Annotated in this window: 193 protein-coding genes, 3 tRNA genes, 1 rRNA gene, 1 pseudogene, 2 riboswitches and 1 other annotated feature; of the genes and pseudogenes, 143 read left to right on the top strand and 55 right to left on the bottom strand. The window is 34.7% G+C overall.

The window, feature by feature from the left end; genetic code table 11:
- From BUB90_RS09545 to dnaA, 10 genes are all read right to left on the bottom strand, one after another.
- Positions 1 to 291: ribosomal RNA gene (locus tag BUB90_RS09545) — 16S ribosomal RNA — on the bottom strand; the annotation flags it as partial.
- A 325-nt stretch (positions 292 to 616) separates the two neighbouring features.
- Positions 617 to 704, bottom strand: a tRNA-Ser gene (locus BUB90_RS09550).
- Between the two features lie 294 nt (positions 705 to 998).
- Complete coding sequence (locus BUB90_RS09555) at positions 999 to 1,547, bottom strand: Fe-S-containing hydro-lyase (protein ID WP_073287443.1); 549 nt, start codon at positions 1,545 to 1,547, stop codon at positions 999 to 1,001.
- Between the two features lie 258 nt (positions 1,548 to 1,805).
- The gene (locus BUB90_RS09560; protein ID WP_073287446.1) at positions 1,806 to 2,648 is read right to left on the bottom strand and encodes a fumarate hydratase; all 843 of its coding nucleotides are present in this window, start codon (positions 2,646 to 2,648) and stop codon (positions 1,806 to 1,808) included.
- A 451-nt stretch (positions 2,649 to 3,099) separates the two neighbouring features.
- Entirely contained in the window at positions 3,100 to 5,718 is a 2,619-nt protein-coding gene (gene gyrA, locus BUB90_RS09565) for a DNA gyrase subunit A (protein WP_073286751.1), read from the bottom strand.
- A gap of 60 nt (positions 5,719 to 5,778) precedes the next feature.
- Positions 5,779 to 7,689, bottom strand: coding sequence for a DNA topoisomerase (ATP-hydrolyzing) subunit B (gene gyrB, locus BUB90_RS09570; RefSeq protein WP_073287449.1), 1,911 nt, complete (start codon positions 7,687 to 7,689; stop codon positions 5,779 to 5,781).
- Positions 7,690 to 7,760: 71 nt separating this feature from the next.
- Positions 7,761 to 8,849, bottom strand: coding sequence for a DNA replication/repair protein RecF (recF, locus tag BUB90_RS09575; RefSeq protein ID WP_073286756.1), 1,089 nt, complete (start codon positions 8,847 to 8,849; stop codon positions 7,761 to 7,763).
- Between the two features lie 11 nt (positions 8,850 to 8,860).
- Complete coding sequence (locus BUB90_RS09580) at positions 8,861 to 9,070, bottom strand: RNA-binding S4 domain-containing protein (RefSeq protein ID WP_073286760.1); 210 nt, start codon at positions 9,068 to 9,070, stop codon at positions 8,861 to 8,863.
- 93 nt (positions 9,071 to 9,163) lie between these two features.
- A complete protein-coding gene (dnaN, locus tag BUB90_RS09585; protein ID WP_073286763.1) occupies positions 9,164 to 10,273 on the bottom strand; it encodes a DNA polymerase III subunit beta in 1,110 nt (369 codons plus the stop codon).
- Between the two features lie 259 nt (positions 10,274 to 10,532).
- Positions 10,533 to 11,897 (bottom strand): chromosomal replication initiator protein DnaA, encoded by a 1,365-nt coding sequence (dnaA, locus tag BUB90_RS09590; protein ID WP_073286766.1) that lies wholly within the window; start codon positions 11,895 to 11,897, stop codon positions 10,533 to 10,535.
- Positions 11,898 to 12,517: 620 nt separating this feature from the next.
- On the opposite strand from dnaA, the gene rpmH reads away from it, so the two are divergent.
- From rpmH to BUB90_RS09635, 9 genes are all read left to right on the top strand, one after another.
- Positions 12,518 to 12,652 (top strand): 50S ribosomal protein L34, encoded by a 135-nt coding sequence (gene rpmH, locus BUB90_RS09595; protein WP_073286769.1) that lies wholly within the window; start codon positions 12,518 to 12,520, stop codon positions 12,650 to 12,652.
- Between the two features lie 98 nt (positions 12,653 to 12,750).
- The gene (gene rnpA / locus BUB90_RS09600) at positions 12,751 to 13,098 is read left to right on the top strand and encodes a ribonuclease P protein component (RefSeq protein WP_073286772.1); all 348 of its coding nucleotides are present in this window, start codon (positions 12,751 to 12,753) and stop codon (positions 13,096 to 13,098) included.
- Positions 13,098 to 13,310 carry a membrane protein insertion efficiency factor YidD gene (gene yidD, locus BUB90_RS09605; protein WP_073286775.1) on the top strand — a complete coding sequence of 71 codons (213 nt, stop codon included), beginning with the start codon at positions 13,098 to 13,100 and terminating at the stop codon, positions 13,308 to 13,310. The genes rnpA and yidD overlap by 1 nt, the downstream gene beginning before the upstream one ends.
- 19 nt (positions 13,311 to 13,329) lie before the next feature.
- Entirely contained in the window at positions 13,330 to 14,589 is a 1,260-nt protein-coding gene (locus BUB90_RS09610; RefSeq protein ID WP_073286779.1) for a YidC/Oxa1 family membrane protein insertase, read from the top strand.
- A 2-nt stretch (positions 14,590 to 14,591) separates the two neighbouring features.
- Positions 14,592 to 15,350 (top strand): RNA-binding cell elongation regulator Jag/EloR, encoded by a 759-nt coding sequence (gene jag / locus BUB90_RS09615; RefSeq protein ID WP_073286783.1) that lies wholly within the window; start codon positions 14,592 to 14,594, stop codon positions 15,348 to 15,350.
- A gap of 147 nt (positions 15,351 to 15,497) precedes the next feature.
- Positions 15,498 to 16,874, top strand: coding sequence for a tRNA uridine-5-carboxymethylaminomethyl(34) synthesis GTPase MnmE (gene mnmE, locus BUB90_RS09620; protein ID WP_073286786.1), 1,377 nt, complete (start codon positions 15,498 to 15,500; stop codon positions 16,872 to 16,874).
- 93 nt (positions 16,875 to 16,967) lie between these two features.
- Positions 16,968 to 18,851 (top strand): tRNA uridine-5-carboxymethylaminomethyl(34) synthesis enzyme MnmG, encoded by a 1,884-nt coding sequence (gene mnmG, locus BUB90_RS09625; protein WP_073286789.1) that lies wholly within the window; start codon positions 16,968 to 16,970, stop codon positions 18,849 to 18,851.
- Positions 18,852 to 18,862: 11 nt separating this feature from the next.
- Positions 18,863 to 19,582 carry a 16S rRNA (guanine(527)-N(7))-methyltransferase RsmG gene (gene rsmG, locus BUB90_RS09630; RefSeq protein ID WP_073286792.1) on the top strand — a complete coding sequence of 240 codons (720 nt, stop codon included), beginning with the start codon at positions 18,863 to 18,865 and terminating at the stop codon, positions 19,580 to 19,582.
- A gap of 53 nt (positions 19,583 to 19,635) precedes the next feature.
- The gene (locus BUB90_RS09635; RefSeq protein WP_073286795.1) at positions 19,636 to 20,070 is read left to right on the top strand and encodes a GNAT family N-acetyltransferase; all 435 of its coding nucleotides are present in this window, start codon (positions 19,636 to 19,638) and stop codon (positions 20,068 to 20,070) included.
- A gap of 127 nt (positions 20,071 to 20,197) precedes the next feature.
- Here BUB90_RS09635 and BUB90_RS09640 read toward each other — a convergent pair whose 3' ends face one another.
- The gene (locus BUB90_RS09640; RefSeq protein ID WP_073286798.1) at positions 20,198 to 21,145 is read right to left on the bottom strand and encodes an alpha/beta fold hydrolase; all 948 of its coding nucleotides are present in this window, start codon (positions 21,143 to 21,145) and stop codon (positions 20,198 to 20,200) included.
- Between the two features lie 410 nt (positions 21,146 to 21,555).
- Between BUB90_RS09640 and BUB90_RS09645 the strand changes: the two genes are divergently transcribed.
- The 10 genes from BUB90_RS09645 to BUB90_RS09690 all read left to right on the top strand — a co-directional run bounded on the left by BUB90_RS09645 (position 21,556) and on the right by BUB90_RS09690 (position 29,803).
- Positions 21,556 to 22,617: a sensor histidine kinase gene (locus BUB90_RS09645; protein ID WP_084139180.1), complete on the top strand. Its 1,062-nt coding sequence runs from the start codon at positions 21,556 to 21,558 to the stop codon at positions 22,615 to 22,617.
- 33 nt (positions 22,618 to 22,650) lie between these two features.
- The gene (locus tag BUB90_RS09650; protein ID WP_073286801.1) at positions 22,651 to 23,295 is read left to right on the top strand and encodes a response regulator; all 645 of its coding nucleotides are present in this window, start codon (positions 22,651 to 22,653) and stop codon (positions 23,293 to 23,295) included.
- A gap of 319 nt (positions 23,296 to 23,614) precedes the next feature.
- Positions 23,615 to 24,382 carry a ParA family protein gene (locus tag BUB90_RS09655; protein ID WP_073286804.1) on the top strand — a complete coding sequence of 256 codons (768 nt, stop codon included), beginning with the start codon at positions 23,615 to 23,617 and terminating at the stop codon, positions 24,380 to 24,382.
- Between the two features lie 42 nt (positions 24,383 to 24,424).
- Positions 24,425 to 25,297, top strand: coding sequence for a ParB/RepB/Spo0J family partition protein (locus BUB90_RS09660; RefSeq protein ID WP_073287454.1), 873 nt, complete (start codon positions 24,425 to 24,427; stop codon positions 25,295 to 25,297).
- Positions 25,298 to 25,314: 17 nt separating this feature from the next.
- The gene (locus BUB90_RS09665) at positions 25,315 to 25,827 is read left to right on the top strand and encodes a DUF4446 family protein (protein WP_073286807.1); all 513 of its coding nucleotides are present in this window, start codon (positions 25,315 to 25,317) and stop codon (positions 25,825 to 25,827) included.
- Between the two features lie 67 nt (positions 25,828 to 25,894).
- The gene (locus BUB90_RS09670; RefSeq protein ID WP_084139181.1) at positions 25,895 to 26,995 is read left to right on the top strand and encodes an HD-GYP domain-containing protein; all 1,101 of its coding nucleotides are present in this window, start codon (positions 25,895 to 25,897) and stop codon (positions 26,993 to 26,995) included.
- Positions 26,996 to 27,277: 282 nt separating this feature from the next.
- Entirely contained in the window at positions 27,278 to 28,162 is an 885-nt protein-coding gene (locus BUB90_RS09675) for a DUF3881 family protein (RefSeq protein ID WP_073286810.1), read from the top strand.
- Positions 28,163 to 28,277: 115 nt separating this feature from the next.
- Positions 28,278 to 28,351, top strand: a tRNA-Arg gene (locus BUB90_RS09680).
- A gap of 104 nt (positions 28,352 to 28,455) precedes the next feature.
- Positions 28,456 to 28,818: a hypothetical protein gene (locus BUB90_RS09685; protein WP_073286814.1), complete on the top strand. Its 363-nt coding sequence runs from the start codon at positions 28,456 to 28,458 to the stop codon at positions 28,816 to 28,818.
- Between the two features lie 34 nt (positions 28,819 to 28,852).
- Complete coding sequence (locus BUB90_RS09690; protein WP_073286817.1) at positions 28,853 to 29,803, top strand: 3'-5' exonuclease; 951 nt, start codon at positions 28,853 to 28,855, stop codon at positions 29,801 to 29,803.
- A gap of 60 nt (positions 29,804 to 29,863) precedes the next feature.
- Here the strand turns inward: BUB90_RS09690 and BUB90_RS09695 are convergent, their stop codons facing one another.
- The 10 genes from BUB90_RS09695 to BUB90_RS09740 form a co-directional block, all read right to left on the bottom strand.
- A complete protein-coding gene (locus tag BUB90_RS09695; protein ID WP_073286821.1) occupies positions 29,864 to 31,336 on the bottom strand; it encodes a D-alanyl-D-alanine carboxypeptidase family protein in 1,473 nt (490 codons plus the stop codon).
- Between the two features lie 457 nt (positions 31,337 to 31,793).
- Positions 31,794 to 32,429 carry a V-type ATP synthase subunit D gene (locus BUB90_RS09700; protein ID WP_073286824.1) on the bottom strand — a complete coding sequence of 212 codons (636 nt, stop codon included), beginning with the start codon at positions 32,427 to 32,429 and terminating at the stop codon, positions 31,794 to 31,796.
- A 14-nt stretch (positions 32,430 to 32,443) separates the two neighbouring features.
- Complete coding sequence (locus BUB90_RS09705; RefSeq protein ID WP_073286827.1) at positions 32,444 to 33,850, bottom strand: V-type ATP synthase subunit B; 1,407 nt, start codon at positions 33,848 to 33,850, stop codon at positions 32,444 to 32,446.
- Between the two features lie 14 nt (positions 33,851 to 33,864).
- Complete coding sequence (locus tag BUB90_RS09710) at positions 33,865 to 35,631, bottom strand: V-type ATP synthase subunit A (RefSeq protein ID WP_073286830.1); 1,767 nt, start codon at positions 35,629 to 35,631, stop codon at positions 33,865 to 33,867.
- Between the two features lie 102 nt (positions 35,632 to 35,733).
- Positions 35,734 to 36,303, bottom strand: coding sequence for a V-type ATP synthase subunit E (locus tag BUB90_RS09715; RefSeq protein ID WP_073286833.1), 570 nt, complete (start codon positions 36,301 to 36,303; stop codon positions 35,734 to 35,736).
- 58 nt (positions 36,304 to 36,361) lie between these two features.
- Positions 36,362 to 36,670: a V-type ATP synthase subunit F gene (locus BUB90_RS09720; protein ID WP_073286836.1), complete on the bottom strand. Its 309-nt coding sequence runs from the start codon at positions 36,668 to 36,670 to the stop codon at positions 36,362 to 36,364.
- Between the two features lie 131 nt (positions 36,671 to 36,801).
- Positions 36,802 to 37,224 (bottom strand): ATP synthase subunit C, encoded by a 423-nt coding sequence (locus tag BUB90_RS09725; RefSeq protein WP_073286839.1) that lies wholly within the window; start codon positions 37,222 to 37,224, stop codon positions 36,802 to 36,804.
- A gap of 27 nt (positions 37,225 to 37,251) precedes the next feature.
- Complete coding sequence (locus tag BUB90_RS09730; RefSeq protein ID WP_073286843.1) at positions 37,252 to 39,168, bottom strand: V-type ATP synthase subunit I; 1,917 nt, start codon at positions 39,166 to 39,168, stop codon at positions 37,252 to 37,254.
- Positions 39,169 to 39,187: 19 nt separating this feature from the next.
- Positions 39,188 to 40,222: a V0D/AC39 family V-type ATPase subunit gene (locus BUB90_RS09735; RefSeq protein WP_073286848.1), complete on the bottom strand. Its 1,035-nt coding sequence runs from the start codon at positions 40,220 to 40,222 to the stop codon at positions 39,188 to 39,190.
- A gap of 4 nt (positions 40,223 to 40,226) precedes the next feature.
- Entirely contained in the window at positions 40,227 to 40,538 is a 312-nt protein-coding gene (locus BUB90_RS09740; protein WP_073286852.1) for a hypothetical protein, read from the bottom strand.
- Between the two features lie 503 nt (positions 40,539 to 41,041).
- Between BUB90_RS09740 and trmB the strand changes: the two genes are divergently transcribed.
- Positions 41,042 to 41,677: a tRNA (guanosine(46)-N7)-methyltransferase TrmB gene (gene trmB / locus BUB90_RS09745; protein WP_073286855.1), complete on the top strand. Its 636-nt coding sequence runs from the start codon at positions 41,042 to 41,044 to the stop codon at positions 41,675 to 41,677.
- Positions 41,678 to 41,885: 208 nt separating this feature from the next.
- Positions 41,886 to 42,275 carry a thioredoxin gene (gene trxA, locus BUB90_RS09750; protein WP_330393774.1) on the top strand — a complete coding sequence of 130 codons (390 nt, stop codon included), beginning with the start codon at positions 41,886 to 41,888 and terminating at the stop codon, positions 42,273 to 42,275.
- 82 nt (positions 42,276 to 42,357) lie between these two features.
- Here trxA and BUB90_RS09755 read toward each other — a convergent pair whose 3' ends face one another.
- A complete protein-coding gene (locus BUB90_RS09755; RefSeq protein WP_084139185.1) occupies positions 42,358 to 43,596 on the bottom strand; it encodes an AI-2E family transporter in 1,239 nt (412 codons plus the stop codon).
- 284 nt (positions 43,597 to 43,880) lie between these two features.
- Here BUB90_RS09755 and BUB90_RS09760 point away from each other — a divergent pair.
- The 5 genes from BUB90_RS09760 to yfcE all read left to right on the top strand — a co-directional run bounded on the left by BUB90_RS09760 (position 43,881) and on the right by yfcE (position 49,556).
- Positions 43,881 to 43,953 (top strand) — tRNA-Lys (locus BUB90_RS09760).
- 113 nt (positions 43,954 to 44,066) lie between these two features.
- Positions 44,067 to 45,023, top strand: coding sequence for an L-lactate dehydrogenase (locus tag BUB90_RS09765; RefSeq protein WP_073286860.1), 957 nt, complete (start codon positions 44,067 to 44,069; stop codon positions 45,021 to 45,023).
- Between the two features lie 152 nt (positions 45,024 to 45,175).
- Positions 45,176 to 47,152 (top strand): Dam family site-specific DNA-(adenine-N6)-methyltransferase, encoded by a 1,977-nt coding sequence (locus BUB90_RS09770; protein ID WP_073286863.1) that lies wholly within the window; start codon positions 45,176 to 45,178, stop codon positions 47,150 to 47,152.
- Between the two features lie 71 nt (positions 47,153 to 47,223).
- Entirely contained in the window at positions 47,224 to 48,990 is a 1,767-nt protein-coding gene (locus tag BUB90_RS09775) for a restriction endonuclease FokI C-terminal domain-containing protein (RefSeq protein ID WP_073286867.1), read from the top strand.
- A gap of 23 nt (positions 48,991 to 49,013) precedes the next feature.
- On the top strand, positions 49,014 to 49,556 hold the full coding sequence (yfcE, locus tag BUB90_RS09780; RefSeq protein WP_073286870.1) for a phosphodiesterase: 543 nt from the start codon (positions 49,014 to 49,016) through the stop codon (positions 49,554 to 49,556).
- On the opposite strand, the gene BUB90_RS09785 is transcribed toward yfcE, so the two are convergent.
- A complete protein-coding gene (locus tag BUB90_RS09785) occupies positions 49,553 to 50,077 on the bottom strand; it encodes a cob(I)yrinic acid a,c-diamide adenosyltransferase (protein WP_073286875.1) in 525 nt (174 codons plus the stop codon). The two genes, yfcE and BUB90_RS09785, sit on opposite strands and share 4 nt — an antisense overlap.
- A 232-nt stretch (positions 50,078 to 50,309) precedes the next feature.
- Here BUB90_RS09785 and BUB90_RS09790 point away from each other — a divergent pair, with 232 nt between their 5' ends.
- Positions 50,310 to 51,374 (top strand): rhomboid family intramembrane serine protease, encoded by a 1,065-nt coding sequence (locus tag BUB90_RS09790; RefSeq protein ID WP_073286879.1) that lies wholly within the window; start codon positions 50,310 to 50,312, stop codon positions 51,372 to 51,374.
- A complete protein-coding gene (locus BUB90_RS09795; RefSeq protein ID WP_073286882.1) occupies positions 51,364 to 52,347 on the top strand; it encodes an SCP2 sterol-binding domain-containing protein in 984 nt (327 codons plus the stop codon). The genes BUB90_RS09790 and BUB90_RS09795 overlap by 11 nt, the downstream gene beginning before the upstream one ends.
- Before the next feature lie 211 nt (positions 52,348 to 52,558).
- Here the strand turns inward: BUB90_RS09795 and BUB90_RS09800 are convergent, their stop codons facing one another.
- On the bottom strand, positions 52,559 to 53,326 hold the full coding sequence (locus BUB90_RS09800) for an ATP-binding protein (protein ID WP_073286884.1): 768 nt from the start codon (positions 53,324 to 53,326) through the stop codon (positions 52,559 to 52,561).
- Between the two features lie 716 nt (positions 53,327 to 54,042).
- Between BUB90_RS09800 and BUB90_RS09805 the strand changes: the two genes are divergently transcribed.
- The gene (locus BUB90_RS09805) at positions 54,043 to 54,456 is read left to right on the top strand and encodes an HIT family protein (RefSeq protein ID WP_073286887.1); all 414 of its coding nucleotides are present in this window, start codon (positions 54,043 to 54,045) and stop codon (positions 54,454 to 54,456) included.
- Between the two features lie 89 nt (positions 54,457 to 54,545).
- Here the strand turns inward: BUB90_RS09805 and BUB90_RS09810 are convergent, their stop codons facing one another.
- The 3 genes from BUB90_RS09810 to BUB90_RS09820 form a co-directional block, all read right to left on the bottom strand.
- The gene (locus tag BUB90_RS09810; RefSeq protein WP_073286891.1) at positions 54,546 to 55,619 is read right to left on the bottom strand and encodes an undecaprenyldiphospho-muramoylpentapeptide beta-N-acetylglucosaminyltransferase; all 1,074 of its coding nucleotides are present in this window, start codon (positions 55,617 to 55,619) and stop codon (positions 54,546 to 54,548) included.
- 131 nt (positions 55,620 to 55,750) lie between these two features.
- Positions 55,751 to 56,650, bottom strand: a complete 900-nt coding sequence (locus tag BUB90_RS09815; protein ID WP_073286894.1) for a radical SAM/SPASM domain-containing protein — start codon at positions 56,648 to 56,650, stop codon at positions 55,751 to 55,753.
- Complete coding sequence (locus tag BUB90_RS09820) at positions 56,651 to 56,893, bottom strand: TIGR03905 family TSCPD domain-containing protein (RefSeq protein WP_073286897.1); 243 nt, start codon at positions 56,891 to 56,893, stop codon at positions 56,651 to 56,653.
- 149 nt (positions 56,894 to 57,042) lie between these two features.
- On the opposite strand from BUB90_RS09820, the gene BUB90_RS09825 reads away from it, so the two are divergent.
- The 8 genes from BUB90_RS09825 to BUB90_RS09860 all read left to right on the top strand — a co-directional run bounded on the left by BUB90_RS09825 (position 57,043) and on the right by BUB90_RS09860 (position 65,424).
- Complete coding sequence (locus BUB90_RS09825; RefSeq protein WP_073286900.1) at positions 57,043 to 57,741, top strand: 5'-methylthioadenosine/adenosylhomocysteine nucleosidase; 699 nt, start codon at positions 57,043 to 57,045, stop codon at positions 57,739 to 57,741.
- Between the two features lie 192 nt (positions 57,742 to 57,933).
- Positions 57,934 to 59,097, top strand: coding sequence for a hypothetical protein (locus tag BUB90_RS09830; protein WP_073286903.1), 1,164 nt, complete (start codon positions 57,934 to 57,936; stop codon positions 59,095 to 59,097).
- 170 nt (positions 59,098 to 59,267) lie between these two features.
- Positions 59,268 to 60,617 carry a glucose-6-phosphate isomerase gene (locus tag BUB90_RS09835; RefSeq protein WP_073286906.1) on the top strand — a complete coding sequence of 450 codons (1,350 nt, stop codon included), beginning with the start codon at positions 59,268 to 59,270 and terminating at the stop codon, positions 60,615 to 60,617.
- Positions 60,618 to 60,864: 247 nt separating this feature from the next.
- Complete coding sequence (locus tag BUB90_RS09840) at positions 60,865 to 62,190, top strand: MATE family efflux transporter (RefSeq protein ID WP_073286908.1); 1,326 nt, start codon at positions 60,865 to 60,867, stop codon at positions 62,188 to 62,190.
- Positions 62,191 to 62,424: 234 nt separating this feature from the next.
- Positions 62,425 to 62,847, top strand: a complete 423-nt coding sequence (locus BUB90_RS09845) for a Fur family transcriptional regulator (RefSeq protein ID WP_073286912.1) — start codon at positions 62,425 to 62,427, stop codon at positions 62,845 to 62,847.
- A gap of 123 nt (positions 62,848 to 62,970) precedes the next feature.
- On the top strand, positions 62,971 to 63,909 hold the full coding sequence (locus BUB90_RS09850) for a metal ABC transporter substrate-binding protein (RefSeq protein WP_207650240.1): 939 nt from the start codon (positions 62,971 to 62,973) through the stop codon (positions 63,907 to 63,909).
- Position 63,910: 1 nt separating this feature from the next.
- Positions 63,911 to 64,615, top strand: coding sequence for a metal ABC transporter ATP-binding protein (locus BUB90_RS09855; protein WP_073286918.1), 705 nt, complete (start codon positions 63,911 to 63,913; stop codon positions 64,613 to 64,615).
- Positions 64,615 to 65,424 carry a metal ABC transporter permease gene (locus BUB90_RS09860; protein WP_073286921.1) on the top strand — a complete coding sequence of 270 codons (810 nt, stop codon included), beginning with the start codon at positions 64,615 to 64,617 and terminating at the stop codon, positions 65,422 to 65,424. The genes BUB90_RS09855 and BUB90_RS09860 overlap by 1 nt, the downstream gene beginning before the upstream one ends.
- A gap of 66 nt (positions 65,425 to 65,490) precedes the next feature.
- Here BUB90_RS09860 and BUB90_RS09865 read toward each other — a convergent pair whose 3' ends face one another.
- The gene (locus BUB90_RS09865; protein ID WP_073286924.1) at positions 65,491 to 65,760 is read right to left on the bottom strand and encodes a hypothetical protein; all 270 of its coding nucleotides are present in this window, start codon (positions 65,758 to 65,760) and stop codon (positions 65,491 to 65,493) included.
- A gap of 85 nt (positions 65,761 to 65,845) precedes the next feature.
- On the opposite strand from BUB90_RS09865, the pseudogene BUB90_RS24400 reads away from it, so the two are divergent.
- Positions 65,846 to 66,084 (top strand): annotated as a pseudogene (locus tag BUB90_RS24400) (ISNCY family transposase); the annotation flags it as partial.
- A 1,189-nt stretch (positions 66,085 to 67,273) separates the two neighbouring features.
- Here BUB90_RS24400 and BUB90_RS09870 read toward each other — a convergent pair.
- Complete coding sequence (locus BUB90_RS09870; RefSeq protein WP_073286927.1) at positions 67,274 to 68,599, bottom strand: IS1380 family transposase; 1,326 nt, start codon at positions 68,597 to 68,599, stop codon at positions 67,274 to 67,276.
- 506 nt (positions 68,600 to 69,105) lie between these two features.
- Between BUB90_RS09870 and BUB90_RS09875 the strand changes: the two genes are divergently transcribed.
- The gene (locus BUB90_RS09875; RefSeq protein ID WP_073286930.1) at positions 69,106 to 69,840 is read left to right on the top strand and encodes a hypothetical protein; all 735 of its coding nucleotides are present in this window, start codon (positions 69,106 to 69,108) and stop codon (positions 69,838 to 69,840) included.
- A 154-nt stretch (positions 69,841 to 69,994) separates the two neighbouring features.
- Here BUB90_RS09875 and BUB90_RS09880 read toward each other — a convergent pair whose 3' ends face one another.
- Positions 69,995 to 71,296 (bottom strand): sensor histidine kinase, encoded by a 1,302-nt coding sequence (locus tag BUB90_RS09880; protein WP_073286933.1) that lies wholly within the window; start codon positions 71,294 to 71,296, stop codon positions 69,995 to 69,997.
- Positions 71,290 to 71,970, bottom strand: a complete 681-nt coding sequence (locus tag BUB90_RS09885; protein ID WP_073286936.1) for a response regulator transcription factor — start codon at positions 71,968 to 71,970, stop codon at positions 71,290 to 71,292. The genes BUB90_RS09880 and BUB90_RS09885 overlap by 7 nt, the downstream gene beginning before the upstream one ends.
- A 209-nt stretch (positions 71,971 to 72,179) precedes the next feature.
- On the opposite strand from BUB90_RS09885, the gene BUB90_RS09890 reads away from it, so the two are divergent.
- From BUB90_RS09890 to BUB90_RS09930, 9 genes are all read left to right on the top strand, one after another.
- Positions 72,180 to 74,414, top strand: coding sequence for an ABC transporter substrate-binding protein (locus BUB90_RS09890; RefSeq protein WP_073286939.1), 2,235 nt, complete (start codon positions 72,180 to 72,182; stop codon positions 74,412 to 74,414).
- A 93-nt stretch (positions 74,415 to 74,507) separates the two neighbouring features.
- On the top strand, positions 74,508 to 75,020 hold the full coding sequence (locus BUB90_RS09895) for a transcription repressor NadR (protein WP_073286942.1): 513 nt from the start codon (positions 74,508 to 74,510) through the stop codon (positions 75,018 to 75,020).
- Positions 75,021 to 75,181: 161 nt separating this feature from the next.
- Positions 75,182 to 76,246 carry a PTS transporter subunit IIC gene (locus BUB90_RS09900; protein ID WP_073286945.1) on the top strand — a complete coding sequence of 355 codons (1,065 nt, stop codon included), beginning with the start codon at positions 75,182 to 75,184 and terminating at the stop codon, positions 76,244 to 76,246.
- Between the two features lie 164 nt (positions 76,247 to 76,410).
- Complete coding sequence (locus BUB90_RS09905; RefSeq protein ID WP_073286948.1) at positions 76,411 to 77,490, top strand: 6-phosphofructokinase; 1,080 nt, start codon at positions 76,411 to 76,413, stop codon at positions 77,488 to 77,490.
- A gap of 78 nt (positions 77,491 to 77,568) precedes the next feature.
- Positions 77,569 to 79,152, top strand: coding sequence for a DNA polymerase III subunit gamma/tau (gene dnaX, locus BUB90_RS09910; protein WP_073286952.1), 1,584 nt, complete (start codon positions 77,569 to 77,571; stop codon positions 79,150 to 79,152).
- Between the two features lie 79 nt (positions 79,153 to 79,231).
- On the top strand, positions 79,232 to 79,585 hold the full coding sequence (locus tag BUB90_RS09915; protein WP_073286955.1) for a YbaB/EbfC family nucleoid-associated protein: 354 nt from the start codon (positions 79,232 to 79,234) through the stop codon (positions 79,583 to 79,585).
- Positions 79,586 to 79,681: 96 nt separating this feature from the next.
- Entirely contained in the window at positions 79,682 to 80,278 is a 597-nt protein-coding gene (gene recR / locus BUB90_RS09920) for a recombination mediator RecR (RefSeq protein ID WP_073286958.1), read from the top strand.
- A 313-nt stretch (positions 80,279 to 80,591) separates the two neighbouring features.
- Positions 80,592 to 81,539 (top strand): SpoIID/LytB domain-containing protein, encoded by a 948-nt coding sequence (locus BUB90_RS09925; protein WP_073286961.1) that lies wholly within the window; start codon positions 80,592 to 80,594, stop codon positions 81,537 to 81,539.
- A gap of 62 nt (positions 81,540 to 81,601) precedes the next feature.
- A complete protein-coding gene (locus BUB90_RS09930) occupies positions 81,602 to 82,420 on the top strand; it encodes a M23 family metallopeptidase (protein WP_073286964.1) in 819 nt (272 codons plus the stop codon).
- Between the two features lie 78 nt (positions 82,421 to 82,498).
- Here BUB90_RS09930 and BUB90_RS09935 read toward each other — a convergent pair whose 3' ends face one another.
- On the bottom strand, positions 82,499 to 83,389 hold the full coding sequence (locus tag BUB90_RS09935) for a phosphatase PAP2 family protein (protein ID WP_073286968.1): 891 nt from the start codon (positions 83,387 to 83,389) through the stop codon (positions 82,499 to 82,501).
- A gap of 438 nt (positions 83,390 to 83,827) precedes the next feature.
- Here BUB90_RS09935 and BUB90_RS09940 point away from each other — a divergent pair, with 438 nt between their 5' ends.
- Both BUB90_RS09940 and BUB90_RS09945 read left to right on the top strand, forming a co-directional pair.
- Entirely contained in the window at positions 83,828 to 85,006 is a 1,179-nt protein-coding gene (locus tag BUB90_RS09940) for a hypothetical protein (protein WP_139241740.1), read from the top strand.
- Positions 85,007 to 85,159: 153 nt separating this feature from the next.
- Positions 85,160 to 86,338: a PPC domain-containing protein gene (locus tag BUB90_RS09945; protein WP_073286973.1), complete on the top strand. Its 1,179-nt coding sequence runs from the start codon at positions 85,160 to 85,162 to the stop codon at positions 86,336 to 86,338.
- An 81-nt stretch (positions 86,339 to 86,419) separates the two neighbouring features.
- Here BUB90_RS09945 and BUB90_RS09950 read toward each other — a convergent pair whose 3' ends face one another.
- Together BUB90_RS09950 and trhA are read right to left on the bottom strand one after the other, a co-directional pair.
- A complete protein-coding gene (locus BUB90_RS09950) occupies positions 86,420 to 87,424 on the bottom strand; it encodes an Ig-like domain-containing protein (protein WP_073286976.1) in 1,005 nt (334 codons plus the stop codon).
- 178 nt (positions 87,425 to 87,602) lie between these two features.
- Positions 87,603 to 88,268, bottom strand: coding sequence for a PAQR family membrane homeostasis protein TrhA (trhA, locus tag BUB90_RS09955; RefSeq protein WP_073286979.1), 666 nt, complete (start codon positions 88,266 to 88,268; stop codon positions 87,603 to 87,605).
- Positions 88,269 to 88,483: 215 nt separating this feature from the next.
- Here trhA and BUB90_RS09960 point away from each other — a divergent pair, with 215 nt between their 5' ends.
- The 11 genes from BUB90_RS09960 to pulA all read left to right on the top strand — a co-directional run bounded on the left by BUB90_RS09960 (position 88,484) and on the right by pulA (position 102,313).
- Complete coding sequence (locus BUB90_RS09960) at positions 88,484 to 88,672, top strand: DUF951 domain-containing protein (protein WP_073286982.1); 189 nt, start codon at positions 88,484 to 88,486, stop codon at positions 88,670 to 88,672.
- 176 nt (positions 88,673 to 88,848) lie between these two features.
- Complete coding sequence (gene rpsF, locus BUB90_RS09965) at positions 88,849 to 89,136, top strand: 30S ribosomal protein S6 (RefSeq protein ID WP_073286985.1); 288 nt, start codon at positions 88,849 to 88,851, stop codon at positions 89,134 to 89,136.
- An 18-nt stretch (positions 89,137 to 89,154) separates the two neighbouring features.
- Positions 89,155 to 89,598 (top strand): single-stranded DNA-binding protein, encoded by a 444-nt coding sequence (locus tag BUB90_RS09970; protein WP_073286988.1) that lies wholly within the window; start codon positions 89,155 to 89,157, stop codon positions 89,596 to 89,598.
- Between the two features lie 68 nt (positions 89,599 to 89,666).
- Positions 89,667 to 89,942, top strand: coding sequence for a 30S ribosomal protein S18 (gene rpsR / locus BUB90_RS09975; protein ID WP_073286991.1), 276 nt, complete (start codon positions 89,667 to 89,669; stop codon positions 89,940 to 89,942).
- 284 nt (positions 89,943 to 90,226) lie between these two features.
- Positions 90,227 to 91,342: a hypothetical protein gene (locus tag BUB90_RS09980; protein ID WP_073286994.1), complete on the top strand. Its 1,116-nt coding sequence runs from the start codon at positions 90,227 to 90,229 to the stop codon at positions 91,340 to 91,342.
- Positions 91,343 to 91,508: 166 nt separating this feature from the next.
- Positions 91,509 to 92,060 (top strand): DNA adenine methylase, encoded by a 552-nt coding sequence (locus BUB90_RS09985; RefSeq protein WP_073286999.1) that lies wholly within the window; start codon positions 91,509 to 91,511, stop codon positions 92,058 to 92,060.
- A 428-nt stretch (positions 92,061 to 92,488) separates the two neighbouring features.
- Positions 92,489 to 92,914: a hypothetical protein gene (locus tag BUB90_RS09990; protein ID WP_073287002.1), complete on the top strand. Its 426-nt coding sequence runs from the start codon at positions 92,489 to 92,491 to the stop codon at positions 92,912 to 92,914.
- Complete coding sequence (locus BUB90_RS09995; protein ID WP_242952522.1) at positions 92,901 to 93,110, top strand: hypothetical protein; 210 nt, start codon at positions 92,901 to 92,903, stop codon at positions 93,108 to 93,110. The genes BUB90_RS09990 and BUB90_RS09995 overlap by 14 nt, the downstream gene beginning before the upstream one ends.
- Positions 93,111 to 93,270: 160 nt before the next feature.
- Positions 93,271 to 94,509 (top strand): tyrosine-type recombinase/integrase, encoded by a 1,239-nt coding sequence (locus tag BUB90_RS10000; RefSeq protein WP_073287007.1) that lies wholly within the window; start codon positions 93,271 to 93,273, stop codon positions 94,507 to 94,509.
- A gap of 587 nt (positions 94,510 to 95,096) precedes the next feature.
- Positions 95,097 to 100,106, top strand: coding sequence for an alpha-amylase family glycosyl hydrolase (locus BUB90_RS24540; protein ID WP_073287010.1), 5,010 nt, complete (start codon positions 95,097 to 95,099; stop codon positions 100,104 to 100,106).
- Positions 100,107 to 100,357: 251 nt separating this feature from the next.
- Positions 100,358 to 102,313: a type I pullulanase gene (gene pulA / locus BUB90_RS10010; protein WP_073287013.1), complete on the top strand. Its 1,956-nt coding sequence runs from the start codon at positions 100,358 to 100,360 to the stop codon at positions 102,311 to 102,313.
- Between the two features lie 83 nt (positions 102,314 to 102,396).
- Here pulA and BUB90_RS10015 read toward each other — a convergent pair whose 3' ends face one another.
- Positions 102,397 to 102,594 (bottom strand): cold-shock protein, encoded by a 198-nt coding sequence (locus BUB90_RS10015; protein ID WP_073287017.1) that lies wholly within the window; start codon positions 102,592 to 102,594, stop codon positions 102,397 to 102,399.
- Positions 102,595 to 102,998: 404 nt separating this feature from the next.
- Between BUB90_RS10015 and BUB90_RS10020 the strand changes: the two genes are divergently transcribed.
- The 5 genes from BUB90_RS10020 to BUB90_RS10040 all read left to right on the top strand — a co-directional run bounded on the left by BUB90_RS10020 (position 102,999) and on the right by BUB90_RS10040 (position 111,413).
- On the top strand, positions 102,999 to 105,056 hold the full coding sequence (locus tag BUB90_RS10020; protein ID WP_073287020.1) for a DHH family phosphoesterase: 2,058 nt from the start codon (positions 102,999 to 103,001) through the stop codon (positions 105,054 to 105,056).
- Positions 105,057 to 105,503 (top strand): 50S ribosomal protein L9, encoded by a 447-nt coding sequence (gene rplI, locus BUB90_RS10025; protein WP_073287023.1) that lies wholly within the window; start codon positions 105,057 to 105,059, stop codon positions 105,501 to 105,503.
- 231 nt (positions 105,504 to 105,734) lie between these two features.
- On the top strand, positions 105,735 to 107,066 hold the full coding sequence (dnaB, locus tag BUB90_RS10030) for a replicative DNA helicase (RefSeq protein WP_073287026.1): 1,332 nt from the start codon (positions 105,735 to 105,737) through the stop codon (positions 107,064 to 107,066).
- 664 nt (positions 107,067 to 107,730) lie between these two features.
- On the top strand, positions 107,731 to 110,166 hold the full coding sequence (locus BUB90_RS10035; protein WP_073287029.1) for a hypothetical protein: 2,436 nt from the start codon (positions 107,731 to 107,733) through the stop codon (positions 110,164 to 110,166).
- 404 nt (positions 110,167 to 110,570) lie between these two features.
- The gene (locus BUB90_RS10040; RefSeq protein WP_073287032.1) at positions 110,571 to 111,413 is read left to right on the top strand and encodes a MerR family transcriptional regulator; all 843 of its coding nucleotides are present in this window, start codon (positions 110,571 to 110,573) and stop codon (positions 111,411 to 111,413) included.
- 84 nt (positions 111,414 to 111,497) lie between these two features.
- Here BUB90_RS10040 and BUB90_RS10045 read toward each other — a convergent pair whose 3' ends face one another.
- The 3 genes from BUB90_RS10045 to pflB all read right to left on the bottom strand — a co-directional run bounded on the left by BUB90_RS10045 (position 111,498) and on the right by pflB (position 115,066).
- Entirely contained in the window at positions 111,498 to 111,668 is a 171-nt protein-coding gene (locus BUB90_RS10045) for a DUF362 domain-containing protein (protein WP_073287035.1), read from the bottom strand.
- A gap of 214 nt (positions 111,669 to 111,882) precedes the next feature.
- Positions 111,883 to 112,620 carry a pyruvate formate-lyase-activating protein gene (gene pflA / locus BUB90_RS10050; protein WP_073287038.1) on the bottom strand — a complete coding sequence of 246 codons (738 nt, stop codon included), beginning with the start codon at positions 112,618 to 112,620 and terminating at the stop codon, positions 111,883 to 111,885.
- A gap of 214 nt (positions 112,621 to 112,834) precedes the next feature.
- On the bottom strand, positions 112,835 to 115,066 hold the full coding sequence (pflB, locus tag BUB90_RS10055; protein ID WP_073287041.1) for a formate C-acetyltransferase: 2,232 nt from the start codon (positions 115,064 to 115,066) through the stop codon (positions 112,835 to 112,837).
- Between the two features lie 647 nt (positions 115,067 to 115,713).
- Here pflB and BUB90_RS10060 point away from each other — a divergent pair.
- Positions 115,714 to 115,917 carry a DUF1858 domain-containing protein gene (locus BUB90_RS10060; protein WP_073287044.1) on the top strand — a complete coding sequence of 68 codons (204 nt, stop codon included), beginning with the start codon at positions 115,714 to 115,716 and terminating at the stop codon, positions 115,915 to 115,917.
- A 92-nt stretch (positions 115,918 to 116,009) separates the two neighbouring features.
- Here BUB90_RS10060 and BUB90_RS10065 read toward each other — a convergent pair whose 3' ends face one another.
- Both BUB90_RS10065 and BUB90_RS10070 read right to left on the bottom strand, forming a co-directional pair.
- Positions 116,010 to 116,816, bottom strand: a complete 807-nt coding sequence (locus BUB90_RS10065; RefSeq protein ID WP_073287047.1) for an adaptor protein MecA — start codon at positions 116,814 to 116,816, stop codon at positions 116,010 to 116,012.
- 169 nt (positions 116,817 to 116,985) lie between these two features.
- A complete protein-coding gene (locus BUB90_RS10070) occupies positions 116,986 to 118,713 on the bottom strand; it encodes a methyl-accepting chemotaxis protein (RefSeq protein ID WP_073287050.1) in 1,728 nt (575 codons plus the stop codon).
- A gap of 254 nt (positions 118,714 to 118,967) precedes the next feature.
- Here BUB90_RS10070 and BUB90_RS10075 point away from each other — a divergent pair, with 254 nt between their 5' ends.
- From BUB90_RS10075 to BUB90_RS10100, 6 genes are all read left to right on the top strand, one after another.
- The gene (locus BUB90_RS10075; RefSeq protein ID WP_073287053.1) at positions 118,968 to 120,401 is read left to right on the top strand and encodes a serine/threonine protein kinase; all 1,434 of its coding nucleotides are present in this window, start codon (positions 118,968 to 118,970) and stop codon (positions 120,399 to 120,401) included.
- Positions 120,349 to 120,957, top strand: coding sequence for a hypothetical protein (locus BUB90_RS10080; protein ID WP_073287056.1), 609 nt, complete (start codon positions 120,349 to 120,351; stop codon positions 120,955 to 120,957). The genes BUB90_RS10075 and BUB90_RS10080 overlap by 53 nt, the downstream gene beginning before the upstream one ends.
- Positions 120,958 to 121,038: 81 nt before the next feature.
- Positions 121,039 to 121,944: a hypothetical protein gene (locus BUB90_RS10085; RefSeq protein WP_073287059.1), complete on the top strand. Its 906-nt coding sequence runs from the start codon at positions 121,039 to 121,041 to the stop codon at positions 121,942 to 121,944.
- Positions 121,945 to 122,393: 449 nt separating this feature from the next.
- Positions 122,394 to 123,341 carry a hypothetical protein gene (locus BUB90_RS10090; protein WP_073287062.1) on the top strand — a complete coding sequence of 316 codons (948 nt, stop codon included), beginning with the start codon at positions 122,394 to 122,396 and terminating at the stop codon, positions 123,339 to 123,341.
- 126 nt (positions 123,342 to 123,467) lie between these two features.
- On the top strand, positions 123,468 to 125,162 hold the full coding sequence (locus BUB90_RS10095; protein WP_073287065.1) for a glycosyl hydrolase family 18 protein: 1,695 nt from the start codon (positions 123,468 to 123,470) through the stop codon (positions 125,160 to 125,162).
- 206 nt (positions 125,163 to 125,368) lie between these two features.
- Positions 125,369 to 127,438, top strand: a complete 2,070-nt coding sequence (locus BUB90_RS10100) for a glycoside hydrolase family 31 protein (RefSeq protein WP_073287068.1) — start codon at positions 125,369 to 125,371, stop codon at positions 127,436 to 127,438.
- Between the two features lie 120 nt (positions 127,439 to 127,558).
- On the opposite strand, the gene BUB90_RS10105 is transcribed toward BUB90_RS10100, so the two are convergent.
- A complete protein-coding gene (locus BUB90_RS10105; RefSeq protein WP_073287071.1) occupies positions 127,559 to 128,779 on the bottom strand; it encodes an IS110 family RNA-guided transposase in 1,221 nt (406 codons plus the stop codon).
- Between the two features lie 425 nt (positions 128,780 to 129,204).
- On the opposite strand from BUB90_RS10105, the gene BUB90_RS10110 reads away from it, so the two are divergent.
- From BUB90_RS10110 to BUB90_RS10235, 26 genes are all read left to right on the top strand, one after another.
- Positions 129,205 to 129,921 carry an N-acetylmuramoyl-L-alanine amidase gene (locus BUB90_RS10110; protein WP_073287074.1) on the top strand — a complete coding sequence of 239 codons (717 nt, stop codon included), beginning with the start codon at positions 129,205 to 129,207 and terminating at the stop codon, positions 129,919 to 129,921.
- Positions 129,922 to 130,109: 188 nt separating this feature from the next.
- A complete protein-coding gene (locus BUB90_RS10115; protein WP_073287466.1) occupies positions 130,110 to 131,165 on the top strand; it encodes an L-threonylcarbamoyladenylate synthase in 1,056 nt (351 codons plus the stop codon).
- Positions 131,166 to 131,183: 18 nt separating this feature from the next.
- Complete coding sequence (locus BUB90_RS10120; RefSeq protein WP_073287077.1) at positions 131,184 to 131,636, top strand: low molecular weight protein arginine phosphatase; 453 nt, start codon at positions 131,184 to 131,186, stop codon at positions 131,634 to 131,636.
- Positions 131,637 to 131,639: 3 nt separating this feature from the next.
- The gene (gene rpiB / locus BUB90_RS10125; protein WP_073287080.1) at positions 131,640 to 132,068 is read left to right on the top strand and encodes a ribose 5-phosphate isomerase B; all 429 of its coding nucleotides are present in this window, start codon (positions 131,640 to 131,642) and stop codon (positions 132,066 to 132,068) included.
- 464 nt (positions 132,069 to 132,532) lie between these two features.
- On the top strand, positions 132,533 to 132,817 hold the full coding sequence (locus BUB90_RS10130; RefSeq protein ID WP_073287083.1) for an AtpZ/AtpI family protein: 285 nt from the start codon (positions 132,533 to 132,535) through the stop codon (positions 132,815 to 132,817).
- Between the two features lie 91 nt (positions 132,818 to 132,908).
- Positions 132,909 to 133,298: an ATP synthase subunit I gene (locus tag BUB90_RS10135; RefSeq protein WP_073287087.1), complete on the top strand. Its 390-nt coding sequence runs from the start codon at positions 132,909 to 132,911 to the stop codon at positions 133,296 to 133,298.
- Positions 133,299 to 133,357: 59 nt separating this feature from the next.
- The gene (gene atpB, locus BUB90_RS10140; RefSeq protein ID WP_073287469.1) at positions 133,358 to 134,074 is read left to right on the top strand and encodes a F0F1 ATP synthase subunit A; all 717 of its coding nucleotides are present in this window, start codon (positions 133,358 to 133,360) and stop codon (positions 134,072 to 134,074) included.
- Positions 134,075 to 134,095: 21 nt separating this feature from the next.
- Entirely contained in the window at positions 134,096 to 134,350 is a 255-nt protein-coding gene (atpE, locus tag BUB90_RS10145; protein ID WP_073287090.1) for an ATP synthase F0 subunit C, read from the top strand.
- A 37-nt stretch (positions 134,351 to 134,387) separates the two neighbouring features.
- A complete protein-coding gene (atpF, locus tag BUB90_RS10150) occupies positions 134,388 to 134,957 on the top strand; it encodes a F0F1 ATP synthase subunit B (protein ID WP_330393777.1) in 570 nt (189 codons plus the stop codon).
- Entirely contained in the window at positions 134,945 to 135,490 is a 546-nt protein-coding gene (atpH, locus tag BUB90_RS10155) for an ATP synthase F1 subunit delta (RefSeq protein ID WP_073287093.1), read from the top strand. The genes atpF and atpH overlap by 13 nt, the downstream gene beginning before the upstream one ends.
- A gap of 110 nt (positions 135,491 to 135,600) precedes the next feature.
- Positions 135,601 to 137,112, top strand: a complete 1,512-nt coding sequence (gene atpA / locus BUB90_RS10160; protein ID WP_073287096.1) for a F0F1 ATP synthase subunit alpha — start codon at positions 135,601 to 135,603, stop codon at positions 137,110 to 137,112.
- A 14-nt stretch (positions 137,113 to 137,126) separates the two neighbouring features.
- Positions 137,127 to 138,005 carry an ATP synthase F1 subunit gamma gene (gene atpG / locus BUB90_RS10165; RefSeq protein ID WP_073287099.1) on the top strand — a complete coding sequence of 293 codons (879 nt, stop codon included), beginning with the start codon at positions 137,127 to 137,129 and terminating at the stop codon, positions 138,003 to 138,005.
- A gap of 20 nt (positions 138,006 to 138,025) precedes the next feature.
- Positions 138,026 to 139,417 (top strand): F0F1 ATP synthase subunit beta, encoded by a 1,392-nt coding sequence (gene atpD, locus BUB90_RS10170; protein WP_073287102.1) that lies wholly within the window; start codon positions 138,026 to 138,028, stop codon positions 139,415 to 139,417.
- A gap of 55 nt (positions 139,418 to 139,472) precedes the next feature.
- Complete coding sequence (gene atpC / locus BUB90_RS10175) at positions 139,473 to 139,892, top strand: ATP synthase F1 subunit epsilon (protein WP_073287105.1); 420 nt, start codon at positions 139,473 to 139,475, stop codon at positions 139,890 to 139,892.
- Positions 139,893 to 140,039: 147 nt separating this feature from the next.
- Positions 140,040 to 140,882: a YwmB family TATA-box binding protein gene (locus BUB90_RS10180; RefSeq protein WP_073287107.1), complete on the top strand. Its 843-nt coding sequence runs from the start codon at positions 140,040 to 140,042 to the stop codon at positions 140,880 to 140,882.
- 128 nt (positions 140,883 to 141,010) lie between these two features.
- Entirely contained in the window at positions 141,011 to 141,820 is an 810-nt protein-coding gene (locus BUB90_RS10185; RefSeq protein WP_073287110.1) for a hypothetical protein, read from the top strand.
- A gap of 530 nt (positions 141,821 to 142,350) precedes the next feature.
- The gene (locus tag BUB90_RS10190) at positions 142,351 to 143,532 is read left to right on the top strand and encodes a class I SAM-dependent methyltransferase (RefSeq protein WP_073287113.1); all 1,182 of its coding nucleotides are present in this window, start codon (positions 142,351 to 142,353) and stop codon (positions 143,530 to 143,532) included.
- A 39-nt stretch (positions 143,533 to 143,571) separates the two neighbouring features.
- Positions 143,572 to 146,112: a hypothetical protein gene (locus BUB90_RS10195; RefSeq protein ID WP_073287116.1), complete on the top strand. Its 2,541-nt coding sequence runs from the start codon at positions 143,572 to 143,574 to the stop codon at positions 146,110 to 146,112.
- A gap of 42 nt (positions 146,113 to 146,154) precedes the next feature.
- Complete coding sequence (locus BUB90_RS10200) at positions 146,155 to 147,273, top strand: aminopeptidase (protein WP_073287119.1); 1,119 nt, start codon at positions 146,155 to 146,157, stop codon at positions 147,271 to 147,273.
- Between the two features lie 108 nt (positions 147,274 to 147,381).
- Positions 147,382 to 148,566 carry a phosphopentomutase gene (locus BUB90_RS10205; protein ID WP_073287123.1) on the top strand — a complete coding sequence of 395 codons (1,185 nt, stop codon included), beginning with the start codon at positions 147,382 to 147,384 and terminating at the stop codon, positions 148,564 to 148,566.
- 225 nt (positions 148,567 to 148,791) lie between these two features.
- Positions 148,792 to 149,496 carry a purine-nucleoside phosphorylase gene (gene deoD / locus BUB90_RS10210; protein WP_073287126.1) on the top strand — a complete coding sequence of 235 codons (705 nt, stop codon included), beginning with the start codon at positions 148,792 to 148,794 and terminating at the stop codon, positions 149,494 to 149,496.
- A gap of 26 nt (positions 149,497 to 149,522) precedes the next feature.
- Positions 149,523 to 150,188, top strand: a complete 666-nt coding sequence (gene deoC / locus BUB90_RS10215) for a deoxyribose-phosphate aldolase (RefSeq protein WP_073287129.1) — start codon at positions 149,523 to 149,525, stop codon at positions 150,186 to 150,188.
- A gap of 156 nt (positions 150,189 to 150,344) precedes the next feature.
- Positions 150,345 to 150,761 (top strand): cytidine deaminase, encoded by a 417-nt coding sequence (locus BUB90_RS10220; protein ID WP_073287132.1) that lies wholly within the window; start codon positions 150,345 to 150,347, stop codon positions 150,759 to 150,761.
- A gap of 38 nt (positions 150,762 to 150,799) precedes the next feature.
- Positions 150,800 to 152,125 carry a pyrimidine-nucleoside phosphorylase gene (locus tag BUB90_RS10225; RefSeq protein ID WP_073287135.1) on the top strand — a complete coding sequence of 442 codons (1,326 nt, stop codon included), beginning with the start codon at positions 150,800 to 150,802 and terminating at the stop codon, positions 152,123 to 152,125.
- Positions 152,126 to 152,220: 95 nt separating this feature from the next.
- Complete coding sequence (locus BUB90_RS23795) at positions 152,221 to 153,231, top strand: Yip1 family protein (RefSeq protein ID WP_073287137.1); 1,011 nt, start codon at positions 152,221 to 152,223, stop codon at positions 153,229 to 153,231.
- Positions 153,232 to 153,484: 253 nt separating this feature from the next.
- Positions 153,485 to 154,501 (top strand): glycosyltransferase family 2 protein, encoded by a 1,017-nt coding sequence (locus tag BUB90_RS10235; protein ID WP_073287140.1) that lies wholly within the window; start codon positions 153,485 to 153,487, stop codon positions 154,499 to 154,501.
- Positions 154,502 to 154,611: 110 nt separating this feature from the next.
- On the opposite strand, the gene BUB90_RS10240 is transcribed toward BUB90_RS10235, so the two are convergent.
- Both BUB90_RS10240 and BUB90_RS10245 read right to left on the bottom strand, forming a co-directional pair.
- Positions 154,612 to 155,181, bottom strand: coding sequence for a folate family ECF transporter S component (locus BUB90_RS10240; RefSeq protein ID WP_084139189.1), 570 nt, complete (start codon positions 155,179 to 155,181; stop codon positions 154,612 to 154,614).
- Between the two features lie 126 nt (positions 155,182 to 155,307).
- Positions 155,308 to 155,406, bottom strand: a riboswitch (THF riboswitch).
- A gap of 142 nt (positions 155,407 to 155,548) precedes the next feature.
- Positions 155,549 to 156,169, bottom strand: coding sequence for a phosphatase PAP2 family protein (locus BUB90_RS10245; protein WP_170865476.1), 621 nt, complete (start codon positions 156,167 to 156,169; stop codon positions 155,549 to 155,551).
- A gap of 495 nt (positions 156,170 to 156,664) precedes the next feature.
- On the opposite strand from BUB90_RS10245, the gene BUB90_RS10250 reads away from it, so the two are divergent.
- On the top strand, positions 156,665 to 157,522 hold the full coding sequence (locus BUB90_RS10250) for a metallophosphoesterase family protein (protein WP_073287143.1): 858 nt from the start codon (positions 156,665 to 156,667) through the stop codon (positions 157,520 to 157,522).
- A 21-nt stretch (positions 157,523 to 157,543) separates the two neighbouring features.
- Here the strand turns inward: BUB90_RS10250 and BUB90_RS10255 are convergent, their stop codons facing one another.
- Entirely contained in the window at positions 157,544 to 158,221 is a 678-nt protein-coding gene (locus BUB90_RS10255; RefSeq protein ID WP_073287148.1) for an LrgB family protein, read from the bottom strand.
- Complete coding sequence (locus BUB90_RS10260) at positions 158,214 to 158,582, bottom strand: CidA/LrgA family protein (protein ID WP_073287152.1); 369 nt, start codon at positions 158,580 to 158,582, stop codon at positions 158,214 to 158,216. Before BUB90_RS10260 ends, BUB90_RS10255 begins: the two co-directional genes overlap by 8 nt.
- Before the next feature lie 269 nt (positions 158,583 to 158,851).
- Here BUB90_RS10260 and aguA point away from each other — a divergent pair, with 269 nt between their 5' ends.
- The 5 genes from aguA to BUB90_RS10285 all read left to right on the top strand — a co-directional run bounded on the left by aguA (position 158,852) and on the right by BUB90_RS10285 (position 163,550).
- Entirely contained in the window at positions 158,852 to 159,949 is a 1,098-nt protein-coding gene (gene aguA, locus BUB90_RS10265; RefSeq protein ID WP_073287155.1) for an agmatine deiminase, read from the top strand.
- 107 nt (positions 159,950 to 160,056) lie between these two features.
- Complete coding sequence (aguB, locus tag BUB90_RS10270; RefSeq protein ID WP_073287159.1) at positions 160,057 to 160,923, top strand: N-carbamoylputrescine amidase; 867 nt, start codon at positions 160,057 to 160,059, stop codon at positions 160,921 to 160,923.
- Positions 160,924 to 161,163: 240 nt separating this feature from the next.
- Positions 161,164 to 161,673, top strand: a complete 510-nt coding sequence (locus tag BUB90_RS10275; RefSeq protein WP_073287162.1) for a DedA family protein — start codon at positions 161,164 to 161,166, stop codon at positions 161,671 to 161,673.
- Between the two features lie 22 nt (positions 161,674 to 161,695).
- Positions 161,696 to 163,033, top strand: coding sequence for a glycosyltransferase (locus BUB90_RS10280; protein WP_073287167.1), 1,338 nt, complete (start codon positions 161,696 to 161,698; stop codon positions 163,031 to 163,033).
- On the top strand, positions 162,942 to 163,550 hold the full coding sequence (locus BUB90_RS10285; protein ID WP_139241742.1) for a hypothetical protein: 609 nt from the start codon (positions 162,942 to 162,944) through the stop codon (positions 163,548 to 163,550). Before BUB90_RS10280 ends, BUB90_RS10285 begins: the two co-directional genes overlap by 92 nt.
- Before the next feature lie 177 nt (positions 163,551 to 163,727).
- Here the strand turns inward: BUB90_RS10285 and BUB90_RS10290 are convergent, their stop codons facing one another.
- The gene (locus tag BUB90_RS10290) at positions 163,728 to 165,716 is read right to left on the bottom strand and encodes a S9 family peptidase (RefSeq protein ID WP_073287170.1); all 1,989 of its coding nucleotides are present in this window, start codon (positions 165,714 to 165,716) and stop codon (positions 163,728 to 163,730) included.
- 487 nt (positions 165,717 to 166,203) lie between these two features.
- Between BUB90_RS10290 and speD the strand changes: the two genes are divergently transcribed.
- From speD to nspC, 6 genes are all read left to right on the top strand, one after another.
- Positions 166,204 to 167,007, top strand: a complete 804-nt coding sequence (speD, locus tag BUB90_RS10295) for an adenosylmethionine decarboxylase (RefSeq protein ID WP_334292892.1) — start codon at positions 166,204 to 166,206, stop codon at positions 167,005 to 167,007.
- A gap of 9 nt (positions 167,008 to 167,016) precedes the next feature.
- On the top strand, positions 167,017 to 168,471 hold the full coding sequence (locus tag BUB90_RS10300; RefSeq protein ID WP_073287176.1) for an aminotransferase class I/II-fold pyridoxal phosphate-dependent enzyme: 1,455 nt from the start codon (positions 167,017 to 167,019) through the stop codon (positions 168,469 to 168,471).
- Between the two features lie 120 nt (positions 168,472 to 168,591).
- Entirely contained in the window at positions 168,592 to 169,446 is an 855-nt protein-coding gene (gene speE, locus BUB90_RS10305) for a polyamine aminopropyltransferase (RefSeq protein WP_073287484.1), read from the top strand.
- Positions 169,443 to 169,691, top strand: coding sequence for a TIGR04076 family protein (locus tag BUB90_RS10310; protein WP_073287179.1), 249 nt, complete (start codon positions 169,443 to 169,445; stop codon positions 169,689 to 169,691). The genes speE and BUB90_RS10310 overlap by 4 nt, the downstream gene beginning before the upstream one ends.
- 191 nt (positions 169,692 to 169,882) lie before the next feature.
- Positions 169,883 to 171,082 (top strand): saccharopine dehydrogenase family protein, encoded by a 1,200-nt coding sequence (locus tag BUB90_RS10315; RefSeq protein ID WP_073287182.1) that lies wholly within the window; start codon positions 169,883 to 169,885, stop codon positions 171,080 to 171,082.
- A gap of 301 nt (positions 171,083 to 171,383) precedes the next feature.
- A complete protein-coding gene (nspC, locus tag BUB90_RS10320) occupies positions 171,384 to 172,592 on the top strand; it encodes a carboxynorspermidine decarboxylase (protein WP_084139191.1) in 1,209 nt (402 codons plus the stop codon).
- A gap of 173 nt (positions 172,593 to 172,765) precedes the next feature.
- On the opposite strand, the gene BUB90_RS10325 is transcribed toward nspC, so the two are convergent.
- Positions 172,766 to 173,062, bottom strand: a complete 297-nt coding sequence (locus BUB90_RS10325; protein ID WP_073287185.1) for a hypothetical protein — start codon at positions 173,060 to 173,062, stop codon at positions 172,766 to 172,768.
- Positions 173,063 to 173,198: 136 nt separating this feature from the next.
- Positions 173,199 to 174,083 (bottom strand): DMT family transporter, encoded by an 885-nt coding sequence (locus tag BUB90_RS10330; protein WP_073287188.1) that lies wholly within the window; start codon positions 174,081 to 174,083, stop codon positions 173,199 to 173,201.
- A 284-nt stretch (positions 174,084 to 174,367) separates the two neighbouring features.
- Between BUB90_RS10330 and BUB90_RS10335 the strand changes: the two genes are divergently transcribed.
- The 11 genes from BUB90_RS10335 to BUB90_RS10385 all read left to right on the top strand — a co-directional run bounded on the left by BUB90_RS10335 (position 174,368) and on the right by BUB90_RS10385 (position 186,176).
- A complete protein-coding gene (locus BUB90_RS10335; protein WP_073287191.1) occupies positions 174,368 to 176,536 on the top strand; it encodes a methyl-accepting chemotaxis protein in 2,169 nt (722 codons plus the stop codon).
- Positions 176,537 to 176,611: 75 nt separating this feature from the next.
- Entirely contained in the window at positions 176,612 to 176,872 is a 261-nt protein-coding gene (gene spoIIID / locus BUB90_RS10340; RefSeq protein WP_073287194.1) for a sporulation transcriptional regulator SpoIIID, read from the top strand.
- Positions 176,873 to 177,081: 209 nt separating this feature from the next.
- The gene (locus tag BUB90_RS10345; RefSeq protein WP_073287199.1) at positions 177,082 to 177,705 is read left to right on the top strand and encodes a TetR/AcrR family transcriptional regulator; all 624 of its coding nucleotides are present in this window, start codon (positions 177,082 to 177,084) and stop codon (positions 177,703 to 177,705) included.
- Between the two features lie 488 nt (positions 177,706 to 178,193).
- Positions 178,194 to 179,513 carry an electron transport complex subunit RsxC gene (rsxC, locus tag BUB90_RS10350; RefSeq protein ID WP_073287202.1) on the top strand — a complete coding sequence of 440 codons (1,320 nt, stop codon included), beginning with the start codon at positions 178,194 to 178,196 and terminating at the stop codon, positions 179,511 to 179,513.
- A 99-nt stretch (positions 179,514 to 179,612) separates the two neighbouring features.
- On the top strand, positions 179,613 to 180,551 hold the full coding sequence (locus tag BUB90_RS10355) for an RnfABCDGE type electron transport complex subunit D (protein WP_073287206.1): 939 nt from the start codon (positions 179,613 to 179,615) through the stop codon (positions 180,549 to 180,551).
- Complete coding sequence (locus BUB90_RS10360) at positions 180,544 to 181,188, top strand: RnfABCDGE type electron transport complex subunit G (RefSeq protein ID WP_073287209.1); 645 nt, start codon at positions 180,544 to 180,546, stop codon at positions 181,186 to 181,188. Before BUB90_RS10355 ends, BUB90_RS10360 begins: the two co-directional genes overlap by 8 nt.
- A gap of 11 nt (positions 181,189 to 181,199) precedes the next feature.
- Complete coding sequence (rsxE, locus tag BUB90_RS10365) at positions 181,200 to 181,916, top strand: electron transport complex subunit RsxE (RefSeq protein WP_073287212.1); 717 nt, start codon at positions 181,200 to 181,202, stop codon at positions 181,914 to 181,916.
- Positions 181,917 to 182,492: an electron transport complex subunit RsxA gene (rsxA, locus tag BUB90_RS10370; RefSeq protein ID WP_073287215.1), complete on the top strand. Its 576-nt coding sequence runs from the start codon at positions 181,917 to 181,919 to the stop codon at positions 182,490 to 182,492.
- A gap of 12 nt (positions 182,493 to 182,504) precedes the next feature.
- Positions 182,505 to 183,296 (top strand): RnfABCDGE type electron transport complex subunit B, encoded by a 792-nt coding sequence (locus BUB90_RS10375; RefSeq protein WP_073287220.1) that lies wholly within the window; start codon positions 182,505 to 182,507, stop codon positions 183,294 to 183,296.
- A 160-nt stretch (positions 183,297 to 183,456) separates the two neighbouring features.
- Positions 183,457 to 184,548, top strand: a complete 1,092-nt coding sequence (locus BUB90_RS10380; protein WP_073287223.1) for an HD-GYP domain-containing protein — start codon at positions 183,457 to 183,459, stop codon at positions 184,546 to 184,548.
- 50 nt (positions 184,549 to 184,598) lie between these two features.
- A complete protein-coding gene (locus tag BUB90_RS10385; RefSeq protein ID WP_084139192.1) occupies positions 184,599 to 186,176 on the top strand; it encodes a response regulator transcription factor in 1,578 nt (525 codons plus the stop codon).
- 148 nt (positions 186,177 to 186,324) lie between these two features.
- On the opposite strand, the gene BUB90_RS10390 is transcribed toward BUB90_RS10385, so the two are convergent.
- A complete protein-coding gene (locus BUB90_RS10390) occupies positions 186,325 to 187,602 on the bottom strand; it encodes a hypothetical protein (RefSeq protein ID WP_073287229.1) in 1,278 nt (425 codons plus the stop codon).
- A 364-nt stretch (positions 187,603 to 187,966) separates the two neighbouring features.
- Between BUB90_RS10390 and rpmG the strand changes: the two genes are divergently transcribed.
- The 8 genes from rpmG (at position 187,967) to BUB90_RS10430 (ending at position 192,852) form a co-directional block, all read left to right on the top strand.
- Positions 187,967 to 188,116: a 50S ribosomal protein L33 gene (gene rpmG, locus BUB90_RS10395; protein ID WP_040893796.1), complete on the top strand. Its 150-nt coding sequence runs from the start codon at positions 187,967 to 187,969 to the stop codon at positions 188,114 to 188,116.
- A 65-nt stretch (positions 188,117 to 188,181) separates the two neighbouring features.
- Positions 188,182 to 188,397: a preprotein translocase subunit SecE gene (secE, locus tag BUB90_RS10400; RefSeq protein WP_073287232.1), complete on the top strand. Its 216-nt coding sequence runs from the start codon at positions 188,182 to 188,184 to the stop codon at positions 188,395 to 188,397.
- Positions 188,398 to 188,408: 11 nt separating this feature from the next.
- Entirely contained in the window at positions 188,409 to 188,927 is a 519-nt protein-coding gene (gene nusG, locus BUB90_RS10405) for a transcription termination/antitermination protein NusG (protein ID WP_073287235.1), read from the top strand.
- 86 nt (positions 188,928 to 189,013) lie between these two features.
- On the top strand, positions 189,014 to 189,439 hold the full coding sequence (rplK, locus tag BUB90_RS10410; protein ID WP_073287239.1) for a 50S ribosomal protein L11: 426 nt from the start codon (positions 189,014 to 189,016) through the stop codon (positions 189,437 to 189,439).
- A 190-nt stretch (positions 189,440 to 189,629) separates the two neighbouring features.
- Positions 189,630 to 190,322, top strand: coding sequence for a 50S ribosomal protein L1 (gene rplA, locus BUB90_RS10415; RefSeq protein WP_073287243.1), 693 nt, complete (start codon positions 189,630 to 189,632; stop codon positions 190,320 to 190,322).
- 319 nt (positions 190,323 to 190,641) lie between these two features.
- Positions 190,642 to 190,780 (top strand) — a sequence feature (ribosomal protein L10 leader region).
- A 110-nt stretch (positions 190,781 to 190,890) separates the two neighbouring features.
- Positions 190,891 to 191,385, top strand: a complete 495-nt coding sequence (rplJ, locus tag BUB90_RS10420; RefSeq protein ID WP_073287246.1) for a 50S ribosomal protein L10 — start codon at positions 190,891 to 190,893, stop codon at positions 191,383 to 191,385.
- 96 nt (positions 191,386 to 191,481) lie between these two features.
- Positions 191,482 to 191,847: a 50S ribosomal protein L7/L12 gene (rplL, locus tag BUB90_RS10425; protein ID WP_073287249.1), complete on the top strand. Its 366-nt coding sequence runs from the start codon at positions 191,482 to 191,484 to the stop codon at positions 191,845 to 191,847.
- 231 nt (positions 191,848 to 192,078) lie between these two features.
- Complete coding sequence (locus tag BUB90_RS10430; RefSeq protein WP_073287252.1) at positions 192,079 to 192,852, top strand: endonuclease/exonuclease/phosphatase family protein; 774 nt, start codon at positions 192,079 to 192,081, stop codon at positions 192,850 to 192,852.
- 111 nt (positions 192,853 to 192,963) lie between these two features.
- Here the strand turns inward: BUB90_RS10430 and BUB90_RS10435 are convergent, their stop codons facing one another.
- Positions 192,964 to 196,290, bottom strand: coding sequence for a GH36-type glycosyl hydrolase domain-containing protein (locus tag BUB90_RS10435; RefSeq protein WP_073287255.1), 3,327 nt, complete (start codon positions 196,288 to 196,290; stop codon positions 192,964 to 192,966).
- Positions 196,291 to 196,605: 315 nt separating this feature from the next.
- On the opposite strand from BUB90_RS10435, the gene BUB90_RS10440 reads away from it, so the two are divergent.
- The 6 genes from BUB90_RS10440 (at position 196,606) to BUB90_RS10465 (ending at position 204,567) form a co-directional block, all read left to right on the top strand.
- Complete coding sequence (locus tag BUB90_RS10440; RefSeq protein WP_242952523.1) at positions 196,606 to 197,538, top strand: ABC transporter permease; 933 nt, start codon at positions 196,606 to 196,608, stop codon at positions 197,536 to 197,538.
- A 15-nt stretch (positions 197,539 to 197,553) separates the two neighbouring features.
- Positions 197,554 to 198,471, top strand: a complete 918-nt coding sequence (locus tag BUB90_RS10445) for a carbohydrate ABC transporter permease (RefSeq protein WP_084139193.1) — start codon at positions 197,554 to 197,556, stop codon at positions 198,469 to 198,471.
- A gap of 73 nt (positions 198,472 to 198,544) precedes the next feature.
- The gene (locus BUB90_RS10450) at positions 198,545 to 200,119 is read left to right on the top strand and encodes an ABC transporter substrate-binding protein (RefSeq protein ID WP_073287260.1); all 1,575 of its coding nucleotides are present in this window, start codon (positions 198,545 to 198,547) and stop codon (positions 200,117 to 200,119) included.
- Between the two features lie 121 nt (positions 200,120 to 200,240).
- Positions 200,241 to 201,278, top strand: a complete 1,038-nt coding sequence (locus BUB90_RS10455) for a LacI family DNA-binding transcriptional regulator (protein ID WP_073287264.1) — start codon at positions 200,241 to 200,243, stop codon at positions 201,276 to 201,278.
- A 44-nt stretch (positions 201,279 to 201,322) separates the two neighbouring features.
- Positions 201,323 to 203,527 carry a beta-glucosidase BglX gene (gene bglX, locus BUB90_RS10460; protein ID WP_073287267.1) on the top strand — a complete coding sequence of 735 codons (2,205 nt, stop codon included), beginning with the start codon at positions 201,323 to 201,325 and terminating at the stop codon, positions 203,525 to 203,527.
- 293 nt (positions 203,528 to 203,820) lie between these two features.
- Positions 203,821 to 204,567: a DUF4886 domain-containing protein gene (locus BUB90_RS10465; RefSeq protein ID WP_073287270.1), complete on the top strand. Its 747-nt coding sequence runs from the start codon at positions 203,821 to 203,823 to the stop codon at positions 204,565 to 204,567.
- Positions 204,568 to 204,574: 7 nt separating this feature from the next.
- On the opposite strand, the gene BUB90_RS10470 is transcribed toward BUB90_RS10465, so the two are convergent.
- On the bottom strand, positions 204,575 to 205,306 hold the full coding sequence (locus BUB90_RS10470) for a DUF2089 domain-containing protein (RefSeq protein ID WP_073287273.1): 732 nt from the start codon (positions 205,304 to 205,306) through the stop codon (positions 204,575 to 204,577).
- Positions 205,307 to 205,720: 414 nt separating this feature from the next.
- Here BUB90_RS10470 and rpoB point away from each other — a divergent pair, with 414 nt between their 5' ends.
- Positions 205,721 to 209,563 (top strand): DNA-directed RNA polymerase subunit beta, encoded by a 3,843-nt coding sequence (rpoB, locus tag BUB90_RS10475; RefSeq protein ID WP_073287277.1) that lies wholly within the window; start codon positions 205,721 to 205,723, stop codon positions 209,561 to 209,563.
- Between the two features lie 224 nt (positions 209,564 to 209,787).
- A complete protein-coding gene (rpoC, locus tag BUB90_RS10480) occupies positions 209,788 to 213,483 on the top strand; it encodes a DNA-directed RNA polymerase subunit beta' (protein WP_073287280.1) in 3,696 nt (1,231 codons plus the stop codon).
- Between the two features lie 147 nt (positions 213,484 to 213,630).
- Here the strand turns inward: rpoC and BUB90_RS10485 are convergent, their stop codons facing one another.
- Complete coding sequence (locus BUB90_RS10485; RefSeq protein ID WP_170865473.1) at positions 213,631 to 215,031, bottom strand: MATE family efflux transporter; 1,401 nt, start codon at positions 215,029 to 215,031, stop codon at positions 213,631 to 213,633.
- Between the two features lie 343 nt (positions 215,032 to 215,374).
- On the opposite strand from BUB90_RS10485, the gene glpK reads away from it, so the two are divergent.
- Positions 215,375 to 216,859: a glycerol kinase GlpK gene (gene glpK, locus BUB90_RS10490; protein WP_073287287.1), complete on the top strand. Its 1,485-nt coding sequence runs from the start codon at positions 215,375 to 215,377 to the stop codon at positions 216,857 to 216,859.
- A gap of 163 nt (positions 216,860 to 217,022) precedes the next feature.
- Here the strand turns inward: glpK and BUB90_RS10495 are convergent, their stop codons facing one another.
- The 3 genes from BUB90_RS10495 to BUB90_RS10505 all read right to left on the bottom strand — a co-directional run bounded on the left by BUB90_RS10495 (position 217,023) and on the right by BUB90_RS10505 (position 219,590).
- A complete protein-coding gene (locus BUB90_RS10495; protein WP_073287290.1) occupies positions 217,023 to 217,877 on the bottom strand; it encodes a GNAT family N-acetyltransferase in 855 nt (284 codons plus the stop codon).
- A gap of 181 nt (positions 217,878 to 218,058) precedes the next feature.
- Positions 218,059 to 218,844, bottom strand: a complete 786-nt coding sequence (locus tag BUB90_RS10500) for a Cof-type HAD-IIB family hydrolase (protein WP_073287294.1) — start codon at positions 218,842 to 218,844, stop codon at positions 218,059 to 218,061.
- Positions 218,845 to 219,032: 188 nt separating this feature from the next.
- A complete protein-coding gene (locus tag BUB90_RS10505; RefSeq protein WP_073287297.1) occupies positions 219,033 to 219,590 on the bottom strand; it encodes an acetylglutamate kinase in 558 nt (185 codons plus the stop codon).
- Positions 219,591 to 219,873: 283 nt separating this feature from the next.
- On the opposite strand from BUB90_RS10505, the gene BUB90_RS10510 reads away from it, so the two are divergent.
- The 4 genes from BUB90_RS10510 (at position 219,874) to metK (ending at position 225,107) form a co-directional block, all read left to right on the top strand.
- The gene (locus BUB90_RS10510) at positions 219,874 to 221,877 is read left to right on the top strand and encodes a KUP/HAK/KT family potassium transporter (RefSeq protein WP_073287300.1); all 2,004 of its coding nucleotides are present in this window, start codon (positions 219,874 to 219,876) and stop codon (positions 221,875 to 221,877) included.
- 232 nt (positions 221,878 to 222,109) lie between these two features.
- Positions 222,110 to 222,427: a PadR family transcriptional regulator gene (locus BUB90_RS10515; protein ID WP_073287303.1), complete on the top strand. Its 318-nt coding sequence runs from the start codon at positions 222,110 to 222,112 to the stop codon at positions 222,425 to 222,427.
- A gap of 1 nt (position 222,428) precedes the next feature.
- On the top strand, positions 222,429 to 223,598 hold the full coding sequence (locus tag BUB90_RS10520; RefSeq protein WP_073287307.1) for a DUF4097 family beta strand repeat-containing protein: 1,170 nt from the start codon (positions 222,429 to 222,431) through the stop codon (positions 223,596 to 223,598).
- Between the two features lie 90 nt (positions 223,599 to 223,688).
- Positions 223,689 to 223,787: riboswitch (SAM riboswitch) on the top strand.
- Between the two features lie 132 nt (positions 223,788 to 223,919).
- On the top strand, positions 223,920 to 225,107 hold the full coding sequence (metK, locus tag BUB90_RS10525; RefSeq protein ID WP_073287311.1) for a methionine adenosyltransferase: 1,188 nt from the start codon (positions 223,920 to 223,922) through the stop codon (positions 225,105 to 225,107).
- Positions 225,108 to 225,370 lie beyond the last annotated feature (263 nt).

Below are 225,370 nucleotides of genomic sequence, written 5' to 3' on the forward strand. Positions count from 1 at the left end.
ACTGATCGTCGCCTTGGTAAGCCGTTACCTTACCAACTAGCTAATCAGACGCGGGCCCATCTCATACCTATAAATATTTTCCGTCCGTGTCATGCGACACTAGCGGGTTATGCGGTCTTAGCAGTCGTTTCCAACTGTTATCCCCCTGTATGAGGCAGGTTACCCACGCGTTACTCACCCGTCCGCCACTAAGCCAACTCTCTTGCAAGCAAGATAGTTGCTTCGTTCGACTTGCATGTGTTAAGCACGCCGCCAGCGTTCATCCTGAGCCAGGATCAAACTCTCAAATTAAAATTTTGATCTCTTCGTTCAGAATCAACTAACCAAACTGGCTATTTGTTTCCGTTTTGTCTTTCGACATTACTGTGTACTAAAAGTACATATACTTATTGAAAATCTTTTTTCGTATTCTATCAAGTTAAACTTGTGAACACGTTTAGAATTTTCAGGGTTGTTTTATTATTCAATTATCAAAGTTCTTTTTTTCTACTGCTGTCTGCCGTTTGGCGTGTCAGCGAATAATAGTTTATCACATTCATTTTGACTTGTCAACACTTTTTTTTAAAAGTTTTAAGTTTTTTTTGAATGTTTTTGCTGACGCTTAGTAAATTAAAAACGGAGAAAGAGGGATTTGAACCCTCGCGCCGCGCAAACGACCTACACCCTTAGCAGGGGCGCCTCTTCAGCCACTTGAGTATTTCTCCTTGTCTGAACTATCAGTTCATTATTTAATTTAATGCGTCGAACGCAAGAATTAGTATATCAGAGTACAAATCATTTGTCAATGTCTTTTTTAAAGTTTTTTTAATTTTTTGAATTATTTACTTAATAAGCGCATATATGCGTAATTAAGTATTAATTTTCATGTTTTTTCTTGCACTAATTTTATATTCTCTATCATGTTAAAGCTTTACCAAATACTTAATATATTATTCTTACTATCCTATTTTTCTCTTTACTTTAAAAACTAAAATAAGACTTATTACTCAATATACTATCTATATACAATATTCTCTTACTGCCTCTTCGTATAAGTTATTACCTTTACAATCGACAACAACTATTGCAGGAAAGTCTTTAACTTCTAGTTTTCTAATTGCCTCTGTTCCAAGATCATCATAAGCTATAACTTCTGATTTCTTTATACATTTGGATAAGATAGCTCCTGCACCACCAACTGCAGCAAAATAAACACATGTATTATCTTTTATAGCTGATAGCACGTCTTCGTTTCTCTTTCCCTTACCTATCATGCCTTTTAAACCTTGTTCCATTAGTAAAGGCGCATACTTATCCATTCTGCTGCTGGTAGTTGGTCCTGCTGAACCAATTACCTTACCCTCTCTTGCAGGAGTAGGTCCTAGATAATATACAATATTGTTTGTTAAGTCAAACGGAATCTCTTCTCCTTTAAGTATACTATCATATAGCCTTTTATGTGCTGCATCTCTTGCTGTATATATAATTCCAGTAATATATACATAATCTCCAGCCTCTAATGACCGCACCACTTCTTCGGATAAAGGGGCTTTTATATTTTTATTCATGTTTATACCCATGCATATCACAAGTAAGCTTGTCATACCTCTTAAATAAATAAAGTGAATGAACGCAATGCATGGCTCCTTTCATAATATTTAATTTCTTATAAGCATCATACCAATAGAGTAACTCTAATCGTCTATGCCAAATACATATTATACTTACTTAACAATTCATTAAAAGGACAAAGTGAATACGCTACTATAGCTTACACTACTGTATTACGTTACTATCTTTTACATTGCTATATTTCGCTTTGCTGTTTACAATATGCAATGGGAATGTCTATTTACATGGCAACATATATTAATAGCAACAGGTAGACCAGCTATGTGTGTTGGATATGTTTCAACATTAACTCCTAACGCTGTTATTCTTCCACCAAGACCTGCCGGTCCAATACCTAATTTATTAATGGTCTCTAGCAATTCTTCTTCTAATTCTTTTACATATGGTATAGAAGATCTCTGTTGTAAGTTGCGTGTTAAAGCTTTTTTTGCAAGTAGTGTGCATTTTTCAAAACTACCTCCTATTCCAACTCCAACAACCATTGGAGGACATGCATTAGGACCTGCTAATTTTACCGTTTCTAAAACTGCTGCCTTAACACCTTCAATACCATCTGCTGGTTTCAACATATATACACGGCTCATATTCTCACTTCCAAAACCTTTTGGAGCAACTGTAATTTCTATGTTTTCACCAGATACTATTTCATAATGTATTATTCCGGGGGTATTATCTTTTGTGTTCTCACGAATTATTGGATCTTTCACTACGGACTTTCTTAAATAGCCCTCCTCATATCCCTGTCTAATACCTTCATTAATGGCATCTTCAAGATTCATACCTTCAATATGTACATCTTGACCTATCTTCATGAATACAATAGCCATTCCAGTATCTTGACAAATCGGTATTAATTCATCTCTAGCTATATTAATATTTGCTTGTAATTGTTCTAGAATTTGCTTCCCTATTGGTGATTTTTCTTTTTCTGGGGCATTAACAATAGCATTTTCCATATCCTTAGATAAGTTATAATTTGCTTCAATACACATTTCTTTTATATTACTTATAATTGTATCTGTATGAATAACTCTCATCTTTTTACCCATGCATATCACAATTTTTCAATGATACTGCTAATAAATAAGTTGAAAGAAAGCAGTGCATGGTTCCTTTCATAATATTTAAAACTCTTTCAACTCTTTTTTTATATATACTAAGCAAGCTCTCTATCCTGATAAATAAGCGTTAACAGTTCTTGTCCACGCTCTTTTCTTTCTTGCTAAATAACTCTTTATTGCTCAAATGTTCTTTTATGTTTCCTTAATATTCTTTTTTTTCTTCCATGTTCTTATGTATTCTTAAATAGTATTCTAATTCCTACAATGTAATATATCATACTTTTTATTTAGGCTCAAGTAAACGATATAAATCATACATTCTGGAACTTCTTTCACGAATTAGAAAAGGAGTAAACTGTATAACCATTAATTGGTCCATACAATTTACTCCTTAATTATTCTAATAAAATATTAAAGCATAGTTATTTTATTCCTCTGAGTTAACCTCATCTGAATTATTTTTTTCAAAATTTTCTTCTTCGGAATCTTCTTCTAGTTCTTCGTAATCTTGATTTGAATCTATAATAATTTCATCATTCGTAGATTCTTCTTCTAATTGTTCTTCTAATTGTTTTAACAGATCTTCTTCCGTTGTGTTGTCACTCTCTCTTACCTTAGCAAAACTTGCGACTTTAATATCTTTATCTACATCAATATCAATTAATTTAACACCTGAAGTTATCCTTCCAAGAACAGAAATACCACTTACCATTAGACGAATTATAATTCCTTCTGTGGTAATAATCATAATCTCATTGTCATCATTAACAGCTTTAACACCAACTACTTCACCTGTTTTTTCTGTTACTTTATAACATTTAACACCTTTACCACCACGACGTTGTACTGTAAATTCATCCATGTCCGTACGTTTACCCATACCATATTCTGATACGAATAATAGATACTTACCTTGGGTATTCAATTGCATACCAACGATTTCGTCATCATCAGATAAGTTCATACCAATAACACCCATGGATGTTCTACCAGTAGGTCTAACATCTTCTTCATTAAATCTTATACAGATACCATTCTTAGTTACTAAGATAATATCTTTCTGTCTATTGGTTGATTTAACTTCAATTAATTCATCATCTTCACGTAAATTAATTGCTTGTAAACCAGACTTTCTAATATTTTCATATTCCTTAATAGGAGTTTTCTTAACAATACCTTTCTTAGTTGCCATGAACAAGTATGTGTTATTCTTATACTCGCGTAATGGAATAATTGCTGTAATTCTTTCTTCTGGTAGTAACTGCAATAAGTTAACAATAGCGGTACCTCTAGCAGTTCTACTTGATTCTGGAATTTCATATGCTTTCAAACGATATACACGACCCTTATTAGTAAAGAACATAATATAGTGGTGTGTAGTCGTCATTAATAAATCTTCTATGAAATCCTCTTCTATTGTCTGCATACCCTTTATACCCTTGCCACCTCGATGTTGACTCTTGAAATTATCTACAGTCATTCTCTTTATGTAGCCAAGGCGGGTTATTGCAATTACAGTATTCTCTTTTGGGATAAGGTCTTCCATGGATATGTCGTATTCATCAAATCCAATTGATGTTCTACGATCATCACCATACTTATCACGGATAACAATTAACTCCTCTTTGATCACAGTAAGAAGTTTCTTAATATCAGCTAATATTGCTTTGTATTCCGCAATTTTTGTTTCTAACTCCTTATATTCGTTCTCAAGTTTTTCTCTTTCTAAACCAGTAAGAGCACGAAGTCTCATATCAACAATTGCTTGCGCTTGAACTTCAGATAGTCCAAAACGTTCGGTTAAACGTTCTTTTGCAATTCCTACGTTGTTTGAAGAACGTATAATATGAATTACTTCATCAATATTATCAAGAGCTACCATTAAACCTTCTAAGATATGAGCTCTTTCCTGTGCTTTGTTTAAATCGTATTGTGTACGACGAGTTACTACTTCCTCTTGATGATGTAAATAATGTTTTAACATTTCATGTAAATTGAGAACTTTTGGCTCATTATTTACAAGTGCTAACATGATGACACCAAATGTTTCCTGTAATTGCGTATGCTTATATAATTGATTTAATAATACATTAGCATTTACATCTCTTCGTAGTTCAATACAGATTCTCATACCTGTACGGTCAGATTCATCTCGTAGTTCTGTAATTCCGTCAATTTTCTTATCGCGTACAAGTTCTGCTATTTTCTCAACTAATCTTGCCTTATTAACCATATATGGTAATTCTGTAACTACAATACGATTTTTACCATTCTGCATTGGTTCAATATCCGTTACAGCGCGTACACGTATCTTACCTCTACCGGTACGATATGCTTCGTCAATTGCTCTTGTGCCTAGGATGGTTGCACCGGTAGGAAAGTCTGGACCTTTTACGATTTGAAGTAACTCTTCAATTGAAGTCTCTCGATCTTCCTCTACACGATTATCAATTAACTTAATAACAGCATTAATAATCTCATTTAAGTTATGAGGTGGAATATTCGTTGCCATACCTACTGCTATACCTGATGCTCCATTTACCAAAAGACTAGGAAATCTTGCTGGCAATACAACTGGTTCTTTTTCTGTCTCATCAAAGTTTGGTATGAAATCTACTGTATTCTTGTTAATATCAGAAAGCATCTCCATTGATATCTTGCTTAATCGTGCTTCTGTATAACGCATAGCTGCTGCCCCATCACCATCGACAGAACCGAAGTTACCATGTCCATCTACTAATGGATATCTTGTAGACCACTCCTGTGCTAAATTAACCAAAGCACCATATATTGAACTATCGCCATGTGGATGATATTTACCCATTGTATCGCCGACGATACGGGCACATTTACGATGTGGTTTGTCCGGACCGTTGTTAAGTTCGATCATGGCATAGAGAATTCTTCTTTGTACAGGCTTTAAACCGTCCCTAACGTCAGGTAAAGCTCTGGCCGCGATTACAGACATGGCATAGTCAATATATGACGTTTCCATGGTCTTTTTCAGATCAACCTCATGAACTTTATCAAAGATATGTTCGTCCATTTTATTTCCTCCATAGTTATATTTTTAACGAAGTTATTATAAATATTGTTACTTTTTTAACTAAACATCTAGATTCTTAACATATTTAGCATTCGCTTCAATAAATTCTCTTCTTGGTTCAACTTTATCACCCATAAGCGTAGTAAATGTTAAATCTATCTCAGAAGAAGTTTCTTCATCTATTGTTACGCGTAATAATACACGTCTTTGTGGATCCATGGTTGTTTCCCATAATTGTTCGGCATCCATTTCACCAAGACCTTTATAACGTTGAATCTTATTGTTTGTATCACGACCAATTTCAACTAATATGTTATTTAATTCTTCATCGCTATACGCATAACGTACTTGTTTGTTTTTCTCAACTTTATATAAAGGTGGTTGCGCTAAATATACGTATCCTTGTTTTATTAATTCAGGCATAAAACGGTATAAGAATGTTAACAATAAAGTACTAATGTGAGCACCATCAACATCGGCATCTGTCATAATAATAATTTTATGATAACGTAATTTACTAATATCAAAATCATCTGATATGCCTGTACCAAATGCTGTAATCATTGCTTTAATTTCATTGTTAACCAAAATCTTATCAAGACGTGACTTCTCAACATTAAGAATCTTACCTCTTAGTGGTAGAATAGCCTGTGTAGCACGTGATCTTGCTGTCTTGGCAGAGCCACCAGCGGAATCACCTTCTACAATGTATATTTCACAGTTCTTAGGATCTTTGTCTGAACAATCTGCTAATTTACCAGGAAGACTCATTCCTTCTAGGGCTGTTTTTCTACGAGTTAAGTCTCTTGCCTTTCTCGCTGCATCTCTAGCACGTTGTGCAAGAATTGCCTTTTCACAGATAATCTTTGCTACTGCTGGATTTTGTTCTAAGAAGTAGGTAAGCTGTTCACTAACTACAGTGTCAACCGCTCCTCTTGCTTCACTATTACCAAGTTTTTGCTTAGTCTGTCCTTCAAATTGAGGATCTCCAATTTTAATACTAATAATAGCTGTCAAACCTTCACGTATATCTTCACCAGATAAATTAACTTCGTTATCCTTTAAGAATTTTTGTTTCCTAGCATAATCATTAAAGGTTTTTGTCAGAGCATTCTTAAACCCAGCAAGATGAGTACCACCTTCTGGAGTTGTGATATTATTTACGAAACTATAACAGTTTTCTGTATAAGAATTATTATGTTGCATTGCAACTTCAACATAAACATCATCTTTTTTTCCTTCACAATATAAAATGTTTTCATATAAACAATCTTTATGGCTATTTAAATACTGTACGTATTCTTTTATACCGCCTTCGTAATGAAACTCTCTTACTATTTGTTCTTCTTCACGGTCATCTCTTAGTATAATTTTAAGATTTTTCGTTAAGAAAGCCATTTCTCTAAGTCTTTGTTTTAGTACTTCATAATCATAAACAGTCTCTTCAAAGATATCTTTGTCAGGAAGGAAAGTTACAGTAGTACCAGTTTGGTCTGTTTCTCCTACTACTTTTAAAGGATGCATAACTTTACCACGTTCATAACGTTGATTGTATATCTTTCCTTCTGTGTAGATATTTACTTCAAGCCACTCAGATAACGCATTTACTACAGAAGCACCAACTCCGTGTAAACCTCCTGATACCTTGTATCCTCCACCACCGAATTTACCGCCAGCATGAAGAATGGTAAATACAACTTCAACTGCAGGAATTCCCTTTTTAGGATGGATGCCAATTGGAATACCTCTACCATTATCCTTAACGGTAATTGAATTATCTTGGTTAATTGTTACATCAATTGTATCACAAAAACCGCCAAGTGCTTCATCAACTGCATTATCTACAATTTCATACACAAGATGGTGTAAGCCTTTTGATGATGTACTACCAATATACATACCTGGTCTTTTTCTTACAGCTTCTAAGCCTTCGAGAATCTGTATCTGATTAGCGCCGTATTCTGTACCCATTTCTGTACTCATAACTTTCCTCCTAATTTTATCCTATTATTAATTAAGTATTACTGATAAACTTGATTTTACTATTCATTTTCCAAAGTTACACTTCCTTCTACTACTCGGTACAATTTATCTATATGAAATCGGTTGGTTACAAACTCTTCCAAACCTGTACAAGTAATCATCGTTTGGATACCTTCAATGCTGTTCAACAAGTAATTTTGTCGATTACGGTCAAGTTCCGATAACACATCATCTAACAGTAATATCGGTTCATCTTTTATAGTTTGCCTAACCAGCTCAATTTCAGCAAGTTTTAATGAAAGTGCTGATGTTCTCTGCTGCCCTTGGGAACCAAATTTACGAATATCTATATCCTTTATGGTAAAACAAATGTCATCCCTATGAGGTCCGATGCTTGTCTGCTTATAAAATACATCCTTTTCTCTTTGTTTTTCTACTTTTGCTTCCATATCTTCAGAAAGAACATTAGGTTCATATTTTATTACTAATTCTTCCTTACCACCTGATAATCTCTTATGTATACCGTATACAATCTCATTTAGCTCCAGTATAAATTGCGTTCTACGTTTAATTATACGTCTACCGAACTCACAAAGTTGTATATCCCATACACTTAGTGTTTCCATTAATTCAGGTTTGAAACCTATTTGCTTTAATAAATTATTACGTTGGTTAATAATTTTGTTGTAATTTGTCAAATCCGAAAGGTATAGTTTATCTAACTGACATAATTCAAAATCAATAAATCTTCTACGATCACTTGGTCCGTTTTTAATTATACTTAAATCTTCTGGAGAGAAAAATACAAGGTTAATAAGTCCAAAGAGTTCACTAGACTTCCTAATTGGAATCCCATCGATTGCTACGCCTTTGGGTTTATTCTTTTTCAAATGCATATCAATTCGATGTACAATCAGATTTTTCTCAATAAACATACGAATATGAGATTCTTCCTGATTTAACTGAATCATATCTTTATCCTTACTTCCCTTGTGTGATTTTGTCGTACCAGCTAAATAGACAGCTTCAAGTATATTGGTTTTTCCCTGTGCATTATCTCCATACAATATGTTTGTACCATTCTTAAAATTCATTGATAACGTATTATAATTTCTAAAATTACTTAACTCAAGCGACTTAACAAACATAATTACACCAACTATTTCTCAATCTTAATTTTTTCTCCATTGTATTCGACAATGTCACCATGAACTAATTTTTTACCACGTTGGTACTCTACTTCCTGATTCACTTTTACAAGACCATCTTGAATAACGAATTTGGCATCTACGCCAGAATCAACTAATCCACCTGCTTTTAATGCTTGTCCTAATTTAATATAATCTTCTCTTAATTTAATTGCTTGCATTATAAAAATGCTCCTTTCTAAAGAAGGGAAAATTTGTGCCAATCACAAATCTCCTATTGAGAAAACATTGTTTTTTCAATCTTTTCTCCTAGCTTATACAGCTCCACTAAAGTTAACTGGTAATATTAAATATACGTAATTTTCTTCTTTATCACGAATAAAACATGGTGCTTTAGGATTAAATAGATAAATGTCAACTTCTTCATCATCAATAACACGTAATGCATCAATTAAAAATTTAGGATTAAATCCTATAAGAATATCTTTACCTTCTTTACGAATATCGATTTCTTCATTCATGGAACCAATTGAAGAGTTAATCTTTAATTCTAAGTCAGAATCTGTAATGTTAACAATGATTGGTTTCTTCTCAGATTCTTTCACTAATAAAGTTGCACGATCAATACAATTTAAAAATTCTTTTTTGTTAATAGTAACTTTGGTTTCATAATCATTTGATAGCATTTGGTCAATTTTGAAAAATTCACCTTCTATAAGTCGTGATAATACAGTTGTCTTATCAAATTCAAATAATATATGTTTATCTGATGTATATATTTGTAATTCATCAGAAACTTCACCTGATAATATTTTACTAATTTCAATAAGAGTTTTTCCCGGTACTATTACCTTAGTATCCTCATATTCTTGATTTAACTGAATCTTTCTAATCGATATTCTATGACCATCCAAAGATACGACCCTTAATTCATTTTTTTCAATTTCAAATAGTTCACCTGTCATTATTTTATTGCTTTCATTATCAGCTATAGAGAATACCGTTTGTCGTATTACTTCTTTTAATGAAAATTGAGATAATATAATTGGTTTGTTTTTGGTAATGGTAGGTAAACTAGGAAACTCTTCTGATGTTTTACCTAAAATCTCAAACTTAGACTTTTCACAAGTAATAGTTGCTTTGAAGTTATCATCTGTTTGGATGGTTACATCATTCTCTGGTAGTTTACGTACAATCTCAGAGAAAATCTTAGCATTAATTGCAATAACCCCTTCTTCAACTATTTCACCATTAATAATTGTTTCAATACCTAATTCCATATCGTTAGAAATTAATTTTATTTGATTGCTTGTAACTTCAATAACAATACACTCAAGAATTGGCATTGTAGATTTAGCCGATACTGCTTTTAAGGCAATTTGTACTCCATTTAGTAAATCACTTTTTGAACAAACAATTTTCATTTTGTGTATAACTCCCTTCAGGATAAAATGCAGATATATATATAATATATTTAGTAGTATTAGTAATAGGGGCTGTTAATTTGTTGATAAGTGCTATTTAGGTGATATACGAGCCACTTTGCGAACATAACAACCGTGTTAATAACCCATTTTAATATTGAGTATAAAAGTGAAGTTATTAACATGGATTAATCCGTGCAAAAATAATACACACAAAAATAACAGGTTATTAACAATAAATTGTGAATAACTTAAAAGGTTATTGAGGATTAATCTTTTTACTTAAAACTTCTATAGTATTTTGAAGTGTAGAATCATTTTCAAGTTCTTTTGTAATCTTATCAATTCCATGTAAAACGGTTGTATGATCACGATTACCAAGTTTCTTACCAATATCAGAAAGTGATAATTCGGTAAGTTTTCTAGATAGGTACATACAAATCTGTCTAGGGTATGATATATTCTTACTCTTCTTAGTTGAGTAGAGATCTGATTGAGCTATATTAAAGTGTTCAGATGTCATCTCAACGATTAAATCCACTGTTATTTCTTTCTTATTGTTAGGAGAAATTAAGTCTTTTAATACTTTTTCTGCTAACTCTACCGTTACATCTTTTTTCTCTAGTCGAGAAAAGGCTACAATCTTAGTAAGTGCGCCTTCTAATTCACGAATATTTGATTTAATGTTGGTTGCAATATATTTCATTACCTCATTATCAATTTGTAGACCATCTAACTCTTCCTTCTTTTTTAAAATAGCCATTCGAGTCTCATAATCAGGTGATTGAATATCAACTGTAAGACCCCATTCAAAACGAGAACGAAGACGTTCTTCTAGAGTTTCAATATCTTTTGGTGGCTTATCGGAAGATATGATAATTTGTTTCTTTGACTCATGCAGCGTATTAAATGTATGGAAAAACTCTTCCTGAGTACTTTCTTTACCTATAATAAACTGAATATCGTCAATGAGTAATACATCTATATTACGGTATTTTTCACGAAACTCAGCAGTTGATGAGTTCTCACTTCTATTACGGATTGCATCAATAAGTTCATTCGTAAAAGTCTCACTAGTAACATATAAAACCTTACTTGAAGGATTATGTTCTAATATAAAGTGAGCAATTGAGTGCATTAAATGGGTCTTTCCTAGTCCAACGCCTCCATATATAAATAGAGGATTGTATACTTCAGCAGGGGATTCTGCTACTGCTAATGATGCAGCATGAGCAAGATTGTTATTAGTACCTACAACAAAAGTATCAAAAGTATAACGTGGATTTAGAAAGGGATATTTGTTTTTTTGTGCGGAGTTTCCTTGGTTACTATTTTCTTTTTTAGATATTTCCTTGGCTTCATCAGGAAGAACAATTGAGATTTCGTAGTTTTTACCTGTAATTTCTTCAATAGCAACTTTAATTGGTATACCATATTTCTTACTGATAAAACTAACTCCGTCTTTCCCTAAATCAGGATTACTTAATATAGTAATTAAATTATCTTCTACGTCATATACTTTTAAAGGTGCTAACCAAGTACGAAATGAAACATCTGTTATATCGTGTGTGATCTTAACAGACATTAAAATCTCGTCCCATTTTCCTTGAATTATGTTTTTCATCATAATCCCCCTAATTATAAATTTTCATATAACTATATATTATAACAAGATTGTTAAATTTTCAATGGCTAACTATACAAAATGTGTTGATGTTGTGGACAAACTTTGGTAATATAGTCTTCTAGCATCCAAATTTCACGAATTATCCACGGACCATCCAAAAGAATTAACATCCATGTGTATAATAAATTAAAATTATAAACATCCACGTGAAATATTGTAATTTAAGTGTTTTTATTCATATTATTTAAATAATTAACTAAAAATCAAAAAGTTATCCACAAGTTATCCACAAATTGTTGATAACTTTTTGGATGGTTAGTGTGGATATAGTATTCTAACCGATTTTTCCACAAATCAATCACAAACCATCCAAATAGATGTTTATTAATAAACCAACCATAAAAATATAGAAATGTTCTCTATTATAATAAAATAAATGAACGAACTAATATCTGGGAACAGCGATATATAGGAAGTAGTTGATTAATAAATTTGTAAATAATACTTGACGGAATGAATCATTGCTAATATAATAAACGTGATATTGTAATTTAACTTATAATAGAATAAATACGCTTACTATAAACAGTTGGGTATAACTAAGGAGGTGTTTTGTAATGAAAATGACATTCCAACCAAAAAAGAGATCAAGAGCCAAAGTTCATGGTTTCAGAAAAAGAATGAGTACTTCTAACGGAAGAAAAGTTATTGCTAGCAGAAGAGCAAAAGGAAGACATAAATTATCAGCATAGGTCGCAGTATTGTGACCTTTTTTCTCTATGAACGGCTCTTTAGGGGCTGCTCTTAGGGTATTTAGAGTGCAATATCATATTATTGTTAATAGGGGATTTTGAAATTGTCAGAATCATTGAGAAGTAATAGAGATTTTCAGAATGTGTATAAGAATGGAAGATCGTTTGCTAATAAATATTTAGTTATGTATATAGTAAAAAACGATTTAGATACATTACGATTAGGAATATCGGTTAGTAAAAAAGTAGGTAATAGTGTTGTTAGACATCGTGTAACAAGACTGATCAGAGAAAGTTTTCGATTAAATGATTATATGTTTAATAGTGGTTTAGACATAGTGGTAATTGGTAGAGCGGGAGCAAAGGGAAGAAATTATCAGGAAATAAGTAGCGCAGTTTTGCATTTGTGCAAACTTCATAAAATCGTAAAAGAGATGAGTGAGTAGTGAAACTAATTTTAATATTTCTTATAAAAGTATATAGAAAGTATATTTCACCCTTAAAAGGAAGGCCTACTTGTATTTATACGCCTACCTGCTCTTTGTATGCAATGGAAGCACTACAAAAGTATGGAGCAATTAAAGGAACATATCTTGCAGTTAGAAGAGTATTAAGGTGCCACCCGTTTGCAAAGGGTGGTTATGATCCGGTTCCTTAATAATGAGGAGGAATAATAATTGACAAACTTATTTTTAACGCAAAGTGGCGGTCCATTAGGGCCTATAGCAAGTTTACTTGGATGGATTTTAAATGTAATTTATGAATTCTTAAGTATGTTTGGTATTGAAAATGCAGCACTTTGTATTATTTTATTTACGTTTTTAGTAAAATCTTCAATGTTTCCTTTAACAATCAAACAACAGAAGTTTACTAAGATTTCATCAAAGATGAACCCAGAATTAATGAAAATACAAGAAAAGTATAAAGGAAAACGTGATGAAGTTTCCATGAGAAAGCAACAACTTGAGACACAAGCTGTATATCAAAAATACGGTGCGAATCCAACAAGTGGTTGTCTTCCTATGTTAATTACTTTACCAATTTTATTTGCTTTATACCAAGTTATTTATAGAATTCCAGCGTATATTGGTGATATTAGATCATTGTATGAGCAAATCGCGCTTGGTTTACAAAGTATTCCAAACTTTGGGGCAGTTTTTGCTGATAGTTTTAATGCAACGGGTCTTTCAGCAGACAGTAGTGTTAATACAATTATCGACGTATTAGCAAAATTCAATACTGGTAATTGGGCTGATTTAGCAAACCAATTCCCTACGCTAAGTGATCTTATAACTACCAATTCAGATAAAATAATTCATATTAACTCACTGATTGGTGGATTAAACATTGCAGATACACCTGTTTCTAAAATGTGGCCAGGTCTTATCGTTCCAATTCTTGCAGTCGTAACACAATGGTATTCAACAAAACAAATGACAGCAGCAAATGGTATGGATAAAAATGCTCCTGGAGCTGCTAGTATGAAGGCAATGAATAACTTCATGCCACTATTTTCAGGATTTATATGTTTAACATTGCCAATTGGTATCGGTATATACTGGGTAGCTGGCGCTGTGTTCCAAATACTTCAACAATTTGCTATAAATAAACATTTTGAAAAGGTTAACATTGATGAGTTAGTTGAAAAAAGTGTTGAAAAAGCTAAGAAGAAGAAAAAACATGTTGATTATGAAAAGTCATTAGAAGAATTGGCTAAAAAACAGACAAAATCTATTGGTGACAAAGCAGGGGCTTATACTACTACTACTAAAAATAGTATTAAAAACAAGGCTAATTCTAATGTGAGTAATAACAATAATAATACAAAAGAAGATACAGTTAGTACAAAGAGTAATACAAACTACAAAGCAGGTAGTATTGCTGAGAAGGCAAATTTGTTGAAAGGTATGAATAGCTCAGGTAAGGGGGACAAGTAATCATGAATGAATGGATTGAGGTTAAAGCAAAAAATGTTAATGAAGCATTGACTGAAGCGTTAATTAAACTTGGAACTTCAAGTGATAATGTTGAATATGAAGTACTTGAAAAAGAATCTAACGGAATCTTAGGTCTATTTAGTAAACCTGCTAAAATTAGAGTTCGTAGCAAGAAAACTATTGAAGGTGTTGCTATAGACTTTTTGAAAAAAGTGTTTGGATCAATGAATTTGATTGTTGAGATAAAAGTTGATTATAACAAAGAAGAAGGTTATGTTAATATTGATTTAAGTGGAGATGATATGGGTGTTCTTATAGGAAAAAGAGGACAAACATTAGATTCTTTGCAATATCTAGTAAGTCTTGTCGTTAACAAAGAGAGCACTAGCTATCTTAAAGTTAAAGTTGATACAGAGAATTATCGTGAAAGAAGAAAAGAAACACTCGAAAATCTTGCTAAAAACATTGCATATAAAGTCAAGAGAACGAAACATTCTGTATCCCTTGAACCTATGAATCCATTTGAAAGAAGAATTATTCACTCCGCCCTTCAAAATGATAAGTATGTAGAGACTCATAGTGAAGGGGAAGAGCCATACAGAAGAGTAGTTATTACTCTTAAGAAGTATACTAAAGAGTATAAAGGTAGCTATAATAAAGAGTATAGTTACAAAAAGGATTACAAGAAAGATTATAAAAAAGATTACAGCAAAAACTACGGGGCTAGAACTGCTTCTACAGTTACTGTAACAGAAGAATAGAAATATGGGGCTGTAGCAAAAGTCATTTAAGTTTACAATTTAAATTTTGCGACAGCCCCTATTATGTAACTATTTTGTATAACAGGTTTTAATTGAGTTTCTTAGTAGGTAACCCTATTATTGAATTAGAAAGGAATGTGTAAAACATTGAAAACAGATACAATCGCTGCAATTGCTACAGGAATGACGAATGCTGGTATTAGCATAGTTAGAATGAGCGGTGATGAAGCATTAGAAATAATAGATAAAATTTATTATTCTCCAAAAAAAAACAAAAAATTATCAGAAGTAGCAAGTCATACAGTTCACTATGGTTATATTTTGGATGGTGAACAGACAATAGATGAAGTTATGGTCTTGGTAATGAAAGGACCAAATACGTATACAAGAGAAGATGTAGTAGAGATAGATTGCCATGGTGGAGTGGTAGTAACAAAGAAGATATTAGAAACTGTAATTAAGTATGGTGCGAGAGTAGCGGAGCCTGGTGAATTTACAAAAAGAGCCTTTGTTAATGGAAGAATAGATCTATCACAAGCAGAAGCGGTAATAGATGTTATTAATGCGAAAAATGAATATGCTCTTAGCAGCTCAATGAGTCAACTGAAAGGGAATATTTTAAATAGAATAAAAGATATAAGAGATAATGTGATTCACGATGTAGCCTTTATAGAGGCCGCGCTTGATGATCCAGAACACATTGAGATTGGTAATTTCTCAGAAACATTGTTAATGAATGTAGATTGTAATCTAGCAATATTAGATAAATTGTTAGAATCAGCGGATAATGGACGTTTACTTCGTGAAGGTATTAAAACAGTAATAGTAGGAAAACCAAATGCAGGAAAATCCTCCCTTATGAATATATTATTAGGCGAAGATAGAGCAATTGTAACTGATATTGCTGGAACAACAAGAGATACGTTAGAAGAAACTATTAATATACATGGTATTACACTTAATATTGTGGATACTGCAGGAATTCGTGATACAGATGACATAATAGAAGAGATTGGTGTTAAGAAAGCAAAAGAGAATGCAGAAAAAGCAGACTTGGTTATCTATGTTGTGGATGGTTCAAGAGATTTGGATCAAAATGATTATGACATTATTGAGATGATAAAAGATATAAAATGTGTTGTGTTGTTGAATAAGTCAGATCTAAAACCAAAGATTACTGCGGAACAAATAGAGTCTCTAACAGGAAAAAAAGTGGTTAAGATATCTGCTCTAGAGGGTACTGGTATTGAGGAATTTGAAACTTTAATTAAAGATTTGTTTTATGAAGGAAAACTAAACTTCAATGATGAAGTATATCTAACTAATATAAGACATAAATCGGCAATAGTCGAAGCAAAAGAAAGTTTAGAGCAAGTAAAGCAAAGTATTATGGATGGTATGCCAGAAGATTTCTACTCAATAGATTTAATGAGTGCGTATAATTCATTAGGTTACATTATCGGGGAAATGGTTGATGATGATCTAGTTAATACGATATTTAAAGAGTTTTGTATGGGGAAATAGATTTATATTCGAATAACAAGTAAATGTAGTAGATAGATTGTCTAGTGGCTGTTGTCATTGGATGGTCAACAAAGAAAGAAGTGAGGAAGGATTATGTCATATACGTATGAAAATTACGACGTTGTTGTCGTTGGTGCTGGACATGCAGGTTGCGAGGCAGCTTTAGCTAGTGCAAGACTATCACTAAATACAATTATGTTTACGGTAAGCGTAGATAGTATTGCTCTGATGCCTTGTAATCCTAATATAGGGGGTAGTTCGAAGGGACACTTAGTAAAAGAGATTGATGCGCTCGGTGGTGAGATGGGTAAGAATATTGATAAAACATTCATACAATCTAAGATGTTAAACAAATCAAAGGGACCAGCAGTACATTCACTTCGTGCACAAGCAGATAAGCTAGATTATAGTAGTGAGATGAGGCAGGTTATTGAGAATACTAAAAATCTTACTGTAAGACAAGCTGAAGTATGTGAAATATTGGTTGAGGATGGTCAGGTAGTTGGCGTTAAAACATATTCTGGCGCAATATATTCTTGTAAAGCTGTGGTACTTGCAACAGGTACGTATCTAAGATCAAGATGTATATATGGGGACGTTAGCAATTATACTGGTCCCAATGGTCTCTCATCTGCAAATCATTTGACCGATTCATTAAAGAGTTTGGGTATTGAAATGCAAAGATTCAAGACAGGTACGCCAGCTAGAATCGATAAGAGATCAATTGATTTTACTAAGATGGAAGAGCAAAAGGGTGATGAGGTAATTGTTCCTTTTTCATTCACTAATAAGCCAGAAGATATTGAGAAAGAACAGGTATCGTGTTGGTTAACCTATACCAATGAAGAGACCCATAAGATTATTAGAGAAAATCTAGATCGTTCACCATTGTATTCAGGTGATATTGAAGGTACAGGACCTAGATACTGTCCATCCATAGAAGACAAAGTAGTTCGTTTTGCAGACAAGGACAGACATCAAGTGTTTATTGAACCAGAAGGTAATTATACCAATGAGATGTATATAGGAGGAATGTCTAGTTCATTACCTGAGGATGTTCAGTACAAAATGTATCGTAGTGTTCCAGGACTTGAGAATGCTAAGATAGTAAGAAATGCTTATGCCATTGAATATGATTGTATTAATCCAAACCAATTAAAATCTACACTTGAGTTTAAGAAAATAAATGGTTTATTCAGTGGTGGACAGTTTAATGGTAGTTCTGGATATGAAGAAGCTGCGGCACAAGGTTTAGTTGCTGGTATGAATGCTGCTTTAAAAATTTTAGGAAAAGAACCTATCATATTAGATCGTTCAGAATCTTATATAGGTGTGTTAATAGATGATTTAGTAACTAAGGAAAATAAAGAACCTTATCGTATGATGACTTCCAGATCTGAGTACCGTTTATTATTAAGACAAGACAATGCAGATTTACGATTAAGTAAAATAGGTCATAAAGTTGGATTAATCAGTGATGAACGCTATGAGGGTGTTCTAAAAAAAGAAAAGTTGATTAAAGAAGAAATGGAACGTCTGGATAACACTAATATTGGAGCATCCAAAGAGGTACAACAGCTACTAGAGGAAAATGGTAGTACACCACTCAAAACTGGAACGACTTTGGGTGAGTTAATTCGTAGACCTGAACTGTGTTATGAAGTAATTGGACCGATTGATAAGGGGCGTAAGGAATTGCCGAGTGATGTAATTGAACAAGTTAATATTAATATTAAGTATGAAGGTTATATCAAGAGACAATTAAAGCAAGTAGAACAGTTTAAAAAGTTAGAAGGAAAAGTAATTCCTGAGGATATTAATTATGATGATGTTCATAGTTTACGTCTTGAAGCAAAGCAGAAGTTGTCTTTAGTAAGACCTCATTCTGTAGGACAAGCATCTAGAATAGCAGGCGTATCACCAGCAGATATTTCTGTTTTATTAGTTTATCTATCTTCCTTCCATGGAAAGAAATAATAGGAGATTGTATGAGTAGAGAAGATATTTTAGTACAAGCAGCAAGAGAACTTGATATTAGTCTATCAGAGATACAAGTTAAGCAGTTTATTAAATACTATGAAATACTAGTTGAATGGAACTCATTTATGAATCTTACGGGTATTACGGAGTATGAAGAAGTTGTAGTAAAACACTTCGTTGATAGTTTGTTGATTGTAAAATCCTTTGATATATCAAGTGTAGAATCGTTAATTGATGTTGGTACCGGTGCAGGTTTTCCTGGTATTCCGTTAAAGATTATTTATCCAGATATTAATGTAGTTCTATTAGATTCGTTAAATAAGAGAATTAAATTCTTGAATGAAGTTATTAATCAATTAGGATTAAAAAAGATAGAGACCATCCACGGAAGAGCTGAGGATTTTGGTGGGGATAAGAATTATAGAGAGAAATTTGATTTATGTGTATCAAGAGCAGTTGCTAATCTTGCAACGTTATCAGAGTATTGCATTCCATTTGTTAAAAAGAATGGCTATTTCATTCCATTTAAGTCAGGAAAGATTGCTGATGAAGTAGAAGAGGCTAAAAAGGCAGTGAAAATATTAGGTGGTAGTTTAGAAGAAGTAAGGCCATTAATGCTACCAAATACAGATATAGAGCGTTCTTTTGTTATTATACACAAAATAGAGAACACGAAAAAGATATATCCGAGAAGTGCAGGAAAACCATCCAAAGAGCCATTAAAGTAGTGGTTAAAATATAAGTATAAGTCTATGACCATCCATAAGAAAGAAGGGTATCCGTGTTAGAGGGTAAGTATTTGTTATTTGGAGATTGTTATGATGATGTTAATAAGATAAGAAAGCAATGTACTAGTACCAGTATAGCAGATGTAATGGATAATGAAGCCCTGCATGTTATTGTGTATGAAGATAAGCAGCCGATAGCATGTGGACGCATGTTAATTAGTGAAGATCGATATATCTTTGATCATATCTATGTAATCAATGAAAAGAGAAATAATAAAATCGGTGATTTTACAGTGAGACTTTTAATTGAAAAAGCTAATTTAATGTGTGCAAAAGAGATTATAGTATTATGCGAAGACGATAATAAGATGTTTTTTGAGTCATTAGGTTTTCTAGAGAGTAAGGAACCATCCAATGATAATCAGGAAGGTATTAAGATGTGTTTAGATCTGAATAATTTTTTTAACGGGAAAAAGTGCTGCAAATAAAATTATAGAACTGATAAAATATTGGAGTAAAAAAGAAATGTTGGGACTTCTGTATGTTAGTCCCAACATTTTCATGTTTACAAATATAAACATATTAGTTATTATATATAACGCTTGAATTATAGTGTTATATAAATATAGATATATAATTACATAATTGATTAGGATTTTCGATCCAAGGTAATCCCTTAGAATTTGTTATTATAGCTGTTTCTATAGAAGGATTTAATTCCATATATTCGTTAAAAATCTCTTTATAATTAGAATATCCTTCTCCAGTAACAAAGTAAATACTATTATTAATTGATTTTAGTGCATGTGTAATATTTAGATTCGTATAGTAATATCGAATGCTAACATCAACATACTTGGATGCTTCACCACTAAGGTGAGCAGCTTCAATCCTAGATAGAATATAGTTCCTTTTTATAGTAGTAGGCTCAACAACTTGACTTATCAACTTCTTTGAGAGCCATGTATTACTATAAAGGAGATTAAAGATACTTGTACCTATAATAGAAGATTCCAATAACGTTTTGTTTATCTTATTATTTTTATTTGGTACACGGTTTAATGTTCTGATACTTGGAGTATTAACAAACATTAATTTATCAATTATATCTGGATTGTAATTGCATACAGTAAGACCTATAGTAGTTGACTTACCTATACATACTAAGTTGGTTTTCTGTTTTATAACAGAAGTAATAAAATCGGTTATTAATTGAACAAATAAGAAATTGGTATAAGTCATTTTAGGTTTATCGGATTTACCAAAACCAATTAAATCTATTGTATAAACAGTATAATTTTTTTCTAGCTTACTAATAAGTGATTTAAATTCATAACTAGATTGACTTGCATCTAGGTCATGAATCAATAAAATAGGAGTACCTTGTCCATTCTTTGTATAATAGACTTGTCCAAATCGCCACTCAAAATAATTACTATTTGGTAAATATAATTTTTCATGTTTTGAAGAAAAATAAAAAATTAATTTATTAATACATATGTTAATTGTGGTGATAGCTAATATAGCTAACAAAGCTATGGAAAACTTTTTATTTTTTTTCAATGTATTATCCCTCTTTCTAAAGTAAATTAAATAAAAATATTAAACTAGAACTATTATAGATCTTAAACTTAGTTGTTTCTCTTAAGTTATATTATATGCTAAATTGTTGGGACTTACAATTGATTTTTAAAGTTTAGAAGATTATATATGAATTATTATTATTAAGAGTTGTATAAAAATAAAAAATATATAAAATTAGAATCAATAAGGTCGAAATTTATCTAATTTGAAAAAATAATAAATAAATATAAATTATGTGCAAAAAATTCCTTTAATAATTTGTATTTCTGTTATATTATAGTATATATACTGTTATATAGTGGAATTTGTTCATCGAAAATTATAAGTTTACTACTATATATGAATAAATTTACAAGAAAAAATAACAGTTAATAAAGTGAGGTAATCTAGTGGAAAACATTAACAAAAATGAAAATACATTAGTACAGAGTACCCTAAGCGAAATAGCTGAAAGTTTATTAATAAGTGTAAAGAAGGAAAAGAACTCCTTGTTAATATCTATTCATGAGATGCAAACCAATATAGATATATTACAGAAGAAAATAGTAACTTATTATAGAGATCAAAGTGAAAAGAACAGTGGTTTATTTAAAGCAAATTATGGACAAACCAACTATGAATGCAAAATTATGGAAAACAGTTTACATGATGAACAAAAGAGAATGGAAGAAATGCAAAAAGAATATAATAAAGCTTTATTAAAAGAACAGGATTTATCTAGATTAAATGATCATTTAAAGACGGATAAAGTATGTAATTCACACAGGCTGGATGGTGGATTATATGATGATGTCAACGGACTGAAATTGTTAGAGACGCAAGAAATAGAGAGAAAACGTATTGCCAGAGAATTACATGATTCAACGGTACAGAATTTAACTAATTTAGTTCATAAAACAGAACTCTGTACCAAATTAGTTGATATAGATCCAATACGTGCAAAGCTAGAATTGCAAACAATGATAAACACAATAAAGACAACCATAAATGATATGAGGAATATTATATATGATTTACGTCCTATGTCACTAGAAGATTTAGGGCTAGTTATAACAGTAAAAAGATATATAAAACAATTTATTGATAGTACAAAAATAAAAGTAGTTTTAAATGTTGAAAATGAAAAACAAATTAATTCTGATATCATAGATTTAACTTTATTTAGGATTATTCAGGAGGCTTGTAATAATGCAATGAAGCATGCCGGGGCAACTGTAATATATATAGATTTAAAATATAGAGAGAACTGTATCGAGTTGACCATCGAAGACAATGGTTGTGGGTTTGAGCAATATATGCGTAAGGAAGATCAATATGTATCAAATAATTCTCTGTCTGGTTTTGGATTATCTATGATGAAAGAAAGAGTAGGACTTCTGTCTGGAAAACTAGAAATAGCATCGACTATCAACGAGGGAACAAAAATAAGTGTGTGTGTACCAATCAATTAACTATAGAATTATTCTTTTAAAGGAGAGCATAGGATGGAACCTGTAAATATTATTATTATCGACGATCATTCGTTGGTTAGAGAAGGAATTAAACAATTACTTGAGTTAGATGGAGATATTAAAGTTAAAGGGGAAGCTGGTAACGGAGAAGAAGGAATTGAGTTAATTAAAACGACAAATCCAGATGTAGTATTACTTGATATTAATATGCCGATTATGAATGGTCTTCAAATGTTACAAAAACTGAAAGAGTATAATATAAAAGTAAAGGTATTAATATTAACGATTCATAATGAAATAGAGTATTTGGCAAAAGCAGTCGAAATTGGAATTAATGGTTATGTATTAAAAGACTCTGATTCTGAAGTATTAAAGAAAGCAATATTTACAATTAATGATGGTGAAACATATATACAACCTAATTTAGCTCCTTTATTAAATGAGAAACTTAGTTATCAAGAAGAGAATGCAGCTATTAATGATCTTACAAAAAGAGAAGTAGAAGTACTAAAACTTTTAGCAGAAGGATTGTTTAATAAAGAAATAGCATATAAGTTATCTATTAGTGAAAAGACAGTAAAAAATCATGTGTCAAATATATTTAGAAAAATTGAAGTATTTGATCGTACACAGGCAGCAGTATTTGCAATTAAAAATAACTTAGTTGATATATTTTAGTAAAATAAATCTAATAAATATATTTAAATTAATATATTGTTAATTGTAGATAATAGTTAAATAAAAATATTCACGTAGCTACCCTCAAGTATACCTTGAGGGTAGTAGTCTTTTTCTTTTATTATTTTTATGTTCTTGTATTTTAGTAAAAATTATTCTAAAAATGTATATAACTTTTTTGTAATTAGCATGTTTCACGTGAAACATTTTATGTATGTTAGTTGAATACTATTTATAAAAATGCTATAATTAGTATTGTTAATTTAATATACCTAAGTAAAGTAAAAGACAATTACATTACAAATTTGGAGGTGGAAGAATGGGAAGAATAATAGCAGTTGCTAATCAAAAAGGTGGAGTTGGTAAAACCACGACCGCTATTAATTTATCGGCATGTTTAGCAGAACAGGGAATGAAAGTTTTAACTATTGATATTGATCCACAAGGAAATACTTCAAGTGGTTTAGGTATTGATAAAAATAGTTTGGAAAATACTGTTTATGAATTGATGATTGGCAGTTGTGAATTAGAAGATTGCATTATACCAAGTGTATGTGAAGACTTATATGTTCTACCATCCAATGTAAATTTAGCAGGAGCAGAAATTGAATTAATAGGTATTAATGACAAAGAATATATACTAAAAACCTATATTGACAAAATTAGAGATAAATATGATTTTATTATAATTGACTGCCCTCCTTCACTAAATACGTTGACGGTAAACGCTATGACAACTGCAGATACAGTTCTTGTACCAATTCAGTGTGAATACTATGCATTAGAAGGGCTAACTCAGCTAATACATACTATTAACTTAGTAAGGGAAAGATTAAACCCTGATTTGGAAATTGAAGGTGTGGTTTTTACAATGTACGATGCTAGAACAAATTTATCGTTACAAGTTGTAGAAAATGTTAAAGAAAACTTAAAACAAAACATTTATAAATCAATAATTCCTAGAAATGTACGTCTTGCAGAGGCACCAAGTCATGGAAAGCCTATTAATATATATGATCCAAAATCAGCGGGAGCTGATGGATATAGAGATTTAGCACGAGAAGTAATAGAGAGAGGTGAAGGTTAAGTGGTAGCAGGAAGTAGAGGGCTAGGAAAAGGTCTTGATTCAATGATTCCTCAAAAGGTTATGCAAACTAAAGATAATAAAACAGATGTAAGAGCGAAAAAGAATGAGGACAATGTTTCACGTGAAACATTAATTAATATTAATCAAATCGAACCAAACAAATCACAACCTAGGAGAAATTTTAATGAAGATACTCTCCATGAATTAGCAGACTCTATCAAGCTATATGGTATAATACAACCTTTAATATTACAAAAAAGGGACAAGTATTATGAAATTATAGCAGGAGAAAGAAGATGGAGAGCAGCTAAGGTTGCAGGTCTTAAAGAAGTACCTGCTATAGTCAAGGATTATAGTTCACAAGAAATTGTGGAAATAGCACTTATAGAGAATATACAAAGGGAAGATTTAAATCCAATAGAAGAAGCTATAGCGTTTCAAAAACTAATTAATGAATATAAACTAAAACAAGATGAAGTTGCAGAGCGTGTATCTAAGAGCAGAACGGCTATAGCAAACTCAATGCGATTATTAAAGCTTGATCAACGTGTTCAACAGATGCTGATTGATGATATGATATCAAGTGGACATGCCAGAGCATTAATAACTCTTGAAGATGGAGAGATTCAATATCAAATAGCAACTAAAATCTTTGATGAAAAGTTAAGTGTTCGTGAGACAGAAAAACTTGTTAAAAAGCTATTGGAACCAGTTAAAGAAGAGCAAGATAAAGGCAAGGACTTAAGTTTTATCTATCATGATATAGAAGAAAAAATTAAAGAGATTATAGGAAGTAAGGTCCAAGTTAAACAGAAGACAGAAGATAAAGGTAAAATTGAAATTGAATACTATTCAAAAGATGAGTTTGAACGTATAATTGAGTTATTTCAAACAATTAAGAAAAATCAAAGGTAATAGGCTAGGAGATAATTATGGAAGTATTTGATAGTATAGGGTTAGATATAGGTTATGTGCTGTTGGGATCAATTGGTATAACATTGTTCATAGGTATTTTGTGTATTGTATTGATGTGTAAAGTTCACTCGTTAAAGAAAAAGTATAGAAGCTTTATGTCTGGAAGTACAATGGAAAGTATGGAGGACGAAATTAGCAAGAGATTTCAAGAAATAAACAACTTACAAAAAGAAACAAAAGAAGTGGAGAATCGCGTTGTTCGTATTGAGGATACTTTAAAAGTGGTATATCAAAAAGTAGGTATTGTCAAATATGATGCATTTAGTGAAATGGGTGGAAAGCTAAGTTTTGTATTAGCTTTATTAACGGAAGAGAATGATGGTTTCTTATTAAATTCTATGCATAGTAGTAGAGAAGGATGTTACACATATATCAAAGAGATTATTAAAGGAGAGTCGTTTGTTATATTATCCGAGGAAGAAAAGCTAGCTCTAAAACAAGCAATTGAAAGCAAGAACTTACATGCTTAATTAGGATAGTACTATAGTATTGTCGATAATCGTTTTTAACAATACAATATAGTATTAGGGTGATTAAATGGTTGAATTAAAAAATTCTAATATGGTAATGAGAAGCGTTAGTGTTAATGTTTTAAAAGGTAATGAGATTATAGCAAAAGATATTATTTCTGAATCTGGTATTATATTAATGTCAGAAGGTACAGTTGTTAAAAAAGAATATATCAGTAAGTTAATCGAATTAGGTATAACCAATATATTCATAAAGGATGAAATAGCTGAAGGTATTAAAGTTGATGAGTTAATTGAAATAAAAATTAAAGAGCAGTGCCAGGAAACAGTAAAAGAAACAATTGAAAAATATTTTTTCAGTGATAGTTCAGAGTTAGAAAAATTAAAAATAGTAGCTGATGAGATTATTTTAGATATTTTAAGTGAACCCGAGATTATGTTTAATATATCGGGTGTCCGTAAAAGAAATGGGAATGTATATTCACACTCTGTTAACGTTTGTGCACTATCAGTATTATTAGCATTGAAATTGAAATTATCAAAAGATAAAATCAGAGATATTGCAGTAGGGAGCTTACTACATGATATTGGAATTAATTACGTTAATTTTAATTTAATAAATGAGAGTTATGAATCAATCTATAGTGATGAGAATAAAATAAAAGAGTTCAAGAAACATGTAATTTACGGTTATACGTCTGTAGAAAAAGAGACATGGTTGTCAGCAGTAGCTAAGGATATTATTCTTTCTCATCATGAAAGAATAGATGGTAGTGGTTACCCATTTCGTTTGAAAGGCAATAAGATTAAAATTGGAAGTAAAATAGTAGGGTTATGTGATGAATTTGACCATCTTGTATACGGCCTATATAGTAAGAAGATGAAAGTATATAAAGCAATTGATTATATACTTAGCCAAAGTGGTGAAAAATTCGATTATGAGATAGTTAAGTTTTTCAATGAATCAGTTGCTGCATACCCCACTGGTAGTACAGTGATAACTAGTGATAAGGATGTAGCTGTAGTATTAAGACAGAATGCAAAATGCCCTACTAGGCCTGTTATACGGCTTATTATGGATAGTATGGGTAATTACTACAATGATTGGATAGAGGTTGACTTGACCAAGGAATTAACATTATTTATTGAAGATACGAAAGATATATAGGTATAAAATTAAATAAAAAGTAATAATTTTTATAAGTACTCTATGTAAGAAGAGATAAGATAACTGTTATAAGTATCAGTGTTTATATTAATAGCATATGTATTATTATAGGAAAGACAATACATAATTCACATTCAAGATGTTTTTGCTTTAAATATAAACGTAAAGATTCTTATAACAGTTTTTATCTTTAATTTAACATTATTAAACTAGACAAAAGGACTGTTTAGTGATATAACAATATAAAGTAAGACGAAATTTATGTAAAGGTGGTGTTTGATCATGCATAGTTATTTAAGATCAGTGGGATTTAGTAATATTAAGAAAAGGGAGGATCTAGAGCAGATTTTAGGTATGGTCATGGCACAACCTACAGAAAAGTATGTAACTAGTGAGAGGAAGAATTACGTAGAAGCTGAATTAGTAAAAGATTTTTCTGATCGACTGGGGGTTGCAGTACGTGGGGAATATGATGAAAAAGGATTTTTTCATCTAGAGCATTATTATCCATACTTTAAAGGTAAGATAACAAGTATTAGAGAAGAGGTTGCAATAAATAAGAGAGTTGATACAGATGCCTATACGGGAATGTGCGATGACTTAAGAATAGGCGTATCATTAATCTTTTATTTACAGAATGTAATTGATTATATAGACTGTATTGAAAAGAATCGTTGGAATGGAAGAGCAGTACCTATTATGTTAACAGGATTAGCATCTGAAGGAAAGATATTGTTAGGAACTTCGAAGGATAGTAATACTGAAAGAAATATTATATCCGATAACAAGCAAAGAACCCAGTTATTAGCGGAAGCTAAAAAGGGAAATCAAGAAGCTATTGACAGTTTGACAATTGATGATATTGATTTATATGCTATGGTATCGAGACGAATACGGTATGAAGATATATACTCTATTGTTGAGTCAACCTTTATTCCGTATGGATCAGAATCTGACAATTATACGGTCATTGCTAATATAGTAGAAGTTAAAAAATTGCAGAATGAATTCACCAATGAATATATATATGACTTGGTTGTTGAGTGTAATGATATTATGTTAGAAGTATGTATTAATGAGAAAGATTTAGTAGGTACACCTGAACCTGGAAGACGTTTCAAGGGGAATATATGGCTTCAAGGAACGATTACCTTTGTTGAACAATAGAAGATAAGTAAAGATAAATAATAGGTTACCATAACAGATATAAATTGAGTAAATAGTTGTATTAATCTTGACTTTAGTGTGAATTATAGTTATAATTTTTATGGTGTAGAGATATGCATCTATAGCTCAGTAGGATAGAGCGACCGCCTCCTAAGCGGTAGGCCGCTGGTTCGAATCCAGTTAGGTGCAGAGATAAAAAGGGTTTCGATCGAATAGATCGAAACCCTTTATAAGTAATAAAATATGTATAAGTTATAGGTAAATGTTAATAATAACGAAAGATAGGTGATACTATGAAGAAAAAGAGTTTTGGACTATCCTTTTACATTATGTTTTTTACATTTGCATTATTAGTAGAAATCTATAGTTACCTAGAATGGAGAAAAGATACAATATCTATAATAGGAACCAGTATTGTGTTCCTTATTGCTTTATACCTTTTTATTGATAGTGTAAAGTATGAGATTGAAAAGAAGAAAAAAGAGTATTATGAAATGATTGATGATCAGTATAGAAAATTAAATGTCTTGGTCGATGAGAGAGTTAAAGAGGCAAAAGAGGAAGTAATGCACCGCCAAAAATCAAGTGTAGAGGTATTACTAAAAGCACAAAGAAATTTTACAGAGGCAATTATTCAAAATAATAAGAAGAAATAATAATGTTTACACTCTGGTTATAGGAGGTGAAAGAATGAATTATATTGTTATTGATTTGGAATGGAATCAGAGCCCTTATGGAAAAGGAACTGAGGTAAAGGAAATCCCGTTTGAAATTATAGAAATTGGTGCGGTTAAACTTAATGAGAATAGGGAAGTTTTAAGTAGCTTTAGTAGATTAATTAAGCCACAAATTTATACTGATATTCATTCTATTACCAAAGAGATAATACATATAGAAATAAAAGATTTGGTAAAAGAAGAATTATTCCAAAATGTTATAAAAGAATTTTTTTTATGGTGTGGAAATGATTTTCGATTTGCAACATGGGGAAACATGGACTTAATAGAATTGCAAAGAAATTTGGATTACTATGGTATAAAAGGTTATATTGATAAGCCTATTGCATTCTATGATGTTCAGAAACTATTTGCAATTTGTTATTATCAGGATAGAATACCTAGAACACTGGAGTATGCAGTGGATATAGTAAAGTTGAATAAGAATGAAGAGTTTCATCGCGCATATGTAGATGCAAAGTATACAGCAGAGATCTTTAAAATGTTGGATAAGGATACAGTAGAAAGGAATTATTCCATAGATTATTTCCATAATCCTAAGACTAAGGAAGAGGAAATACACCTACATTATGAAACGTATTATAAGTTTATATCTAGAGAATTTGAATCAAAAGAAGCAAGTATGAGTGACAAAGATATTAGTAGCGTCATATGTCATAAGTGTAATCAAAGGATTGTTAAGAAGGTTAAGTGGTTTACAACGAATTCTAAAAATTATTATAGCTTAGGTTACTGTAAGAAACATGGTTATATTAAAGGTAAGATAAGAATAAAAAAGGCAGTTAATAACAACGTATATGCTGTTAAGGTAGTCAAAGCTATTTCAGAAGAAGATGCATTGCTTCTGATGGAACGATATGTAGAAGCAAAACGAAGAAAAAAGAAAAGAAAGTTAAGTGAATAGTAAACAAAAAAGACCATAACAGATTGTTTGGTCTTTTTTTGTGAGAATTATTATTGTAAATTACAAGTTAAAATCATCGTATTTACGTGAATTTTTTCTTTGATAATAAGCTTGTCTACGTTTCTTACGGGGACGCTCCACCGCTATATAATATACGAAGTATAATAGAATGAATACTACAAAAATACCTATTATTATAAGAGGTTTAATATTCTGATGTGTTTTAGAAGATACGGCAGAACTTAAGGTACTTGTTACAGACCTATCTGAGTTGTCCTCAAGTAAGGCAACAGATTCTAGTGTTGGCTTTTCCGAGGCTGTATAATAGATATCAAGTTTTCCTACAGTTTTATTATCAAATGTATAAGTAATATCACCTATGATTTCTTTTCCGTTTTGGTTCTTAGGTGTATCATATAGATTCATACTTTGTGTAACATCTTTTTGACTTGCACCTACAGGAAGAATATAGCTACTAGAATTATCGGTATAAATCATTGGAGTAGAGGTATCAAAAATCGAGTTAAATCTAGTAAACAGTATTGAATTATCTATTGATGAAACAGTACTTGCTTCATCCACAGAGAAAGCCTCATAGTTGCCGAATCCATAATCAAATAAACTAACTGTGTCTTTATACTGATCGGTAGGGGTTGATTTCATTATTACACAAATCAATTCTATACCATCTTTATTAGCAAACGAGACAAGAGTGTTGCGGGCTGCATTGGTGTAACCTGTCTTTCCACCAATACAAGAGTCATATTTCTTCGTTAGCTTATAACCAAGCAATAATTGTTGGTGATTGGCCATAGGAAACTCTTCCTTAGATTTGTTCGTCTTAGGTATTACGTAGCTTTTAGTAGCTGTAATTTTTCTGAAAGTTTCATTCTTCATTGCTTCCTGGGCAATGAGAGCCATATCATAAGCGGAAGTATAATGTTTATCATTGTGCAAACCATTGGCATTAACAAAGTTAGTATTCTTGCATCCTAATTCTTTTGCTTTGGCATTCATCATATCAGCAAATTTATCAATACTACCGGCAACATGTTCCGCAACGGCATTTGATACTTCATTTGCGGAAGCTAGCATTATAGCATATAGACATTGCTCCATAGTTAACTGTTCGCCCTCTTGACGGGCTATATGAGTACTTCCACTTTCAATACTAAAGACTGCATTATGAGAGAAGGTGACTATTTCATTAAGAGAAGAATTTTCTAAAGCAATCAATGTAGTCATGATCTTAGTTATACTAGCTGGATATAATTCTTCGTTTGCATTCTTTTCATATAAAACTAAACCGGATGAGGCATCTATTAATATTGCTGATTCTGAAGTAATACCAGTAGGACTTTTAGGCCACTTAAAAGTATTTTTCGCTTCAGTAGAAGTATCTGTATCCGTAGTCGAATCAATGTGCGAGACTTGGGTTTGCTCCATTTGTGTAGTGGCAGCATGTGCCGTTATATTTCCTATATTGGAAAGCAGTAGGACTGCTGTTAGAACTGTTGTTAGGATTCGTTTCATAATATTGTAGTTACCTCTCTTTGTATAATCATTCATTTTTCATGTTATATAATCTTTGTTATATAATATAGCAAATAAAACGAATTTTCTTATTATCATATAAGATCTAGAATTGTGTTATAGCTAATTTATCGTCTCAAAACAAATACTCAAATAAAAGTTCAAATAAATACGCAGATATAGACTCAAGAAATTACGATGTAATTTCCCTCATTAATTTATGGCTCCTGCGGAGTTACGATCTTATACTGCGTATAATCTCTAGAAGAAGCTACGCTTCTTCTCATAAATTACATTATAAGTTATTTTTGAAAGACAGGCAATAGATAAATACCAAGTGATTACAAAAAGAATCACTTGGTATTTATCTATCTAACTATTTAGTTTGAACTAATTGAGAATTCTTTATATACATACATATTCTAGTATATACCAAGAATTAAATATTCATACAATATTATGCGTTTGCTTGTTTCTTTGCGGTGTTCATACGTTTTATAACCTTAAGTCTTGTGAACTCTTCACGTTCCTTTTCCTCAAGAGCATTCTGTATATCTGTAACTAATGTTGTATAATGAGGAATGGTTATATTCTTAAGGGCATTAGCGCGCTTTTGAGTTTTCTTGATATTTGTAGCAAGACGGTAAGCAGAAGTTTCAACCATGGATAAACGGATGGTTAATTCTTTTACCTTATTAAAATGTTTACAAGCCTCATCAAGCGCTAATTTAGTTCCGTAGAAGGAATACGTAGGGGTAAGAGGTGACTTATCATAATCAATAAGAGGGATTTCTGTACCCATAATACTACGTGTCTTAATAGTAATGGAGTTCTCTTCTGGAACGGTCTTACTTAACATCTGAACATTATTAATACCCATCTGTATATTAGCTTTTTGTAAAGCAATATAAGCAGAGGTAAATGTATCATCTATTTCTGATTGAATATCCTTTGCTTTATCTATTAATTCCATAAGCTCACGAATAAGAATATTTCTCTTCTTATCCATAAGGTCAAAACCTTGTTTCGATAGAGCTAAGGAGTTCTTAGCAAGGATAAGATTTCCCTTGGTGGGAAATGTATTTGGATCCATATACTCACCATCCTTTATTCTTCATCGGAAGCGATATTGTTAGTAGTAGGAACCTGATAGTATTTATCAAGAATCTTCGTATCGACACGGTCAAGTTCTTCTCTAGGAAGAATTGATAAGAGACTCCAACCAAGATTTAAAGTTTCATCAATACTTCTATCTTCCAAATGTCCTTGAGAGATGAAGTCATTTTCAAATGCAGTACCGAATTGTAAGTATTTCTTATCAATAGGTGACAATTCATCTTCACCGATAACACTTGCCAATGCTCTTGCTTCGCCTACACGAGCATAAGAAGAGAAGAGCTGGTTAGCAAGATCTTGATGATCTTCTCTGGTATAGCCTTCACCAATACCGTCCTTCATAAGACGAGAAAGTGATGGTAATACGTTAATAGGTGGATAGATTGCTTTTTGGTGAAGTGCACGTTCTAGAACGATTTGCCCTTCAGTAATGTACCCTGTTAAGTCAGGGATTGGATGAGTAATGTCATCATTCGGCATTGTTAGGATCGGAATCTGTGTAACAGAGCCTTTACTTCCTTTTACGATACCAGCACGTTCATAGATAGTTGAAAGTTCACTATATAAGTACCCTGGATAACCTTTTCTACTTGGAATTTCTCCTTTGGAAGAAGAAACTTCACGCATTGCTTCGGCAAATGAGGTCATATCAGTTAATACAACTAATATATGCATACCTTTTTCGAAGGCTAGGTATTCCGCAGCAGTAAGAGCTACTTTAGGTGTAATTAATCTCTCAACAACTGGGTCATTGGCAAGATTTAAGAACATAACAACGTGAGAACTTGCGCCACTCTCTTCAAAGGTACGGCGGAAGAATTCTGCAACATCATGTTTTAAACCCATGGCTCCAAAAACGATAGCGAATTCTTCATTAGAATCTTCGCCAAGAGAAGCTTGTTTAACAATTTGTGCAGCTAACTGATCGTGAGGAAGACCATTACCTGAGAAGATAGGTAATTTCTGTCCTCTGATTAATGTAGTTAGACAGTCGATTGTTGAGATACCAGTTTTAATAAAGTTACGAGGATACTCTCTTGAACATGGGTTAAGAGGTTCGCCATTAACGTTCTTTTTTTCATCAGAGATAATTGGTTCAAGTCCATCGATTGGCTCTCCAATACCGTTAAAAACACGACCTAAAATGTCCTCTGATAAAGCTATCTCCATTGGATGGCCTGTTAACTTTGTATGCGTATTCTTAAGGGACATTTCTTCTGTTCCTTCGAATACTTGAATAACCGCTTTATCTTCATCGATTTCAACGATTCTTCCTAGTTTATGATGAGTACCTTCTACTGTTAGTTCAACGATTTCATCATAAGCCGCACCCTGTACACCTTCTAAGACAATAAGGGGGCCATTAATTTCACTAAGTCCTAAGTATTCAATTGACATCTTTATAACCCTCCTTACGCATTGGTTTCTAATAAATGATTGTAGAAATCGTCAATTGCATCTTTATATTCTTTGAATTTGTTTAGTTCATCATTGGCAACATCATATTTAATAGAGATAACTCGTTCAAAGATATTACTTTCTTTTAATAATGACATTGGCATATTCATTGCAATTAATTTCTTACATTGGTCGAATAGATACATAATTGTTTCCATCATCTTCAACTGTTTTTCAAGTGGTACATAAGTATCAGAAGGATGATAAGCATTCTGCTGTACAAATCCAAGACGGATAACTCTTGCAATTTCAAGTACTAGTTTTTGATCATCTGGCAATACATCACTACCAATCAATTTAACGATTTCATTTAACTGACTTTCTTGTGTTAATAGAGAAATTAACTGATTACGTAAATTAATAAAGTCTGGACCGACATTCTTTGAATACCATGGAGTTAAGTCAGATACATATTCACTGTAACTAGTTAACCATTGAATAGCTGGGAAATGTCTTGCATAAGCAAGAGATTTATCAAGTGCCCAGAAACACCGAACGAAACGTTTTGTATTCTGTGTAACAGGTTCAGAGAAGTCACCACCTTGAGGGGAAACAGCACCGATTATTGATACACTGCCTTCTGTACCATTTAAGTTACTCATGAATCCAGCACGTTCATAGAATGCAGAAAGTCTAGATGCTAAGTAAGCAGGGAAACCTTCTTCAGCTGGCATTTCTTCCAAACGTCCAGATAACTCACGAAGAGCTTCCGCCCAACGAGAAGTAGAGTCAGCCATGATAGCAACATGGTAACCCATATCACGATAATACTCAGCAAGAGTAATACCTGTATAGATACTTGCTTCACGGGCAGCAACTGGCATGTTAGAAGTATTAGCGATTAATGTAGTACGATCAAGTAATGGATTACCTGATTTAGGGTCAACTAATTTTGAGAAGTCTTCCAAAACTTCTGTCATTTCGTTTCCACGTTCACCACAACCAATATAGACGATAATATCTGCATCAGACCATTTTGCTAATTGATGTTGTGTCATTGTCTTACCAGTTCCAAATCCACCAGGAATGGCAGCAGTACCGCCTTTAGCAATTGGGAATAAGGTATCAATAATTCTTTGGCCTGTTATTAATGGGCGATCTGCAGGATAACGTTTTGCAGTTGGTCTAGGAATTCGAATTGGCCATTTTTGAGTTAGTGTAAGCTCTTGCTCTTCACCATTATCATTAATGATAGTAACGATTGGATCATTAATTGTATATTGTCCATCAGGTGCAACTTTAATAACTGTACCATGTACGGAAGGTGGAACCATAGATTTATGAATAATTGCACGTGTTTCACGTGTTTCTGCAATAATAGTTCCGCCAAAAATCTTATCGCCTTCTGAGACAGTAACGTGTACATCCCATAATTTCTTTGTATCTAGAGAATCAACATTTACACCTCTTGATATAAATGCGCCTGATTCTTTCGCAATTTCTTTAAGTGGTCTTTCAATACCGTCAAAGATATTTCCAATAATACCAGGTGCTAAGGTTACGGATATTGCGCTTCCCGTAGCGGTAACTTCTTCCCCTGGTCTAAGTCCTGTTGTTTCTTCGAATACCTGGATGGTAGTGGTGTCTTTGGTTAAAGAAATAACTTCACCTACCAGTTTTTCTTTTCCAACGAGAACCATTTCAGACATTTTAAATCCTAGATTACCTTTTAAGTAAACAATAGGACCATTAATTCCGTATATCTTTCCTGTCGAGTTCATATTGGAGCAACCTCCTATTTCCAAAATTAAAATAACTATTTAAGTCATGTGCATGATCGGTATTTAGAAACCCTGATAGCAGGGTTTCTAAAGGTTAACCATTTATGACAATTTAAAATTCGATTTTTCTTCTCTTAGCTTAGACATAAATGAATTATCAATTAAAATATGTCTTTCTGGAATCACACAACGAATACCACCGAAAAAATCAACGTTGCTTATCATTAATTCTAAATGAGTAGCAGCTTCTAATGCTGATTTTAGGTGAGAGTCTGTCTGATTAATGTAGACTGTAAGTTCATCACCTTTAGCAAAATCAACAGCTTCATTAATTTTATTAACTAAGAATGTTTGATATTCTGGTGTTTGCATATAAGCAGATAATCTTTTTTCTACATCATTGAAAAGGATTTCGACTTTTTCCTTTGATTTCTCGCTTAATGCACGTTTAATATTGAGTGATTCGTTGGATAAATTTCTGTTTTTTTCACGTATTAAATTCTCAGATTCTATACGAAGTTTTTGTTCTGCTTGTTTTATTAGAGATTTTCTTTTCTCTTCATACATTTCTTTTAAAGTCTGTTCATAAGATTCTAAGATTTTAATACTTTGTGCAGTTGCATCATCAATTGCACAATGATAAAAGTTATCAAGTTTTTCGTCTAATGTCATAATAACAAACATGCTCCTTTCCAAAGTTTGAAGACTGTGTAGTACAAAACACTGGTTATTAGAGTTTTAAACCAATTGCTTCATTCACATAGTCAGTAATAAAGTTTGGTTTTCTTCCTGTACCATGACGGTCTGGAATTTCTACAATTAAAGGTAATCGACGATTTAATTTAACATCATCTATAAGTTCAGGAAATTCGCGACTGAATTTTTCTGTTATTAAAATAACGCCTATTGTTTTATCAGCTATTGATTTATCAAGTTGTTCCTTTAGATGTTTTTTTGAATGGATTACAACACCATCAACACCTGCAAGTCTCATGCCAGTGTAGGTATCTACGTTGTCGCTAATTAAGTACATACGCATATTAACAATCGTGCTCCTTTCCAAAGTCTGGAGACTATGTGTGTAGCACAAATCTCCGTATTAAAAAACAAAGTCTTTTAATACTAATGTTCAGTCAACCTAGTCATAGGCCAATTATAGTTTACTATTCATTATGGTAACATTGTGAAAGAAAGAACTAGTCCATATAAAGCAATACCTTCTGCTAAGGCTACGAAGATTAATGCTTTACCCATGATACTTGAATCTTCACTCATAGCTCCAAGAGCTGCACTAGCAGCAGATGCTACTGCAATACCACCACCGATACATGAAAGACCGGTTGAAAGAGCAGCAGCAATATATCTCCAGCCATCGCCAGATGAAGCAGCTACAGCTTCTGTTGCAGCTGATGCATTACCAGAGAACATAAGGATGTTAGCGAAAACTAAAGTACCAAAGAAGAAGAATGCGTTAAAACCAAGTGCAGCTTTAAATCCACCTTTCTTCTTTTTGCTTAATAAGAATGCTCCAAAAGGGATAAAAATACTTAAAATTAATGCAGCTACAAATATATATCTTGTTAATAAATTCATAATGATTCCTCCTAAATATAAATAGTATTAATTATTTTTAAATGGTTTAAATTCTTTACCTGTTCCACGATAGAAACGACTAAACATTTCGTAATATTCAAGACGAAGTACCTGAATACCAACGATTAGTCCCTCCATGCCTGCAACAATAATGTTTCCTATAATCATAACTGGTATATTACCAATACCCTGTTCAGCACCTGCAAACATAAGTACAACACCCATCATAGCTGCATGACTTAGAGCAAATGCGCCGACACGTAGAAATGATATTGTATTACTTGCGTAACTTAAAAGTACCTCAAAAATCTCGAAGACAGAAGTTAGTACAAACATTCCCTTTCCATCAGGGAATAACTCGGCTTTTTTCTCCAATTTTCTCTCAAGAGGTTCTTTAAAGAACATTAATAGTAGTGGTACACCAAACATGATAGTTAAAACAATAGATCCCGGCAATGCATGACCTGTAAATATGAGAGCAACGCAAGCAATGATTCCTCCATAAAAAACAAGTCCAGCTACACCATTGGTATCAAAAAACAATCTTGCATAATCATGAGCCTTAATTGCATTAATAATATTCAGTAACATTGCAAAGATAATTAAGAATGCACCAAATACAATAGCAGTAATTAAAACGGACATTATATTATCCATTGGTTTCATCCACATATGTGGAATTAAATCTTCATAACCAAATACACTTCCATACATGAAACCAAATATGGTAGAGAAGATACCTGCAAGTGAAACAATAGCACCAAGATTCATCTTCTTAAACTTATAGAACAATGCGCCGCCAACTACTAAACAAAGACCTTGGCCTACATCACCAAACATAATACCGAATATAAGTGAGTAGGTAATGGCTACAAACAAGGTAGGGTCAATTTCATTATAGGCGGGAACCCCATACATATGAATAAACATTTCAAATGGTTTAAAAATCTTTGGATTCTTAAGCTTAGTAGGTGGTTTCGTGCCAATGTCTTGTTGCACATCTTCCGATATACAATACACGTCAGGATCACTTTCAATTTCTTTTAGAAAAGCATCCGCTTGCGATAGAGTCATCCAACCACAAACAATATAAAATACTAAGTCATCGTTATTCTTACCAATGCTTCGATCTTTCGTACAAGCAGAAACTTTTCTAATGTCATGATTCTTAGTAAGTGTTAGCAATGTAGTATGTGCCAACAAAAGTTCAGGTCCTACGGAGTCGATTTTCTTCTTGATTTTAATGGAGATTTCTTTTATTTGCTTGGTGATCTCTTCTATTTTTTGTAAAATAGCATCGTGCGCTTCTTCTGGTGTTCCATCGTATTCATTCGGAATAAATATTCTTTCAAAATGTAAAGAAGAGTAGATGGCATCTATCTTTACACTGGATGTTGCAGGTACAAAGTAGATTCCCCATACATAATCTTCGTCACTATCACATTCATAAAAAACGGTATTCAAATTCTCATAAACATATTTTGAAAATTTATTATAAAATTCATGAGAAATACGTCCGAAACGAAATTTAATAAATTTAAACTCCATAATTTTATTAATTTCATAATTAAGCATTTTAAAAGGCTCAATTGTATGAAGAAGTTCTTTATAATGTGTCTTTGTATCTTTTAACTGTTTCTTTTGTAAATTAAGATCTTCTAACATTAAATAAGCATCAGTGATTACATCTGCAGCCTCGGATGGCGTCATAGGTTTATGCGAAGCAGTGCAATCTTTATCTATTTTTTTTACAAGTTCTTCAGATTTTGACATTAAGTCGCGATACGGGTTCATCTCAACAAAAGGTTTTAAATCACGAACAGTACTTAGTTCGGATAATGCATTCTCCAGATGCATTTCATATCTCGATAAATACGTATTTGCTACACGATCGATATCACTCTTAGGACCTGTAATACTTAAAAATTTCATCTTTTCAATCACCGTCTACACCTCCAATCCTTTATTGTATATAACTAAGTGTTTCATTCGGTTGTAACTTATAACGAATACACTCTAAAACAGTAGTAAGTTTATCTATTTCTAATTCTTTAAAATAAAGATATTGCTGCACAGGCGCCATAGAATGTGGATACTTCTGTTTATTTGATTTGTAAATCTTGGATAGTAAGGTTCGATACAGGTTTTCAAAGGATGTTATTTCTGTAATTCCATATGCTTTTACATAATAACTTGTATTTACTAACGTAACTAACTCTTCTATAGAATTAGTTTCAATTAGGGCGGTGATTTCTTTTTTCTTAAGTTTATATGATATTGGTATTATATAAGAATAAATCTTGGCTGAGTCAATATCATAATATTTTTTGGAACGATAGATCCATAAGATATTAAGTAAATCTGCTTGTTTCCCTAGTATTTCTGTATAAGCTTTGTTACTATCACCTTTTAGATACTTATCTTTTAATTTCCAAACTTTTTTAAAGTAATAAATATCTAATTGCATCTCATAATCGAATAATGTTGGATTATTCGTATTCTGAATGGCCTTCAAAATAGGGTAGTACTCCGTGTCTTTTAAAAGATTAATAAATTCGTCTACCGACCTAGCAGAGGTTAACTGTTCTAGATTGATTTTTAGACGTTTATTAAAGAGTACATCGAAATTTGAACCTTTGTATTCGTATTCGTCATTAAAGACATGTTGCAGACAATATTTAATAATAGTTGTTTCAAAGCGAAAGGATAAGAATATAAGAGCTTTTCTTTGCTCACTATTACAAAAACGATAGATTCTTGAATAACTGTCAAACAAGGAATTCACTATTAATTCTTCAACTTGACCTCTATGTAGAGATCCTTCTTCAAATCCAGAGAATAAAGGCTCATAGGCTGGATTTGACTTTAAGAAATTAATAAACTCCGATACAGTCTCTAAATTAGAGATTTTTACATAATCATCATTTTTGAATAAATTACTTTCCATTGCCTTTACTTTGGCAGTGATTCCACTGTAAGATAGTAAGTTATTTGCCATTTGATCACGCCCCAATTATGTTCTGAAAAACATGTTCTAATAAAGCATCATGATTCATGGTAAAAGTGGTTTCGAGTTGTTCTATTTGCTTTGCACAATCATCAATGAGGGCTTTTCTTTCTAATTCAAGTTCTTTGTCTGCTTGATTTTGCAAGAATTGAATTTTTTTGTTGGTTTCGTCCGTTAAAGAACTCTCAAATAAAGATAGTTCATGGTCAATTTCTCTACGCTTTGCGTTTTTTTGTTCGTCCGTTCGAGAAATAATACGATTTGCCTTTTCTTCTATATCATACAAAAGGTTAATTACTTTCTCCATATGATTCCTCCTGTTCCATATTATTTGTAGCTTTAGGTTATTAACTAATAAAAATTATTAAATAACTAATGAGCTAAAGAGTAATAGAATACAAATACACCTTAACATAATACTCCTTTTAAAAAAAAATTCTATAGTAAAAAGAGAGAAAAATCATTAAAAAAGCAGTATAAATTGTTTATTATTATGCAAAAAGCAACAGATTATGCTTTATAAAAATCGACTTTTACAGGAAATTAAATATGTTAACAGATATAGGTGTTTGCGTTAGTTTTCCGCTAAGAAATAAAGCAGTTTCTTTACAAAAAAAACAAAAATTAATATTTTATTCCATGAGTTTATAAATAAACAAAAAAATGTATAAATATTATATTTTAAAATGTTTGACTAATGATTGATTAAAATTTATAATTTAAATAGCTATTAGGGGTAATAGATTAATAAATAATTGTAATATTATATAGTAGAAAGATTACAGTTATTATCAATACGGAGGAATATACATGAGATTAAGAAATGTGAAAGGTGCAAGAGAGAATATTGCTGCCAGTCAATTTGTTATTCATAATCCAGAAGAATATAAAGGTAAGTGGAGAGAGTTATTTCAAAACAATAATCCAATTCATATAGAAATCGGAATGGGTAAGGGAAAATTCATTCAGACTTTAGCAAGTAACAATCCTAATATTAATTATATTGGCATTGAGAAGTTTTCAAGTGTTCTTATACGAGCAATTGAAAAACGTAATGAATTAGATATTGAGAACTTATATTTTATAAGAATGGATGCAGAAGAAATTGTTAATATCTTTGAAGAAGGTGAAGTAAATCAGATCTATCTTAATTTCTCAGATCCATGGCCGAAAGATCGCCATGCAAAGAGAAGATTAACTTCAAAAGAATTCTTTGGAAGGTATAATAAAATTCTCAAAGAAGATGGAGTAGTAATTTTTAAAACTGATAATCGTGAGTTATTTGATTTTTCAGTAGAAGAGATACCACAAGCCAACTGGAAACTAAAAGAAGTAACATATGATCTTCATAATAGTGAGTTTGTACAGGGTAATGTTATGACTGAGTATGAAGAAAGATTTGTTACGGAAGGAAAAGCAATTAATCGGTTGGTTGCATATCGTTAGTAAGTATAGCGATGTTTGAGTTATTAAAAACTAAGAACTTTCATAATATACATGTGTGAAACTTGATTTACTGCATATAATAGAAATGTATTATATTGTTTTGAAAGGGTATGGTTTTATATATGGGGAAATCAATTAAGTCAAGTATTGCACGCTCATTAAGTGGAAATATGTCACTTAATAGGAAGTCTTTAAACATGAAACGTTCTTGGGAAGATGTAGAAAAGATATTGCAATCAGTAGGAACAAAAAAGAAAAAATAACATTGGAGGAAAATAAAATGGCATTTATATTTACAGATGAAAATTTTGAACAAGAGGCATTAAAAAGTGAGCAATTAGTAGTGGTTGATTTTTATGCAGACTGGTGTGGACCATGTAAGATGATGGCGCCAGTTGTTGAAGAACTAGCTGAGGGTTATAATGGCCAAGTAAAGATTGGTAAATTAAACGTTGATAACTCTCCAGCAACAGCAGCAAATTATAAAGTTATGACAATTCCTACAATTGTATTTATTAAGAATGGCAATGTAGTAGAGAGTATTGTTGGTGTAGTTTCAAAGGCACAATTAGAAGAGAAAATTAAAACTAATATGTAACAGAATTAAAAGAGTGTGTCATGGGCATAGTAACTAAGCTTATGGCACACTCTTTTTAGCGTTTGATATTATTTAGTAATGTCTAGTCTTCCGAAACGGTGATGTTTTTTTGCTCTAGACGATTAGTAATAGCTTTATCTAATAGATAAGCTATTACGGCTGTGATTGGGACCCCTAAGAACATACCAATAACCCCGAAACAGGCACCGCCAACAGTTATGCCAAAGATAACCCAAAGTGGTTTCAAACCTGTGGATTCTCCAAGGATTTTAGGTCCAAGATACAAACCATCAAATTGCTGCAAAACAAGAATCATGAAAGCAAATATAATTGCTTTGATTGGGTCGATTACTAAGAAGAGAATAACTCCTGGTACGGCACCAATGAATGGTCCAAAGTAAGGAATCATATTAGTAATACCGACAATTACGCTTAATAATATAGCATAGTTAAGATGTAGGATTCTCATTAAGACATAACAAATAATACCGATAATCAATGAATCTATTGTTTTTCCTACGATAAATCTATTAAAGATAGAGTTACACTCTTTTGCATTGGAGAATAGTCTGTTTGCTTTTGATACTGGTACAAAAGAGTAGATAATACGTTTTACGTTCTTCTTCAAGGTCTTCTTATCCGATAACATATAACAAGAAATTACGATAGATAAAATAATATTGATAATTACACGTATAATAGATACGGAAATATTAATTAATGTAGGGAATATATTAGATAATAGGTTTGTTCCATAACTTATTATTTCAGGAATAGCACCATTAATCTTGTCCTCTACAATACCAAAATCAATATAAGGAAAGGTTTCTTCTAAATTCTGAATATAAAAAACAGCTTTTCCTGAAACATTTGCAATTGTACCATTTAGCTCAGATAAAGTAGTAATTAATTCTGGAATAATATAGAATAATGAAATAGCAATTATACCTATAACAATTAGATAGGATAATAATATAGCTAGTATTTTTCTAAGTTTCTCACGTTTAATCTTAAGTATCTTTAATAAAAACCGAGTATCAATAGCAATAACGATAGGATTTAAAATATATGCGATAAAGAATGCAACGATAAATGGTGAGAGTACATTTATTACTTGTTTTATAGCAGAAACAGTATAAGAGAAGTTAAGTATTAGACTTATGATAATAGTACCAATAGCTATGACTGTTAGTGCATATATACTAATAATAAAATAGTTCCGATTGGTTTGAAACTTATGCGAATGTATGTCGTCGGACATTATTGTGGATTTATCAGAACTTGAAGCGGTATCCTCTTTCTTTGGTGTTGGATTAACCAATTTAAAACCCCCTATTCTAGTAACTAAATTATTTTTTGTAAATTACTTGTATCATTTATGACCATTTAGGTAATAGTTTATAAATAGTTACAGTTACTAATTAGTATACAAAGAAAAAAGGATATTATCAATAATAGGAGGAAAAGATTATATAACAGTTTTTAGCAATAAATCGTTTATATTGTTTGAATAAACACAATTTTAAAAAAATTTTAAAAAAAATATAAAAAGTACTTGCAATTTGTTTTTTGGTACGATATAATAATTCTTGCGTTAAGACGTATGCGCTAATAGCTCAGTTGGTAGAGCACCTGACTCTTAATCAGGGTGTCCAGGGTTCGAACCCCTGTTGGCGTATTATAAAGTACCGATTTTGAAGACGAAGGAGCTTCGGGGTTGGTGCTTTTTTGTTGCGTTTGGGTTCTAATGTAAGTTGTTCTCGGATTGAAAGAAAGCAAAGGTAAAAGATTATGACATTAAACAGAAGCAAAATTGCTATTGTAGGTTGTGGATTTGTAGGCTCTTCTACAGCTTTCAGCCTATTAACTCAAGGTGTTTGCGATGAAATCGTTCTTATTGATATTAATAAGGAAAAGGCTTATGGAGAAGTTCTTGATTTAAAAAACTCCATTGAATATCTAAACCGTAATACAAAAGTTGTAGTTGGCTCTTATGAAGATTGTAAAGATGTTGATATTGTTGTTATTACAGCAAGTGCACCTATGGTAGAGAATCAAGAGCAGAATCGGTTAACTATGTTAGAATCATCTAAAAAGATTGTTAAGAGCATTGTGGAACCAATTATGAAAAGTGGGTTTGATGGACATTTCATAATTATCTCTAATCCAGTAGATATTATGGCTTACTATGTCTATAAATTATCGGGCTTACCTAAAAACCAAGTTATTGGTACAGGTACCTCCCTTGATTCTGCAAGGCTTAAGAACTTCATTGCTGATTTGGTTCATGTTGATCCAAGAAGTGTCTATGCTTATACAATGGGTGAACATGGGGATTCACAGATGGTTCCGTGGTCTTGTGTAACCATTGGTGGTAAGGCTTTCTATGATGTAATTGAAGATAATAAAGATCTTGTAGGAGATATTAATCTTGATGGGCTCGTTCATGAAACAACAAGAGCAGGCTGGGAGATTCTTAATAGAAAAGGTACCACGTATTATGGAATCGCAACTTCAACAGTAGGTATTATCAAAGCTATATTGAATGATGAGAATAAAATTATACCAGTATCGACATTGTTAGAAGGGGAATACGGAGAGGAAGGTATCTTTTGTGGAGTGCCTGTAGTACTTAATCGAACAGGTGCTTCTGATGTACTTGAAATCCACATGCGCGAAGATGAGATGGAGAAATTCAAGCGGTCTGCAAACATTATTAGAGAAAGCATTAGCAAGTTAGGTATGTAGTTAATAAATAGTAAGATGGAATCTATATTAAAAGCATAGATTCCATCTTTTTTATTTTTTATTATAATCAAAACCAAAAATATGTTCTTGTTTTTTCTCCTCTTATACTTTATAATAACAACTAGGATGTTTTGGGATGTGGAGGAAGAGACGTGAGATACATTGGAAGTAAAGCTGCATTATTAGATGAAATAGATAAAATGATTGCGAAGAATACAACTAGCAGGGAAGAAACATTTTGCGATATTTTTGCTGGAACAGGTATTGTGGCTAGATATTTTAAACAAAGATATGCAGTTACTTCAAACGATATCTTACATTTTTCTTATGTTATGCAAAAGGCAACCATCGAGAACAATCTACCGCCTGATTTTACTAAGTTAAAAGAGCTTGGAATTGAAGATCCAATTGCTTACCTAGAAGAGGCGAAGATAGAACATGTGACTTATGAGGATGATTCCTTTTTTGTTGCAAAACATTATTCTCCACATGAGGCGTGTGAAAGGATGTATCTTACCAATGAGAATGCATTACGAATTGATTTTATACGTAATACTATTAGTGATTGGTTTGATAAGGAATATATTGATGAGAATACGTATTATTACCTTCTCGCAGGGCTATTAGAAGGGGTTCCTTACGTATCTAATATTACGGGAACCTATGGTGCATATCTGAAGGAGTGGGATAAACGTGCCTATAAGAAGTTTGAGATGATACGCCTAGAGGTAGTAAATAACGAGAAACAAAATCATAGCTATAATGAGGATGCACTTTCGTTAATAAAGAAGTTAGAAGGAGATATTCTATATATAGATCCTCCTTATAATTCAAGACAATACGCGCCAAATTACCACCTATTAGAGACAATATCAAAGTATGACTGCCCCGAGATTAAGGGCGTTACAGGAATTCGTTCTTATCAAGATTTGAAGTCACCATTTTGCATTAAATCAAAAGTGGAAGAAGCGTTTGACACCTTAATTCGAGAAGCAAAGTTTACACATATTATAATAAGTTATAGTAGTGATGGACTTATGAATGAATATCAAATTGAGACCATTCTAAAACGATATGGTGATCCTAAGACTTATCAACTAAAGAAGATTCCTTATCGTAAGTACAAAGGGAAACTGAATTCAGAAGGAAAGACCTTATATGAATATCTATTTTACATTAAGAAGGCACAAGCAGAAGATAATGGAGAGAGTGATTATTCTGCAGAGGCGATTAAGGAAGGGAAACTTAGCGTAATTAACAAGAAGCAAGGTATTCATAATAGTGGTAAATATATTAAGAGCCCTCTAAACTATATAGGGGGAAAATATAAATTACTATCACAGATTATTCCGTTATTTCCTAACGATATCCGTACGTTTGTAGACTTATTCTGTGGAGGCTGCAATGTAAGTATGAATATCCAAGCGGATCGTATTATTTGCAATGATATTAATACTAAGATTGTAGAGTTATATAAAGAATTCAAGAAGATGCCAATTCATAAGATTATTGATCGTATTGAAAAGAATATAGAAGACTATGGGTTGTCCAAAGAGAATGAAGAAGGATTCAAAAAATTTCGTGATTACTATAATGAAACAGGGAATCCAATTGATTTATATACATTAACATGTTATTCCTTTAACTACCAGTTCCGTTTTAATAATAATTTGGAATACAACAATCCGTTTGGAAGAAATAGAAGTCAGTTTTCGGATAATATGAGAAAGAATCTATATTTATTTGTAGACCGACTACAATCCATGAATATCTCGTTCTCTAGTAAGGATTTTAGTAAAGTTTCACTTCGTAACTTATCAGAAGGGGATTTTATATACTGTGATCCTCCATATTATATAACAACAGGTACCTATAATGATGGAAATCGTGGCTTCAAAGACTGGAGAGAGGAACAAGAGAGAGGATTATATAAGTATTTAGATAAAGCAGACAAGAAAGGTATTCGATTTGCATTATCGAATGTTATGGAACATAAGGGAAGACACAATGACATATTGGAATTGTGGAGCGAGAAATACAATGTAATTGATTTGAAATTTGATTATTCTAATGCTAGTTATAATACATCAAGGGGCGGTAGCAGAGAAGTTCTAATTACCAATTATTAAATCAAAGAGAGTAGCAGAATGCTAAACACCCCAATCCTATCTAAAAAACGAACCATGAAAGGAGATAAGGTATGATTACAGTATGGCCAGTAGAGACTACGAATTTCCGCGCATTTGGCTGGGTACAAGACCCTAGTAACTTACGAAGTTTATGTAATGTTACCGCAATATTTGATGAAAGTTCGCCAATGCATCAATTATTAGTCCACTCTATTATACCTGAGCTAGTGGAGAAGAGGGACGGAAAGGACGAGCTCATAGAGGTTTTGAATAAGAGACCACTCCGTATCTCATATAATAAGCTAGTTGGAACTGCATTCAAGCCAAGAAGTGCATCAAGATGTAATGGTATTGTACAGGCTACTGTGAAAGGCCAGGTAAGACCTTTCATAGGGGAGTGGCAAGCAGATAACTTTGTACGTTGGGCGTATGCATTTCATTTCATTCGATATAATTATGAAGATGACACATTTGAAATTACAGAAGAAGGCAGAGAATTAGTTAGAGCAAGAGGCGAGGATGAGGAGTTAACGAAGGAAGAGACGGAGTTGTTAACAAGGGCTGCCCTATCTTATCCACCAGCTGTGAGAATCTTACGCCTATTGGCAGATGAGGATGCACATCTTACAAAATTCGAACTAGGAAAACAGTTAGGGTTTATTGGTGAGGGTGGTTTTACCAGTTTACCACAAAGTGTATTACTTCGTACATTAGCCATCACGAAGGATCCGTCAGACATTAATAAGATGAAAGCGGACTGGGAAGGTTCTAGCGATAAGTACGCAAGAATGATTGCTAAGTGGTTGGCTAAGTTAGGTCTTGTCGAGGCGGTTCCTAAAACGTTCCAAGTACCGATTCAGAGTGAGGTGTATCCAGTAACCATTGGACAGGCTTATCAAATAACTGCTAAGGGATATATGGCTCTCAATCATACGAATGGAAAGAGTTCTTATAAGAGACTATCAAAGAATGTATGTTTTGAGATGTTGGCAACAAAAGCTGGGGACCGGGAATACCTTAGAACGAGAAGAGCGTATCTTTTGAAATTCATATCGGAATCAAAACAAGGCATTTCAGTGAGTCAATTAGTAGAAAGATTAGCAAAGTGTGGCTTAAGCTGTGAAGAAGGTAGTATAGCGGATGATATAAAGGGATTAATTAATATAGGTCTGAATATAACTAGTAAAAACAACCTATATTATCTAGAAGATGTTCTAAATGATTTCTTAATACCTACAGCTAGATTAGAAGGTAAATCAGAAGTTGAGACAATAAAAGAACAGATGAGAGGAGAGCTAACACATCTTTCTCATGAGTATCTAGGCTTATTAGACCTTGCTTATGATAGTAAGCAAAATCGACTGTTTGAACTTAAAACAATGCAGCTACTAACGGAAGAGTGTGGCTTTGAAGGCTTACACCTAGGAGGTAGCCGTAAACCAGATGGTATTGTATATACGAAAGATGAAAATGAGCAAGTTGGTAAAGAAAATTACGGAATAATCATTGATACAAAAGCTTACTCTGGCGGTTATTCGCTACCTATATCACAAGCGGATGAGATGGAACGTTATATTGGTGAAAATCAAACTCGCGATATCCGTATTAATCCCAATGAGTGGTGGAAGAATTTCGGAGATGGAGTAACAGAATATTATTATTTGTTTGTAGCAGGACATTTTAAAGGAAAATACCAAGAACAAATTGATAGGATTAATTGTAATAAGAATATAAAAGGGGCAGCAGTATCGATACAGCAGCTACTACGTATTGTTAATGACTATAAAGCGGGGAAACTTACGCACGAAGATATGAAATTAAAAATATTTCATTACTAATTTATTGAAAGAAGGGTTTCTATATGAAATTAATGATAGCATCTGATATTCATGGTTCAGAATATTATTGCGAAAAATTATTAGATAGATATAGAGAAGAGAAAGCAGATAAATTAATATTGCTAGGGGATATTCTATACCATGGTCCTAGAAATGATCTACCTAAAGGCTACAATCCCAAAGGTGTGATTCAATTATTAAACCAGTGTAAAGATGAAATCTTATGCGTTAGAGGGAACTGTGAAGCAGAAGTAGACCAAATGGTGTTAGAATTTTCAGTTTTATCAGATTCTTTGATTCTGTACTTAGATAATCGTATGGTTTTTGCTACACATGGGCATGTATTTAATAAAGAGAATCTACCTAAACTAAAAAAAGGGGATATTCTACTTCATGGTCACACCCATGTACAAGCGTTGGAAGAATGTAATGGTTATCTCTATCTGAACCCAGGTTCTGTTTCAATCCCTAAGAATGGGAATGAACACAGCTACATGGTTTATGAGAACGCAACATATACAATTAAGAACCTAGAAGGTAAAGAGATTAATTCTATGAAGGTTTAAAGCTCGATACCTTCTCTAGGTAATACGCCGTTATCATAAGGATGACGAACTTTCTTAATATCGGATATATAATCAGCCATATCAAGTAATTCTGGAGCAGGATGTTTTCCGGTTAGAACGACTTCTAATTGTTCTGGTCTGGTATGCAGGAAACTAATTAAGTAGTCGCAATCTATAAAATGATAAGAATATACGTAGGTAACTTCATCAAGAATTAGTAGGTCATAGTTTTCATCTATGGCCTTTTTGCATGCCTCTTTTAATAAGGAACTATAATAATCATAGGCATGCTCTTTTTCTTCATCGCTAAGACTATAGTAATAGCCGAATACCTTAGATGTTGGTATTACTGTAATATTAGGTTGAAGGGATAGAGAGGATAACTCACTTGATGAGTTAGTTTTCATAAATCTTGTAAGTAAAACCTTTTTATTAGCTCCTGAAGCACGTAAAGCTAAACCAAGTGCAGCAGTTGTTTTGCCTTTGCCATCGCCACAATATATGTGAATATATCCTTTCATATCTGGTTCCTCTCTTGTCTTATTGATATGTTTACCACTATTACATAGAATGGGCAATTAAACAAAATTTATACATATAAGCTAGTTATAGAAAAATAAGAATCTAGTAATAAAATACAGCTTGTTTTCTTGTCGTAGGTGAATTATTATGTTAGATAAATGATGTTAGAGAAGAGGAAAGAGGTGATTGGACCTCATTTCTTTCAATATCTTATAAAAAGGATGTGAAAGCATGATTAGTGCTCTGATTAGAGAGTTTAGGAAGAATAATTATGAGGAAATAGAGGTTAATAATCATAATTCAGCAATCTTTTATCAAGTTAAAGATGAAGGGATTTATATTGTGTCATTGTTTGAGTGTGTTAACAATAATGATCAATCTGAGAAAACGTTAGAGTACTATAATAATAGAATGTCTCAGATGAAATGGAGTTTTATTAATCAAGGATATCGAAATATTAAAGTACTACATGTTATAATATCTGAAGATATCAGTGAGGCAAGGGAGTTTATTAAAGATTCCGATACCTATTGGATTGTCAATGCAAGTACGAATCAGCTAGTAATCTTTGAGAACCAAAAACCAGTATTCTTAGATGCGAGAGAGAGCATTGAACGGGTTCTAGGTTTAGAAGATGATACGTATGACTTAAAGTCTAAAGGAAATCGAGTACCAAAACTAATTGCATATATATCACCTATAGCAATTACATGTAGTATCTTACTCATTAATATTATTATATTCTTAATTATGGATTTGTCTTTCGATTGGTCTATCTATAATGCTTTTGTAGAGCAGGGGGGCATTAGTTATGATACCATTGTCAAAGACCATCAGTTTTATAGATTTTTGACCCATATGTTCATCCATGCAGATATGGACCATTTATTCGGAAATATGATTGTATTATTCTTTATCGGTTCACAAGTGGAAAAAAGACTTGGTAAATATCGATATCTAATTTTGTATTTTATTGGGGGATTTGTTGCGGCGATAACTTCCCTAGGATATAATAGAATACAGGATAGCAGTACATTATCGATTGGAGCTTCTGGCGCAATATTTGCAGTAGTTGGAGCGATGGTAGCAATTGTTATATTTAACAAAAGAGAGTTTGAAGAGATTGGTATAAGGCAATTACTATTCTTTGTTGTAATTTCAATTATTAATGGAATGAATGCACAGGGGATTGATAATGCAGCCCATGTAGGTGGTCTGCTTGCTGGTTTAATACTTGGACAAGTTTTATATTTTGGTGCTACAAATAAGAAAAAGGGGGGCAAATATGAAAGTTAATATTTACTATGGTGGAAGAGGATTAATTGATGATCCAACAATATATGTTATGAATAAAATGATTGAGGTCTTAGAAGAACTACGAGTTGAGGTCAGCAAATATAATCTCTATGAAGATAAGAATTCTATTACCGTGTTACCAAAGACATTAAAGGAAGCAAATGGAATTATTCTAGCAACTAATCTAGAATGGTGGGGAATTGGAGGCTATATGCAACAATTTCTTGACTCATGTTGGTTATATGGTGACAAAGAACATATTAGTAAGCTCTATATGATGCCGATTGTAATGTCTAAAACATATGGAGAAAGAGAAGCACAATTATCGCTTGTGAAGGCTTGGGAAGTACTTGGAGGTATTTCTGGTGAAGGTTTATGTGCTTATGTTGCAGATCATGTTGAGTTTGAAACCAATCCAGCTTATAAGGCAATTATTGAAAAGAAAGCAGAGGCACTATATCGTAGTATTAGTCAGAAGCAAAAGGGATTACCATCAAGCTATAGCGCAATCAATCGTACTGTTTTAAGGAATACAAGTATTGAATTGACTCCGCAAGAGAGTGAACAATTATCAGTGTATGTATCAGATGATACTTATGTTAAAAAACAAAAGGAAGACATTGAAGAATTAGCCAGCTTATTTAAAGAAATGTTGGGATCAGATAATAAGGAAGAAAATTTTATAAAAGAAATTAAGGATAGTTTTAATCCCTTGCAAGGATTTTCGGGTACTTTTGAGATTACGTTATCTGATGAAAATAAGGTTCTAGTAATTGATATTAAAGATGAGAATATTAACTGTTACTATGGCAGTATGGAGAATGCAGATGTGTTAATTAAGACTACCCATGAGATTATGGAGAGCATTGTTAAGGGAAGAACTACATTACAAAAGTCATTTATGACAGGAGAATTATCAGCAAAAGGAAACTTTAAGTTGTTAAGAAATTTTGATTCTGTTTTTCAGTTTTAATATAGTGTATAAATGAAGTGGGTTTATAACGATAGAAAACCTCAAAGTACCAATTGGGAGTAGGAGTACTTTGAGGTTTCTTTTTTTCTAATTAATTGGGAGTTAATTAGATAGACTCTTATGGTCTCTTAACGGATGGCCAACTGAATTGGGAGTTTACAATTGGTAAATGTGTTTTTTGTGGTATTTGTTTTGAATATGTTTATTAACATTAACGTATAGGGAGAAAAATTTTAAATTCTGTCCAAGTATCATCAAACAGGCACTTTATAAATCCGTCATGGGCATTTATAATTTGATCTGTTATTGCAAGCCCCATACCCGTACCATTTGGCTTATATGTAATGAAAGGCTTGAATATATTTGGCTGTTCACGTAGATCAATAGGTTCTCCGTTGTTTTTAAAAGAGATGGTTATATAATCTGTAGTGTTATCTGATGCATCTAAGTTATTTACTTCTTCTTGAATAGTAATATATATTACTCCAGATTCACCAATTGCTTCTACGGCATTCTTAATGATATTAGTAAAAGCCTGTTTCAACTTAACGGAGTCACATACAAATGATTCTATTTTTGATAAAGAATCCTCTGTAGCATTAAGTTGAATCTTAATATCCTTGTTTGCAGTATATATTATGAAACTTTGTGTGAGTTTCTGTAGCATCTCATATATATTAGTTGATTCTAGATTAAGTTCATTACTATGGTTATAAGTAGTTACGTCTTCTAATAAGAGAATTAAGTCGCTAATGTCCTCTGTGAGTTGTTCCCAGAGATTACTTTCAGCAACCTCAGGATAGTGAGATTCAATTAGCTGTACAGTGCTACTTATTAAGGTTAACGGGTTTCTTATCTCATGGGTTATTTGAGAAATTACAAATTGGTGTTCAGATTCCATTTGTTTTACCACTTCATCTAATTCTTTATTTGCATTGCAAAGTTGATGAAGTCTCGCTGCTGTCTTATCATTATACATAAACATCACCTCTTTTACATATATTACCAACAAAAAATGAGAATTTCAACTAATTTTTATTTACATCAATCGACAATCATAAGCTCAATTTATATAAATACTATATTTTTAGAGCTTTTTGTGTCTAAAAAAATCATAATAAGAGGAAGAAAAGAATAAAAACATTGTATTTAATTTGATACAATAGTAAAAAATAATTGAATTATATGCAAAAAACATGGGCATACACCAGTAATTACCAAAATATGTAAATGAACAATACGGTTCGACAACATATTCAGTGAAGAAAGGTCAATGTATATTTAACAAATTAATGTTTAAAATTAATAAAGTGTGAGTTATAATGTAACTTATCGGAAGGAAATCAAGCGACGCGAAGCGTCATTTGATTTCACCCGATAAGTTAGCGATAGAACGAAGTTCTAGAGCTAGGAATTACACGGAGTGTAAGACCGTAACAAAGTCAAGAGTCTTGACTTGAAGGAGTCATATGTTAACAAGTATATTAGTTTTAATTTCACCCGATAAGTTAGCGATAGAACGAAGTTCTAGAGCTAGGAATTACACGGAGTGTAAGACCGTAACAAAGTCAAGTATCTTGACTTGAAGGAGTCATATGTAACAAGTATATTAGTTTGATTTCACCCGATAAGTTAGCGATAGAACGAATAATACAAATTAAAATATAATATTTATAAGAAAACGGAGGAACAGTAATGAAGGATAATTGTATTTTCTGTAAAATAGCAGCAGGAGAAATTCCATCTTATACGATTTATGAAGACGATGATTTTAAGGCATTTATGGATATATCACCAGCGTCAAAGGGGCATACAATTTTAATTCCAAAAGTGCATGCAGATAATCTTTTTGAGTTAGATGAAACGGTAGCATCAAAATTACTTCCAGTAGCAGCGAGAATTGCTAAGGCATTAAAAGCAGAACTTCACTGTGAAGGATTGAATCTATTACAAAACAATGGTGAAATAGCCGGTCAAACGGTATTTCACTTCCATATGCATATCATCCCTAGATATGAAGTAGACAAGGTGGTTGTTAAATGGGTGGAAGATAAATACGAAGGAGAACCACTTGATCAACTAAGTGAAAAAATTAAAAAACACTTATAAGAAGCGTTTAAAAATAATATCGATTATATGTAAAAAGAGACTACTGCAAAATTATTTCTACTCGCATATTTTGCAATAGTCTCTTTTCTCTAGCGTTTTCCTTTGGCTAGACTTTCTATAAGTGTAACGATAGAAGCTACCGCATCATTCAAGTTACTTTCACTCATTTTCGAGGTATAAGAAGTACGGTTTTCGTATACTTCATTAACAGCCTTTAATAAAGTATCTTCTGTTAATTCTTCTTCTGGTAATACATAACTAAAACCTTGCTTCTTAAAGGAAGCTGCGTTAAGTATTTGATCACCACGACTTTGTGCCGCTGATAATGGTATCAATATATTCGGCTTTTTCAGTGCAAGTAATTCACAGATTGCGTTTGCACCAGCACGAGAGATTACAATGTCGGCACAAGCTAGTAAGTCACTAAGTTCTTGTTTAATATATTCGTATTGGACATATCCCTTTTTACCTACGAGGGATTCATCCACTTTGCCTTTGCCGCACAAATGAATGACTTGGAATTGTTTTAATAGTGTATCTAGAATCTTACGAACAGCTTCATTCACTACGGCAGATCCAAGACTTCCACCTACAATTAAGATAGTAGGTTTGTTCTGTGAGAATCCACAGAAATCAAGACCCTTTAATTTGTTTCCAGAAAAAAGTTCTTTACGGATAGGAGAACCTGTTAAGACTGCTTTTCCTTCTGGAAGATTATTTAATGTTTCAGGGAAGTTTGCACATACTTTAGTTGCAGAAGGAATACAGATACGGTTTGCAAGGCCAGGAGTCATATCTGATTCATGAATAATGGTTGGAACTTTTCTCTTCTTAGCGGCTAAAACAACAGGAACCGTTACAAACCCACCTTTAGAAAAGATAACATCCGGTTTTAATTCTTTAATTAAATTTTTTGCTTCAAAGTAACCTTTAACTACTTTGAAGGGATCACTAAAATTCTTAACATCAAAGTAACGTCTTAGTTTACCAGAAGATATACCGTGGTAAGGAATATTCAGATCCTCGATTAATTTACGTTCCATTCCATCATAAGAACCAATGTATTGTATATCATATCCGGCAGATTTCAGTGCAGGAATTAACGCAATGTTTGGTGTGACATGCCCAGCGGTACCACCACCAGTAAGTATAATTCGTTTCATAATGAACCTCCATTCCTTTTTGTATTGGACCAACTGCGTATTAATCCCTGCAATTGGTCCGTTGTATATAAATGTTTTCACAGTATATAAATACTTTCATTGTTAGGCTGAAGCAGATCAGCGCAATCATCCTAAGTGAAGCGATGTCGGTATCCGCAGCGTTTGCAAAGGTCTTCAACTACGACTGAATTCTTAAATCCTTGTAGTATATCTTGTGCTCTTTTTCCATTAATAATGGATGAAAAAGATTCTGAGAAGATATTACCTAGTGAGATATCGCCTTCATTATCTAGACAACACGGTACTACTGTTCCATCTACTAAAATAGCTGCTTGTGTACCTAGGCCATAACAAAATCCACTGGTGCTTAACACAGGGACATCAAGACTTGGCCATTCAAAACGTTTATCTTGGTTTAAGAAGACTCGTTCCATTAATTTTATGCCTCGTGTAATGTGCTCGGGTTCAATAGAAAGGCCAAAAGAGTTTTCCAAAAGCGAGAGAACATAACGATTTTTCTCGTGTGTAAGAGAGCTTGAACATTCACCTTCTAAATTCCAGAGGCGTAAGGCAGTAATTGCCTTGGTGTGTGTACTCATGTATTTTGCATAGTCTATTACCTGATCAATATAGTTGGAAAGTTCTTTAAAGACAGACTGTGATACCTTGTTATTTAATGATAATTCTTCTTCATGCTCGAAACTATGAAGAGATATATTCACTTGTCGTAAGGCAGTTGCATGATATAAGATTTCTTGCTTCTTTTTAAGCAATGTTCCGTTTGTAGTTATATTGGCATGCATATGGTATTTTTCGCATAACGATAAAATATCCTGTAGCTTATCATGTAACAGAGGTTCCCCTTTCACATGAAGATAGACATAATCGGTATAAGGGGATATTTCTGTTAAGATATGTTCAAAGTTTTCTGTCGACATGTAAGTATGTGCTCTAGTGGACTTTGGGCAGAAGCTACAGGATAGATTACATATATTCGTTATTTCTATATAGATACGTTTGAACTGCTTCAATTATTTCTGTGAGTAAGCTTTTAGCGCTTGTGCTAATTGATCTGGACAAGAAGTTGGACGAAAACCACATTTAACGCCTTCAAGTCTTTTAATAACCTCATCAACGGACATGCCTTCCACTAACTTGGATATACCTTGTGTGTTACCTGAACAACCACCAACAAAGTCTACACTTTTGATGATATCGTCTTCGATTTCAAACTGGATTTCTCTGCTACAAACACCAGATGTCTTGTAATTCATACTATATCTCCTAACTTAAAATATTCTAATCTAGTGTATTATTTTATATTAGTTTACCTTTATTTGCAATGGAAATTCATATATTCTTGCATTTAATTATTAGAAATGGTAAAGTCTAATAAAAACGTAAATGATCTAGGAGGACAAGCATGAAGATAGGTATTATCGGGGCAATGGAACAAGAAGTTGCTAATTTGAAAGAAATAATGGAAGTAGATAGAACGATTCGTAAAGCAAGTATGGTGTTTATGAGCGGTAAGCTAAGTGGCAGGAATGTTGTTATCGTTCGTAGTGGAATTGGTAAAGTAAATGCAGCTGTATGTACACAGATTCTCGTAGATGAATTTGGTGTGGACGTAGTCATTAATACAGGGGTAGCAGGGTCCCTTCGCAATGAGATTAACATTGGAGATATTGTTTTATCAACGGATGCGATTACACACGATATGGATGCAACAGGATTTGGGTATGAAGTTGGTGTAATACCACAGATGGACAATTCCGTTTTCGTTGCTGACGAAAGGTTAATAGGTATTGCGAAGGAAGTATGTGAAGAAGTAAACCCAGATATCAATGTGTTTGAAGGAAGAGTTCTTAGTGGAGATCAATTCATCTCAGATCGTGACAAGAAAGAATGGCTTGTAAAACAATTTTCAGGGTATTGTACAGAGATGGAAGGGGCAGCAATTGCGCAAACCGCATATCTTAACAAGATTCCTTTCTTAGTAATAAGAGCGATTTCCGATAAAGCAGATAATAGTGCAGAGACGGATTATAGTGAATTCGAGGCGAAGGCAATTGAACATACAATTAAGTTAGTATGTGGTTTAGTAGAAAGAATAGTTTAGAATATCACAGCAATGGTTGAAATATAGTCGACCGTTGCTGTTTTTTGTTGCTATCAAGAGGTTAATCAAGTTAGGTGTAAAGTAAGCAAGTAATTTGTCAATGACTTTTATGGACAAGGACCTTTTCAATTAAATGAGAATACGGTATAATAAATGTAAATTTATGGTAATGACGAAAGGGGAAGTTGGTATATGATACAGCAACTTTATGACGATTATATCTTTATTTATGGAATGGCGGGTTTGTGCGTATTAGGAACATTGTTAAAAATTATGGTGAGTCGTACATATAAAAGATTGATTAAGGCATCGGATAATATGGGATCTACGAAGCACAAATTAATGAAATTGATGAAAATGAAGTTTGAAGCTTGCTACAAATTAAAAATAGGTGTTAATAATGTGGATAGTTTTGTGGATAAGTATGTATATAAACATAAAATATGTGGAATTCACTTATACACATGGGAGAATATCGGTGGACAACTTTTGATTCTATGCCTTTTAGCCGGCACAGTAGGTTCGGTTTTGGGACTCGTATACAATTGTGGAAAAAACGATATTTTAATAACATTCTTTTCGGGGGTGTTTACTAGCAGTTTGTTGATAGTTGTGGAGAGTTTTATTAATCTGGGTGCCAAGAAGAGTATTTTGAAAGCTAACATTACTGATTATCTAGAGAATTTCCTAAAAGTTCGACTGGAACAAGAAAATTTCACTCCTGAAGTATTAGAAGAATATAGACAAGAATATTTTAGCAGTGTAAAAAAAAGTGATGGCAAGAAAGATAAAAAGAAAGAAACTAAAAGTGTAGAAAGCTCATCTATCGTTGAGGATAAGTATACTAGGAATCGAAGAATTGTTGAAGAGTTAAAGGCTGAGGAACAAGCCTTGAAACTAGATAAAGAGAAAGAAAGAGAAAAAAAGCGCCAATTTGAAAAAGAGCAAAGGTCAAGTTCAGATCTGAAAAATCAATCCGTAGCAGGTGAGAGAGAGATAAGTAAAAAAGAACGTAATAAAGAGATGCTATTAAGAGAAAAAGAACTTAATGCAAAGCAAATAAAGGCACAACAAGTTAGGGAAATTCCTGCTGAAGAGAAACCTAACAAGGCTGTAGATGAAGTACAAAAAAATCTACAACCTATCCATACTGTAAAAGAGGATGAGGTTGAGAGTATGCGCTTCTTGATCAAGAACCTTGCAGATACTGCGGCTAGTCAAGAGGGAGCGCATGAGGCAGAAGAACAAATAATGCCAAAGGAAAAAGTAGATTCCAAAAAGGATAATCAACGCGTGTCTAGAACAGAAAGTGAAGAGAAGATTATTGAAGATATTCTAAAAGAGTTCTTAGCCTGAAACGTTTTCTATAGCTAAAATGCTAAACTTTGCGAAAAACTGTTTAAATTGTATATTGAATATATAAGATCCATTTGTTAAAATAGGTTTAACTATTGAGTACACTTGAGAAGTATTGTGGTTTCAATTTACAATCTAGTGCGCTAATTTTAACAAAGGAGTGTTATTACATGAAAACAAGAGTTTCATTTGATTACTCAGCAGCCAAGAAGTTTATCTCTAACGATGAGATAAATATGATGGAAACAATCGCTGAGGGTGCAAAAAAACAGTTACTTAGTAAATCTGGTGCAGGTAATGACTTTTTAGGTTGGATTGATCTTCCTGTTGATTATGACAAAGATGAGTTTGCTAGAATTCAAGCTGCAGCTAAAAAAATTCAAAGTGATTCTGAAGTTTTATTAGTTATCGGAATTGGTGGATCTTATCTTGGAGCTAGAGCAGCTATTGAATTCTTACGCCACAGTTTTTATAATTCAGTATCAAAAGAGATTAGAAAAACTCCAGAAATCTATTATGTAGGAAATAATATTAGTAGTACTTATATTAGCCACTTAATTGAAACAATCGGTGATAGAGATTTCTCTGTTAACATTATCAGTAAATCAGGAACAACTACAGAACCAGCAATTGCTTTCCGTGTATTCAAAAAACTATTAACTGAGAAGTACGGAAAAGAAGAGGCGGCAAAACGTATCTATGCTACTACAGATAAGGAAAAAGGAGCGTTAAAGAACCTTGCAACAGAAGAAGGTTATGAGAGCTTCGTAGTACCTGATGATGTTGGTGGTAGATTCTCTGTATTAACAGCTGTAGGCTTATTGCCAATCGCAGTTAGTGGTGCTGACATTACTAAGTTAATGGAAGGTGCTGCAAGCATGAGAGAACGTTGTCTTAACAACTCATATGAAGATAATGATGCCGTTTTATATGCAGCAGTTCGTAATATCTTACTAAGAAAAGGTAAGAGTATTGAAATCCTAGCTAACTATGAACCAGCGCTTCACTATGTAAATGAATGGTGGAAGCAATTATATGGTGAAAGTGAAGGTAAGGATCAAAAAGGTATCTTCCCTGCAGCAGTTGATTTAACAACAGATCTTCACTCTATGGGACAGTTTATCCAAGACGGACAAAGAACAATGTTTGAAACAGTAGTAAATCTTGAAAAATCAACTTGTGAAATCATCTTAGAGGAAGAAGCAGTTGACTTAGACGGATTAAATTACTTAGCTGGTAAATCAGTTGATTTTGTTAATAAGAGTGCAATGAAAGGTACTCTATTAGCTCATACTGATGGAGACGTTCCAAACCTTATCGTTAATTTACCAGAACAAACAGAATTCTATTTAGGTGAGTTATTCTATTTCTTCGAATTTGCTTGCGGTGTAAGTGGTTATATCTTAGGTGTTAATCCATTTGATCAACCGGGTGTTGAAAGCTACAAGAAAAACATGTTTGCTTTACTTGGTAAACCAGGATTTGAAGCACAAAGAGAAGAATTATTAAAGAGATTATAGTAAAATAGAGCAATCTATTATAATAAATAAAGGCTATCTGTTAAGTTAGTAAACTTAGTGGATAGCCTTTTTCGTTATTAAATCTTGAATTTTTACACGAAATAGATAGAATTATTCTTTGATAAAGGAATTGATTTTTTACATGCAACATGTAATAATGGCAATAGAGAGAGGGACACGTGTATCATGAAATATACGGAAGTTCTTGTGGAACATTTGAGGAAGGGTATACCAAGGAGGAAATAGTATGACTAAAGATCTGACTAGCGGGAGTCCAACGCGGTTAATATTAACGTATTCTGTACCATTGCTAATAGGTAACATATTTCAACAGTTATATAGTATGGCTGATACCATCATAGTAGGAAAATGTATTGGAGTAGAAGCTTTAGCGGCAGTAGGTGCCACTGGAGGCTTATCATTTTTAATTATTGGTTTTTTAATTGGCTTAACAAGTGGTTTTGCAGTCATTGCAGCACAAAAGTTTGGTGCAAAGGACATAGAAGGTTTACGTCAATCTGTGGGAACGTCAATTATTCTGTGTACGGTTACTACAATTGTTCTGACCGCACTGAGTTTATTAACAGCAGAACCATTATTAAGGCTTATGAATACGCCAGATGATATTATGGTTGATGCGCTAAAGTATATTAATGTTATATTCATAGGTACTGTTTGTACCGTATTTTACAATATGATTGCATGTATTCTACGTGCACTAGGAGATAGTAAAACACCACTATACTTCTTAATCGTGTCTTCAGTATTAAACATTGTATTAGATTTAGTCTTCATTCTTACCTTCCACATGGGCGTGGCGGGTGCTGCCTGGGCAACGGTAATATCGCAAGGCGTTGCAGGAGGATTATGTCTATTCTACACGCTGAAAAAGTACAGTATATTGAGATTAACGAAGAAAGATTTTACATATAATTCAGCTTTGGCTTGGAAACACTGGCAATTAGGATTACCAATGGCACTTCAATTCTCAGTTACTGCAATTGGTGTTCTTGTATTACAAGGTGCATTGAACTTATTTGGTTCCACTAAGATTGCAGCGTATACAGCGGCGTGTAAGGTGGAACAACTTGTAACGCAACCAGCAGGTACATTTGGCGTAACAATGGCAAATTATGCAGGGCAAAACTTAGGAGCAGGTAGAATTGACAGAGTAAAAGAAGGTGTGAAGAAATGCTCTATGTTGACAGTTATGTTTGCAGTTGCAGCAAGTGCTATTCTATTGCTCTTTGGAAAACCGTTAACAGGTTTGTTTGTAGATGGAAAAGAGGCTGAAGTATTCGCGAGTGCACAGGTTTATCTGACCGTCATTGCAGTATTCTTGCCTATACTTAATATGTTGTTTGTATATCGTAATGCATTGCAGGGGGTAGGGCATAGTTTTATGCCATTCATGGCAGGTGTGTTTGAATTGGTTGCAAGAACTGTGTGTGCATTTACACTACCAGCAGTGATCGGATTTGCGGGCATTTGTCTAGCAGGTCCAATTGCATGGATTGCGGCAACAATACCATTAGCACTTGCTTATCATAGTGTTATTAAGAAGTTGGAATAGGTCAAGTGCTGACGTGTTCAGATAGTTTTCCTTATGAATATAGCAACTATCTACCCTAAGTGAAGTTTTTATGTGAGAAGTTTGAGTTAGGTTATTAGTAGTTAGCGATTATTTATCAATAAGCGGTTTCATTAAAATTAGATTTGACAAATATTAAAAAGAGGAATACAATATGAAATTGAAATCGAATTTCATATTGTATTTTTTATTTATTGCAAAGATAGGAGGCCCTATATGGCTACTTCGAATGAATATAAAACAAAACAGAAAGAAGTTATTCAGAATTACCTCGAGAATCATGGAGAGAATCATGTTACGATTGATGAGGTCTTAAACCATCTACGCGATAATCAGATTTCAGTAGGAAGAACCACGATTTATAGATATATGGAAAAGTTGACTGAGGCAGGTACTTTAAGGAAATACTTTTTAGAAGAAGGGATGGGAGCTTGCTATCAGTATATAGGTGAAAATAAGGAATGTAATTCACATTTTCATCTTAAATGTATTAAGTGTGGTGTCCTATTGCATGTAAAATGTGATTATCTATCAGGAGCCGATAAGCACATATTATCGGAACATGGTTTTGAGATTGATAATACAAAAACTGTCTTGTATGGTTGGTGTAAGGCATGCAAATCGAATAAAGAAGGCTAATATCTGTCTTAGAGAAAAATAATTTAGAGAAAGGTAAAGGTAATGATGAAACGGTATAGGAAATTACAAGTTATAATATGTGTAGCGTGTATTGTAAGCCTTCTATTAATAGGCTGTTCCAAAGTGGAAACAACAGATAGTAAAGTAGCAGGCGATAATACATCTAAAATAAAAGTAGTAACAACATTATTCCCGCAATATGATTTTGCAAATCAAGTGGGAAAGGATGCAGTAGAGGTTAAGATGCTATTAAAACCAGGTGTTGAGAGTCACACGTATGAGCCAGCACCAAGTGATATAATTGAAATCAATAAAGCAGACATATTCTTATATACTGGTGATGAGATGGAACCTTGGGTATCTAAGATTCTAGATAGTTTGGATAGTGATGTTATGATTATTGATCTATCAAAGAATATTACTCTTGATAAGGTAGGAGATCATGATCATGAACACGAGGATGAAGAAAGTGATGGAGACCACCTTCATGAAGATGAGAGTGAAGAAGCAGAACATGAAGAAGACCATGTGCATTCGTATGATCCTCACATCTGGACAAATCCATTGAATGCTAAGATTATGGTGGAGGATATTAAGACAGCGTTAAGTGAAGTAGATAAAGCAAATAAAATGACTTATGAAAACAATGCAAAAGACTATCTTGCTAGTCTTGATCAGTTAGACCAGGATATAAGAGAAGTAGTAAAACAAGCTAAGAGAGATGAGGTTGTGTTTGGTGGAAGATTTGCGTTCCATTACTTCTTTGAAGAATATGGGCTTGATTATGTATCTGCTTATGATTCTTGTTCTTCAGAAACGGAACCAAGTGCTAAGGTGATCGCAACAATCATTGATAAAGTAAAAGAAGATCAAATACCTGTTATCTTCTATGAAGAATTTGCTAATCCAAAAGTAGCGGAGTCAATTGCTAATGCAACTGGGGCTAAGACATTATTATTGCATTCTTGTCATAATGTATCTACAGATGATTATAAGAATGGTGCAACGTATCTTAGTTTAATGTATCAGAATCTTGAGAACCTTAAGGAGGCGCTTAATTAATATGAGTATTGTCACATGCAAAGATATCAGTATTGAATATGACGGAAAAGTTGCCGTTGATCAAGTTAGTTTTACAATTGAACAAGGAGACTATCTTTGTATAGTAGGCGAGAACGGTTCTGGTAAAAGTACGTTAGTAAAGGCTCTCATGGGTTTGTTAAAACTAAAGTCTGGCGAGATAGAGATAAACAAAGAACTCACGTTAGGAGGAATTGGATACCTTCCTCAGCAAGCAGATTCGCAAAAGGATTTCCCAGCATCGGTGTATGAGATTGTGTTATCTGGTTGCATTAAGAGCAAAGGATTAAGACCATTTTATAATGTTAAAGAGAAACAGCGGGTAAAAGATAATTTAGAACGACTTAATATCTTTGATTTAAGACATAAGAGTTACAGGGAGCTATCTGGAGGGCAACAGCAAAGAGTATTATTAGCAAGGGCTCTTTGTGCGACCGATTCCTTACTTGTATTAGATGAGCCAGTTACAGGGTTAGATCCTGTAGTTACGGCTGAACTTTATGATATTATTGAAGAATTAAATCGAAGAGAACATGTAACTATTATTATGGTCTCTCATGATGTACGTATGGCAACAAAAGGTGCGAATAAGATATTGCAGATGGGACGAAAGGTACTATTCTTTGGAAAAACCAAAGAATACATAAATACATCCTATGCAAAAGCATTGTTAGGAGGGGGACATTGATGATACAGACATTACAAGAGATGCTATCGTATCCATTCATATCACGAGCAGTAATTGTTGGGATATTAGTATCATTATGTGCTGCATTATTAGGTGTAAGTTTAGTGCTTAAGCGCTTTTCTATGATTGGTGATGGTTTATCTCATGTTTCCTTTGGCGCATTGGCAATTGCTATGGCAATGAATATTGCACCATTGAAACTTAGTATTCCTGTGGTTGTTATTGCTGCATTCTTCCTGCTACGACTTAGTAATAATAGTAAAATTAAAGGAGATGCTTTAATTGCATTGATATCGAGTAGTTCATTAGCGATTGGCGTTATTGTAATATCAAGAACCACTGGTATGAATGCAGATGTAGATAGCTATATGTTCGGTAGCATATTAGCCATGAATGACGATGATGTAAATCTTAGCATCATACTATCTATAACAGTACTTATACTTTTTGTGCTATTCTATCATCAACTATTCAGTGTTACCTTTGACGAGAATTTTTCAAAGGCAGCAGGAATTAATGTTTCCTTGTACAATATGCTAATAGCATTCTTAACAGCCATTACAATTGTATTAGGAATGCGTATGATGGGAGCCATGTTAATATCTAGTTTGATTATATTCCCGGCCCTAAGTTCAATGAGGATCTTTAAGAGCTTTCGATTGGTAGTAGTTAGCTCAGCGGTTATATCAGTAATATGTTTTATAATTGGTATGATCGTATCCTATCAATATTCAATACCAGTTGGGGCAAGTGTGGTTGTTGTAAATCTGAGCGTATTGATATTATGTAGTTTAGTAGGAAAGCATTAAGAATAATGAATATAAATAAACAAGAGCTGTCACGTGGTGACAGCTCTTGTTTATTACTTACTAGTATTAGTCTTCTTCTATTACATGAATTTCTAAATAATCAAAATCAATCTGATCGATAAAATTATCTTTAGTGAATCTTGTTTTATCATGACGTTTAAAGTCTGTTATATTAGAATCTAACCATATTGGCTTGGATAGATCAAAGGAATAACATATAGTATCGATCGCATCATATATCTTTTTAGTACGATTAAGGGTTAAATCGTCATTCTCAACCGTAATATCAGTTACCATTCTATTGTTTTTAAATATCTTTCCCCATAAGCGGAACATAGTAAATCTCCTTTCATACAACTCCTCACTGATTTATGGTAAAATTAAATTACACCACATAATTTAATACCCACAGACAGAAAGAAGTACTGGAAGACATCGCAAATACCCTCTACAAGCCTGTATCTGGGTGTTGTTTATCCAGCGTATTTTTTTGAACTACTTTTAATTCTGTTTCTTAAGTTTTGCATGGAACTTCGTGATTTCTGCTTCTTTACTAAAGTTCCTGATGCATCTAAATTTACTCAATTCAAACAGGACTTCTTGTTATACTTACAATCCATGTTTGATAAACTTGTCGATGTTACCGAGTCAATATGCCAATGAATTGATTCTAATTTAGCATCTATGACCATTTTTTAAGAAACATCCGTTAGTAAAGCCTATGACTTTATAGGGGATTCTGATTTTAATACAATTGAAATCTACAAAGCACTTTTTACTGAATCTCTTGGTTTTAACAAAGCATACATTTCATTTAATAAGCGATCTGCTTTAAAATATGAGGATTATACATTTAATGAAGATGGCATTCCCACAGGACCTTCACTTTCAATGAAGCCAGAGAGTAATACAGGAAATCTTCGTTGTGATAACAAAGTCTTTAAGTGTGTATGCCCTAAGATGAGCTGGGACAGTTATAATGATGATAAATATCATAGCATTTCCCATTGTGAAAATCCATGTACTGTTTAGCAATTTTCTATTTATTCAATAATATAGGAACTTGCTTAGATTATCAAGTATTTCCTGTATTGAATTTTATAAACTAAAAACATAAAAGTCTAAAAATTATTTAATCTCATGTATTTTATTAAAAAAATGTAAGAACGGTACACAATATAGATATCAAAATACAGAAAAGTCTATGAAAACTCATTAATTTAATATTAAGTAAATTATATAAATTTTTCAAGATATTTTAGCATACTACTAATGTACCGTTCAAAAAATTCGAACTATGACATAAGACTTATAGTTTTTTACATTGTGACTTTATAATAAGAGATAAATATACAATGAAGGTAAGTAGGAATAGAAATAGTTGTATTACGACTCGGTCTAGATTGATATAGAGCTAAGATCGTGTAATTGTGGAAATATAGTCTAAGTTTAAGTAATTATTACCATTATTTATTAGTCAATGATAACGAAAAAACTATCGTAATATTTATTTAGGCTTACTTTTATCTATATACTCTTAAACAATATCGCGTATAAGAAAAATTAGGATTTCTAACTTATATTATTAGAATAAAAAGATACTGACATACTGTAAGAAAATAGAAAATAAAATAGGAAATATATGATTTATGGTGAAAATTAAATATATAAAATATTAATTACATGTTAAACCCACATTATTCATCGTGACATGAAAACGAAGTTTACTACCACGAATTATCCTGATGAATCTAAGTACCTTTGAAAAGGCTACTTTTCTGCTAAAAAAGAGCAGACTTCACCTGTCATGTTTAAATAAGGCTTTCAGATTATCAAGGTGCTACATTTGTTATTCCAACTTTACAGTGAGATTTTTAATGTTCCTTAAAGTTTCCATATATTCTTGCTGATAAAGACAGCTACTGCAGAGTTTGAAAGTAATATATCTTGCTGAATGGATAATTCTTGCGGCTATCTTTATCAACTTTAAACGAATGGTATCTATCCGCAGCGTTCTCATTTTTGCGGGCAAAACCAGTCGGCGGAACCAATTGAATAGGTTGTATGCCAAAACAGATATCTGAAGTTTATTGAAATTCGTTATCATACTATGACTGCTCATTGCATCCATATGGAACCCAGACTTTGATTCTTTGATGAAGTTCTCCATGGTTCCACGATTGCAGTAGAAGTGAATAACATCCTCCGGATTACTTTCCATGTTTGTTACTATGAAAGTATATAAATGAGTCAACTGCCCATAAGGTTTTTCAGCCTTAACTGCCACTCTTCTTGGATAAAGCCAGCTGTCTGCTTTGTAGAAGAATTCACCATAGACCACTGCATAATCAACCTGATTATCTTTTGTTAATTCACAAAGTTCAGTGAAATAATCAGCAGCGGCATCCTTAAGAGGTTTGCTTTCTTTCAAACGGATTGCATAGGTAACACCATTGGATTCCAGTTTTTCGTAAAGCATGACATCCGCAAACCCGCTGTCACCACGAAGATAGATATCGGTGGTTGGATAATCCTCTTGAAATTCAAGGAGTAGAGGATATAAAAAATCTTTTGCATTTTTGGAAGTATAAACATTTCCTGGACGGAGTTCTGCTTTCAAAAGATCTCCAGTTAGGCCATCATAAGCTAAAAGAGGATGGTATCCGTAGTCGCTGTAATGCTGATTGTAATCATTTCCTTCCTGGCTACCATAAGTAGCAAATAGTGTGGAGTCAATATCTATTAAGATCTGCTCTGGTCTCTTGATCGAATAAATGCGTTTACGAAGTATCTGCTGAATCTGTTCAAACTGCATAAGGCAGATGTCATCGCAGCGATTGATAAAGCGTGACATGGTGGGCTGTGAAGCCAGATCTTTTTTACCGAGAATTGCATTAAATACAGGATCATGTGTTAGTTCATCAGCGTCATCATCCTGAAAATAAGCAGCTACTGTTTGGTAAATCTTCTGCATCAGATTTTCAGAATCGGTATGATAACGAAAAGAGGCTGAATCATTTGTTTTAAACTTTGACTGAATTAACTTATCAAAACCGATTTTACGGGCGAATTCATTAACCGGAATCATCCCGGCATCGGAGGATAAATCACCTCCGTTGAAATTTATTTTAATCTTATTATTGCTTTCCAAATGAAGTTCATCTAAAATATGCATAAGGGCTTCTCCTTTGTGTTTTTGTTATTGTGGTGATTTCATTATACAAAAGATGAGGCTCTTTTTCTATTCAGTTCGTTCACTTTTTAAGTGAAAAGTAATAACAGCTAAAACCAGTAATTATACGGTGCACAGCACCGTTAGCTACAACTAGATGAATAATCTAGGTTAAAGAACTATATAATTAAAATAGATAAAAAAATCGTAAGAATATATTAATAAATCAACAGGAATATTATGATATTATATGGATTAATCTGTAATTTTTAAGTACATATTTATTTTTACGCTTCATCTTATGAAAAAGGAAAAAGGAGGTGAATTATCTTTAAGAGTACATTTGCAAAATTACAAAAAAACTATAATTAGGAGGGAATCATATTATGAATAATATGGTAAAAAGAGAAGATGGTAAGTATCCAATGAATATGAAACATTTCCATAAAGCTATTACGGCAACAACGTCAGCAACTACGCATGCATTTTATGCATACTAATGAGAAGATATGGACGAATTAGTTAATTCCTACATAATTTATTTATGTAAAAACTACTATATGAGAAATAGAGATGTATTTACTAATAGTCACTATAAAAAAAACAATTGGGAAGTTTGTGATAGTATTATATTTGAGGAAGAGTTAATTAATATATTGATTAATTCACTTATCAGTCATGAAGGTGATATATCACAGGTATTACAAAGCAGAATAGTAAACTATGTAACAAATGTTATACATAATGAAAAAGTGAATAATCATCGACGATCACTACTTGTTAAAGAAATGATGAGTAACAATACTTACCCAGAAAAAACGAATACACTATCTAAATATTCTTTAGCGGATTCGATATTAGTTGAATTAGATAATAGAATAGAAAATACATGTCGTTGTAATTTTTTGGGAGTATTAATTTATAATGATCATGCTGAAAATCTTAGGGAGGCAGTTGAGGTTGAAGATTTAAGTTTTGTTTTTAAGAATGTAAAACAAGTAAGCATAATTGGAAACCTGGATTTTGCTACTGATAATGTATTTACCGTTTTAGACGTGAACCATAAAGTGAATGATAATTATAGAGAGTTTCGAATATTATGTATATCAAACTTTAAGCACCTTATATTTTCAATAGAGTATAAGAATGTAGAAATTGAAACTTATAGATATGAAGGTAATAACCCTATTTTAATGCAAAGGTGCGCTAATAAAATTAGACCTAATAGTTTAGAATGTAAATAATAGGAAAAACACAATCTATTAAATTAGTCCAATTATTTCAAGAAAGAAGTTAAAAACTTTTCCAACTGTAGTTATGGTTGGAAAAGTTTTTAACTCTTTTTTGTATACAAGCCTTACTATAATGATAAAATACGTTACTCATAGTAGCTGTAAGCTATCCTTGACTTGGCAAATGGATTCGAAAAGTTGCGCCTCCATTTGGTGTGTCTAGTACTTGTAGTGTTCCACCATGCTTTAAGATTAATTCTTTGGCGATACTAAGTCCAAGACCATAGTGTTTTTTATCTGTTCTGGAGGAATCTGCTTGATAAAATCGGTCGAAGACATGATTTTTTTGCTCATCAGGAATGCCAGGTCCATAATCAACAACTTCAATAACGAGATTAAGGTTACGTTTATGGGAATTATAAGCACGTAATAAGATGCCCTTGTTTTTATCCGTGTAGCGAAGTGCATTATCCATTAATATAGTCAGAACTTGTTTGATGCGGTCACAGTCTCCAATTACGAGGGGGAGAACATCATCACAAAGCTTAAGTTCAATCGGTATCTTCTGTTCATTATACAAGGAGCAAAAAGTATCATAAACCTCAATTAATAGGATCTCCACGTCAACAGAATCTATGGAGAGAGGCCAAGTTTTAGCATCGGATGCGGCTAACAGTAGTAAATCGTTAATTAGGTTAACCATTCGATCACTTTCACTCTCAATGTGAGGGAATATGGAGTCGGACTTCTCTGGGTTTTTACGTATGGTAGAAATTCCTGTGCGGATTACAGTAAGAGGAGAACGTAATTCATGGGATGCAGCAGCAATAAACTCAACTTGTTTTTGTTGGCCTTCCTCTACAGGCTTGACCACTTTATTGATAAAGAAAAAGCTGAATAAAAAGAGTAAGAAAGAACCACCTAGGGTTAATAAACCATAGCGAAGGACTAGGTACGAGGTATTAAGGCCAGGTTGATCTAGTATCTTAATAATATAAATTAAACGTGCATTATCATTAGATACAAAGGAAGTAACGCATCCTAGATAGGATTCATCAAAACTACCACCAAGTTTATAGATATCACTTGTATAGTTACGGTTTGAAAAAACAGTACTATCAAGTATCATACCTTCAGAAGCAATTTCACCTTCGAGGGTCTCGTACAATTCAGATTGATCTGTCTTAGTATGGATCTGAAAGTAAGCAGGAATAACAACTCCATTGTCCTCAATGCGGACAAGGAGGTTATTAGATTCTTGAAACTGAATAAGCCATTTGGTTTTGATAGTACTCGTATTGGTTAATTGGTCCACAATCTGAGTCACATTGTTCTGAAACAGATTACGTTGGTATTGTTTTTCTTGAAGAGTATTTATAATGAATACTACAATCATTACAGCCGCTAATATAGCAGTTGTGCTTAAGCCATAAAAGACAATAAGGCGATTCTTTAATTCCTTTAGCATTCATTTTCCTCCAAACGATAGCCTACACCTCGAACGGTTTTCAATGTAACTTGACTATGGATACTCTTAAGGCGTTTTCGTAGGAAGTGAATAAAGTTATCTAAGTTTCCATCTGTAACAAAAGAGTCCGCTCCCCAAACACGCATAAGTAGTAATTCTCTTTCTAAAGTTGTACTCCTGTTGCGGATAAAGAATGCTAATAAATCTGATTCTCTCTTGGATAGGTTACAACTTTCGCCGTTATGTTCTATACATAAATTAGTTGTATCTAGTGTAATGTCACCAAAGGCAAGGAGATTGGTGTTCTCTAATTTTGTTACTCTTCTAGCTAATGCGCGAATTCTTGCGAACAATTCTTCCATCTCGAAAGGTTTAGTAAGATAGTCGTCTGCACCCTGATCAAGCCCTTCGATACGGTTATGTAGAGTGTTCATGGCTGTTAACATAATGACGGGGGTGGAATTAGATTTGGAACGAATTTCACGTAGTATGCTAATGCCATCTTTTCCAGGAAGCATTCGATCCAGAATAATAACATCATAGGCATTGGAATTAATATAGAAGTCTGCATCTTCACCATCATAGCAGAAATCTACTAGAAACTGATTCTTTATCATTTCAATTTGTAAAATATTGCATAACTCTTTATCATCTTCAATCATTAACACTCTCATATTAATAAACATGCTCCTTTCATAAGGCTTGGTACTCTGCGTAATTTCATTATTTATAAAACTATGTTACCATATATGTATATAAATGAATAGTTATTAAAACCTTAAGGTTATTTAGAGAAAAGAATACTATGATGGAATCAGAAAGATGAAAATCATTCACTAATAAGAAACAAAATCGTAAGACTATGAAAGGAGTAGGGGAATTAATGAGTAAGTTAAAAAAGAAATTAGGTGCGATTATAATGGTATCTATACTTACTACCACAATCTTAGCAGGGTGTGGAAAGGATAGTAAGGAAGTCGGTAATGTTAAGGGGAGGTATGTAGAAACAACCGTTGAAATTCCTGAAGAACTAGAGAGTGGCAGTGCAATTAAGATGGAACAGTCAGAAGATGGATTACCAATTATATATGCATCGGAAGAAGAGAATAATAAAGTAAATATTAATATATATAAGATGCAAGAAAACGGTAAATGGACTAAGGATTCACCTGAGTGGTTACAAGATATTTCACTACAAGATGAAGAAAAGTTTACAGACCCCATTATTACAGTTAATGATATATTTAGTGACAAACAGGGAAGGCAATACATTTATTATAATCAATATGATAGTTCTATAGGAATGGCATATCTGTGTATGACTACAGATGGAAAAGAGAGAACCTACCTAACCTTTGAGGGTTGGAATGAAGCAGAAGAAAGTAATAGTGTAACATATTATAATTTGCCAGGAGATGTGAAAGTGCTTAACAATGGGGACATCATGGCTCAGTTCAATTCGGAGATAATTGTTTATGATAATCAAACTAAAGAGGAAAAAGCCTCGTTTCCAGTAGATTCTAATGAGATGAGTTCCGCAACAATCACAGATAAGAATGTTTTTATGGTACAAAGAAATTATGAGACAGGGTATATAACAGGTGTTGCCAGTATAGATACAGAGGATTATTCCAAGCCTGTACAAACGTATACATACGAAGGACGTACAGAGAGCTATGAGCCAAAACTGAGTACGAATGAAGATGGAGATATTATTTTGTTAGATACAGAGGGGATCCACGTATTAACAGTTGGGACATCGCTTTGGAATACGGTTGTAATTGGTGAATTAAATACTATGTACATGCCTTCCGCTGGATTAATTGATATGTATCAGGATCATGAAGAGAACTATTATGTATTATACAGATTAGATGGTTCTGGGTATTATCTAGCGAAGTATCAGTATGATAAAGATACTATGTCTGTACCAAACAAGAATATTACCGTATATACATTAAAAGATGACATGGTGTTAAGAGAAGCTGCGGTAGCGTTCAATAAGGAACATCCGGAGGTAATGGTAACGATAGAAGTAGCAATGGACCGTAACTCTTCTACGACTGCTGAAGATTATATTAAGGCATTAAACACGCAACTACTTGCAGGTTCCGGACCAGATATCCTTGTGACAGATGGGCTTCCAGTTGATTCTTATATTGGTAAATCAGTGTTGTTAGATCTAAAAGATATTATACAACCAATGGTTGATTCAGGGGAACTTCTATCAACAGTTATGGATTCTTATGATACTAGCGGACATATATTTACTGTTCCAACTAGAATCTCGCCATATATTATAGTTGGTAGATCAGATACCGTTAACATGGCCAAGACCTTTGATGGGTTAGTGGAGGCGTCAAAACAAACCTGGAAGAGACCTTTGATAGGAGAAATTACACCACAAGATTTAATATCTAGTTTCTTGCCAACAGAGTTAAGTACTATAATTTCAAAAGAAAATGGAAAGAAGGTAATTGATTACGATAAGTTATTAGAATTTTTGACAAAAGCTCAGAACCTATACAATAACATTGATGGTGTAACAGAGTATTCCAATGGTGGTATGAATAATGTATTTAGCCTTCCATATAGTATGCAAGCCACGTTAACGAACATAGGGGGATTATACAATTCGACTTTTGAGGTTGCTATTAAGAACTTCATTAAAAATGGTTCTATAGAATCGTATGATAATGCTTATAAGGGCGTTATTGAAGTTGGAATTAATGTGAGTACTAAATACCCTGATATAGCAAAAGAGTTCATTAAGTCATTATTATCAGAAGAGATGCAAACAAAAGATTATAGTGAGGGTGTTCCGGTTAATAACAAAGCTATTGATCAGTTCATTGATTTGGAGCGTGATATAGCCGCCTATACAGGAATTCAGAATGAAGATGGAGAGTCTGTAATGTTCGAAATTCCTTGGTTCAGTAAAGATGATAGAGAACTATTGGCGCAGATTTGTAGAAGTGTTGATAACCGTGTGAGTATAGATGAGAGGGTTATAGAGGTAATAAAAGAGCAATTCAGTGAGTCTATAGTAAATGGAACATCAATGGAAGAGTGTGCGGACAAAATCGGTAATGAGTTAAACTTATATCTATCTGAGTAGAAAGGCATTACTCCTTGAAAATACAACTAAAAGAAGATATAATCTAACTAATAAAAGTAGCATTATTAATTAGTATACGTTAGGGGGATAATCATGGAGGGTGTAGAAAGAAGAGAAAAACTAATTTCTATCTTAAAGAATAGAAAAGAAGAGCCGATTTCAGGAACAGAACTTGCTAAACAACTTGGTGTTAGCAGACAGGTCATTGTACAGGATATTGCATTGCTTAGGGCAGTGAATAAGAATATATTATCTACAACAAAGGGATATCTCTTGTATTACCAAGAAGCAAAGAAGGTAAATCGCTGTTTTATGGTGAAACATACCAATAATTTAATTGAGGATGAATTATGTACCATTGTAGATCATGGCGGTAAAGTTTTGGATGTCATTGTAATGCATGATATCTACGGAGAAATTAGGACAGATTTAATTATATCGAATCGTAAAGACGTATATGACTTTGTTAATAAAGTTAATGAAAAGCAGACAGTTCCTTTGAAGGAACTAACAGATGGGACACATCTTCATACAGTAGAAGCAGATAGTGAGAATATCTTAGATGATATAGAGGTTGCATTAAGGGAAAAAGGGTATTTAATCTAAGGATGTAGAACAAGATGCTTAATAGCAATGATAAATGAAATACACATTTATCATTGCTATTTTTTTTATTCTATGATACATTACTTATGATTGACAAGACAGCTGTAACTAAAAAGTTTACACCTGTATTTACATAGGAAAAGGAAAGGGGATCTAGAAGAATGGATAAAATAAAAAAACTCTTGAATCGTATCTTTATTGATGGACTCAGTGGTATGGCACTTGGTTTGTTTGCGACATTAATTGTAGGGACGATCATAAAGCAATTAGGTTCTTTAATTGGCGGTGATATCGGTAATACACTTACGGTGTTAGGAACAGTTGCTTCTGTGCTTACAGGTGCAGGAATTGGATGTGGTGTAGCATATAAATTCAAAGAAAGTCCATTGGTAGTATTGTCAGCAGCGACAGCAGGTATGGTTGGAGCTTATGCAAGTGAAATCCTTAAGGGAACATTAATTGTTGAAGGAGCAGTCAACCTAGCTAAACCAGGAGAGCCACTTGGTGCATTCATTGCTGCATACATAGGTATTGAAGTAGGACATCTGGTATCAGGGAAGACGAAGATAGATATTCTTGTTACACCACTTTGTTCAATTATCTCTGGTAGTGTGGTTGGGTTATTAGTAGGGCCTCCAATCTCCACATTCATGATTGGACTTGGTGATTTAATAGAAATAGGGACTAAGCAACAACCATTTATCATGGGAATTATCGTATCTGTATTAATGGGTATGTTCTTAACTTTACCAATTAGTTCAGCCGCAATTGGGCTTGTACTTGGTCTCAGTGGACTTCCAGCGGGGGCAGCTACAGTTGGTTGTTGCGCTAACATGATTGGCTTTGCCGTTGCAAGTTATCGTGAAAACAAAGTGGGCGGACTTCTTGCACAAGGTGTAGGAACAAGTATGTTACAAGTTCCTAATATCGTTAAAAAGCCAGTAATCTGGTTACCAGCAATTATTGCAAGTGCTATTTTAGGACCATTATCCACCATGGTATTCAAGATGACCAATAATGCAGCAGGTTCTGGAATGGGAACAGCTGGGTTTGTAGGGCAAATCATGACATATCAGACTATGGTAGGGGCAGAAGGCGCAACCATTGTACTAATAAAAATTGCATTAATGCATTTTATCTTACCTGCAATTTTAGTAATATTAATTTCTGAATTTATGAGAAAGAAAGGATATATCAAATTCGGAGATATGAAGTTAGAGGTGTAGATGCAGTAGAGGTAAATACATTTTACGTATAAGACTTGTGAAGCAGTAAATACTGTTTCATAGGTCTTTATTTTTACAATTGACCCCGATATTCTATTTTTCATTGGAAAATAGATTTAACTATAGTATAATTAGTCACAAGAAAACAAAAAGGAGAGTTGCATATGAAGAGAATTGGTTTGTTAACAAGTGGTGGAGATTGTCAAAGCTTAAATGCAACCATGCGAGGTGTTGCAAAATCATTATATGAAGCATATGGATCTGATGAGATTGAGATATATGGTGTATTAGAAGGATATAAGGGATTAATCTATGGAAACTATGAACAAATGAAACCAAAAGACTTCTCTGGAATTCTAACAGAGGGTGGAACAATCATTGGAACTTCAAGACAACCTTTTAAATATATGCGTACTCCTGACGAGAACGGATTAGATAAGGTTAAGGCAATGAAAGACAATTATAAGAAGATGAAATTAGATTGTCTTGTAATCTTAGGTGGTAATGGAACGCATAAAACAGCAAATCTTCTTAAAGAAGAAGGGTTGAATGTAGTAACATTACCTAAGACAATTGATAATGATATCTGGGGAACGGACATTACGTTTGGTTTCCAAAGCGCGGTTAATATTGCAACAGATGCAATTGATTGTATTCATACAACAGCAGCATCTCACCGTAGAGTGTTTATCGTTGAAGTAATGGGACATAAAGTTGGTTGGTTAACCTTACATGCTGGAATTGCTGGAGGTGCGGATGTTATCTTAATACCAGAGATACCATATAATATTGATTCTGTAGTAGCGGCAATAGAGAAAAGAACTGCGGAGGGAAAGAAATTCTCTATTCTTGCAGTTGCAGAGGGAGCAATCTCTGTAGAAGACGCAGCACTTTCTAAGAAAGAGAGAAAAACAAAATATAAGAATTCACCTTACCCTTCTATCTCCTATAAGATTGGTAAAGAGATTGAAGAAAAAACAGGACAAGAGATTCGCATTACAGTACCTGGACATACACAGCGTGGTGGTGGACCATGTCCATTTGACCGCGTAATCTCTACTCGCTTAGGAGCAGCAGCGGCAGAATTAATCAAGAAGGAACAATATGGATATATGGTAGGATTCCGTGATGGAGAGATTATTCCCGTTCCATTAGAAGAAGTAGCTGGTAAACTAAAAATGGTTGATCCAAACGCTTCCATTATCAAAGAGGCAAAGAGCATTGGTATTAACTTTGGAGATTAGTAAGTAATCGTTAATTGCAAAAACAAATTACTTTTGTTATTATAGGATAATAAAGTAATAGAAAAGGATGTGCAGGGTATGGCATATACTGCCCTTTATAGAAAGTTCCGACCAACAGAGTTTGGTGATGTCAAAGGTCAGGATCATATAGTAACAACATTAAGAAACCAAATTAAATCTGACCGTGTGGGACATGCATATTTGTTCTGTGGCACAAGAGGAACTGGTAAGACAACCATAGCTAAGATTTTAGCCAAGGCAGTCAATTGTGAAAACCCAATAGGTGGTAATCCATGCAATGAATGTAGCATGTGTAAGGAAATTAATAATCAGAATTCCATGAACGTAATTGAAATAGATGCTGCTTCTAATAATGGTGTTGACAATATACGTGATATTATTGATGAGGTACAATATTCACCGACAAGGGGACGTTATAAGGTATATATCATCGACGAGGTTCATATGCTTTCAGCAGGAGCATTTAATGCCCTTCTTAAGACATTAGAAGAACCTCCTTCTTACGTTATATTTATCTTAGCGACAACGGAAGTTCACAAGATTCCAGTGACAATATTATCAAGATGTCAGCGTTATGACTTTAAACGAATTACCATTGATATAATCACAGACAGGTTGTATGAGTTATTAGAGAAAGAACAAGTAGAAGCTGAGGAAAAGGCAGTACGTTACATTGCTAAGTCAGCAGACGGAGCACTTCGTGATGCGCTAAGTTTGTTAGATCAATGTATGGCATTTTATTTTGGTGAGAAACTAACCTATGATAATGTGCTTGAGGTACTTGGTGCTGTTGATACACAGGTTTTTTCGACTCTTTTGCGTCATATTATTGATGGTAAGGTTACTGATTGCATAGAGCTTATCGAAAGACTTATCATTGAAGGTAGAGAGCTTGGACAGTTCGTAGTAGACTTCACCTGGTACCTTCGTAATTTGTTATTGGTTAAGACATCGGAGGCAGCAGAAGATATTATTGACATATCATCAGAGAATCTAATAGAATTAAAAGAGAATGCAACGAATATATCAGTAGATACTTTAATGAGATATATTAGGATTTTTTCAGAGCTTTCGAATCAAGTTAAATATGCATCACAAAAACGTGTACTTGTTGAGATAGCAGTCATAAAATTATGTAAACCACAGATGGAAAGAAGTTATGACTCTATACTGGACAGGTTAAATCAAATAGAAAAACAGTTACAAAATGGAGTACAGATTGTAGCAAATGGTGGACCAAACAGCAATATAGTTGCACCGATAGAACAAGAGGAAGATGCTACACCATCAATCTCCATGGAAGACCTGGAGAAAGCAGTATCGGAAGATATTAAACAAGTGGTACAGAATTGGAGAGCAATTATAGGCGGGCTTTCGGGGTCTTTAAAGCCAATGCTGTTGAATGCTAAGCTTAGTATTGGACCAGACAATCAATTAATTCTTATATTTACAGAAGCTGTAGATAAGGATTATGTAGAGAAAGAGGAACGTATAGAAGCAATCGAAGCTTCCATTGCTGAGAAGATTGGTAAGAGAGTCGCTATACGCACGAAGCTTATTGATTCAGGGAATGAGAAGACGAATGAATTTCCTGATTTAACAAAGATATTCAAAAACATTGATATAGAATATGAAAATTAACTACTTAAGAGTATTATAACGGATATGAAGTAGGAATTAAGTAACTAGAATGTAGTAAGTAAATAGGAGGAATATTAATATGGCAAAAAGAGGTGGATTCCCAGGAGCAATGCCTGGTAACATGAACAATCTGATGAAGCAAGCGCAAAAGATGCAAAAACAGATGGAAGAAAAGACAAAGGAAATAGAAACAAAAGAATGGGAAGCTACTGCAGGTGGCGGAGCTGTAACTGTTAAAGTATCAGGTAAAAAAGAAGTTGTATCTGTTAAACTATCAGAGGAAGTTGTTGATCCAGATGATATTGAGATGTTAGAAGATCTTATTGTAGCTGCTACGAATGAAGCATTACGTAAGATGGAAGAAGAATCAGCTCAAGTTATGAACTCAATTGCAGGCGGTCTAGGCGGATTAGGCGGCGGATTCCCATTCTAATAAAGAATTAGAATACTGCATAAAAGGCATGAATGTTTCTTACAAATCGAAACTTTGTGCCTTTTTTATATAGTAGGAAGGTAGCATGGTGTAAACATGGATTATTATAGTAGTCAAATAACAAAATTAATAGAACAATTATCAAGATTACCAGGAATAGGTGGTAAGACAGCACAACGTTTGGCTTTTCATATAATTAATATGCCACAGGATCAAGTAGCAGCATTATCGGCATCTATTACCGAAGCGAAAAATAATGTCAGGTATTGTACAAGCTGTTACACATTAACGGATAAAGAAGTATGCCCAATCTGTGCAAGCGAGAAGAGAAATCATAAACAGATCATGGTGGTAGAGAATACAAGAGATTTAGCGGCATATGAGAAAACCCAAAAATATGACGGGATTTATCACGTATTGCATGGTGCAATCTCTCCAATGCTTGGAATTGGACCATCAGATATTAAGTTGAAGGAGTTAATGCTACGTCTACAAGGGGAGGTAGATGAAGTCATTATAGCAACCAATTCAAGCCTAGAAGGAGAAACTACGGCGATGTATATTAGTAAGTTAATAAAGCCAACCGGAATTAAAGTTAGTAGGATTGCCAGCGGTGTACCAGTAGGTGGAGACTTAGAATATATTGATGAGGTTACACTGCTTCGTGCGTTAGAAGGAAGAACAGAATTATAAAAGTGCATTAAAATGCACAAAAAAAGAAGATGCAAATCCGAGTGCATCTTCTTTTTTTTTGTTAATGAGAGGGGGGGAGTATTTCAAATGTATGAAAATCTCTTGCAAGTATTATTATATCAAGCAGTTGTGACCGGAGTATGGACAAACCATAAAAAGAAAATTAATATAAAAAAATTCATGAGTCAAACATAAAACAAACATAAAAAAGATATTAAGGAAAAATAAACAGCTAAAAAATGCGTCTTTTAGGCAACTAGGACTTCCGTGTCGGCATATACTATTATGAGTATTTTTTGCAAGGAGTAGGTGTATGAAACAGAAAGTATGTAGACTAGGGATACTACTTCTCATTATATTACTGATACCATGTGGCATTACATATCTATTATCAGGTAAAGGTTCTAAATCAAGTGGAACAAAAAACGATTCAATTCGTATTCGTGTAGAAGAAAACGGAGTAGATAAAGAATATTCTCTCGATACATATATTATGATGGCAATGGCAGCAGATATACCAGTAACATATGAGTTAGAGACATTGAAGGCTCAAGCAACGATATTACGTACGTATGTATATGTGGTAGCTAAGAAAAACGAGACCAATTCCCTCAAAGCAGATGATATTGGGTTACAATACAAAGCACTAAATGCAGCCAAAGTTAGCTGGGGAGAGGAGAACGCAGATCAATATGAAAAAAAGTTATTGAAGGCGATCGAAGATACAAACAATATGGTGGTTACATATAATGACGATTTAATTATTCCGCTTTTCCACCCGGTTAGTATTGGAATGACAAGAAGTTCCAAACAAGCAATCGGTGAAGATATTGCATACTTAGCTTCTGTTGAAAGCAAAGGAGATGTACAGAGTACAGACTACATGAAAATCAGTAGTATTCCCAAAGAAACAGTGGTAGAGCAGTTAAAGAAGGTCTATCCAGATTGCAATGTATCAAAAGATTCCCTAGAAGATGACATTGATATTGAGAAACGCGATGAGGATGGATATATTAAATCTATTCAAATAGGAGACGAATCAATAACAGGTGATGAATTTGCAAACTTTTTTGAATTGAATAGTACGAACTTCTATATAGAAACATATGAGGATTCGCTACGATTTATATGTAAAGGTAAGGGGCATGGACTTGGATTAAGTCAATATGGTGCTAATTTTATGGCTTTACAAGGGTATAAATATGATGAAATTCTAGAATATTATTTTACACAAACTCAGGTAGTAGAATATATACAATAAATTAAGAATGCCAATGTATAAAACTTTCATTTCTGGTGAGAATATTGCTAGAGGTGATGAATGTGAGTAAAAAGAATGTTCCAGACTTTCTAAAAGCCAAAGGCTTTTATGTGTCTTTACTTACTGGTATATGTGCATTATGCATTATCTGCGTTGTGTACGTAAGTATGCTTACTAGTAACGATAAAGATAATGTTGTAGATTTGAATGATTCAAACAATCAAACAGAAGATATGGTTAAAGATGGCCAGAATACAGAAGTTGCTGATTCAGATTTAACGAATGAACAAAATGTAGCAGGTATTGATGCAGATGTTCCTTCTGATCTAACAGGAGATGCAGAAATCCAAGATGCAGAAGAAGTAAAAGAGACAGAATCTAATGCAGTTACCACACAAGAACAAGCAGATGCACAAGAAGAGAACAGTGCAGTTGCAACAAGCGGTAAAAGTACCAATTTAACATTTAACGAGGAAAAGGGATTACTCTGGCCAGTTGATGGTAATGTTATCATGAATTATAGTATGAGCAGCGTAATATATTTTCAAACACTAGATCAATATAAGTGTAATCCAGCTATTATTATTCAGGCGGAAGTCGGAGAAGAAGTACTTAATGCTGCAAAAGGAATTGTATCCGATATCTCTTACAATGAAGAGACTGGAAACACTGTCACTGTATCAATTGGTGATGGATACAAAGTAATCTATGGGCAATTAGATGAAAATCTAAACGTTAAAGAAGGTCAAACCGTTTCAGAGGGTACTGCAATCGGTACAATTGCAAAACCAACAAAATACTATGTAAAAGAAGGAACTAATTTATTCTTTGAAGTATTATTAGAGGATGAAACAGTTAATCCAATGTTATTATTACGTTAATAGGAAAAATAAAGTAAGAGGATTATTATACGAAATAAAATCGTATGATAATCCTTTTTCTTTATATGTGCTGTATACCTATTGTTTAGAGTCGTATCGTTTCAGAAGATATGGATAAGCCACTGTGATCCATAATACGAGAAGAAAATAGCGAATCATATCGGCGGGTATTGAAGCTCCAAGAACTACCTTTAGACCTACTTTTAATAACAAAGCAATACCAATACCAATTAAAAACTTAACAATTTGTTTTGAAGGATAAGATGACTTTTCATTAAAATGAATGTATGTCGATTCTATATACCAACCGAGTGAGAAACCTATACCTGCACCAGCCGCTTTACAACAATCTGAAGCATATTTTGAATCAATTACAGAACCTTGTAACAGAATAAGAGAATACACGGCAACTGCTATTGAGATGATACTTAATAGGATTGCAGTAATCTTATAATTCTTGTCAAGTAGTTCAAATCGAGTAATGAGATAATTTGTTCCCAAGGAAAGAAGTAAAGTAAGTCCAAAGGATACAAAGACATCTGCCACGGTGTGTACCCCAAGATACATACGTGATAGCATAACACTGCATATAATGATAAAGCAAATAATTCGATTACGAGTCTTCTTTGTATTCCATGCAAATGTACTATAAAGAGCAGTTGCACACTGTGTATGTCCACTTGGAAAAGAATAGCCCGTTGCAGTTTTAACTGCCTTTTCTACAGGAATAAAAGAAGGATCCTTAATCCAGGGTCTTGGTACTCGAAACGTGATTTTTAGCGTCTGAACTAGTAATCCCGAAGTAAAAAAAGAAAAACAAATTCGATACGCAAGGCGTTTATTATAACACCAATAGAGAAAACAAATAATAGCAAGTACAAGTACTTCTTCTCCAAAGAACGTTAGTAGAAGAAACAAACGATCAAGAAGAGGGGTACGAATAGATTCTAATACCTTTAAAAATTCCATTTGATACCTCCATAGATTTATGAATTATATTTACATATCTAAGCACATATTATTTCAAATTGAGTATACTATTATTATAGCAAAGGAGTCGGTTGAATAAAAGCTTCAATCTGATAATGCGCAATTTCTGTATAGTGCTTCTGCATAATGTGTAATTGTTGAATTGATACATATTGACAACACGCAACCGATTTTATTTACAATGGCTAAGGTAGAGTATTGTCCTGGCCTATAAACGTATTTCTTTGCTATGTTAACGTACGAGATTAGTTGGTTGCTTCAAATATATAGTATAACTGGGCCATCGCATTTGGTGTATTTCTTATGCGTATGGCTCTTTGTTTATTCTAGGGATTAATACCTAGATTTTCTTGATTGAAAAAGAAGAATTCATTTGCTATAGTGTTACTTGTAAATAAATGGAAAGCAGGTAAGGGAATGAAAAAGTTAACAAGGGTGTTATTAATTGTATTGGCATGTGTGGGTATAGCATTACCAGCTGGCAAGGTGTTGGCTACTGAGATGACAGACACAACTGCAAACGGTTCAATTATTGACACGGATACAAATTACGAAGTAACAGAATTTGAAACAAATGAGTTAAATATAACGCTAGAAGAGCCTAACTATAAAAGTTATTATGTAGATGTTCCTAATGGTCAGAGTGTAGTTGTACCCATAACGTTAGATGAAAAAGGTAGACTGTATTACATATACGACTTTAAGAACGAATACCAAGATCAAAAGTCATATTATTTGGATGTGTATACGGATGCAGCATGTACACAGATGGCAGATTACTATAACTATGATACCTATTATGGAGAATTAGACGTTACGAAAACAGGAACGTATTATATCAAGTTCTCGGTAATGGATTCTACTGTGCAACAGGAGACCTTTAATTATTTCAAGTTTAGCTCTTTCTATGTAAATTCTCGTAATGAGACTTTATCTAGTGGGAAACAAGTAGTAACTGCATTTTTAAGCTATGACAAACCAATCTATTATAAAGTAACGGTAAGTAAACCAGGAAGTATTTCCTTCAACATGCAATCTTCTAAAGGTGGTAACGTGATTTTATGCAATAGTAAGAAAAAAGCGATTGCAAGTGAGTGCAAATCAACGGATACGGACCATACTTTTGTGTTCGCAGTATCGAAGGGAACATATTATCTTAAAGTGACCTCACCTTCTTATTTCGCATATGTAATGCAGACGTTCAAAGGAATTACAGATAAGAGCGGACCTAGCAAACAAAAGGCTAAGACTCTAAAAGTAGATGGTGCCATAGTAAATGCCCTAGCATTATCAACTGAGAAGTCTGGTAAAGCAGATTGGTTTAAGTTTACCAACGACAAGAAGAGAAAAACAATTGTAGATGTGGTGGGAATGGTATCTTGTGGTGGATTAAAGATAGACTTTTATGATACCAAGGGAACAAGTTGGGGATCTAGATACTTCTATCCTGCAAATAATGTGGATGGCGGAGTTAGTACTATCTATTACGTCATGGATGGAACGAAAAAACTACCAGAAGGAACATACTATATTAAAGTATCTAAAACATCTGCAAAAACCAATGCTACCTATAGTGTGGGCGTACGCAGTAAGTAGAATAGAAAATTGATACTATTTACTTGAATAGATAGTGTTATAACTATTGATAATTAATGGAAGATTTGCTATATTATATAATATGTTTATATAATTATACAAATATAGCATATTAAATGGAAATTTAGACGTTAAATAGGAGGGAATTAAACAATGATTAGTAAATTTAAAAAAGTTTTGTGTAGTTTATTGTTAGCACTTTCATTAATGGTATCAAGTATTTTGGGACCATTAAATGTTCAAGCAGCGACGATATACGATGAGTCAGATGCAGAGACTGCGGAATTATCAACGGTATTAATAACAACAGGAACAACAGAGGATTTAGAGAAAATTGTTACATATTCAATTGAAACTACTGTAGAAAATGAAGTAGTACCAATTGATATTCCAGCTAAGGGGTATTTGGATTTCTACGTAGCTACAAATATTTCTAGTGAAGTTGCAATATTCACAGATGAAAGTTGTACAAAAAAAGCAGGTTATTCGGTTTATATATCTTCATCTTCAGAACAATTACAAGCAGGCGTATACGGAGAAAATGGAAAGGCATTTTTTCCAGAAGCAGGTACATATTATGTGAAATTTAGTAAGGCAGGAGCATATTTATTTAGTTCTCAAATGTTTAGTGGGGAAAACCGTACCTTAAAAGATAATACATATACAACAGCGTATGGATATAAATATGAGTCATTTAACTATGACAGTAATAACATTTATTACAAGTATACTCCATCAAAGACAGGATATATTTCTATAAGTACAGAATACCTATCTGATTCCGGTTCAAGTTATATAACTCTATGTAACAGTAGTAAAAAGGAAATTTCCGAGGAAGTTTATACGAATACTACTTATTCTTCTGGAAAAGTAGTTTTTGCAGTAAAAAAAGGTGCTACTTACTACATTAAAGTTAAAACTTCATCAGAAAAATATCGTATTAAGAGTAAAATCACAGGGGTCACTGAAAGTAGCGGAACGAAAAAATCCAATGCTAAAACGTTGACTATTGGAAAAGAGAGAAAAGGAATACTTCTTACAGAAGATAAGACTTCGTCAGCCGATTGGTATAAGTTCACGTTATCAAAAGCAACAAAATTAAACCTTACAGTAGCGGGAAATGCCTCATCCGTTGGAATTAAAGTGGAGTTAACAAGTGCCAATATTGGTGGTTCTGTCGACGTAAATATTAGTGGTGCAGATTATAAACGAACAACGTCACTTGAGACATTTACATCTGCGACTCTTCCAAAAGGAACCTATTATATTCGTGTTTACAAAGGTGATAAAAAGGCGTCAGGAAATTATTCAATAAAGGTATCTAAGAGATAGTGGATATAGAAGACAAAAGGAACTAGGCAGATAAGCCTAGTTCCTTTTGCATAGTCAGAATTATATTGACCGTTTAAGTTATTAGTAATAATAACTATATTGGAATTTTCCGCTTGAAGAATATGTTGCATTACGAAGATCTGCTTTTTTGTTTTTTAAGTTTGCTTTTTTAATTGTTAGAGTGAAATCTTTTGTAGAACCGTGAGAAACACTCATTTTCATAGATTTTGTTGAATAAGTTCCAATTGTTTTTCCTGCATCTGTTTTAAAGGTAATTTTAACATTTTTTAGTTCAGTAACTTTATAACCCGAATAGTTAACAAATCTACATTTTAGTACTAAATCACCGTTTGTAGCATAAGAGGAACTGTACACTTGTAATCCACAGTTACCGTAATATAGATCACTAGTTGTCATTTTAGTTTCTTTGTATGTATTAGCTTTTACAGTAATTTTACAAGTCAATTTTTGACCACTTTTTGTCTTTGCTGTAATTGTAGTAGTTCCTGCTTTTTTAGCAGTAACAACACCTTTGCTATTTACCGTTGCAACACTAGCCTTACTTGATGACCAAGTTACTGATTCTGAGGTATTATCAACCTTTAACTTTTTCGTAAAACCTACGGATAGTGTTGCAGATTTATCGCTTATTGTTGCTAGAATCTTTTCTGCATCAATATCAAATAAAAATTGCGAATCTGTATCAAACATAAGTGTTACATTATAATCTCCAGAGGGCATATTATCGCAAGTAAGTCCATAGCAATAGAGGCCCGCATCTTCATACCAATACCAATCAGTACTGTAGATAACACTGTCACCATATAAGTCACCAGCACTATCATATATACTTACGTCACAATTTAATACATCTGGAACATAGAAATATAAGGATATATTTGTATTTGTATCAACTGTAAAATCATAAGATAGTTCTGTATTAGCTACTGCTGTGCCCTCTTCTTCTAATAAAATATCATACTCTTTCTGGGCAGCCTGAATAGTATCTGTGTTAGTGAATACTGTGGTTAGGCAAATTAAAAATGCTAATACTAGTGAATAAATTTTAGTTCGTTTTGTTCTCATAACATTTCCTCCACTTTAAATAATTTTATCCATTATTTACTATACTATACTCAAATTGACATTACAAGTCAGAGGTTGCATTAAATAAGTAATTTTGTAGAATAATTGTTAAACATTATGTTTTATATAAAAAAAGACCAATTACAAATGTATATTGGCCTTTCTAGCAATAAAATTATTATACTGTCATCTTAGCCACATAGAAGTACATGAGTACAAAATGGCAGAAACTACCCCCTAAGCAGAATAGATGAAATATATCATGAGAGTTAAAGTTTTTGTGAATACTATTAAAAACGGGAAGTTTTAATGCATAAATGACACCACCAACCGTATAGATAACACCACCTGCTAATAACCAACCAAAAGCAGGACCAGATAATTTGGCTAATAATTGTGGAAAAGCGAAGATACACATCCAACCCATAGCAATATATATTACGGAGGATACCCAGCGTGGACAGTATATCCAAAACGCTTTTAGACATATACCAGCAAGAGCCATTGCCCAGATAACAATAAATAACGTCCAACCGGTACGACCACCAAGTACAATTAAACAAATTGGAGTATACGTACTTGCTATAAGTATGGAGATACTCATGTGATCAAACTTCTTGAGTCTTCGGTTAATGGTTTCTGTAGAATTAATAGAATGATATAATGAACTTGCGGTATATAGAAGAACTAAACCAAAGCTAAAAATACCAAGCGATATAAGGTGCAGAGAATCTGAAGTTCTTGCTAATTGTATTAGTAATGGAATAGATATAAGTAATGCGGTAGCAGAACCAATTATATGTGTAAGTGCACTAGCGGGATCTTTTAAGTGTAATTTCTTCATAATAAAACGCCTCCATAACCTGTGTCGAGTTTAACAATAACCTCACATATAGTATTGATAACTACATGTGATAATATGTATATTACACCTATATAAATTAAAAATCAATAGGAAAATATTTATGCATATGATATAATGACTGCACTTAATGTAATTAAATCAATTTTACTATATATGAAAGAGGAATTCGTTTAGAAAGGGGTATTGTTAATATTATGGATTTGAATATTGGTGATATTGTTAAATTAAAGAAACAGCACCCATGCGGAAGTAGTGAGTGGGAAATCCTTAGAGTAGGTATGGACTTTCGTTTAAAATGCATGGGGTGTGGGCACCAGGTTATGTTACCAAGAAAACAAGTTGAGAAGAACATACGGAATATCCGTAAAAAGAATGAAGAATAAGAAGAAACCTATAAACAAGGGGTCAAATAAGCAAATTTGTAAAAAAAAAGTTGCATAAGTTGTACAAGTATGTTAAAATCATAAATTGTGATATATTTAAAATTAATTAATCCTTGCTCTTTTTTAATGTATTAAAAAAGAAAAGGGCCAAAGACCAGAAGGAGGTGCAAGCAACTATGAACAAATATGAATTAGCCTTAGTTGTTAGTGCAAAAATCGAAGATGATGCAAGAGTAGCAGCTGTAGAACAAGTGAAAGAATTAATCGCTAGATTTGGTGGTACAGTTACTAACGTTGATGAATGGGGTAAGAAAAGATTAGCTTACGAAATTCAAAAAATGAAAGAAGGTTTCTACTACTTCATCCAATTCGAATCTGAACCAACAGCTCCAAGAGAAATCGAACAAAGAGTTCGTATCATGGAATCTGTTATCAGATATTTATGCATTAGACAAGACGCATAAAGAAGGAGGAATTCCTTTATGAATAAAGTAATCCTAATGGGCCGTCTAACAAGAGACCCTGAAGTGAGATATTCCCAAGGGGAAGGTTCACTTGCTATAGCAAGATATACAATCGCGGTAGATCGAAGATTTAAACGTGATGGTGATCAACAAACAGCAGATTTTATCAGTTGTGTATCATTCGGTAAAACAGCAGAGTTTGCAGAGAAGTATTACAGACAAGGAACGAAAGTACTCGTAACTGGTCGTATACAGACTGGTAGCTATACGAATAAGGATGGACAAAAAGTCTACACAACAGAAGTTGTTGTAGAAGAACAGGAATTTGCAGAAAGCAAGGCAGCAGCTAGTGAATCTGGCGGTTTCCAACAAGCAGCAGCAAGACCTGAGCCAAGCCAAGCAATTGGCGATGGATTCATGAATATCCCTGATGGTATTGATGAAGAATTACCATTTAATTAATATGACTTAGAAGTTAAAACTATATATATACATGATTATGTATAAAATTTGGATAAGGAGGTTGTGTTATGCCATACAATAAGAATGATAGAAACGATAGAGCTGATTCTCCAATGAAGAGAAGAGGCGGACGTAGAAGAAAAAAAGTATGTGTATTCTGTGTTGACAAAAACAATACTGGTATCGATTTTAAAGATGTCAACAAATTAAAAAGATATGTATCTGAAAGAGGTAAAATTCTTCCTAGAAGAATTACAGGAAACTGTGCAAAACACCAAAGAGCTCTTACAGTAGCAATTAAGAGATCTAGACATATCGCTTTAATGCCATATACAATGGACTAATAAAAAGTTAACCGTTACATGATGTAAATCGTGTAGCGGTTTTTTTATGCTACTATATACATAAGACTTAGTTTGTTTTTAATTAATTTTTCACTGCATAAAATTGTCCGCATAGTTTATAAAACCATGGAGATAATGATAGTAACGATTTCATAATTGATTTTAATCATTATGAAACAGTTTTCATTGGATATTCTATCAATATTTTAGTAATACTATGGTGGCAGATTCACAATAGTAAAAAAAGGGAATTAAATCTGCCTTAAGAAAGGACAAGGTAAAATATGATGAAAAGACGTTTTAAGAAAAGCATGATTGCACTTATGGTAATTGTTGCAATGATAAGTGTTACTGCTTGTAGTAGTAAAAAAGAAAATGTAAAAAATAACAACAACGCAGTAAATGAGGGGAGTAATACAGGAGATAATACTCCTAATGACACAAAAGTAGAGGAGAATGTAGGTAATCAAGAAACCGGTGGTATTCTAGACAAATATAATACGTTATTAAAAAACGAAACTGATCGTGAAAAGGTATATGGATTCATTGGCGAAAACATCACAAATGCAAGTGAAGCAGAAGCAGATCAATTAGTTAGTGGTATAATAGGATATGAAGATACTTATGAAGACGTAGATTATGAACGTTTATATGCTTATAAAAATTACGTTTCTGATGAAGTAGAAGAATTCTTAGAACTAATGTATGAGAACCACCAAAAACCATATATGAATGAGAAAGAATTAGGAGTTACATTAGATGAATTATTAGACCGTGCAGAAGAATTTGAAGAACACATTGCAGAATTCCCTGATGGGATTACAACACAACATTCCTATGATATGTATGTAAAACTTATGGATGCAGCTATTGTTGGTGGATATGATAAAGAGAAAAAAGTTGCTAACTACTATAAAGGTGATGCGGAAAATCGTATTGACGGACGTGCAGTTGATGAATATATGAAATTCTTAGCTGATGAAGAAGACGATGATGCTAATAATAAAAAAGTTAGTACAAACACTACTGACAAAACAAATGCTACTAAAACAAACACCAATACAAATACAACAAATGCTAACACAACAGATGCTAACACAACAAACACTAACACAACAAAAGCTAACACAACAAACGCTAACACAACAAACGCTAACACGACAAATACAAAGACTGGTACAAATACAAACAATAATACGAATACAACAAACAATACAACAAATAATACAACGGTAAATGTTGGTGATAATTCTGAAGAGCAATTTGATGCACCAATTACAAGAAGTATTGTTCAAGAATATGTAGATCTACTTGTAAAATCTAAGAACGAAATTACAACTGCAGTAGAAGATTTTTATGCAAATCTTAATACTTTAATAGCTGATAAATTTGGTATGTAATAAAACTATTATTTTAACGTTATAAATAAACAAAACACCTTCTAGTTACTTATGTATATAGAGGGTGTTTTTGTTAGTATTGAACAAAAATTAATAATGACAAATTAGTAAGGAGAATTTTAATTTAGCTAAAGAAAAATTAAGCATAAAAAGTGGTATAAGTGATTTGGATTTGGCAATTTCTACCTATGTAATCATAACGCAATCATTTAATGCAATTGGAAAAAATTACAGAGCACTGGAAAAAAACTATTCTCAAGATGAAATGTCATATCTATACAAGAAAAAGAACCTGCGTTTATTACCTGTCATAGAAAGAATGAAAGGTGTTGTAACTAAAAACATGGATGCGATAGAGTTACTCGGACAGGTAACGGACAATAAAAATGCGGTAGTGTACCTTGACCCTCCATACGTAGCTGAAACTAGGATTTGTAAGGATGTTTATAGTTATGAATGTAATAACCAATACCAAGTTAATTTAATTCATAGTATAAGAGATGCTAAGTGTAAAATTGTTCTTTCTGGCTATGATAACGAGTTATATGATAAGGAGCTAGGAGAGGGTTGGGAGAAAATTATTATAGCCGGCAATACCTATAAGTATTCGTCTCCAAGTCCTATAAAACCAAAAGCACAAGAAATAGTATGGATAAATTACAAGTTAGATAATTATGCAAGAGCAATGATATTTCAAAATAATAGAAAAGCGTGCTAATTAAGTAAACACAATAGCTCTATTAAAGGCACTTTTAGTATAAATACTAAAGGAGATAATGTAAAAAAATTTAATAGAAATATGTTAAGCATCTGAAGTTCAGAGATAAGAATATATTGAGAATTGTAAGTGGTATAAGTGGATGGAACAACATTAGAATGGATTAGATAGGGGAACTTTAGATGCAAGTGAGCAGAATATTATATAACAAAACTGAAAGTAGAAAGGGGATTTAAGAAAGCGTTTGTGGAAGTGGAAATATATAGGGGTAATAAGAGAAAAATAGTGGGAGAAAATGTATTTTAATTTAAAAAATACATATTATTATAGAATCGTAATGAATATGAGAAAATAGAGATGTTATAGAATCTACTTTCAGTTTTTGATTAAAAACATAATAGTCATTAATTGAAGGAGAGTGGTTTATAATGTTTAAAATAATAAATATAAACAGAATAGCAATAGTAATATATATTAGTAAAATAGAAGCGAATAAATTAAATTACTATAAAAAAGCAGAGGAACTGTTTAAATGTATAGAACCTATAGATAAAGTTATCTTTTATGATTTATCAAACAAAGATAAAACAGAGGAAACAAGAAATTACATTAGAACTCTAAATGAAATTGTAAGTATAAATAAGGATAAAACTTATGTAGTTGTAATTCCTTCAACAGTTGAAGTGACTCAAGATATATTAGAAGTGCAGGAAATCTCAGCATATTTATCTAGAGTAGCAGATATGGAAAACATGGAATGTTGGTTCATCAAAAATAGACTTGATAATGAATTAGAATTCTTAAAAGTATACTCACCTTTAATAGATGGAGGGGATGCTTGTGAAGAAAACTAATAGTGGAACTAAACAAATGATGGATATGCAAAATAAAATAGCCGTATCAACGGAAGAGTTGCAATTACTCCTTAGTTGTGGGAGAAAGACAGCTATTAAGATTGGGCACTCTGCTGAAGCAAGAATCGACTGGGGAAAAAGGGTATTATGGAATGTAAATAGAGTCAAAGGGTATATGGACGAGATTTCAGAATAATAAGTAATGTGAATTTATAAGCATAATAAGTAGATTGGAATTAGTAAGATTACTAATTTAGTACATAATTAGTAGTGATAATTAATAGTCTTCTTGAAACTAAAAAGGATAAGCGTTAAAATCATACAATTACAATGTGAGTATAAGGAGAATGTGTAATATGAATAAGAGTGTAAAGAGAAGAGACAGTAATAATCGTGTTATGCCAACTAATATATCAGAAAGAGCGGATGGAAGATATTGTTTAAGGAAAATGGTGAATGGGAAAAAGATTTTAGAGTATTATAATACATTAAATGAAGCTAAAAAAAGATTGAAACTATTAGAGGCAGAAATTGTACAAGAAAAAGAATACGGCAATAAAAAATATAAATTAGAAGAATGGTATAAGATTTTTCTTAATCACTACTGTACAAATCTCGGACAACGAACCATAAATAACTATACAAACTATTTTGCAAGATATATGACAGTAGAGTTTGGTAAAAAAAGAATAAATAACATAACACAATTAGATATAGTTCAATATTATGGTGACCTGAGAAATAAGTGTAATCTTTCAAGGGGGACGATTGGATATTTTAATAGTATGTTAAGTAGGGCATTTCAAAAGGCTGTAGATAATAGAATCATAAGTAGTAATCCTACACTTGGAGTTATGAGAGAGATAAAAAAGGAAGAACCAAAGAAAAGAGAAGCACTTTCGTTACAACAGGAAATAAATTTATTAAATTATATATCTACGGGCAGGTACTATAGGTATAAAGCATTACTTCTCCTTCTTCTTAATACTGGTTTAAGGTCAGGGGAGGCAAGGGCATTAACGATAAATGATATAGACTTTAATACAGGAAGTATTCATATTAATAAATCAGTGAGTTATGACACAATAGAAAGCAATAGGAAACAGCATTTTGTAGTACCACCCAAGACCAAGAATAGTAACAGAGTAGTATATGTAAAGAAAGAGGTAATTGATGAGATAAAGAACTATATCAAGATGAAGAATGAGTGGGATGTAAATAGAGATTACAAGATATGCAGATATGATGAATATAAGAACAGGATGGAAGACTGTGGTGATTTCTTATTTACCACATCTAGGGGAACGGTTATAACTGATGAGTCCTTGAATAAAAGTTTAAAAGCAATAATTAAGGAATGTAATATTAATGAGAGAAAAAAAGCAGAGGAAGAAAAAAGAGATGCAATACTAATACCAGAGAGTACAACTATTCATTGTTTACGACATACGTTTGCAACACGTTCATATGAAAAAGAGATGTCTCCTAGCATTGTAAGCAAATTAATGGGACATAGTAATACAAAAATAACACAAGAGGTTTATACGCATATTAGCCAAGAAATAGTTATGCGTGAATATATGAATTGTTGGTAAGAAATATATGTTGTAAAAGAGATATGTAAGTAATTTGGTAGTTAGTATTGACCAGTAGTGATTTCATAATAAGTAAAGTTGATTTACTCAAAAGTTTACTCAAAAAGAATATATAAAGATAATACATGATAACAAAAGATGAATAGGAGAAATTTATAGAAACCCTTTAAAACATAGATAATGGAGTAAGATAAAGCAGTATAGAAAGTTGGGAGGGGATTTCGCTTTAATGCCATACACTATGGATTAATAAAAGCTAACCGTTACATGATGAAAATCGTGTAGCGGTTTTTTTGATCTATTTTCTATATGGTATATAGCTTAGTATATATATTGTATAAACTAATTTTTATACATAAAGTAGTCTGCATGGTTTATAAACCTAGTAAATATATGAGGCTGTTCGTGGGTATTAGTAATTACCTAAGAGCAGCCTTATAGTAATTTTAGATTAAATTGTGTAAAGAAAAATATTATTATAAAAATACAGTTTCCGAAAATATGCGAAAATTATGGTTGATTTAAACATGAAAGTGTGTTATTAATATAATAGTATTATACATATTATCTAAACAAGGAGAGAGGATATGAAAAAAAGTAGTGTAAGAAGACGTATAATGAGTTTACTAATGGTACTTACAATGTTAATTGGCTTATTGCCTAATAATTTGTTGGTACAAGCTACAGAAGTACAAACTACAGAAGCAGGAGTTACAGATCCAGAGTTAGCTGGACTTAAGAGCCCAGTTATTAATGGAGACGGGACTGTTACCTTTAGCTATATAGGTAATAGTACGCAAGCTGTTATAGTTAAAGGATTATTTAACGGTTGGGCAGAAGTAGTAATGGATAAGAAGACAACGACTGAGGGTAATACCTACTTTACAACTACAGTAGATGTTACTAAAGTACCAGGAATCTATCCTTATGGATTTAACGATAATAATGGTGGAGGCTGGTTAGGAGATCCACTAAATAATGCATACTATACTGCTAATAGCAACAAAGCATTGGTTAGAAATCCTATTGAAACGGAAACTGGTACGACAATCTATTATCCAACAAATGAAGCAGGAGCAAAGTTACAATATAGAAAAGTTGGAGAAACAGAATATCAAGCAATTTTAATGGAAAAGGCGGCTTCTTTTAGTGATGGTATGTATAGCGCTACAGTAACAGAAGCTGGTACATATGAGTATTACATAGAAGATTCATTAGGAAATAATATTGGGGATCCTAATAATTTTGAAACTGAAAACGCTACGAAGACTTTTGAGGTTGCTGAAATTGATAATGAAGTAGCAAACTTAAAGAGTCCGGTAATTAACGGTAATAGTGTTACGTTTAATTACTATGATAATACAGCAACGCAAGCACGCGTGGCAGGAGGCTTTACAAGTTGGCAAACTAGTGCCTTGTCAATGGTAAAAAATGAAAAGGGTATTTGGTCAGCAACTTGCACATTGGAGCCAGGGGTTTATGAATACAAGTTTATTAAGAATACAAGTGATTGGATAACAGATCCTAAAAATAATGTTACATCTAACGGTAACAGTGCATTTTATGTGGAAGGTCTTACACTAGGAAAAACTCTTGATGTTAAAAAAGGAGAGTCAACTGCATTGCCTGTAACAGGACAATTGTATACAAGTCTAGTAGGAAAGACAGTTGCTGTCGACTATACTTTATCAGATGGTGACATTAATGCTGGTGTAACGATTAAAGATGGCAAAATTACAATTCCAACAAATTATGCAAAATCTACGCTTACAGTAAAAGTGACATCTGGATCATATGAGTATTCAAGTGTGATTAACGTTATTGATAAATTATATACATATAATATTAAATACTATCGTAGTGATGAGAATTACTCTGATAAGGACATTTGGTTCTGGGGATATGGAATAGATGGTTCAGTTGTATTATTTACTGGAACTTATACGGATGCAAGTGGACGCACATGGGCAACAGCAAGCACAACATTTAAACTAGATAAAGCCCAATTCATAATACGTACGACAGATAGTGGGCATACACAGTGGCTTGGACAAGAGAATACAAGAGATTTTGCAATATCTACTGGTGCAGAAAGCGCAGACCTATGGGTTGTTTCTACACTTGATGAGGTAGCAACAGAAGAACCTGGTGAAATTGCTGTTCCAGATACACGATATGCAATGTTACAATATGTGAGAGAAGATGGGGAATATACAGATTGGAATGTATATACTTGGACAGATAGTACAAGATCTATAGATTTCGATGAGAACGGAATTGCTTTAGTGCCAGTTAATCAAAGCACAACGCAGTTAGATTTTGTAATTCGTAAAGGATATCCAGCTGCAGGTGAAGAATGGGTTAAGGATGGCGGAGATTGTTCTGTTAAGATTCCATTGAATCAAACAATTGTGAAAGGAATCATACCAAGTGGACAGACAAGTAACATAAAGATGCTTCCTTACAATAGCGGTTACACATTAGATGGTAATAATAAGATCATTCATTTCACATATAGAGATGATAACATGTTTAAAGAGGGTACTTTAGATACTCTTGCCCAGGTATGCGTTGAGGTAAATGGAACTAAATACCCTATGACTTATAATAGTGAAAATGAACGTTATGAATATGATTACAAAATTAGTAAGGATGGACAATTTTTATACTGTTACTATGTTAAGAAAACAGCTGTGTCTGAAGAAGAAGTAATACTTGATAAGTACAATGACAAAGTAGTTGATGGAAAATCTGCGTTAGAGTATAAAGATATTACTGTAGATATATCAGCAAGTGTACAACCATCTAGCATAAATTACAGACAAAATGCAGTATTGTCTATTAATATTAATAATAAGGCTGGAGAAACTACTTTAATTCCTACCGAAACATATGTGGATTTAAGTAGTTTAGGTGGTGATTCAAAGGTTTTTGTTGAAACTGATTTAATGGAAATTAGTATTGGAGTAACCGAATCTACTAAGTATGGTAAAAAACAAATACCAGTAACAGTTGTGGATCAGTATGGTAAAAAACATGTTATAACAGCAAGTGTTACTGTTGTAGCACCTACCCAAAATAGTAATGACTTTGATTGGGAAGAAGCAGTTATTTACTTTATGGTTACAGATCGATTTAAAGATGGCAATACTGCAAATAATGATGCATATGGAGTAGGAGACTATAATACCGATCCAGAAACAGGAGCGAGTAGTTATCATGGTGGAGACTTTGCAGGTGTAACCTCGAAATTAGATTACTTAAAGGATTTAGGTATTAATACAATTTGGATTTCTCCTATTGTTGAGAATATAACGGAAAGCCAGACTTCTACAGAACCTCCTATGGAATCCTATGGATATCATGGATACTGGACAAGTAATTTTGAAGAATTAAATAAACACCTTGGAACAGAAGCTGAATTAAGAGAGCTAATATCAGAAGCGCATAGTCGCGGAATTAAGATAATGGTTGATATAGTAATTAATCATGCAGGTTATGGAACGGAAGATACATTCGAGGGAATGTTCCGTGATAAGAATGTTTCAGGTGATACAATCTTAGACTCTCTTGCGGGACTTCCGGACTTTGCGACAGAGAAGGAAGAGGTTCGTAATAAGTTAATTGAGTGGCAAACGGCTTGGATGGAAGGATATGATATTGATTACTTCCGAGTTGATACCGTTAAGCATGTCGAGACAACAACATGGGCAGCATTTAAGAACGCTCTTACAAAGATTAATCCTGAATTTAAGTTAATTGGTGAATATGCAGGAGCAGGTACCACAAACGACTTTGATTATTTGAATACAGGCAAGATGGATTCATTACTTAACTTTGACTTTAATAACATGGCAAGTAGCTTTGTAAAGGGAAAACTTGAAGAAGTAGAAGCTCAATTAGAAGCAGCAAATAATGTGTTAAGTAATACAGGTACAGTTGGTAACTTCTTAAGTTCTCACGATGAAGACGGGTTCTTAGCTTCATTAGAGGCAACGGAAACGAAAGAGGTAAGCACAAACTTGGCTAAGATTGCGGCTACATTGCAAATAACTGCAAAAGGCCAACCTGTTATTTATTATGGAGAAGAATTAGGCCAGAGCGGTCTTAATAATTATCCATACCAAACAAATCGTTACGATTTTGACTGGAGTATTGCTAACGACGAGAATAGTATGTATACCCATTATAAACAACTATTAAAGGTGCGTAATGATAATACAAAAGTATTTGCAAAAGGATCTAGAAAGACAGTTACAGGAAGCGATGCAGATGGTTTCTTAGTTGTAGAAAGAGACTATAATGGTAAGAAGGCATTAGTTGCATTCAATCTAAATGATACCGAAAAGAAAGTTACTATTAATGTAGGTACAATTAAGGGTAATACTATTACAGATCAGTACAATAATCTAGCATATACCTTAGATAGTAAAAATAATATTACATTTACTATTCCATCAGTACAAGATGGAGGAACATCTATATTGGTATATGAGAGTAAATCAGCAGTAATTGATAATGGTAACTCAGGAAATTCAAGTAATACAGGTACAACAGTTCCAGCATCTAACCTAACTTCTGATAATTGGTCAGATGTACAGACAGCTATATCAGAAGCAATTAAGAATGCAACTACAGATAAAGAAACTACATTTACGATTGATATGAAAGATGCTACATCAATACCAGTAGAGATTATTTCTTTAATTATTAATACGAATATTAATCTTGTATTAAATATGAAAGACTATAGTTGGACAATATCAGCAAAAGATGTTGATACGAAAGAATGGTTAGAGTTTGAAAAAAATAATACAGTGGTTGATTTGCTAGTTACTAAGATTACTGATAAAGATGTGTTATCAAGCATGGATAAGGCATTAGATACTAATAAAGGTTTGTGTTATCTTGATATTAAACATGATGGAGCAATACCATTTAATGCAGTACTTAATTATTGTGTAGGAGAAGAGTATGCAGGAACTTCCCTCTTCTATAACTACTATAATGAGAAAGAAGGCAAAGTAGAGCCAATTGGATATGCAAAAGTAACTGAAAAAGGCTATATGAATATGTCATTTAGTCACTTCTCTAAATACGTATTTACTGCAGAAAATAATGTATTGCCAACAGTTATTAAGACTAAAACATTATATGTTAAGAATACGTATAATCTACAGACTAAAATTAAGAATCTGTTACTAGATGACCAAGTATTTTTCAGTTCAAGTAATAAATCTATTGCTACGGTAAGTAGTAAAGGAAAGATTACTGCTAAAAAGGCTGGAACAGCAACAATTACTACAAAAATCGTACAGAATGGTAAGATATACACATATAAGACAAAAGTGGTAGTAAAAAAACCATATATAAAGTTTACAGCTTCAAAGAAAACAATTAAGGTTGGTGGAACATTTACCTTTAAATCCAAAGTTTATGGTGATTCATCTAGTATAGAGTACAGTGTTTCTAATACAAAGATTGCAACCATTGATAAGAAAACAGGTAAACTAAAGGCAAAGCAGGCAGGAAAGGTAGTAGTTACAGCAAAGGCCGGTAATATTACAAAGAAATTCACGGTAGTTGTAACAAAGTAAAGAGTCTATTAACTAGAGAGTATTAAACGAATAGAGATGTAATTTAAAATCGTGTAAGAGGAGTGGAGATGTACCCTTTTACACGATTTTATTAATCATTAAGAGGAAAGTATTAACAAGTACTTATCGAAAGATTTCGAAATATATAACCAAAATTGTTTAATTACTGCATTCGTTATGATATAATATAGGATATACACTAGTTAAGAGAAATTAAAAATAGAAAAATAAAATTGAGAGGAAATACCTTAATGGAGAAAAAATATCAAAAACATACATTTTCAACAAAACAATTTAATGAATTGTATTTTTATAATAAGAATGATCTAGGAGTTACCTATAGTAAAGAGCATACACAGTTTAAAGTTTGGGCGCCAATAGCTGATAAGGTCGCAGTTAAACTCTATGAAGAAGGACTTGGAGATAATTTAATTAAGAAGATATCTATGTATAAAGGTGTTGCAGGTACATGGGAGTTGATAGTAGAAGAGGACCTGAACGAAGTTTATTATACGTATGAAGTTACTATCGGGGATACCGTTAATGAAACCATTGATCCATACGCTAAGGCAGCGGGCGCCAATGGTATTCGCGGGATGATTCTTGATTTAAATCGTACGAATCCAAAGGGTTGGGCTGAGGATAAGAAACCAGAATTTAAAGAAGATACAGATGCAATCATCTATGAACTTCATGTGAGAGATCTTTCCATGAATAGTGATTCGGGAATTAAGCACAAAGGTAAGTTCCTTGGAGTTGCAGAGCCAAACACTGTAAGCTCAAGTGGTTTAACCAGTGGTATGGACCATATGAAGGAGCTTGGCATTACACATGTTCACCTATTACCAGTGTTTGATTATCACACCGTAGATGAGACACAATTACAAACGCCACAATTCAACTGGGGTTATGATCCTAAGAATTATAATCTACCGGAAGGTTCCTACTCTACGGACCCTTTTCATGGAGATGTTCGTGTTAAAGAATTCAAACAGATGGTTAAAGCACTTCATGATAATGGAATACGCGTAATTATGGATGTTGTCTATAATCACACATTTGCAAATGAAGAGTCAAGTTTCCATAAGATAGTACCAGAATATTATCACCGTGTAGTGGATGGTAAGTTCAGCGATGGTTCTGCTTGTGGTAATGAAACAGCATCGGAGCGTGCAATGGTCAGAAAGTTCATCGTTGATTCTGTTGTATACTGGGCCACAGAGTATCATATTGATGGTTTCCGATTTGACTTAATGGCTTTACATGATATTGAAACTATGAATGCTGTAAGAGAGGCAATAGATGAGATTAACCCTACTATTTTATTATATGGAGAAGGTTGGACAGGATCTGATTCTATACTACCAAAAGAAAAACAAGCGTTAAAAGCTCATACATATAAGTTAAATCGTGTAGGTGCATTTAGTGATGATATGCGAGATGCCATTAAAGGAAGTGTATTTGAAGGGGAAGATACAGGGTTTGTTAGTGGTAAAGCAGGATTAGAGGAAACAATTAAATTCGGTGTAGTAGCGTCAACTAGCCATCCACAAGTTAAGGACCATATAGCATGGACGCATAATCCAGGCCAATGTATTAATTATACTTCTGTCCATGATAATTTTACGTTATGGGACAAGCTTGCTATGTCATGTAAAGATGCAACTAAGGAACAACGTATTCGTATGAATAAATTATCAGCTGCAATTATACTTACATCGCAGGGAGTACCATTATTCCAAGCAGGAGAGGAAATACTTCGTAGTAAGCCTGTTGAGGGGCAAGAGGGTATGTATGATCATAATAGTTATGTATCTTCCGATTCTGTAAATGCAATTCGTTGGAGTAACAAGAAAAAATATTACTCTGTATATGAATATTATCGCGGGCTTATTGCATTTCGTAAAGAGCACCCAGCACTTCGTATGAGAACGGAAGCGGATATCAAAGAACATCTGGTATTCCTTGAAGATCTTCCAGAACAAGTAGTAGCTTATACCATTAAGGGAAATTCAAATGAGGAAGAAGCAAAGGAGATCTATGTTATCTTTAATGCTTCGAACAAGAAGGTTAAGATGCCACTAGGTAATGAGACATGGAATGTATATGTGAATGCAGATAATGCAGGAACCACAGTATTATCAGTAGAAGATAAGGAAACTGTAGTAGTTGATGAAATTTCTGCAATGGTTTTAATTAAGCAATAAAGAATAGCAAAAAAGGACACTCGCCAAGCGAGTGTCCTTTTGGTTCTATAAGTCAAATCTTACAGTATTATTTTTCGTTAAAATTATCTAACGTTAACTGCTTGCATTCCACGGCTACCGTTTTCTAAATCAAAAGTAACTGCTTGACCTTCTTCTAATGATTTGAATCCGTCTCCAGCAATTCCTGAGAAATGTACGAATACATCTTCTCCGCCTTCAGCGTTAGTGATGAAACCAAAACCTTTTTGAGAGTTGAACCATTTAACTGTACCTTTATTCATGAAAGATACCTCCTAAAATAATATTATCGTAGCAAATGTGAAATCATAACAAAGTAATGTGCTACTCATTTCTTTGATATTTTAGGTGAAAATTAAAAACACATGTTTTTGTAAATCATCAAGTAATTAATGACTTACAAAAACATGTGAATCATAACCTCATATAAAATACAAACTAAGTATAACGTAAATTGTAAAACAAGTCAAGCAAAAACAAAAAATATTTTGTTATTAATCATACAATTTATATCATATTTCTACAAAACGGGGTTTCTACCCATTACTAAAAAGTACTTTTATTAAATTCAATATAATGATATAATGAAAACAATGAGCAAAGTACAGTTATTAATAATTATAAAATGTTACGTATTGAATGAAGAATTGGAAAGCTGGGAGTTAAGATGAATAGAAAAAGTAAACTTACTGCAATGATTAAATCATACTTCCGATGGCCTGTCTGGTTATCACTACTATTGGTAGCAATGGACATAAGCATATATTTTATTGATAAAAGAGCAGCAGTAATGATGAGTATATATGTATTCGTATATATCGTTATCGCTATAGTTTTATATCGCTCCAAACGTGTAACAATATTCGGAGAAATTGTACGCTTTGCCGCAGAATATGGACAAGTTCAGAAGCAGTTATTAAAGGAATTATCTCTTCCATATGCAGTACTCGACATAGACGGTCATCTTCTATGGGGAAATGATGAATTCATAGACGTTATCGTGAATGAACGTGCAGCAAGAAGATCCATCATGAATATTTTCCCGGAGATAACAAAAGACAATCTACCACATGTTGATAAAGATACCGTTTTACATGTAGAATATCAAAATCGGAATTATCGTCTTGTCCTTCGCAGAACGATAGCAAAATCTTTTAATGAAGGCGAAGATGAATATGATGTAGATTATGAAATGAGCAATTTAGATAATTCACTCATTGCTTTGTATATGTATGATGAAACAGAAATTACTTCATACATTAAGGAAAATCAAGAACAAAGAATGGTTGTTGGTTTGCTCTATATTGATAATTATGAAGAAGCTCTTGAATCTATTGATGAGGTCCGCCGTTCATTATTAATTGCACTTGTTGATCGTAAGATTAATAAGTATATGCAAAGCATGGATGCTATTGTTAAGAAACTTGAGAAGGATAAATATATATTTATGTTCAAATATAAATATCTAAATCAACTTCAAAACAATAAGTTTTCTTTACTAGAAGAAGTCCGTGGTGTTAATATTGGTAATGACATGGCTGTTACGCTTAGTATGGGTCTTGGTGTGAATGCAGATACGTATACGATAGGGTATGATTATGCCAGAGCGGCTATTGATCTTGCCTTAGGTAGAGGTGGAGATCAGGCAGTTGTTAAAGAAGGCGAGAAACTTCTCTATTATGGTGGTAAGAGCATGCAAGTGGAGAAGAATACAAGGGTGAAGGCAAGAGTAAAAGCTCATGCACTAAAAGAACTTGTGGAAGCAAAAGATAAAGTAGTTATTATGGGACATTCTATAGGTGACGTAGATTCATTTGGTGCAGCAATTGGTATATACCGTGTTGCTAAAACGCTTAATAAGCGTGCGCATATTATTATTAATCAGGTTACATCTTCGGTACGTCCTTTAATGGATCGTTTTCTAGATAACCCTGAGTATGAAAGTGATATGATTCTAACAAGTGACCAAGCCATGGAAGTTGTAGATAATAACACATTATTGGTTATTGTTGATGTAAATAGGCCAAACTATACTGAGTGTATAGAAGTATTATCTTTAACTAAAACGATAGTAATTCTTGATCATCATAGACAAACTGGTGAAGCAGTTGAGAACGCAGTATTATCTTATATTGAACCGTATGCTTCAAGTACCTGTGAGATGGTAGCAGAGATATTACAATATATTGGAGAAGGTCTACGCTTAAAACAAGCAGAGGCTGATGCTATGTATGCGGGTATTATGATTGATACGAATAATTTCTTATCAAAGACGGGTGTCCGTACGTTTGAAGCAGCTGCATTCTTAAAACGTAGCGGGGCGGATGTGACGAAGATCCGTAAAGCATTCCGTTGTGATATGATGGATTATAAAGTTCAGGCAGAATCGGTAAGTAATGTTGAGGTATTTCTTGATTATTATGCGATTACAGAATGTATTGGACATGGAGTAGAGAGCCCAACTATTATTGGGGCCAAGGTAGCCAATGAGTTACTGAACATTACGAATGTAAAAGCATCCTTTGTATTAACAGAGTTTAAAGGAAAGATATATATAAGCGCGAGATCCATTGATGAATTGAATGTTCAAGTTGTTATGGAGAAATTAGGAGGTGGCGGCCACATGACGATTGCGGGTGCCCAGTTAACCGATTGTACAATGGAGGAAGCTATTAATCTTGTGAAAGAGACATTGAAGAGGATGCAACAGGAAGGAGAATTATAAATGGAAGTTATTTTATTAGAAGATGTTAAAGCACTAGGTAAAAAGGGAGACAAAGTTAAAGTAAATGATGGCTATGCAAGAAACTTTATCTTACCTAAAAAATTAGGCGTAGAAGCAAGTGCTAAGAATATCAACGATTTAAAATTACAAAAGGCAAATGAAGAAAGAATTGCAAAAGAAATACTTGAGCAAGCACAAGCATTTGCTAAGGAATTAGAGGAAAAAGTAATTGTTCTTAAAATTAAACTTGGTAAAGATGGTAGAACATTCGGTTCTATCTCAACAAAAGAAATATCAATTGCAGCAAAAGAGCAATTAGGATATGATATTGATAAGAAGAAATTGCAATTAGCGGAACCAATTAAAAACATGGGTACATTCCACGTACCAGTTAAATTACATCAAAAAGTAACAGGTGAATTAACCGTTAAAGTAACTGAGCAATAGGTAGATTATATAGAAATTTGTGAAATTTTCTCCTTGAGTAAAGAATGCCTTCGTTTTCAGGCTGTCTCTACAGTTTACTTAAATTGTATGACTTACATATACAATGCAATGTATTGTATATGACGTATATACAATTCAGTAAACAGCATCGACAGTCAGAAAACACATTGACATATCTTTACTCACTACAAAAATATCACAAATTTCTAATATTTTAGATAGGAGTAAGTCATGGATGAGTCATTAATTAAAAAAGTACCTCCACATAGTTTAGAGGCGGAGCAATCCGTAGTCGGATCTATGATCATGGATAAGGATGCAATCACAACTGCATCAGAAATTATATCATCTGAAGACTTTTATCAGCATCAATATGGATTGTTATTTGATGCAATGGTTGAACTATTTAATGAAGGTAAACCAGTAGATTTAATTACGCTTCAAGAGAAGATGAAAGAGAAGGAATTACCTTCTGAATTAAGTAGTATAGAATTCATACGAGATCTTATGTCCGCGGTTCCAACTTCGGCTAACGTAAAGTATTATGCGAATATCGTAAGAGAAAAGGCAACATTAAGACGCTTGATTAAAGTAACGGAGAGTATCACAAATGAGTGTTATCTAAATCGTGAAAAGCTAGAAGTTATACTTGAGGAAACGGAAAAACAAGTGTTTGATGTTGTACAGAATAAGTCTTCTGGAGATTTTGTAAGCATTAAAGATATTGTTATTAAGTCTTTGGAGAGTATTGAGTCCGCTGCAAAGAACAAAGGTAGTGTAACTGGAATTGCAACTGGTTTCTATGATCTCGACTATAAAACAGCAGGATTACAACCTTCAGACTTAATACTGATTGCGGCCAGACCTTCTATGGGTAAGACCGCTTTCGTACTTAATATTGCAGAATACGTGGCTGTAAAATCACATGTTACAACTGCGATATTCTCACTAGAAATGTCAAAAGACCAGTTAGTTAAGCGTATAATCTCAATGAACTCAAAGGTTGATTCTCAAGCCATCCGTAGTGGTGAACTACAAGATGATGATTGGGTAAAACTTGTTGAGAGTGCTAGATCCATTGGTAATTCCAATTTAATTATTGATGATACTCCAGGTATCTCAATCGGTGAGTTACGTTCAAAGTGTCGTAAGTTCAAACTAGAGCACAATCTAGGACTAGTTATTATCGATTACTTACAGCTGATGTCCGGTGGTAAAAAAGCGGAATCAAGACAACAAGAAATCTCAGAAATTTCTCGTTCGTTAAAGGCTTTGGCTAGGGAAATCAGTGCTCCTGTAATTGCACTATCCCAGTTAAGCCGTGCGGTAGAACAAAGACCGGATAAACGTCCTATGCTATCAGACCTTCGTGAGTCTGGAGCCATCGAGCAGGATGCCGACGTTGTAATGTTTATCTATCGTGACGATTACTATAATCATGATTCTGAAGATGCGGGTGTATCGGAGATCATTATAGGTAAGCAAAGAAATGGTCCTACAGGAACGGTAAAACTTGCATGGTTATCGCAGTACACTAAGTTTGCAAATCTTGAGAGACAATAAATAGTCAGTAAAGGCAAAACTCCTTTGAGTTTAATAAGTGCTTCTTAACCTATGTACTACAACACAAAACACACTTCACAACTAAGGACTTCTAAGTATGTGCGGAATAGATTCTAGAAGTTACGGAATCGTCCTCTACACGACATCCTGTCGTGTTCGGACTGGCTCGGCCTCCATGCCTCGCCTTCCTATACTTTACAGCACATACTAAGAAGTACTATAGCTGTTACGCTATCGTTTTTTAGTTATAGTACATAGGATAAGAAGCTCATTTTACGTTGATGAGAGTTTTGCTGTTTGTTATATGGAATAGGTAGAAAAAAGATTGATTTGTTGTTGAAATTATTCTATAGAAATTACGTTCCTGTGTTTAACAAGCTCAATGATTTCGTTTAAAGACAACTGTAACCTGAATTTATTATATCACAGGTTATAAGTTGTCTTTTTTCATGCAAAGAATCACTATTTTTATCGGTGTTTCTATTTTTTTGTTTATGTTAATATCTACAGTAGAGATAATATACCTACGATTCGAGAGTAAAAGATCTAGGTATTTCTTTTTAATCCCCATGCTACGATCATATAAATTGTAGCGCTGAAAATTAAGAATGGGGATTTGGCACTCGAATCACAATTACTTAATCGACGAAGGGAGTCAGATACTATGGGAAATATTATAGGGACTAGGGAGTATACATATAAGAATATACCAATCCCAGGGGGCGGTTATGTAACAGGTTTTTTGTTCCATGAGAAGGAAGAGAATCTGTTATATGCAAGAACGGATATAGGCGGAACATATCGTTTTGAATTCGGGACTCGTACATGGAAATCATTAATGAATCATGTTAAGCAGGAAGATGTATCGGAAACTTATCCACTTTCTTTTGCAGTTGATAACAATAATAGTGGATTGTTATACCTAGTTTGTGGATACAGTAACAAAGATACAGGTAAGTTGTGTATATCTTCGGACAAAGGTGAAACCTTCATTTACAAAGAGATGCCATGCAAAATACATGGAAATAATCCTGGTAGAGGAACTGGTGAAAGGCTTCAAGTCGATCCTAATAACAGTAATCTATTGTACTTTGGTTCACAGTCAAAAGGTCTTATGCGTTCTGATGATCAAGGAGATAGCTGGGAGTTTATCACCGTTTCTATCGATGGTACAGCGGATAAGAATGAGCAGGAGATTACCTTTGTATGGATTGATCCAAGAGAGACCATAGAGGGACGTTCTAAAACAATAGTAGTGGGTACATCGGGAGAAGGAAGTTCTATTGGGAAGTTCCGCGGACATAGCTTATACATATCAACAGATGGAGCCATGACATTTAGGCCTTTACAGGAACCAGAATCCTTGCTACCAAAGACAGAAGAGTCGGGGTATACAGGATATGTTGGTGCTAGATATGTGTTTGATGGGGAATATCTCTATGTAACCATGTCTGAGGCAGCTTCATATGGCTGGAGTTTTGCTTGTTATAGTTGCGATTGTGGCATGCAAAAGAGTGGTAAGGTGGTACGTTACCATATTGGAACAAGTGGAGAAGTTATAGAATATAAAGATATAACTCCAACCGCCATTGATTTTGGAGTGGATAATTTAGATGACATCTCCTTTGGTATGGGAGGTATTGCATTAACCTATGATAAAGAGGCGAATACGCCTGTATTGATTTGCAGTACGATATGTTATCAACATCCTGGAGATATTGTGTTCCTATCAAGAGATAATGGACAGACCTGGAGAAAGATTCTACAAGGCCTTGAGATAGGACGTATTAACTTCACAGTTCCTTATATGAAACCGGAATATAATGGTCACGAATCTATACTACATTGGTTAACGGATGTGAAGATTAATCCATATAATCCAAATCACGCATTATTCAATAGTGGAACAGGAGCATTCGTAACATATAATTTACTTGCAGAGGATTGTACATGGGAACCAGAGTGCAAGGGTATTGAAGAGACAGTGCATCTGAATCTATATGCACCTAGTAAGGGCGATGTTAAGTTAATAGATATATTAGGAGATCTAGGTGGTTTTGCCTTCACAGATCTAGATCAGCCGGCGGAGAATACGTTTGCGGATGAGAATGGTGATCGTTATATTACTTGTATCAATGCAGATTATAGTGAAAACAATCAGGACTATGTAGTGGTAACACCAAGAGGAAATTGGACAGGTAAGACCAAAGGAGGATTGATCGTGTCTAGGGATCAATGTAAGACCTTTGAACATCTACCGCAACCATACGGGTTATCACCATTTATAGATGAATTACTAGATGAAATTATGAGACCGAACGTAAATGCTGGTTGGGTTGCAATGTCAGCGGATAGTACAACGATTGTATGGTCGATTGCTAAGGTATTATCAATACCAGTGAATGCAGTTGTTTACACAAAAGACTGTGGTAAGACCTATCATAAATGTAGAATCTATGATAAAGACGGAGAATGCATTAGTGAGACCTATGAATGCCCACCAGTGCCTGCTTGGAAGACATATGATGAGTTTTTTGCATATTGTAATTCTCTTCGTAACATTAAGATTATGGCCGACCGAGTGAATCCGAAGGTGTTTTACGGATTTGGAGAGGCTTCACAATTCTATGTAAGTACAGATGGAGGGGTTAGCTTCTATCAAAAGGAGAGGCCAGACAATTTTCCTGTTATGGTATTATCAGGCTTTGATTGTAATAACTATGCTGAGATACGAGCCCAGCAGGGAGAAGAAGGCGTTATCTGGATGGCATTAGGAGAGCATGGACTTTGGAAAGTAATATACGATGTGAATAATGAGGAGTTTAAAGCAGAACGTATTACGAAAGAAGGAGACATGATAAAGTGTCAAGGTATGGGGCTCGGATTACATGGCGGGAAAGCCATCTACATGAGCGGTACAATAAGCGGAGAATATGGATTCTTCGTAACTGAAGATGAAGGTAAAACTTATATTCGCCTGAATAGTGAGAAACAGATGTATGGTGATATTATGAGTATTATAGGGGATCCTAGAGTACGGGGTAGATTCTATCTAGCTACGGGATCTAGAGGCGTATTGTACGGAGTACCAACCGAATAGTTAGATATATTTAACAATAACAAAAATAGAATACTATACTATAGAGTAGACTGAAGATGTTGAGAATGATAATAAGGAAACATCTTCAGTCTTTTTATATGACTTTATAATTATAAGAAAATACGAAAAATCTGATAAATCCTAGCATTCTGTCATACGATAGAAGCTTAACAAGAAGCCACAAGTTATCTGTCGATAACTTCTTTTTCAATTTAATATTATATTATTGCGATATCAAAACACTATGCTATAATGTAAATATATGGTAATTGTACGGTAACTAGTGATAAATAGATAAAAAGTAGTTGGTTGCCAGCTGTGAATAACAGTTAGATAGTACAAGCTGTGTGGCTGTGATGTCACAAAATATATACGAATTATAAAATAACAGAGGAGGATTTTTCATGGGTGAGATTCGTTATATTATATCCGATGCGTCGAAGAAGATAGATGTGGAACCACATGCGTTACGATACTGGGAAGAAGAGTTAAGTCTTAATATACCTAGGAATGAGATGGGGCATCGGTATTATAGAGAGGAAGATATTAAGATACTTAAGAACGTTAAGTTATTAAAGGAACAGGGATTTCAATTAAGAGCAATTAAGATGATACTTCCCAATATACATAAAATTGAGACACTCGACGCAAAGAGTATGTTATTATTAAGAAACGAATTGAACGAAAGAGTATTCGAACTGGAAAGTAGACAAGAACTACAAGAATTACAAGTGGTAAAGCATAAGATGGAGAGGCAATCAGAAAGTGATTGTAGCAATTTAATCCACTTGGATGAGGTACGGGGAGATCACATGAGTATAAATTCAGGAGAAGGTGCTAAGGGATCAGAGGAAAAAGAACAGATAAATGAGAAAACAACAGAGATTTGCTCTGCAAATATAGAGAAAAAAGAAACGGAATTAGATAACGTTAACACGATGAATGAAGAGATTGTGAATCGACAAGATAAGATGGTTCAGTTTAAGAGTATTATGAGTGAACTGATTATAAATGCTCTCCGCGAAAGTACGGATGATTTGGCGGGTAATATCGGCAAAGTCGTATCTTTAAATATGGCAAAAGAGTTAGATTATCAATTCAGAGAAAAAGAACAGAGAGAGGAGGAACGCTATAAGCATCTAGATGAAACGATTCGTGCATTTCAGCGAGGTAGAGCAGAAATTGCTGCATCTCAATCAGAAGGAGGGAAAAAGAAAACTATATTCAAAAGGAAAGAATTAATATAAGTTTTACGTTTAAAAAAGGTGCTGATACACAATATAGATTCAATCTACATTGGTGTATCAGCACCTTTTAACAAATAAATGTTATTATTCTTGAGAAATTGCGCCTGTTGGGCAAGTAGCTGCACAAGCTCCGCAATCGATACATACATCAGCGTTGATTTCGTATTGAGTTGCTCCTTCAGAAATAGCATCTACTGGACATTCAGCTGCACAAGCTCCACAGCTTACACAAGCATCACTAATTACATGTGCCATTGTATCATCCTCCTTTAATTTTTGATAGTATAATTGTAATATAAACAAGCTTATTTTACAAGTTAATTTTATACAATTTAAATGAAAATAATGGTATATTCTATGCTAAATTGACAAGAAATTTCACTTCTATAATAAGCAGTTTACCTAGTGTAATTACATATAGCTTAAAGCTATATGCTAAAAAATAACAAAATAACCACGAGATCATAGGTTAGATATTAGCATATACTGAAACTCCGCATGTTTCAAAAATTGACTTCACTTCATTGATAAGGGCAAGTGACGGCTCCATCGTATCCTTAAGTGTATAATCATATCCAAGTTCTTCCCACTTATATTCACCCATCTTGTGGAATGGGAGTAATTCAATACGAGAAACATTAGGATATTCTTTAAGATGATTTGCTAATTTAGTAATAGATTTAAGGTTGTCTGTTAAACCAGGAACTAACACGTAACGTACCCATGTGTTAATATTCTTCTCACGAATATAGTCTAAGAATGCAAGCGTATTTTCAAGTGCTACACCAGTAACGCTCTTGTATACTTCAGGATCAAAATTTTTGATGTCTAACAATACGATATCTGTATATTCTAAAACTTCTTTTACTTTATCATTGAAGATAAAACCAGAGGTATCTAGTGCTGTAGAGATATCATTCTTTTTGCATAATTCAAAAGCTTCCTTTACGAAGTCAGCCTGTAGTAAGGGCTCACCACCAGTAAAAGTAGTTCCACCGCCTGAGAATTTCATATATGATTTGTACTTTAGGATCTCATTAACGAGATCTGTTGGAGTGTATTCTGTTCCTTTATGTGTATCCCAAGTATCAGGATTATGACAGAATTGACAACGTAATGGGCAACCTTGTAAGAAAGTAACAAAGCGTATTCCAGGCCCATCTACGGTGCCACAGGTTTCGATGGAATGTATTTTACCAATGGTCATTGTGATATCCTCCTATAGATCAAAGCTTGATTTCTATATCAAAATCTCTGCAAAAGCGAACGTTAATTCGCATATGAAATAGCATCATATCGTTATCAGAAACATTGAAATAAAAATCAATTTAATAAAAGGGAGGCTGCAACAATTCATTTCATGTGAAACTTTTGTCACGATACCTCCCCTTAAATTAATTAGTTACTAGGAACTAAGCGAATTAGTGTCTATCATGGAAAGTACGGCTAATTACGTCTAATTGTTGTTCCTTTGTTAACTTGATGAAGTTAACAGCGTATCCTGATACACGCACTGTTAATTGAGGATATTTTTCTGGATGATCCATAGCATCAAGTAAGGTTTCTCTATCGAATACGTTAACGTTGATGTGGTGACCACCATCATGGAAGTATCCGTCAAGTAAGCTTGCTAAGTGGTTTTCACGAGAATCTTCATCTTTACCAAGTGCGTTTGGTATGATTGAGAATGTATATGAAATACCATCTTGTGCATCTTTGTATGGTAATTTAGCAACAGAAGCCATAGATGCGATAGCACCGTGTGTATCTCTTCCATGCATAGGGTTAGCACCAGGAGCTAGAGGTACACCAGCTTTACGTCCGTCTGGAGTGCTTCCTGTTTTCTTACCATAAACAACGTTTGAAGTGATAGTAAGGATAGAAAGTGTAGGAACAGCTTTTCTGTAAGTCTTTTGCTTACGAATCTTGTTCATGAATAATTCTACCATTTGAATAGCGATGCTATCTACTCTATCATCGTTGTTACCGTATTTAGGGAAATCTCCATCAATTTCATAATCAATTACTAAACCAGACTCATCTCTAACTGGTTTAACTTTAGCGAATTTAATTGCTGATAATGCATCGGCTACTACAGAAAGACCAGCGATACCACAAGCTTCAGTTCTTAAGATTTCAAGGTCATGTAAAGCCATTTGTAATCTTTCATAATTGTATTTATCATGCATATAGTGAATTACGTTTAATGTATTAACATATAATTCAGCTAACCACTCAAGAATTTGATCAAATTTAGCCATTACTTCATCGTAATCTAAGTATTCTGAAGTAATTGGAGCGAATAAAGGAGCGATTTGTTCTCCAGTTTTTTCATCTCTACCACCGTTGATTGTGTATAATAATGCTTTAGCAAGGTTTGCTCTAGCACCAAAGAATTGCATCTGCTTACCAATTCTCATTGCAGATACACAACAAGCGATTCCGTAGTCATCTCCCCAATAGTCTCTCATTAAGTCATCGTTTTCGTATTGGATAGAACTTGTAGTGATAGAAATCTTAGCACAGAACTTCTTGAATCCTTCTGGAAGAGAAGTTGACCAAAGAACTGTTAAGTTTGGTTCTGGAGCAGGTCCTAAGTTAACTAATGTGTTAAGTACACGGAAGCTGCTCTTAGTTACTAATGTTCTACCATCTGTACCCATACCACCGATTGATTCAGTAACCCATGTAGGATCTCCTGAGAATAAATCGTTGTATGCTGGTGTACGTAAGAAACGAATCATACGTAATTTCAATACAAAGTGATCCATGATTTCTTGAGCTTGTTCTTCTGTTAGTGTACCGTTTTTGATATCTCTTTCTACATAGATATCTAAGAATGTAGATACACGGCCAAGTGACATTGCTGCACCATCTTGTTCTTTAACAGCTGCTAAGTATGCAAAGTAAGTCCATTGAGTAGCTTCTACAGCATCTTTAGCTGGTTGAGTAAGGTCAAAACCATAGCTTTTTCCCATAGCGATTAATAATTTTAAAGCCTTGATTTGTTCAGAAATTTCTTCACGAAGTCTAATGTCTGGAGATTCAAGACAATTGATTTCAAGACGTTTCTTTTGTTCTAGTTTTTCCTGAATTAATCGATCAACACCGTATAAAGCAACTCTTCTGTAGTCTCCGATGATACGTCCACGTCCGTAAGCATCTGGAAGACCCGTAATGATAGCTGAGTGTCTTGCTTTTTTCATATCTTCTGTATAAGCATCGAATACACCATCGTTGTGTGTTTTACGGTTGCTTGTGTAAATACTTTCTGTTTGTTTGTCTAATTCATATCCGTAAGATTCAAGAGCTGATTTAACCACACGAACACCACCGTTAGGGAAAATACCTCTTTTAAGTGGTTTGTCAGTTTGGAAACCAACGATTACTTCTTTATCTTTATCAACATAGCCAGGTCCAAATGCTGTGATTGAAGAAGGTACTTTAGTTTCGGCATCTAAGATACCTTTTTCGTTTTCTTCTAACATAAGTTTTTTTACTTCATCAAAAAGTTCTTCGGTTCTCTTTGTAGCACCTGCTAAGAAAGAGTCATCACCTTCATAAGGTGTATAGTTTGTTTGGATAAAGCCACGAACATCAATTTCGCTAGTCCATTTGCCAGTTTCGAAGCCTTCCCATTGTGGTTTACACATAATAATAGTCCTCCTGTCTGTAACATAATTAGTGATTGATATGCAATTTATATTACAACCATTCAGTATCTTGAAGATCAGTATGCCTGCTGAGTAACCCATTATAATCTACACTGAGTTACGCTTATGCTTTGACTCAAATGAGCTGATATACTGAATAGTGAAATATATCGAGTTTAATATGCAAAAGACGATATATTTGCTCTCGAAATAGTAAGGATGATATCGACAGTGTAAGGGATTATTATGTGGTTGAATTGTCCATCAGATATCTGTTTTCCTATAATTGCATTATAAATGAATACTGTATACACGTCAAGCGAACTGTTAAAAATTCACGGGTATTGTTTGTATTTTTTCAAGTACAAAAGAATCGCTTAAAGGGCGTGTAATTAGTTCGTGTAACAAAGTTCTAGATGCGCCTTAACTTGACGTTAGAACTATCTTAGAATATAATAAAAGAAATCTGTTAACAATGTAAAAAATAAAGACTTTTGAGTGTAGGGCTTAAAGTTTTGGCGCGAAAAGCAGGGCATTCAGATTTAGTATGTCAAATTGGCGTACGTCCCGCACAAGGAGTGCTAAAGCATTCTAGCAATGAGTTTAGTTTAAGCAGAATTTGCTCAGAATATAAGGAGGTCAATATTATGGCTAGAGTAAATAAGGATATGATTATCGCAGATATCATCGCTTTAGATCAAGGAACGATTCCTATTCTATTGAATGCGGGATTGCATTGTGTTGGTTGTCCATCTGCTCAAGGTGAATCAATCGAAGAAGCAGCTATGGTTCATGGATTAGATGCGGATGCATTAGTAGATGATATCAATGATTATTTAGAAACAAAATAATAAGAAGGTTGTAATCAACCTAGATAAAGTTATTAGATAAGCTGAGATAAGGCTATCGCAAAAAAGTATTACCTTTTGCGATAGCCTTATCTTTACATAACAGATAGAATCTGTACTGCAGTATCTTTTACAATTGGTTCAAAATGCTCTGCGTAGTAATTCGCAGTTGCATAAGTTGTCTTTTCCGACTTTCCATACTCTGTAATGATATTACATACCTTGTTAAACTCTTCAGGCGTGTGATCCGATTTCGTAATTAATAGATAATAACGTGAGTTAGATGGATTCTTATATAAAGTATTCTGACCATTATACATAGAAACAAGAATCTCGGATACGGATATAACAGTATCAAGGTTATCAAAGGAGAATACCTTAGTCATATTCGTAGTGATAGTAACAGAACTTTGGGCTTTCGAAGGCTCGGTTGTTTCTGTAGGTGTTTCTTCTGTATGTGATTTAATTGCTTTTGGAAGAGGAATAAAGTCCTCAATCTCGTTTTCATCCTTCATTGTATCATCAAGCAATTCGTTTAATTGGTCAAAACAATTAATGATTTCATCTGCATAAGGTTCGTCATCTGAATCTGTATCAGAAGAATCATCATCTGTGTCAGCGGTAAACTTAGAGAATCTAGTATCTAATTCATCTGGATCATCTACTTTAGTAATCACTAAAATCAGACATTCACTTGAGATTGGAATTGCTTCAATCATCAATGGAATATCATCTGCCTCAAATCCGAATTCGCAAGAAGCTTGTTGCATCATATCACGAAAAAGTTCCTTAGCTTTTTCAGTTCCATATGCAAGCTCGCTAATTTTGAGTTCACGATCTATTAAGTCATCTTTATTCAAAGTACATCGAATTTGGCTGTCATTAATCTTTTCTATCTTCATACAATCACATCCTTTTCTATGTTATTGAAAATTCAGCTTGTTGTTAGTTACAGTAATAACCGGTATTGATAAAATAATACACTCATCCGTATACAAAGTATAATTCATACAAATCATAAAGTCAATAACATAAAAATACGTACGAAATAATTTGAAAAACTCCCGTTTGCTATAAACGGAAGCAGTTTACAAAGTATAGTAGATTATCCATTTCAGTAATATGCTTTTGTATGGAATGCATATTTTCTTCAGCGGAATGCTCGTTTTCATTTGCGATTTTGGTAACCCTTGGAAGAGTTGCTGTAATCTGTTCTACAAGAGAATGTTGCATCTGACTAGAAGAATGAATGTTGCTAACTAATGAATGCATTTGATTCGATATATTGACAGTATACCCAAGTGACTCACTTGTTACACTTGCTGATTCAGAACATTTATTAATATTATCTAAGGTTGTTTGAATAAAAGGTTTAATTGTTGAGGCGGCCTCCATACATTGTGCTGAAAGGTTAGTCATCTCGTTTGCAACCACTAAGAAAGTGCCACCTGCGTTAGTTGCATGAGCAGCTTCAATTGTAGCATTTAAAGCAACTAGCCTTGTCTTACGAGCAATCGTCTCTATTACCTGAATAATATTAGATATCTGATTTGATTGTTCTTCAATGGAGGTAACATGTTCTTTTAAACCATCCATCTTATATTGTGCTTCGCAAACGCAAGAAATCATAGCACTGAAGATCTCTTGTAATTTTGTAGCTTGATCGGCGTTGTCGGTTGCATAGTCTGATATAGTATGTATACTATCTGTTAGGGATGTAATGGTGTTTGTTTGTGTTTTGGCACCTGATTGAATCGTTTCAGATTGAACTTGTACATGAAGAGACATTTCTTTTACTTCTTGACAGCTATCTTGGATTTGTCCAATATTTTCATGTAAGAATTCAATAATACTAATTAAGGATTCACGAATAGGAAGAAAATCGCCTACATAGTCATCTCCAGGCTCATGAGTAAGGTTTCTGTTTTCTAATTCTTTTAAAACGTCAGTTATATTCTCGATGTACCGAGTTAACTTATCCCTTGTAACTCTCGTTGCCTCACATACATTACCAAGTTCGTTCTGGGAACTATATGTAATCTGAGTGTGAAGATTCCCCCGGGCCATATCATTCATACAAAGTTCGATTTCACGCATAGGGGTGAGAATACCAGTAGAAGTTTTCTTAGAAAGCCAAACAGCAACAATGGTGCCTAATATAGTGAGTGCGATGTAAAGCACTAAGGAAGTATACGTTTGTTTCTTAGATAAATCGATATATGTATCAGCATACGTATGAGCGTTCATAATAATATGATCTAATGTAGTTGTAATAGCTGTTAGGATTGGAACGTAGTCATTCTTGTAGGTCTTAAATACTGCATCTACGTTACCAGATTTGGTGGCTGCTTCTACTTGCTTACGATAACGCTGTAGTTTTTCTAATTCTAGCGTGAGCTCTTTTCGGTCTTTGGTAGAAAGGCTCTTAATGGATTCGCTTGAGTTACAGATAGAAGTAATGGAACTTTCCATCTCTAGATAAGCGTTTTCCGATTCATTAATGTATTTGGTTTGTAGATTTTCCTTATCGGTAGCAATAGCACGGTACATATAATTCTCAATTAGTAATAATGAATTCTTTGAGTATAGACTGGTTGTATGGATTGTATAAGAATCTTGATAAAATGATAATAAACGATTATTCATGTTAAGTTGATTGGTTAGACCGATAATAGCAGTAATACAAACAAGAGCTAGAATAAGCAATGTGTTATAGCGTAATTGTTTTCCGATAGATAAGTTATGAAGTTTGTCTAAGCTCTTTCGTTTCATTTGTTTGATATCAATTCTTGTCTTCATTATGTTTTTCCTTCCCTTATTTAAAAGTTTTCTCCCCGTTATTGAATAAAGTTTTATAGGATAAACATAGCAAGTGTGTGTAAAGACCGGATTAACATTGTGTAAAATGTGACTATAAGATATATTTATTTTTGTACATAATATACATAAAATTACAATTGCATATTTGGACAATAAGGGCTATAATGGGAAAGGAGATGTAATAATTTTACAAGTTCTTTGAGATTTAAGGAAGGAGTGAGTCGAATTATCGTTTGTTAGAGAGATATCAACTAATTAAGAAGCTAGGTAGCGGAGGTACTAGTACAGTATTCCTAGCAGAACATCGTCTGCTACATTCACTTCGTGTAATCAAATGCCGAAGTAAAAGCAAGATAGTCAATCAAAATTCTTTGAAAGAATCCATTATTTTAAGTCAATTACATCATAGTCGAATACCTGTTATGTATGATTGGGAAGAAGATGACCAGAATACATATCTTATTATGGAGTACTGTGATGGCCAATCATTAAAATCTTTGATACGAACTCGGGAGTCTATCTCGGAGGAACGTATTCTTCAATTTTCACTACAAATCTGTGAAGTAATTCAATATTTGCATAATAGGGAGAACCCCATTCTTTATCTCGATCTAAAACCAGATAATATACTTGTTTGTGAGCATGGAATCACATTAATTGATTACGGCTCTGCAAGATATAAAGACGAAGATAAGAATAAAGAAGCGATTGCAGGAACCATTGGATATGCAGCACCTGAACAATATTCAGGGGGAATTCTTGATGAGAGAACTGATATATACGGAATCGGAATGGTCATGTACTTTATGATGACTGGCTGCCTTTTTGAAAATAATTGCTCACATATTGAGAATGTAGATTTAAAGGGGAGATGTTCTAGCGGGGTAAAGAATATAATCAATCGATGTACCAGGGAAAATCCAAGATTACGGTATCAAAGTATGAAACAAGTAATACTTGCACTTAGCAAGATGCAAAAAAGAAGAACGAAGAACAATATGTGTAAAAAGACAACATCTCTTACTATTGCAGTTGCAGGAGTTCAAACTAGAGTAGGGGTAACACACGTGGCACTTACTTTTAACAAATATCTCAATCAATTCTTAGGGAAAAGTTTGTATATCGAGCGTAATAGTAGTAAGCATTGCATTAATATCATCAATAGTAAAGGAGATTTCATTCTAGAGAATGAAGTCTATGTATCAAAGGAGCTGCGCATACTTCCTTGCGCTATAGGGGAGGATAATGGATCTGAAAGTAATTATGAAACGGTTATATTAGATTATGGAGTATTGAACGATGAAAACCGGGAGGAGTTTGCCAGGGCTGAGTTACGTTTGCTAGTAGTCCCGTCTAAGCCGTGGGAGATAAGTGAGATAAGTAACTCTATTCAGAGTATACTACAAAGCTTTGATAAGCCGGTTGCCGTCATGCTGAATTTGACATCTTCTAGAGAATATGAATATGTTCTTGCTAGTAAGAGCTTTGAACAAGTCTATCGTATTCCATACACACCAGATCTTTTGTTTCCTAGTTATGATAAATCTATATGGGAATTGATATATGCAGTACTTACTGATTTGACGGCAACAAGTTTTTCGAAAGGAGAAAAGGATGGTTGGTGGAAAAAGTTTAAGTCGTTCGGGGCTTTTACGAAAACAAAGTGAGATAGTGATCGCTATGATGGGAACTTTGCCGGGAGCCGGAGTAACTTACTCTGTTATATCACTAGGTACATACCTTGCACATCATTGCCATTACCGTGTTGCCTTAGTAGAAAATAATGAAAGTATGCATTTCTCCTATATAAAAAGAGCAGCAGGGGTTATAGGAGCAGAGAATTATTTTTCTATTGGAAAAATGGACTTTTATGAAAGGGCAGATGAAGATATTTGGCTTAGACTACAAAGAATGCCATACGATTATATACTTGTTGATTATGGAGTATATGATGGGGGTAAGCAGAGTCAATATGCTAGGTGCCAGTATCGTTTCCTTATAGGTAGTTTGTGTGAATGGAAAAGAGAGGCATATGAAGAAATCATACACAAAGAGAGCACGGGTATAGAGATGAGTTTTTATCTGGCGACTCTTGGTCAAAGATATGATATCAGAGAATACTATCGTGAGTTTGGTATGAGATTATATAGTACGCCCTGTATCTATGATCCCTTTCTTTTGGTAAAAGAAGTCATACAGTTTTGGAGACGATTTCCCATCTGATTCATGGCAATAGAAATGTGGAGCATGTTACTATTGTTAGTTTGAACGCAATAATATTCTATATAGAGAAAGGGCTGATACATGTCTATAATTAGAAAAGGAAAAAGAAAGATCGCTAAGAAGAAGATTATGATAATTTGCAGTGCGTGTTTATTCGTGGGTGTTGTTTTGGTTTTAGGTGGAATCGCCCTGTATAACAAAGCGACCACTACTAATCAAGAAATAGAACATGCACCTGTTACGTATGGTGTGGTTGTTCTGGAAAATCTAGCACCAGGAGAAATATTGAAACAGGAGCAGTTGATGACTATTCCACTAATAGAAGCTGAGCAACCGTTGAATACGGTTAGACTTGAAGATGCTATTGGTAGTAAGTTAAGATACGGGGTTGAGTCTAATACTATTTTGTCCTCTGGAATGATTGATAAAGGAGAGCTTGTGGCAGATGATCTAAGAAAACATGTATATCATTTTATTGAGATAACCGAAGCGTTAAGTAGGGGAGATTATATAGATATCCGTATTCAGTTTCCTAATGGAGCAGACTACATAGTACTTTCTAAAAAGCGAGTCTTAGATTGTTCTTTGTATGATGAAGTGGCGCAGACAGATAATAGTTTATGGATAGAAGTATCAGAAGAAGAGATATTAACTTTATCAAGTGCTGTTGTAGATGCATATTTTAATGATCAGGCAAAAATCTATGCAATACAGTATATATCTCAAGATCAGGAAAAAGCAATTGTAACCTATCCAGAGAATGATATCGTCTATGCTTTAATGGGGGAGGATCCGAATGTAGTAGAAAATGCGATAACACATATGGAAAATCGAGTGAGAGAACGTGTTACTGCACGAATTAAGGAATATTCGGGTCAAAGAGTTACCAATGCTAACACTACATACGTTAATGATAATTCGGTGAAAGAGGAGATTGAAAAACCGGAAGATACCGATAATTATATTGATGGGAATTATGTAGATTAATTTCGATTCGACTATGTCTTTCCATAGAAATGTTTTCATACGCTTCTGTGCATATCTGTTGGTATGAGTAAAGAGTGGACGGGTAGTTATGATTTAAAAACGTAAGATTAGAAAACTTAATGGTATATGGCAGGATAAATATATCACACAATACAACCTTCTTATCCAAAAGCACCTTGAAGGATTAATTCCTTGCCATATATCGTAAGTAAATGGGGTTATAAGAGTTAGCGTTTATTAAGTTATATATTATTGCAATTGCGCAATGAGGTAGGTATCCTAAATAGTTACACTTTTGCTAAATTATATGGTATAATACTACTGTTTAGCGCAAAATAGGGCCCAGACATTAGGTTAGACGGCTCAGTTTTCCTACCGTAAACCTAAGATAATGAAATTAGTGTGTATTCACACACGGGCTTATTAGCCTAGTACAGATAGGAGTAATTATGAACACATATGATATTCGAAAACAAATACAAAAAGAAAATAAAAATAAACTAATTAGCGAAGTAGGAATGGTTTTATTCTTGTTAGTTATTGTATTCTGTCTCATCTTCGTAGGTAAGCTATCTAACCCATTTCATGTATTAGAAGCAAAAAATGGGAAAGACTTAATGAGAGAGTATAAAGCAGGAGTTGATTATGTTAAAGTAACTAACGCTTCATTAGAGTTTACTGGATATTACAAAGAAGATAAGAATGGTAAGAATCTTTACAACTGTTATGCAACTGTTATTGGAGAAGAAAAATTCTTTGTGTTTGTACCAACTAGTCGGTCAGGAGAAGATGCGAACAATCCAGACGAACTTCTAACCAACTACTCGTTTACAGCACGTATGCACACGGACCCAGATTTGTTAAGTATAGTAGCCGAAGATTATGAAATGACTACGGAGGAATGGATTGATACAGGAATCATTTCCACAGTAGTTCTAGATGAAGCAGCTTCGGATATTACAAGAATGTATATAATATGGGGTGCGCTCATCTGTGTTATCTTGTTATGTCTTGTATATTGCATTACATCTTATAATAACCTAAAGAACATATATAAACGAAAAGAAGTTAAGAAGCTTGCGCAGTATGGAGAAATCGATACTGTACTTGATTGTATTAATAAGGAAGTTGATAATAAGTTAGAATTTGATTCTGTTAATATGAAGATAACCAAGAATTATCTCATTGCATTTACAAATGGCAGAATTTATCTAGGAAAAAGGGCGTTCATATCAAAAGTAGAACTAATATCAAAAGTAAAAAAGGCATATGGGATTGTTAAATTAGGATATGAAGATTTTCTTCAGATCTACGAAGGTGACAAAAGGGTATTCGAGATTCCAATTCTTAATGAGGTAGAGGCTAAAGAAGTTCTTATGATAATGAATTTTGAGTAACATAATATAGTATTTATTAAAAATAAGTATAAATAGAGAGAAAGACATAGAAATGACAAGAATATACTGTTATAATTGTGGAGAGTACCGTATAAAAACATCGTAATTAGTTATGGAGGAACATAGATGAAACAGAAGATTAGATTAACAGTAATAAGTATAATTTTATTCTTGGCAATTGCTATTACGGCAGGAATTATGATGTGTAGCAAATTTGCTCCGAGCAAAAAAGTTATGGATCTTTATGAATATTATCAGACAGAAGATAATGATGACGTAATCCTAGTTCTACAGAATAAAATATATGAACAAAAAGGGAAGATAATTGATGGACAAATCTATGTTGATTATGATACGGTAACAACGTATTTTAATAAACGATTTTATTGGGATGACAAGGAAAGTCTACTTATCTATACTACGCCTACCGAAATTATTAAGGCCGAAGTTGGAAGTAAAGACTATTATATAAACAAAAGCAAGAAATCAATGGACTATGCTATAGCCAAAGTAGAAGATGGAACTGTCTATATTGCCCTTGATTATGTAAAAGAATATTCAGATGTGAAATACACGTTATATGAAGAACCGAATCGTGTGGTAATCTCTTATGTATGGGGAGAAGATTTCTTGTATGCAGATATAAAAGAGGAAACACAATTACGTAACAAGCCATCCGTCAAAGGCGACATTTTAAAGGAATTAAAGAAGGGTGAACAAGTAGAAATTATTATTGATGAAGAAGAGATCAATAAACGTTTTACAAAGGTTATTACTGAAGATGGTATAGTTGGATATGTTAAAAATTCCATGACAAAGAATTCTTACTATGTAGCGGAAGAAAGTGACTTTAAAGCACCTGAGTATACAAGTATATCTAAGGATTATAAGATTAATTTAACATTTCATCAAGTTACGAACCAAACAGCAAATAATCATGTTTTAGAGTTACTAGGGAATACAAAAGGGGTAACGACTATATCACCAACCTGGTTTAAGGTATCAAGCGTGGAAGGGGCTGTAGAATCACTAGCAAGTGAAACATATGTGCAACGGGCACATAACTATGGTGTTGAAGTTTGGGCGTTGGTAGATGATTTCACCAATGGTATCGATATGTCGGAGTTGTTATCATATACAAGTAGAAGAGATAAATTATCCAATGAATTAATTGCATTAGCAATCAAATATAATTTAGATGGTCTAAATATGGACTTTGAAAAGATTCCTCAGGCAGCAGGTAAGGATTATATCCAGTTTTTGCGTGAAATGTCTGTAAAATGCCGTAATAATGGTATAATTTTGTCAGTAGATAATTATGTGCCAAGTGCGTATACTTCTTATTATGATAGAGCAGAACAGGGCGTACTTGTGGATTATGTAGTAACTATGGCGTATGATGAACATATTAATGGTGGAGACGGAAGTGGTTCCGTAGCGTCTATTGGTTTTGTGAAAGATGCAGTTACGAATGTACTAGAGGAAGTTCCAGCAGAGAAAAACATAATTGCAATCCCGTTCTATACTAGATTATGGGAAGAGTCAGCAGAAGGTGTAACAGCAAAAGCGTATTCTATGGACCAAGCACAAATCATTCTTGACCAGAATAAGGCAGAAGCTACTTGGGATAATGAAACCATGCAATATTATGCAGAGTATGAAAGTGGCGGTAACACGTATAAGATATGGTTAGAAGAGGAGAAATCCCTAGAGGAGAAGCTTAAGGTCATTATGGATAACAACGTTGCAGGTATTGCAAGTTGGAAGCTTGGACTTGAAAAAAGCAGTGTCTGGAGTGTAATTTTAAAATACGTAAATTAATTATTTACTATTTAATTAATTTGTAACCAGATTATTATAAAAGAGTATTCCCATGCAAGATTTTAGTTTAATATATTAAATTTTGCATGGGATTTTTTGTCCTATAATTTAGTCGTTCTGCAAGTTATAACTTAGGCCATTTAACCGAAAAATGATTCCAACGACTTTGGTCGTGGGTAATAGGTAGAGAGCAGGAGGAATAAGGTATGCATTTTATTAGTGAGAATAATCGATTGGTTTGTATTAATCAAACAGAAAGAATGTGGATTGAACCTTGGGGAGAGAATTCTCTTCGTGTACGTGTTACTAAAGAAGCAAATATGGATACAAATGATTGGGCATTAACAGAAGAACCAATAGTTTGTAAAGCAGAGATACATATTGATCAAGCTGAGATTGTAGAACCTTGGTACAAGGGTGAAGAAAGAGAAAAACATATTCAGCAATTTGAAGTAGCAAGTATTCGCAATGGTAAGCTAACGGCTAAGATTAATCATGAAGGCTGGTTATCTTTTTATAATGAAAATGGCGATGTACTCTTAGAAGAATACTGGAGAAACCGTTATCGTATTGATCGTTACTGTGTACCTTATTGTGTAGATGCCAGAGAATTAAAAGCGATACCTGGTGGTAGTGATTATCATGCAGTTCTTCGTTTTGAAGCATACGAAGATGAAAAAATCTTTGGTATGGGGCAATATCAAGAAGGCAACCTTGATAAAAAAGGTGCAGTCTTAGATCTTTGTCAAAGAAATACACAAGCAAGTGTACCTTTCATGGTATCAAGTAGGGGCTACGGAATGCTATGGAATAATCCTGCCATCGGTACGGCTACCTTCGGTACGAATAAAACAGAATGGCTTGCTAGAAGTACGAAAAAGATCGATTATTTTATAACTACAGGTGATACTCCAGCTCAGATTGTTGAACAATATACAGCTGTAACGGGTCGTGTACCTATGATGCCTGAGTATGGTATGGGATTTTGGCAATGCAAATTACGTTATCGTTCACAAGAAGAATTGTTGAATGTGGTACGTGAACACAAACGTAGAGGACTTCCTATGGACGTAATTGTAGCGGATTTCTTCCACTGGACAAAACAAGGCGACTTCAAATTTGATCCAAAGTATTGGCCAGATGTAGAGGCAATGACAAAAGAGTTGAAATCGTATGGTGTTGAATTAATGGCTTCTGTATGGCCTACCGTAGATTCAAGAAGTGAAAACTTTGCTAAGATGAATCAAGAGGGCTTGTTAGTTTCTTGTGACCGCGGCGTAAGTATTCATATGAACTGGATGGGTGAGACCGTATTCTTTGATGCTACCAATCCAGAAGCACGTAAGTATGTATGGGAAAGATGTAAAGAGAATTATTATGACAAAGGAGTTAATCTGTTCTGGTTAGATGAAGCAGAACCTGAATTCGGGCCTTATGATTATGATATCTATCGTTACCATCAAGGAAGTGCTTTACAATGTAGTAATATCTATCCTGCTATGTATGCAAAAGGATTCTATGAAGGAATGGTAGAAGAAGGAAAAACAGAGTTAGTAAACTTAGTTCGTTGTGCTTGGGCGGGAAGCCAAAAGTATGGTGCATTGATTTGGTCTGGTGATGTTCATTCTTCGTTCCGTGCTATGAGAGAACAATTACAAGCAGGACTTAATATGGCCATGGCAGGTATTCCATGGTGGACCACAGATATTGGTGGTTTCTTAGGTGGTGACATTACGGACGAGAAATTCCATGAATTATTAGTTCGTTGGTTTGCTTGGGGTGTATTTTGTCCAGTATTCCGTCTTCATGGAGAACGTCCACCATTCTATGAGCTAGAAGAAGAATTTGTTGATGGAGTTCGCCAATTCTCATCTGGACAAGACAATGAAGTTTGGTCTTTTGGTGAAGAGAATTATGAAATCTTAAAGGGATTCTTGTTTATGAGAGAGCGCCTTCGTCCATATATTCGTGAATGTATGAAACAAGCCCATGAAGTGGGAAGCCCAGTTATGCGTCCTATGTTTTATGAATTTTCAGAAGATCAGACTTGCTGGGATTTGAGGGACCAATACATGTTTGGACCAGATATCTTAGTTGCACCAATCATGAAAGAAGATGTAACAGAACGTTCCGTATATCTACCATCAGGACTTAATTGGACAGATGCTAAGACTGGTAAAGTATATGATGGCGGTCAATGGGTAGTTGTTGATGCACCAATTGACACCATTCCTTTATTCGTAAGAGAAGGAAAAGAATACCCAATTTACGAATAAGTAACTGTTCAGGTGTCAAAACCAAGTTTTACGAGAGTCTTTTATTATGAAAACGCACCCTTGCCAGTAAATTGGCGCAGATAGTCCCCCTATCAAACTTTTTTTGTTCTTTTTATGGTTTTAAACTGGTAATGCGGCAGGTTCTTGCCAGCCTAAAGCGTTTAGTCGTTTTAATAAATGATTTATTTTTGCTTCTCGGTTAAATTGGTTATAATAATTATCTCCAAGATCCACATAATCAATGTTTTCCTTTATCATATGGTACAGTGCAATTAACATGGAATGGGCAACTGCAACATGTGCTCTATTTTTCCCTCTACGAAGTGCAATTCGCTGGTACTGGGCATGAAAAAATGTTCCTTTTTGCGCACATGCAACTACTGCGCATTGGATTAATGTGGATTTTAAAGTAGGATTTCCTTTAATACATTTTGAGTTTTTCTTTTTTCCTGCACTTTCATTATTTCCAGGGGAAAGTCCAGCCCATGATGCCAAATGTGCATCTGTTGGAAAACGGCTCATATCAATACCTATCTCAGCGATAATTGTTTTTGCACTATTTTCTGCTATACCGGGAAGTTGATCTGCTTTTTGGATTGCCTTTTCAAATTTACCAAGATGCCTGTTTATTAAGTCATCTAATTCCTTGACACGTTTTTCCATATCTTCAATATGAGAAATAATTTGAAGCACAAGTGCCTTTTGTAAAGAAGAAAATACACCATCCAGTGAAAGCACTATATCATCTGCTTTACTTTTTAATTTAGGATCTACCGTCTGTATAACGGTCTCTCTGTCAATTGTTTTTCCTGATAAAGAAAGCTTCAGTAGAGCCAATGAACTAACACCATTTATATTAGTCACATAACTTGACAGTTTAATATTGGATCCTTCAAGGAATTTTTGTAAACGATTTATTTCACGGCTTTTCTCACCAACTAGGCTTTTACGATATCGCGTAATATCTCGCAATTCACGTTGATCACGATCCGGTATATAACTAGACTTAAGAAGACCATGTTGGAGCAAATCCGCTATCCACTCAGCATCTTTAATATCTGTCTTCCTTCCAGGAAGATTTCTCATATGCTGAGCATTTACAACGATAGCATCTAGATCCGAAAGTTCAAATATGTTATAAAGAGGTTTCCAATAAGACCCTGTGCTTTCCATAGCAACCATCTGACAGCCAGCTTCTTTTAACCATGCTGTCATTTCACGAAGTTCCTTCGTGGTTGAACCGAATTGTCGTATTTCATTCTTCCTGCCAGAACGAAGACATACAACAATTAACTTTTTGTGAACATCAATGCCACCACAACACTCATAAATAACTTCCATTTAAAACGCCACCTTTCAAAATTTATTGAAGTTAATTATACAGTGTGGTTCCTAATCTATTTTATTTTATTATGCGTCCTTTTGCGAATGCTGGACAATTTGTGGTACAAACCTAGGAACCAATATCAATTTGACACGCGAGGTCGGACCTCAAAAAGTACCCGATCTTACTACTGTATGGCATTGTTATATCACATATAAAAGAAATATTAAAGTAGTAAAGGTGAGAAATCCCCGTTTTCATTTATAGTGGTGCCAGCAAGGCATGGGGATTTGATACCCAAATCTGTAACTCAAATATTATACAGGCATTAGAACGTAAACTTACGAAAGTAAGCCTTCGTCCTAATGCCTTTTTTGGTGAATAGTTACACGCTACGTATCATAAGATAGAATGAGAATATATCGTCAGGATAAGACAGGATATGATTAAGAAAAAAATTATTACAATGGTAGCGGCTGCACTATTTCTTGTAGGAATTTCCACAGCTGTTGGCATTAAAACATTTAATGTATTCAATGAGAAAGGGCAAAATAAAGAGCCACTCATTCCTAAGTGCACCGTTATTATTGATGCAGGACATGGTGGTTTTGATCCAGGTAAAGTAGGAGTTAATAATGCCTTAGAAAAGGATATTAATTTATCGATAGCATTAAAATTAAAGAGTTTATTAGAGCAAAATGACATTCGGATTATTATGACACGTGAGACAGATGAGGGATTGTATGAAGAATCCGATTCAAACAAAAAGAATGCGGACTTGAGAAAAAGAGTAGAGATTATTAATTCTAGCGACGCGGTAATTGCAGTTAGCATTCATCAGAATTCATTCCCTGAAGAAAGTTCTAAAGGAGCACAGGTATTTTATCATAGTAAGTCACCGGAAGGGAAAATCCTAGCTGAGATTATACAAGAGCAGATAAAAGAAACAATTGGAGATGGCAACCATCGTCTTGCAAAATCCAATGAAAGTTATTATATGTTAAAGAAGACAGAAAATCCGCTTGTTATCGTAGAATGTGGGTTTTTATCTAATTGGAAAGAATCGGAGTTGCTTGTAGATGATGCGTACCAAGCTAGGATGGCATGGGCAATTCACCTTGGGATTATGAATTATATTAATACATATGTATACGAATAGGTACGAAACAGTATTGCCTATGTGTTTTATAGGTTCAGTAATAGGCGTAAAACTTATATGATTTGAAAAAACATTTGCAAAATCGGCAAAGGTATGCAAATATATTAAGTAGTGTTATAATAGAAGTAATAAAAGCAGTCACGTATAGATACGAGGAAAGTTTTACCAGGGAAAAGGCGATGAAAGTTATGAAAACTATAGTTAAGAAGATAAATGAAGAAAACATGGAGCCTGGTTGCTTGGAAGATGCGGCTTCCATATTACAAAAAGAAGGATTAGTTGCGTTTCCAACTGAAACGGTGTATGGACTTGGTGGGGATGCGCTAGATACGGAAGCGGCTAAGAAGATTTATGAGGCAAAGGGAAGACCATCGGATAATCCATTAATTGTTCATATTGCGGATATGGATAAACTTGTGGATCTAGTAGAAGAAATACCAGAAAAAGCATATCAGCTATCGGATAAGTTTTGGCCGGGTCCGTTGACTATGATTATGCGTAAGAGTAATAAAGTACCATATGGTACGACCGGTGGATTAGATACCGTGGCTATTCGTATGCCTAGCAATAAAATTGCACTTCAATTGATTCGTGAATCAGGTGTCTGCATTGCTGCACCTAGCGCTAATACATCTGGTCGGCCAAGTCCAACGAAAGCGGAACATGTAATAGAGGACCTTAATGGTAAGATAGATATGATTATTGACGGTGGAGCTGTAGGGATTGGATTAGAATCAACTATTGTAGATTTGACCTCTGAGATACCAACAATTCTTAGACCAGGATTTATCACGAAAGAGATGCTTGAGGAAGTTATAGGAAACGTTGAGATTGATGAGACAATTATAGCAAAGAAAACGGACCCAAATCTCAGACCCAAAGCACCTGGAATGAAGTACAAACATTATGCGCCAAAGGCAGAGCTCACTATTGTAGAAGGTACAGAACAAGCAGTAGTAGATACGATCAATGAATATGCAGCGCAGAAGATGGAAAAAGGATTTCGGGTAGGAGTTATTGCAACGGACGAAACATTTGCGAGGTATAAGGCGAGCTGCGTAAAGACGATTGGTTCGAGACATGATGAAGAACAGATTGCTAGAGGATTATATGCAATTCTTCGGGATTTTGATGAGCAAGAGGTAGATGTCATTTACTCAGAGGGATTCGCAGATAGTAAGCTAGGTCAAGCTATTATGAATAGATTGCTAAAAGCAGCGGGTTACCATGTAGTGGAAGTGTAACAACGGGGGTGGATATTATTGATTAAGTATGAAAGATTGATTTTTGTATGTACGGGGAATACTTGTAGAGGACCTATGGCTGAAATGATTTTTAGAAGCTTAGATACAGAAAGCGATATGGAAGTAATGTCACGAGGATTGGTGGTTTTATTCCCAGAACCATCGAATCCGAAAGCGGATACGGTATTACGAAATCATAATCTATCAATTGGAGATCATATTTCTAAACCTCTAGTACCCGAGGATATTGATGAGGATACCCTAATTCTAACAATGACACTAGAGCAAAAGGAAAAAGTACAGCGTGACTATGAGAATTGCGTGAATGTATATACCTTAAAAGAGTTTATTGGAGAAGAAGGGGATGTAAGTGATCCATATGGAAAAAGTCTTACAGACTACGAAGAATGTTATGTTGAACTAGCTAGACTAATTAAGAAAACAGTTTATAAACTAAACGAGGAGGACTAACAAATGATAGCATTAGGTTGTGATCATGGTGGATATGAGTTAAAGAAGGAGATTGTGGGGTATCTAGATGCGAATCAGATTCCTTACAAAGATTTTGGCTGTGATAGTACAGAAGCAGTTGATTACCCTGTGTTTGCTAAAAAAGTTGCGAAAGCTATAGTAGAAGGTGAATGCGATAAAGGGATTCTTATATGTGGAACTGGTATTGGAATCTCCATTGCCGCTAATAAAGTAAAAGGCATACGTGCAGCATTATGCCATGATGTGTTCAGTGCAGAAGCAACAAGACTCCATAACAATGCTAACATTCTAGCTATGGGTGGAAGAGTTGTTGGACCTGGATTAGCAATTAAGATTGTTGATACCTTCCTTAATACAGAGTTTTCTGGTGATGAAAGACATATTTGTAGAATTAGCCAAATCGAAGAGTAATTCAATCGTTACTCAATAATACAAGTGAATAAATGACGTTGATTTGAAATCTATTCAAATTAACGTCATTTATTCACGTATGGATATAAAAGTACGTAAAGCGTACTTATATTTGTTTTGTAAAGGATACATAATATTTACAAATAAAGACAGACTGTAAAAGATAAGGAAAATGCTTAATAACAACATATGCCAAGAGTCGATATAATAGGAAATAAGTCGCAATAAAGGTCAAGAAAAGGTAGAAGATCTACAGAAATCAAGCGATTGGAAAAGATTAGATGGTATTTTAAGCCTTATTTTATGGACCTTTTAAAAAAACAATGGTATAATAAATTTATATTTTCATACAATAGGTAGAAATTCCCATAATATTCGCATACGTTGTCGATTTTTATAATGATATAAATGAGAAGTATTATTGGATTTATTTTAGTGTTTAGCAATAGGGTAAGGGAGTTACTATGAATAAAGATAATAGAGAAATTTTTCGAGCTTTGAGCTTAATTACTCAGATAGGAGTCACCTTATTAACGACTGTATTTATAAGCATATTTATCGGTTACAAGATGGATGAAAAGTTTGGAACAAGTTTTTGGTTCCCTATTTGGTTAATAATTGGACTATTAGCAGGGTTTCAGAATATTTATCGCCTTGTTAAGAGATTCTATTTTAAGGATAAAGTAAAAGAAGACAAGGAGTTAGAATATTTTGAAAGTTTAAAGAGTAAGAGTTCTGCTAAGAAATGAGATAAACTGTATAAATAATAGTAATTTTGCATAGCTAAATGGTATAGGGAAACTCCCATTAAATAATTCACGAAGTTAGGAGATTAAATGTATGAAAAATATGAATGAAACATTAAAAGATTTAATCATCGGTATCGTTTTGTTTATGTTGATTGTTTGCATAATTGGTGCATTGGTTTCAAATAATAAACTATCGTTTATATTAGGCGATATCCTTGGTTCTCTTATTGCGGTTTTGATTGCAATTCATATGAATGCAACAATATCAAGAGCCCTTCATATGAATGAGGAAGGTGCCGCAAAGTATACGAAGAAGATGTCTATTCTTCGTCTTATTATTATGGGTTGCGCAGTTGTAGTGGCATTAACACTTCCAGAAGTGTTCAATCTGATAGGTACATTATTAGGTATATTAGGTCTTAAAATCAGTGCTTATTTACAACCGTTAACTAATAGATATATTACTAAAAAAATATTTTAACGAAGGAGGATGAGAACGTGTATCAAGGGATAGCTACCGTGTCCGGTAGTTTTACCAAAATGGGATTGCTTCGTGCATCTCAGGAGGTCGACTTTGGAATTACTGGGTACCAGGAATATACGTTGTTTGGACATGAATTATATCTGACCACAACGCATATTTCAATAATTGTTGTTATGCTAGCATTAATTATATTCGCCTTAGTTGCCAATCGAGTAATTAAGAAAGCTGATCCCAACAAAGTACCAGGTACTTTCTTAAATATTATTGAGTATATTGTAGAAGCAATTGATAACTTGACAGTGGCCAATATGGGTTCTAAGCATGGGCATAAGTTCTCCAATTATATCGGAACATTATTTATGTTTATATTGTTATCCAACCTATCCGGCTTGTTTGGCCTTAGACCACCAACTGCCGATTATGGTACTACGCTTGCACTAGCGTTAATTACGTTTGCTATGATCCATTACAATGGATTTAAGTACCAAAAAGCAAGTCATGTAACAAATTTGTTTAAGCCGTTGTTGTTATCGCCAATTAATATCATCGGTGAAATTGCAACACCATTATCACTGTCCTTACGTTTATTTGGTAATATTTTATCTGGTACAGTTTTGACGGGACTTATCTATGGACTGTTACCAAAATTATTAACATTAGTGTGGCCAGGTGCTTTACATGCATATCTTGACGTATTCTCTGGAACTATCCAAGCATATGTATTTTGCATGTTAACTATGGTCTTTGTCTCAAACACATTTGAAGAAGAGTAGAATCAAAGGAGGAAATTAATTATGGAAAGAGCTATCGTATTAGCAGCTTCAGCTATTGGAGCAGGAATCGCAATGATCGCAGGTGTTGGTCCTGGTATAGGGCAAGGTTATGCTGCAGGACAAGGTGCAGCAGCAGTTGGACGTAACCCAGGAGCAAGAGGAAATATCATGTCAACAATGTTACTTGGACAAGCCGTAGCCGAAACTACAGGTCTTTACGGTTTCGCTGTAGCTATTATCTTATTATATGCTAACCCACTTTTAGGTAAACTTTAAGATAAAAGCCTAGACTAAACCGAAGGGAGGTCAAAAAGTGAGTAGTATAATACTTGCAAGTACAGGTGTACTTGAAGCTAGTGAAGGTATGGCAGGAAGAATCTTTGGTCTTGATATGCAGTTATTTGTTGATGCAGCAATTCTTGCATTAGCAGTTTTTGCATTATTTACCTTGTTGTCTTATCTTCTATTTAACCCTGCAAGGGAACTGCTAAGAAAACGCCAAGAAAAGATTAAATCTGAGATGGATTTTGCAGCAACTGAAAAAGCAGATGCTGTCTCTTACAAAGCAGAATACGACAATAAGTTAAAGTCTGTAAATAAAGAAGCAGAAGTAATTCTTAGTCAAACTAGAAAAAAAGCACTAAAAAAAGAAACAGAAATCGTTGATGAAGCGAAAGCAGAAGCTACTCGTATCATTGACAGAGCGAATAAAGAAGCTGAGCTTGAGAAGAGCAAGATGAAGGATGAAGTGAAACAAGAAATGATATCCGTTGCTGCTATCATGGCTGGTAAAATTATATCAACTTCAATTGATGAAGATGAACAAGCTAAATTAATTGAAGATACATTAACAGAAATGGGTGATGATACATGGCAAAGTTAGTTTCAAAAACCTATGGTGAAGCATTATTTGATCTTGCTTTAGAAGATGGAACACTAACTACCATTATCGAAGAAGTGAATGTAGTAAAGGAAGCAATGAAAAAGAATCCTGATTTACTTAAGCTTCTTAGTCATCCTAAGATTAAGAAAGAGGAAAAAATATCTGTAATTGAGAACATATTCAAAGGAAGAGTATCGGATTCTTTGGTAGGATTCTTGGTTATTGTTGTTCAGAAGGACAGATACGATGACCTTGATGGTATATTCGAGTATTTTGTGGCTAAAGTTAGAGAATACAAGAATATTGGAGTAGCGTCCATTACATCCGCTGTTGAATTAGCAGAGGAACAAAAGAAGCATATAGAACAAAGGTTGCTTCAGACTACAAAGTATAGCCAGTTTGAGTTGACTTTCCATGTGGATAAGAGCTTAATTGGTGGATTAGTTATTCGTATTGGAGACAGAGTTGTGGATAGTAGTATTAAAACGAAACTACAAATGCTTGCAAAAGACTTAAGAAATGCAACTGTGTAAACGAACGAAGGACGAAAATTGTAACTAGTCAAGAGCCAGAGCGTAGGATTGCGTTGATGGAAATGGGTAGTTATAAACGATAAGAACAGGAAAGAAGGTGCTTATGTATCATGAATTTGAGACCAGAAGAGATTAGTTCTGTAATCAAAGAACAGATTAAAAATTATAGTACAAAGTTAGAAGTATCTGACGTAGGTACTGTAATCACAGTTGGTGATGGTATTGCACGTATTCACGGTCTTGAAAAAGCAATGCAAGGTGAACTACTTGAATTTCCTGGCGACGTTTATGGTATGGTATTGAACCTAGAAGAAGATAATGTAGGTGCCGTATTACTGGGTGATACAAAGAATATCAACGAAGGTGATACAGTTAAGACAACAGGTAGAGTAGTAGAAGTTCCTGTTGGGGATGCATTACTAGGTCGTGTTGTTAATTCTCTTGGTCAACCTATTGATGGTAAAGGACCAATTGATACAGATAAATATCGTCAAATTGAAAGAGTTGCATCTGGTGTTATCTCAAGAAAATCCGTAGATACGCCATTACAAACAGGTATTAAAGCGATTGATGCCATGGTTCCAATCGGACGTGGACAACGTGAGCTTATTATCGGTGACAGACAGACAGGTAAAACTGCCATTGCCCTAGATACAATCATTAACCAAAAGGGACAAGGGGTTAAATGTATCTATGTTGCAATCGGACAAAAAGCCTCTACTGTTGCAACAATCGTTAAAACATTAGAAGAGCACGGTGCAATGGATTATACAACTATAGTTGCATCTACAGCAAGTGAACTTGCACCATTACAATATATCGCTCCATATTCAGGTTGTGCTATGGGTGAAGAATGGATGGAAGCAGGACAAGATGTATTGATCGTATATGACGATTTAAGTAAGCACGCAACTGCTTACCGTACACTTTCCTTACTACTTCGTAGACCACCAGGTCGTGAAGCTTATCCAGGTGATGTATTTTACCTTCATTCAAGACTACTTGAAAGAGCTGCACGTCTTTCAGATGAACTTGGCGGTGGTTCTTTAACAGCATTACCAATCATTGAGACACAAGCTGGCGACGTTTCTGCGTATATTCCAACAAACGTAATCTCTATTACAGATGGACAGATTTACCTTGAAACAGAAATGTTCAATGCCGGTTTTAGACCAGCCGTTAACCCAGGTTTATCAGTATCTCGTGTTGGTGGTTCTGCACAAATTAAAGCGATGAAGAAAATTGCTGGTCCTATTCGTATTGACTTAGCGCAATATCGTGAGTTAGCATCCTTTGCACAGTTTGGTTCTGATCTAGATGCGGATACGAAAGAAAAGCTTGCACAAGGTGAAAGAATCAGAGAGATGCTTAAACAGCCACAATATAAACCAATGCCAGTAGAATATCAAGTTATTATCATCTATGCTGCTACTAAGAAATATCTTCTTGATATCGAAGTAAGTAGAGTCTTAGAATTTGAAAAAGAATTCTTTGATTTCCTTGATACGAAATATCCAGAGATACCTTCATCAATTAAGAATGAAAAAGTAATCAGCGATGAGACAGAAAGTGCACTTGTTAAAGCTATTGAGGAATTCAAAAAAGAATTTAATCGTGGATAGAGAGGTGTGACGTTATGGCCTCAATGAGAGAGATCAAGAGACGTAAAGGCAGTATACAAAGCACCCAACAGATTACCAAAGCCATGAAGTTAGTTTCTACTGTAAAACTTCAAAGAGCAAAAGGTAGAGCAGAGAGTTCTAAGCCATATTTTGATTACATGTATGACACTGTTAGCTCAATGCTCGCTAAATCTGGTAATATCTCGCATCCATATCTACAAGCAGGAGATTCACCAAAGAAGGCAATTATCGTAATTACCTCTAATCGTGGACTTGCTGGTGGATACAATTCAAATATTACTAAGTTAATCAGGAATTCTGATATTAAGAAGGAAGACGCTATAATCTATGCAGTAGGAAGAAAAGGTAAAGAAACCTTAGCACGCTACGGTTATGAAGTAAAAGCGGATTATTCTGAAGTAATAAATGAACCTATGTACAAGGATGCAGCTGAAATAGGTGCTGCGGTATTAGAAGCGTTCTCAAACAATGAAGTAGGCGAGATTTATCTTGCTTATACTAGATTTAAGAATACAGTTACTCATATCCCTAGTCTTATTAAATTACTTCCTATTGACCCTAATATGGAAAAGAGTTCGAAAGAAGAATCAGAAGCAAACTCTGTAGAGGCTCTTACGTTGATGAACTATGAACCTAGTGCAGAAGAAGCATTGGATATGATTATCCCTAAGTATATGAACAGCTTGATCTATGGTGCTTTAGTAGAAGCTCTTGCTAGTGAAAACGGTGCAAGAATGCAAGCCATGGATTCTGCTACAAATAATGCGGAAGAAATGATTAGCGACCTTTCGTTAAGTTATAACCGCGCAAGACAGAGCTCAATTACGCAAGAATTAACAGAAATTGTTGCAGGAGCTTCTGCAATTAACTAGAAAAGGAGTGAAACAGAAGAATGGCAGATAAAAACGTTGGTAAAATCACTCAGATTATCGGTGCGGTACTTGATATAAAGTATAGTGAAGGTAAACTTCCTGAAATATATGATGCAATTGAGATTCCTACAGCAGATGGCGGTAAATTAGTTGTAGAAGTAGCACAACATCTTGGTGATGATACAGTTAGGTGTATTGCCATGGGTCCTACAGACGGTTTGGTTCGTGGTATGGAAGCCATTGCTACAGGTGCACCAATATCTGTACCAGTTGGTGAGGCAACACTTGGACGTATGTTCAATGTACTTGGTCAACCAATTGATGATAAACCAGTGCCAGAAGGCGCCCGGTTTAATCCTATTCATAGAAAAGCACCTGCATACGAAGATCAATCTACATCTACTGAGATGTTAGAAACAGGAATTAAGGTAGTAGATTTGCTTTGTCCATACCTTAAAGGTGGTAAGACTGGTCTATTTGGCGGTGCTGGTGTAGGTAAAACAGTTCTTATCCAAGAGCTTATTACAAACATCGCAACAGAGCACGGTGGATACTCTGTATTCACAGGTGTTGGTGAAAGAACAAGAGAAGGTAATGACCTTTATTATGAAATGATGGAATCAGGAGTTCTTAATAAGACAGCCATGGTATTTGGTCAGATGAATGAACCACCTGGAGCGAGAATGCGTGTTGGTCTTACTGGACTAACCATTGCTGAGAACTTCCGTGATAAAGAAGGAAAAGACGTATTATTATTCATTGATAACATATTCCGTTTTACACAAGCTGGTTCTGAGGTATCCGCATTACTTGGACGTATGCCAAGTGCTGTTGGTTACCAACCAACTCTTCAAACAGAGATGGGTGCTTTACAAGAGCGTATCACATCGACTAAGAGTGGTTCTATTACATCAGTTCAAGCTGTATATGTACCAGCCGATGACTTAACTGACCCAGCTCCAGCGACTACATTCGCCCATCTTGATGCGAAGACAGTACTTTCACGTTCGATTGTAGAACTTGGTATCTACCCAGCGGTAGATCCGCTTGAATCCACTTCAAGAATTCTTGATCCAAATATTGTTGGTGAAGAACACTACAAAGTAGCTCGTGGAGTGCAAGAGATTCTTCAAAAATACAAAGAATTACAAGATATTATCGCAATCCTTGGTATGGATGAATTATCAGAAGAAGAAAAACTTATTGTATCAAGAGCAAGAAAAGTACAAAGATTCCTTTCACAGCCTTTCAACGTTGCAGAACAATTTACAGGCTTAAAAGGTAAATATGTACCAATTGCTGAAACAATTCAAGGCTTTAAAGAAATTATTGAAGGTAAACATGATGAGATACCGGAGAGTTATTTCCTTAATGCAGGTAATATAGATGACGTTCTTGCCCGTGTTAAGTAAGTTAGTTCAGTGTGAATGAAAATACGCATTGTTACTGGAAAGTTGAGGTGCTTGAATGGCAGATACAAAAACATTTAATCTACAAATCGTTACACCTGACCGAATCTTCTTTCAAGGCGATGCTGAGATGATTGAACTTAAGACAACAGAAGGCGACATTGGTGTATTTAAAGATCATATTCCTTTAACTGCAATCATTGCACCTGGTATACTTAAGATTACTAACAATGGAGAGGTAAAGGAAGCTGCTTTATTAAGTGGATTCCTTGAGATTCTTCAAGATAAAGTAATCATATTAGCAGAATCATGTGAATGGCCAGATGAGATTGATATTAATCGGGCCAATGAAGCAAAGATTCGTGCAGAGCGTCGTCTTAAGGGAACAGATGCAGGACAAATCAATACGACTCGTGCAGAGATGGCGTTACGCCGTTCCTTGATTCGTATTGAATTAGCCGAAAAGTCAGGTCACTAAGATAGTTGAAAACAGCTACACAGCCGTTTATGGTTGTGTGGCTGTTTTTGCTTTATTCCGCCTCCAATGTTTAAAAAAATAAATTATGGAAATAATTAAGACATTACAAATTATGTTAAATTATCTTAAAGATATGGGGGCAATTTTATGAGTCATGATATAGAGAATTCACAAAACTGGATTGCGGTAATCTTTAGAACCATCAAGAAGGTACCGCAGTTACTTAAAGGACAAAACAAAAAAGTAAAGAGTATTGCTTATGTAGTAGCTATCCTTTGGATTGCGGTTTTATCCCAGCTATTTGTTAATCGTTTTTTTACAGATGATAGCAAATTAGTTGATGCATTTACGAAAGCTAATTCGGTAATTATGGATAGTAATTTATATCTAGTAGCTGATATGGGAACGGATTATATGAGCGAAGAAGATGAAAAGAATCTATTACAGTATGTGTTTTCAGGGATAGGTTTAACAGATGAATGCAAAATTACTCGTGGAGATGATACAGATACTATCTTGACTAAGAGAGAATCCGATCAATCTACCACTATTATTAAATTAGTAAGAGATCGTGAGAAGACGAAAAAAGATACGTATCTGGTTAGGAGATATCTAATAATAGACATTACTATTAATGAAGATGTTAATAGCATACTTTCCTATAAGAAAAAAGCAGAGAAGATTGTATCCAAATTAGAAGCAGCGACTTATGAAAGCCAAGTGACTTTTACAGGGACATATGATGGTAAATTAAGTATAGAAGAGCGCAATAAAATCACGGATCGATTTGTCAAAGATCTGCAGGCAAATGTGGTAGTAGAGCAGCGAGGAGATGAGTTGTATACAGTCTATGCATATACGGGACTTATTAATGATTATGTTAAGTCTGAAGGAAATAAGATTAATGTTAATATTGCATTCAACTATAACGAAAAGAAGAATAAAACAAATCTGTATGTAGCAACTCCAATATTAAATCAAGATTATTAGAAAAAGATTATTGTGCCCCGTTATCTAATGGGTCCATAAATAAGAGAAACAACAGTGATATATAAGATAGCACATATCATTTTTTGCCTCATATATTAGATAGTGATATAGTAATGAGGAGATAAATCATGAGTAATGATAAATGTAAAAGCAGTGAAACTAACAATGAGTACATTGATTTCTTAACAAATAATTACTTAAGTTATGATGATATGTACCGTCATATGGTAAATGCAAATACTGCCAGCAGATTTCAAAACACAGATGAGAATCAAGATTTTGAGAATATAATTGAAGAAAATGTAGATGAATTTGCCGAAGAAGATATGCAAGAAGCATCTGAAGACATGGCTGAAGAGTTCGAGGAATATTTTTATGGTGAAGGAATGTCAAATGATGATATGGATTTTGAAGAACTAATTAATGAATACAGGAATGGTGGTTATGATCCTTATCGAATGCCAATCGGAGTTACCTTGTCAAGGGGTAGTTATCAAGAGGATATGGTAAATTATTTTCGTCCTAATCATAGAAAAGTAGAAGAAGATAGACTTGATGATGATATTGATTATATGAAGGGTATGTATCCAAGAGCTGCTAGAATAGTGCTACAGTGTATCGAGGATGAGTGTGATAAGTTAGAATATACCGGAAGTTGCATGTTCGATGAATATCCGGATTTTACGAATATCAACAGAATAGTTGTTCGTATCTATGAAAACGTTAAGAATATGAATATGAATGTAAATGAAAATGATAATAAAGATGGCGAGGTAGAGATTAAACAGTGTTGTTACGATAGATATTGTCCATATAACCGTTGTGTAGAGTGTTGTGACGATGGTACGCCAAACTGGCTATTCCAGATGGTTCAAACGATGTTCCTTCAAGAGATGGCTAATCGTAGAAGAAGATATCGTTATCGTAGATGGAGATAAGCTAAACTAAAAAGAGGCTGTTGCAAGTTCTGGTTGTAGTAACACAAGAGATTGCAACAGCTTTTGTTTGCGTAATTATATAAAAATAAGAGTATTTTAAGAATTATATGGTTGTAGAATAGTGGGAAAGTAGGTACAATATAACTTAGTGGAAGGAAATCAAGCACGAACGAAGTTCGTATTTGATTTCACCCACTAAGTTAGCGATAGAACGAAGTTCTAGAGCGTAAGATTACACGAAGTGTAAGACCGCGGCTCCGAAGGAGTTATAAGTTAACAAGTCTAAACTATAAGATAACCCACTAAGTTAGCGATAGAACGAAGTTCTAGAGCATAGGATTACACGAAGTGTAAGACCGTAGCAAATTCAAGGAACTTGACTTGAAGGAGTTATAAGTTAACAAGTCCGTAAAACTTAGGCGTTTGTGAAACTCTTTGTAATGACGACAAACATATTAATATGTTGTTGGCATGGAGAAGAGTTTAGCAATTGCCTAAGTCCATAAAACTTGTTGAAAGGAGATAAAACAATGGATAGCAATGTTGTCTCAGTACTTGAGGAAACTTTAAATATAGATTTATTAGATATTATTATCAGTAATCCAATTAAAAAAGATGGGGTCACAAAGATTAAGATAAGACCAATTCTTTTACAAGGAACGTTATTATTTCAAGTAGAACAGTTTGAAGGAAAACAGGTTTTTCATAGTAATGATGCCAAAGAAGTTATTATGGAAAAGGCAGAGCGTTGGCTAGGTGAGGAATTCAAACAAGTAGAAGTAAGATCAAAAGAGAAACAATATATTATACTAATCAGCAAAAAAGGTAAGGTTACAATTAAGAAGAAACAACAGAAGGTGATTGGAACAAAGCAAAACCTAACACATAATCGTACAAAACAGTATCTATTACAAGAAGGAACAGTTGTTCCTTTCTTAGTAGACCTTGGAGTTATGACAGCGGAAGGGAAAATTGTACATGCCAAATACGATAAATTCAAGCAAATTAATCGTTATCTTGAGTTTATAGAAGATATCATTCCTAGCCTAGAAGCGGTTCTAAAACAAAAAAATGAATTAACGATAATTGATTTCGGGTGCGGAAAATCATATTTGACGTTTGCTATGTATTATTACCTACATGAAGTAAAGGGTTATAATATCCATGTAATCGGCTTAGATCTAAAGGATGAAGTAATTAAGAAGTGTAATGATTTAGCAAAGAGATATGAGTATGAGAAGTTAGAATTCCTACATGGTGATATAGCAACATATGAAGGAGTAGATTTTGTGGATATGGTTGTAACCTTACATGCATGTGACACCGCCACCGATTACGCCCTTTATAAAGCAGTTATGTGGGGAGCAAAAGTAATCTTATCTGTACCTTGTTGTCAACATGAGGTGAATAAACAGATTCAATGTGAAGTATTAGACCCTATACTTAAGTATGGTTTAATTCAGGAAAGAACGGCAGCACTAATTACGGATTCTATGAGAGCATCCTTACTTGAGATTCTTGGATATAAGACACAGATTCTTGAGTTTATTGATATGGAACATACCCCAAAGAATATTTTAATACGTGCAGTAAAAACTGGGACATGTACTAATCAGAAGGAATTGATAGAAGAATATATTCGCTGTAAGGAATATTTGCATATCGAACCAACATTATATAGTTTGTGTAAAGAGTACATTACGAAGCTCTAAGCAATTACCTAAATAAATAAAATAGATGGAAGGAATAGTATGTTAAAACACATTTACCGATTTGTAGTGTTAGTAATAGTATTTGTGGTATCAATTTTCTTCATGGGTAATAATATTAGGGAAGAAGAGGTTGAAAGTGGTGCAACAACCACAATGTCAGCTACCACATATCCAGTAATGTATATTGAGACAGACCGAGGGCTCATGAATCCGTTACATGGTTATAGTACCAATATTGATGCAAATATGATACGTGAAACTATTACATTATTAGATAATGATCAAGCGGTTACTGTCAGTATTGATCAAAAGAAATTAACAGTAAAGAAGATTAATTACGAAGTACGTGATAATAATCAATACACGCTAATTGAAGAAGGTTCCATTAGTGCTCTCACACAAACAGATGATAATAAAACAGCTAAGATTAAAATTAAAGAGATATTAGAAGAGAATAAAGAGTATGCTATGAAGATTACCGCAGTAACTTCAACCGGGGAAAAGATACATTTCTATACAAGAATAAAGAAGATTCTTAACGCGCATTTGAATGAGAAATATGATTTTGTAGAGCAGATTCATGAGTCCATTCTAAACAAGGACGAAGCCGCAGGAATCGGTAGTTATTTGGAGACAAATTCTACAATGGATAATTCTAGTTATGCTTATGTGAATATCAATTCCAGTTACGATATGGTTATGTGGGGCAGTCTAAAACCTACACTTATATCAGATGTAATAACACGAATCACAGAGATGAATCAAGAAACGGCTTCTTTTGTATTAAAATATAAAGTAGAAGTGGAAACGGATACTGGAGTGGAGCAATATACGGTTTCAGAATTCTTCCGCGTAAAATATACGGCAGCTAGAATGTATCTGCTCTATTATGAAAGAAAGGCAGAAGCCGCCTTTAATCCAGATTATATGAGTATCAAGAAAGGGGAACTTAAGATTGGTGTGTCCAATCTATATGATTTACCTTTCTTAACGGATGAAGCAGAGACTAAACTTTGTTTTGTACGTAATAAGACATTGTGGTATTATGATATGATAGCCAATACCATGGTTAAAGTATTTACCTTTGAGCAAAAACAGTCGGATTTTATAAGGGATTGCTATGATCAACATGATATTAAAATATTGAATATTGATGCAGATGGTAATATAGATTTTGTTGTATATGGTTATATGAATCGTGGTGAATATGAGGGTCGTACCGCAGTTATATTATATCGATTCTATTCTGTTGAGAATCGTGTGGAAGAACAAGTATATATTCCAATGAATGTTCCTTATGAAGTTATGAAGCAAGACTTAGAGGGATTTAGTTATGTTAATCGTTCAAGTGTATTCTACTTCTCATTACAGGATCAGATATTTGCTTATAATATGATTACTAAGAAACTAGAGACAATCGTAGAAGAGGCAGACCCCGACAATATAATGATTTCACAAAAAGACTCCTATATTGCATGGACAGATAACAGTGAGTTAGGAAAGGCGTCTAGTATCATTTTGCTTGATTTAGAAACAGGAGCTAAGAGTTATATCAAGGCAAAAGAAGGGCAAAGTGTACGTATCTTTGGCAAGATAAATGAAAATCTAATATTAGGATATGTGAAGGATTCAGATTTAACGATGGATACAGATGGAACAATTCTTGCGCCTGCATATAAAGTTTCTATCATAGATAAGGAACGACAAGAACTAAAAACTTATGAAGTTAAGAAATATTATACTGTGGCTGCAACGGTGAACGACAATGTTATTGAGCTAAAGAGAGTGAAAAAAACTGCAAGTAGCGAAACAAATTATGCTTTAGCAGAATCCGATTTTATACTCAACAGGACTGAAACGAATGGATCCAAGATTGAGGTAACAACTAGAGTGACGGATAAGATGTTAACGGAGTTATATCTTACAATTCCAAGTACGATTACATTAACTAAGAAACCAGACATTAAAACTACAGTTAATACCGTAATTACGGAAGACACAACGTTACGACTTGATATTGATCGTAGCAGCAGGGAACGCTATTATGTATATGCTTTAGGTGAGATTCTTGGAGTATATGACAATGCAGGAGATGCAATTGTATTGGCGGATGAAAAAATGGGATCCGTTATTAATCAGAATTTTAAAGTTATTTGGGAACGTGGGAAAAAATCCACAAGGGCAACGATTAGTAGTATAACACCGGTTTATGCAAGTAGCGGATTAACAAGTAAGAAAGCTTGTGCGAAGATGCTTCTAGCTAATTCAGGAGTTAATGTTACTGTCGGTCAAATTGGGGATAAAAACCGCTCCATTATGGATATACTAACACAGTATATGAAGAAAGAACCGATTAATCTAACTGGAAGTACACTAGAAGAGGTCCTTTACAATGTAAGTGAAGGAAGAGCAGTTATTGCCATGAAGAGTAATGGTCAAGCAGTATTAATTACGGAATACGATGAATTCAATATTACTATGATTGATCCTGAACTTGGTAGAACATGGAAAGAAGGCTACAAAGATAGTTCTAAGATGTTTGAAAAAGCAGGCAATATCTTTATTAGTTTTATAGAATAGGAGTTTATAAAACTCATTAACAAAAGAAAGGCAAGTGATAATATGGTAGATGAAAGAATTAAAACTTTGGCGAAAAACCTTGTAAATTATTCAATGAAAGTTAAAAAAGGAGATAATGTATATATACATTACGTTGGACCTACTACGCAGATGTTAGCAAAACAATTAGTGAAGGAAGTATATGCAGTAGGAGGTAATCCGTTCCCGCACTTCACTGACCCTATTGTTGAGAGGGAAATGCTTCTTAACTGTTCGGAAGAACAACTAAAGGTTATGGCAGAAACTGATGCAGCAGAGATGTCTAAGATGGATTGCTATGTTGGTATTCGCGGTACTGATAACGTTACAGAGTACTCAGATGTACCAGCAGAGAAGATGAAATTATATTCTAGCTTATATTCTACTCCAGTACATCATGACATTCGTGTTCCTAAAACACGTTGGGTAGTTCTTCGTTACCCAAACAGCTCTATGGCACAGTTAGCTAACATGAGTACAGAAAAATTCGAAGACTTCTACTTTGATGTATGTAACTTAGATTATTCTAAGATGGGAAAAGCAATGGAGAATCTAGTAGAGTACCTAAACCGTACAGACAAAGTGCACATTGTAGGACCTGGTACAGATCTTACTTTCTCAATCAAGGATATACCATCAATTCCATGTGCTGGAGATGCGAATATTCCTGATGGTGAAGTATTCACCGCACCAGTTAAAGATTCTATCAATGGTACATTACAATATAATGCACCAGCAGTATACCAAGGTTTTACATTCGAGAATATAAAACTAACTTTTAAAGATGGTAAGATTATAGAAGCAACAGCAAATGATACGAAAAGAATCAATGAAGTATTTGATACAGATGAAGGTGCTCGTTATGTAGGAGAATTTGCGATCGGTGTTAATCCATATGTAGTAACTCCAATGAAGGATACTTTATTTGATGAAAAGATTATGGGATCCTTCCACTTCACACCTGGTAACTGTTATGATGATGCACCAAACGGAAACCATTCTTCTATCCACTGGGATCTTGTGTGTATTCAGACACCTGAGTATGGCGGTGGAGAGATGTATTTTGATGACGTATTAGTTCGTAAAGATGGACGATTTGTTGTGAAAGAATTAGAGTGTTTAAACCCTGAAAATCTTAAATAAAAGTACAAGTGTAAAAGAAAATAATTGTTTTTCAAACAGCAAGTTTGTATCTGCGCTGCAACTACAAACTTGTGAAGCCAAAGTTGCAGCGTAGAAATGAGGTAAAGTATGAAACGTGTATTTTTAATAGTTTTAGATAGTTTTGGCATTGGGGAAATGCCAGATGCAGCTAATTATGGAGATGCAGGCAGCAACACAGTAAAAGCTGCCTCTACAAGTCAATATTTTCGTATGCCTAATATGAAAAAACTAGGATTCTTCAATATTGATGGAGTTGAAATCGAGAGACCAGAGGAAGACTGGGCAAAAGAAGAAGTTACACCAGTTGGCGCATATGCACGTATGACTGAAATGTCAAAAGGTAAAGATACAACGATTGGACATTGGGAGATTGCTGGTATCGTATCAGAAAAACCACTACCAACATTCCCTGATGGATTCCCTAAGGAATTACTTGATGTATTCGAAGAACGTACTGGTAGAAAAGTTATCTGTAATAAACCGTACTCAGGAACAGATGTAATACGTGATTATGGGGAAGAACACGTGAAAACTGGTGCTTTAATTGTCTATACATCAGCAGATAGTGTATTCCAAATTGCAGCACATGAATCTGTTGTTCCAATTGAACAGTTATATGAATATTGTGAAATTGCTAGAGAAATCTGTGAAGGAAAATATGGCGTGGGTCGTGTTATTGCTAGACCTTTCGAAGGGGAAGCACCTAACTTCAAACGTACTTCAAGACGTCATGACTATTCATTAGTGCCACCAAATACGACAATGCTTGATCAATTACTAGAAGCTGATTTAGATGTACTAGCTGTTGGTAAGATCAATGATATATTCGCAGGAAAAGGTATTGGAGAGATGGTTCGTACAGCTAACAATGCGGAAGGTATTGAACGTACACTTGAATATATGAAACGTGACTTTAATGGCTTATGTTTCACTAACTTAGTAGATTTTGATATGTTATATGGTCACAGAAATGACGCGGAAGGTTATGCAAAAGCACTTACTTACTTCGATGAGAAATTACCTGAAATATTAGCAGCATTAAAAGAAGATGATCTTCTCATGATTACAGCAGATCATGGTTGTGACCCTGTAACACCTTCTACTGATCATTCGCGTGAATATACACCACTTGTTATCTATGGGGATAAGATTAAGAAGAATACAAATCTTGGAACAAGAGAATCTTTTGCAGATATTGCAGCAACAATCTTAGACTACTTTGATGTTGAATCTAAAGTGGCAGGAAAATCTCTATTACCAGAGATTATGTAGTAAGAAGTACTTATAGGTGAGTGTCCGTATATCCTCACTTATAAGTATTTTATATAAATAATATAAGCCTAACTTCGCACATAAAAACTTTATTTACCTACTACTAAAAATCTTCAAGTGCGAGGTCTGAGTAAAATAAGTTAATAAACAACCCTGTTTCATTGATAAAGTTAATGAAATGTTGTATACTTGAAGTCCAATTTAATTTAATTAGGAGGTACTATTATGGCAACACCACATAATGCAGCAAAACCAGGAGATATCGCTAAGACGGTATTGATGCCAGGAGATCCATTAAGAGCAAAATATATCGCAGATAATTTTTTAGAAGACGTAACATGCTTTAATACAGTACGTAACATGTTTGGTTATACAGGAACTTATAAAGGTAAAAGAGTATCCGTTATGGGTGGCGGAATGGGTATGCCATCAATTGGTATCTATTCCTATGAATTATATCATTTCTATGATGTAGAAAGTATCATTCGTATCGGTTCAGCAGGCGGTATTGGTGATGATATCAAAGTCCGTGACGTTGTAATTGGTATGGGAGCATCAACAGATTCTAACTATGCAGAACAATACAAATTACCAGGAACATATGCTCCTATAGCAGATTTCTCACTTCTTCGTAAAGCAGTAGAGGCAGCAGAAGAAAAGAATATCAAAGTAGTTGTAGGTAACATCTTATCATCTGACCACTTTTACAATGATTATGAGAAGACAAATGAATTATGGAAAAAGATGAACATTGCAGCGGTTGAGATGGAAGCAGCAGCTTTATATATGATTGCGGCTAGAGCAAACAAGAAAGCTTTATGTATTCTTACTGTATCTGACCATGTATTCACAGGAGAAGCACTTCCTGCGGAAGAAAGACAAACAAGCTTTAGAGAGATGATGGAAATCGCATTAGAAATTGCTGATTAATTACTGTGTAGAAAGGATATGTTTTAATGGACAAGAAGAATATTTTTGGGAAGGTTGACCATACATTGTTAGGTATCACTGCTACATGGAATGATATTAAAACCATTTGTGATGATGCTATGCATTATCAGACAGCAAGTGTTTGTATACCACCTTCTTACGTTAAGCAAGCGAAGGAATATATGGGAGACAAGATGGCAGTGTGTACGGTAATTGGTTTCCCTAACGGATATAATACAACAGCTGTTAAAGCATTCGAAACCAAGGATGCTATTGATAATGGTGCAGATGAAATTGATATGGTTATCAATCTTGGCCTGGTAAAAGATAAACGTTATGATTTAATTGAACAAGAAATCAAAACAATAAAAGAAGTATGTAAAGACAAGATTCTTAAAGTTATCATAGAGACTTGTGTTTTGACGGAAGAAGAAAAAGTTATGATGTGTAAGGTTGTTACCAGTTCAGGGGCAGACTACATCAAAACTTCAACAGGCTTCTCAACAGCAGGTGCTACCTTTGATGATATTGCATTGTTTGCTAAGAACATCGGTAAAGATGTTAAGATGAAAGCTGCTGGCGGAATTTCGTCATTTGATGATGCTGAGAAATTCATCGAGCTAGGCGCGTCAAGACTTGGAACTAGTCGTATTGTTAAATTAGCGAAAAACGAAATTGGTACAGGATATTAAGATAAGTATTTGAAGATGGGGGTATTACGAAGGATTGATTATGACTTCTATAATACCCTCTCTTCTATCTGAGTTATTAGGATTCGAGAGTCCAAAGATCTTTTGGTACTTGAATACTAATATGTATATTTCAATAACTATAGAAAGGGACTTATAATGGATAATAAAGAGCTTATTAGAAAAGCAATAGATGGATTAAAATATTCCTATGCACCGTATTCTAACTTCAATGTTTCAGCAGTATTAGTTGCAAAAGATGGTTCTATCTATACTGGTTGCAATATAGAGAATGCAGCTTACACACCTTCGAATTGTGCAGAACGTACCGCTTTCTTTAAGGCAGTTAGTGAGGGAGTCAAAGAATTCGAAACGATTATTATTGTTGCAGGCAAAGGTGGTAAGGTAGAGAATATTACAGCTCCTTGTGGCGTTTGTAGACAGGTGATGATGGAGTTTTGCGACCCTAAAACATTTAAGATTATCTTAGCAAAATCAGAAGAGGAGTATAAGGAATTCACGTTGGAAGAATTATTACCACTTGGTTTTGGTCCTGGAGATTTAATCGAGAATTAATCTATAAGTTATACTTAATTGAAACGGAGATGATAAGTATGAGAATGGTGGATTTGATTACCAAGAAAAAGGAAGGCGAAATCCTTACTGATGAAGAGATTCAATTCATGATAGACGGTTATGTTAAGGCAGAAATACCAGACTACCAGATGTCAGCAATGCTTATGGCAATTTGTTTTAAGGGTATGACCGATCATGAGATGGCTGTGATGACAGGAGCAATGGCTCACTCAGGAGATATGGTTGATCTATCAGCCATTGAAGGTGTTAAGGTAGATAAGCACAGTACAGGCGGTGTAGGTGATAAGACGACACTTGTAATTGCACCAATTGTCGCAGCGTGTGGCGGTAAAGTGGCGAAGATGTCCGGTAGAGGACTTGGTCATACTGGCGGAACAATTGATAAGATGGAAGCGATACCAGGTATGAAGACGTCTCTTCCTAGAGAAGAGTTTTTTGATATCGTTAACAAAATTGGTTTAAGTGTAATTGGACAATCGGGTAATCTTGCGCCGGCAGATAAGAAACTGTATGCGCTTCGTGATGTAACAGCTACAGTAGGAAGTATTCCCCTAATTGCTTCTTCTATTATGAGTAAAAAGCTTGCAGCAGGTAGTGATAGTATTCTTCTTGATGTTAAGACTGGTAGTGGAGCTTTCATGAAGACACTTGATGATTCTATTCTATTAGCAAGTAAAATGGTAGCTATTGGTGAGCATGAAGGAAGAAAAACAGTTGCGTTAATTACGGATATGGATATACCACTAGGCAAGGCAATTGGTAATTCTTTAGAAGTAATAGAGGCGGTTCATACATTACAAGGTAATGGGCCAGAAGATCTTACAAGTGTTTGCCTTAAACTTGCCGCAAATATGCTTCATTTAACAGGAATGGGTGACGTAGAAACTTGTGAGCAGATGGCTAAAGAGGCAATAACATCAGGTAAAGCTCTTCAAAAATTAATAGATATGGTAGAAGCCCAGGGTGGTGATTCAAGGGTAATCAAAGATACGAGTGCCTTTGCCAAAGCTCCATTAAACTATGAGGTCCGTTCTGACCGTGAAGGATATATTACCCATATGAATACAGAAAAATGTGGTATTGCTTCAGTAGAGTTAGGTGCTGGACGTGCCACAAAGGAAAGCGTAATTGATTATTCAGCAGGTATTATCTTAGAAAAGAAAATTGGTGCATATGTTAAGAAAGGTGAGGTACTAGCTACCCTATATGCAGCAGATGAGAAGATGTTTGCAGATGCAGAGAAGCTTTTATTAGAAGCTTATACGATTTCGGAAGAGAAATCTGTAATTGAACCACTAATATTTGCCAGAGTTAGTAAAGAAGGAATTGAAAAGTATTCCTAATCTATGGTATAGTTTATTTGATGACTGTTAAATGATAAAGAAGTTTATACTTAAAAAATACAGTCATCAAATAAATTGAGAGAGAGGAAATTAATATGGCAAAATTTTGCGGTAAGTGCGGTAAGCCTTTACAAGATGGAGAGACCTGTTCATGTTCTCTGGGGAGTGAACAAGAGCAAGTTATAACATCAGAAGTGAGTGAAAATGAAGTAAAAAAAGAAGTAACAGTAGAGGCGAATGAACAACCTGCACAGACAATGAGCGCACAACCTATTCAAGAAGAGCAACAAGCAGGAGTTGCCGGATATATGTATGGACAATCAATGCAAGGACAACCTATGCAGGGACAACCAGTGCAAGGTCAACCTATGCAAGGACAACCTATGCAGGGACAACCTATGCAGGGACAACCAGTGCAAGGACAACCCATGCAAGGACAACCAAATAGTCAACCGAATCAATTTGGTCAACAAGCTTCTCAGGCGGCAGCAGTTGCTGGAAAATATGCTAAAAATATATGGCAGATTCTATTGGATATATGGAAAGCGCCAGCTGATAACTTAAAGAGTTTTGTTAACGAGAAGAATTTTGTTAATGCTCTTATATTAATTGGTGCAGAAGCCATATTAATGGTTCTTTTTTCATGTATAATCTTAAAGAAAGTTTATTCTATGATCATGGGTATAGTTGGAGGTATCTCTTATTATTTCTATGATGAAGTGAAGATTCCTTATCTAAGAACAATTTTTAGTACTTTAATTGGAACAGTGTTAGGTGCATGTATATTTGCTGCCATAACAATGCTTATTGTAAAGCAAGTCGGCAAAGCAAATAAAACATTTAAAGAAGCAGTTTGTATTACGGCAACAAAGAGTGCTGCTTTTCTACCATTCTTAGTAGTTGCTATTATTACCTCTTTATTCAGTTTGCCACTAACAATTATAGTGATGGCATTAGGCGGAATATTGGGCTATTTTTATGTACATACTTCATTAGATGATGGATCGATTCAAGATGGGAATAAGCATGTTTATACTTCCTTCTTAATCTATGCTGTTTATATTATTGTATCATTACTTTTAATGTATCTTTTCAGTAAGCTTTAATATTAGGAATAGAATATAAGTAAGCACTCCTTGGAACGTATAGAGCTAAAAACCAAGGAGTGTATGAAAAAATAATAGGATTATGTTAGTTAGATTTGAGAATACTATAAGATGAGATACTGGACTTTTGGGACGACTATTACTAGATACCTTGTCTAGTTGACTATATATGAAAAATAACGAAAGCTATCACGCTAGTTGACGCCAAAGAGGGTGAATAAGATTAAGATTTGCGTTATGCAGAGGAGGAATTATGAAATTATTATCAGTAGCAATACCAAGTTATAATTCGGAAGAATACCTAGGCAGAGCTGTTGAAACCTTATTAACTGGTGGAGAAGAAATAGAAATTATTATTGTAAATGATGGTTCAAAGGATGATACAGGTAAAATAGCGGACGCATATCAAGAGAAATATCCTACCATTATTAAGGCAATCCACCAAGAAAATGGAGGACATGGACAAGCTGTAAATACAGGGCTTAAGAATGCGACAGGATTATATTTTAAAGTAGTTGATAGTGATGATTGGGTAAATGAAAATTCACTAAAGAATGTTTTGAAGTTGCTAAGAAAGATGTATGATGAGAAGAAAGAATTAGATTTGCTAATTGCGAATTATGTATATGAGAATGCAAATCTAAACAAACAAAAGGCAATTGATTATAAGAGTGCAATGCCAATAGATACTATTTTTGGTTGGGATGACTTGAAGCATTTTAAACAAAGTCAGAATATCTTAATGCATTCTGTATTCTATCGTACGCAGCTATTACGGGATTGTAATTTGCAATTACCAAAGCATACTTTTTATGTGGATAATATATTTGTATATCAACCACTGCCGTATGTAAAGACACTTTACTATATAGACGAGAATTTCTATCGGTATTATATAGGGCGAGAAGATCAATCGGTTAATGAGAAGGTAATGATGAGTAGAATCGATCAACAAATACGAGTTACTAAGTTAATGATTGAATCAACGGATATATTCGCAGTTTCAAGTAAGAAACTCCGGAACTACATGTTAAAATACTTGTCTGTTATGATGATGGTGTGTTCTGTATATCTTGTTAAAATTGGAACGAAAGAAAGTTTGGATAAAAAGAAAGAGTTATGGAATTATCTTAAAACAACGAAGCCTATGATGTATAATAAGATCCGTCATAGTGTATTAGGGTATAGTATGCACCTTCCTGGTCATACCGGCCATGCTATAATTAAGATAGGATACCGCATATCTCAAAAGATAATTGGATTTGGATGATTAAAAAGGTATACAACAACTATGGGAGTTTTAATAACTTTCAGTTTGTTGTATACCTTTTTGGTTTATATATATCATCTAAAGAGATTGCAAAGCAAACGCATCAACACTTAGGATTCTACAGCTATATGATTATGACGGAATGCAATCTGTAAAGCCCGCATTGTTATAAACAATAGGAATACATTAATAACAAGCATAACTGATGACTTTGGAAGTCTGCTTAAGAATAATGCATTGTACGGAGAACCATATAAGATGGATAAGTTGAACGTATTTAAAAATATTGAGATTGCAAATTCACAGATGCTTGCTGCGATGGCTCTAGGTATGGTTACTTTACATTTGTAGAACACAATACCGAATAAAAAGCCCATTATTGCGTACGTAATGGTAAAGCCAAAGAAGAAAGAGCTTCCTTTGCCACCAGTTATAAGCATCTTCACAACATCACCTAAAGCACCCACACTAAGCCCCATGATTGGGCCGCCTAACATACCGGCAGCAGCAATGATTATGAATCCTAGACGAATCTCAATGGATTGTGTAATTGGAATATCAAAGAAAGATACTACAATGTACATAGCGACCATAAGTGCACAAAACACAAGATTACGTAGTTTACTCATGTTTGCAATTTGCTTCTTAAGATTTAGTGCCTCTTTACTTATAAAAAGCATAATAAAAACACCTCCATAATGTAGTTGGCAGCAACGTATAATACCGAAAAATCAAGGTAGTCCGCTACGTTACCACGTGTTAACAAGGTACACCTGGCTACAATATGAGATGTCTCTCAAAACTGCAGCAACGGGATGCGAACAATATACCGCAAGCCTAAGCTTTTCGTTCTAGTGACAACTCCCCGTTCACTAGACACTTAACGCATATTATTCTACTTTGCTTTGTTAGCAGATACATTATATAATTGATACCGTAATTATGTCAAGAAGTGTGTTATACGGATATGATATGGCTAGTTATTACCATTAGGAATAGAATTAAAAAACCATCTACAATTGCTTGTAAATGGTTTGAATTTTATCCCTATGCTTCTGTATGTGATTCCGATAAAGATTGTTTTTTGCTAAACAATTTAGAATAATTAGGTACATATACAACAAAGTACATAATTATACATAAAATGAAAGCTGCAATTCCGTCAAAAACAGAGTGTTGTTTTAAGAAAACAGTTGCTAAACAAATTAAGACGCAAAGGACAAAGGAAGTTCGTCTAATCCAATGCTTGTTCTTTAATTTAGCGGAGTGCATAATTGCTAAGTGTATTCCTATGGAATTAAATACGTGAATGCTTGGACAGACATTCGTAGAAGTATCGGTTGAATATAGTTTCTTCGCAATATCTACCAGAAAGTTGTCTCTTGCAAATGTAGTTGGTCTTAGGTCTTGCCCATTAGGCCAAATAGTATAGATTGTTAAACAAACTGTCATACCAATAAAAAGGAATGCACAACATCTATAAAAGTCTTCTTTAGAAGTGAACAAAAAGTATGCAATCATACCTGCTACATATATAAACCAAAGGTAATAAGGAATGATAAACAGTTCATTAAATGGAATAAAATCATCTAATCGAATGTGTACGGCTGTATAGTTAGTAGTTACGGTTCTTTCTAGATAGAAGAACCATGGAAAATAAATAAACATATAAAGTAATACCCATGCATGTTTATATTTTTTCAGAAAATCTGTAATAACATTACCCTTAAGGGGAGAATGGGTAGGCTTATTTTGGTTTGTTTTACTCAACGGTATGCCGCCTTTCTATAATTAATCTAACTTATTTAGTTACTGATTAATAAACTAATGCCATAGGTGATTATAGCATAAGATAGGTAGGGGTGCAATGGATACAAATATGAAAAAAACTTAAGAATTCTTAATATTTTAAAAAGTAAGAAAATCAAAAGACATATGTTAGAAGATTTGATAATATAAGAAATATCAATTATAATGTAACTTATCGAAAGAAAATCAAGCACTCACGAAGAGAGTATTTGATTTTAGCCGATACGTTAGCGATAGAACGAAGTTCTTGAGCGTAGGATTACACGAAGTGTAAAACCGTTACAAATCAAGGGACTTGACTTGTAGGAGTCATAAGTTACCAAGAGAAATTGCAAGAAAGAGAGGTGTCCCGTTATGAAGGTGGCAGTTATAAGTGACATACATAGTAACCATTTGGCGTTAGAGGCCTGTCTTCGTTATATAGAGAAGCATGGAATTCAGAAAATAATACTACTCGGGGATTACGTAAGTGATTGCCCTAATCCTCAGACAACCCTAAAACTTCTAAGGAAGATTAGAGAGACGTATGAAGTTTGGTGTATCAGAGGAAATAGGGAAGAATATTTTATCAGACATGCAAAGGGGTATCCAGATGGCTGGGTATATGAAGCTAATACTGGAAATCTATTATATACATATGAGAATCTTAAGAAGGAAGACATTCGTTGGTTTGAAAGTTTATCTAACACGGGGATTGTAGAGATAGAAGGTACAGAGCCAATCATACTTGCCCATGGTTCGCTTAAGAATTCGCGTGAACTTCTATATGAGAATGAACAGAATACAAAAGATGTATTAGAAAGTATATCGTACAAATATATGTTATGTGGGCATTCCCACAAACAGTTTTCCTATGAATACAAGGGAAAGGTTATAATTAATCCAGGTTCGGTGGGGGTACCGATCGGGTGTAAGAAAAGTGCCCATATGGCTGTGATTGAATGGACTAATCATAAGTGGGAGTTTGAGTTTCAAACTATACCATATGATTATCAACAGTTAGTAGAGGAATTTGAAGAGAGTGAGATGAAGGATAAGGCCTATCTATGGATGCGTTGTATCTTGCGTTCCATAAAAGATGGAGTGAATTATGCTCCTACATGTGTGAAGAAGGCACATGATATTGCTGCCAAAGAGATGGAAGAGGTGGACTGGAACCATATACCGCCTCGCTATTGGAACGAGGCGGCAGAAGAGATGGGTATAATCTAACGAACATATCAGTTCTTACTGTTATAGAAAAACAGCAATTATTACGGTAAGAATACCGGATACACCAATTGCGATACCACTCATGGCTCCTTCAACTTCACCGAGTTCGATGGCTTTAGAAGTACCTGCGGCATGACTGCAAGTACCGATTGCAACGCCAGCGGCAACCTTATTCTTAATACGCAATAACTTAATTAAGATTGGGCACGCCATAGAACCAAAGATACCTGTTACAACAACAGCAGCAACTGTAATGGAAGGAATACCAGATAAACTTGTACTTACTTCCATTGCGATTGGAGTCGTAACGGATTTGGGTATCATAGATGCAGTAATCATAGAATCGATATCAAATGCTTTACACAATAGATATGTGCTTCCCATAGATGTCATACTACCAACGAGACAGCCAACTGCAATGGGAATGAAATTTTTCTTAAGTAATGTTATTTGTCTATAGATGGAATAAGCAATTACAGTTGTTGCGGGAGCTAGAAACATGGAAATTATATCACCACCTGCATTATAGGCTTCAAGCGGAATATCGAATATTGTAAGGATAGCAATAATAACTACAGTTGCCATTAACAAGGGGTTCAATATTGCAAGATTTGTCTTATCATTTAACAATTTACATATGATGTAGACGCCAAAACTTAAAGATAAACCGAAGAAGGGGCTATATAGAAATTCATTCATTTTTGTTTTCTCCTTTGTTCATAATTTTCATTACAGTAGTAACCGTAAAAGATGTTACTATAAATGTAATAATTGTAGTGATGATACAAATCAGAATAAGAATGAAAATCTTACCTTTTAGAAAAGAATATTTCTCAATAATCGCTACACCAGCAGGAACAAATAAGAATGCCATGATTCCTAATAACAATTCAGAGGTTTCATGAATGTGTTCGGGCTTAACAATCTTAGTTATTAATAAGATGAGTAGTAAAATCATGCTTATTAGACTGGATGGAAAAGTGAAGGGAAGTATGGAGGAGATAACGATTCCAACCAAACATAATCCGAAGATAATACAGAGCTGTTTTAATAATTTCATTTGTAAGTCTCCTATTTATAAAAGTGGCATTGTTATTAGTGGTTTTCATATTGCATCCTAGCACAGTTGATAATACACGTCAATTGTGAAGATGACGAATATGGGGCGTGTTTTTTTAGAAAAATCTATGGGTAATTCGTAAATTATTATATAAGAAAGGATGTAACTATTCAGTACTACTTTCTGAAAAAGCTGTTTTTCTTGCTAGTCAAAGGTGTTCTAGTTATGAAGTAGTTTTGAGTTGAGTAGTTACGAAAGGATTGGAGAGAATGAATATATTAAAATCAACACCCAGAGAAGATGGTTTTCATATGCCAGCAGAATATGAGAGGCACCAAGGGTGCTATATGATTTGGCCCGAGAGAGCAGACTCTTGGCAGTTCGGTGGGATTGCAGCGAAAAAAGAATTCGTTGAAGTAGCAAGAGCAATCCAAAGTTCGGAGCAAGTTACCATGCTAGTTAGTGATAAGGAATATGATACAGCAAGACGTATGTTACCAGAGGCAGTTCGTGTAGTAGAGATGTCAACAGATGATGCATGGGCTAGGGATTGTGGACCAACTTTTGTTGTTAATGATACAGGGGAAATCAGGGGAATAGATTGGTACTTTAATGCATGGGGCGGACTCGAAGATGGTCTGTATTTTCCTTGGGATAAAGATAATAAGGTTGCTAGAAAGATTTGTGATTTAGAAGGGAGAGATGTGTATAATGCAAGACATTTTGTATTAGAGGGAGGAGCTATTCATGTAGACGGGGAAGGAACGGCTATGGTTACAGAAGCTTGTTTGTTAAGCAAAGGTCGTAATCCAGAGATGACTAAGGCTGAAATAGAAGACATGTTAAAAGCATATCTTACTGTGGACAAGGTTATCTGGTTAAAGAATGGAATCTATCTGGATGAGACGAATGAACATGTAGATAATATCTGTGCATTCGTTAGACCTAGTGAGGTTGTTCTTTCGTGGACAGAGGATAAAGAAGATCCGCAGTATGCCATGTCTAGGAGTTGTTACGATATATTAAGTGGAGAAGTTGATGCGAAAGGACGTAAATTAATCATACATAAACTACCACTACCAAGCCCAATTTATATGACAGAGAACGATTGTGAAGGGATTGCATGGTGTGAAGATGAACCGACGAGGGAAGCGGGTGATCGGCTAGCAGCTTCTTATGTAAACTTCTACATTGCTAACTCCTGTATTGTTATGCCGGGATTTGATGATCCAATGGATGTGAAAGCAAAAGAAGTTCTTATACAGCTATTCCCTGACCGAGAAGTGATTCAATTACCTACAAGAAACATTCTTATAGGTGGCGGAAATATTCACTGTATCACACAACAAGTACCTGCGGGTAGATAACGACATCCTGTTGTGCACAGGCTTAATATAAAGTAAGATAGATAGAAGGTAAGATAATTAGACAGTAAAATGATAGACAGTAAGATAGGTAGAAAGGAAATTATGGAATGAGAAAAGTTAAAGTAGCGGCTACACAGATGGCATGTACTTGGGATAGAGAAGAGACATTACATAAAGCAGAATCACTTGTAAGACAAGCAGCGGGCCAAGGAGCGAATATTATCTTGTTGCAAGAGTTATTCGAGATGCCGTACTTTTGCCAGAAGGAAGTGTATGAGTATTACCGTTTAGCAACCTCACTTGATAAGAATCCTGCAGTGAATCATTTTAAGAGGATAGCTAAGGAACTTAATGTTGTGATACCTGTTAGTTTCTATGAAGCGGCGGGAAATACGACCTTTAATACAGTGGCGATGATAGATGCGGATGGAACAGTACTTGGAACCTATCGTAAGACGCATATTCCTTGTGGGGAATGTTATGAAGAGAAATTCTATTTCTCACCTGGGGATACTGGGTTCAAAGTATGGGATACGAAATATGGTAAGATAGGGGTAGGTATCTGTTGGGATCAATGGTTCCCTGAATCTGCTAGATGTATGGCTCTTATGGGGGCTGAGATCTTATTATACCCAACAGCAATTGGTTCGGAACCAGTTATGACAGTGGATAGTATGGAACATTGGAGACGTTGTATGCAAGGACATGCAGCAGCGAACATTATGCCGGTTATAGCATCTAATCGTATTGGAGTAGAGACGGAAGGGGATAGTAGTATGAAATTCTATGGATCCTCTTTTATAGCAGACGAGACAGGGGCTTTAGTTGCCAGCGCTGACCGCGAATCAGAAGCTGTACTTGTCGCAGAGTTCGATCTGGATGCGATCTGGGAGTTACGAATCGGTTGGGGAGTATTCCGTGACAGAAGACCGGAGATGTATGAGGCTATGTATCATCTGGATTCAAAAAGATAAGATGTAAACTTATATAGAGAATTAGCAGTGCGAATATTATTGAAGATAAAGATTGTTGTAAAACTACCTTTTAGAGTAGTTTTACAACAATCTTTTTTTGTTCAAGACTTATTAAGTAATGCTTATTTTTTATTCTTTTATAAATTCTTTAGAAATTCTTATGATTTTTATGTCGTTTAGATTCAGAACTAATTGGTAGGATGGTGGAAGATTGAGAGAGAAGGAGTAAAGTAAATTACTATGGATATAACGACATTAACAGAGTTTTTTAATTCGTACGGCGTACTTATTATATTTTTAATTGTTTTTTGTGAGTATTTGAATTTGCCAGGATTTCCAGCTGGTATTATTATGCCTCTAGCCGGTATATGGGCCTCTAAAGGGGAGGTTGGCATTGTAACAACGATGGTAATTAGTTTGTTCGCAGGTTTATGCGGAAGTTGGATGTTATATTTGATTGGAAGGTTCGGAGGAAATGTACTTCTTCCCAAATACTATAAGAGATTTCCGAAACAGGAGATAAAGATTAAGAGGTTAATTGAGAAGATTGAGAATAGAGGTAATTTATATATATTTATTAGTAAACTACTTCCTGTAGTGAGAACGTTGATATCCTTTCCAGCAGGAATTATTAAGATGAACTTCTTTCAGTTCACTGTTTATTCTGGTCTTGGAATTCTTATATGGAACGGGGTGTTTATTGGAGCCGGATACTTTTTTGGTGAACAGGTCATTGGTATATTAAGTTAAGAATAAGGGGGAAGAAAAGAATATGAAGATAGCAATTTTTACTAATAATTATGCACCATTTATAGGAGGAGTGCCAATATCAATTGAACGTCTTGCTAAGGGATTAAGAAGGATTGGGCACCAAGTTACAATCTTTGCACCAGACTATGAAGGTCATATGGACAGCAAACAAGATTTAGTAGAAAAAGATATCGTAAGATATAAATCACTAAAAAGAACGATTGGAGATGGAATGATTATTGGTAATTGTTTGGATCCGATTATAGAGAAAGAATTTCGAAAAGGAGATTTTGATGTTATTCATGTACATCATCCATTTTTAATTGGATACACAGCAATCTATCTAGGACATAAGTACAAAGTACCAGTTGTATATACTTACCATACCAGATATGAAGAATATCTTCATCACATCAAGAGTTATAGTAGATTAGTTAACAAGTATGAGGGAGAGAACCATCGTTTATTAAAAACAGCAGAGGAGAAACTGATCCATCTTGGAAAGGATAAGTTTGTACCATTCCATAACCGTGTATTTATGAATCACTGTGATCGAGTTATTGTACCTACCAATAATATGAAAGAGATTTTGGCATCACAGCAGATTAAGAGCAAGATGAATATTCTACCGACAGGGCTTGACGAAGAGGCATATAGAAACAATGATGAAGAATCCAACAAGATAAGAGAACAGTATATAGGTAATAAGAAATATCTACTCTGTTCGGTAGCTAGACTAGAAAAAGAAAAAAATATTGAATTTATTATTAAAGGAATATCCGAGTTAAAGAAAAGGTTGGGTAGCACATTTCGTTTGTTGTTAATAGGGGATGGTACGGAAAGAGAAAAGCTTGAGGAAATGGTTTGGGAATTAGATCTAGAAGATGAAATTAGTTTTCTAGGAACGTTACAACAAGATGAGATAACAAACTATTACAGAGCTTGTAATGCATTCGTATTTGCGTCAAAATCAGAAACACAAGGTATTGTCTTACTAGAAGCTATGGCAGCAAGCTTGCCTGTTGTTGCTATTAAGGCAAGTGGTGTGGAGGATGTAGTTTGTAATGGTGAGAATGGTTTTATGACAGAAGAGTCAGTCGCTGAATGGACAGAAAAGATTAATTTGATATTAACTAATCAGCAATTAGGAGAAAGATTACGCTGTCGTGCAAGTGTAACAGCAAGAGACTACAGTATGGTTCAAATAGCTAATCAAGCAGCCGCGTATTACAATGACATAATTAACAACAAGGAGGTTACAAGTGAAGTTGGCAAGAAGATTAAGGGAATTACAAGAGCAAAGTCTCGCAACTCTATCCTATATCTATCTAGAACTAATAGCCAGAACATGCATTATTAGACTTGATGGAGAAGAGAAAATGGTTGGTGACAAGATAGCAGGTTATTGGCATGGAGATAGTTATTCAAGTCAATTACTTATGCGCCATATGGGGAGGAGACATAATAAGGTTACGGTTCTTGTAACGGCCGATCGTCGCGGAGATTATATTGAACGAATGCTAGCTAGTTATCATGGAAATGTGTTACGAGCACATGATGGTTTTGGTATGAAGGAAGTATATAGAGAGATAATCGAATATGCGAAGAATGAAGAAGGTACGTTCGCGACTTCGTTAGATGGTCCTTTAGGTCCTTATCATGAACCTAAGAAATTGGTATTCTTTCTGGCAGAAAAAGCGAAAAAAGAGATGGTATTTTTACAGTTTAACTATAGCCATTGTATATCTATGAAAAATCGATGGGATCAGTACAAGATACCTCTTCCGTTTACGAAGATAACAATCAGGGTTAACGATTTAGGAATGATCACAAAGAAGAACTTGAAAGAATATAAAAATCTACTTCAAGAATTTTAAATTAGATGCAGTGCATTGTGTCTGAAAAATATGTTATGTTACGCTCTTTGTGCTCTCACAATCCTAAAATCATTCGAAATCCGCCCTGCTAGGGCTACTTTCTCATGTATTGAGTTCCCAAGGTCATGTTTTTTCATGTAAGCATGAAATCCATGACCTTGGGTTTCTAGTATCATATTATTTTTTTAGGTATTTATCCATCCACTTTGTAATTTCTTTTAATCGGCGTTCTCTATGAAGTGGTTTTCCAGAACGACTTAATTCATGGTTTTCACCCTTGAAGTAACAGAGTCTTGCATCAATACCGCGGTCCATGAGAGCGGTATACATCTGCATACCTTCAGACATTGGGCAGCGGTAGTCCTCATTAGAGTGGACGAATAGTGTCGGCGTAGTTACTTGATTTGCATATCGAAGAGGAGAGTGCCACCATAATTTCTCTTGTGTTTCATAGATGTTAGAGGCATTCTGATCTTCTGCAAAATAATATCCGATATCAGACGTTCCATAGAAGGAAATCCAGTTTGAAATCGAACGCTGAGAAGCGGCGCATGCAAAACGATTCGTATGTCCGATAATCCAGTTTGTCATAAATCCACCATAGGAACCGCCGGTAACACCAATGCGGCTTGGATTAATCTGCGGATATCTCTCTAATACCGCATCGGTGAAATCCATGATATTCTGGTAATCAACAGTACCGTATTTACCTCGAATATCTGCAAAATCACGACCACGGCCATCAGAACCCTTTGGATTACAGAAGAATACAAAGTATCCTTCGTTCGCCCAGTATTGCATCTCATGATAGAATACCTCTCCATAAACTGTCTTTGGGCCACCGTGTATATCAAGTATTGCAGGGTAAGTTTTACTAGGATCATATCCATATGGTTGTAGAACCCAACCATCGATGTCAAGGTCACCAGATGTGATTGTGATTTTCTCTGGTGTTGCAACGTATACATCAGATAACACGTCAGAATTAAAAGTACTAACTTGTGTAAGAGCTTCACCACTTAGGTTGCAAGTATAACATTCTTGTAGTTTATTATCATACATACCGATGCAGATAATGGTATCGCCTGCGATTGTAAAACCATCTACAGAACCTTCTTTGGTAAGAATAGGCGTAACCACACCGTCCTTCGTTAGGGAATAGATGTGAGAAGCATTTCTTCTAGTAGTAACAAAATATAGTACGTTATTATACATCTTCATGGAAGAGGAACTACCGTAGCGGCAATCACTTCCAACGGATGAATGTGTGCTTTCTTCATTCTCTGTCAGAAACGTCATCTCAAGGGTTTGCTTATTAATTAGATAAAAGTCAGTATTCTCATTGACACCATAGCGATCACCTTTGGAAGCGAAGAGCACAATACTATCATCAAATGCTTCTATATGATTGATAGAATACTCCGTTCCTTCATATAGAGGAGTTGTTTCTTTTGTTACTATGTTATAACGGTAGAGGCAATCATATACTTCACGTTTTTTGGTATAGTTAGCACCAGTGTAATAAATCATGTTACCATCTATAATTGCCTGGGATACATCAAGAGTAGGTGAGGTAATGGCTTTGCATCTGTTTGTCTCAGCATTATATAGGAATAGTCTGGTACGGGTTTTATTAATAAACCCGCCGCCATTAAACCAGAATGGAAGTTCATCTAATACCTCGTAATCCACTTCTTTTTCTCTTGACTTTGCGACCGCTTCTTTATCCTCTTTACTCAAAAGGTAGTAATCTGGATATGTACAATCAATAGATCCTGTTACAAGATATAGATCTTTTTTTATTAATTGTAGTTTTTGGGCTGAAAACGGTAATTCGAAGGATTTCTTAGCTTCTCCACCGTGAATATTAATTTCATAGATCGGTGTGAATTCTTCCATAGCAGCAACACGTTTCTTGTCTGCTTCGCTTCTTACGGAAGGAAAAAGAATGGTTTCATCATCTTTCCAGATAAAAGAGCGCTCTTTCTCTAACGCGGTTAATTGGAGAAAGCCACCTTGCTCTTTTACCCATATATTACTGTTATAACAATTGTCTTCTGGATTACAAGTAGAGACTGTAATAGCAGTAGCTTTTTCACCTGGTGAGCTTGCTATTCCAGATAAAAATCGGTATTTAAAAAAATCATTTCTTTGTAATTGTTTCATAGAAATATCATCCTTTCTTGTAGTGGTAGGTTGATGCAGATGCCACCCTACCTCGATGGTAATTGCGATTGTAATTAATATGAGTTTATTATAATGTAAACTTCATAAAATAACCATGAGGGATATTACTATATTTTTGTGTATTCTTATAGTTGATGTGCTACTTTGGACAACTAATAAGCTTGTTATCAAAGCGATAGTAGTCATATTTTTGATTATCTTGTCCAATAATAATTTCTAATTTCTTCAATTGTAATTTATATCAAAACATGGTAAGCTAGTGAAAGCTACTAATAACGTGAGAATTATACAAAAGATGCTATTTGAGATATTACATATAAGGGCATGTTATTTAGAGCATAATTGCGCTTAGTTATCATATGTTTAGATAGGAATTAAGCAAAATTATAACTATTCTGGAACCTTACTAAAGAACGGGATACCTGAATAGTTATCGAATCATATAAGAAAGGTTGTGATGTTAGGGTTGGAAAAAAAGCTGACACTGTATGGCTTTAACAACCTCACAAAAACACTTAGCTTCAACATCTATGATGTTTGCTATGCAAAAAGTGAGCGAGAGCAAAAAGATTATATCAGATATATTGACGAGCAATATAACTCGGACAGATTGACGAAGATATTATGTGAGGTAACCAATATGATTGGTGCACATATACTTAATATCTCTAAGCAGGATTATGAACCACAAGGAGCGAGTGTAAATATACTTATTGCAGAAGATTCACTCGCAACGGAGAACATTGATGAATCCTGTAATTTAGGCAAATATGTAACGGAAAAACGTGACATGGTACATGCTCATCTTGATAAGAGTCATGTAACGGTACATACCTTTCCTGAATATCATCCGGATAATGCAATTTCCACTTTTCGTGTAGATATTGATGTATCTACGTGTGGTGAAGTATCGCCACTAAACGCTTTAGATTACCTGATTTCAAGCTTTGACTCGGATATCATAACCATTGATTACCGAGTACGTGGTTTTACGCGCGATGTTGAAGGTAAGAAGTTTTTTATTGACCATGATATTACTTCAATACAAAACTACATTGATGAGAAGACGCTTGGGCGTTATGATGCCATCGATGTGAATGTATATCAGTCTAATATTTTTCATACAAAGATGCTAATTAAAGAGATTGAATTGCAGAACTATCTATTCAATCAAGATGCTTATGAACTTCCACCAAAACAAAGACTTGCCATATCTGACAGTCTACGTAAGGAAATGATTGAGATTTTTAGCGGTATGAATATCTACTAGGAGGAAATCATGGAAAGACTATCACAAGAACGTATGCCTTTATATGAGGCTCTAAAACAACATGATTCCAAAAGGATTGCCCATTTTGACGTACCTGGACATAAGGGGGGACGAGGAAACAAGGAGTTAAAACATTTCCTTGGAGAGACTTGTCTTCGCCTTGATGTCAATTCAATGAAACCGCTTGATAATCTGTGCCATCCGGTATCGGTTATAAAGGAAGCACAAGAATTAGCAGCGGAAGCATTTGGTGCAGATGAGGCATTCTTTATCGTGAACGGAACAACGGCTGCAGTGCAAGCGATGGTTATGTCCACTTGTAAGGCAGGCGACAAGATTATTATGCCTAGGAACGTACATCGTAGTGCGATTAACGCATTAGTTGTATGTGGAGCATTACCAATCTACATTAATCCAGGTATTAACAAGGAACTTGGAATACCTCTTGGTATGTCGGTGAAGGACGTAGAAGAGGCTATTAATAGTAACCCAGAGGCGAAAGCAATTCTAGTTAACAATCCAACCTATTATGGCATCTGTTCTGATCTTGGGCAAATTGTTGCCTTGGCGCATGAACATAATATGCTTGTATTAGTTGATGAAGCCCATGGAACACATTTTTACTTTGGTGAAGACATGCCAGTTTCGGCTATGGCAGCAGGTGCTGACATGGCTGCTGTTAGTATGCATAAAACAGGGGGTTCTCTTACGCAGAGCTCTATTTTATTATGCAATAAGAGCATGAATGCTGATTATGTAAGACAAGTTATTAATCTTACGCAGACTACAAGCGGTTCTTATCTTTTGATGTCTTCTCTTGATATAGCAAGGAAGAACCTTAGTATGAACGGCAAGGAGATGTTTCGTAAGACCGTAGAGTTTGCACAATATGCTAGAGACGAGATTAATAAATTAGGTGGATATTATGCATTCGCCGAGGAACTTGCTGACGGGGATGCAGTATATGCTTTTGATAAAACGAAATTGTCCATTCATACAAGAGCGGTTGGACTTGCTGGTATCGAAGTGTATGATTTACTTCGTGACGAATACGATATTCAAATTGAATTCGGAGATATTGGAAACATCCTAGCAATAGTTTCAGCGGGAGATCGTAATCTAGAAATAGAACGATTGATTTCTGCTTTATCTGAGATTAAGAGACTATATGAAAAGGATAAAACGGGTCTATTTGACCATGAATATATTAACCCAGATGTGGTTATGGCTCCACAACAAGCATTCTATGGAGAGAAACACTCTGTTCCAATCATAGAAAGTGCTGGTGAAATCTGTGGAGAGTTTGTAATGTGTTATCCACCGGGAATCCCAATCTTAGCACCAGGCGAAAGAATTACAGAAGATATCGTGAATTATATCCTGTATGCGAAGGAAAAAGGTTGTTTTATGACGGGTACACAAGATATGAAGATTGAGAATATAAACGTAGTTACAAAAAGTTAGGAACTGATAGTAAGGAAGGCAATTCGATTTGATAAGCTGACCTATGTAATTGCGAAATTCTCAGTATCCTCAAAGAATTTCGCAATTATTAATTGTGAATAAGAGGAAGGAATGACGTTAATGGAACTATGGTTTACAGAGGAACATACAAAGAATGTCCGATTCTCCATTAAGGTAGATAAGCAGCTTGTTAGTAGACAAGGAGACTTTCAAAGAATCGATGTATTCGAAACAAAGGAATTCGGTAAAGTACTAACATTAGATGGGTTTCTTATGGTTACGGAGAAAGATGAATTCATCTATCATGAGATGATTACACATGTACCAATGGCAGTAAATCCAGATATTAAGAAGGTATTAGTAATTGGTGCAGGAGATGGTGGAACCATACGTGAATTAACCAGATATGAGAAGGTAGAACGTATCGATATGGTTGAGATTGATAGAGAAGTAGTTGCCGTATGTAAAGAATATCTGCCACAAACTGCATGTAAATTAGAGGATGAGAGAGTTCACATTCATTATGAAGATGGCTTGAAGTTCGTAAGAAAGCCAGTGAATGAATATGATTTAATCATTGTAGATTCTACAGATCCTTTTGGACCGGGAGAAGGTCTCTTTACAAAGGAATTCTACGGAAATTGCTTTAAAGCTCTAACAGAGAGAGGAATTTTAATCAATCAACATGAAAGTCCTTATTATGAGAATGATTTGAAAGCAATGCAGCGTGCGCATAAGCATATCAAATCTGCATTCCCTATAAGTACGGTTTATCAGATGCATATACCAACGTATCCATCGGGCCATTGGCTATTCGGTTTTGCTTCAAAAGGGTTATCGCCAACTAAGGACCTGAATGCTGAGAAGTGGAATGGGTTAGGTCTTAAGACAAAGTATTATAATACTAATTTACATCTTGGTGCATTCGCATTACCAAACTATGTGATGGAATTACTTGAGGAAAGTAGTTTATGAGTAAAGTAAAGATTTCTGTAACTGAAAGCAGGTGTAGAGGTGGATACCTGAAGAAAGGGGATATATTTATCGTGGATGATTTGTGTCCTCCAATTTGTCATGAATTATGGAACAATATATATCCATCGTTATATGCGCTTAAGAATGGTGCAACACTTGATTATGGGACAGAGCGTAGAAGAATGTTTGAAGCAAAATGCCCAGATGAAGGAAGAGTTTGTATTCACTGTGAGGTAATTGAATAGATACGGGATTCAGATAGCTTTATATGAATGTAGTAATCTACTCTAAAATGTGCAAAGTTTAAATATGTAAAAGAAAAATAATAACAATAAATAATAACAATAAATAATACCATTAGAAAAGGAGGAAGGAACCACATAAGTGATTATCAGCGTGGGATAATCGCTTAAGGTAGTGTGTTCCGATTATAAATATGGGAAAAGCGTTAATCATCGGTGCTGGTGGAGTTGCCAGCGTAGTAGTACATAAATGTTGCCAAAATTCAGAGGTATTCGAAGAAATCTGTATCGCAAGTAGAACAAAATCAAAGTGCGATGCGTTAAAGGAAAAATTAGATGGTGGAAAGACAAAAATTACAACGGCACAGGTTGATGCGGATAATGTAGAAGAATTAGTAGCATTAATTAACGAAGTAAAACCTGATCTTGTAATTAATGTAGCACTTCCATATCAAGATCTTACAATTATGGATGCATGTTTAGCTACTAAAGTAGATTATATGGATACTGCAAATTATGAGCCATTAGATACAGCCAAATTTGAATACAAGTGGCAATGGGACTATAGAGAACGTTTTGAAAAAGCAGGAATTACAGCTTTACTTGGTTGTGGCTTTGACCCAGGTGTAACTGGTGTATTCTCTGCGTATGCGATGAAACATTATTTTGATGAAATTCATGAAATCGATATCCTTGACTGTAATGGTGGAGATCATGGTTATCCATTCGCAACAAACTTCAATCCTGAAATCAACATTCGTGAAGTATCTGCTAAGGGTAGTTACTGGGAGAATGGTGAATGGGTTGAGACAGAGCCAATGGAAATCAAGAGAGTGTATAATTTTGACCAAGTTGGTGAGAAGGACATGTACCTTCTTCATCATGAAGAATTAGAGTCTTTAGGAATTAATATTAAGGGAATTAAGAGAATTCGTTTCTTTATGACTTTCGGACAAAGCTACTTAACACACCTTAAGTGCCTTGAGAATGTAGGAATGACTTCAATCGAACCAATTGATTTCGAAGGCAAGAAGATTGTTCCATTACAATTCTTAAAAGCAGTTTTACCAGACCCTGCATCATTAGGACCAAGAACAGTTGGTAAAACCAACATCGGTTGTATCTTCAAAGGTATGAAAGATGGACAAGAGAAGACTTACTATGTTTATAATGTATGTGATCATCAGGAATGTTACAAAGAAGTTGGTTCACAAGCCATCTCCTATACAACAGGTGTTCCAGCAATGATCGGTGCTGCTATGGTTATGACCGGTAAATGGAAGAGACCAGGTGTATTCAACGTTGAGGAATTTGATCCAGATCCATTCATGGAAGCCTTGAATGAATATGGACTTCCTTGGATAGAAGATTTTAACCCAACACTTGTGGACTAATGAGCGGGGGGACGCAAAACTCTTTATAGGTGCAACAAGGTTTCTTAAGCTAACATATGATATCACGAAACATGCTACGTACCTAAGTACTACGCTATCATTTCTTAGATATCATATGTCAGTTAAGAAACCAGTGTTACGTTTTAAGAGTTCTGCTGTTTACTCGTGTAGTGAATAATATGGGATTTATAGATGTTTGGGAAGCGACTTCTTAGGACTATGACCTTTTTAGAAGGTAATATAGGTTCTCATATAATGGATGTAATTATTATATATAGAGAGAGATAAGAAAGAGGATTTCATGAATCAATTTATTAAAGAAAGAGATGTTGTAATTTATGAGGGAATAGAGATTCCTTTAGATATCATTAAACAGTTTCCAACTCCTTCTTATGTTGTGTTTGAAGAACTTGTTGAGCGTAATGCTCAGATTCTAGAGGGGGTTATTAAGAGAACAGGTTGTAAGATACTATTGGCGCAGAAAGCTTTCTCTATGTTTTCGGTATACCCGTTATTAGCCAAGTATCTAAGTGGTACGACGGCAAGTGGATTATTCGAAGCTAAGCTTGGAAGAGAAGAGTTTGGTAAAGAAGTTCACATCTATTCTCCTGCTTACAAGGAGGAAGAATTTGATGAGATCCTAAGTATCAGCGATCATATTGTGTTTAACTCTATTGAACAGTGGACAACTTTCAAAAATCGAGTAAAGGCTGTGGATAAACACGTATCATGCGGACTGCGAATTAACCCGGAATATTCTGAAGTGGGTGTTGATTTATACAATCCATGTTTTGAATATTCTAGATTTGGTGTTACCCTTAAGCGATTAGAAGAAGAAGTTGAGAAAAATCCAGATGCGCTAGAAGGGTTAGAGGGATTTCATTTCCATGCGATGTGTGAACAGGGCTCTGAGGTATTAGAGCGTGTTCTTAAGGCCGTGGAAGAGAAGTTCTCGCCGTATATGAGGCGGCTAAGATGGATTAATTTCGGTGGTGGGCATCATATTACAAAACAGGATTATAATATCCAGTTATTAGAGAAACTGATTGTACATACGAAAGAAACGTATGGAGTAGAAGTATATCTTGAACCTGGAGAAGCGGTTGGAATTGATACAGGAGTATTGGTTACGAAAGTACTTGATTTTGTACAGAATGGAATGGATATCGCATTGCTAGATACCTCAGCAGCGTGCCATATGCCCGATGTACTAGAGATGCCATACCGTCCACAAATTATAGGTGCAGACGAACCTAGAAAATTAAAATATACGTATCGTTTGTCTAGCTCAACATGTCTGTCAGGAGATGTAATTGGAGATTATTCTTTTGATGAGCCCTTGCATAAGGGGGATAGGCTTTTGTTCTGCGATATGTCCCACTATTCCATGGTTAAAAATAATACGTTCAATGGCATTAATTTGCCTTCAATTGTATTGTATAGCAGAGAAAGAGGAATAGAAGTTATTAAAACCTTTGGTTACGAGGACTTTAAGGGAAGGTTATCATAGGCGGGGGATTTTTAGTTTCTCACCATTACAAAGCGTTTTGCAATGGATTAGATTTGATTTAATAGGAAGGAGCTACTACCAAGCTAACTCATTGTTAGTTTGGTAATAGCTCCTTTGTTTAATACATAGAAAAATCGTGAGTATGTTGAGTATGCTTTCTTTTGTTCATATGCCTATTGATCTTCAATTACATCATAACGCTCAAAGAATTTATCTTCTCCGCATACGATTCTATCACCAGCAGCTTCTGTAATAATATAATCACCATTCTTGATAAAAGAACGACCGCGTCGTGTATCAATATATGGACATACGACAGTACCGTCTTTACGAGTTAACGAAACTAGATTATCGGTCTTTATCCAACCGTTAACGACCATTTTGCTCCATAATTCAAATCCATCTTCGATACCTTGATTCAGTTCATATTGGACTGCTTCTACAGGTAAACGAGTCCGTAGATACTTCATAAACTCACGTCCTTTCTACTGCTATTTGATATATATTATACATGAATTCATAATGTATAACAATGGGACAGTAGAACCTAATGTCGACAATATATTTGTGTTTTAGCTCATTCCTTCAATTGCCTACTTTGATTTATTAACCCTTCTTTTTTAAGAAGGATAATTTGGTTTCGGAAACAACAATGGAGATGAATATCAATATAAATCCTATTACAAGTCGTACAGTAAGTTTATCACCAAAGAATAATACAGAGAATAATACTCCGAATACAGATTCCAAGCTTAGAATTAAGGAAGCTGATGATGGAGGGGTGTATTTTTGACCGACATTTTGTAATAACAGTGCGGCTGCAGTTGCAAAGCAAACTAAGTATAAGATTCCAATAATTGAACCTGCCGGAATATCCGATATCTTAGGAGCAGTCTCGAAGAGGAGAGTAACAACCAAGGAGAAGATGGCTGCGAAACCAAATTGCAAAATCGTTAAAAGAATAGCATCTCTACCTTGGGTTAGTTTGGCAACGGCAACCATATGTATAGCGAAGAAGAAACCGCCGAGTAGGGTGAGTAAATCACCAGTTCCGATTGTAAGGTTTTGTGTTAATGATACAAATCCAATTCCTGCAAAGCAAAGTAAAGCAGCAAGGAAATTATATCGGTCTGGGCGCGTATGGTTAACAAACCAATATAGGAATGGAACGACAACACAATAGATTGCAGTTAAGAAAGCATTTTTACCCGGAGTGGTATTCGTTATACCGATTGTTTGGGAACAGTATGCAATGAATAAGAAGAAACCGATAATAGCACCTGATACTAAGTAGTCCCTATTAATTAAGTGAAGTCTTTTGTGATAGATTACACTTAACAATAAGCAAGCAAGGAAAAACCGTACAGCTAAGAGCATATTAGGTGGAAGTACGTCTACCGTGTTTTTTACAATAATAAAAGAACTACCCCATATTATAGCGGCCATAAAAAGAGCTAATCTTGCTAGTAGAGAAATGTTTTTTATTTTCATAGTGCACATCCTTTGTCTTTTTGTATAAGTAGCATTTAACAAGGTATTTACTTAATGCGTAATACTACAATAGTATAATCATATAAGAAACTCCCAGCTTCGTCTACAGCAAATTATCCATTTATTTTATTAACTAAAGTAATCAGTATATACAGCAAATAAGCATATGAAAATTATGATTGTTAGGTATTATTTGAAAGAATTGACATCCGTATGATTCGACAATATAATTAGCTCATTATGCTTCAAAAAACTAAACTTACAAATGGGGATGTGCAAGGATTATGCTAAAAGAAAAGATGAGATATCTAAGTAATCGTGGACTACATCGGCAATCAGAGTCGGTGTTCGAAGGAATTTCCAATGGTAGAAAGAAAGCGTTAGATAATTGGTTTAAGGATCAATGGAGGCAGATTGAGAGTATTGAGAAGTCATTGCGATCATCCTCAGATGAGCGGGAGGCTTTTGAAGAGATTATTGCAGATGTGCAAAATCGATACGAAGACTTTCTGGAAATATTCATCGTGGATGAGAAGGGGATTGCTATTGTATCTTCCTTTACTCCTCATAACGGTAAGGATTATAGTAGCTTTCCAAATTATGAAAAAGCAAAGAATAAGGAACGATATATGTATGGACCTTATTGCGACAAGATGACAGTAAGCATTCAAGCTGAGAATAAGTTATTTGTTGATGAAGTGACCTTGATGTTTTCTTCTCCGTTTGAGAATAATGGTACGGACTATACTCTCTATGTAAGAATACTCAATGATGATATGTCTAATGTGATACAGGAAGAGGATACACATGTATATAAAGAATCAGGAGATAACTACCTCTTTATGATTCGGAATAATAGAGGAATATTGTCTGGAACTGCCATATCAAGAAGCAGATTCGAAGATCGGACATTTACTCATGGCGAGAATTTAAAAGATGGAGTTAAAACTTCGAGATGGGGAACGGTTCAGATTAAGGAACATACGGAGTTTGAGATACGTTTTACTGATCCGGCAACGAATGAACTTCATCCTGGAGTGCAAGCAACTATAGATAAAGGTGAAAACCTTGATTGTTGGCCGGGATACCCAGACTATCGTCACATCTTAGTTGGTGGTAAGGGGACGAAAGTTATACCACCTTATTCCGATGAAGTATGGGGAATGATGTGCGAGGGGGATATTGCCGAGATTTATAAGTTTCATGGATTATCTAGAATTATGCCACTTAGTATGGCATTCATAACCGCTATTATTGCTGTAATTAGTTTGCTAGTGGGAGAATATCTTACAACTGCAATAACAGGGGTGATATATATAGGAGTTGTATCACTAGCTATGTACATATTAACCAAGAAGTTCATTGTTAAGCCTATTAATAACACAGTTAAAATTCTAAGAAATATAGCAGAAGGAGAGGGAGACCTTACCAAACGTGTAACAATTAATGCGCCAAATGAAATAGGTGAACTGGGCAGATGGTTTAATAAGTTTATAAGCAATCAGATGTATATGATACGTCGAGTTGGGAATTCTGTTAGGTCAGAACAGCATGCTATAAAAAGGGTAACAAGAGCATCTAAGAAAATAGAGGGAAGTATCGCTAGTATCGAAGATACGATTAATGTGTTAACAAATAATTCCATTGAGCAAAACACGCTGTTTCGTAATACACAGACAGAAGTATTAAAGATAGCAGATTCCTTCCAGAAAAACGAAGGACTTCAAACTATGATGAGAGAGATTCAAAGTAAGACTGCAAGTACTAGCGAGGCTGCTGATTCTGCCAAGGACGTAACGAAGCAGGTATTATTGTCTATTGATGAGTTGGAATCTGCTATGGGTAAGGCCGTAACAAGTATTGGTCAATTAGAAGAAAAATCACAACAGATTACGAATATCGTAAGCACGATTGCAAGTATTAGTAATCAGACGAACCTCCTTGCATTAAATGCTTCGATTGAGGCAGCAAGAGCAGGAGATGCAGGTCGCGGATTTGCAGTTGTAGCAGAAGAAATTAAGAAGTTATCAACAGACACGCAAGAAGCAACCAAAGTGATTGAAGGATTGATATGTGCGATTCAAGAAGAAATCGGTGATACGAACTCTAATATCGAGGTGATTGATGAGAAAGTTAAAGTAAGCGTTAAGAGTACAAAAGAAAGTACGAAAGCAGTTGAACTGGTTGTTGACGTATCAAACAGTATAGCAACAATTCTAGATATTATGGAAGATGAGAATGCAGTCATAATGGAAGTTAGTAGTAGCATATCTGACATGGCTAGCAAGAGTGAAAGGAGCGTTCGGATTGGAGAAGAAAGCAATCAATTGGCGAAAGATAGGATTCAGGATATTATGAAACAAGTGGAGAAATTAAAGAAAGTTTTAGAGGGGTTAGAGTATTCCTCTAACGATTTAGATGAGATTGTTGGAGCGTTCCAAGTTACGTCTTAATTATATAATAAGCGTTGCATAAAATTCTTATAGTAAGCATAGATTGTAAAAACAAGGTTACTAGGGGGACTCCTCTTGAAAGGGTACATAGAAGAGCGAGCAGTCGATATAGCAAATTATATTATCGATTACAATGCAACAGTAAGGCAAACCGCAAAGAAATTTGGGATTTCCAAATCAACGGTACATAAAGACGTAACGGAACGACTTCCATTCATTAATCGCGCTCTTGCCGAACGAGCACGTATTGTGCTTGATTTGAACAAGTCAGAGAGACATATTCGAGGTGGTCTTGCAACAAGAGAGAAATACCTACACAGAGTAGGAGAAAGATAATTTATAAGAGCTATTGTACTAAGGGATCTTGGTATGATGGCTCTTTCTTATGTATTAGTAAATTAGGTGTACCTTGACAAGGTGAGTGGTATGTTCCTATAATGATAAAGTAACCTAGAATTAGTACTATAGACCTAAGTCGATGTTCTCCTCGATATCAAAAGAAATATTAGGGAGACGCGAAACCAGAATGCAGGAATGGGGAAAGTATGAGAACACTTGATGAAGTTGATAAGAGAGTAATAGAAGTTACGAGAGAACTGTTTTTACAACAGGGAATGCAGAAGACGGAGATGAAGCACATAGCAAAGCAGGCTGGCATAGGTAGGAGTACCTTATATCGGCATTTTGTCAGCAAGGAAGCCATATCCTTCTATATTGCCAAGGATATTATAGTTGAATTACATGAATTCTCAATTGAAGATCAAGTAACGGATAGTATGAAGGGATATGATAAGCTTGCATTGTATTTGAAAGCCATGGCTAAGACAATGATGGAAAATCCAGAGAAGGTTCGTTTTCTTGATGAATTTGACCAAGTATTTACGGATGTATACCCAGATAGTGAAGAAGCAGATGCGTATGTTTCCTTCAATAATGTATATAGGAGTCCTGCTTTTAGTTACTATAATGAAGGGATAAGGGATGGAAGCATACAAAAAAACAAGGAATCTTTTGATGAGATAGATACGATACTAATGCTGGTATGGGGATTAGCACAACGAGTAATACCAAGGGAGCAGCATTATATACAAGAGCATAACAGATCAGGTGCAGAATACTTTCAAGAATCGTTGAATTTACTGTTGAAGCCTTTAAGGAATACTATTTGACACTTTTGGTAGAATATGATAGAATCTGTAATATAAGTGGGTACATATTGGATTAGCTCTTTAAGGAGCTTTTTTATTAGCCTGACATGGGACACGTGTATCACTTTATGCTGTTCAACTTTATGTTCGTGAAATAGATAGTTATGAAGTATGGGTGCAACCGCCACATTGTACAAAGACGTGTTTTTGTTACTATAAGAGAACAAGGAATAGAATTCGTAAAAAGTGCGTGTTATAACGATAATATGAGTCTTGTTTATTAGATATATTAATATTTAGTAGACAAGGCTCCTTTGTATGCGCTTTCAACAAAATGAAATAAATTATGACTTATTCCAACAAAACATTGCTAAATAAATAACATTTATTGAATATAAAGTAAAATTTTATTATAATATACATATTGTTTTCAATACTAGTGAAAGCAGGAAATAAAGCTTGTTAGTAAAAAAAATCCGTTTTACAATAAAGGAAAAGAGGGAATAAGAATGTCATTGTCAACATTTAAAGGTGGAATACATCCTTATGAAGGCAAGGAATTGTCAAAGGATAAGCCTGTTAAAGTGGTACTACCAAAGGGAGAACTAGTATATCCAATGTCTCAACATATTGGGGCACCTGCAAAACCTGTAGTAGCAGTTGGAGATCGAGTTTTGGCTGGGCAAATCATAGGAGAGGCGCAAGGTTATGTATCGGTGAATGTAATTGCCTCTGTATCCGGTACTGTTAAGGCAATTGAGAAGCGACTTGTTGTATCTGGAAACAAAGAAACGGTAATAGTTGTAAAAAATGATGATAAGTATGAGTCGATTCAGTCTATTGGGCATAAACGCGATTATACTACGTTATCCAAGGAAGAAATACGTAGTATTGTAAAGGATGCTGGCCTTGTAGGTATGGGTGGGGCAGGATTTCCTACGCATGTTAAAATCACGCCAAAAGATGATAGTAAGATTGATTATGTAATCGTTAATGGAGCAGAGTGTGAACCCTATCTTACATCTGATTATCGTATGATGATGGAAGAGACTAGTAAGATTGTTGAAGGCTTAAAAGTAATCCTAGCGTTATTTGAGAATGCTAAGGGTATTATTGCAGTGGAAGATAATAAGCCAGAAGCAATTAAGAAGTTAGAAGAACTAGTTAAGGATGAAGAGAAAATCCAAGTTAAAGTTCTTAAAACCAAGTTCCCACAAGGTGCAGAGCGCCAATTAATCTATATGTCTACAGGAAGAAAGATAAATTCCACAATGCTTCCTGCTGATGTTGGTTGCGTCGTTAACAATATTGATACGTGTATATCAATATATATGGCTGTATGCGAATCCACACCTCTTATGAGAAGAATTATTACGGTTACAGGCGATGCAATAAAGGATCCATGTAACGTAAATGTGAAAACAGGAACTAACTATAGAGAGTTAGTAGAAGCAGTAGGAGGATTTGTTGCAAAGCCAGAAAAGATTGTATCTGGTGGACCGATGATGGGAATTGCATTATTCTCATTAGATATTCCCGTAACGAAGACCTCATCCGCACTTCTTTGTATGACAAAAGACGAGGTAGCAGAACAGGAACCTACAGCGTGTATCAGGTGCGGACGTTGTGTACAAGCCTGTCCAAGTAAATTAATTCCTCAGAAGATGCTTGAATATGCAGAGCATTTTGATGAAGAAGGTTTTGTAAAGATGAATGGTATGGAATGTTATGAATGTGGTTGTTGTACCTATGTATGTCCAGCTAAGCGTAGATTAACGCAAGCATTTAAACAGACAAGAAGAAGTGTCTTAGATAGTAGAAAGAAGTAGTGTAGTAAACAAGTGGACTGCGTGGAGAAATTGACGACGCTGCCTTTGTTACCATAGCTATGATATGAATATAGAAAATGAAATGAGAGGTGCAAAATCGTGAACGATTTGTTGAATGTATCAGCATCACCACATGTGAGAAGTAAGGATTCTACAAGCATAATTATGCGAGATGTGGCACTTGCGTTGGTTCCAGCCAGTATAGCTGGGATTGTTAATTTCGGTTTGAAAGCATTATTAATCATAATAGTAACTATAGCAACATGCGTATTAACAGAGTATATATACCAAAAATGTATGCATAAAAAAGTTACAACATCGGACTTCAGTGCACTTGTAACTGGTCTGTTACTAGCATTGAATCTACCATCTACGGTTCCTTTATGGATACCAATCATTGGTGGTGTGTTTGCAATATTAGTTGTTAAGCAATTATATGGTGGATTAGGACAGAACTTTATGAATCCAGCATTAGCGGCTAGATGTTTCTTATTAATATCCTTCACTGGAAGAATGACAACGTTTACATATGACGGAGTATCAGGAGCTACACCACTTGCACTACTTAAGAGCGGTGAAGAGACAGCATCTGTTACAACAATGTTTCTAGGAAACATTGCGGGTACAATTGGAGAGACATCTGTTCTTGCGCTATTACTTGGAGCAGCATATCTTCTTTTAAGAAAAGTAATATCACTTCGCATTCCTTTCACATATATAGGAAGTTTTATGCTCTTCATCTTGATCTTTGGTGGAGAAGGATTTGATACAACCTTCTTATTAACACATCTTTTTGGTGGCGGTTTAATTCTTGGTGCTTTCTTTATGGCGACGGATTATGTATCAAGCCCAATTACACCAATGGGTCAGATTATATTTGGTATCTTACTTGGTGTATTCACAGGGATTTTCCGATTATTCGGTGGTTCTGCCGAAGGTGTTTCTTATGCGATTATCTTCTGTAATCTCTTAGTACCATTGATTGAGAAGGTTACGCTACCAACACCATTTGGGAAGGAGCGTGCAAGACATGAGTAAAACAAGTGCAAAGAACACGATTATTAAAGATGCATTGAAATTGTTTTGTATAACCTTAGTAGCAGGGGTGCTACTGGGCTTTGTATATGAGATAACAAAAGATCCAATTAAAAAGCAAGAACAAGAAACTAAGCAGAGGGCATATCAGACGGTATTTACTGATGCGACATCCTTCATAGAAAGCGATACGGTAACTGCCGCTGTAGAGAAATCCTCTGAGGTATTATCCGATGCTACAATTACGGGAGGAGCTGATTTTTCCGGTATTACAATTAGTGAAACATTAGAAGCGCATGATTCCTCTGATTCCTTAATTGGTTACGTAATGAATGTTATAACATCAAATGGGTATGGTGGAGATATTAAAGTCTCAATTGGTATTCGTATGGATGGAACGGTAACAGGTATGGAGATTCTCTCAATAAGTGAGACTGCTGGTCTTGGAATGAAAGCAGCAGAAAGTAAATTCAAGAATCAATTCAAAGATAAGAATGTTGATCAATTCGAATATACGAAAGTTGGAGCAACGAAAGACAACGAAATTGACGCAATTAGTGGTGCAACAATTACAACAAAAGCAGTAACAGGGGCAGTGAATGCAGGAATTTGTTTTACTAAGAACTGCTTATTTCAATAGGGGGTGTGGGAATGAATAAGTATATGGAACGTTTATTTAATGGTATTATCAAAGAAAACCCTACCTTCGTGTTAATGCTTGGTATGTGTCCAACATTAGCAGTAACTACCTCAGCTATGAATGGTATGGGAATGGGACTAACAACAACAGTAGTATTAATTATGTCGAACATGTTGATTTCTATGTTGCGTAAAATGATACCTGACAGCGTAAGAATGCCAGCTTATATTGTGGTTGTTGCTTCCTTCGTTACAGTTGTACAGTTCGTGTTACAAGCATATATTCCATCTTTATATGATACATTGGGAATTTACATTCCTTTAATCGTTGTTAACTGTATTATCTTAGGTAGAGCAGAGTCTTATGCATCTAAGAATTCGGTAGGATTGTCTATCTTTGATGGTATGGGAATGGGTCTAGGATTCACAGTAGGCCTAACATTAATCGGTACATTTAGAGAAATCATTGGTAATGGTTCTATCTTCAATGCTAATATTATGCCTAGTTCTTATGAACCAGCAACAATCTTTGTCTTAGCACCAGGTGCATTTTTTGTACTTGCAATGTTAACGGCAATTCAAAACAAACTAAAAGCACCTTCTGCAACGAATGGAGAAGGAAAAGAAGATACAATTGCATGTGGTGGCAACTGTAGTAATTGCCATGGTGCTGATTGTGTGGCTAACCGTGAGACGCTATCGAAGGAAAAGGAAGGGGAACAAAAGTAGATGAAAGAACTAATTATTATATTGATTGGATCAGCTTTAGTTAATAATGTTGTCTTAAGTCAGTTCTTAGGACTATGTCCATTCCTTGGTGTATCGAAGAAAGTTGAGACAGCAGCAGGTATGGGAGGGGCAGTAATCTTCGTAATTACCATTGCATCTGCCTTCACAAGTTTAATCTATGATTTTATTTTAGTACCAGCAAACCTGACATACATGCAGACAATTGTATTTATTATAGTAATTGCAGCCTTAGTACAATTTGTTGAGATGGTACTTAAGAAGATTAGTCCAAGTCTATATAATTCACTTGGTGTATATCTTCCTTTAATTACAACAAACTGTGCAGTTCTTGGTGTTGCTTTAATTAACGTACAGAAAGAATATAATTTTATAACAAGTGTTGTGAATGGGTTTGGAACAGCGGTTGGCTTTACAATAGCGATTGTAATTATGGCAGGTATCCGTGAACGAAATGAACATAACGACATATCAAAATCCTTCAAAGGCTCACCGATTGTATTAATTACAGCAGGTCTTATGGCTATCGCCTTCTTTGGATTTTCAGGATTACTATAGGGGGGCAAAGATATGAGTATAGAAGGAATTATCGTAGCAACACTAATTGTTGGTGTTACTGGTTTAATAATAGGTCTTCTTCTTGGCCTTGCTGGAGAGAAGTTTAAAGTAGAGGTAGACGAGAAGGAGTTACAGATTAGAGATCTACTACCAGGCAATAACTGTGGTGGTTGCGGATTTGCAGGTTGTGATGCATTAGCGAAAGCGATTGCAGCTGGAGAAGCGCCTACTAACGCCTGTCCAGTAGCTGGGGCAGAACAAGCCAAATTAATTAGCGATGTTATGGGCGTTGAAAATGAAGAAAAAGAAAAGCAAGTAGCCTTTGTTAAGTGCGCAGGTACCTGTGATAAAACAAATGTGAAATATAATTACTATGGAATTGCGGATTGTAAGAAAGTTGCGTTGATTCCTGGTAAAGGGGATAAAACGTGTTCTTATGGTTGTATGGGATATGGTAGCTGTATCAAAGCGTGCTCATTCGATGCAATACATGTTGTAAATGGTATTGCAGTTGTAGATAAAGAAAAATGCGTAGCTTGTGGAAAGTGCATTAAGGAATGTCCTAATAATTTAATCGAATTCGTTCCTTATAAATCAGAATATCGAGTTCGTTGTAATTCTAAGGACAAAGGTAAGGAAGTAAAACTTGCTTGTAAGGCAGGATGTATTGGCTGCATGATCTGTGTTAAAAATTGTGAAGATGATGCGATTTCTGTAGTTGATAATATTGCCCATATTGATTATAATAAATGTACGAATTGTGGAAAATGCGCGGAAAAATGTCCGGTAAAGGTAATTGTGTAAACTAAATCCTTTATAAAGCAGTGCGTTTTACAAGGTTGTTAGACTTTGTAAAAGGTATAGTTAGAGATTTGAGACAGCTATATGAAAGTGTAGCGGAGGGCTCATTAATGTACAGTCACCAGTTATTATACATGGTGACTGTATATATAGGAGAAATAGCATGAGATTAATATCAACGTCACAAATACAATCAGATATGGTTTTGGCTCGGCCGATATATAATGAGGGACGCTTAATCTTAGCGGAGGGTACTAATAATCTAGGAAGATATATAAAAAGTCTTAATCGATTGGGAATAAGTGAAATCTATATAGAAGATACAATAAGTGAAGGAATTGATGTTCCGGATGTGTTAACTGTGAAAACACGTAATATTTGTAAAGAAACAATAAGAAATACATTCAAAGATTTCACTAATAGAGGTAAAATCCAAGTAGAGGGTATAGAAAAAAGCATTGATTTAGTAATTGAGGAGATTATGCAAAATAAAGATGTTCTTATTAGTTTGAACGATATTGGAGCAGCAGATGAATATACATATACGCATTCAGTAAGTACAACAGTGTACGCTTTATTACTTGCTCAACGACTTGGATATAAAATAGAAATGATGAAACGACTTGCTATAGGTACAATATTACATGATATCGGGAAAATCTATATTGATCATGATATTATGTTCAAAGAAGGCAAGCTGACTGACAAAGAATATGAATATGTTAAAAAACATACTTTATTAGGATACAATGCATTAAAGAGTTGCGATTCATTATCAGAATTATCAAGAATTATATCTCTTACACATCATGAGCATATCGATGGCACCGGTTACCCAAGGGGGCTAAAAGGAGACGAGTTGCACCAATTTTCTAAAATTGTAGCAATTGCTGATGTATATGATGCGCTAACTTCGACGCGCTGTTATCGACCAAAATGGTCAAACAAGCAAGCTATGGATATGTTAATGCAGTATTGTGGAACAAAGTTCGATACGGATTTAGTATGTAGATTTCTGCAACTAATTGCAGTGTATCCGAACGGAACACAGGTAAAGTTAACAGATGGAAGAGTTGGAATTGTAAAAGAACAGAATCCGGGAATGCCTCTTAGACCTGTAGTGAGAATCTTCGCTGAAGCTGATGGTTCAAAGAAAGAGATGTATGATGTTAACTTGATGATTGAATTGAATATTGTTATTGCCGAAGATGAATTTGATTATATTATAGATGATAAATCGAAACAAGTTGGTTAATACTAAATAAGGGAATTGTGGTGAGCAATGCCCTTTTTTTGGAGGCGATTATGATGTATAAAGTACTTATTGCAGAGCGAGATATAGAATATGTAGATCAATTAAGAGGTATCATTAATAGAGATTACCGAAATTGTCAGATTACGGACATTGTAGGTTCGTCAAGAGAGGTAATTGAGATTTTAGGGAAAGAGAATTCGGATATTGATGTTGCAATAATTAATGTTAAACTTACTGGGGTTAATGGTTTAGAGGCGATTAAGAAGGTAAGACAAAAGAATTTTGATACACGAATTCTGGTATTGTCAGAGTTTAGTTACCTTGAGTTCGCGCAGGAAGCGATAAGGCTAAAAGTTGACAATTATATTATAATACCAGCGAATGATAACGAAATTAGTGATGCTATTCGTCTTTGTCTTGAGGAGATTGTAAGAATGAATCATTACAAACAAAAGATTTGTAGTGTTACAACGGAATATCAAGAGGCGAAGCAATATATAGAATATAGTTATATATATACCGTACTTTTTAGCAAATTATCAAGTAGAGATATTAAGAAATATGTAGAGTTATTAGGGGTTAGTTTGAAAGGCTGCATGGTTAATATGGAGTTAGAATCAGATGATATGAAACTGATTAACAAGCAGACAATTCTTCAGCAGATATATGAATGCATACATGAGTATGATGGGGGGATTTTCCGATTTGTAGTCGGCCCCAAGATTAATAGACATATTGTATTATATGTATCTTATCTTTGTGAAGAGACGGAGAATAATAATAGTAAACTAAAAGAACTGTTAAAAACCATAGCAAAAGAGATTAAGATGAAATTTCTAATTGACGTATATATAGGAATTGGAAAAGTGGAAGAAATGATTAATATCTATGCTTCCTACCAAGACTCAATCCGTAATTTACTAGAGATGAAAAATCTTCTTGATACTAGTGGCATACAGGATAGCGAATCTTATTATGGTAATCTATACAAGGATTTGGAACGCAAATATCTTACATCATTACGCTTAAAAGATGGAGAGAGTTCAAATTATCTAAACCATTTGCTAGATTGCATAGATCATTTTTGTGAAGAAGTAAGAAAGAGTAAGATTATTGAGCTGTTAGTACTTACACGTCATACAATGACTGGTTTTGATTGGGAAGCATATTCACAAGATAACTTTACGGAATATCTTTTGGCTGTAAGCAACATACCAATATCTGAACTTAAATCTTGGGCACACCAGACATTTGAATACATTCAATATAGCCAAGTAGATCAAAATCGCCTATATACGAAAGCGGTTAGTGATGCAATTAATATTATTGATGGAGAATATACCAAAAATATTACATTAGAAGAGATTGCTAAACGAGTTGGGGTAAGCTCTCAATATCTAAGTAAGATATTTAAAGATGAGACGAATCAGACATTTGTGGAGTACCTAACAACACTACGAATTAACCGGGCCAAAGATATTATACAAACTTCAGATCAACCCATTAAGCAAGTAGGGATAATGGTTGGATATAAAGATCCTAATTACTTTAGTAGGATATTTAGAAGTGTAGTTGGAATATCACCATCAGACTTCAGGGATAGTGTTAAGTATAAGATAGACAAATAGGAGATAGACAAATAAAAGGGGAGTTGAAAAAGACAATCTTCATGGGGGATGTAGGCTCCACGGATATTATTTATCCAAGCTTTGCACATAAACCATTTGAAAGATTGCCTTTTTACTGTTATATTCTTGCTTTATAGCTGATGTGACCTTAACAATAATAATTAAAGAGCATCCCACTGTATACAGAAGTGAGATATGGATTAGGATAGTGATGAGATCTATAGTTAGGATAGGTACAGATCTTTTGATCGAGATAGTCCATAGGATTGATTGTTACCTGATTCGTTTGCTCAAGCAAGTCTGCGGTTATTTTATCTGGATTAGTGAACAAATCTTTAACCGTACCATCCGTCGCAGCTTGAAGAGCTATAAAGGAATCAATAGATAATTCACCAGATTCTTCTCGTGTAATCCCACAGGACTCTAGATCATTCATATAACGATAGGTGATGGAATCTAATTCATAGATTAACTTGTTAGCACGCCGTTGATTAGAAGCGTGTTCGCTTGCAAGTGAAAGCAAGTAGTTATAACTATCTGTTATCGTTTCCAGTTCTTTAACAATCTTATCTGAGTTAGGAGCATATGATATATGTACTGGTGAATCTGTGATTGCATGTAGCGAAACAGTTAATGATTTATTAAAGGTAAATTGATTCGATAAAGATTCCTTGGCTTTACCATCTATCTGGAATTTAGCACTTGTTGAAGGTTGATAAATCTGGTTTAAGTTAAAATATTCAACAATGCCACGTCCTCCTACGTACACATTATCTTGAAGCGTGAATAATGGAGCACCCGAATTACCAGTGGAATCAGATTCGAGAACTATTCTAAGTTCGTTTGAATTCTGTTCTATATATTCGGAGGCATGAACTCCGATTTCGGATTTATTAATCCGCTTACATAGCTGCTTGATGATTTCTTGGTGAGTTGATCCAGCAGTTACTTTATGTTTGAAATTATAGGTACTGTCTTCTATATCGATGGAAAATTGGTAGGTACCTGCTTGCAATTGCTGTTTATCAGGACGAAAGGAATTGGATACATTCGTTTGACTAGTAGCTAGATGCATAACTTGTATGTTGAATTCGGTTGGTAATGTAGGCACATTATCACTAATAATAGTAGCAGATACAGCGTCTTCATTAGAAGATACGGATTTCTTTTCATTAAATATAGAAGATTCATCATCTTTTGAAAAGTTATCTAACAATGTATATAGAGACATTGCGGCATCTTTTACATTCAAAGCGTAGGTTTGACGCTCGAGAGAAACATCTAATAGATATAGGGGAGACTGTTTGCTGATACGTACAATATTATTATAGATCCTGTGTAACTCGCTAGTCTTATGGGATGTGTAACGAACAGGTCTTTGTGATTCGTAGTTCGCCGCGAGATAATTATATGTAGATGTTACCATTGAACAGTCACCTCCTTAGTGGTATGATTTCATATGTTAGTAAAAATTAAAATTAGCAACCGAACAGTTACTAATATATATAATATTTATATGTGTGAAAATTGAGTGTCTTACTTCATTATAATATGAAGAAATTAAATTGTCGATAGCATATGGAAAATATTCGGAGCAAACACCTTTTTTCATGTAAGAAATTATACCCATATTGAAAAAAATGTTGACGGGACGTTTTCTTTATGCTATATTAGACTAGCGATGGAAGAGGTCTTTTTTTTATGCCTAAAAACTGATATTCGTGATAATCTGTAACAGATTATTACACGAAACAATCAAAAGAAAACGAAATTTAGCGGAGGTGGAAGTCGTGCGCGTAAAAATCACATTGGCATGTACAGAATGTAAACAACGTAACTATAACATGACAAAGGATAAGAAAACACATCCTGACAGAATGGAAACTAAGAAATATTGTAGATTCTGTAAATCACACACATTACACAAAGAAACTAAGTAATTATGTCTAATTATCCGTTACATGCAAAGTAATATACTTTGTATTGCAGAAAGGAAAGTGAAAGCATGGGAGATACTGCAAACAATACAGAAAATGCTCCAAAGAAAAGTTTCTTTAAAGGCGTAAAATCTGAATTTAAGAAGATTATATGGCCAGACAAACAAACACTTGCAAAACAATCTGCAGCAGTAGTAACTATTTCGGTAGTTCTTGGAGTAGTTATAGCTATATTAGATGTAGCTATTCAATATGGCATAGAACAGATTCTTAAAATAGGATAAAGGGTGAGTGTATGTCAGAAACGAATTGGTATGTTGTTCATACGTACTCAGGTTACGAGAACAAGGTAAAAGCCAACATTGAAAAAACAATCGAAAACAGAAAACTCCAGGATCAAATACTTGAAGTTTCCGTTCCTATGCAAGACGTAATTGAAGTTAAGAATGGTGTGAAGAAACAGGTTCAAAAGAAAATGTTTCCGGGTTATGTTCTTCTTAATATGGAGATGAATGATGACACTTGGTATGTAGTACGTAATACCAGAGGGGTAACAGGATTTGTTGGACCAGGATCAAAACCGGTTCCTTTAACTGATGCAGAGATGCAAAGTATGGGAATTAAGAATTCTGAAGAAATCATGATCGATCTAGAGCTTGGTGATGTAATAGAAGTAACATCAGGCGTATGGGAAGGAACAACAGGTATCATTAAGTCAATTAACAGTCACAAACAAATTGTCACTATTAATGTTGATATGTTTGGTAGAGAGACACCTGTTGAGATTAGTTTCACAGAAATTAAAAAAATGTAAATGAAGTAACATCTAGGATACAATAAATACTAGATAGTGGGAGGGATATTCCCGCGAACACCACATTATTCAGGAGGTATGCTATAATGGCAAAGAAAGTTTCAGGATATATTAAATTACAAATCCCTGCTGGAAAGGCTACACCAGCTCCACCAGTTGGTCCAGCTCTTGGTCAGCACGGAGTAAATATCGTACAATTTACGAAAGAGTTTAATGCAAAAACTGCAAATCAAGAAGGTATGATTATTCCAGTAGTAATCACAGTATATGCAGATAGAAGTTTTAGCTTTATTACTAAAACTCCTCCAGCAGCTGTATTATTAAAGAAAGCTTGTAACATTAAATCAGGTTCAGGTGTTCCTAATAAAACTAAAGTTGCTACTATTACAAAAGCAGAAGTTCAAAAAATCGCAGAACTTAAAATGCCTGACTTAACAGCAGCTACTTTAGATGCAGCGATCAGTATGATCACAGGAACTGCAAAAAGTATGGGTATTACTGTAGTTGACTAAGTATAGAGAATAAGTATTATAACGTTTTGTTGTAATAGTTGTTATATAATTGTCGTACAAGTTTGTATGTCAACAACTACTTTTAAGAAACCATTAACCGATGTTTTTAAGCAATAAAAAGATTTCATACGGCAAAGATATTTATCGTGGGAGGGTTAACTCCCGATACTACCACTAGGAGGTTAATAGAATGAAAAAAGGTAAGAAGTATGCAGAAGCTGCTAAGCTCATCGACAGAGCTACATTTTATGATGCAGCAGAAGCAATTAATTTAGTAAAGAAAACAGCTGTTGCTAAATTTGATGAAACAGTAGAAGCTCATATCAGACTTGGTGTTGACGGACGTCACGCTGACCAACAAGTTCGTGGTGCGGTTGTATTACCTCACGGAACTGGAAAAACTGTTAAAGTTCTTGTATTTGCTAAAGGCGACAAAGTTGCTGAAGCAGAAGCAGCTGGAGCAGATTATGTTGGTGGCGACGAATTAGTACCAAAAATCCAAAACGATGGTTGGTTAGATTTCGACGTTGTTGTTGCTACTCCTGATATGATGGGTGTTGTTGGTCGTCTTGGTCGTGTACTTGGACCAAAAGGTTTAATGCCTAACCCTAAAGCTGGAACTGTTACAATGGATGTTACAAAAGCTGTTGCCGATATTAAAGCAGGTAAGATTGAATACAGACTTGATAAGACAAACATTATCCACGTGCCAGTGGGAAAAGCTTCTTTTACAGAAGAACAATTAGCGGACAACTTCCAAACGCTTATGGGTGCAATTAACAAAGCGAAACCAGCATCTGCAAAAGGACAATACTTGAAGAGTGTTACACTTTCTTCAACTATGGGTCCTGGAGTTAAATTAAACACTGGTAAATTAGCTTAGTAATTGCCATATAGAAAGAACCATTACATTGTGAGTATTCATAATGTAATGGTTTTTTTGTCATATATTGAAATCAAAGCGAAAGCAGAGAATATCTCGAAAGCGACAAATATACGTCCTAATTAATTGATGACGTTAATGGGGCTATTACGGCGTTATGTGAGGCTATTCTTGATACTGCTAATGTATCTAACCTCAATTCGGATATAATGTCAAGAATGATTAAATTCAAATTGAATAGCATGAAAAAATTGTAAGAAATAAAATGCAAAATAATGTTGACACGACACTAAATATCTGATACTATGAATGAGGTTCGAAAAACGAATCAGAACTGCCGAAGACAGTAGGTGCCGCAAGGCATAAGGAGAAAACGCCTACCGAGGAATATAAGATAATCATACGATGACTTATAATAGCCTCTCTGTCTTTGATAGAGAGGCTTTCTTGATGATACCCACACTTTAAGTGGGTGAGTATGTTTAACGGCGGTGCCTTGGAGAATCTAATTCATAGCTATTTAGTTAAGTTTTAATTCTTCATCAAATCTATAAGGAGGTACGCAAAAATGGCAAAGGTAGAAATCAAACAACCTATTGTTGACGAAATCAAAGGATATGTAGCAGATGCGAAATCAGCTATCTTAGTTGATTATCGTGGATTAACTGTTGAACAAGATACAGCTCTTCGTAAACAGTTAAGAGAAGCTGGTGTTGTATACAAAGTATACAAAAACACTATGTTAAACAGAGCTTTCGAAGGAACAGACTTCGCTCAATTAGCTTCACATTTAGAAGGACCTACAGCGATTGCATTTGGTATTGAAGATGCAACAGCTCCAGCTAGAATTCTTAACAATGTAGCTAAGACAGCTCCAGCACTTGAATTCAAAGGTGGTGTAGTTGAAGGAACTTACTATGATGCAGAAGGCGTTAAGCTTGTTGCAAACATTCCTTCAAGAGAAGTTCTTATTTCCAACTTACTTGGAAGCTTACAATCACCAATTACAAACTTCGCTCGTGTTCTTAAGCAAATCGCTGAAAAGAACGAAGAAGTTGCGTAATAAGTACAATATTGTACAATCGCTTGCTAAGCAGGCAGCGTGATATATTATCACAGAAAAATAAAAATAGACAATTAATTATTGGAGGTAAATAAAATGACAACTCAAGAATTTATCGAAGCTATTAAAGGCTTATCAGTATTAGAATTAAACGATTTAGTTAAAGCATGTGAAGAAGAATTTGGTGTATCTGCAGCTGCTGGTGTAGTAGTAGCAGGTCCTGCAGCTGGTGCTGAAGCAGCTGAAGAACAAACAGAATTCAACGTAGAATTAACTGAATGTGGTCCAAACAAAGTTAAAGTTATCAAAGTAGTACGTGAATTAACTGGATTAGGATTAAAAGAAGCTAAAGAAGTAGTTGATGGAGCTCCTAAAATGGTTAAAGAAGGCGCAACTAAAGAAGAAGCTGACGATATCAAAGCTAAACTTGAAGCTGAAGGCGCTAAAGTTACTCTTAAATAATTTTGCGTATCAAACAATAGAAATACGCTTTGCGAATTTTTTATTGTTACAAATTATAGAGATGAAAAAAAGAGTCATGTGTAAGCATGGCTCTTTTTGCGTGCAAGAGAACTTGTATTCTTTTTTGTAATAGGTGAAGTTTTATGTCTAAAGTATAGAATATCGTGCTGAAAAATAGTATAATAAGAGTGGTGAAAGCTATCAGATATAATACAATGGAGGAAAGTAAGAATGAGAGTTGTTACATTTAATATACGATGTGATTATAATCAAGATGAAGAGAATTCGTTTCAATTTCGTAAGCCTCTTATCTTAAAAAAATTACAACAAGAAAAACCTGATATTATCGGATTTCAAGAGGTGTTACCTCATGTAGCAGAATGGCTAAAAGATAATTTAAGCGAGTATTACATATTGGGTTGTGGTAGAGATGCAAAGCTAGAAAATGAGCAGATGTGTGTGGCGTTTAGAAAAGACAGATTTCAATTAATATCCATGGATACATTTTGGATGTCAGAAACTCCAGAAGTTCCAGGTTCAAGATACGAGATACAAAGTTTTTGCCCTAGGACTTGCACAACGTTGTTTTTACAAGATCTTAAGTCAAATCGTTTTTACTATGTTATTAACACACATCTTGACCATGAAGCGAGTGAAGCTAGAGTACTCGGAATGCAACAGATTCTAAAGCATATGAAGGCTGTAGAAGAGGCAAAACAGCGTGCAGGATATGGCAAGGTTGAGATGATTCTTATGGGTGACTTTAATGCGTATCCAGATGCAAAAGAAATCCGTATGATGAGTGAAGAGGGTTGTTTATCAGATCTTACATCTGATATTGATGGAACCTTCCATGATTATGGAAGAATGCAGCCAGCTGAAAAGATTGATTATATTGTAGTTACAGATGGGGTTACATGTTCTGAGTGTACCATGTGGACAGAATGTGAAGCAGGAGTGTATCTGTCTGATCATTATCCGGTTTGCGTAGATATAGATGAGTAAAGTTTGTAGAACTAAGTAATTGAATGGTTAAGAACTTATTTGGTAAAAAGGCTGTACAAATTATTTTGTACAGCCTTTTGTGATGTGTAAACAAGTTATTTAATTAATAAATTAAAGAAAAATGTGAAGTTCGTTATTCGATTCTGTTGCTTTTAAGAAAACATCTTTTTTGATTGTTACTCCACCATTACGGTAACTATTGCTATATGGTTTTGAAGATACAATTTCGTTATTGATTTTTATACAAGGAGTATCGGTTTGGCTATTTGTATGATATACAAAAGTAACAGTCTTTCCAAAGCATGTATAAGTGAAGCTTAGTCCGTTTAATTCGTTATCAATTACTGGGTCGATAATAAGTGAATCATTGGTAAAACGAATACCAAGTAAATTAGCAATCACTCTTCTGAGATAAATTCCTGGACCGCTTGAGTATAATCTCCAACCACCTTTTACAGCGATGGAACCATCTTTTAACTTGTTAAAGTTAGCTGCATATTCGTAACGATCATTATAGCAACCTTCTGAACTACTGAAGTAAACATTGCTTTGACGCGTTAATGCGTTTGGTACGGATTCGGTAATGAGGATAGGATTGATTTGCATAAGAGCTTTCCAAGCTTTATCCGCTTTCCCAAGTGTAGCCATTGCTTCAATGTAACGAATATGTGCGTGAACGTACTGTAAACTAATTTCTCTTCCGATATTCGCTGCTTGTTCAGCGCGTAAGAATATCTTACTGATACCCCCCTCGTAGCTTGCTGGGTGATCCATTAGACGTATGCCGTCAGGACAAGCGAGGTATTTGTCTATGATAGCAACGTTAATAGCAGCTAATTCAGGGTTGGCAAGTTCCGCAATAATACTTCTTGTCAAAGGTAAAAGTCTATATTGGATTGAGGTTTCCGTGTCATCTGGATGCAACATAACCTTTGAAGTGCCGTCTGCTTCACGATATAGGAAACCGGCAATAACGCCATCCTTAATTAGATAACGATAGAAGGAATCTTTGATATCTGTAGCCATCTGGCTAAGTTCTTTTGAAAAAACTTCGTCTTTTGCAACAACAGAGTTGCTTAACAAGTCAAGTGTTTGCTGTGCAAGCGCTTGTGTCCATGCGCTGACTAAGTTATCTTTTAAGTGTTTGTTAGCAGGTTGTAATGTATCATCCCAGTCACCGCCAGCGTAAGAGATTAATGAAGTACCTGGTAAGAAGCGTTTACGAATTGTTTCAACAGCTCGTTTGATATGTTCTAATATAGATTCCGCTTTTCCTACAGGAGTGCCTTTAGAACCGCTACGATAATCTACGACCTCATCTAAGATTGTAGTATCACCAGATGTATTAATATAGTCACTTACGGCTTTTAAAGGCCAGAATACAACGTCTCCGTGGCAATCTTCTTGGTGAATAGGATAGCGATCGAACATAAACCATTGTGGCCATTCGAATACTTCATCGATTTGGTGAGCAAACAAGTGCATTAGAATGTCACGAACCATAGAATTATGTCCTGTTGTTAAGAAGAATTCTACAGGTCCTTGGCATACATCACGTGTACCCCAAGCAGCTCCTCCGGATTGTTCTAAACCATGTGGAGAGGCAAAATGTATTAATGCATCGTGCGAATACCAACGCATTGTTGCATTTAGTTTGTCTGCTGTTATGTTGTTAGCGTCGCTAGTGCTTAGTTTGAAATTACTAGCCAGTTCGTTGTAGTATACATCATAAGATGCCTTGTTTGTGTTGAAATCATAAGAATCTTCAAAAGCTGGTGCATCGTTGTTTTCTGAACCTTGTAAAACTATCTCAAAATCAGATTTTTGATTGATGTTAATAGTTATGATGGATGGATCCATAGCTAAATTGTTATAGAAAACTCGGTCATCAGATACTTGGCTACCTTCAGGAATGCGAATACGGAAGTTTAAATCTGGATAATATGATCTTGTATAGCAATCTTTTGAAGGTTTAATAATTAGCATAGAATCTTCTTGCTCTAATTCAAAACTTTGTCCTACTTCGTCTGGTCCAGCTGTGATTTGGTTGGAAACAATAAAGTCATAGGCTTTACCTGTAGTAGAACGTACCTGTAAAACAATTTCAGGACGGTCAAATGTCGCGAAGGATGAAACTACTAAGATGTCATCTTCGATTTGATAGTACCAAGTGCTGCCGGATACCTCCATCTCGTATGCTGCAGGTAATGTAAGTTGGCGATACGTACTATCGATTTTAACGAAGATACGTTGACCACTATTCTTTTGAACGTTTAAAAGACCTCTGTGGTTAGAAAGAAGCTTATTGTTTGTTGTGTTTCCAACTACGAATTGACTGTTGAATACACCATACATGTAGTTGGTGGAACTAACAACACCAGTAGGAACTTTTGTCATATCAAAATTGGTCATAAGAATGTGTCCATGAGGGCGTTCGGAAACTAATTCTTTAGATTGTAATACTACATGACCATTTGATGGGGTAAAGAATGAATATAATGTGTCTTTATCTATCTCTTCTAAACGACGGTTGGGGAACTGTTCGTTAATTTGTTGCATATTCCATTCTGGAGAAGCAAAAGGGGCGCCGATTATAGGAGTGGGAACTGGGGAAGTAACAAACTCTCCTGTAATGTTGTATGAATACGCATCATTTATTTCTTGTACGTATTCGATTTCCTTTATTGCTTCTGGATGGTTTGCTTTGCATATACCGTAGAATGAAAATTCTTTATTTCCATTAACGGAGAAAGTTTCGGTCTGCAGTGCAATGTGTGAAAGTTCATACTGTTTATTTACATTTGGTAGATTACCGTTCAGTGCCTCGGGAACATTTGTCTTTTTATAAGATAAACCGAAGAACTGGGTTCCATCTGTTGAGTAGGCGTTTGTATTAATATTAATACTACCTTGTTGTAAATATGGATTCGTACCTCCTTGGCTCATGTTCTGTCTAGAACAGATGACGTAGCCATTATTTCCTTCGAAAACACTGTGTCCTAGGTATTGTGCGGTATATAGTTCGTTTGATGCAACACTTCCTGCAGACGCAACGCCAATATCTTGTGAATATATAACATCTGCTTTTTGACATTCTCCTGAAAGTGAGATATCCCAGAACCAGATTCCAAATGGAGTGAGGCGGAATGTAACTGTGTATTTAATATCCTTTGCAGTACCAGTAAAACGAAGGTTTGTATCGCTTGCTTCTATAGTACTGTTAGAATGAACACCGATTAATGGGTAAGAATGAACGGAATTTTCTTCATATATACGAAGGTATATGTTGTTAGAAGATCCGTCAGTATTGGTTCCATGAAAATCATTTATCATTACTGAATCGTGAATCCATTCGAAAGTATCTCCACTAGCTAAGAAAGAAAATGTACTGTTACTGTTTTTTAGCGTGATAGGAGTGGGCGTGTTTTTGTGTGTCATGTGATTTCCTCCTTAAATGAAAACGGGTGAAAACATTTCCAATTTCATTCAAAGTATATAAGAAAAGTGACAATAAGTCAATGAATTTAATGAAAACTACAAAAATATTTGCATATAAAATTATGGAAAATCAAATGCAATATAATTCCAAGCGAATAATATTATGCAATATGTATAAAAAAAAACTTTTTATTTTAATATAAATAACATATTGACAAAACCGTCAGTATAATTTATGATAAATCTATCAAAACGAATAAAAACGTTTCCAATTTCAAAAAACAATTTAAAAAGAGGAAGGAACGGAGGGATATATTGAAGACGAAACAAGGTTTTCATGCTTTCGGAAAAGAAATACGAAGGAATTGGGTATTATTTTTAATGCTATTACCCGCAATTGTTTATTTCATTATTTTTTCCTATGTTACGATGCCAGGTGCATATGTAGCATTCGTAAATTATAACCCTAACAAAGGTATCTTTGGTAGTGATTTTGTAGGTTTTAAGAATTTTGAGTTTTTAATTAAGAATGGCGACTTATTAAGGATTACAAAAAATACGCTGCTTTATAATGTAGTGTTTTTGGTTTTAAGTCATACAATTCAAATCGCACTTGCGATAATGCTTTCTGAGATAACAAGAAAGAGATTTAAGAAAGTTTCTCAATCAGTTATTTTACTTCCACACTTTATCTCATATGTAGTGGTTGGTGTATTCGCATATAATTTCTTTAACTTTGATAATGGTTTTATTAATTCCATACTTGTTAATTTTGGTGGTGAGAGATTTTCCTTTTACTCAACACCTTGGGTTTGGAAATTCATAATTGTATTTTTCTACATCTGGAAAACTACAGGTTACGGAATGATTGTTTATATGGCTACTATAACAGGTATAAGTAGTGAAATTTATGAAGCGTCGTACATTGATGGAGCAAGTCGTTTCCAAAGAATCAAGCTTATAACGCTACCGCTTATGAAACCAACATTCATATTGTTAATGTTATTCGGTTTAGGTGGAATTTTAAGAGGTTCCTTCGATCTATTCTATAACTTGATCGGTACCAATTCTATTTTGTATCATTCTACTGACGTAATTGATACTTATGTTTACCGAAGTTTAGTTGGATCATTTAATTTCTCGTCGAGTGCTGCCGTTGGTCTTTATCAGTCAGTGTTTGGATTGATACTTGTACTCGGTATTAACTGGATTGTCCGTAAAATTGAACCGGATAGTGCGTTATTCTAGTAAAGGTGGTAGAAAATGAAGAAAAAACAAAGTGAACAAAGTAATTCAAATATCAAAATGGGAAAAAGTAATAGAACTTTAATGCTTATTTGTTATTTGTGTATAGCAGTTTTTGCAATCCTATGCTTGTTTCCTTTCGCATTGATGATAACGTCATCTTTCATGACTGAAAGAGAAATTGTTGCAGAGGGCTATAAACTCTTTCCGAAAAATTGGAGTTTATCAGCATATCGTTATCTACTTGATAATCCTACGAAGCTATTGAGTTCTTACCGAGTAACTATAACAATTACTGTTGTTGGAACTGCAATTGGATTGTTTATCATGTCAATGGCAGGTTATGTATTGAATCGTAAAGATTTTAAATACCGCAACTTCTTTTCCTTTTTCATATATTTCACTACACTTTTCAGTGGTGGATTGGTACCAACATATATCCTTTATGTTAGATACCTAAACTTAAAAGACAACATCTGGGCACTTATATTGCCGGGTCTTGTTAGTGCATGGTCTATATTTCTTATGAGAAACTTCATGAAGTCAATTCCAGATGAATTATATGAATCTGCGACGATGGATGGAGCGGGACCATTTAAGATTTATATAAGGGTGTTTATGCCTCTTGCACTTCCTTCCCTTGCTACAATAGGACTATTCCTTGCGTTAGGTTATTGGAATGAGTGGTATAATGCAAGTTTATATATTGATACAGCTACGAAATATCCATTGCAGTATTTTCTACAAAAGATGGTTAACCAAACAAGTATTGATTCCCTTACAAGTTTGGGACATGTAATTGATGCAGCTTCGGTACCAACACAGTCAGTTAAGATGGCAACGGCGGTACTTGCGACAGGACCTATTATTTTATTATATCCATTCGTACAAAGATTTTTCGTAAGTGGATTAACTGTGGGTTCCGTAAAAGGTTAGCAAAAATTATCAAAAATGATATTATAGGCTTTACATTTAATGCTAAGACCTATAAAATATAGGAGGAAAAACTATGAAATTAAAAAAAGTAATTAGTAGTGTTTTATGTGTTGCTATGGCAACCGCGTTACTAACGGGATGTGCTAAAGGGGAAAAAAATGTCACATCATCAAATGGTTCAAAAGGGGATTCGACTTCTAGCGAAGCATCCGCTGATGACTTGGATTTATCAAAACATGTAACTCTTTCAATGTATCTATATGGTTCACCAGGAGTGAAAAATGATGAGATTCTAGCTGAGATTAACCGTAAGCTTACAGAAGATATCAACACTTCAATTGAGATAAAGTATATTGATTGGGGCGATGTTTCTACAAAATACCCTCTATTATGGGCTTCAGGTGAAAGTTTTGATTTGGCATATGCTTCTGTAAATGCACCTGTACCATATTATACATTAGCAAAACAAGGTTCTTTAACTGATATTTCAGGATTGTTGGAAAAATATGCACCTACACTAAAAGCTGCTATTCCAGATTCAAGTTGGACAGCTGCTAAGTCAGGTGATGGTATCTTTGGTGTTCCTTCACTAGGAGCAGGATATTCAGCAAATGGTTTTGTGTATAACAAAGCAAACTGCAAAGCTTGGGGAATTGATGAAGTTACAGATTTAGATTCTTTAATTGCATATGCTGATGCATCTGTAGCTCATGGAATCTATCCTATCAATGGTAATTCAGAAGTTTCAATGGATTTCTACAGAATGTTAGTAGAGTCTACTGGAAACTGGGTAGTAGCACCTGGTATTGCAGAGTCAGAAATGTTTCTTGTAACAGAGGATTACAATAACGTTAACGAGATCATCCATCCAGCATTTACTGACGAGTTTGCTACATTTGTTACTATGCTTGATGAGTGGGAAGCAAAAGGTTACTGGCCTACAGACATCTTATCAGCTCAAACAGGTGATAAAGAGATGTATAAGAACCTTCAAAGTAGCGCTTACATTACACATATGGGTGACTGGACTGGTAACTTCACAGCAATCCATGGTCAATTAGAAAATCAAGATATGGATGCTTGGTACTTCGCAGAAGACAATAACAAAGTTATGCAAAACTCACCAGCTCAAGATATGACAGTTATTAATACAAACTCAAAATATCCTGAGAGAGCATTAATGGTAATTGAAAAATTAATGACAGATGAATCTTACTATAGATTATTCCAATATGGTATAGAAGGACAACAATATGAAATCGTTGATGGTTATTTAGAGAAACCAGCTGGATTTGATGATGCTGTAGATGGTGGTGGATTTGCTGGTTGGGCATTTACTAACACTGCATTCAAAATCCCTTCTAGATCAGAACACCCTAGCCGTTATGAAAAGCAAGAAGAATGGAGTAAGAACTTCATCAGTAATCCTTTTAATGGATTCACTTTTGACTCTTCAAAGGTTACAACTGAATTATCAGCAATCTCCAACGTAAACTCAACAATTGGTATTCAGCTTATGTTAGGTAAAACAGATGACGTTGCTGCTGGAATTGAAGAATATAGAAGTCAATTAAAGAAGGCGGGAATTGATACTGTTATAGAAGAATTGAAATCTCAACTAGCATCCTTTACACCAGTTGCTGAATAAGTAAAAGAGATTATTAAAGGCTGCTGCGTAACATATACAGCAGCCTTTTTTTAATAAACGGACACTCACCAAGCGTGTGCCCGTTATTTTGATTATAAATTTAATTAATGGGAGGTACAAAATGGCGAATATCACGATTACAGACATAGCAAGATTATCGGGTGTAGGTATTGCTACAGTTTCACGTGTTATCAATCAAACAGGATCGGTTAGTGAAAAAACACGAAAGAAGGTAATGGATGTAATTAACGAATATAATTACATTCCTAATAATAATGCCAGAAATCTTAAGATGACGCAATCGGACAATATTGCGCTTTTTGTAAAATACATTTCCAATCCGTTCTTTTCTAAGATGATTGATGTAATAGAGATAGAGATGGCTTCAAGAGGATTTCCTCTTTTGATACAAAATGTTGATGACATGACAGATGAGTTAGATGTAGCTATTAGTGAATCTATGCAAAGGAATTTGTGTGGGGTTATGATTATGGGCGGTTCCTATTCGTCGTATACAGAGGCGAAGTTTAAACAACTAGGGATACCGTGTGTACTACTTACTGTAAGTACAGAAGGAAATGTTGAGCCTTCTCTATATTCTAGTGTAATTATTGATGATGAAAAAGAAGCTTATAAAGCAACACAATATCTAATCGATATGGGTCATAGAAGAATTGGATTCTTGTACAAAGATGTTGGAAATGTGGTTACTCCTAATATCTTGCGATTTCGAGGTTACAAAAAGGCGCTAGAGGATAATGGAATTCCACTTGATGAGAATTTGGTTTCTCTAAGCGCACCGGTAATTGGGTCTGGTTTCCGAGTTGGATTCCAAGCTATGAAGCAGCTTATGCTAAAAAATCCGGAGATGACGGCTGTCTTTGCGTTTTCTGATGTATTAGCAATTGGAGCAGCAAAAGCAGCGATTGCAGTGGGCAAGAAGATTCCAGATGATATATCTATAGTAGGTTTTGATGGTATTGAAATGACAGAATTTTACAACCCTGCTTTAGATACGGTATATCAACCAGCTACGGAGATGGCGTTGTCTGCAGTATCGTTATTACATGGTATGATGAATGGAGAAAAGTCTCAACATAAAGTATACGAGTCTGTAATTATGAAGAGAGGCTCGGTTAAGAAGATACAAGATAATTAAACGATTTGTTTAGAGTTATATGGCAACATAGAAAGGGCAGCGCAATGAAGCAACAAGAGTTAATTGATTTAGTAAAAGATATGAGCCTAACGGAAAAGGTTAACCAATTGTTACAGGTGACAAGTGGGTTCTATATAGATGAAGCAATACTTACTGGTCCAATAAGAGAAAATGGTATAACAGAGGAAAGCATCGCGGAGGCTGGAACAGTAATAGGTCTCTTAGGCGCAGAAAAATATAAAGAAATTCAAGATTCATACATGGAGAAGCATCCACATAAGATTCCCTTAATGTTTATGTTTGATGTAATCAATGGATTCCGTACAATCTTCCCTATTCCGTTAGGTCAGGGAGCAACATTTGAACCAGAACTTTCAAAACGTCTTGCTCAGGTTGCAGCAAAAGAATCAGCGGTATCTGGTATCCACGTAACATTTGCTCCAATGGTTGATCTTGTAAGAGATGCAAGATGGGGACGTGTTATGGAGTCTACAGGAGAAGATGGAAAACTTAATAGTGATTTTGCGAAAGCTATGGTGGAAGGTTTCCAAGGTGATGATGTTGGACAGGAATATAATATCGCTGCATGTGTAAAACATTTTGCAGCATATGGTGCACCAACAGCAGGTAGAGAGTATAATACAGTTGAGTTATCAGAGAATACATTACGTGGCTACTACCTTCCAGCTTACAAAGTTGCAATCGATGCTGGTGTAGAGATGGTTATGACATCTTTCAATACATTAAATGGAGTTCCAGCTACAGGGAATGAATGGTTAATGCGAGATGTATTACGTGATGAAATGGGATTTGATGGAGTGTTAATCTCTGACTGGACAGCTATTGAGGAAATAATTTATCATGGTTATGCAAAGGACCGTAAGCAAGCTGCAGAGCTTGCAATCAAGGCTGGTGTAGACATTGATATGATGACAGGCATCTACAGTAAAGAGCTTGCTGCTTTAATTGAGAGTGGTAAAGTTGACGAAAGACTCTTAGATGAATCAGTTCTTCGTATTTTAATGCTTAAGAATAAATTAGGTTTATTTGAAAATCCATATAAGGATGCAGACCCAATTAAAGAAAAAGAAGTTATCTTATGTGAAGAGCATAGAAAGACAGCATTAGAAGCTGCGGAGAAATCATTTGTATTACTTGAGAATGATGGAATCTTACCACTTAAGAAGGGTGAGAAAGTAGCTTTTATTGGACCTTTTGTACCGGAGAAAGAAATCTATGGTGCGTGGTCAATGCTTGCTAAAGATGAAGATACGGTTTCTATTGCAGATGCTTTTGCTAAATTTGAAGGCGTATATGATATGACATTTACACAAGGTTCTCCAGTTCTTGGAGCTGAGGATTACAAGTTGATTCCGAAGCACCATGTAAAAGAAGTTTCAAAAGCAGATGAAGAGAGAATGCTTGCAGAAGCAGTTGAAGCGGCAAAAGGTGCGGATAAAGTTATTCTAGCTATTGGTGAACACCGAGTAATGTCGGGTGAAGCTGCTAGTAGAACTGATTTATTACTTCCAGAAGTACAACAAAGATTACTTCGCGCCGTTCATGAAGTAAATCCTAATATTGCTGTTGTTTTATTCACAGGAAGACCACTAGATTTACGTGAAATTTCGGAGAAATCAAAAGCAATCTTAAACGTATGGATGCCTGGAACAGAAGGTGGCAATGCAATCGCTAACACTCTTACAGGCAACTTCAATCCAAGTGGAAAACTTCCTATGAGCTTCCCTTATAATGTGGGACAAGTGCCAGTTCACTATAATGAATACTTTACAGGAAGACCTTTTGATCCAAAATCAGGTGAAGTGATGTATCGTTCTAATTATAGAGATATTCCAAACACTCCTTTATATCCTTTCGGATACGGACTTAGCTATACAACATTCGCTTATTCTGATCTTACAATTAACAAGAATCAGATGACAGCAGATGAGCAAATCACTGCTAGTATAACGCTTAAGAATACTGGTGACTGTACTGGTACGGAAACGGTACAATTATATATCAGAGATTGTTTCGGAAGTGTAGTTCGTCCAAGGAAAGAATTAAAGGATTATCAAAAGGTTACATTACAACCAGGAGAAGAACAGGTGATTTCCTTTACCATTAATGAGGAGATGTTGCAATTCTGTAGAGTTGATATGAGCTTTGGTAGTGAACCTGGTGAATTCCATGTTTATATTGGGGCAGATAGTAGTACTGAGGAGTATGTAGCTTTTGAATTGATTTAAATTAACTAATCTGGTTTTACTAGAGGTTTTTGATGTTTAAGCTATATATTTTAAGTTATATATTTTGTGTTATATATAAAGTACAAGGTCGGCGAAATAATTTGGTTCGTCGACCTAATTAATATATTGGTCTTAAGACATAGTGTCATAAACAAGGCAGGATAAATACTAAGGAATATTTAAACTTAGATGTGTAGCATGCTTTGTGTTATAGAACATCAACAAAGAAGCTTTAAAAGTGTATAAGAGTTTTGCACAAAAAATCTAACAACGAGAAAGGAAATAATAAGACAATGAAAGAAGTTAAATTACTTGCAGTTGGAAACAGTTTTACCCAAGATAGTTTATATTATCTCCATGATTTAGCAAAGGCTGGAGAGGTTGAAGTAAAGGCTATTAATCTATATATTGGAGGCTGTTCTTTAGAACGTCACTGGAATAACGTTGAATCAGAAGCAAAAGAGTATATGTATGAAGAAAACGGCAAGTCAACAGAGAGATATGTATCAATTAATGAAATGTTAGTAGAAGATAATTGGGACTATATTATTACGCAACAAGCAAGTCATGACAGTGGAATAAAAGAAACGTATTTCCCTTATTTAGAACAACTGTTAGAGTATTTTAAATCTAAAGTTCCAGATGCTGAATGTTTATTGCAAAAAACATGGGCATATGAACAAGATAGTGATCATGGAGAGTTCCCTAGATATAATTGCAATCAACAGCAGATGTATAACCAATTAAGTGAATGCTATGAAGAAGCAGCGAAACGAACTGGATTACGTTTAATACCTAGTGGAGATGTCATACAGTCTGTAAGAAAGAGAGAGCCATTTCGTTATGAATTAGGGGAGAAATCCTTATGTAGAGATGGATTTCATATGGATATGATTTACGGACGGTATTTATTATCAGCAGTGATCTATTCTTTCCTTTTTAAAAAGGATATTCGAGAAAATACCTTCGTACCTGAAGGAGCAAAGGCAGAAGGTATTGAAGTGATTAAGCAATGTGTTTATGAAATGATTCATCGGTAGGTAATGGCTATTTGAGCTCTAAGTAGCCATAGCCATTTTTACATAAACCGCACCATTCCAATATAGAAGAGAGTGCAGAGATGCGGCGTAGTACGGAGTCACCAAGTGCTACGCCGTATGCTTTGTGTGCGATGTAACCTTCTACCGTATCTAGCGTGAGGTGTCCTTCGCCAAGTTTTGATTTCATAGCATTTCCTTTTGAAGCTTTTCCTCCTGACTTGTTAAGCAGTTCGATAGCAGAGTCGAAGGCTTTCCAGGTTAATAGATTTCCTTTAGGAAGGTTGGAAGCGTAGATACCATTACCAAACTCTTCATAGTAGATTGTGAAGGTTTTGTTGTTAGTTAAGCTGATATCTGCTAATCCCTTTGATTCGTTTAGCTTGGTTTTTATCTGTTTAGTTGCTAGACTTTCATCCTTATATATAGGAAGAGTTTCGACAATTACTTCTATATTATATGTGTCAGAATAAGCGGTTGAATATCCTAATCGTTCTAATACTTGATCGAGACGTTTCTTTGCTGCAGGATACGACAATCCTAATTGTTGCATTAGTTCTTTTAGATTTCCGCGACATTTGAGATAATACTCGATGAACTGCAAGTCTTCATAAGCAAGATAGTTGAACTTGCTTAGGGAGAAATCATTTGTTAATTCTAAACCACAATGTTTACAAGTAAGGCGGGTTGCAATTAGTTTTTCGTTACATATAGGGCAATGACCAATAATTTCTGTATGCATGTGAATCAACCTTTCATTTTATTTTGGATATTTACTTATGAATATGCAAAAAATGGGGTATACTTAAATATTGAATGCTATTTTACTGTATAAAGATACCAGTGATGGAAAAAAAGAAAAATTATTTTGCTAAATATATTAATCAGTGTTTCTTCTATATAATAAGAAGAATAACACATTAGTAGACAAATCACAAGGTAGAAACAATAAAGTTAATACTAACTTTTAATAGTATAGTTTATACACTTCTATAGTGTATAAAAGAATACAAAAAAACACCCTAAAAAGAGTGTTGACAAGTTCTGATATATATGCTAACATGAAAAATGCACTATTGTGGTGTCTTGTGCTTTAAATCGAATATGTGTTGATTATAGCACATTCATATAAAAATTTCAAGGGGTGAAAACGTCAATGGATAAAAATAGAATACGTCCAATTAAAGTTGGTAACGGCATGAGAATGAGTTACTCAAAGCAAAAAGAAGTACTTGATATGCCTAATCTCATTGAAGTACAGAAAGACTCTTATAGATGGTTCTTAGAAGAAGGACTATACGAAGTCTTTGAAGACATCTCTCCTATCGCAGATTACAGCGGACACTTAAGTTTAGAGTTCGTTGATTTTACTTTATGCGAGGATGATGTTAAGTATTCAATTGAAGAGTGTAAGGTTAGAGATGCTACTTATGCCGCACCACTTAAAGTAAAAGTCAGACTTCATAACAAAGAAAATGACGAGATTAATGAACATGATATTTTCATGGGTGATTTACCTTTAATGACAGAAACAGGTACTTTTGTTATTAATGGTGCTGAGCGTGTTATCGTTAGCCAGTTAGTACGTTCCCCTGGAATCTATTATGCAGTTGGACACGACAAGATCGGTAAAGAATTATACTCAAGTACAGTTATTCCTAATAGGGGTGCTTGGTTAGAGTATGAAACAGACTCAAACGATGTTTTCTATGTTCGTGTAGATAGAAACAGAAAGGTACCTATTACAGTTCTTATTCGTGCTCTTGGATTTGGAACAAACCAAGAAATCTTAGATTTATTTGGTGAAGAACCAAAAATTCTTGCTAGTATCACAAAAGATACTTCAGATAACTATCAAGATGGTTTATTAGAACTTTATAAAAAGCTTCGTCCAGGCGAACCACTTTCAGTGGAGAGTGCTGAGAGCTTAATCAATAGCATGTTCTTTGATGCTAGAAGATATGATCTTGCTAAAGTTGGTCGTTACAAATTCAACAAGAAATTAGCTCTAAAGAACAGAATCACTGGATTTACTTTATCAGAGGATGTTGTAAACATGGAAACTGGTGAAGTAGTTGCAGAAGCAGGAACTTTCGTATCAGAAGAACTTGCAGTAGAGATTCAAAATGCTGGTGTATCATATGTTTTTGTTCAAACAGAAGAGAGAAATGTTAAAGTACTTTCTAACTTAATGGTAGATTTAGCAGCCTATGTTGATGTAGATAAAGAAGAGTTAGGTATTACAGAAGATGTTTATTATCCAGTCTTAAAAGCAATTTTAGATGAAAATTCAAGCACAGAAGATATCATCCTTGCTGTTAAGAAAAACATCAACGAGTTAGTTCCTAAACATATTACTAAAGACGATATCATTGCTTCTATTAACTATAACATGCATTTAGAACATGGAATTGGAACAGATGATGATATCGATCATTTAGGAAACAGAAGAATTAGAGCGGTTGGTGAGTTGCTACAAAACCAATATAGAATTGGTCTTTCAAGAATGGAACGTGTGGTTCGTGAAAGAATGACAACTCAAGATCTAGAAGTAGTATCTCCACAATCCTTAATTAATATTAAACCTGTTACAGCTGCTGTCAAAGAATTCTTTGGTAGTTCACAGTTGTCACAGTTCATGGATCAGAATAACCCTCTTAGTGAATTAACACATAAGAGACGTTTATCTGCACTTGGACCTGGTGGTTTATCAAGAGATAGAGCCGGATTCGAGGTTCGAGATGTTCACTATACTCATTACGGTAGAATGTGTCCTATCGAAACTCCTGAAGGTCCAAACATCGGTCTTATCAACTCACTTGCATCGTATGCGAGAATCAACGAATATGGTTTCGTAGAAGCTCCATACAGAAAAGTTGACAAGACGGATCCTAAGAATCCAAGAGTAATTGATGAAGTTGTTTATTTGACAGCAGATGAAGAAGATAAATATGTAGTAGCACAAGCCAACGAAGAATTAGATGATAATGGTTACTTCGTACGTAGTAATATCTCAGGTCGTTATAGAGAAGAAACTTCTGAGTTTGAAAAATCTAAGATCGACTTAATGGATGTATCTCCTAAGATGGTATTCTCCGTAGCGACAGCCATGATTCCTTTCCTTCAAAACGATGATGCGAACCGTGCCCTCATGGGATCCAACATGCAACGTCAGGCGGTTCCACTATTAATTACAGAATCTCCAGTTGTTGGTACTGGTATGGAAAGTAAGGCTGCCGTTGACTCTGGTAACTGTGTTGTTTCTAAGAAAGATGGTGTTGTAGAAAAAGCAACAGCTACTGAAATCATTATTAAAAACGATGATAATACAAGGGACGTATACAAAGTTTCCAAATTCCTTAGAAGTAACCAAAGTAACTGCTTGAACCAAAGAACGGTTGTTTTCAAAGGTGATAGAGTGCATGCGGGTCAAGTTATCGCAGATGGTCCATCTATTTCAAAAGGTGAATTAGCACTTGGTAAAAACCCTCTTATCGGTTTCATGACTTGGGAAGGTTACAACTACGAAGATGCGGTACTTTTAAGTGAAAGATTAGTACAGGAAGATGTTTATACATCAATCCATATAGAAGAATACGAAGCAGAATCACGTGATACAAAACTTGGACCTGAAGAAATCACAAGAGATGTTCCAGGTGTTGGTGATGATGCATTAAAAGATCTTGATGAAAGAGGTATCATCCGTATTGGTGCAGAAGTACGTGCGGGAGATATTCTTGTTGGTAAAGTTACACCTAAGGGTGAAACAGAATTAACAGCAGAAGAAAGACTTCTTCGCGCGATCTTTGGAGAGAAAGCAAGAGAAGTTCGTGATACTTCGCTTCGCGTACCTCATGGAGAGTTCGGTATCATTGTTGATGCCAAAGTATTTACTAGAGAAAACGGAGATGAATTATCTCCAGGTGTTAACGAAACAGTTCGTGTTTACATTGCTCAAAAGAGAAAGATCCAAGTTGGTGATAAGATGGCCGGCCGACATGGTAATAAGGGTGTTGTTTCCCGTGTATTACCAGCAGAAGATATGCCATTCTTACCTAATGGTCGTCCACTTGATATTGTTCTTAACCCTCTTGGCGTACCTTCACGTATGAACATTGGTCAGGTCCTTGAAATCCATTTAAGTCTTGCAGCTACAGCACTTGGATTCAAAGTATCGACTCCAGTATTCGATGGTGCTAACGAGTTTGATATTATGGATACTCTTGAGCTTGCTAACGATTACGTTAATACTTCATGGGAAGAGTTCTATAACAAACACAAAGATACACTTAATCCAGAAACTATGGAATTCCTTGAAAACAATAAGGATTACCGTAAAGAATGGGAAGGTGTTCCAATTAATAGAGATGGTAAGGTAAAACTTCGTGACGGTCGTACAGGAGAATACTTCGATGGCGCTGTTACAGTTGGTTTCATGCACTACTTGAAACTTCACCACTTGGTAGATGATAAGATTCATGCTCGTTCTACTGGTCCTTACTCATTAGTAACACAACAGCCACTTGGTGGTAAAGCACAATTCGGTGGACAGAGATTTGGTGAGATGGAAGTTTGGGCACTAGAAGCTTATGGTGCTGCTTACACATTACAAGAAATCTTAACTGTTAAATCTGATGATGTTGTTGGTCGTGTTAAGACTTATGAAGCAATCATTAAAGGTGAGAATATATCAGAACCTGGTATTCCAGAATCCTTCAAGGTACTTCTTAAGGAATTACAATCACTTGCACTTGATGTTACTGTACTTGATGAAAATGGTGACGAAATTCAGATGACAGAAACAATCGATTACGGTGAAGAAGACTTAACTCCGTTAATTGAAGGAGAAGACAATTTCCGTTTTGATGACGAACCGTTTGCAGATGCAGGATTCACAGAAACTTCAGCAGATGATGAAGAGGGAACTGTATTCGATGGTTTTGATACAGAAGATGACTTGGAAGTGGATATTAGTAGTGATGAGGATTACGAAGATTAAGAGATAGAAGTATTATACATCAGAACAAGCAGTAGTTGCTTGTTTTGATGTGCCTATATCTTGTAATCGTTATATGATATAGCCTTTGGTGGGTTGCAGTTCGCTAAGTGTAATGGGTTGGCTGCAAGTGTACTAAGGGTACTTGTAATTAATTGACATTGGGACGGAAATTTACTGCTTGCAGTAAAGTCCTTACACAGATGAACGAAGGGAGTGCCAGATAAATGTCAGATATAAGCAATGAAAATGTTTCAGAAATGACATACGATGCGATAAAAATCGGATTAGCTTCTCCAGAAAAGATTCTAGAGTGGTCTAGAGGCGAAGTTAAAAAACCTGAAACAATCAATTACAGAACATTAAAGCCAGAAAAAGATGGTTTATTCTGTGAAAAAATATTTGGACCAAACAAAGACTGGGAATGTCATTGTGGTAAATATAAGAAGATCCGTTACAAAGGTGTAGTATGTGATCGTTGTGGTGTTGAAGTAACAAAAGCAAGCGTACGTCGTGAAAGAATGGGACATATTGAACTTGCAGCACCAGTATCACATATTTGGTATTTTAAAGGTATACCAAGTAGAATGGGTCTTGTTCTTGATTTGTCTCCAAGAACACTTGAAAAAGTATTATACTTTGCATCGTATATCGTACTTGATAAAGGCGATACAGATTTACAATACAAACAAGTATTGAATGAAAAAGAATACAAAGAAGCGTATGACAAATACGGCAACCGTTTCCGTGTAGGTATGGGTGCTGAATCTGTTAAAGAACTTCTTCAAGCAATTGACTTAGAGAAAGAATCAAAAGATCTTAAAAAAGGTTTGAAAGATTCAACTGGCCAAAAGAGAGCTAGAATTATTAAGAGATTAGAAGTTGTTGAAGCATTCAGAGAATCAAACAATAAACCAGAATGGATGATTCTTGATGCAGTACCAGTAATCCCACCAGATTTAAGACCTATGGTTCAACTTGATGGTGGTAGATTTGCAACTTCTGATATGAATGATTTATATAGAAGAATTATCAATAGAAATAATCGTCTTAAGAGACTATTAGAGCTTGGCGCACCAGATATTATCGTTCGTAATGAAAAGAGAATGTTACAAGAAGCCGTTGATGCCCTTATCGATAATGGTAGAAGAGGACGTCCAGTAACTGGACCAGGTAACCGTGCTCTGAAATCTCTTTCTGATATGTTAAAAGGTAAGCAAGGACGTTTTCGTCAGAACTTACTTGGTAAACGTGTTGACTACTCAGGACGTTCCGTTATCGTAGTAGGACCAGAGCTTAAGATCTATCAATGTGGTCTTCCTAAAGAAATGGCAATCGAGTTATTCAAACCATTCGTAATGAAAGAGTTAGTTGCAAGAGGAACTGCTCATAACATTAAATCTGCTAAGAAGATGGTTGAGAGACTTCAAACTGAAGTTTGGGATGTATTAGAAGAAGTTATCAGAGAACATCCTGTAATGCTTAACCGTGCACCTACTCTTCATAGACTTGGTATCCAAGCATTCGAGCCAATTCTTGTAGAAGGTAAAGCAATCAAACTACACCCACTTGTATGTACAGCGTTCAACGCCGACTTCGATGGTGACCAGATGGCCGTGCATTTACCATTATCAGTAGAAGCACAAGCAGAATGCCGTTTCTTATTACTTTCACCAAACAACTTATTGAAACCATCTGATGGTGGTCCTGTAGCCGTTCCTTCACAGGATATGGTCCTTGGTATTTACTACTTAACACAGGAAAGACCTGGTGATAAGGGAGAAGGACATTGCTTTAAGAGTATTAACGAAGCAATCCTAGCATATGAAAATAGTGCAATCACTCTTCATGCTAGAATTAAAGTTAAGAGAACTGGTATCAACAAAGAAGGTGTAGAAGAATCAAGAATGATTGAATCTACATTAGGCCGTTTTATCTTCAATGAAATCTTAAGCCAAGATCTTGGATTTGTAGATAGAAGTAAAGATGAAAACTTCTTAAAACCAGAAGTTGATTTCCATGTTGGTAAGAAACAATTAAAACAAATCCTTGAGAAATGTATCAACACTCATGGTGCAACAAACACTGCTGAAACACTTGATGCAATCAAATCTCTTGGTTACAAATATTCAACTCGTGCAGCCATGACAGTTTCTATCTCTGACATGACAGTACCAGAAAAGAAGAAAACAATTATTGACGAAGCAGAAGCTACTGTAGAAGTAATCGCTAAGAACTTCCGCCGTGGTCTTATGACAGAGGAAGAAAGATATAAAGCTGTTATTGAGACTTGGAAAGAAGCCGATGATGAAATCACAGAAGCACTTCTTACTGGTCTTGATAAATACAATAATATCTTCATGATGGCTGACTCTGGTGCCCGTGGTTCTGATAAGCAGATCAAACAGCTTGCAGGTATGCGTGGTCTGATGGCAGATACAACAGGTAGAACAATCGAACTTCCTATCAAGTCAAACTTCCGTGAAGGTCTTGACGTACTGGAGTACTTCATCTCTGCGCATGGTGCTCGTAAAGGTCTTTCCGATACAGCTCTACGTACAGCCGATTCGGGTTATTTAACTCGTCGTCTTGTAGACGTTTCACAAGATTTAATTATCCGTGAACTTGATTGTCAAGAAGGTAAAGAAATTCCAGGTATGTGGATTAAAGCATTCACAGATGGTAGAGAAGTAATTGAAGGCTTAGAAGAAAGAATCACAGGTAGATTCTCTTGTGAAACAATTCATGATGACAACGGTGAAGTGATTGTTAAAGCAAATCATATGATTACACCAAAACGTGCTGCAAGAATTGTTAATAGAAAAGAAATTGTAGATGCTGGATTCGACGCTAAATTAAAGATTCGTACAATGTTAACTTGCCGTTCTCATATTGGAGTATGTGCTAAGTGTTACGGTGCGAACATGGCAACTGGTGAACCAGTACAAGTTGGTGAAGCAGTTGGTATTATCGCTGCTCAATCAATCGGTGAACCAGGTACACAGCTTACAATGCGTACTTTCCATACTGGTGGTGTTGCCGGTGACGATATCACGCAAGGTCTTCCTCGTGTTGAGGAACTTTTCGAAGCAAGAAAGCCAAAAGGTCTTGCTATTATCGCAGAGTTCGGTGGAACTGTTACAATCAGTGATACGAAGAAAAAACGTGAAGTTATCGTAACAAACAGTGAAACTGGAGAATCTAAGGCTTATCTTATTCCTTATGGTTCAAGAATCAAAGTTACTGAAGGTCAAATACTTGAAGCTGGTGACGAGTTAACAGAAGGTAGTGTAAATCCTCATGATATCCTTAAGATTAAAGGTGTTCGTGCTGTTCAAGATTACATGCTACAAGAAGTTCAACGTGTATACCGTTTACAAGGTGTAGAAATCAATGATAAGCACGTTGAGGTTATCGTACGTCAGATGTTAAAGAAGATTCGTATCGAGGAAAATGGTGATACAGAATACTTACCAGGAACATTGGTTGATATTCTTGACTATGATGAGACTAACGAGAAACTTCTGGCAGAAGGTAAACAACCAGCAGAAGGTAAACAAGTAATGCTAGGTATTACAAAAGCATCACTTGCTACTAATTCCTTCTTATCAGCAGCGTCCTTCCAGGAAACTACTAAGGTTCTTACAGAAGCAGCAATTAAAGGTAAGGTTGATCCATTAATTGGTCTTAAGGAAAATGTTATCATTGGTAAGCTTATACCAGCTGGTACAGGTATGAAGAGATATCGTTCTGTAAAACTTGATAGTGATGTTGCAGAAGAGTTGACATTATCAGATGACTTAGGAGAAGATGATGATGTAATCGCTGCCAACATTGATGTTGATATGGATGATGACACAGAGTCAATTCTACTAGCAGATGATGATGAGGATTTTGTATTTGCATCTGATGATGAAGAATAGAATATTGAACTAAAATATAAGAGGCTATTACAGACACAGTAAGATTTGTGTCTGTAATAGCCTTTTGTCTGTTACTTACAGGTGTTTGAGATTAGGCTTTCGAGAATGAGGAGGAAAATTGGATTGATGTCGTTAATTTAATTGGGTTTAGTTTACCGTAGTGTGATGAATCCATTTTCCTTTCAGAATCCTAGGGACTGTAAGTATGGTTTTTATCATTTCGTCACTACATAAAATAAAGTATACGACTACAGGAGGGAGCTTCAGGACTTTTGAAACGAATATTCCGAGTCCTAATTTCAATACAAACAGTGTTAATACATCAAGAGTTGTACAGTATATGGTATCCCCTGAGCCACGTAGTATGCCGGCCATAGTTAGAATGGTAAAGGCTTGGAAGAATAAAAGATACGCTGCACCAAAGAGCATATTCTGAATCATAACAGCTGTTTCGCTTGAACAATTAATGAAGTTCGGGGCAATAGGGCGAAATGCAATAACAGCTGCAGCAACGATAGCTCCTAGTACCGCGCTAACCTTTAACAATACTCTTGATATCTGTAATGCTTCTTTTTCTTTTCCTTCTCCTATGATGTTCCCCATAACTATACCAGCTCCAACGCCAAAACCAATTAATATAATACCTGCTAGTTGCTGTACTTGATTAATATAACTTGAAGCGGTAATCGCACTTTTTCCAAGGCGTCCAATAATGGCAGCCTGAACAGATATTCCAACTCCCCAACAAACTTCGCTTAATAGGACCGGTATACTGAATCGTACAAGATTTGACCAGTATTTGCGAGTCTTATGGAATAGGTCTTTTAGTTTGAAATGTATTTTCTTTTCAAGACAATACATATATCCAACCGTTAAGAGACTTTCTAAGATTCGACTAATTAAAGTAGCAGTTGCTGCCCCTTGAATCTCCATTCTCGGCATTCCGAAATGACCAAAGATTAATGTCCAGTTTAAGAATACATTCAATATGAACGAAATTCCGTAGATACAAGCCGATACATATACATTGCCTGTACTTCTCATGCTCATTAGGTAAACACCTGTGAAGCCGGAGAACATATAAGAGAAACCAACAATTCGTAAGTACTTAGTACCATATACAATGATTTCAGGTTCATTGGTAAAGATGGACATTGCAGTTTCTGGAGAGATAAGTACAAATAAGGATACCAAAAAACCTGCAACAACCCCAATTCTGAGCATAAGACCTAGTATAGCACGAATCGGTTCTAATTCACGTTTACCCCAATACTGGGCAGTTAATACAATTGACCCTGAAGCTAAACCGAATAGCACGGTGGTGAATATGAAATAGGGTTGGTTGGCATAAGAGATACCTGACATTTGTTCTTCGCTAATACTTCCAATCATTAAGGTATCTGTCACACTAACACCCACATTAATCAAGTTTTGAAGTGCAATAGGAATGGCAAGCATAATAATCCGTAGTATGTAATGGCGCATTATGTGCTGATTGTTAGAAGTTGGTGATGTGTTAGCATTTCTTTTCTTAAGTAATTTAGTCATGTTAATAGCCATGCATATGGATTGGTAAATATGTAGCTAATTAAATTTAGGTTAGATAATTCACTGCATGGTTCCTTTCTGAAAATTTGTGGTTGTCTGGTTATTTATTTTTCATGTCCTATTTGACACGGTTATACCTATACTACTCTATATCATAGTATGCAATATAGTCAAGAAATAAAAACTCAGTAAGTTGGAATAATATTTTATAACGGGTTTAAGAAGACAGATAGAAGTATGATAAAATCTAACTTAGAATTCACCTTGATTTTACTTGGATAGTTGTTTATGATTTATATACAAGTATTTAGGAGAAGAGAATGGAAGGAGCTTGGGTATTTACATGAAAAAATATATAATGGCATTAGATCAAGGAACGACAAGTTCAAGATGTATCCTGTTTGATAAACAAGGTAATATCGGAAGTATGGCACAGAAGGAGTTTACACAGATATATCCCAAAGCAGGCTGGGTGGAACATGATCCGATGGACATCTGGTCATCTCAGATTAGTGTTATGACTGAGGCAATGGCTAAGATTAATGCGAAAGCAGAAGACGTTGCAGCTATTGGAATTACCAACCAACGTGAGACAACGATTGTGTGGGACAAGCATACTGGTAAACCAGTATACAATGCAATTGTATGGCAATGTAGACGAACTTCCTATATAATTGATCAGCTAGTAGAGGCAGAGATGGACGCTATGATTAGGGAGAAAACAGGTCTAATTCCGGATGCATATTTCTCAGGAACGAAAATCAAGTGGATTCTTGATCATGTTGAAGGAGCAAGGGAACGTGCGGAGAATGGAGATTTACTATTTGGAACGGTCGATACATGGCTTATCTGGAATCTAACAGAAGGAAAAGTATTCGTAACAGATTATACGAATGCATCACGTACGATGCTGTTTAATATTAAAGAGTGTAAGTGGGATGATGACATTCTATCATTACTTGATATACCAAAATGTATGCTACCAGAAGTAAAATCATCTAGTGAAGTATACGGAGAGACAAACATAGAGGCCATCGGTGGAAAGATACCGATTGCTGGTGCAGCTGGTGATCAACAGGCAGCATTATTTGGGCAATGTTGTTTTCTAGAAGGAGAAGTGAAGAATACCTATGGTACAGGTTGCTTCCTACTTATGAATACAGGAAATAAAGCGGTAGAATCAAAGAATGGCCTAATAACAACCATAGCAGCAAGCATGAAAGGAAGTATCGAGTACGCTTTAGAAGGTAGTGTGTTTGTTGCAGGAGCAGCAATTCAATGGTTAAGAGATGAACTAGGACTGATTGAAAACGCTGCAATGTCAGAGAAAATAGCGATGGAAGTAGAGGATACAAACGGAGCATATGTAGTGCCGGCATTTACGGGGCTTGGAGCTCCATACTGGGACCAATACGCTAGGGGAGCAATTATTGGTCTAACAAGAGGTGTTAACAAGAATCATATTGTACGTGCAACACTAGAATCCATTGCTTATCAAGTTCACGATATTGTACGAGCTATGGAGAGTGATTCGGGAATTGATTTAAAGCATCTTAAGGTAGATGGTGGAGCTAGTGCCAATAATTTTATTATGCAGTTCCAAGCAGATATATTGGATACAACCGTGTTACGACCTAGATGTATTGAAACGACAGCACTTGGAGCCGCTTATTTGGCTGGCTTAGCAGTGGGCTATTACCAAAGTAAAGAAGAGATAAGAGAGAACTGGCATTTAGCAAGAAGCTTTCGCTCTAATATGAGTGAGGATGATAGATATAGCCGCATACAAGGTTGGCAAGGTGCAGTTAATCGCATTCGAACCAAATGATAGATAGAAACGAATCGAGATCAATGAGTTGATGTATCAGATAATGCGCAAGGGCATTATTTTGATATGATACGATATTGATCTCGATATTTTTTATGGAGAACAGTATCCGGTAAGAGAATTATTTTTATGAATTAGGATCACCAAGCACCTTGAAGTTAAGTTATAGTGAAGTGTTCATTACAATAACAGAACGTGTTTCTTTGTTTGAGAGAACGGAATTCTGCTTTGCAATTTCCTTGAAGCCTAACTGTGTCCAGAAGGGGTAACCCTCTTTGTTGCCTTCAATACATGCTAGTTGAATTTTGTGAATTCCATTTTCTTTGGCAGCCTGTATGAAAGTGCGAATAATCTGTTTACCGACCCCCTGATTTTTATGATTACCATGGACCATGAAAAAACCAATCCATATTGTCTGAAGATCAGAGGTATGTTCATAATCATAACCAACGAGGTATTCCATAACAGCAATCATTTGCTCTTCTTGATATAAACCAAAGTAAAACTTTTGTTTAATAGGAAAGTTTTCTGGCACAGCTTCTAAATCAGCAATACTTTCTTCAGGAGTGACGGGGTGATCTTGTGTAATGGAAAAGTAATAAGGATTGCTGGCTTCTAGCTCATAAAGTGCATCTTTGTGCTTTCGTGTTAATCGAATCAATCGATATTTTGGAAGAAGGTATTTAAAGCTGTTAAAAACATCAAATGGTTCGAAGGAAGTAACGATATCAAAATCTGCTGGAACTGGTTGAGGATTTTCTTTATAGTATTTAGTCCCATCTATCGTGCGCCCAATAAAACGATTATTATATAATTCGCGTCGTAACGTGCAGGCATCCTCATAAGTATGCCATTCATCAAGCAATGCATTCACTTCTTTTTCGGTATATGTTTGATTCGTATTAAACTTAGAGGCGAGATAGAAGAGAACAATTTTTTGATACTTTTTCTTAGCGGGGAATATCGTTAAACGCCCTTGTTTATCTAGATAGTTCTTGACTTCATAGTGTAAGTTCATCGTAAACATCCTTTCTTTATAACATAGGTACTTATTCAAAAATAAATAAAGTAGCAAACAAATATCATAATAGTTTGTATATAGATAAACATACTATAAATCTGTTCAGATAAAAAGTCAACAAAAAAGCAAACAAAATATAAATTTGTTTGCTTTAAGATAATTAATACTATATTGTGCACTATAAGGTTTTTAAGAAATCTTGGATTGTTCGTTCAACCGATGCTGTATGGTAAGGGGTAAGTCTTTTGATATCATCCGCTGCACCCTCCATTGCATAACCGTATTTGGCGGTGGTGAGCATCTCGATATCATTATAGTTATCACCAAATGCCATAACGTGATCGGGCGTTATCTGAAGATGTTTACATAGAGATAGCAAAGCACCGCCTTTATTGGTATCTGGATGAGTAAAATCCAGCCATTCAAAACCAGATATGGTTGTTTTTAAAGCTGACCCCCATTTATCTATAAAGAAAGGACCTGAGTTTTTTGCAACACCAGCCTCCTCACATATGGATATTTTATAAAATGGTTCTTTCACCGTATGAAAATCATCAACTATGGTAACATTATTATGGACGATATGTTTTAAAAAGTAAGCGAAATAGGGATTCTTTGGTTGTACGTAAGCAGTTGATTGACCAGACAATAGAAGTTCACAAGCACCTTTTTCTATAATATCTTCCATTAGTTGTAAACCGGTGGTACGGTCAATATAAGATTCAGAGATAACCTGATCCTGATACATTACAAGAGCGCCATTTTCACAAATATATGCAATGTCATCTCGTACGGGAGCGAATAATCGACGTAAATTCGCATATTGTCTGCCACTTGCGGCAGCGAAGAGTATTCCATGACTTATTAATTCTTCGATATATGTAATAATTTCTTTACTAACTTCCTGTGCACCATTATGTAACAGTGTACCATCTAGGTCACTGGCAATAAGTTGTATATTCATAATTTGAATCTCCTTTGATGTTCTAAGTAAGTGAGTTGTGTTAACTAGATTATAAATAATATTATTGTACCACAGAGTTTGGAAGAAACAAAGGGTAGTCAACATATCATTGAGGAGAAAGGAAAAAAGAGGTTATTGCAATATACAACTTTGCAACAACCTCTAGTTACTGGATAAAGTGATGACTATTAGCGATAATTAAAGTTTTTCAAAAACCCATAGAACATATAATCGGCCATCATTAGTGCTTCTTGTTCTATCATGTCATACAGCTTTACATCTTCAGCATATTGTCCTGCTAGTCTAAGTGTTGCCTCTTTTTCGGTCATCTGTAGATGACTGTAAAAGAGATTACGCCATATTTGTTCATTCCAGTAAGGATTAATACTTGCAAGAAAGGCTGAGATTTCGTCAGCGTTTTTGTACCACTTCGTGCGGGCTTCTGCTGCAGCAGTTGAATCATTATTCTTAGCAGCATTCACAAGGTCAGCTGCAATTAACAGATGTTGTGTAAGAAGATTCTCAAAGTTAGAGGCAATTTGGTTATCGTAAAACATACGAAAAACCTTGCCAAAGTCACCAGGATTTTGAAGTAGTCGATTGGTTACGGGTTCTAAATCACCTAAATTAGCTGCGGTACTAATGATAAAGGAACGTGTCCAATGGATATGTTGTTCCCATAGCATACGGAGTTCATTCAGTAATTCCACCTGATACTGTGTGTAGCATATATTATCTTGATTCATAATTTACTCTCCAATTTATTAAGACTTATACTATATATGTATTCAATAATTTTTAGTATTCTACAAAATCAGTATTGTCCAACTAAAAATATGAAGAAAAACGCTATTATTGGAGAAGTTACATTGATTAAAATCTTGGCGAAATCTTATCTTGTTAATTTATTTATCATTTGCTATACTCATGCTGATATTTATGCAAGTACATAAATTATCTATATTAATATTACATTAGACGACAGTTTAGTATCGATATAAGATGAAACAAGTAAAAGAGGAGATTATTATGGTAGAGCACAAAAGGTCAGTATCCATTCCATTTAGTAAAGGAGCAGTGCTGATCGCGCTTGGAGTTGTATATGGAGACATTGGAACATCACCTATGTATGTTCTCAAATCAATAATTGCAGGGAATGGCGGAATAAATCAGGTTAATGATGAACTTATTCTGGGTTCCCTGTCTTTGATTATCTGGACATTAACACTATTGACAACTGTGAAATATGTTTTGATTGCGATGAAGGCGGATAATCATGGTGAGGGTGGAATATTTGCATTATATAGTTTGGTAAAGAAATATGCTAGATGGTTAATTGTACCTGCAATGATTGGAGGCGCTGCATTACTAGCAGATGGAGTATTGACACCTGCTGTTACTGTTACTACAGCCATTGAAGGACTTCGGAGTATACCGACGATATATGAGATTCTTGGTGATAGTCAAGCTAGAATTGTAGTTATTACACTTGTCATAATAAGTTTAGTATTCTTGGTACAAAGAGCGGGAACGAGCTTAATTGGTAAAACGTTTGGACCAATTATGATGATATGGTTTCTTTTTCTTGCGATAGCGGGAATATTGAATATGGGGGGAGACCTTAATGTACTTAGAGCATTTAATCCCCTACGCGGAATAAACATCTTATTCAATCACTCTATGAATAAAGAGGGGATTATGATTTTAGGAAGCGTATTCCTTGCAACAACTGGAGCAGAGGCTTTGTATTCGGATATGGGACATGTGGGAAAAGCAAATATTTACGCTAGTTGGCCTTTTGTGAAGGTGTGTTTAATTCTAAACTACTTAGGACAAGGTGCATGGCTTATGAATAATAAGAATAATATAGCGCTTGCTAAGATAGAAGACATGAACCCTTTCTTTCAGATGCTACCAAGTCAAGTAAGGATGGTTGCAGTTATCTTAAGTACAATGGCAGCGATTATTGCCTCTCAGGCGTTAATAACTGGGTCTTTTACATTGGTGTCTGAAGCAACACGACTAGATTTAATGCCACGATTGAAGGTTAGGTATCCTTCGGAAACAAAAGGTCAGATTTATATTCCGTTGGTGAACGTAGTTATGATGGTATCTTGTATCTGCGTAGTTTTATATTTCCGCTCTAGTGCACGACTAGAAGCAGCATATGGGTTAGCGATAACTATGACAATGTTAATGACTACCATATTAATGTTTACGTATCTATGGGAAATTAAGAAGCGACGTATATCACCAATTGTATTTTTACTCTTATTTGGTGGTTTAGAGAGCAGCTTCTTTGTCTCAAGCCTTACAAAGTTTTTTAAAGGTGGTTATGTTGCATTATTAATTGCGGTCATATTATTCGGAATTATGTTAGTTTGGCATTATGGAACTGCAGTGGAACGTTCGCAAGCAAACTATTTTTATATTAAAAAATATTTATCTATGTTTGAAAGGCTTCGAAAGGATGAATCCTTGCCGCTTACTGCTGACAATCTTGTTTACATTACACATAATACTCAAAATGATATAATAGATCGAGATGTGCTGTATTCCATATTTAATAAAAAACCAAAGAGAGCAAAAGCGTATTGGATTGTGAGTGTTATTGTTACTGATGAACCTTTTACAAATAGGTATACCGTGGATAGTTTTGGAACAGATTATGTATTTCGAGTAAGATTGTATCTTGGGTTTAAGATACACCAAAGAATTAATGTATATCTACGACAAATAGTTACGGATTTAATTGAATCTAAAGAGTTACCGTCACAGAAACCAAAATATTCAATTTATGGAACGGATGGAAATGTTGGTAACTTTGGATTCTGTATTATTAGAAAAATGATATCACCAGAAAGTGATATTGCTTCATACGGAAGAATGGCAATATCCATAAAGTACGCTATAAGGCATGTGGCTGGAACGCAGATACAATGGTATGGATTAGAAAGTTCAGCAGTTATTATTGAATATGTTCCGCTTTTTGTTAAAATGAAGTCGACAAACAATTTAGTTAGAGAAGAATAAATAGGATATAGAAAGGCTTTCCTTAATGCAATACTTGGGGAAAGCTTTTTTGGTGTTTGGAGAAAGATTGATGGTGAAGCTCTTGGTTTTGAAGGAATTATCCTTAAGAGAAACAATAGATTAATTCATATATAACTTTTTATAAATACTATGTTGCAATGTATAATAGTATGTGGTATGATATATCAAACAAGGAAGAATACGAAAGTATGGAAGGGAGGAACAAGGAAAGATGAACCCACAATTTAAAAAGGGAGCCTTAGAGCTATGTGTTTTATCAAAACTCTTGGGTACGGACTGTTATGGTTATGAACTAACAGAGGCAATCTCACAAAAGATGGTAATTGCTACAGGCACATTATACTTGGTTTTAAAACGATTAAAAGATGACAATTATGTTGAGACATATCTTGTAGAGTCTGGAGAAGGACCTGCAAGAAAGTATTATCACTTAACGGAAAGTGGTATTGCATATCAAGGTAAACTGAAAGAGGAATGGAAGGAATTCGTAGAAGCAGTAGATTATTTTATTAATAGGGAGGATAACTAATATGAACAGAGATAATTATTTATCACAAATTAAAACAGCATTACGCGAAGCAAAAGTAGATCAGGGTATTATTGATGAAGTTATCGGGGATTATGAAGAACACTTTAGGATGGGGATAAAGTATAACAAATCCGAAGAGGAGATTTGTGTGGAATTAGGCTCCGTTGAGGAAATAGTTGCAGAGATTAGCGCAATGGGAACAGCTAATCAAACGGCTAAGGAAGATACGAGGAGAGATGAGATCGATAATACGAACACGTTTGCAGTTGCTAGTAAAGAGAGTGAACAACAAAAAGAGGATTCCTCACAAGCACCATTTACTAAAGTTCAAGTAGATGGAATCTGTGCAGATATTGTAATTAAAGGTGGAGATACTTTCAAAGTTGACTACATCAACAATGGTAGCGAAAAAGACAAGTTGGCGTATCAGTTTTATCATTATCAAGAGGGTGATACCTTCTTTGTAGGTGTTAAAGAAAACTTCAGTAAGATGTTATTCCGTGTTTTACGAAACGTAGACCTTCGATTAGTTGTTCAGCTACCAAGCCATGTAGAGGATATTAAAGTAAAAGTAGCAAGTGGTGACTGTAGAATAGACGGTGTGAAATTGAAGAAGTTAGCTATGTACAGCGCTAGTGGGGACATTAATATGAACCAAACCGTATGTATAGAAGCAGACTTACATTCAAGCAGCGGAGATCTTAGAGTAGAAAACAGTAATGTAGATACGTTATATACGAAAACAAGTAGTGGTGATGTACAGGTTATGTATACAAACTCAAGATTTGTGAAATGCAATAGTAGCAGTGGAGATGTTGAAATCAACGAAGGAATTACTGAACGATTAGAGGCACAATCTGCAAGTGGCGATGTGAAGTGTTATGCAGTGTCCAAAGAATATTTTCTAAAGAGCATTAGTGGTGATGTTGCGGTAAGAATGCAAGGGGACGCGGAAGCTAACTACGAATCGATCAGTGGAGATATTGGAATACATTTGAATAACAATCAAAATGGTTATGTACTAAATGCTAGTACGGTATCCGGAGACGTGAATATTGGATATATGGGAATGTACCAATCAGATTGTAAGAGTGGTCACTACACGTTCGGAAATCAGGGAAGTAAGATACATGCTAAGACTGTGTCTGGGGATATTGATTTGAAGGGCTAAGCTTGAGAGTAAAAAAATTACTAGTTGACGAATGGTTAATTTTAGAGTATGCTAATTATGTTAATAAAAATTATATGAATATTATTATTTCTCTTATTCAGAGTGACGGAGAGTAAAGGCTCTATGAAGTCACGGCAACCCCCTAGGCGGAAGGTGCCAACCTGAGCGAGTAAAATCGAGCAATAAGAGGATTTGGTGATTATAGAATCAAGTCCACTTATGTGGACTTTTTTTGTGCCTTATTTATGTTTGCTATAAAGCTAAGGTGCGAAGAAAGTGTACGACTATAAGAAATAATAATTAAAGAAAGGGACAATACGAATGGAAAAATTATTATTTACTTCAGAATCTGTAACAGAAGGACATCCTGACAAAATCTGTGACCAGATTTCGGATGCAGTTCTTGATGCTTTATTAGCACAAGACCCGATGAGCCGTGTGGCTTGTGAAACTGCAATCACTACAGGACTTGTATTAGTAATGGGAGAAGTTACTACACAAGGATATGTAGATATTCAAAGAATTGTACGTGATACAATTAAAGAAATCGGATATGATGCATCTGAAAAAGGTTTCGATGCAAACACTTGTGGTGTTATTGTAGCGTTAGATGAACAATCAGCTGATATTGCTATGGGTGTAAACCGTGCATTAGAAGCAAAAGAGAACAAGATGTCAGATGCTGAGATCGAAGCAATTGGTGCAGGAGATCAAGGTATGATGTTTGGTTATGCGACAAACGAGACGGAAGAGTACATGCCTTATCCTATCTATTTAGCACAAAAGTTAGCACGTCAATTAACAAAGGTTAGAAAAGATGGTACACTTGCTTATCTTCGTCCAGATGGTAAAACACAAGTAACTGTAGAATACGATGAGGCTGGAAAACCAATTCACTTAAATGCAGTAGTTTGTTCCACTCAACATGCAGCAGATATTACACAAGAACAAATTCATGCGGATATCAAAAAATACGTATTCGATCCAATTCTTCCAAAAGAATTAGTAGATGAAAACACAAACTTCTTCATTAATCCAACTGGCCGTTTCGTAATCGGCGGACCTAACGGAGATAGTGGATTAACAGGACGTAAGATAATTGTAGATACTTATGGCGGATATGCTCGTCACGGCGGCGGAGCTTTTTCTGGAAAAGACTGTACGAAAGTAGATCGTTCAGCAGCTTATGCAGCACGTTATGTAGCTAAGAACATAGTAGCAGCAGGACTTGCAAACAAATGTGAAATCCAATTATCTTATGCGATTGGTGTGGCGCAACCAACATCTATCATGGTTGACACATTCGGAACTGGAAAAGTCAAAGATGATGAATTAGTAAACATTATTCGCGAAAACTTCGATTTACGTCCAGCAGGAATCATTAAGATGCTTGACCTTAGAAGACCAATCTACAAACAAACAGCTGCTTATGGACACTTTGGTCGTAATGATCTTAGCCTACCATGGGAAAGAGTTGACAAAGTAGATGTATTAAAGAAATATTTATAAGAATAATAAAGGTGTGCTATTGAATGAAAAAGGTAGCACATCTTTTTTATAGCCTAAAACCACCTTTTTTAGAAAAAGTTAAGAAAGTAATGGAAGAGTTTATGTGTAAATCAAACACGCGTATGTTATAATATAACTTATGAGAATCAGCGAAGCTGATTCTAGGTCTTACACGAAGTGGAAGACCGTAACTCCGGAAGGAGTCATAAGTTAACGAGGGAAATTACGAAGTAATTTCTCGAGTCTATCTATATTGATAAGTT

Source organism: Anaerosporobacter mobilis DSM 15930 (assembly GCF_900142955.1).
In the GTDB taxonomy this organism is placed as follows: Bacteria; Bacillota; Clostridia; order Lachnospirales; family Lachnospiraceae; genus Anaerosporobacter; species Anaerosporobacter mobilis.

Bases quoted from the DNA above. Each gene is read 5' to 3' on its own strand.
- BUB90_RS09885 (WP_073286936.1), bottom strand. From the start codon at position 71,970: ATGAGAGTGTTAATGATTGAAGATGATAAAGAGTTATGCAATATTTTA.
- BUB90_RS10310 (WP_073287179.1), top strand. From the start codon at position 169,443: ATGAGTAAAGTAAAGATTTCTGTAACTGAAAGCAGGTGTAGAGGTGGA.
- BUB90_RS09825 (WP_073286900.1), top strand. From the start codon at position 57,043: ATGAAGATAGGTATTATCGGGGCAATGGAACAAGAAGTTGCTAATTTG.
- BUB90_RS09580 (WP_073286760.1), bottom strand. From the start codon at position 9,070: ATGCAAGCAATTAAATTAAGAGAAGATTATATTAAATTAGGACAAGCA.
- BUB90_RS09950 (WP_073286976.1), bottom strand. From the start codon at position 87,424: ATGAGAACAAAACGAACTAAAATTTATTCACTAGTATTAGCATTTTTA.
- BUB90_RS10335 (WP_073287191.1), top strand. From the start codon at position 174,368: ATGCTAAAAGAAAAGATGAGATATCTAAGTAATCGTGGACTACATCGG.
- BUB90_RS10375 (WP_073287220.1), top strand. From the start codon at position 182,505: ATGAGTATAGAAGGAATTATCGTAGCAACACTAATTGTTGGTGTTACT.
- BUB90_RS09840 (WP_073286908.1), top strand. From the start codon at position 60,865: ATGACTAAAGATCTGACTAGCGGGAGTCCAACGCGGTTAATATTAACG.
- BUB90_RS10380 (WP_073287223.1), top strand. From the start codon at position 183,457: ATGAGATTAATATCAACGTCACAAATACAATCAGATATGGTTTTGGCT.
- metK (WP_073287311.1), top strand. From the start codon at position 223,920: ATGGAAAAATTATTATTTACTTCAGAATCTGTAACAGAAGGACATCCT.
- BUB90_RS09675 (WP_073286810.1), top strand. From the start codon at position 27,278: ATGCATAGTTATTTAAGATCAGTGGGATTTAGTAATATTAAGAAAAGG.
- BUB90_RS09905 (WP_073286948.1), top strand. From the start codon at position 76,411: ATGAAGAGAATTGGTTTGTTAACAAGTGGTGGAGATTGTCAAAGCTTA.
- BUB90_RS09670 (WP_084139181.1), top strand. From the start codon at position 25,895: ATGGTTGAATTAAAAAATTCTAATATGGTAATGAGAAGCGTTAGTGTT.
- nspC (WP_084139191.1), top strand. From the start codon at position 171,384: ATGAATCAATTTATTAAAGAAAGAGATGTTGTAATTTATGAGGGAATA.
- BUB90_RS10045 (WP_073287035.1), bottom strand. From the start codon at position 111,668: ATGGCACATGTAATTAGTGATGCTTGTGTAAGCTGTGGAGCTTGTGCA.
- BUB90_RS09935 (WP_073286968.1), bottom strand. From the start codon at position 83,389: ATGGAATTTTTAAAGGTATTAGAATCTATTCGTACCCCTCTTCTTGAT.
- BUB90_RS09970 (WP_073286988.1), top strand. From the start codon at position 89,155: ATGAATAAAGTAATCCTAATGGGCCGTCTAACAAGAGACCCTGAAGTG.
- rpmH (WP_073286769.1), top strand. From the start codon at position 12,518: ATGAAAATGACATTCCAACCAAAAAAGAGATCAAGAGCCAAAGTTCAT.
- BUB90_RS09820 (WP_073286897.1), bottom strand. From the start codon at position 56,893: ATGAATTACAAGACATCTGGTGTTTGTAGCAGAGAAATCCAGTTTGAA.
- aguB (WP_073287159.1), top strand. From the start codon at position 160,057: ATGAGAAAAGTTAAAGTAGCGGCTACACAGATGGCATGTACTTGGGAT.
- BUB90_RS10300 (WP_073287176.1), top strand. From the start codon at position 167,017: ATGGAAAGACTATCACAAGAACGTATGCCTTTATATGAGGCTCTAAAA.
- BUB90_RS10090 (WP_073287062.1), top strand. From the start codon at position 122,394: ATGAACACATATGATATTCGAAAACAAATACAAAAAGAAAATAAAAAT.
- BUB90_RS10110 (WP_073287074.1), top strand. From the start codon at position 129,205: ATGATTAAGAAAAAAATTATTACAATGGTAGCGGCTGCACTATTTCTT.
- BUB90_RS10220 (WP_073287132.1), top strand. From the start codon at position 150,345: ATGGATAATAAAGAGCTTATTAGAAAAGCAATAGATGGATTAAAATAT.
- BUB90_RS10180 (WP_073287107.1), top strand. From the start codon at position 140,040: ATGAGTCATGATATAGAGAATTCACAAAACTGGATTGCGGTAATCTTT.
- BUB90_RS10255 (WP_073287148.1), bottom strand. From the start codon at position 158,221: ATGAATGAATTTCTATATAGCCCCTTCTTCGGTTTATCTTTAAGTTTT.
- BUB90_RS09695 (WP_073286821.1), bottom strand. From the start codon at position 31,336: ATGAAACGAATCCTAACAACAGTTCTAACAGCAGTCCTACTGCTTTCC.
- jag (WP_073286783.1), top strand. From the start codon at position 14,592: ATGAATGAATGGATTGAGGTTAAAGCAAAAAATGTTAATGAAGCATTG.
- gyrA (WP_073286751.1), bottom strand. From the start codon at position 5,718: ATGGACGAACATATCTTTGATAAAGTTCATGAGGTTGATCTGAAAAAG.
- atpH (WP_073287093.1), top strand. From the start codon at position 134,945: ATGGCAAAGTTAGTTTCAAAAACCTATGGTGAAGCATTATTTGATCTT.
- rpoC (WP_073287280.1), top strand. From the start codon at position 209,788: ATGTCAGATATAAGCAATGAAAATGTTTCAGAAATGACATACGATGCG.
- yfcE (WP_073286870.1), top strand. From the start codon at position 49,014: ATGAAATTAATGATAGCATCTGATATTCATGGTTCAGAATATTATTGC.
- BUB90_RS10060 (WP_073287044.1), top strand. From the start codon at position 115,714: ATGGCTAGAGTAAATAAGGATATGATTATCGCAGATATCATCGCTTTA.
- BUB90_RS10385 (WP_084139192.1), top strand. From the start codon at position 184,599: ATGATGTATAAAGTACTTATTGCAGAGCGAGATATAGAATATGTAGAT.
- BUB90_RS09860 (WP_073286921.1), top strand. From the start codon at position 64,615: ATGATACAGACATTACAAGAGATGCTATCGTATCCATTCATATCACGA.
- atpA (WP_073287096.1), top strand. From the start codon at position 135,601: ATGAATTTGAGACCAGAAGAGATTAGTTCTGTAATCAAAGAACAGATT.
- BUB90_RS10325 (WP_073287185.1), bottom strand. From the start codon at position 173,062: ATGAAGTATCTACGGACTCGTTTACCTGTAGAAGCAGTCCAATATGAA.
- BUB90_RS09700 (WP_073286824.1), bottom strand. From the start codon at position 32,429: ATGGATCCAAATACATTTCCCACCAAGGGAAATCTTATCCTTGCTAAG.
- BUB90_RS10200 (WP_073287119.1), top strand. From the start codon at position 146,155: ATGGTAGATGAAAGAATTAAAACTTTGGCGAAAAACCTTGTAAATTAT.
- BUB90_RS10245 (WP_170865476.1), bottom strand. From the start codon at position 156,169: ATGTTTATTTATTTTCCATGGTTCTTCTATCTAGAAAGAACCGTAACT.
- atpE (WP_073287090.1), top strand. From the start codon at position 134,096: ATGGAAAGAGCTATCGTATTAGCAGCTTCAGCTATTGGAGCAGGAATC.
- BUB90_RS09900 (WP_073286945.1), top strand. From the start codon at position 75,182: ATGGATAAAATAAAAAAACTCTTGAATCGTATCTTTATTGATGGACTC.
- rpiB (WP_073287080.1), top strand. From the start codon at position 131,640: ATGATAGCATTAGGTTGTGATCATGGTGGATATGAGTTAAAGAAGGAG.
- BUB90_RS10360 (WP_073287209.1), top strand. From the start codon at position 180,544: ATGAGTAAAACAAGTGCAAAGAACACGATTATTAAAGATGCATTGAAA.
- deoC (WP_073287129.1), top strand. From the start codon at position 149,523: ATGGACAAGAAGAATATTTTTGGGAAGGTTGACCATACATTGTTAGGT.
- rsxA (WP_073287215.1), top strand. From the start codon at position 181,917: ATGAAAGAACTAATTATTATATTGATTGGATCAGCTTTAGTTAATAAT.
- BUB90_RS10065 (WP_073287047.1), bottom strand. From the start codon at position 116,816: ATGAAGATAGAAAAGATTAATGACAGCCAAATTCGATGTACTTTGAAT.
- BUB90_RS10190 (WP_073287113.1), top strand. From the start codon at position 142,351: ATGGATAGCAATGTTGTCTCAGTACTTGAGGAAACTTTAAATATAGAT.
- speE (WP_073287484.1), top strand. From the start codon at position 168,592: ATGGAACTATGGTTTACAGAGGAACATACAAAGAATGTCCGATTCTCC.
- BUB90_RS10240 (WP_084139189.1), bottom strand. From the start codon at position 155,181: ATGCTTTTTATAAGTAAAGAGGCACTAAATCTTAAGAAGCAAATTGCA.
- rpsF (WP_073286985.1), top strand. From the start codon at position 88,849: ATGAACAAATATGAATTAGCCTTAGTTGTTAGTGCAAAAATCGAAGAT.
- BUB90_RS09705 (WP_073286827.1), bottom strand. From the start codon at position 33,850: ATGTCAATTGAATACTTAGGACTTAGTGAAATTAATGGCCCCCTTATT.
- BUB90_RS09785 (WP_073286875.1), bottom strand. From the start codon at position 50,077: ATGAAAGGATATATTCACATATATTGTGGCGATGGCAAAGGCAAAACA.
- BUB90_RS10100 (WP_073287068.1), top strand. From the start codon at position 125,369: ATGCATTTTATTAGTGAGAATAATCGATTGGTTTGTATTAATCAAACA.
- BUB90_RS09650 (WP_073286801.1), top strand. From the start codon at position 22,651: ATGGAACCTGTAAATATTATTATTATCGACGATCATTCGTTGGTTAGA.
- BUB90_RS10290 (WP_073287170.1), bottom strand. From the start codon at position 165,716: ATGAAACAATTACAAAGAAATGATTTTTTTAAATACCGATTTTTATCT.
- BUB90_RS10225 (WP_073287135.1), top strand. From the start codon at position 150,800: ATGAGAATGGTGGATTTGATTACCAAGAAAAAGGAAGGCGAAATCCTT.
- mnmG (WP_073286789.1), top strand. From the start codon at position 16,968: ATGTCATATACGTATGAAAATTACGACGTTGTTGTCGTTGGTGCTGGA.
- BUB90_RS24540 (WP_073287010.1), top strand. From the start codon at position 95,097: ATGAAAAAAAGTAGTGTAAGAAGACGTATAATGAGTTTACTAATGGTA.
- rplK (WP_073287239.1), top strand. From the start codon at position 189,014: ATGGCAAAGAAAGTTTCAGGATATATTAAATTACAAATCCCTGCTGGA.
- BUB90_RS10445 (WP_084139193.1), top strand. From the start codon at position 197,554: ATGAAGAAAAAACAAAGTGAACAAAGTAATTCAAATATCAAAATGGGA.
- BUB90_RS09735 (WP_073286848.1), bottom strand. From the start codon at position 40,222: ATGGCAAATAACTTACTATCTTACAGTGGAATCACTGCCAAAGTAAAG.
- BUB90_RS10465 (WP_073287270.1), top strand. From the start codon at position 203,821: ATGAAAGAAGTTAAATTACTTGCAGTTGGAAACAGTTTTACCCAAGAT.
- BUB90_RS10130 (WP_073287083.1), top strand. From the start codon at position 132,533: ATGAATAAAGATAATAGAGAAATTTTTCGAGCTTTGAGCTTAATTACT.
- BUB90_RS09980 (WP_073286994.1), top strand. From the start codon at position 90,227: ATGATGAAAAGACGTTTTAAGAAAAGCATGATTGCACTTATGGTAATT.
- dnaX (WP_073286952.1), top strand. From the start codon at position 77,569: ATGGCATATACTGCCCTTTATAGAAAGTTCCGACCAACAGAGTTTGGT.
- BUB90_RS10470 (WP_073287273.1), bottom strand. From the start codon at position 205,306: ATGCATACAGAAATTATTGGTCATTGCCCTATATGTAACGAAAAACTA.
- BUB90_RS09660 (WP_073287454.1), top strand. From the start codon at position 24,425: ATGATTCCTCAAAAGGTTATGCAAACTAAAGATAATAAAACAGATGTA.
- BUB90_RS10510 (WP_073287300.1), top strand. From the start codon at position 219,874: ATGGTAGAGCACAAAAGGTCAGTATCCATTCCATTTAGTAAAGGAGCA.
- BUB90_RS09915 (WP_073286955.1), top strand. From the start codon at position 79,232: ATGGCAAAAAGAGGTGGATTCCCAGGAGCAATGCCTGGTAACATGAAC.
- BUB90_RS09655 (WP_073286804.1), top strand. From the start codon at position 23,615: ATGGGAAGAATAATAGCAGTTGCTAATCAAAAAGGTGGAGTTGGTAAA.
- BUB90_RS10430 (WP_073287252.1), top strand. From the start codon at position 192,079: ATGAGAGTTGTTACATTTAATATACGATGTGATTATAATCAAGATGAA.
- rpoB (WP_073287277.1), top strand. From the start codon at position 205,721: ATGGATAAAAATAGAATACGTCCAATTAAAGTTGGTAACGGCATGAGA.
- BUB90_RS10015 (WP_073287017.1), bottom strand. From the start codon at position 102,594: ATGAATAAAGGTACAGTTAAATGGTTCAACTCTCAAAAAGGTTTTGGT.
- BUB90_RS10455 (WP_073287264.1), top strand. From the start codon at position 200,241: ATGGCGAATATCACGATTACAGACATAGCAAGATTATCGGGTGTAGGT.
- BUB90_RS09685 (WP_073286814.1), top strand. From the start codon at position 28,456: ATGAAGAAAAAGAGTTTTGGACTATCCTTTTACATTATGTTTTTTACA.
- BUB90_RS10035 (WP_073287029.1), top strand. From the start codon at position 107,731: ATGGGAAATATTATAGGGACTAGGGAGTATACATATAAGAATATACCA.
- BUB90_RS09945 (WP_073286973.1), top strand. From the start codon at position 85,160: ATGATTAGTAAATTTAAAAAAGTTTTGTGTAGTTTATTGTTAGCACTT.
- recR (WP_073286958.1), top strand. From the start codon at position 79,682: ATGGATTATTATAGTAGTCAAATAACAAAATTAATAGAACAATTATCA.
- BUB90_RS10020 (WP_073287020.1), top strand. From the start codon at position 102,999: ATGAATAGAAAAAGTAAACTTACTGCAATGATTAAATCATACTTCCGA.
- dnaA (WP_073286766.1), bottom strand. From the start codon at position 11,897: ATGAAAAACATAATTCAAGGAAAATGGGACGAGATTTTAATGTCTGTT.
- BUB90_RS10515 (WP_073287303.1), top strand. From the start codon at position 222,110: ATGAACCCACAATTTAAAAAGGGAGCCTTAGAGCTATGTGTTTTATCA.
- BUB90_RS09740 (WP_073286852.1), bottom strand. From the start codon at position 40,538: ATGGAGAAAGTAATTAACCTTTTGTATGATATAGAAGAAAAGGCAAAT.
- BUB90_RS09895 (WP_073286942.1), top strand. From the start codon at position 74,508: ATGGAGGGTGTAGAAAGAAGAGAAAAACTAATTTCTATCTTAAAGAAT.
- atpD (WP_073287102.1), top strand. From the start codon at position 138,026: ATGGCAGATAAAAACGTTGGTAAAATCACTCAGATTATCGGTGCGGTA.
- deoD (WP_073287126.1), top strand. From the start codon at position 148,792: ATGGCAACACCACATAATGCAGCAAAACCAGGAGATATCGCTAAGACG.
- BUB90_RS10135 (WP_073287087.1), top strand. From the start codon at position 132,909: ATGAAAAATATGAATGAAACATTAAAAGATTTAATCATCGGTATCGTT.
- BUB90_RS09870 (WP_073286927.1), bottom strand. From the start codon at position 68,599: ATGCATATTTTAGATGAACTTCATTTGGAAAGCAATAATAAGATTAAA.
- BUB90_RS10315 (WP_073287182.1), top strand. From the start codon at position 169,883: ATGGGAAAAGCGTTAATCATCGGTGCTGGTGGAGTTGCCAGCGTAGTA.
- dnaB (WP_073287026.1), top strand. From the start codon at position 105,735: ATGGATGAGTCATTAATTAAAAAAGTACCTCCACATAGTTTAGAGGCG.
- BUB90_RS09925 (WP_073286961.1), top strand. From the start codon at position 80,592: ATGAAACAGAAAGTATGTAGACTAGGGATACTACTTCTCATTATATTA.
- BUB90_RS09720 (WP_073286836.1), bottom strand. From the start codon at position 36,670: ATGCGTATGTACTTAATTAGCGACAACGTAGATACCTACACTGGCATG.
- BUB90_RS09890 (WP_073286939.1), top strand. From the start codon at position 72,180: ATGAGTAAGTTAAAAAAGAAATTAGGTGCGATTATAATGGTATCTATA.
- BUB90_RS09960 (WP_073286982.1), top strand. From the start codon at position 88,484: ATGGATTTGAATATTGGTGATATTGTTAAATTAAAGAAACAGCACCCA.
- BUB90_RS10330 (WP_073287188.1), bottom strand. From the start codon at position 174,083: ATGAAAATAAAAAACATTTCTCTACTAGCAAGATTAGCTCTTTTTATG.
- secE (WP_073287232.1), top strand. From the start codon at position 188,182: ATGGGAGATACTGCAAACAATACAGAAAATGCTCCAAAGAAAAGTTTC.
- BUB90_RS09845 (WP_073286912.1), top strand. From the start codon at position 62,425: ATGGCTACTTCGAATGAATATAAAACAAAACAGAAAGAAGTTATTCAG.
- BUB90_RS09865 (WP_073286924.1), bottom strand. From the start codon at position 65,760: ATGTTCCGCTTATGGGGAAAGATATTTAAAAACAATAGAATGGTAACT.
- BUB90_RS09715 (WP_073286833.1), bottom strand. From the start codon at position 36,303: ATGACATTAGACGAAAAACTTGATAACTTTTATCATTGTGCAATTGAT.
- BUB90_RS10070 (WP_073287050.1), bottom strand. From the start codon at position 118,713: ATGAAGACAAGAATTGATATCAAACAAATGAAACGAAAGAGCTTAGAC.
- BUB90_RS09555 (WP_073287443.1), bottom strand. From the start codon at position 1,547: ATGAATAAAAATATAAAAGCCCCTTTATCCGAAGAAGTGGTGCGGTCA.
- trmB (WP_073286855.1), top strand. From the start codon at position 41,042: ATGAGATTAAGAAATGTGAAAGGTGCAAGAGAGAATATTGCTGCCAGT.
- BUB90_RS10250 (WP_073287143.1), top strand. From the start codon at position 156,665: ATGAAGGTGGCAGTTATAAGTGACATACATAGTAACCATTTGGCGTTA.
- BUB90_RS09805 (WP_073286887.1), top strand. From the start codon at position 54,043: ATGAAGGATAATTGTATTTTCTGTAAAATAGCAGCAGGAGAAATTCCA.
- BUB90_RS09710 (WP_073286830.1), bottom strand. From the start codon at position 35,631: ATGAACTCGACAGGAAAGATATACGGAATTAATGGTCCTATTGTTTAC.
- atpB (WP_073287469.1), top strand. From the start codon at position 133,358: ATGGGATTGCTTCGTGCATCTCAGGAGGTCGACTTTGGAATTACTGGG.
- pflB (WP_073287041.1), bottom strand. From the start codon at position 115,066: ATGTGTAAACCACAATGGGAAGGCTTCGAAACTGGCAAATGGACTAGC.
- BUB90_RS09830 (WP_073286903.1), top strand. From the start codon at position 57,934: ATGATACAGCAACTTTATGACGATTATATCTTTATTTATGGAATGGCG.
- BUB90_RS10260 (WP_073287152.1), bottom strand. From the start codon at position 158,582: ATGAAATTATTAAAACAGCTCTGTATTATCTTCGGATTATGTTTGGTT.
- BUB90_RS09790 (WP_073286879.1), top strand. From the start codon at position 50,310: ATGATTAGTGCTCTGATTAGAGAGTTTAGGAAGAATAATTATGAGGAA.
- BUB90_RS10000 (WP_073287007.1), top strand. From the start codon at position 93,271: ATGAATAAGAGTGTAAAGAGAAGAGACAGTAATAATCGTGTTATGCCA.
- gyrB (WP_073287449.1), bottom strand. From the start codon at position 7,689: ATGGGTACAGAATACGGCGCTAATCAGATACAGATTCTCGAAGGCTTA.
- BUB90_RS10095 (WP_073287065.1), top strand. From the start codon at position 123,468: ATGAAACAGAAGATTAGATTAACAGTAATAAGTATAATTTTATTCTTG.
- bglX (WP_073287267.1), top strand. From the start codon at position 201,323: ATGAAGCAACAAGAGTTAATTGATTTAGTAAAAGATATGAGCCTAACG.
- rplI (WP_073287023.1), top strand. From the start codon at position 105,057: ATGGAAGTTATTTTATTAGAAGATGTTAAAGCACTAGGTAAAAAGGGA.
- BUB90_RS10080 (WP_073287056.1), top strand. From the start codon at position 120,349: ATGGTTGGTGGAAAAAGTTTAAGTCGTTCGGGGCTTTTACGAAAACAA.
- BUB90_RS09800 (WP_073286884.1), bottom strand. From the start codon at position 53,326: ATGTATAATGATAAGACAGCAGCGAGACTTCATCAACTTTGCAATGCA.
- trhA (WP_073286979.1), bottom strand. From the start codon at position 88,268: ATGAAGAAATTACACTTAAAAGATCCCGCTAGTGCACTTACACATATA.
- BUB90_RS09835 (WP_073286906.1), top strand. From the start codon at position 59,268: ATGAAAACAAGAGTTTCATTTGATTACTCAGCAGCCAAGAAGTTTATC.
- BUB90_RS09665 (WP_073286807.1), top strand. From the start codon at position 25,315: ATGGAAGTATTTGATAGTATAGGGTTAGATATAGGTTATGTGCTGTTG.
- aguA (WP_073287155.1), top strand. From the start codon at position 158,852: ATGAATATATTAAAATCAACACCCAGAGAAGATGGTTTTCATATGCCA.
- rsxE (WP_073287212.1), top strand. From the start codon at position 181,200: ATGAATAAGTATATGGAACGTTTATTTAATGGTATTATCAAAGAAAAC.
- BUB90_RS23795 (WP_073287137.1), top strand. From the start codon at position 152,221: ATGGCAAAATTTTGCGGTAAGTGCGGTAAGCCTTTACAAGATGGAGAG.
- BUB90_RS10205 (WP_073287123.1), top strand. From the start codon at position 147,382: ATGAAACGTGTATTTTTAATAGTTTTAGATAGTTTTGGCATTGGGGAA.
- rpsR (WP_073286991.1), top strand. From the start codon at position 89,667: ATGCCATACAATAAGAATGATAGAAACGATAGAGCTGATTCTCCAATG.
- BUB90_RS10500 (WP_073287294.1), bottom strand. From the start codon at position 218,844: ATGAATATACAACTTATTGCCAGTGACCTAGATGGTACACTGTTACAT.
- BUB90_RS10085 (WP_073287059.1), top strand. From the start codon at position 121,039: ATGTCTATAATTAGAAAAGGAAAAAGAAAGATCGCTAAGAAGAAGATT.
- rplL (WP_073287249.1), top strand. From the start codon at position 191,482: ATGACAACTCAAGAATTTATCGAAGCTATTAAAGGCTTATCAGTATTA.
- BUB90_RS10275 (WP_073287162.1), top strand. From the start codon at position 161,164: ATGGATATAACGACATTAACAGAGTTTTTTAATTCGTACGGCGTACTT.
- BUB90_RS10505 (WP_073287297.1), bottom strand. From the start codon at position 219,590: ATGAATCAAGATAATATATGCTACACACAGTATCAGGTGGAATTACTG.
- BUB90_RS09875 (WP_073286930.1), top strand. From the start codon at position 69,106: ATGGACGAATTAGTTAATTCCTACATAATTTATTTATGTAAAAACTAC.
- BUB90_RS09690 (WP_073286817.1), top strand. From the start codon at position 28,853: ATGAATTATATTGTTATTGATTTGGAATGGAATCAGAGCCCTTATGGA.
- BUB90_RS10390 (WP_073287229.1), bottom strand. From the start codon at position 187,602: ATGGTAACATCTACATATAATTATCTCGCGGCGAACTACGAATCACAA.
- BUB90_RS10345 (WP_073287199.1), top strand. From the start codon at position 177,082: ATGAGAACACTTGATGAAGTTGATAAGAGAGTAATAGAAGTTACGAGA.
- BUB90_RS09855 (WP_073286918.1), top strand. From the start codon at position 63,911: ATGAGTATTGTCACATGCAAAGATATCAGTATTGAATATGACGGAAAA.
- recF (WP_073286756.1), bottom strand. From the start codon at position 8,849: ATGTTTGTTAAGTCGCTTGAGTTAAGTAATTTTAGAAATTATAATACG.
- BUB90_RS10495 (WP_073287290.1), bottom strand. From the start codon at position 217,877: ATGAACTTACACTATGAAGTCAAGAACTATCTAGATAAACAAGGGCGT.
- BUB90_RS10235 (WP_073287140.1), top strand. From the start codon at position 153,485: ATGAAATTATTATCAGTAGCAATACCAAGTTATAATTCGGAAGAATAC.
- rplA (WP_073287243.1), top strand. From the start codon at position 189,630: ATGAAAAAAGGTAAGAAGTATGCAGAAGCTGCTAAGCTCATCGACAGA.
- BUB90_RS09775 (WP_073286867.1), top strand. From the start codon at position 47,224: ATGATTACAGTATGGCCAGTAGAGACTACGAATTTCCGCGCATTTGGC.
- BUB90_RS09795 (WP_073286882.1), top strand. From the start codon at position 51,364: ATGAAAGTTAATATTTACTATGGTGGAAGAGGATTAATTGATGATCCA.
- BUB90_RS09990 (WP_073287002.1), top strand. From the start codon at position 92,489: ATGTTTAAAATAATAAATATAAACAGAATAGCAATAGTAATATATATT.
- BUB90_RS10450 (WP_073287260.1), top strand. From the start codon at position 198,545: ATGAAATTAAAAAAAGTAATTAGTAGTGTTTTATGTGTTGCTATGGCA.
- BUB90_RS09940 (WP_139241740.1), top strand. From the start codon at position 83,828: ATGAAAAAGTTAACAAGGGTGTTATTAATTGTATTGGCATGTGTGGGT.
- BUB90_RS09810 (WP_073286891.1), bottom strand. From the start codon at position 55,619: ATGAAACGAATTATACTTACTGGTGGTGGTACCGCTGGGCATGTCACA.
- BUB90_RS10485 (WP_170865473.1), bottom strand. From the start codon at position 215,031: ATGACTAAATTACTTAAGAAAAGAAATGCTAACACATCACCAACTTCT.
- nusG (WP_073287235.1), top strand. From the start codon at position 188,409: ATGTCAGAAACGAATTGGTATGTTGTTCATACGTACTCAGGTTACGAG.
- BUB90_RS10520 (WP_073287307.1), top strand. From the start codon at position 222,429: ATGAACAGAGATAATTATTTATCACAAATTAAAACAGCATTACGCGAA.
- BUB90_RS09765 (WP_073286860.1), top strand. From the start codon at position 44,067: ATGACATTAAACAGAAGCAAAATTGCTATTGTAGGTTGTGGATTTGTA.
- rplJ (WP_073287246.1), top strand. From the start codon at position 190,891: ATGGCAAAGGTAGAAATCAAACAACCTATTGTTGACGAAATCAAAGGA.
- rsxC (WP_073287202.1), top strand. From the start codon at position 178,194: ATGTCATTGTCAACATTTAAAGGTGGAATACATCCTTATGAAGGCAAG.
- BUB90_RS10115 (WP_073287466.1), top strand. From the start codon at position 130,110: ATGAAAACTATAGTTAAGAAGATAAATGAAGAAAACATGGAGCCTGGT.
- dnaN (WP_073286763.1), bottom strand. From the start codon at position 10,273: ATGAAAATTGTTTGTTCAAAAAGTGATTTACTAAATGGAGTACAAATT.
- BUB90_RS09725 (WP_073286839.1), bottom strand. From the start codon at position 37,224: ATGAATTTATTAACAAGATATATATTTGTAGCTGCATTAATTTTAAGT.
- BUB90_RS10105 (WP_073287071.1), bottom strand. From the start codon at position 128,779: ATGGAAGTTATTTATGAGTGTTGTGGTGGCATTGATGTTCACAAAAAG.
- pulA (WP_073287013.1), top strand. From the start codon at position 100,358: ATGGAGAAAAAATATCAAAAACATACATTTTCAACAAAACAATTTAAT.
- rsmG (WP_073286792.1), top strand. From the start codon at position 18,863: ATGAGTAGAGAAGATATTTTAGTACAAGCAGCAAGAGAACTTGATATT.
- BUB90_RS10195 (WP_073287116.1), top strand. From the start codon at position 143,572: ATGTTAAAACACATTTACCGATTTGTAGTGTTAGTAATAGTATTTGTG.
- BUB90_RS10185 (WP_073287110.1), top strand. From the start codon at position 141,011: ATGAGTAATGATAAATGTAAAAGCAGTGAAACTAACAATGAGTACATT.
- BUB90_RS10040 (WP_073287032.1), top strand. From the start codon at position 110,571: ATGGGTGAGATTCGTTATATTATATCCGATGCGTCGAAGAAGATAGAT.
- atpG (WP_073287099.1), top strand. From the start codon at position 137,127: ATGGCCTCAATGAGAGAGATCAAGAGACGTAAAGGCAGTATACAAAGC.
- atpC (WP_073287105.1), top strand. From the start codon at position 139,473: ATGGCAGATACAAAAACATTTAATCTACAAATCGTTACACCTGACCGA.
- pflA (WP_073287038.1), bottom strand. From the start codon at position 112,620: ATGACCATTGGTAAAATACATTCCATCGAAACCTGTGGCACCGTAGAT.
- BUB90_RS09880 (WP_073286933.1), bottom strand. From the start codon at position 71,296: ATGCTAAAGGAATTAAAGAATCGCCTTATTGTCTTTTATGGCTTAAGC.
- glpK (WP_073287287.1), top strand. From the start codon at position 215,375: ATGAAAAAATATATAATGGCATTAGATCAAGGAACGACAAGTTCAAGA.
- BUB90_RS10435 (WP_073287255.1), bottom strand. From the start codon at position 196,290: ATGACACACAAAAACACGCCCACTCCTATCACGCTAAAAAACAGTAAC.
- BUB90_RS10280 (WP_073287167.1), top strand. From the start codon at position 161,696: ATGAAGATAGCAATTTTTACTAATAATTATGCACCATTTATAGGAGGA.
- BUB90_RS09560 (WP_073287446.1), bottom strand. From the start codon at position 2,648: ATGAGAGTTATTCATACAGATACAATTATAAGTAATATAAAAGAAATG.